This is a genomic window from Sphingobium sp., from assembly GCA_023266575.1.
Lineage (GTDB): Bacteria > Pseudomonadota > Alphaproteobacteria > Sphingomonadales > Sphingomonadaceae > Sphingobium.
The window spans coordinates 1-225276 of record JAHFPV010000001.1 but is presented as its reverse complement, the minus strand read 5'-3'; the positions used below and the strand labels follow the sequence as shown (position 1 = coordinate 225276).

Here is a 225276-nt window from a genome sequence, read left to right as displayed (position 1 = left end):
GGGGTCGCCTGCGCGTTCGAGCGTGACACGCTGGCAGCACTGGCCGACGATCCGGCCCATGGCCCGTTCGACCCGTCATCGCTGACGGAGGATTATGAGGCGGGGCTGCGCATTCGCGACAATGGCGGGCGCGGCATATTCGTGCGGATGCGCGACGCGGACGGTGATCTGGTCGCAACCCGCGAATATTTCCCCGACACGATCGACAGCGCGGTCAAACAGAAGGCTCGGTGGATCGTCGGCATTTCGCTGGCCGGATGGGACCGGATGGGCTGGCGCGGCGGACCAACCGAATGGTGGATGCGGCTGCGCGACAGGCGCGCCGCCCTGTCCGCCTTCGTCCTGTTCGCTGCCTATATGACTGTGGCTTTATGGGGGATGCTCTGGCTTATCGGCCTTATCGTACCGATCCCGCCCCGTCCGCTGTCCCCCACGATCGTGGCCCTGCTGTGGGTCAATGTCGGGCTGATGAGCTGGCGCGGCCTGATGCGCGCGCTGTTCGTGGGGCAGGCCTATGGCTGGCGCTACGGGATGGGTGCGGTGCCGCGCACCTTCATCGCCAACCTCATCTCCATACTCGCAGCGCGGCGCGCCATCTTCCAATATGTCCGCTCATTGCTCGGTCGCCCGCTCGTCTGGGACAAGACCCAGCATCGCTTCCCCGACATGCGGTCCGACCCATGATCGCCAGCACCGCCCCCAAAACCAGCGGACGCCCGATCCGTTTCTTCGCCCTGCTGATGGTGGGCTGGGTCGCGGCACGCCTGTTCATCCAGCCAGCACCGCCGCAGCCCTTCATTCCGATCCCGGAGTTTGCAGCAGTAGTAGCACCGAGCCTGCCTGTCGCGTCGCCAACCCTAATTCAGCCAGCGATCGCCAAAACCCTTCCTGTGCCGCACCTGCAATGGGCAATCCATAGGGCATCATCTAGCCCCTTCGCCAACCCGGCATTAACGGCCGCTCCACCTACGCAAGTCCCCGACGCCATGCCGGTGGACCTGCTCGATTTCATTGCCTTTTCCATGGCGTTCGCCAACCGCCATTATGCGACCGACCCCGACTATAATCGCGCAACCCCGTCTCCCTCCCCCGCACCGCTGCTTCTTTCCACGTCGAACCGCCCGGATCGCTGGCATGGCAGCGCCTGGATGTTGTGGCGGGACAATGGCACGTCTCCCACCGATGCTGCCATCGGCCGACTGGGCGCGTCGCAGGCCGGGCTGCGCGTCGACTATGACCTGACACCCGCCGCCCCAAGCCGCACCGTCGCCTATGCCCGCGCAACCAGCGCGCTCCAGCGCCCCGCCGCGCCAGAAGCCGCCATCGGCCTTGCCATCCAGCCCGTCCGCACCATTCCCGTCAGCCTGGCCGTCGAGCGCCGCATCGCGCTCGGCCAAGGCGCACGCAACGCCAATGCCGTGATGGCCGTGGGCGGCTTTGGCCCTACGCCGGTCGGACGCGGGCTGGAGGCGGAAGCCTATGCGCAGGCAGGCATGGTCGGCTTCAACCGGCGCGACGCCTTCATAGACGGCAAAGTCTCGCTACTCGCGCCGGTCAGCAAGAAAAAGCTGCGCATCGGCGCGGCCCTGTCCGGCGGCGCGCAGCCCGGCGTCGAGCGGATCGACATCGGCCCGGAAATGCAGGTCCGCCTTCCCCTGCCCAACGTCCCCGCCCGCGTCGCGATCGAATGGCGGGAGCGTGTTGCGGGTCGCGCAGCCCCTGCCTCCGGCCTTGCCATCACCCTGGCCGCAGATTTTTGACGCGCGGGGCATCGCGCCGCTTTCACTCGACACATTTTACCACTACCCCCGGACAGGCCATGGATCTTTACCTGCCCATCGCCAATCTCTCGGTGAACGCGCTGGTCATTATCGGCCTGGGCGGCGTCGTTGGCCTGTTGTCGGGCATGTTCGGCGTGGGCGGCGGATTTCTGACGACCCCGCTGCTGATCTTCTACGGCATCCCCCCCACCGTCGCCGCCGCGTCCGCCGCTTCGCAGGTCACCGGGGCCAGCGTATCGGGCGTTGTCACCCACATATCGCGCGGCACCGTCGATTTTCGCATGGGCGGCGTGCTGATCGCCGGCGGTGTGGTCGGCGCGGGGCTGGGCGTCCTGATCTTCCGCCTGCTGCAATATCTGGGGCAGATCGATACGGTCATCGGCATCCTCTACGTCCTGATGCTGGGCGGCATCGGCCTGCTGATGGCCAAGGAATCGATCCAGGCGCTGGTCGCGCTCAAGACCGGCAAGCGCGTGCAGGCCCGAAAGCGGCGGCACCACCCGCTCGTCGCCGCGCTGCCGATGCGCTGGCGCTTCTATCGCTCCGGTCTCTATATCTCGCCACTTGCGCCGCTGTTGCTAGGCATGGCGACCGGCATTTTGACGATGCTGCTGGGCGTGGGTGGCGGCTTCATCCTTGTCCCGGCCATGCTCTATCTGCTGGGCATGGCCACACAGTCGGTCGTCGGCACGTCGTTGTTCCAGATATTGTTCGTCACCATGGCGACGACAATGATGCACGCGATGACGACCAAGGCGGTTGATCTGGTGCTGGCCATGCTGCTGCTGATCGGCAGCGTCACCGGCGCGCAGGTCGGCACCCGCCTGTCGATGACGATCCGGCCGGAATATCTGCGCGTGCTGCTGGCCTTCATCGTCCTGCTGGTCGCCGCGCGGATGGCGCTTGGGCTGGGCTGGCGGCCTGATGAAATCTTTACGATAGAGCTGAGCTGATGCGGCGGCGTGACCTGTGGCGGCTGGCCCCCGCGCTGCTGCTGCTGGCAGCCAACGCCCCGCAACTGGTGCCGGACGTGTCGCAGCGCGACATTGAAATCCAATACAGCTTCACCGGCGCGGACCTGCTGCTGTTCGGCGCGATCGTCTATCCCGATGGCGTCCGCCCGGAAAAACCCGCCGACATCGTTGTCGTGCTTAAAGGGCCGGAACAGTCGATCACGATGCGCGAAAAGCAGAAGGTGGCCGGCATCTGGGTCAATGCCGATCGCGCCAGCTTCCGCTCCGCGCCCAGCTTCTACGCCATGGCATCGTCCCGCCCGATCGACCGCATCGTCGATCAGCGCACTGCCGCCATCTACGAACTGGGCGTCGACAAGCTCCAATTGTCGCCCTCCTCGCTCAACGAAAGCGCAGAGCTGAGCCGGTTCCAGCAGGGATTGGTCGACCTGCGTGAACGATCCGGCCTGTTCATCGAGCGCCCCGGCACCGTCGAAATCAGCGACGGCGTGCTGTACCGCGCGCGCCTGCCCCTATCGGCGCGCGTGATCGTGGGCGATTATACCGCCGAGACGTTTCTGGTGCAGGACGGCCGGGTCGTCGCCGCCGCCGTCCGCGACATCACTGTGCGCAAATCGGGCTTTGAACAATTTATGGCGACGGCGGCGGAGCAATGGTCCTTCCTTTACGGCCTGACCGCCATTGCGCTGGCGGTCGGCATGGGCTGGGCCGCGGGCGCGATCGCCCGGCGCATCTGACCCGCTAGTCCGCCACCAAAGTCACCGGCCCGATCAGCCCGGACGGCCGCAGCGGTGCGTCCGGCATATAGGTGGGCGCGGCGGTGAAGGTCACCTTCTGCGCGCCGGGTTGCTGATCGCCGATCAGGCGATTGACCCACAGATTGGCGACCTTCACTTCCAATGCATTCGCGCCGCGCTTGACCAGCTTGCCGATATCCAGCCGATAGGGTGCCAGCCACACCGTGCCTGCCGCCTGGCCATTGACGCTGACCTGCGCCAGATCGCCAACCTTGCCGAGGTCAATCCACAGCGGTGCGCCCGGCTTGACGCCCTTGGGCAGGGTGAAGCGGGTGGTATAAGTCGCCGTGCCGGAGAAATATTTGACTCCGGCATCGGCGCTGGCCTCCAGCGGCGTCAGGGTCGGCATCTCGACAGCCTGCGGCGCACCGCGCCCCGGCTGGAAGCGGACGGTCCAAGGGGTAGCGATGCTCCCGACCGTCTTTGCGATCTTCGCCGGAACCGTCATCGACGGCGCAGCGGCAGGCGAGCGGAACAGGATGAAGAACGCATCCTCCGCCGCAACGTCGATCGGGATCACCGTCTCGCCCCCGTCGGTGCGATAGGAGACCAGCTCTGCCTTGCCATCGGTCGCGCGCCAGATTTCCGGCTGCTTGCCGGTCACCCGGAAGCGCGCCTCGATCGCCCCTGCCCGGTCTGTGCGATTGTTGACGAAATAGAGGTCGCCATCGGCCAGCTTGCGATGGACGAAGCGATAATCTTTGTCCGCCCCGCCCTGCGTCACCCGGAAATCGGGACCGACACCGGCGCTGGCCAGTGCGCCCTCGACATCGCGGCTGGCGATCACCCGGCCCTTGCCGGTCGCCCCGCCACTCCACAGCTTGTCGACCAGCGCCTTGAACGCCGTCGCATCATCCTTCAGCCCCGGCGCACGCTCAGGGGCCATGCCGATCAGCGTCGCTCCGGCATCGACCAGCGCCGCGATCCGCTGAAGCGTGGCCAGCGTCATCACCCGGCTCGTGCCGCCCAGATAGAGCGCCCGATACCGCGCACCACTGGGCGCGACCAGTTCCCCGGCATCGACCGTCAGTTTCTTCGCCACTATGTCGGCATTGACGAAATCATAGGCATGGCGGGTCGGCAGGTCGGTCGGCACGCCATGTTCGAACAGCGACGTGATCGGCGTATCCTCGCCATAGAAATAGGCGACATCGGCGCTGTCCCGGCCCTGCTGAAGCAGGAAGCCGGTGCGCGCCATATAGTCGACCCAGGGCTTGGCCATGTCTGCCCAGCTTTCATGCCGGTTGAAATATTGCCCGAATATCATCAGGCTAAGCCCCGGCAGCTTGTCATCGACCGGCTGATGGACCGACGTATGGACGATCGGCCGGTTGACGCCCGACGCAAACTCCAGATCGATCACCCGCTTCAGGTCCGACGGCGCAAAGGCCCAGGGCGAGAAGGCCGACGTCATCGATTCAGCCGACACGATATTCTGCCCATAGATATGCGCGACCGACGCAGCTCCCTTCATGTCGCCAATCAGCGTCGGGCGTGGGGCGCCGCCGCGATTGAAGGTCCACATCGCCGCCATCGGCACATCGGTATGGGATCGCATAGCGAGGTCATCGCCCAGCACCGGTCGCGCATTTTCCAGCGCCTCGCCATAGACTTTCAGCCCTTGCTCATGCGCCACTTTCGCCACCGTGCCATAATGGGCGTCAGCCAACAGGTCGGCCAGCGTCTGGCGATAGTCATGCAGGAAGGCGTCGCTTTGCGCCGGCGATCCGACGATCGTCCCGGTCAGCGTCGGCAGGAACGGCACCGGATCATAGCCGCGCCGCGCCGTGAATTCCTCAACCATGCGCGGCGTCCAGTTGGACGCGCCGACCTCGATACTGTCGGTCAGCAGCGCGCTTATGCCCTTGTCGCCGATCCATTCGGGACCGACTGTGTCGCGATACATGGACAGATAGGTTTCCAGATAGGGGCGCACGGCATCGGCATCATATTTGTCGACCTCCAGCCCCGTCGCTTCCGGGGTTGCGGGATGGTTGGTCTTGCCGGTCAGCGAATAGCCCATGCGGACGATACGCCAATGGCTCCCCTCTGGCGCAGTCCAGTCGAGCGTGCCGTCTGGCCGCAGACGACTGGTCAGGTCGATAACGCGGGCCGGATCGACAGCCGGGCCGCTCTGCGCCGCGCCATCGCTCAGCCTGTTATAGTCGGCAACGATCGCAAAGCCCGCCTTGGCCTCATACTGGTCGATCTTCGCTTCGGCAAACAGGCGCAGGTCGCCGATCGCCAGGGTCGGTTTGGGTGGCTGGGCAAAGACATTGAAGCTCATCGCGCCGGGCGCGCCATCGCCAAGGCTCGGTGCCTTCACCCCGTTGTTGGGGGCGAGAACCAGCCGAAAGCGACGCGCGGTCACTGGCGCGAACCCAATCGTCGTCGTCGCCTCGGTCAGCGGAAATGCGCCAATGCGTTGCCATGCGCCGTCCTTCTCCACCTCCAGCGCAGGCAGATATTCCGGGTCGCCAAAGGGTGGCCGCGCATGGGGAATGAACAGGCTGGCCGACCGCACTATGACAGGCTTGCCATAGTCCAGCACCAGCGTGCCGGGCTTGGCCGGATCGCCCTTTGTAACCTGCACGACACTGTCCAGCTCATTGTCGGACAAGGGCGCAGCTTCGACGCTCTTGCCATCGCCCTGGCTGATCGTCGGGGTCGGCAGGCTTTGCGCGACCACGGGATAAGCCAGCACCAGCGCGTCCCGATAGAAAGCAGGTTGCTGCGCCACCTCAGCGCCCATCGCCAGCGGATCGACGAATTTCGCGCTCTGGAAGCCCCCGGTCACTGACGGCGGCGATGCCAGCGCGCCCTGGATGCGCTGGCCACCGGCCAGCAGCGTTTCGGACCAGACCAGCTTCTTCATCGCGTCCTGCGGCTTCACCCAGGGACCGCCGGTCTCGCTCCAGCCGGGCGAGGCCGCGATGGCAAATTCCAGCCCCTTGGCATCCGCCGTCCTGACCGCATGGCGAAACGCATCCTTCCAGCCATCGGTCATATAGACCAGCCGTTCCGGCACGATCTGCGGCGTCTTGAGGCTGGCGTCGAAATTCTGGACCCCGCCAATCCCGATCCGCGCCATCCATTCGAGATCCTTGTCGATCCCGTCCTTGGTCACATTGCCGTTCATCCAGTGCCACCAGACACGCGGCCGCGCCGATTGCGGCGGATTGCGGAATCCGTCGGCCAGATTGTCGGCGCGCAGCGGGATTGCAAAGGCTGTGCAGGCCAGCAGCGCAGCGAGGCGGAGGGCTTTAGACATGGGCTGGATTCCTTGGATTACGGACGCTTAGACAGAAGGCCTCGCGCCTCCATCCAGGCGAAAAATTGCGGCATCAGACCCATGGTCGTGGTGCCGGGCTTACCCGCGCCAAAGCCATGGTCGCCCCGCTCATAAGCGTGCAGTTCAACCGGACGACCCGCCTTGCGCCAGCCTTCTACAATGGCGAAACCCTGCCCCTTGAACAGGCCATCGTCCATGGCGATAGCGTTGAACATTGGCGGCGCATCGGCGGGCACCGTGACTTCCGTCATCGGGCCGTAGATGTAACCGATGAAGGCCGGGCGCTGATCGCCCTTCCCTTCCAGTGTGGCGTTGAGCGTCGTCATCGCGCCTGCCGAAAAGCCGATCATGCCGGTCCGGGCGGGATCGATGCCCCAGGTCGCCGCGCGAGCGCGCACGATCTCCAGCGCCTTGAGCGCATCCAGCGTCGCGCGCGGTTCCTCAATGCTGCGCACAGCACCAGGCTTGGCCGCGGCGGCAAAACGCGCACCCATGGCACCTAGAAACGCCTTGTCGTCTCGCGGCGTCACGTTCAGCCGATATTTCAGCACGAAGGCCGCAACGCCATGGTCAGCCAGCCAGCGCGCGACATCGCTCCCCTCGCTCGTCATCGACAGTGACATGAAGGCACCGCCCGGCGCCACGATCACAGCCGCGCCGGTCGCCTTGGCCGGATCGGGCAGATAGGGGGTGATGGTGGGCCGCACGACATTGCGGACCATGATGTTGTCCATCGCATTGGTGCCGATCGTCACCTGCATGTGCGACCATTGTTCATCCTGTCCTGCTGCCACCACAGGCTGATCTGGATAGAGGGCAATCGCCTTGCTCTGGTCGGGCGCTGCGATGCTCTCCATACGCACATTGGGCTGGGCAAAAGCAGGCGTCGCGACGGCCAGTGTCAAGGCCAGGGGAAGCAATTTCATCGGGTCATCCTCTGCAATGTCAGGCTTGTTATAAATGCGCCGAGCGCCCCGCCATATGCCAACTTCATGGCGAGTGCGGCGTGCCAGTCGACAGGAGAAAGCGCTGCACGGCCGGTCACAAAAGCGGTCAGCCCACCCAGCGCCGCCCCCGCCAGCGCAAAGGCAATAGCGCGCAGCACAATCGAGCGCAGCCCGATGGCTATGGCAAAGCGCTTGCGGACGATCAATGCCGGAACCAGCGCACTCATCAGCGACACTGCGATACTCTGCGGCACAAAGTCGAACGCCAGCGCATCAGGCATAGCCCAGGACAGGGCACGTCTATCCAGTCCGAACACTGCCAGGAAAAAGGCCAGGCTCAGCGTCGCATTGATGGCAAAGCTGATCCCCGCCTCACGCGGGATCGACAGGACAGGCGCGCGCATTTAGACCGCGTTGCGGCGCGCGATCGCGCCATAGACCGCCGCGCTTGGTTTCGCCGTCCGGGCAAAGGTCAGCGGATCGACGCTGTGCAGGCCGAACTTGACCTTGTAGCCGAAAATCCACTCGAAATTGTCGAGCAGCGACCAGTGGCAATAGCCCTGCACCGGCACACCATCATCGATCACCTTTTTAAGGTCAGCCAGCGCGGCAGGGATGAAGCTTTGCCGGGCGCTGTCGTCGGTCGTCCCAACGCCATGTTCCGACACCAAAATCGACACGCCCGTGGCTTCATGGGCATAGCGCACTGCGCCAGCCAGCGACGGCGCCCACACTTCCGTGCCGCTCCAGTTGACGATCGATCCCTTAGGCGCAGGCAGACGGCCCTTGTCGGTCCATAGCGCGCGTTCGTAATTCTGGACGCCCATGAAATCGTCGGCCTTAGCGACGTCCAGCCACGCGCCATAAAGTTCATGCCGCATCGCGTCGCGCAGGCTGTTCCTGCCCACCGCCTGATCGTCCATCATCGCCAGCGAAAAGCCGACGGGCAGGTCCGGCCGCACCGCCTTGATCGCAGCCTTACCCGCCTTGTGCGCGGCAAGAAGCCCCTTTTGCAGCGCAGGCAGATCGTCGACCCCCGCGACATTGGCGGACAGGAATTTCGGCACGCCCAGGCGCTTGGCCGCGGTTTCCAGCGTCAGTTTCTGGATCTCCCAAACCTGTGGCGGCAACATGGGCTTGAGCAGCAACAGGATATTGGGTTCGTTGAAGGTGATGACACTGTGGATGCCAGCCCCCAGCGCCCGCATCGCCCGGTCGCAATAGCGTGCGAACAGGTCCGCGCTTTCCGGGTTGGTCCAGCCACCCTGCGCACTGAACCAGCGCGGCGCGGTGAAGTGGCTCATCGTCACCACCGGGGCGAGGCCACGCGCGCGGCAACCCTCGATCAGCGCCCTATAATGGTCCAGCATCGCCTGGCTGAACAAGCCCTTCTCCGGCTCGATCCGTGCCCATTCGATGCCGAAGCGATAGCAGTTGAGGCCCATGGTCTTGACGATGTCGAGATCAGTTTCCCACAGCGCAAAGCTGTTGCAGGCGTCACGCGAGGGTTCGGCAAATATGGTAGGCTGCTGGTTTTCCAGAAACCACAGATCGCTTGCGACATTATTGCCCTCAATCTGGTGCGGCGCGGTGGCGACGCCCCACAGAAAGCCTTTGGGAAAAGCCGGGCTGGCCGCCGCCGCCTTGCGGGCACCGATCGCGGGTGCCGCCATTGCGCCAGCCGCCGCCATTCCAGCTGCCAGCATCGTCCTGCGGTCCAGCATTATATCGTCTCCCAACTTCAATGGTTTATGTCGCGCACGAAGGCGCAAATTTCGTCGGCCAGCCGCCGGTCGGCGGTGCCCAGATGCATCGGCATCGTATAATGATTGTGACCGGTCATGATGACCGCGCGCGGCATCGCGCCGTGACGGGCCAGCCGGTCCTGCATCAGCCCCAGAAATTCAGCCTGAAAGCGCGGCGGATCATATTGCGCACAGGCGACCAGCAGCGGCAATCTGGTGGTCGCAACCGCCTCCATCGGCATCCGCTCTGCATAGAGGGCCGCGTTGCCATAATAGAGCAAATCCCGCTCATCCAAAGGGGTGTAGCCGTACAAGCCCGACAGCAGCATCGCGCCGCGAACGTCCGCGTCGCCGGCCAGCTTGAGATAGCCCGCAACATGCACCGCCCCCGCCGATGTGCCGGCCAGCACGATCCGGTCAGGATCGCCGCCATGCTGCGCAACATTCGCCTTGAGCCATGCGACGACCGCCGCAAGATCCTCCGACCCGGCAGGCCACATATGATCGGGGGCGAGCCGGTAGTTGATGACCACGCCGACAAAGCCCGCCTGCGCCGCCATCCGCCCGACATTGGCGTTGGGCCAGGCATCCGCCCCGCCCTTATCCCCTTTCAGAAACCCACCGCCATGGACAAATACCAGCACCGGCGCGGGGCCGGTCGCGTCCAGCGGCGCGTAGATATCCAGCCGGTGGCGTTCATGCGGGCCATAGGCAATGTCGCCCTGCGTGACTGGCACAGCCGCCTGCAAGACCGATTGTTCCGTATCGAACAGCGCACGACATTGAGTCAGGACGTCGGGGCCAAGACCGGTTCCCATAGCGGCTATTGCATGTCTGATGTTGCTCATCCGCTCTATCCTAGCCGCCCCGGTTCAAACAAACAGGGCATGGCGACGCGAAATGCGCCGCCATGCCCCTTCATCGTCAGAACTTCGCGTCGAGTTGCAGGCCAACCTGACGGAAGGACTGCGGCCCGTAGATCGCACCGATGCCCGAACCGAAATTGCTCTGCAGCAAAGAGGGTTCATGGACATTGAACAGGTTGCGTACGAACAGACCAGCCGAATAGCGCTCATCCTCGCTCCGCACGCCCAAGCGGCCACCGACCGTCCAGTGCGCACGGAACGTTTCTTCGGCGCGCGACGTGTTCTGATAACGGATACGCGATTTCCAGATCGTATCCGCAGCCAGGAAGCCGTTGATACCTGCTGTCAGCGGCTGCTCATATTCGCCCGACAGGGTGAATTTGTAGCGCGGCGAATAGGCCAGCTGCTTGCCGCCGATATTGGTGGCGTCATTGCCGATGAAGCCGCCCGGATAGGTCGCCTTGGTGTAGATGAAGCCTGTATTCATCGACAGGCGGTCCGAAATACGACCGAACAGATTGATCTCCGCGCCACGGGTCTTGACGCCGTCAATGTTGGTCTGGGCGCAGACGAGCTGGGCCGTAACCGGATTGACGACACATTCCTGCGCCTGGAAATTCTTGATCTTGCTGTAGAACAGGCTGAAGTCCAGCACAGCGCCACCAAATAGAGTCGCCTTCATCCCCGCTTCGTAGGACATCGGCACTTCGGGCTGCACGACATAAGGCAGCAATGGCGCGGTCGGCACCGCGATCTGACCGCCCTTGAACCCGCGCGACGCGGTGGCATAGGCCATCAACGAACGGTTGATGTCATATTGCAGGCCAGTCCGCCACGAAATGCGATCGACGTTCAGGATCTGAAAGCTTTTCGACCCGTTAGCTGCGTCGGTGCGGTCCAGCGACAGGCGGCCACCGGTGTAGCGACCACCCAGGATCACGCGCAGGCTGTCTGTCGCGTGCAACGTGCCCTGCCCGAATACCGCCAGCGATTCATCGGTGATTTCGTTGAGCGCACCCAGCGAGTCGACCGGACGGATCACGATCCCGTTGGGCAGTCGAACCGAAATGGTGAAGCGTTCAGGCTGCTGCACCGTCTTTTGGTTCGAGTAGAAAGCGCCGACCGTATATTCGAAGGTCGAATTGCTGGGCGACGAGGCGCGGAATTCCTGCGTGAACAGACGGATTTTCGTGCCCGTCGCGCCGCTCCTGAGCGTCGAAGCCAGCGAGTCTGCGCGGTAGATATTGCCGCCCGTATTGCTCGTCTCATTCTTGCGATAGGCCGTGATGGAGGTCAGCGTCAGCGGGCCTGCGTCATATTCCAACTGGGCCGAACCACCCCAGCCCTCAAACTTGCTGCTGAATTCGTTGGCCGTGCCGAGGCAATAATTCTGATTGCCCTCGCCCGGCGTGATGCCGCAGCTGTTGAGCAAGGCAGTGTTGGCTGCGGTGTTCGACAGGAAGGTGAAGAAGTCACCGCCATTTTCGGTCGATCCCTTCGACCAGTCACCCAGAAGGTTGAAGGTGAGGTCGTTGGTCACGTTCCACAGATAGCGGCCACGCACCGCATAGCGGTTGACGTCGTTCCAGTCGCCCGTAGTCGCGTTGCGATTCACGCCCTGACGCAGGTTGGCCATGCCCGATACGCGCAGCGCGCTGGTGGTGCTGACGGGGACGTTGATGACGCCCTGGATCACCTGCTGACCATATTTCGAGCCAGCCGTGCCCTGATCGGACAATTCGGTACGAACGCGGCCGCTGAACTGGGTGGGATCGGGCGCGTTGGTGGTGATGTTGATGACACCGGCCGACGTGGTCAGGCCGAACAGCGTACCCTGTGGCCCTTTAAGCACTTCGATCCGCGACACGTCGAACAGGTCGGAGATGTTGGCGTTGCCCTGGCTCACCTGATCGACGACGACGCCGACCGAAGCGACGGCACCGGGCGAGAAGCTCTGCGTGCCGATGCCCCGAATGGAACCGCCACCGCCGGTATTCTGGGCCGGGGCCGACTGGATTTCCAGCGCGGGTGCGACGCGGTTCAGGTCGTTCAGATTATTAACCTGCTGCCGTTCCAGCTGCGCCTGACTGGCGACGGTGATCGAAATGGGAACCTCCGTCACCTTCTCCTGCCGCCGCTGCGCGGTCACGATGATGTCGGAATTGGCCTCCTCTGCCGCCGCCTGCGGCACCACATCCTGCGCCATAGCCGGTGCGGCCAAAGCAAAGACACTCGCGCTGGCGAGCGCCGCGATCGAAATAGTCAGTTTACGCATGGTAACTCCTCCCCTTCTTTTAATTGGGTCGTCCGTAGATATTCAGGCTTCGTCGATGATGCGGTGGCTCAATGTGCCGATGGTGCCGATGTCGACCTCCACCTTGTCCCCGGCCTTCATGTAGAGCGGCGGGGTGCGCTTATCGCCGACACCGCCGGGCGTTCCCGTGGCGATGACATCGCCGGGGCTGAGCGGGGTGAAGGCGGAAATATATTCGATGACCGTGGGGATATCCCAGATCATGTCGCTGACCGGCTGGTCCTGCACGATGTCGCCGTTCAACCGGGTCTGGACACGGAGCGCGCCCAGATCAGCGATCTCGTCCGGCGTCACCAGCGCGGGACCAAAGCCGCCGGTGCCGGGGAAGGTCTTGCCCGGCGTGAACTGGATATTGTGACGCTGCCAGTCACGGGCGGACCCATCGTTGAACGCGCTATAGCCTGCCACATAGGCCATGGCGTCGGCGGCTACGACCTTGTGGCAGGGCTTGCCGATCACGACCGCAAGCTCGCCTTCATAGTCGAAACGCTCGGTCACGGCGGGTTTCACCATTGGCTGGCCATCGGCAACCAGGCTGTCGGCGTAGCGGACGAAGATGGCAGGATGCGCCTTCTGCTCACGACCGGTTTCCTTGACATGCTCGGCGTAATTGAGGCCCACGCACAGGATTTTGGCGGGATCAGGGATGACCGGCAGCAATACGACATCGGCAGCGGCAAAAGACGCGCCATCGGCCAGCATGGCCAGGCTGCCATCGGTCAGCGCAGCCTTCAGACTCGGCACGGCATCGCTCGCCAGTTCGACGATCGTTTCGCCGTCCAGACGGCCGAAGCTGGCAGTGCCGTCGGGGCGGCGGAAGCTGACGTAACGCATTAGATATTTCCCTCTGTCAGGACGTCGCGCGACCGGGCTTCCCAGTCGCGACGATGGCGGAATTTTTCTTCGGCGGCGCGCAGGCCGTCGAAATCCTTGTCGGACATGCCCCACTGGTCGATCCGCTTGGCAGGCCAGGTCCAGTCGTCCGGTTCACCCGCCTGATAATCGTCGGGCACCTTGTTCACGGCGGTGGAAAATTCGATGACCGGGCCGAAAGGGGCGATAAAATAAGCAAACACATTGGCTCCCGGACCATGGCGGCCCGGACCCCAGGCCGGGGCCATATTCTGGTCACGCAGGCGGCCGATGCCGCGCATCACCGCGTCCAGATCTTCCATCTCGAACGCGATATGGTTCAGGCTGGAAATGCCCGCGCGGGCAAAGGCAGTCGAATGGTGCGAGTCATTGCAGCGCACGAACACCATGCCCTTGGTCCGATCCGACACGCGGAAGCCCAGCGCATCCTCGACCAGATGGCCGGTCATTTCCGCGTCGATGCTGTTGAACACCACATGGGTCAGCTTGACCGGCAAGTCATGCCCCTCGATCGGCGCGACTTCGTCGGAATCGACCAGAAAGCGCAGCAATTCGCCCTCGGCCAGTTCGACGATGATGCCATGGCCGCCACCCAAATCTTCCGACACGACCGGTGCGGCGATCAGCCCGGCTGCGGTCACCGATCGTTTAAGCATGTCCAGCCGATCGGCGGTGCACACAAAGGTCGTGGACCGTACATAGCAGTCCGCCGACTCCTCCAGCGCGATCAGATAGGGAAAGCTGCCCGACCCGCGCAGATAATGGGTTTCGCCCTCGACCGCCGCCGGTGCCATGCCCCAGATGTCAGTCAGAAAGGCGGCGGCCTCCGCCGCGCCGGGCAGCGACAATTCGATGCTGCGCAACTTCATTTCACATCTCCATGGGTCAGACCGGCGGCCAATATGCCCGCAATGGCGCAGGCCTCATCGCAATCGCCGGTGTCGCCGCTGATCCCGACGGCACCGATCACCGCGCCTTCCAACTCACGGATCAGGACGCCGCCGGGTGACAGAGCAAGCTGACCGCCAGTGACGGCCACCACGCTCTGAAAGAAGGCCGGATTGTTGGCAGCACGCCCGGCAATGACGCGGGTGTCCGCGCCCATCCCCAGCGCGCCTGTCGCCTTGGCCCTGGCAATGTCGAAGCGGAAAAGGCTGGCGCCATCTTCCCGCGCAAAAGCGACGGGATGCGCGCCTGCGTCCAGCACGACGACGGCAAGCGCAGGGGCGTTGTTACCGCGCGGTTGCGCCAGGGCGGTGTCGATGATCGTGCGTGCCTGGGCGAGGGTAAGGGTCATGCCGCGATCTCCTGAGCAACTGTCCCGGCGATCAGCGCATCGCGCAGCGCGATCAGGTCCGCCGGTTCGCCGGTGCCGAACACATAATGGTCGGGACGCAGCAGCAGCGCGTTCGCGCCCCGCGCGTCGAGCCAGGCGGCGATCGCGCCGCCATCGCCCAGCGTGTCGAGCGCGACCACGGTCACATCGCCGGGCGCCGGGACGGCGTGGCGTGCGAACAAGCGCCAGCCATGGCCGGTCACATCGTCCAGCAGCTTGCCGCCAACGCGCGGCTGGATGAAGCGTTCGCCAGCGCCCGGCGTGCCGAGCGCCACGATGCCGGTCGAAATGGCAGGGATCAGGTCTGCGGCCGTGCCCTGCTGCGTTACTTTGGCCGCTTCGCGCATTTCGGCGTCACGGGCGGCGGCGGCCTGCGGGTCAAGCACGCAGATATAGCGGCCAGCGCCCACAGCGGCAGAAATCACGGCGCGAACATGCGGGTCGCGTTCGGGCTGATAGGTGTCGAGAAGCGCATCGGGGGCGTCACCCTTGACCACCGCCGCCAGCTTCCAGGCCAGATTGGCGACATCGCGCAGGCCATGGCACATGCCCTGCCCGAAAAAGGGCGGTGTCTGGTGCGCGGCGTCGCCGGCCAGAAAGACGCCGCCCTGCCGCCACTGCTTTGCGACCAGACCATGAAAGCGATAGGTCGCCGCGCGTACCACCTTGTGCGGCACCCCGGAGAGGTAGGGCGCAACCAAGGCAGCGACATTATGCGGTTCCATCATCGCCTGGTCGTCTTCACCCGGCAGCAACATGAATTCCCAGCGGCGGTGATTGCCGCGCCCCGGTACGATCGTTGCCGGGCGCTTGGGATCGCACATCATCACCGACAATTTTTGCAGGTCGGCGGCTTCCGGCACGCCCCACAGGTCAGGGAAGCGGACAGGGCCATCGACTTCGGCATCGACCACCAGCCAGGGTTCCTCAAAATCCAGATCGTCCAGCACGATGCCGAGCGCCTTGCGCACCGCGCTGCGCGACCCGTCACAGGCGATGACATAGCGCGCCCGCGCAGTGTCTCCACCGGTCAGGTGCAGCGTGACGCCGTCGGCATCCTGCGCCAGCCCTTCAAACCCGACACCAAGCTGGACAGTCACATTGCCATGCGCCGCCAGCGCGTCGCGCAGATGCTGTTCCAGTTCGGGCTGGTAGAAGAAATAGTCGTTGGACCAGCTGAACGGCCGCGCCCGGCCGACGGTCCCCATATATTTGATGACGCCATGGTCCGCGCCGACATGCAGATGGCCTTCGGTATCGCGCATGTCGCCAGCGACCCGGTCGATGACACCCACCGTCTGGAACAGGCGCATCATTTCATGGTCCAGATGCACCGCGCGGGGCAGCGGATAGGGGTTGGCTTCCTTCTCGATCACGAGGACCGACAGGCCGCCTTTGCCCAGCAAATTGGCCGCAAAGGCCCCTACCGGCCCGCAGCCGATAATCGCAACATCGAACATGATCGTCTTTCTTGTGGCGCTATCAGGCCGTTACCGGCTCGGTGACGGGGGCTTTGTGCAACTTGCCGCCCTGCATGATCATTGTGATCCGATTGGCGTCTTGCAGGATGGTGACGTCCTGCGTCGGATCGCCATCCACCAGCAGCAGGTCGGCGAGATAGCCGGCCTTCACCTGGCCCACATCCAGCCCCATCAGCTGACCGCCCAGCATCGTCGCGGCGCTCAGCGCCTCTGCAGGCGTAAAGCCGAAGCGGGTAACGAAATGCTCCAGATCGCGGGCGTTGCGGCCATTGGGGTTGAACGGAAAGCCATAGTCGCCGCCGATCAGCACGCGCACGCCGCGACGCTTGAGTTCCGGCACCAGCACCGCTTCCAGCTCCAACCGCTCGGCGGCGCTCGCCTTCATGGACGCCATGTTGATATGGGGCGGCGGGGTCGCTTCCAGCGCAGCGACCGATACGCCGGGACCGGGGGCGTAGAAAATCTGGTCCTTGTGCGCGACCATGGCGTCAATCGCCGCCTCATCAGCGAAGGAGCAATGGTAGAGAATGCGCGCACCGGCTTCGAGAGCCAGTTGGATGGCACGGGGTGAATAAGCGTGGGTGGCGATCCAGAGGCCCGCTTCCTTTGCCGCTTCGCCCGCTGCCTGCATTTCCTCGTCCGTGTAGAGGATATCACCTGACGAACCCGGCTTCAACGCATCCTCGCCCGAAATCACCAGCTTGAGCGACTGGACACCCTGATCCGCGCAATAGGCGACAAAGTCGCGCATCGACTGCGCGCCACGACCGTTGAATACGTCACCGGTTTCGACGCCCTCTTCGCCTTCCGGGCTGCGTTCCAGCGTCGAGGGGACGAGGCGCGGGCCGGGGGTTTCGCCCGCTGCAATGGCGCGGGCGAGTTCAGGTTCGATATGATCGCCCAGTGCGCCCGCCGAATAGGCGCTGGTGAAACCATGGTCGAGCAGCACGCGGGCATTGCGCCATGCTGCGACCTTGAGCTCGTCAGCGGGCAGGATGAACTGGTGGTAGATTTTTTCGACCGAGCTGCCCCAGGTCAGGTGGGTGTGGGAATCAACCATGCCGGGCATCAGCGTACAGCCCTGCCCGTCGATCACGCTGTCGACAGTGAGCTGGACAATGTCAGCGTCGTCGCCCAGCACAGCCGCGATGCGGTCGCCGTCGATCAGGACCGCGCCGGGCGCGGGGGCGCTGCCGGTGCCGTCGAATATGCTGATGTTGCGGATCAGTTGCCGCACGGCGCGCTCTCCCGAAAGCCTCTTTGTTGGCGTTTCTTATGACGCAATTTGATCCACAACAAAAATAATGATTTTTGGCAATGTCATAGCTTGGAGCTATGGATAAGCACATCGAGCAGCGCCGCGCCCAGCCGCGACAGCCGTCGCCCGGCCACCTGCCGGACACCGATCGCGCGGGGGAATTGCGCTTCCTCGATGGGAATCGCGCGCAGTACGCCGATCGACAGTTCTGCCGACGCCACCTGCATCGGCAATATCGTCACGCGGCGGCTGCCCCGCACCAGCGCCTTGGTCGTCAGCAGGGAATCGCAGCGGATGATGTCCTGCGGCGCGGGCACGTTGGCGGCCATGAACAGCGCATCGATCTGCCGCCGGAATGCGCCGCGCGCTTCGGGCAGCACCCAGCGCATCGCCTTCATCTCGCGCAGGGAGACGCGCGCGGGCAGATGATCATTCTGCCGTCCGACGATCAGCGCGAAAGGATCGCGAGAGAAGGTGCGTTCCTCTATCCCCTCCGGCGGCTCCTCTATTCCGGTGGTGACGAAGGCCAGTTCGATTTCTCCCCGGTGCAGCATCGCGGCAAGATCATGGTCGGGCCGTTCCACCACATGCAGCGCAAACTGGCCGAATTGCTCCTCCAGCCGCCGAACCGCATCGGGCAGCAGGCTGACCAGCGCGCCGGGCGTGCCACCCACGCGCAGCGGCCCGGCGACGCCCGCACTCGCCAGCTTCACCTCCGCCTCCGCATCGCGCAGCAGGCTGTCGATCGATTCCGCGCGCCGCAGCAGCGCTTCGCCCTCCGGTGTCAGGAGGATGCCGCTGCGCGAGCGTTCGAACAGGGACACGCCGAGCGTCTGTTCCAGCTGGGCGATGGCGTTGGATACGGACGGCTGCGATATGTTGAGCAGGCGCGCGCCGCCGCTGATCGAATTGCTGCGCACAACAGCCAGGAAAGTGCGGATGGCGCGCGGGTCGATCATTGGGCGATGATCTGCGCAAACATCGCCGGATCGACATTGCTGCCTGACATGACGACGACGCTCGCCCCGTCGCAAGGCGGCGCAAGCCCCGCCAGCATCGCCGCCAGCGCGACGGCACCACCCGGTTCGACCACCAGCTTGAGCGTGGAGAAGGCAAAGCGCATCGCATCGCGCACCTGATCGTCGCTGACGGTCAGGCCATCGGTCACCAGCGCCCGCATGATCGGCAGGGTCAGTTCGCCGGGGCTGGGCGAGAGCAAAGCGTCGCAGATGGAGCGTGCGCCGGGGGCGACCTGTTCGCGCACGCCGCTGCGCAGCGATCGGGCGGTGTCGTCAAAGTCGCGTGGTTCAACGCTGTAGATGGCGGTGTCGGGTGACTGGGCTTTCACCGCCGTTGCGATTCCGGCGGTCAGGCCACCGCCGCCGCAGCAGACGAGTATCTGCCCTACCGAAGCGCCCGCCGCTTGCGCCTGCGCCATGATTTCCAGCCCCGCGGTCCCCTGCCCCGCGATGATGAAAGGATCGTCGAAGGACGGCACGATGGTCGCGCCGCGCTCGCCCGCCAGTTCGGCTGCTATGGCTTCACGGCTGTCGCGATGGCGGTCATAGGTTATGACATCAGCGCCCAGTGCGCGGGTATTGGCCAGCTTGATCGCGGGCGCGTCAGCGGGCATCACGATGGTCGCCGGGATGCCGAGCAGGCGGGCGGCAGCGGCGATGCCCTGGGCATGATTGCCCGATGACCAGGCGACGACGCCCGCCGCGCGTTCCGCTGCGTTCAGCCGGGCGAGGCGGTTATAGGCGCCGCGGAATTTGAACGATCCGGTATGTTGCGCGCCCTCGAACTTCAGGAAAACCCGGCGGCCGACCAAAGCGTTCAGAGCCGCATTTTCCAGCAGGGGCGTGACGATGGCGGCGGGCGCGATGATGCGGGCGGCGTCGGCGACGTCTTGGGCGGTGATGGCGAAAGGCGCGTTGGACATGGACTGATCCCTCTATTGCTGCCGGTCTAGTGCGGCAGAGCCGACCGGAGAAGGGCCATTGCCGCCGGACTGGAGCCGGAGACCAACGGGAAAAGCCGGACTTCGCTGATGCGCGAAATCCGGCTTTTCTGGAATGGTGGTGGAGCCTAGCGGGATCGAACCGCTGACCTCGTCATTGCGAACGACGCGCTCTCCCAGCTGAGCTAAGGCCCCGACGTGCGCGGCTATAGGCGAGGGAAATCGGGCTGGCAACGGTCTTTTGCGCAAAATATTGGCCATGGACCGCCCGAACATCGCTCAGGCCGTCGCCTTCTTAAGCAGCGCCATGCGCAGGCATTGGCAGGTGATTTCGTCGCGCTGATTGATCAGGCGATGGGTGAAAGTGACGATTCCCGCGTCCGGGCGGGACCGGCTTTCCTTCAGGTCCGTGACTTCGGATTCGCATCGCATGGTGTCGCCGATGAAGACCGGCTTTGGCATGACGAGCTTGTCATAACCCAGATTTGCGACCAGCGTGCTGAGCGTCGTGTCGCCCACCGAAAGGCCGATCATCAGCGCGAAGGTGAAAGTGCCATTGACGAGAATCTGGCCGAATTCCGAGGCTTTGGCCGCTTCCGCGTCAAGGTGAAGCGGCTGGGGATTATGGGTCATCGTCGTGAAGAGGAGATTGTCCGTCTCCGTCACGGTGCGGCGGATTTCGTGGGCGATACTGTCACCGATGGTCCACTGGTCGAAATAACGTCCGGCCATTTTTGCCCCCTCTTGGCTCCAACTTTTCGATCTTCGCCCATATGATGCGTGGGAATATATCGAAAGTTTATTGATTACAGTTGGTTATAGCAGATGGAAGTTCGGTAGGACAGGCGGGTGATGGTATGGATGCGATCAATCATATCCGTTCGTGCTGAGTAGGGATTGAGCTTGTCGAAGGCTCGTATCGAAGTACCCCGCGCAATCCTTCGATACGCCACTTCGACAAGCTCAGCGGCTGCTCAGGACGAACGGGAGTGGTGTGATCTCGCCTACCCCTCTGCCTTCTCGATCTTCGCCAGCAGCACGCCTTCGCTCACCTGTCCGCCTTCGCTGGCGTTGAGTTCGGCCACGGTGCCGTCGAAGGGGGCGATGAGGCTGTGTTCCATTTTCATGGCTTCCAGCGTCAGCAGCTTCTGACCCTTGACCACTGCGTCGCCCGCGGCGACCGACACGGCGATGATGCGGCCGGGCATGGGGGAGAGGATTGCGCCGTCGGAGGCTGCGCCGCCTGCGCCGCCGTTGGCGCGCCATGGGGCCAGCCGCCAAACCTGACCCGCCTGTGCAATCAGCACATCCTCATGGTTGGGATCAGCTTCCCCACCGCGCGGATCGAAGGCGATGGTGACGGTCTCGCCGTCAAGCAGGAAGGGTGCCTCTGCGCGCACCGGCGCGTTGAGACGGAAGCCCGCCAGCACCCCGCCCGGCGTCAGCGCAGCCGCCGCGTCGGCCAGCGCTTCGGCATCGGGATGATGGGGCGGCATCAAAGCGTCGCCCTCGCGCCCGATCAGCCCGGTGTCGAGCTGGGCGGCGATGAAATCGGGATGCTCCAGCGCCTTGACGAGGAAACCGGCATTGGTCTTGAGCGGCCAGATGGCGGTATCGTCGAGCGCAGCGGCGAGGGTTTCGCGGGCTTCATCACGGGTCGCGCCATGAGCGATCATCTTGGCGATCATCGGGTCGTAGAAGGGCGAAATCTCCGCCCCCTGCCCTACGCCAGTGTCGATACGACACCCTTCGCCCAGGTCGAACGTGTCGAGGCGACCGATGGACGGCAGGAAGCCCTTGATCGGATCTTCCGCATAAAGCCGCGCTTCCATGGCGTGGCCGTTGATGCTGAGCTGATCCTGCGCCAGCGGGAGCGGTTTGCCCGATGCGACGCGCAGTTGCCATTCGACCAGATCGACGCCGGTGATTTCTTCGGTCACGGGATGTTCCACCTGAAGCCGGGTGTTCATTTCCATGAACCAGATGCGGTCCCCGCGCAGGCCTTCCGATCCATCAGCGATGAACTCGATCGTGCCTGCGCCAACATAGTCCACCGCCTTGGCGGCGCGGACGGCGGCGGAGCAGATGGCTTCGCGGGTGGCGGCGTCCATGCCGGGTGCCGGCGCTTCCTCGATCACCTTCTGATGGCGGCGCTGGAGCGAGCAGTCGCGCTCGAACAGGTGGACGACATTGCCGTGCGTGTCGCCAAAGACCTGCACCTCGATATGGCGCGGGTTGGTGACCCATTTTTCGAGCAGGACATGGTCGTTGCCGAAGCTGGATGCGGCTTCGCGCTGGCAGGAGGCAAGCGCGTCGGCGAAATCGGCGGGGGCATCGACCTTGCGCATCCCCTTGCCGCCGCCGCCCGCGACCGCCTTGATCAAGACGGGATAGCCGATGGCGTCGGCCTGGGCCGCCAAATGGGCGGGGGACTGGTCCGCGCCGAGATAGCCGGGCGTGGTGGGGACGCCTGCATCCTGCATCAGTTGCTTGGCCGCGTCTTTCAGGCCCATGGCGGTGATGGAGGACGGGTTGGGACCGACCCAGATCAGCCCTGCGTCGATCACCGCCTGCGCGAATTCGGCATTTTCGGACAGGAAGCCGTAGCCGGGGTGGATCGCCTGCGCGCCGGTTTGCTGGGCGGCGGCGATGATGCGGTCGCCCAGCAGGTAGGATTCGCGCACCGGGGACGGGCCGATATGGACGGCTTCGTCGGCGGAGCGGACATGGAGCGCCGTCGCGTCGGCATCAGAGTATACGGCGACGGTGCGGATGCCCATCGCGCGTGCGGTGCGGATGATGCGGCAGGCGATTTCGCCGCGATTGGCGATGAGGAGGGATTGGATCATGGCAGGCGTCCTTCTACCTCCCCGGAACGGGGAGGGGGACCAGCCGAAGGCTGGTGGAGGGGTTGGCGCTCACGGCACGCGGAGACAATGGCGATGACGACCATGTCGACCGAGTGCAGGACTTCTCTGGCGGGAATGCGGATTGTGTCGAACCCGCGCTCGCGCATATGGGCATCGCGGACGGCATCGTTCTTCGGTTGATCGCCGCGATTATGAACTTCGCCGTCGATTTCGATGGCAAGCCTCGCGGACAGGCAGGCGAAGTCCAAACTATATGGGCCTATCGGGTGTTGGCGGCGGAATTTGAAGCCGCCGGGGCGCTGACGCAACGCGCGCCACAGTATCACTTCGGGAAGATTGCCGGAGCGTCGTTCGCGCCTTGCCATCCTGATCGTCGCGGAGGTGGTGTTGAATACCCCTCCACCACCCTTCGGGCGGTCCCCCTCCCCGTTCCGGGGAGGTATGGCGTTGTCCTGCCCCACCCCCATCACATCCGAAATACGCCGAATTGCGCCCTCTCAGCCACCGGGGCGTTCAGCGCGGCGGCGAAGGCCAGGCCCAGCACGTCGCGGGTTTGCGCCGGGTCGATGACGCCGTCGTCCCAGAGGCGGGCGGTGGCGTAATAGGGGTTGCCTTCTTCTTCATACTTCTGGCGGACGGGGGCCTTGAAGGCTTCGGCTTCTTCCGGCGTCCATTTGGCCGCGTCGCGGTGGACGGTGGCCAGGACGGATGCGGCCTGTTCGCCGCCCATCACGCTGATGCGGGCATTGGGCCAGGTGAAGAGGAAGCGGGGTTGGTAGGCTCTACCGCACATGCCGTAATTGCCTGCGCCGAAACTGCCGCCGATCAAGACGGTGATTTTGGGCACCTGCGCGGTGGCGACGGCGGTGACGAGTTTGGCGCCATGTTTGGCGATCCCCTCGGCCTCATATTTGCCGCCGACCATGAAGCCGGAGATATTCTGGAGGAAGAGCAAGGGGATGCGTCGCTGGCAGGCGAGTTCGATGAAATGCGCGCCCTTCTGTGCGCTTTCGCTGAACAGGACGCCGTTATTGGCGAGGATGGCGACCGGCATTCCCCAGATATGGGCGAAGCCGCAGACGAGCGTGGTGCCGTAGAGCGGCTTGAATTCGTGAAATTCGCTGCCGTCCACGATCCGCGCGATGATTTCGCGCACGTCATAGGGGGCGCGGACATCATCAGGGATGATGCCGTAAAGATCGCCCGCATCATATTTGGGCGGGCGGGGTTCGCGCAGGTTGAGGTCCGGCTTGCGGTCGGGTTGCAGGGTCGAAACGATGTCGCGCACGATGGTGAGCGCATGATCGTCGCTGTCGGCGACATGATCGACCACGCCCGACTTGCGGCCATGCAGGTCGCCGCCGCCCAGATCTTCCGCCGTGATGACTTCACCGGTTGCGGCCTGCACCAGCGGTGGACCGGCCAGGAAGATCGTCCCCTGATTGCGGACGATGACGGTTTCGTCGGACATGGCAGGGACGTAAGCGCCGCCCGCGGTGCAGCTGCCCATGACGCAGGCGATCTGGGGGATGCCCTGCGCCGACAGGTTCGCCTGATTATAGAAGATGCGGCCGAAATGGTCGCGATCGGGGAATACCTCCGCCTGATTGGGCAGGTTCGCACCGCCACTGTCGACCAGATAGATGCAGGGCAGCCGGTTTTCGAGCGCGATTTCCTGCGCGCGCAGATGCTTCTTCACGGTGACGGGGTAGTAAGTGCCGCCCTTTACCGTGGCGTCGTTGCAGCCGATCATGACCTGACGACCCGCGACGCGGCCGATCCCGGCGATCAGGCCCGCGCCGGGAACTTCATCGCCATAAAGGCCATTGGCGGCAAGCTGGCCGATTTCCAGGAAGGGCGAGCCGGGATCGAGCAGGCGCTCGACGCGGTCGCGGGGGAGGAGTTTGCCGCGTGCGGTATGCTTGTCGCGGGCGCTGGCCGAGCCGCCTGCGGCTGCGGCGGCGACCTTGGCGCGCAATTCGTCGGCCAGCGCGCGGTTGTGCGCGGCATTGCTGCGGAAGGCTTCGCTGTCGGGGGACAATTTCGTGTCGAGGACCGGCGCAATCATGCCCTTGCGCTCCCGCGCCCGGTGATGCCACAGGGTAGCCCCCTGCCCTGTTCGAGGCTGTTCATGCCCACCATCGCTCTCCTCGTCATTTCAAACCTCTTCATGACCGTCGCCTGGTACTGGCATTTGAAAGGCGGGATGACCAAGCCGCTGATACTGGTCATCCTGATCAGCTGGGGCATCGCGCTGGTCGAATATTGTTTTGCCGTGCCCGCCAATCGCATCGGCTTTGCCCATGGCTGGTCGGCGGGGCAACTCAAAGTCGCACAGGAAGCCATCGCCCTGGTGATCTTCGGCGGGTTCATGGTCGTGGTGCTGGGCGAACCGCTGCACTGGCGCCATTTCGCCGCCTTCGCCTGCATCATGGCGGGAGTCGCATTCCTGTTCGTGGGCAAGCCGTGATTCATGCGTTCAGCAGTTCCCGGCCGATCAACATGCGGCGGATTTCGTTTGTGCCTGCGCCAATGTCGAGCAGCTTGGCGTCGCGCATGAAGCGTTCGACTGGCCAGTCCTTCGTATAGCCCGCGCCGCCCAGCGCCTGCACGGCTTCAAGCGCGACCTTCACCGCATTTTCGCTGGCCAGCAGGATCGCGCCGGCCGCGTCATAGCGGGTGGTGCGGCCCGCGTCGCACGCTCTGGCGACGGCATAGACATAGGCGCGCGCGCTGTTGAGGGCGACATACATATCGGCGATCTTGGCCTGCATCAGCTGGAATGCGCCGATCGGTTTGCCAAATTGCTGGCGTTCGCGGACATAGGGTAGCACGACGTCGAGGCAGGCCTGCATGATGCCAAGCTGGATGCCCGCCAGCACGGTGCGTTCATAGTCGAGGCCCGACATCAGCACGCCCGCGCCGCCGTTCAGCGGCCCCATGATATTCTCTTCCGGCACGGCGCAATCGTCGAACACCAGTTCGGCGGTGGGTGATCCGCGCATCCCGACCTTGTCGATCTTTTGCCCGATCGAGAAGCCCGGCATGGATTTTTCGATGAGGAAGGTGGTGATCCCCTTCGATCCCTCGCCAGTGCGGGCATAGACGACCAAAGTGTCGGCTTCCGATGCGTTGGTGATCCAAAATTTGGTGCCGTTCAGGATATAGCGATCGCCCTTTTTATCGGCACGCAGCTTCATTGCCATAACGTCCGACCCCGCGCCTGCTTCCGACATGGCGAGGCTGCCGACATGCTCACCGGATATGAGTTTGGGGAGGTAGCGCGCCTTTTGCTCGGCATTGCCCCAGCGGCGGATCTGGTTGACGCAAAGGTTGGAATGGGCGCCATAGCTCAAACCTATGGAGGCGGACGCGCGGGCGACTTCCTCCTGCGCGACGACATGCTCCAGATAGCCAAGGCCAAGGCCACCGTCCGCTTCGTCCACAGTAATGCCGTGCAGGCCGAGCGCGCCCATTTCGGGCCAGAGCGTGCGGGGGAACCAGTCCTCCGCGTCGATACGGCCGGCCAGCGGGGCGATGCGGTCATCGGCGAAGCGGCGGGTGGTGTCGCGGATCATGTCCGCAGTCTCGCCCAGGGCAAAATCGAAATCGGTCATTGGCATCTCTCCATTGTCCCTATCCTAGCGGCTGGCAGTCCAAGAGAAAAATTGAAAGGGCGCGGCATAGTGTATAGTTTATATCTATGATCGAACGCTATCTGCTGCGCTATTTCCTGGCCGTGGTCGACCAGGGCAATTTTTCCCGTGCGGCGGCGCATTGCCATGTGTCGCAGCCGACCCTGTCGGTGGGCATCGCCAAGCTGGAGCAGACGGTCGGCGCGCCGCTCTTCCTGCGCAGCAACCAGCGGGTCGAGCTGACCGGCGCGGGGGCGCGGCTGCTGGGCCATGCGCGGCGGATCGAGCGGGAGTTCAACCTGGCCGAGCAGGCAGGCGCGCGATCGGCGGAGGGCGCGCCGCTGCGCATCGGGTTGCTGACCAGCATCCCCGGCGCGCTGGTGGCGCAGGCGGTGGCGGGTTGCGTGCCCGGCGATGCGCAGGCGCTGGAACTGGTGCCGGGGACCGAGCGCGAGTTGCTGGCGCGGCTGGACGCGGAGCGGATCGACGTGGCGCTGACCCTGGTGCGCGACGGGGCGGATCGCTATGCGGCGCGCGCGATCGCGGAGGAAGGCTATGGCCTGGCCCTGCCCGCCAGCCATGCACTGGCCGGGCGAGCCATGATCGCGGCGGAGGCACTGGCGGGCGAAGTGATGATCGTGCGGCGCCATTGCGAGGCGCTGTCGGCGACCAGCCGCTATTTCGTCGATCGCGGGGTGCGCCCGCATTTCGCCTTTCGCGCGACCAATGACGAGCGGGTGATGCAGATGGTCGCAGCCGGGCTGGGCGTGACGGTGATGCCGATGGGCTATGGCTGGCCGGGCATGGCGCGCGCGGCGCTCAAGGACTTCGGCGCGCGGCGCATGATCGGCCTGCTGTTCAGCCCGCGCGCGCAAGGATTGAGCCAGGCACTGCCGCCGATCCTGACGGCGCTAGAGGCGATAGTGGCTAATAAGCCACATGATCCTAAAGACAGGTGATGGGGCCGATTGTGCGCACCAACACACCGTGCTAATTGTATTCCCAGGACACATTTTCACGATGTCCGGTTCCAGGGAGAGACGCTTTGAAAGCATCCATCAATGCGCGCGCCATGTGCGCCTTGTTCGCATCGGTTTCCAGCATCGGGCTGAGCTCCCTTGTTCAGGCGCAAACCGACGGCATGGACATCATCGTCACCGCGCAAAAACGCAGCCAGTCCTTGCAGGACGTCAGCGTCGCGGTGTCGGCGGTCAGCGGGGATCAGCTGGCCAATGCTGGGGTCAGCAATTTGCAGGACATCCAGCAGCTGGTGCCATCGGTCACCTTCGGCAATGACTTCAATCAGGCCAAGGTGTTCATTCGCGGCGTGGGTGCCAATACTTCCACGACCGGGTCCAGCACTGGCGTCGCGCTGCATGTCGATGGTGCCTATGTCGCCCGTGCCGAAGCGCAGCTGACGTCGCTGTTCGATCTGGAGCGGGTCGAAGTACTGCGCGGGCCGCAGGGCAGCCTCTATGGCCGCAACGCGGTTGGCGGTTCGATCAACCTGATCACCGCCAAACCGACCGCAGATTTCGCCGGCTATGCCCGCATCGGCTATGGCAATTATAATGCCATGACCGCCGAAGCCGCGGTCGGTGGCCCGATCGTCGATGCCATCCGCTTCCGTCTGGCGGGCAAGGTCGAGGCGCGCGATGGCTATGGCGGCAATCCGTTCAAGGGCGGCAGCGATGTCGATGACCTGTTCCGCTATATGGTCCGTGGGCAGGTCCATCTGATCGCATCGGACAAGGTGGATTTTCTGCTGTCGGGCGAATATTTCCGCCAGAATGACAATAGCGGCGCAGTCCATTATCGCGGCCCTGCCTTTCCCGGCGTCCCCCGGCTGGCCCCCACCGGCACGGGCGGCTTTGCCACCAACCCGCGCGATCTCGGCAGCGACGAGCCGCCCTCGGTCGACACCACAAGCTATTCGGTTACCGGCACGCTCAATATCGAGCTGAGCGACGCTTTCAGCATTGGCAACATCACCAATTATCGCGATTTCAAGACGCAGCTCATTCAGGATCTCGACGGATCGGCGCTGGTCGCCACCCTGCCCAATTCGACGTCGATCCAGACCCGCACTATCGATGCGCAGCAGTTCAGCAACGAGCTGCAATTCAAATATGACAGCGCCATCGTGAAAGGTGTCGTCGGCCTTTATTATTTCCATGAGCGGCAGCGTCCGCGCGATCAGGTTGGCCTGAGTTCGACCAACGACCTGGCATCAAATATCACCGTGCTGGCGACGCGGCCAACCTTCGTCGACAATGTCGCAGCGCCTGTGGGTTCCGTGACGCTGGCCGAAGCGCTGGCGATGTGCAACTTCCCGGCCGGGACGTCGCCCAACCGCGTCTGCCTGAAATCCAGCTTGGGCACCCGCGCCTATGCCGCGTTCGGGCAGCTGAATTTCGACATGGGCGAGGCGTTTGGCCTGAACGGCGTGTCGCTGAAACTGGGCGGCCGCTACAGCCATGAAAAGGTCGACAGCGCCAACCCGTCGATCATCCTGACCGCCAACGGCAATCCCGCCGTGGCGCAGGTGCGCAAGACGACGGTCGCAGGCACCTACCGCGAAAAGACGTTCAAGGATTTCACCCCGGAAATCGGCCTGCAATGGCAGCCCAACCGCGACCTGCTGCTCTATTATACCTATTCGGAAGGCTTCAAGGCCGGGTCGGGCGAGAATGCCGCGGGCAGCACCACGATCGTGCGGCCGGAAAAGATGAAGAACCACGAACTGGGTATCAAGGCTGAACTGCTCGACCGGCGCTTGCAGATCAATCTGGCGGCCTATCATTACAAGCTGGACGATTTGCAGATCAACAAGACGATCGGCGGCGGACCTGCGGGCTTTACCACCATCTTTGAAAATGCGGCCAAGACGTCGGCCACCGGTGTCGAGGCGGACCTGATGGCCCGCCCGGTCGATGGCGTGCGCCTGCGTGGCTCCGTGTCCTACACCGACAGCAAATATGACGACTTCATCACGGTCGATCCATTGAACCCCGTCAACGTCGCGCAGGCGGGGCAGCCTGCCTATAACCCCGTCACCAATCCCGATCCGACGGCCTTTGGCGCGCCATGCGGCCCCGGTGCGCTCAACGCCAACGCGCCGTGCAACATCCAGCTGGCGGGCAACCCGACGCGCAATTCGCCGACATGGGCCTATAGTGCCGGGATAGAGGTGGACCTGCCGGTCCTGACCGAGACCGGCACGCTGACGCTGAGCGGCGACATGTCGGGCAAGAGCAATGTCTATTTCACCGAGTTCAAGCGGCTGGTCGAAGGCACCCGCGCCTATACGATGTTCGACGCATCGCTGCGCTGGATCGACCGGACGGACACGGTGACGGCGTCGTTGTGGATCAAGAATATCAACAACACGCTGCGCGAAAGCAGCACCTTTGCGATCTCCACCGGCCGCATCATCGGCGTCACCTACCTGCCGCCGCGCACCTATGGCATGACGCTGGGTTACAAATTCTGATCACGCGGCCTGCGCCGGGGCAAGAGACTCCGGCGCAGGTGAGCGTATGAAGACAGTCAGGGCCGCGACAATGACCGCGCGGCTATTTTCTGCGTGTTTCTCTATCCCTCGCTCGGCACTTCGGCTGTACGGCGACAGGCATATCCAACTGCCGGGTTCAGGCCGGCTCAAGCCGACGGCCGAGAGACCTAGACACGCGATTTCAGCGGACGGCGCTTCCGAAGCCAACTCAGCCAGCGCAATGGATGGCTTGTCGAACGGTTCGGCCCGCTGCGCTTCGCCTTCGACCTGCCGAGCGACGACCAGGGATTGCGCATGGTGATGCGGCGGTGGTGGCTTGGACCATTGCCCCTGCCGAAATGGCTGGCCCCACGCTCCAACGCACGGGAATGGGCGGAAGGCGGTCGCTTCCACTTCGATGTACCGATCGCCCTGCCGTTGATTGGGCGACTGGTCCATTATCGCGGATGGCTTGAACCAGCGCCAACTCAATAGTGGAGTTGTCGGTCAGCTTTGGCCGCCAAGGCGATGAATGGTTGGTAATGATCATTCTGGTTGGGTCGAGCAAATGGGCGCACTCGGCTTGACCACTGGATGCATTTGCTCAATCCTGCGCGAGTGAACGAAGTTATCGTCGATCCAGCGCCTTTCCGTTCCGGCCCCTCTGTGGTGCTCCTGGCGCGGCCTGAAGCGATCCGTCTCGATGCCGCGACGACGGCAGTCATCGTCGTGGATATGCAGAACGCCTATGCCAGCGAGGGCGGCTATGTGGACGAGGCTGGCTTCGATACCGGCCCGGCGGCGGGTGTGATCCCAAAGATTGCCGAAGTCGTCGATATTGCGCGCGCAGCGGGTATGCCGGTGGTGTTCCTGCAGAATGGCTGGGATTCCCACTATGTCGAGGCAGGCACGGCGCTCTCGCCAAACTGGCACAAATCCAATGCGCTAAAGACCATGCGGGCGCGACCCGAGCTGGCCGGCAAGTTCCTAGCGCGCGGTGGATGGGACTATGACCTTGTGGATGGCTTGCATGTGCAGGAGGGCGACCTGCGCGTGCACAAACCGCGCTATTCCGCCTTCTTCAACTCGCAGCTCGATTCCGTGCTGCGGGCACGCGGCATCCGCACGCTGATCTTCACTGGCATCGCCACCAATGTCTGCGTCGAATCGACCCTGCGCGACGGCTTCCACCTCGAATATTTTGGCGTGCTGCTGGAGGACGCAGTGCATCATCTGGGGCCGGACTTCATCCGCGAAGCCAGCCTCTACAATGTCGAGACATTCTTCGGCTGGGTAAGCAGTGTCGCCGATTTCCGCACCGCTGTCGGCCAACTGCCTAAGAAGGAGGCCTGATGCCTTTCGAACCGATCAATCCGCCGCAATTTCCCAAGCCCATCGCGCCCTATTCAGCCGGGGCCAAAGCGGGCAACACGGTCTATGTGTCGGGCGTATTGGCACTTGGAGAGGGTGGAGCGGTGCTGCATATCGGCGATGCCGCCGCGCAGACGCGCCATGTGCTGGACGTCATCAAGATCACGGTCGAGGCGGCGGGTGGCACAATGGCGGACATTGCCATGAACCATATCTTCCTCAAGGACCTCAACGATTATGCCGCTTTCAACGCGGTCTATGCCGAGTATTTTCCGGGCGACAAGCCAGCGCGCTACTGCATCAAATGCGAACTGGTAAAGCCCGACTGCCTGGTCGAGATCGCCTCGGTCGCCCATCTTGGCTGAGGCGGCAGGGCTTTACTACGAAACCCATGGGAGCGCGGATGCGCCACCGCTGATATTGTCGAGCGGCCTTGGCGGTTCGGCGACCTACTGGGCGCCGAACCTGCCGGCGCTGGCTGCGCATTTTCGCGTCATCGCCTATGACCATCGCGGCACCGGCCGCAGCGACCGCGCGCTTGCCGACACTATATCGGTCGAGGACATGGCAAGCGACATGATCGCGCTGATGGATGCCCTCGGCATCGGGCGTGCGCATTGCATCGGCCATGCGCTGGGCGGAGCCATCGGCGTCGAAACCGCTATCCGTACGGGGCGGATCGACCGGTTGGTCGTCATCAACGGCTGGCGCTTGTTATCTCCCCATACGCGGCGCTGTTTCGCCGCCCGCCTCGCATTGCTGCATGGCGCTGGCGAACGGGCCTTTCTCGAAGCGCAGCCGCTTTTCCTCTATCCGCCCGACTGGATTGCGGCTCATGACGAAGAGCTGACGGCTGACCTTGAACACCATCTCGCGGCTTTTCCGGGCGTCGAGACGATGGCCAAGCGCATCGCCGCCGTTCAGGCCTATGCGCCCTGTCCTGCGGGGCTGTCGACGCTCGAAAAGCTGCTCGTCATTGCCACCCGCGACGACTTCCTCGTGCCGTTCGCCACCGCGCTCGATCTCGCCCAGCCGGTTGCGCACGCCCGGACTGCCACGTTCGATTGGGGCGGTCATGCCTGCAACGTGACTGATCCTGACAATTTCAACCGCGTCGTTCTCAAATTCCTCAGGAGTTGAAGTCCATGCAGGTCGGCGTTTTCATTCCCATCAACAATAATGGCTGGCTGATCAGCGAGAATGCCCCGCAATATCTGCCAAACTTCGATCTCAACAAGGAGATTGCCCAGCGCGCGGAGAAATATGGTCTCGATTTCCTGCTGTCGATGATCAAGCTGCGGGGCTTTGGCGGCAAGACGCAATTCTGGGAATATGGCCTTGAGAGCTTCACGCTGATGGCGGGCCTTGCAGCGGTGACGGAGAGGATCAAGATCTTCGCCACCTGCCCCACGCTGATCATTCCGCCCGCCTTCGCCACGCGCATGGCCAATACCATTGACAGCATCAGTCATGGCCGTTTCGGGATCAACCTGATCACCGGCTGGCAGCCGCCAGAATATACCCAGATGGGCCTCTGGCCAGGCGACGAGCATTTTCGCAATCGCTACGACGTGCTCGACGAATATGCCCGCATACTGCGCGAGTTGTGGGAAAGCGGGCGCTCCGACTTCAAGGGTCAATATTATCAGATGGACGATTGCCTCGTCCGGCCCCAACCGCAAGCGGATATGAAGATCATCTGCGCGGGATCGTCCGATGCGGGACTGGCGTTCTCGGCCAAGTGGGCAGACTATGCCTTTTGCCTTGGCAAGGGCGTCAACACGCCGACCGCTTTCGCTTCCAATAACGACCGGCTGGCGAAGTTCACCGCAGAGACAGGCCGCGACGTCTCGGTTTTTGTCCTGGTCATGATAATCGCCGCTGAGACAGACGAGGAAGCCATGGCCAAATGGCGGCGCTATAATGACGGCGTCGATGTCGAAGCCATCGCATGGCTGGCCGATCAGGGCGCCAGGGACACTGTCAACACCGACACCAACGTCCGCCAACTCGCCGCGCCGGAAGGCGCCGTGAACATCAACATGGGCACATTGGTCGGCAGCTACGAAAGCGTGGCGCGTATGCTCGACGAAATGGCCGAAGTGCCCAACACCGGTGGCGTGCTGCTGACCTTCGACGATTTCCTGGAAGGCGTGGAAGCGTTCGGAACACGCATACAACCGCTGATGAAGAGCCGGGCCAGCTTATCGCAACTTTGAACGGGTTTCTAAATGGAACTTTGCGTTCCACATGCTTCGATGTCGCCGCATATTTGGTCGTCCCTGCTGAACATAATCGTTGTTACGTAAACTGGCTCCTTCGCATTAAACGTTTGCTGCGGCCTATTCATGTAAGGTGGCTGGATTTGCGCGCGAACCGTTGGCGTTGCACATGCTGCCTGCTACCGATCAGTCTATGGCCATACCCGATTACCAAAAACTGATGCTCCCTGTTCTCACAATCGCAGCAGAGGGCGAGATTCGCGTTCCTGTCGCGGCCCAAAAGCTTGCCGCCACGCTAGGATTGACCGAAGCCGAGCGGGAAGAAATGCTACGCAGTGGGAAGCAGCGGATACTCCATAACCGCATCCACTGGGCCAAATTCTATATGTCCAAGGCTGGACTAATCGACACACCCAAGCGCGGCGTGTTCATCGCAAGCAACGCTGGCAGAGAGTTATTGACGACCAATCCGCACATCTTGGACGTCGAGAAATTAAAAGATTATCAGCCTTTCGTGGAATTCTACAGTGCAACGGCTGCAACAGTGTCACCGAACGACATGCCTGCGACCAAGGCATCAACGACATCCTCCGTCACACCGGAGGAACAGATTGATGCTGCTCATTCGGTGCTTACCTCAGCACTGAAAGCTGATTTGCTCTCCCGAATCATGGAGCAAACCCCGACGTTTTTTGAACGCGTCATCGTCGATCTCCTTGTCGCCATGGGTTATGGGGGATCGCACGAAAATGCCGCGATGCGACTGGGCAAGTCCGGGGATGGCGGCATTGACGGCATCGTCGATGAAGACCGCTTGGGGCTCGATCGAATTTACGTTCAAGCTAAGCGCTACTCCGCACATGTCAGCGTTGGTCGCCCAGAGATCCAGGGTTTCGTCGGCAGTTTAGTCGGGCTTGGGGCAACGAAAGGCGTTTTCGTCACAACCTCCAACTTCAGCGCACCTGCAATAGAATTTGCGCGCGGTTTGCAGCAGAGGATCATACTGATCAACGGAGCGCGCTTGACCGAATTGATGGTGGAATTCGGCGTCGGTGTGAGAGTCGCCCGCACGGTCGAGGTAAAAAGGCTCGATGAGGACTTCTTCACGGATGAGTGAAGACGATCCAGAACTTCCCCGGCCGTTCACCCACGCTCCACCCACTGGGACGCCCCAGAAACAAGCCCAAAAGCTCACAAACAAGGCAACCCGCCGCCTCTAAGCCGGAAGGCATTTTCGCTCTGATGTCAGGAATTTGCCTATGAAGGCGCTGGTGCCGCTTACAGGACTCGAACCTGTGACCCCCGCATTACGAATGCGATGCTCTACCAACTGAGCTAAAGCGGCGTTGCGGCGGGCAGATAACAGTGGTTGGTCCGAAGGACAAGCGGGCAATTGCATTGTCGAGCCGGTCTTTTTGTGGGGAACGCAACGGACGGGGCGTTGATCGCCACCATCTTTACGGCAAATTTACCATCCGGTGCCACTGTCGAGTCCCAAAGAGGTAGAATTTTGCCTGAAATAGGGACCGACCGGATGGACACTCTGCGGGGGCATGACGTCGCCAACGACCAGGACGACTTCGATTATGCCGAGGATGCGGCGATCGACGCACCGTTGACGGTGGTGTCGGACGAACGACGGATGCAGGTGCGCGCCTATAATTATTGGGCGTCGCTGCTGGGTGACCGCGCGCTGCCATCGATCGAGGATCTGTCGCCCGATCAGCTGGAGGATTTCGGCCCGCACAGCGTGTTGCTGGATTTTTCCACCGGCCTCGACAACCCGGCCATCGTCTATCTGGGCACCGCCTTGCGGCAGGAGTGCGAGATTGAAGGCAACATCAGCTATATCAACGATGTGCCCGCACGATCGCTGCTGTCGCGGCTGACCGACCATTATCTCCAGATCGTCGCCAATGCCGCACCGATCGGCTTTGAGGCGGAATTCGTCAACCAGCGCGACGCAGAGATATTATATCGCGGCATATTGATGCCCTTTTCGTCCGATGACGAGACGATCGATTTCGTGTTCGGCGTGATCAACTGGAAGGAACTGGCGAGCCGCGACGAGCGGCAGGCGCTGGAATTGGAAGTCAGCGCGGCGCTGGCCAACGCCATGCCGGGGCGCAACGACGCGCCGGTATGGGCCGATGGTCCGGCGGGCGGCGAGACGGTCGAACCAGCACCCCAGCCCCTGCCTACGCCCGTCGCTTCGTACGACGAGGAACCGCTGGACCTGTCCGGCATGGAAAGCCCGACCGAGGACGCGCCGCTGGCCGACTGGCTGGCGCTGGCGCGCGATGGCGCGGATCAGGTCCGCACCAGCGAGGCGCGCAGTCATGCCGCGCTCTATCGCGCGATTGGCCTGGCTTATGATTTCGCTCTGGTGGCGCAGGCCCGGCCAGACGACTATGCCGAACTGCTGGCCGATTGCGGCATCAAGGTGCAGGCGCGCAGCCCGATGACCGCGATCATCAAGCTGGTTTTCGGCGCGGCCTATGACAAGACCCGGATCACCGAATATGCGACCGCGCTCGACCATGGCTGGGCATTGGGCCTGGGCGTGGGCATGTTGGCCGACCATCTGTCCAACTATAGCGGCGGCCTCAAGGCGCTGGTGCGCGACGAGCGGGCTTTGCGCCGGGCCGAAGCCCCGCCGCGCCCGGACAGGCGCGAAAATGCCCGCAGCGCGATGAAGGCCGCCGCCGCAATCGACCCGCAGGCACTGGCCACCGATGCGGACGGGCTGGCGATCGTCGTCGCCCGGCGCGAGGCGGACGGCACGGTGGTGCTGGTCGCGGCGCTGCCCGAAGGATCGGACCTGGCGCAACGGGTGATCCTGGCCGCTGCACGCTAGGGCCAGCGCAGCGCTTGACGCGCTAAAATATCCCCCGCGGCGCACCAATGTGCTGCTGCTCCGTTCGATTTTGCAGCGCACCAAATATCCGCTTGCGTCGAAACGCGAATCGACGGATAGTCTGTGTCGGCGCGATGACGTGCCTTATGGGTGTTCCTTCCGACGGGGGAACGGGACGCCCCTCATGAAACAGCAAAGCCGCTGTCCAGCTTTTCGCACATGCGAAAGTCTGGCCTGCGGCTTTTTTCGTTTTGGCGTCGGGCGTTGCGATCAATCCGCCTGCCCCGCCGAAGCGCTTTCACCATCATCAGATTTTTTCGAAGGGGGCTTCGCCATGTATAACAAGACCGACAAGAGCAGCACACCGAACCGGCGGCAGGTGATTCGCAGCGCAGGCACCGCCGCGCTGTTCACCGCCGTGCATCAGGCCTTTCCAAGCGGCGCTTTTGCCGCCGGGGCCGGGCCGGAGGTGAAGGGCGCAAAGCTCGGCTTCATCGCGCTGACCGACTGCGCGCCGCTGATCGTCGCCAAGGAGCTGGGCCTGTTCGCCAAGCATGGGATGCCCGATGTGGTCGTCGCCAAACAGGCCAGCTGGGGCGCGACCCGCGACAATCTGGTGCTGGGGTCAGGGAGCGGCGGCATCGATGGCGCTCATATCCTTAGCCCCATGCCCTATTTCATGTCGCTGGGAATCAATTCCAAGCAGACCGCGATAAGCATCCTGGCGCGGCTGAACGTCAATGGTCAGGGCATTTCGGTGTCGAAGGAGTATCTGGCGGCCAAGGCGGGGCTGAACGCCGCGTCGATGAAGGGCGTGATCGAGCAGCGCAAGGGCGCAGGCAAGAAGATCACCATGGCCATGACCTTTCCGGGCGGCACCCATGATCTGTGGCTGCGCTACTGGCTGGCGGCGGGCGGGATCAACCCCGATGTGGACGTCGACCTGATCACCGTGCCGCCGCCGCAGATGGTAGCGAATATGAAGGCCGACACGATGGACGCATTCTGCGTCGGTGAACCATGGAACGACCAGCTGGTCGCGCAGCAGCTGGGCTATACTGCGGTATCGACCGGGCAGATGTGGATGAACCATCCCGAAAAATGCTTTGCCATGCGGTCCGACTGGATCGCGCAAAATCCGCGCGCAGCCGTGGCGATCACCGCCGCCGTGCTGGAAGCGCAGCGCTGGGCCGACAATCCGGCCAATATTTCGCGGCTGGCGATGATGGTGTCGGGCCGCGATTATCTCAAATGCCCGGTCAGCGACATTGCCGACCGTTTGCAGGGCAATTTTACCATGGGCGACGGGCGCAAATATCCCAATGCGCCGTTCAAGATGAAATTCTTTAACGGCTATGCGTCCTTCCCGTACAAGAGCCACGACCTGTGGTTCCTCACGGAAAACCAGCGCTGGGGCAAGCTGCCCGCCAACCTCAACACCAGCGCGATCATCGCCAAGGTCAACCGGGCCGACATCTGGCGCAAGGCAGCGGGCGTGCTGGGCGGCAAGGGTCCGGCCAGCGACAGCCGGGGCGTCGAAAAATTCTTCGACGGCAAGACGTTCGATCCCGCCAATCCCAAAGCCTATCTGGCCAGCCTGAAGATCAAGAAGATCTAGTGTGCAGGCCCAAAACCGGAGTGTCATCATGTCCTCTCTTTCCACTCTCAAGGTCGTGCCGTTGAGGCGGGACGACCCACAGGCCGCCGCCGTGGTGGCGACGCCTGCACCGGTCGAGGCGGTTGTCGCGCCGGTCATGCCGCAAGCCGCCCCGGTCGCGGGGCTGGCGCAGCTCTGGCTGGACCGCGGACGGAGTGTTGCTGCGTCCGTCCTGCCGACGATGCTGATGATCATCACGCTGCTGTTCGTGTGGCAGCTGAGTTGCAGCGCGCCTGACGCCAGCTTCCCCAGCCCGATGAAGGTGTGGGAAGAGAGCCATGAGGTGATCGTCCACCCCTTCAAGGGCGTATCGCTCGACCTGACCGGCCTGCATATCGACGATCAGGGCGATGTCGGCATTGCCGCCCATATACTGACCAGCCTGTCGCGGGTCATGATCGGCTATGGCATGGCGGCGGTTGCGGGCATCGCGCTGGGCGTGCTGATCGGGCAAAGCCCCTTCGCCTATCGCGCGCTCGATCCGTTGTTTCAGGTATTGCGCACCGTGCCGCCGCTGGCCTGGCTGCCGATCAGCCTGGCGATCTTCCAGAATGCCGGGCCATCGGCGCTGTTCCTGATCTTCATCACCGCCATCTGGCCCATCATTCTGAACACCGCGTCGGGCATTCAGCAAATCCCGCTGGCCTATCGCAACGTCGCCAGGGTGCTGGGTCTGAACCCGGTGGAATATTTCCTGCGCATCATGTTGCCCGCCACCGTGCCGCCGATGTTCACGGGGCTTCGCATCGGCATCGGCATGAGCTGGCTGGCGATCGTTGCCGCCGAAATGGTGCAGGGCGGCACCGGCGTCGGCTTCTTCATCTGGGACAGCTACAACAGCTCGCTCCTCACCGACACGATCGTCGCTTTGCTGTGGATCGGCATGGTCGGCTTCACCCTCGACCGCATCGTCGCCGCCATTGGCCGCATCGTCGCCCGATCGAACTGAAAGGACCGGTTCCATGAAACAGAGAAGCTATCTGGCGATCGAGGATGTCACGGTCGAGTTTCCGACCAAACAGGGTCCGTTCTGCGCGCTCCAGTCGATCGACCTGTCGGTCGAGCGCGGCGAATTCGTGGCGCTGATCGGCCATTCGGGTTGCGGCAAGTCCACCCTGCTCAATGTCGTGGCGGGGCTGGTGAAGCCCAGCCGGGGCGTCTTGTTCCTGGACGGTGACGTCATCAGCGGCCCCGGCCCTGACCGCGCCGTGGTGTTTCAGGACCATTCGCTGCTCCCCTGGCTGACAGTCGAGGAGAATGTCCGGCTCGCTGTCGATAAGACCGCCGGGGACAAGAGCAAGGCGGAACGGCGCGACTGGGTGCTGCACAATCTGGAGCTGGTACAGATGGCCCATGCCGCGCGCAAGCGGCCGGGCGAATTGTCGGGCGGCATGAAGCAGCGCGTCGGCATCGCCCGCGCCATCGCAATGAAGCCGCGCATCCTGTTGATGGACGAACCGTTCGGCGCGCTCGACGCGCTGACGCGGGCGGCGTTGCAGGATGTGGTGATGGAATTGCAGGCGAGCCTCAACAACACCGTGCTGATGATCACCCATGATGTCGATGAAGCGGTGTTGCTCGCCGATCGCGTCGTCATGATGACCAACGGCCCGGCGGCACGCATTGGCGAGGATCATGCCGTTGCCATGGCCCGTCCGCGCGATCGCTTGAAGGCGCTCGACATGGCCGAATATGCTGCGGCCCGTCATGCGGTGGTGCATTTCCTGCACGAACGTTATCGTAACCCGACGGTGGGCCGCGCGGCCTGATCCAGGTGACATAAGGGGGCGCGGCGGCGGCAAGCCGCGCCTTTTTTGGCCGGGATCGCCGCATATCCCCCCTTGCCACCACCGACAAAGCGCGCCAATCAGCGGCGCAACGGGGATAAAGAGGATAGCGGGCCAATGAGCTATTATGACGTGTTGATCGTGGGCGCGGGCCATGCGGGGGCGCAGGCGGCGATTTCCCTGCGCCAGTCGGGCTTTGAAGGTTCGGTCGCGATGATCGGCGACGAAAAAGACCCGCCCTATGAGCGTCCGCCGCTGTCGAAGGAATATTTCGCGGGCGACAAAAGTTTCGACCGCATCCTGATCCGCCCCGCCACCTTCTGGGGTGAGCGCAATGTCGATATGCTGCTTGGCCGTCGCGTGAAGAGCGTCGATGCGGTCGGCAAATTCGTGACCGCTGGGGACGAGGAAATCGGCTATGGCAAGCTGATCTGGTGCACTGGCGGCAATCCCCGCATGCTGACCTGCAACGGTGCTGACGCCGCCAATGTCCATGCCGTGCGCCGCCGCGACGATGTTGACGCGATGATGGCGAAGATCGACAGCATCAACCATGTGACGATCATCGGCGGCGGCTATATCGGGCTGGAGGCGGCGGCTGTTCTGTCCAAATTCGGCAAAAAGGTCGTGCTCTTGGAAGCGCTCGACCGGGTGCTGGCACGGGTTGCGGGTGAGGAATTGTCGCGCTTCTATGAAGCAGAGCATCGCGCCCATGGCGTGGACCTGCGCACCGGTGCGCGGATGGATTGCATCGAAGTCACCGATGGCAAGGCAACCGCCGTGTTGATGACGGACGGTGAGCGGATCGCCACCGACATGGTGATCGTGGGCATCGGCATCATCCCCGAAACCGGCCCGCTGATCGCCGCCGGAGCTGCGGGTGGCAATGGCGTGGACGTGGACGAATATTGCCGCACCAGCCTGCCCGACATTTATGCCGTGGGCGATTGCGCCGCGCATGCCAACCGTTTTGCCGGTGGCGCGCAGATGCGGGTGGAATCGGTGCAGAACGCCAATGACCAGGCCAAGACCGCCGTGGCGCACATCATGGGCAAGGAAGAGGCCTATGACGCAGTGCCATGGTTCTGGTCGAACCAATATGATCTGAAGCTCCAGACCGTGGGCCTTTCGACCGGCTATGATCAGGCGATCCTGCGCGGCGACCCGGCGGCGCGCAGCTTTTCGGTCGTCTATCTGAAGGGCGGCAAGGTCATCGCGCTCGATTGCGTCAACATGGTCAAGGATTATGTCCAGGGCCGCGCGCATGTGCTGGCGGGCGCCGCGCTGGATCAGGCGCAGCTGGCCGACGCGAGTGTGCCTTTGAAGGAAGTGGGAATGGCGTAAAATCTGCATCCGTTCGCTTCGAGCGAAGTCGAGAAGCCGGCAGCGCGCGCCAAGCGTTTCTCGACTTCGCTCGAAACGAACGGAGGTAAGGCTTTACCCCCGAAAACTGGCCTTCATCGCCAGTTCCCACGGGCCACCGCGATAATGCCAGGCGGCCAGCCCTGCGATGACGAACGGGCGGGGCTGGAAATCTGCGCGCAAAGCCTCTGCCAGCGCTTTGGCCTCCGCCGGCTTCACCTTGTTCTGCACCGTGACATGCAGGCGTGGCCGGGCCTGATCCTGCGGCGTCAACAGCCCGGTGAAAGCGTCGGCCAGTTCATCCCGCATCGCCGCCAACTCCGGGCTATCGATCCGGTAGGCGACCCCCTGCCCCAGCAGCATGACGTCGCTCAACCGCGCGACCGGCGCGCGGCCCCGGCACAGCGCCTTGATCCGGTCCCCCACCTCGCCCAGTGCGGAGGGCGGCAGGTGGTGAAACAGGGTGATGTGCGCGGACAGGACATTACGCTCCGGCGGGAAATGCGCGCGGCGCAGTCCATCCGCCCAGGCAAAGTCCGCCGCGCCCATCAAGGCGCTGACGATAATAGGGGCGCTCACCCGGCGGGATGCGCCTTCAGCCAGTCCAGCACAGGTTCGGGCATGGATTCGCCATAGGGATCTTCATCTTCGCCAATATCGTTGATCCCCGGTTCCTCGAACCAGGCGACGATCTTGCCGTCGTCCACCACCATCGCATAGCGCCAGCTGCGGTCGCCAAAGCCCAGGTGATTTTTCTTGATCAGCATCCCCATGCGACGGGTAAAATCGCCCGACCCGTCCGGCAGCAGCTTGACCTTCTGCAACCCCAGTTGCTTGCCCCACTGAAACATGACGAAGGCGTCGTTGACCGACACGCAATAGACATCGTCCACGCCCAACGCCTTGAAATCATCATAAGTGCGCTCGTACGCCGGGCATTGTTCGGTCGAGCAGGTCGGGGTGAAAGCGCCGGGCAGCGAAAACACCACCACCCGCTTCCCCGCAAACAGATCGCCCGTCTGCACATCCTGCCAGCGAAAGGGGTTCGGCCCCTCGACAGTTTCGTCGCGCACGCGCGTCTTGAGGATCACATTCGGTACGGATCGTCCTAGCATGGCTCATGTCCTTACATGTCTCACCGCTTCCGCGCGGCCTGCGAAAGGTATATGATCGGTCCACGGCGGCCCTGCAATGGGACACGTCATGGGGGGAGATGAATCATGAAAACGCCACGCTATTTTACCGTCATTGCCATCATCCTGCTGCTGTGGAACCTGATGGGACTGGCGGCCTTCGTCATGCAATATACAGCTGACCTGACGGAATTGGCCAAAACCGATCCGACGACGGCGCAGGCCTTTGCCGCCATGCCGACATGGGTGTGGATCGCCTATGCCATCGCCGTTGGCGCAGGGACGCTGGGGGCGATCGCGCTGCTGATGAAGAAGGCCGCCGCCGCCAGCCTGTTCCTGATGTCCGTCATCGCGGTCATCGTGCAGTTCGGCTATACCTTCCTTGGCACCGATCTGCTGGCGGTGAAGGGACCGTCGGTGTTCGCTTTCCCCGCCTTCATCGTGGTGATGGCAATCCTCCAGCTGCTCTACGCCCGTAATCTGGTGGGCAAGGGCGTGCTGAGTTAATCCACACGCCAGCGTGGAGGAGCCGGGAGGGAGAGGAACTGGATCATGCAGACACCGCGTTCTTTTTGGCCCGTTGGTCTCGCCGCGCTGGCGTGGAACCTGCTGGGCGACATGTCCTTTGCCGCCCAATATGCGATGGACATGGACGAGCTGGCCAGAACCTCGCCCGATATGGCGCGGGTTTATGGCCAGATGCCCGGCTGGGTTTGGACCGTGTTCGCGGTCGCCGTGGGTGCAGGGACGCTGGGGGCTGTGCTGCTGCTGTTGAAGAAAGCGCTGGCGGTGCCGGTCTATGCACTCTCGCTGGCGGCGATCATCCTGCTGTTCGCGCAGAATTTCCTGGCGACCGACATGCTGGCGGTGGAGGGATGGGACGCAGTGCTGGTGCCTGCGCTGATCTTTGTCGCTGGGGTTGCGCAACTGCTCTATGCGCGGGCGATGAAGGCCAGAGGGGTGTTGGCGTAAAACACCTCGTCATCCCGGACTTGATCCGGGATCCAGAGCGGCCCGCATTGCCCTATGACGCTCTGGATCCTGACGTTCGTCAGGATGACGGCGGCTTTATAGCTCACCCCTTGATCGCCTGATCTCGAACCATTTGCGCACATTTTCATTATGCTGCTGGTAGGTGTCGGCGAAGATATGCCCGCCCTTGCCGTCCGCGACGAAATAGAGCGCCTTGGTCTGCGCCGGGTGCAGCACGGCGGCGATCGACAGGCGGCCCGGATTGGCGATCGGCCCCTTGGGCAGGCCAACCATCGCATAGGTATTATAGTCGTTGACCGCCGCGATTTCCGATTTGCGGATGCGGCGGCCCAGCGGCTTGCCCCGCGTGATCGGATAGATGATCGTGGGATCAGCCTGAAGCATCATATTGGTGCGCAGCCGGTTGCTATAGACGCCCGCGACCATCTGCCGTTCGGACGGGAGCGCCGTTTCCTTTTCGACGATGCTGGCCAGGATGATCGCCTCGCGCGGGCTTTTGGCGACCGTGCCCGGCGCGCGTTCGGCCCACAGCTTTGCCAGCTCCTTGTCCATCGCCGCCTGCATCCGCGCCAGCACCGCCGCGCGGCGTTCGCCCTTGTCGAAGGCATAGCTGTCGGGCAGCACGCTGCCTTCTTCCGGCACCGGGATGTCGCCGGTCAGCTGGTCATTGGCCATCAGCCGCTCATGCACCAGGATCGACGGCATCCCTTCAGGGATGGTGATCAGGCGGGTGAGCGTCTTGCCGCCTTGCAGGATCGAGAGGATGTCGCTGTTGCTGGCACCGGCTGGGATGACGAACTCGCCCGCCTTGATCGACGTGCCGCCGCCAAATATCTTCGCCCGCGTCAGGAAAGCGTCGGCGGACAGCACCGCACCAGACCGCTTGAGCAGCACCGCAGCGTCCGACAGCGTGGCCCCGTCGGGCACGACGATGCTGATATCCTGTTTCGCCGGGCCTTTCTCGGTCCAGCCCACCACGAAGCGGAAGGCGATAAACGCCGCAACGGCCAGGCCGATCAGCAGAATGATACAGCCAAGCCGTCGCATGGAAATGGCCTCAGAGCGCCTTCATGATCAGCGAGGCGTTGGTGCCGCCGAAGCCGAACGAGTTGTTCAGCACCGCGCGCACCTTGCGCTGCTTGGCGACATGGGGGACCAGGTCGACGCCCTTGCAGCTTTCGCTTGGCTCATCCAGGTTCAGCGTCGGCGGCACGATACCGTCGCGCATGGCGAGGATGCAGAAAATGCTTTCCACCGCGCCCGCACCGCCCAGCAAATGGCCGATCGCCGACTTGGTCGAACTCATCGACATGGCGCTGATCTGGTCGCCGAACAGGCGGCGGACCGCGCCCAGCTCCAGCTCGTCGCCCAGCGGGGTCGATGTGCCATGGGCGTTCACATAGTCGATATCTTCTAGGCTAAGGCCCGATTTCTTGAGCGCCATCGCCATCGAGCGGAACGCGCCGGAGCCTTCGGGATGCGGGGCGGTGACGTGATAGGCGTCGCCCGACAGGCCGTAACCCAGAACTTCGGCATAGATTTTCGCGCCGCGCGCCTTGGCCCGCTCATATTCTTCCAGCACGACCACGCCTGCGCCCTCGCCCATGACGAAACCGTCGCGGTTGACGTCATAGGGGCGGCTGGCGCGGGTCGGATCGTCATTGAAGCCGGTGCTGAGCGCGCGCGCCTGCGAAAAGCCAGCGATGCCGATCGGGCAGATCGCGCTTTCCGCGCCGCCTGCCAGCATGACGTCGGCATCGTCCATCGCGATCATCCGCGCCGCGTCGCCGATCGAATGGGCGCCGGTCGAACAAGCAGTGACGACGGCATGGTTAGGACCCATCAGGCCATATTTGATGCTGACCTGACCGGAAATCAGGTTGATCAGGCGGCCATGGACAAAATGCGGGCTGACCCGGCTTGGTCCCTTGGTCGCCAGGACCAGCGATTCGCTTTCGATGCCCGGCAGGCCGCCAATACCCGAACCGATCGAGCAACCGGCGCGCAGCCGTTCCTCCTCGCTCATATTGAGCAGGCCGGCATCCTTGAGCGCCTCGCTCGCCGCCGCAATGCCGAACACGATGAACAGGTCGACCTGGCGCTGGACCTTGTGATCCACCTCCAGATTGGCGTCGAAGCCATACTCATGGTCCTTGGGCTTCACTTCGCACGCGATGCGGCACTTATAGTCGGTGGGGTCGAACCGGGTGATCGTCGCCGCGCCGGATTTGGACGCAATGATGTTCTTCCAGGTGGTTTCGACATCTCCGCCCAGCGGGGTCACCATGCCAAGACCGGTTACGACGACACGACGCATATGCTAGCTCCGAAATTCCTTGTTGGCGCCTGGCCGTTCCCTTAGCCGCTTGTGCGACAGTTGTGAACGGCGCGCCAGATACGAAAAGGCTCCCCACACCCCGGAATCACCGGACAGGAGGAGCCGTTTCTCTCAACGCATTACCGGCCCGCCGCCCATGGGGCAGGCCGCAAAGCGCCTTACTGCTTGCTGTCGATATAGTCGATCGCATCCTTGACGGTGCCGATCTTCTCAGCCGCATCGTCAGGGATTTCGACGCCGAATTCTTCCTCGAACGCCATCACCAGCTCAACGATGTCGAGGCTGTCAGCGCCCAGATCGTCGATGAAGCTGGCATCCTCGGTCACCTTTTCGGCTTCAACGCCCAGATGCTCGACGACGATTTTCTTTACGCGATCCGCGGTCTCACTCATGAGTGGTCCTTCTTGACTGGTATCGTTGGTGGGTCTGAATAACTGTTAAGGCAGCCCTAGTGCCAAGCGCCGATACAGGCAAGAGGCAAGGCCGCCAAGCCCCCACATTCGCGCCAGGCAATGATTCCGCAACAAAATAGCGCCAATCGGGGCATGGCAACGCTTCATTTACCAAAATTTCAGCGGCTTGTGCGAGGGATTGGGGCATGATCATGCCGCAAGCCACCGACCGCTTCATCACTCGCGCGCGCGTCCGGCTGACCGCGATGCTGGTCCTGGCGGCGACGATCATCGGCCTTTGCACGCTATTTGCCACCGCCCATGGCACGGTGGATTCGCTGGGGCGGCCGCTCGGCACTGATTTTTCCAACGTCTGGACCGCGGGACAGATGGTCGATCAGGGCCGCGCGCCCGAAGCATGGGACTGGCCAACCCAGCACGAAGTGCAGAAACAGGTCCACCATAATGACGCCATCCCGTTCTACGGCTGGCATTATCCCCCGCCCTTCCTGATCATCGCCACGCTGCTGGCGCAATTTCCCTATGTCTTAGCGCTGCTGATCTGGCAGGGGTTGAGCCTGACTTTGTGCCTGACGCTGGTGCGGCGCATCCTGCCCGATGATCGCGACGCTATACTGGTGGCGCTGGGCGCGCCGGTGGTGCTGGTGTGCCTGGGCCATGGCCAGAACGCCTTTCTGACCGCCAGCCTGCTGGGCGCAGGGATGCTGCTGCTCGACCGGCGGCCATGGGTCGCGGGGATGCTGCTGGGCGCTCTGGTCTATAAGCCGCAATTTGCCGTGCTGATTCCGGTGCTGATCCTGGCGCGGGGGAATATGCGCGCTTTCCTGTCGGCGGGGCTGACCGTGACGGCGCTGTGCCTGCTGACACTGGCGATCTGGGGCTGGCCGGTATGGCAGGCCTTCATCGAGTCCCTGACGCTGACCCGTCATATCATCATAGAGGCGGGTGCGACGGGGTGGGAAAAGATTCAAAGCCCGTTCGCCGCGATCCGCCAATGGGGTGGCTCGATTCCCGCCGCCTATGCAGTACAAGCGATCGTTTCTGCCCTCGCCATCGCAGCGGCAGCGCTGGTGGCGCGACGCGGGTCGATGGCGGTGCGCGGCGCGGCGGCCCTGAGTGCGGCTCTCCTCTGTACGCCTTATGTGCTGGACTATGATTTCGTGCTGCTGGGCGTCGCCATCGCCTTCATGGCAGCGGACATGGCCGGGCGCGGGACGCTGCGCTGGGAGCCGACATGGCTGGCCTATGCGTGGATCGCCCCGCTGTTTGGCCGGGCCGTATCGGAATGGACGCTGATCCCGGTCAATCTGATCGCCGCCATCGCCGTGCTGGCGCTGGCGACGCGGCGCGCCATCCTGCTGGACGGCGCGCTCGCTGGCGTCAGATCATGGCCATTCCGCCGTTTACGTGCAGCGTCTGGCCATTGACATAACCGGCTTCCTTGCTCGCCAGATAGACGACCGCGGCGCCGATATCATCGCCATCGCCCAGATCGCCTGCCGGGATTTTCTGGAGGATCGCACCCTTTTGCGCGTCATTGAGCGCGTCGGTCATGGCCGAACGGATGAAGCCGGGCGCGACGCAATTGACGGTGATGCCGCGGCTGGCGAGTTCCTGGCCCAGGCTCTTGGACATGCCGATAATGCCCGCCTTGGACGCGCAATAGTTGGACTGGCCCGGATTGCCGGTGACACCGACCACCGACGTGATCGAGATGATGCGGCCAAAGCGCGCCTTCATCATCGGCTTGGCCGCCGCGCGGCACAGGCGGAACGCGGCCTCCAGATTGATCGCGATCACGCTCGACCATTCCTCATCCTTCATCCGCAGGATGAGGTTGTCGCGGGTGACGCCGGCATTGTTGACCAGAATGTCGATCTTCCCCAGCGCCTCCACAGCCTGCGGCACCAGCGCATCGACAGATGCGGGGTCAGACAGGTTGCAGACGATCGTCTTGTGATCCCCGCCGAGTTCCGCCGCGAACGCCTTGAGCTTATCCTCATTGCTGCCCGAAAGCGCGAGCGTCGCCCCCTGCGCGGCCAACGCTTTGGCAATGGAAGAGCCAATCCCCCCCGAAGCGCCGGTCACCAGCGCGGTCATGCCTGTCAGATCGAACATGTCAGTCTCCCTTGAATGTCGGCGGGCGGCGGTCGAAGAAGGCGTTGATCGCTTCATCATGGTCCGCCGTCGCATGGGCCAGCGCCTGCATCGCGCCTGCCATTTCCAATATCTGTGAAAGCTCTGCCGTCTGCGCCGCGCGCAGCAGCCGCTTGGTCATGCGGGTCGCGTGGGGCGGGTTGGCGGCGATGGCGTGGGCCTGCTTGCGCGCAGTCGCCATCAAATCCTCGTCCGGCACGACTTCGCTCACCAGGCCGATACGCAGCGCTTCGGCGGCATCGATCGTCTCGCCGGTCAGCGACAATTGCGCGGCCTTGGAGAAACCCACGATACGCGGCAGCAGCCACGCCCCGCCATCGCCCGATACTAGGCCCAGCTTGACAAAACTTTCCGCAAAGCGCGCCGATTGTCCCGCAATCCGCACGTCGCACATGCAGGTCAGGTCCATCCCCGCGCCGATCGCCGGGCCATTGACCGCCGCGATCACCGGCAGTTCGATCGCCTGGAACAGCATCGGCAGACGCTGGATGCCCGCGCGATAGTTGCGCCGCGTCTGCGCGGGCAAACCGGCCCGCAGGCCACCCGCATCGGGCCGCATGGCATTCAAATCACCGCCCGACGAAAAGGCGCTGCCCGCACCGGTCAGGATGGCGACATGGATCGAGATATCACGATCGGCCTGTTCGAACACAGCGCACAGCGCATCGACCATCGCCGGGTCGGAAATCGGGTTGCGCCGGTCTGGCTGGTTCAGCGTGACCGTCAGCACCGGCCCGTCGCGCTGGGTGAGGACAGCGCTCATAGCGATCCCAGCGCCGCCTCGATATCGTCCATCGTGACGACGCTGCGCACGGTGGCGTCGGGCGCGATCCGCTTGACCATCGGCCCCAGCACCTTGCCGCCCAGCTCGACGAAATCGGTCACGCCTGCTTCCCACATGGCGGCAACGGATTCGCGCCAGCGCACCCGGCCCGTCACCTGCTCGACCAGCCGCGCGCGGATCTCGTCCGGGTCGGCGATCGGCGCGGCCAGCACATTGGCGTAAACCGGCAGCAGCGGGGCTTGGATGACGGATTCCGCGAGCGCTTGTTGCATGACGTCGGCGGCGGGCTGCATCAGCGGGCAATGGAAGGGCGCCGACACCGGCAGCAACATGCCGCGCTTGATGCCATGCTCTTTCACCATCGCCACGGCCCGTTCGATCGCGCCGCGATGGCCGGAAATGACGACCTGGCTTGGGTCATTGTCATTGGCGACGGTGCAGACCTCGCCTTGAGCCGCTGCGTCGGCCAGAGCCTGCGCCTTTTCAATATCCGCCCCAAGCAGTGCCGCCATCGCGCCTTCGCCCACCGGCACGGCTTCCTGCATCGCGTAGCCCCGCCGCTTGAGCAAATGCGCAGTTGTGCCGACGCCCATCGCCTCCGCCGCGCACAGTGCGCTATATTCGCCCAAACTGTGTCCCGCGACATAATCACCCTTGTCGCTCAGCGAAAAGCCGCCCTCGCGCTGCATCACCCGAAGCGTGGCGATGGCATTGGCCATGATCGCAGGCTGGGCATTTTCCGTCAGGGTCAACCGATCTTCTGGCCCTTCGGTCATCAGGCGGAACAAATGATGCGACAGCGCGTCATCGACTTCCTGAAACAGCTCGCGCGCGGCGGGACTGGCATCGGCCAGCGCCTTGCCCATGCCGACAGACTGGCTGCCCTGCCCCGGAAATAGAAAAGCCCGCATTCGTCATCCCCTGACCCAAGCGCTGCAAAAAAGCGCGTAATTTCAATGGTGTTACACTTTGAGACATAAATGGCATTGAGGCATACACATGTCTGCGGCAGGCAGGCATCCGACACCCTGCCCCCTTTGCCGGGGGACTGAATGACGGCCCCTTTAACGATGACGGAGTGCAAGGAAAAGGTGCGATATCGCATTGTCTGGATGACGGGATCGGCGCTTGCCCTCTCCGCCTGCGCAGCGGGGCCGGACTATCGCGCGCCGCAACCTGCCGCGCTCGGCGTCCCCGCCGCCTATGATCAGGGTGGCGGCGCACCTGTCAGCGACGCAGAGCTTGGCCAATGGTGGACGCGCCTCAAAGATCCCGCTCTGTCCGCGCTGATCGACACCGCCGTCACCGCCAATCTCGACGTCGTTCAGGCGCAGGCGCGGTTGCGGCAGGCGCGGGAATCGCTGGTTCAGGCCAATGCGCCCTTCCTGCCACAGATCAGCGGATCGGGCAGCGGCGGCAAAAATTACCGCAGTCAGGCGGGCGGCACCCGAACCGACAGCAGCGGCAATGTCATCAGCCTTGGCTCCAGCAACTGGTCGAGCAGCTATTCGGCAAACGCCAACGCCAGCTGGCAAATCGACCTGTTCGGCGAATTGTCGCGCGGCGCCGAAGCGGCACGGGCGGACCTTGCCGCGTCGGGCTATGATCTGGCGACGGTGCGGATGACGATCATATCCGAACTGGTCACCAATTATGTGCAGGCGCGGCTGGCGCAGGAGCAGTTGCGCGTCGCCCGCGACAGTCGGCAGGTGCAGCAGGATAATTATGACATTGCCCGTTGGCGGTTGCAGGCGGGCCTCGTCTCCTCGCTCGACGAGCAGCAGGCGCGCGCGCAACTGGCGCAGACCAGCGCATCGATCCCGCAGATCGAGGCCAGCCTGCGCGGCAGCCTCAACCGCATCGCCGTGCTGACGGGACAGGCACCGGGCGGAGCGACCCGTGCGCTCGAAACCCCTGCCCCCATTCCCACCGCCGCGACAAACATCGCTACCGGCATCCCCGCCGACACGCTGCGCCAGCGGCCCGACGTGCGCCGCGCCGAACGCAACCTCGCCGCTGCCACAGCGCGGATCGGCGTGGCGCAGGCGCAGCTTTATCCCTCGCTTGGCATCAGCGGCAATATCGGCACCACCTCCAACGCATTCAAAGACCTGTTCAGCCTGATCACCGGCGGTGTGTTCGCCAATGTCGCGCAGACGATCTTCGACGGTGGCCGCCTCGCCTCGCAAGTTCGCGCGCAGAAGGCGGCGACCGACGGCGCATTTGCGGCCTATAAACAGAGCGTGCTGGGTGCGCTGGAAGATGTTGAAAACGCCATGGCATCGCTGACCAGCGCCCGCCTGCGCAAGGCGGAGTTCGCAACGGCCTATGATGCGTCGAACAATGCGGCGATCCTGGCGCGCAGCCAGTACCAGGCGGGCCTGACTGACTTCCAGACGCTGTCCAGCAGCGAATCCACCCTTTTGAACGCGCGCAACAGTCTGGCTGGCGCGCGGTCGGACGAAATCCTGGCCCTCGCCCAGCTCTACAATGCGCTGGGCGGCGGCTGGCAGATCATGGAAAGCCGTCCCGAATGAGCAATGACACCACCACCGATCCGGCGCTGGACGCATTTCTGGGCGCGAAACCGGCCAAGCCATGGCGCAAATGGGCGGTGCGCGGCGCGATCGGCGTCGGCCTGCTGCTGCTCGTCCTGCTCGTCAGCCGCTGTTTCGCGGACGAGGATCAGCCCAATTATGCGACCCGCGAGGTCCGCAAGGGCGACCTGACAGTCAGCGTATCGGCCACCGGAAATTTGAAGCCCGTCAATCAGGTCGATGTCGGGTCCGAACAATCGGGCAAGATCACCGCCGTCTATGTCGATGTGAACGACCGCGTCGTGAAGGGCCAGCGACTGGCCGAACTCGACACGCGCCGTCTGGTCGACACGGTGAACCAGAACCGGGCGCAGGTGGCCGCGTCGCAGGCGCAGGTCGCACAGGCTCAGGCGCAGGTCGCGCTGGCCAAGGCGACGCTCGACCGGCAGCTTAACGTGTTCCAGCTGTCGGGCGGCAAGGTGCCAGCCAAGACCGAGATCGATTCGGCCCGCGCCAATTATGAAGGCGCGGTTGCCTCGCTGCGGTCGGCGCAGGCGCAGGTGGACGTATCCCGCGCGCAGCTGTCGTCCGCCCAGACCAACCTGACCATCGCCCAGATCGTGTCGCCCGTGAACGGCGTCGTCCTGTCGCGCGATATCGAGCCGGGCCAGACCGTCGCAGCATCGCTCAACGCCCCGGTCCTGTTCACCCTGGCCGAAGATTTGACCCAGATGGAGGTCGAGGTATCGGTCGACGAGGCCGATGTCGGCCAAGTGAAGGAAGGCCAGAGCGCCACCTTCGCCGTCGACGCCTCCCCCGGCCGCAGCTTCCCGGCCAGGGTCACGCGGGTCAATGTCGGGTCGAACAGCGCCAGCACATCCTCTTCTTCCACGACCAGCACCACCAGCAGCTCGTCTGGCACCGTCGTCGCCTATACAGCCGTGCTGACTGTCAATAATGGTGACGAAACGCTGCGCCCCGGCATGACCGCGACGGCGGACATCGTGACGCAGGAACTGCGCGACGTGCTGCTCGTCCCCAACGCCGCGCTGCGTTTCAAGCCGAGCGCGGGCGCGGCCCAGGGCGGCGGCATTACCAGCACGCTGATGCCCCGCCGCCGCGGCAATCGCGCCGCCCGCGAAGTCAGCTTCGGCGCAGGCAGCAGCCAGACCGTCTATGTCGTGGGGGAAGATGGCAAGCCCAAGGCGATCCAGGTCGTCGTCGGTGCCAGCGACGGGTCGCGCACCGTCATCACCGGCGGCGATCTGAAACCGGGAATGCGCGTCATCACCGGGCAATTGGCGGCAGGCCAGGAACCGCCAGCCGAAGATCAGGCGCGCAATGGCGGCGACCAGCGCGCGCCGCGCAAGGACAGCGCGCCGCGCAATCCGGCAACCGACGGCACGCCCGCGACTGTGGGGAAGCTCGGCAATTCAGGCGATGCCCCGCCCCAGACCGCGCCCGTGACGGCCAAGCCCTGATCGCCATGAGCGTCGATCCCATCATCACTTTGCGCGGCGTCACCAAAGTCTATGGCAGCGGCGCGACTGAGTTTCAGGCCTTGAAGGGCATTGACCTCGACATTGCGCAGGGCGATTTCGTTGCGGTGATGGGGCCGTCCGGCTCCGGCAAATCGACGACGATGAACATTCTTGGCTGTCTCGACGTGCCATCGGCGGGTGAATTCCTGTTCAAGGGGCATCATGTCGAAACGCTGGACCGCGACCAGCGCGCGCTGCTGCGCCGCCGCTATCTGGGCTTCGTATTCCAGGGCTTCAATCTGCTGTCGCGCACCAGCGCGCTCGAAAATGTCGAGCTGCCCCTGCTCTATCGCGGCGAGGACAAGCAGACCCGTTATGACATGGGCATGGCAGCGCTCGACAAGGTCGGCCTTAAACAATGGTGGGACCATACCCCCGCCGAACTGTCCGGCGGCCAGCAACAGCGCGTCGCCATCGCCCGCGCCATCGTCACCAGCCCCGACGTGCTGCTGGCCGACGAACCGACCGGCAACCTCGATTCGGAACGCTCGATCGAGATCATGGAATTGCTGACCGACCTTAACAGGAATAGCGGCATCACCGTGCTGATGGTGACCCATGAACCCGACATGGCGGCGTTCGCACGGACGATCGTGCATTTTCGCGATGGGCTGGTCGAGCGGATCGAGAAGGGGCTGGCGGGGTGAAGGATATGCAAGCGCAAACCTTCTCCCCTTGGGGGAGAAGGATACGGAGCCTTGGTGAGCGAAGCGAACTTAGGCGCAGTTGGAAGAGGGGGAAGCGCCCCATCGACGGCGCGCGTCCCCCTCTCCAAGCTATGCTAGCCAGCAAGCTGGCAAGCGCCGCTATCCTCTCCCCCAAGGGGCGAGGAGTATCGGGATGCTAGGCACGACCATCATCCTCGCCTTCCGCGCAATCAACCGGCACAAGCTGCGCAGTTTCCTGACCACGCTGGGCATCATCATCGGCGTGGCCGCGGTCGTCACCATGGTGACGCTGGGCAATGGCGCGACCGCGGCTGTGCGCGAACAGATTAGTTCGCTGGGGGCCAATGTGTTGCAATTGCGCCCCGGTCAGGGCTTTGGCCGTGGTGGTGGCGGGCCGCGCCCGCCCGATTTCAAACCGGCTGACCTTACCGCGATCGAAAACCAGCTGACCGGCGTGCGCGCGGTCGCCCCCATGGCGCAATCGAGCGGCACTGCCATTTACGAAGGTAACAACTGGTCCACGACCGTCTATGGCACAACTGCCGCCTATTTCGAGGTGCAGAGCTGGAAGGTGACCAGCGGTCGGCTGTTCATGCCCGAAGAGGAAGAGGCCGGTCGCCCGGTCTGCATCATCGGCAATACTGTGCGTACCAACCTGTTTCAAGGCGGCGACCCGATCGGCCAGCGGATGCGGATCAAGGGGGTGTCCTGCCAAGTGATCGGCGCGCTGGCGACACGCGGCCAGGGCGGCTTTGGCGATCAGGACGATGTCGTCGTCATGCCGATCAAATTCGTCCAGCGCCGCTTTACCGGCAATCGCGATATCAGCCAGATCATGATCGCGGTGGACGACGCCTATGACACGTCGACCGTGCAGCAAAGCCTGGAAGAGCTGATGCGCGAACGCCGCCAGATCAAGGCCGGGGGCGAAGATAATTTCAACGTGTTCGATACCAAGCAGATCAGCGACACGCTGACCGGCACCACCACCATCCTGACGCAAATCGTCGGCGCGGTCGCGGCGATCTCGCTGCTGGTTGGCGGCATCGGCATCATGAATATCATGCTCGTGTCAGTGACGGAACGCACGCGCGAGATCGGCATCCGCCTCGCCATCGGCGCGGTCGCGGGCGAAGTGTTGATGCAGTTTCTGGTCGAGGCGATCGTGCTGTCCTGCCTGGGCGGTGTCATCGGCCTGCTGATCGCCCTCGTCGCCTCCTGGGCCATCGCCCCGCTAATGCAGGTGCCCTTCATTTTCGACCTGAAGGTCAATCTGATCGCCTTCGTCTTTTCCGCCGTCATCGGCGTGGTGTTCGGCTATTTCCCCGCCCGCCGCGCCGCCGCGCTCAACCCGATCGACGCGCTGCGCCACGAATAGCGCGCAAGGCCCGTTGGAGTTTAACCAGCAACGACCGAAGCGCGGACGGATAATCGTTACACTTTCCGACAATTTCCCGCGCATCCGGCACAGTCCTGCGACAGGCTGGGTTCATCACTCTCTCACGGCGCTGCTTCATGGTGCCGCGAAAGGGAACCATCATGAAAGACATAGTCCTCAGCATCACCGCCAGCCTGCTGGTCCTGGGCATCACCCTCACCCCCTTTGCGATCGCGCAGCCCGTCCAGGCCGCCCCGCTGATCGAGGGCAAGGACCACCCCATCCTGCTTCAGCGCATGACCGTCACCGCGTCACCGCTGCCCGGCTGACCCTCATGCCATCGCGCACTGTCAGACGCCCCGCAGCCCCGCTGCGGGGCTTTATTTTGCCCGGCAAGCCACTTTTCTGAACAGCCATTCATGTTAAATCTCAATCTGTTACAATTTCCGACACTCTTTGCCCTTTCCCGACACATGGCTGCGACAAGCACCGCCTATCTCTGTTCTCGACGCCGCAGAGGGCGCCCGAAACACGGCAAAGGAGCAAGACATGTTCAAGAAAATCCTCATGGCGCTGGCCACCACGACCCTGGTCGCCAGCCCGATCATCAGCAGCCAGGCGCAGGCGCAGGGCTATGGCCAGCCGCACCGTCAGGAGCAGACCCGCACGGTCGTCAAGCAGAAGCCAAACGGCCGCACCGTGGTCAAGCAAAAGACCGTGGTTCGCAAGGATGTGCGCAACAATCGCTATGCCACGTCGAACCACCGCTGGGCCAAGGGCCAGCGTTTCGACCGGCGCCAGGCGAGCAACTATCGGGTCATCAACAATTATCGCGGCTATCGCCTGAACGCTCCGCCGCGCGGCTATCAGTGGGTCCAGTCGGGTAATGACGCGGTGCTGATCGCCATCACCAGCGGCATCATCGGCGCGGTCATCGGCGGCGCGATCCGTTAAAACATCCCATCTGCATGATGCCCCAGGGAACTCTCCTCCCCTGGGGCATTTTTGCGTGGGCGCACCTGACGCAGGTTAAATACCCGATATTAAGGGATTGTCCTGCAAAAGTCCCAAGCCGGGGGGCGCATCGGGAACGACCATGTCACTACATCAGATCATGTATATCAGCTCCGTCACCGGAACGGTCACGCCGCAGGAATGCGCCGCCATCGCGCGCGCATCGGCCATCAGCAACCGACGCGACGACGTCACTGGCCTGCTGCTGTTCAACTCCCGCCGCTTCCTCCAGGTGCTGGAAGGGCCAAAGGAGGCGGTCGAGCGCATCTTTGCCCGCATCCATGGCGACAGCCGCCATCGCGGCGTGGTCAAACTGCGCGAAGGCGCGATCGACAGCCGCGAATTCGGCCAATGGGCCATGGCCTATGACGATCCGCTCCGCCCGACCGATACCCTCAAGGATGTGGTCGCCGCCTTGCTGGCGAGCGCCGGTCCTTCGACCCGCGCCCATTTCATGGGATCAGCCGAGTTACACCGCCCGGCGGCCTGACCCGCGCTACACCAGCCCGGTCAGATAATAGACTGCGATCACGATGAACACGGTCACGGTCTTGATCAAAGTCAGCGCGAAAATATCCTTATAGGCCTGACGATGGGTCAGCCCGGTTACCGCCAGCAGGGTGATGACCGCGCCATTATGCGGCAGGCTGTCCATGCCGCCCGACGCCATCGACGCGACCCGGTGCAGCACCTCGCGCGATATGCCCGCTGCATCGCCCGCCGCGATGAACTGGTCCGCCATCGCCGCCAGCGCGATCGACAGGCCACCGGAAGCGGACCCGGTGATCCCGGCCAGCGATGTGACGGTAATCGCTTCATTGACCAACGGATCGGGGATGGCGCGCAGCGCTTCCTTGACGATCAGGAAGCCGGGCAGCGCGGCGATCACCGCGCCAAAACCATATTCGACCGCCGTGTTCATCCCCGCCAGCAATGCGCCGCCGACCGCTGCCTTTGATCCTTCGGCAAAGCGTTTCGCCACGGTTCGATAGGCAAACGCCAATATCGTCGCGATGCCGAGCAACAGCGCGCCCTCCACCGCCCAGAGCGCTGACACCTGCGCCACCTTGACGTCAACCGGTTCGGCCATGCCGACCAGCGACAAAGTGACGACATCGCCGCTCACCCAGCGCGGGATCGCCATCGTCAGCAGCAGATTGCCGACGCCCACCACCAGCAATGGGAGCAGCGCTATCAGCGGATGCACCTTCGCCGCGTCGTCGACCAGATCCGGTTCGTTCACCAGCGTTTCCGGCGCACCATAGCCCTCCCCCGCCGCCATCATCGCGCGCCGCCGCCAGCCCAGATAGGCCAGCCCCATCGCCGCAATACAGGCGGAGCCGATCAGCCCCAGTACCGGCGCGGCCCAGGCGGTGGTGCCGAAAAAGCTGGTCGGTATGATATTCTGGATCTGCGGCGTGCCAGGCAGCGCGTCCATGGTGAAAGTGATCGCCCCCAGCCCGATCGTCGCTGGCACCAGCCGTTTGGGAATGTCGGCACGGCGGAACATCTCGGCGGCGAAGGGATAGACGGCGAACACCGCAACGAACACCGACACCCCGCCATAGGTCAGCAGCGCGGTGACCGCCATGATCGCCGGGATCGCCCGCCTCGCCCCGACGATGCCGATCACAGCCGTCACGATCGCGCGGGAAAAACCGGAAATCTCGACCAGCTTGCCGAACAAAGCGCCCAGCAGGAACACGGGGAAATAGAGTTTGAGGAAACTCCCCACCTTCTCCATGAACAGGCCGGAGAAGGCGGCGGGGACAGCAGCGGGATCAGTCAGCAACACCGCCAGCATCGCCAGCAACGGCGCCATGATGATGACGCTCATGCCCCGATAGGCCGCGATCATCAGCAGGATCAGGGATAGTGCTGCAATGCCGACTGCCATAAGCTAAACCTCTCAACCGTTCTCACTGAGCCTGTCGAAGTGCTGACCTTCTTCTCCACGGGGATAGAAGAAAGGACAAGGCTTCGACAAGCTCAGCCCGAACGGGGTTTTGACAGGTTGCACCCTTGCCTTTCCCCTGCCTTTCCGCCATAGGCGCGCCTTCGCATCGGGCCAGAGGTGACTCGGCCCGTGTGCGGAGCATGTTAAGACGACAGCCGGAGGGGCGTTCCACATGGGGTGGGCGTCAGCAATCGGCCAACAGAGAAGGTATCATCATGGCTCTTTACGAGCATGTGTTCCTTGCGCGCCAGGATCTGGCACAGGCGCAGGTGGACGCCCTGGCGGAAAACGCCACCAAGATCGTGGAAGAAAATAACGGCAAGGTGACCAAGGTCGAGACCTGGGGCCTGCGTTCGCTCGCCTACAAGATCGCCAAGAACCGCAAGGCACACTATGTGATGCTGAACATCGACGCCCCCGGCGGCGTGATCGCGGAACTGGAACGCCAGACCCAGATCAACGAGGACATCATCCGCTACATGACCGTCAAGGTCGATGAGCTGGAAGCTGGCCAGTCGGTCATGATGCGCAAGCAGGACCGCCCCGACCGTGGCGATCGCGGCCCCCGTGGTGACCGCGGCGATCGTGGTCCGCGCGAAGATCGCGGCGACCGTGGTGATCGTGGCCCGCGCCGCGACGAAATCGCTGGCGAATAAGGAGACACAAGATCATGGCACGCCCATTTTTCCGCCGCCGCAAGAGCTGCCCCTTCGCCGCCAAGGATGCGCCGAAGATCGATTATAAGGATGTCCGTCTGCTTCAGGGCTTCGTGTCCGAACGCGGCAAGATCGTCCCCAGCCGCATCACCGCCGTTTCTGCCAAGAAGCAGCGCGAACTGTCGCAGGCGATCAAGCGCGCCCGTCATCTGGGCCTGCTGCCCTACATCGTGAAGTAAGGGAGTAAGCCCCATGGAAATCATTCTGCTCGAACGTATCGAGAAGCTCGGCGCCATTGGCGACATCGTAACCGTCAAGGACGGCTACGCCCGTAACTTCCTGCTGCCGAACAAGAAGGCGCTGCGCTCCAACAACGCCAATAAAAAGGTGTTCGAGGCCAACCGCGCCAAGATCGAGGCCGACAATGCCGCACGCCGTTCGGATGCCGAAGCGGCCGCCGACAGCGTCAACGGCACGCAGATCGTCCTGATCCGCCAGTCGTCCAACGCTGGTGCGCTCTATGGTTCGGTCGCGGTTCGCGACATCATCGAAGCGCTGCAGGCGCAGGGCGTCACCATCGTCACCAAGGCGATGGTCGTTCTGGAACGCCCGATCAAGACGCTCGGCGTGTTCGACGTCAAGGTCGCGCTGCACCCCGAAGTGTCCGTCACCATTAAGGTGAACGTGGCGCGTTCGCCTGAAGAGGCCGAACTGCAAAGCCAGGGCGTCGACGTCATGGCCGACCTGTTCGAAAAGGACGAAGCCGGCTTCACCGAAGACTATGATCCCAACGCAGAACCCGGCGATCTCGCCGCGTTCACCGAAGAAGCCCCGGCCGAAGAGGCCTGAGCTTTTCCGTCAGGACAAAATGAAAAAGCCGCCCCGCAACGGGCGGCTTTTTTGTTGGATGCCGGGAAGTGGCCTTATTCCGCCTCTTCAATTTCCGCGCCCGGTCCGTTCTTCAGCACGGATTCGATCGCGTTTTTCGCGCCAGCCTTGCTGCTATAGCCTTCGGTCCAGAAGATCGTTTCGCTATTATATTTGAACTTGGCGACAAACTCGCCAGCCTTGTTCTTCTCGATCACGAACTTGTGCGCCATGTCATGCCTCCAGAGTCGTTTCGTCAGCGAAACCGGGTCGGAGAATAAGCAGCAGCAGCGATCCCCGCAACGCTTTCCGGCAGCGCCTCGCCCCGCACCAGAGCAGCCGCCAGCAGCGCGGCGGCAGGGGCCGTCTGGATGCCGAAACCGCCCTGCCCGGCAAACCAGAAGAAGCCGGGCGCGTCAGGATCGAACCCATAAACGGGCGCGCGGTCGGGCGCGAAGCTGCGGAGGCCCGCCCATTTATGTTCGACCCTCGCGATCGGCCAGTCGACCGCTTGCTCGAACCGCGCAATCGCTTCCGCCACCGCCAATTCTTCCGGCGCAGCGTCGCAAGGGGGGGATGGCGCCTCGTCATGCGGGGTCAGCCAGATGCGGCCCTGCCCTTCCGGCTTGAAATAGAATTGCCCGGCCAGGTCCATGATCAGCGGCAGGTCTTGCGACGGCATGGACGGCACGCGCAATTGCACCACCGTACGCCGCAGCGGCGTCATGCCGATCGGTGCAACGCCACAGGCTCGCGCGACATCATCCGCCCACGCCCCCGCGGCATTGATCAGCACAGCGCAGGCGATTCTCCCCGCCGGCGTCTCGACGTGCCAGCCACCGCTTTCTGTCCGCGCGGCGCTCAACTGTGTCGCCAGCCGCACGTCCCCGCCGCGCCGCCGGAACTGGCGCAGATAGGCCTGATGCAGTGCCGCCACGTCGATATCCTGACAGCTCGCCTCCATAACGCCAATGATCCAATCCGGCCGCAACCCCGGCACCAGCGCAGCGGGATCGACCGGCTCCAGCACCACCTTGCCCGCGAATTCCGCCATCAGCGCATCGCGATGCCCCTCATCCCCCGCCCGGCCGATATGCAGCGTGCCGCGCGGCGACAGGAAACTGCCGTCGTGAAAATCGGGGTCCGGCGCGCTCAGCAACGGCCCTGATGCCGTGGTCAAAGGCTGCACCACCGCGCCGCCATAGCTTTCCTCCCAGAAAGCGACAGAACGCCCCGTAGCGTGATAGCCAGCGCGATCCTCCATCTCCAGCAACACGACCCGCGCATGGGCCGCCAGCTCCGCGCCCAGGCTGGCCCCGGCAATGCCGCCCCCGACGATGACAATATCAGCGTGGCTCACGCCGCCACCTCATCCAGAAAGGTGTCGATGCGGGCCAGCGCATCCAGCCGGACGGGATCCAGTTCGCGCAATATCTCATGCGCGGCCTCCCGCCCATACATATACAACCGCGCGCCCGGAATCCGCGCGGCAACGCGGCGGATTGCCGGGGTGGACACCAGCTGGTCCGCGCGGGTCGCCAGGATAAACAAGGGCGTCGCGATCCGCGCAATCGCATCCCCCTCCGCCAACGCCCGCGTCGACTCCAGCGCCTGACTGACCCAAGTCCAGCTTGGCGGTCCCAGCGCGATGTCGCGGCTATGGTCGCGCCACCAAAGTTCGTCGGCATAGCGGTCGGGGTCGTGAGTCAGCCGCTTCTGCCGCATCCGCCGCTGCCGTTCCGACCCTTCCTTCTGCGTCCAGGCCTGCCGTTCGCCCCGGCCCAGACACAGCATCGCGCGGGCCAGCGCCACCGCAAACCAGCGCGGCAAGGGCGCGCTATGCACGTCCAGCATCGGCGCGACCGTCACCGCGGCGTCCGGCGACGGCATCCCTTCGGCCAGCGCGCGCAGCAACAAATGCCCGCCCATGCTGTGCGCCACCATCACATAGGGTCCGCTCCCCTCCGCGCGCCACTCCGCCGCCAAAGCCTTCAGGTCCGCAATCCAGTCGGCAAAATCACCGATATGCCCGGTCATCGGATCATCGGTCAGCCGACCCGACCCGCCCTGCCCGCGCCAGTCGAACGTCGTGACTGCCCATCCGCGCTCGGCCCAATGATGGATCACCTCCAGATATTTTTCGATCATGTCGCCGCGACCGCCCAGCACCAGCATCCGGCCGCGCGTCCCGTCGCCCAGTTGATAGCGCCGAATTTTCCAGCCGTCGGGCGCCGTCCAATAGTCCAGCCGCCCACCCATCGGCCAGGCGCGGCGGTCGAACAGCGGTGCGTTGAAAAGGGGCGAATCCATGCGGGTCATGGTTACGGTTTGGTAAGCCATCGGGTCTAGGGTCAAATCCCATGACGGGCGAATATTTCAGGGTGGCGCTGCTATGCGCCCTTGGCGCGCTGCTGATCGCGGCGGCGATCACCGATTTGCGTGCTCGGATCATCTCCAACCGGCTCAATCTGGCGGTCGCGCTGCTTGCCCCGCTCTGGTGGCTGGCCAATGGCTATGCGCTCTGGCCCGACATGGCGGTGCAACTGCTGGTCGGCGCGGCGATCTTCACCCTGTTTGCCGCTTTGTTTGCGCTGGGCATGATGGGCGGCGGCGACGTCAAGCTGCTGACCGCGCTCGCGCTGTGGTTCCCATGGCAGGCCGTGTTGTCGCTGATCGTTCTGATGGCGCTGCTGGGCGGCGTGGTCACGCTGGTGACGGTCATCCACCACCGCATGACCCGGCGGCTGGGGCAGCCGGAAATCCCCTATGGCGTGGCGATTTCACTCGCGGCGCTGTGGCTGCTGCCGTGGCCAACGATATCTTAACCAATTTACGTGATGAGTGAAGCACTGGGGGCAGTGCACCCACTACAGGGAGGCGAATTTCGTCATGGATGCCAAGAAAATCGTGCTGCTGGTTGGAGCGCTTATCATAGCGGTCACTACAGCCTTGCTTGCGCGCAGCATGTTAAGCTCATCCAGCGCACCGCAGCTCAATGCCGCGTCGATGCCGGTGGAGGCTGACCAGCCCCATGTGCTGGTCGCGACCAAGGCTCTGCCGGTCGGCACCATCCTGGACGCGGAAAGCTTCCGCTTTCAGCCCTGGCCCAAGGATCTGATCGAACAGGCCTATTACCTCAAGGGTCAGGCTGATCCGGTAAAGCTGGCAGGCAGCGTCGTACGCACCGCCATCTCCGCCGGGCAGCCGCTGACCCAGGGTGGCCTGGTCAAACCCGGCGATCGCGGCTTCCTGGCCGCAGCGCTCGGCGCTGGTATGCGGGCGGTCACCGTTCCTGTCTCGGCGCAAAGCTCGGTCGCAGGCTTCGTCTTTCCCGGCGATCGCATCGACCTGGTCCTGACGCAGAGCGTGGCGGGCGGCGGCGATGGCGAAGCGCTCAAAGTCTCCGAAACCATCCTGCGCAACCTGCGCGTTCTTGCCACCGACCAGCGCATGGATGCGATGGGTGCGGACGGCAAGCCCGAAGTGCGCACCTATTCCAACGTCACGATCGAAGTGACGCCCAAGATCGCGGAAAAGATCGCCGTCGCCCAGACCATCGGCTCGCTGTCGATGTCCCTGCGCTCGATCGCCGATACCGCTTCGGACCTCGACGCCGCCATTGCCGGTGCTGACGTCGATCTGCCCGATGGCGCCAGCCCGAACGCGGAAAAGGCGATCATCGCCAAGATCGCGTCGCGCCCGGTCGATCGCGGCTCCACCTATTCGACCGGTGCGGACGTGTCGCGCTACCAGCGCAGCTCGGTCCCGGCCAAGGCCGAAAACCAGGGCGGCCAGATGGCTGGCACTGGTGCCCAGATAACTGCGCCGGTTGCCGTCAGAGGCCCGGTCATCCGCGTGGCCCGCGGCACCAGCGTGACCGAAGTTCCGGTCGGGGGGAAGTAAGATGAAGTCGATGCACAAGATCGCCGCACCTGCGATTGCAGTCGGCCTGGCCCTTGCCACGGCAGTGGTCCCCGGAACGGCACTCAACGCCGCCCCGTCCAGCGCGCAGGATAATGCGATATTGATGTCGGTCGGCGGCAGCCGCGTCGTCAACCTGTCGGACAGGATGTCCGACGTGGTGATCGGCAACCCCGAAGTGGTCGACGTCCATGTCCGCTCGCAGAACCAGCTCTACCTGATCGCCAAGAAGGCGGGCGAAACCACCGTGTTCGCCACTGCGCCCAATGGCAAGGTGCTGTTTTCCGGCACGGTCCGGGTTGGCAACAACCTGACCAGCATCGACGACATGCTGCGCCTGGCGATGCCCGGCGCGAACATCGCGGTCAACAAGATGAACGGCATGGTCCTGCTGACCGGCACGATCCAGGCCCCCGAAGATGCCGCCGAAGCCGAACGGCTGACGCAGGCCTTCGTCGGCAAGGAAACCACCGTGGTCAGCCGCCTGCGCATGGCTACGCCGTTGCAGGTGATGCTCCAGGTCAAGATTTCCGAAGTCGCCAAGGATGTCGGTCACAAGATTGGCACCAATTTTTCCAGCATGGATTTGTCGGGCGGCAAAGTTTTGGGCAATATCGGCGGGGGCACGCGCAACTTCGTTACGCAGTCCACGACAGGCGGCAGCCAGACTTGGACGTTCAATAACCCGTCCGATGGCAGCTATAGCCTTGGCGGCGTAGCCCGTCTGTTCGGCATGGACATTGCGGGTGCGCTGGATCTGGCCGAATCAAGCGGTCTTGCCACTACGCTGGCGCAGCCCAACCTGACCGCGCTGTCGGGTGAAACCGCCAGCTTCCTGGCAGGCGGCGAATATCCCTACACGGTCAGCAATGGCACGCAGGGCAACAGCATCGAATTCAAGCAATATGGCGTGCAACTGGCCTTCACGCCGACCGTGCTGGCCGATGGCCGCATTTCGCTGCGCGTCCGTCCGACCGTGTCCAGCCTGGATTTCACGCTGAACGCCAACGTCCCTGCGCTCAAAAGCCGTACCGCTGAAACCACGGTGGAGCTGGGTTCGGGTCAGGCCTTCATGATTGCGGGCCTGCTCAACAATGAAACCAGCAACGGCATCAACAAGGTGCCGGGCATCGGCAACCTGCCGATCCTGGGCAGCCTGTTCAAGTCGCGCCAGTTCCAGCGCAGCGAGACCGAACTGGTCATCGTCGTCACCCCCTATCTGGTGAAGCCAATGAACGCATCGGACGTGCGTCTGCCGACCGATGGTTTCCGCAACGCCAATGTCGGCCAGGGGCTGCTGCTCCAGCAGGGCAATGACGGGATCAGCGGCAAGCGCGGCGAAATGCCGCGCCGCGCCCCCGGATCACCCACGCCGGTCACCCCCGGCCCGCAGGCGTCCGCCGCTGTGCCGGTCGCCACGCCAGGCGCCAAGTCGGGCAAGCCCGGCAAAGCCGCCCCCGGCTTCAGCTTCTGACGGAAGGACGAAAGACATGACCTATCTGTCCGCCAAGACCCTCACGGCCCTCGCCATACTGGCGCTGCCACTGGCTGGCTGCGTCACCGACAGCCCCAACCGCAGCGTCGAATCGGTGCATCAGCCGGTCGTCAGCTACGCCGCCTATACGTTCGACGTGCAGGCCAGCGGCGACTCGCTGTCCGCCTATGAGGCGGGCCGCCTCAACGACTGGTTCGCTTCCATTGGCCTTGGCTATGGTGATCAGGTCGCGATCGTCACGGACGCTGGCTATTATAGTCCCGGCCTGCGTGAGGGTATTGCCGATGTCGTCGCCCGCCACGGCCTGCTGGTCGCAGAGGACAGTTCGGCTGCCGCTGGCGACGCGCCGCAGGGCAGCGTCCGCCTGATCGTGCGCCGCGCCACCGCCAGCGTGCCGGGCTGCCCCGATTGGAGCAGCAAGCAGGAAACCGACATGAGCCTGGGCGCCACATCCAATTTCGGCTGCGGCACCAACAGCAATCTGGCCGCGATGGTCGCCAATCCCGAAGATCTCGTCCGGGGTCAGGGCACCGACAGCAATTTGCGCACGGCCACGTCGAACCGCGCCATTTCCACCTATCGCGACAAGCCGCCGACGGGTGCCGGCGATCTCAAGCAAATGACAGCGGGAGGCCAGTGATATGAACGCCCCATGGAAACCCGGCTTCACTGGGCCGCGTGATCCCTTTCACGCCTTCGTCTGCGACGATCATAGCTATGATCTGGTCCGGTCGGTCTGTTCCGAACTGGGCTGGGCACCGGAAAAGGTGAACAAGGGCGGGATGCGCAATGCGGTCCAGAGCCTGTCGATCACCGCGTCGCCCCAAATCCTGTTCGTCGATATGTCCGAAAGCGGCGATCCGCTCAACGACATTAACAGCCTGGCCGAAGTGTGCGAGCCTGGCACTGTCGTCATCGCGGCGGGGCAGGTCAATGACGTGCGCCTCTATCGTGATCTGGTCGCCAGCGGCATTCAGGATTATCTGCTCAAGCCATTTGGCGCGGACCAGCTGCGCGACGCTCTTGCCAATGCGCAGGCCGTGTTCATGGCCCCGCGCGACGCCGCGCCCGAACGTCCGCACATGACCGTTGCGGTCATCGGCACGCGCGGCGGCGTGGGCGCGTCCAGCATCGCCACCTCGCTGGCATGGATGCTGTCGGAAAAGAAGAAGCGCCCGACCGCCTTGCTCGACCTGGACGTCCATTTCGGCACCAATGCGCTGGCGATGGATCTGGAACCGGGTCGTGGCCTGACCGACGCGATCGACAATCCCAGCCGCATCGACGGCCTTTTCATCGAACGCGCCATGGTGCGGGCGAGCGACACGCTGGCGATCCTGTCGGCCGAAGCGCCGATCAGCCAGCCGATGCTGACCGATGGTGGGGCTTTCTACCAGCTGCTGGAAGAATTCCGTCAGGTGTTTGAATGCAGCGTCGTCGATCTGCCGCGCAACATGCTGATCCAACATCCGCATCTGATGACCGACGCCCATGTCACGCTGGTCGTGACCGAACTGACGCTGGCGGCCGCGCGCGACACCATCCGCATCCTGTCCTGGCTCAAGAGCAATGCGCCGCAATCGCGCGTGCTGGTGGTCGCCAACCGCGTCCATCCCGGCTCGCCCGAAATCAGCCGCAAGGATTTCGAAACGTCGATCGAGCGTAAGGTCGATGTCCTCATCCCGTTCGACCTGCGCATCGGCTCACAGGCGGCAAAGCTCGGCAAGACGCTGGCGGAAACTGCCAAGGGTAGCAAGGTCGGCGCTGCCTGCACCGCCCTGCTCGACCGGGTGATGGGCGCGAGCGAAGCGGATGAGGCCCCGACCGGCACCGCAGCATCGCGCAAAAAGGGCGACTCCCTGCTCGGCAAGATCGGCGATTTCCGCAACATGATCCCGTCGCGCCGCAAGGCCAAGATAGCCGCACTGGAAGATTGACCGCGCACGCCGCCTGACCGGGCGGCGGCGTTGACTGGGGAACGGGCGAACAGATGGACGGCAATTTCATCCTGATAACGGTGCTGGTGGCGACCATCCTGGGGGTGGCGATCATAGCCTTTGCGGGTCCATCGCCGGAAACAGCGCGCAAGCGCCGGGTTGCGATGATCCGCGGCCGTCACAGCGAATCGGCCGAAGCCCTGCTCGAAGCGCGGATGCGCAAGGCCATTTCAAACCGCGCGACCGGCGTCGAAGCCAAGATGCTGGTGTCGCTCATCCCCAACCCGGAAAATCTGACCAAGCGGATCAGGATGACCGGCAAGAAATGGACGCTCAGCCAATATATGACCGCCAGCGCGGGCGTATTCCTGATGCTGTCGGCGTTGCTGATGGTGCGCGGCTTCCCCTTCCTGATGGCCATCATGGTCGGTCTGGCCGCCGGTCTGTTTCTGCCGCACTGGTGGGTCAGCCGCCTGATCAAGCAGCGGATCAACCGCTTCAACGCCAAATTCCCCGACGCGCTCGAACTGCTGACGCGCGGCCTGCGCTCCGGCCTGCCCATCGCTGAAACGCTGGGCATCGTGTCGAGCGAAATTCCAGGACCAGTGGGAGAGGAATTCAAGCTGATCACCGAACGGATCAAGATCGGCAAGACGATGGAGCAGGCGCTTCAGGAAACTGCCGATCGCCTCGGCACGCCCGAATTCCAGTTCTTCGTCATTACCCTGGCGATCCAACGGGAAACCGGCGGCAACCTGGCCGAAACCCTGTCGAACCTGGCCACCGTGCTGCGCCAGCGTGCGCAGATGAAGCTCAAGATTCGCGCCATGTCGTCGGAATCAAAGGCGTCCGCCTACATCATCGGCTGCCTGCCCTTCCTTGTGTTCTTCATGATCTGCTACATCAACTTCAACTATATGAGCCCCTTCTTCACGCCAGATCCGGCGGGCATTTTCGGGCTTTCGCTGATGCAGGTGATCGGCATCGGGGGTATGTGCTGGATGGGCATCGGCGCCTTCATCATGGCCCAGATGGTCAATTTTGAAATCTGATCGGGGATAAGAGACATGGACGCCCCTACCCCTGCCGGCACGCTTTTCGGCATGACCGCCACCGATTTCGGCACGCTACTCGCGGCCCTTGCGACGCTCTCCATGCTGTTCGCTCTCTATGCGATCATGACCGTGCGCGATCCGATGGCAAAGCGAGTCAAGGCGCTGAACGACCGGCGCGAACAGTTGAAGGCGGGCATCACCGCCTCGACCGCCAAGCGCCGCGCCAAGCTGGTCCAGCGCAACCAGACGACCGATCATATGCGGTCTTTCCTGTCGAGCCTGAAAGTCCTGCAGGACGATCAACTCAAGGACGCACAGATCCGCCTGGCGCAGGCCGGTATCCGGTCCAAGGACATGGCCGTCGCCGTCATTTTTGGCCGCATGATCATGCCGATCGTCATTGGTGGCGGCGCGGCGTTGCTGCTCTATGGCGTTGGCATTGAGCCCGAATGGGGTCCGGTCAAGCGCTTCTTCGCTTTCGCGGTCGCGCTGCTGCTGTCCTATAAAGCGCCTGACATCTTCATCGACAACAAGGTGCAGAAGCGCTCCGCCGCGATCCGCAAGGGGTTGCCCGACGCGCTCGACCTGCTGGTCATCTGCGCCGAAGCGGGCCTTACTGTCGACGCTGCCTTCAACCGGGTCGCGCGCGAACTGGGCAAGGCCTATCCCGAACTGGGCGACGAATTTCAGCTGACCGCGATCGAACTCAGCTTCCTGACCGAACGGCGCATGGCTTTTGAAAATCTCGCCACCCGCGTCAAGCTGGACGCGGTCAAGGGCGTGGTCACCACCATGATCCAGACCGAAAAATACGGCACCCCGCTTGCCTCGGCGCTGCGCGTGCTGTCGGCTGAATTCCGCCACGAACGCATGATGCGCGCCGAAGAAAAGGCTGCCCGCCTGCCCGCGATCATGACCGTGCCGCTGATTCTCTTCATCCTGCCGACGCTATTCGTCGTCATCCTGGGTCCAGCGGCCTGCTCGATCAGCACGGCCTTCTGAAAATTTGAGCGCGCCACGGCTCGCTGCCGTAGCGTTCTGACCCAATACGCCCGCTTCCGCCCAAAAAGGCGGTGGCGGGCGTCGTCATTTGCGGCTTATCCTTGCGCAAAAGACACGGAGAAACGGATCGCATGAAAGCTGCAAGCCTTACCCTCGCCGCCCTGACCACGGCCATCGCCCTGCCCGCTCATGCCGCACAACCGGTCACTGGTCGTTGGGCCACGGTCGATGCCAAGGCGATCGTTCAGATTGCCCCCTGCGGCAAAAGCCTGTGCGGTAAAATCGAAAAGATCCTCAAGCCCACGCCGGGCCGCCCGAATACCGACGTGGAAAATGCGGACCCCGCCCTGCGTTCCCGCCCGTTGCTGGGCCTGCCCCTGCTGACCGGATTTTCCGATGCGGGGAGTATCTGGAAGGGAACGATCTATGACCCTGAAAGCGGCAAGAGCTACACGTCGAAAATCAGCCGTAACCCCAATGGCACCCTGAAAGTCCAGGGCTGCATCGCCTTCTTCTGCAAGACCCAGACATGGACGGCGGTGCGTTAAGGTCTGTTGTGGCCGATCTGTCGCAACGCGAACAAATCGACAGATCGGGCGTATTTTCGCCCGGTTTGATACAGCTGTTCACACACTGATGTTACATGGAGGACATAAGCGAAAAGATGTGAAATGTGAGGGGACGATGTTTGATTTTTCCTATGATCCTGACAGGAATCTGATGCGTCTGGTGCAAGAGGATTATTGGTCTCTTGCGGATTTCCGTGCCTTCGAATCTGAATTTACAAAACTGCACACGACCATCCGCAGGACCAACCAGAACTATCGCGTCCTGGCAGACTGCCGCCACTTTCCGGTGCAATCTGCTGCAATCAGTGAAGCCTTCGGCGCATTTTTCGATATGATCATGGCCGAAAACAAAGGGCATTATGCGATTGTCGTCGGATCGATGCTGAACAAGCTGCAAGCCAAGCGCGCCCTGCCCCAACCCCATGTTCAGATCTTTACCGATCCTGACGAAGCCATGACCTGGCTGTTCGAGGATGGCAGAATGCCCGCCTGAATTGCATTCACCTACTCCAGGATGAAATCGACCCCGGCCTTCGCATGGATCGACGTGCAGTCGTAAATCGGCAGCACATTGGCCTTCACATCGACGATCAGTTCCAGTTCGGTGCAGGCCAGCACCACCGCCTGCACATCCTGCTTGGCGATGTCGGTCATTTCCGACTTCATATAGCGTTCGGATTCGCGGCTGATCTTGCCCACGGTCAACTCGTCATAGACGATGCGGTCGATCCGCTCGGCCAGTTCCATGTCGGCGGGCAGCAGCGACACGCCATGCGCCACCAATCGCTGGCGATAGAATTTCTCGGTCATGACGTTGCGCGTGCCGATCAATGCGGCTTTCTCCACGCCGTCGGCCTGCATCTTCTTGCCGACCCGCTCGGCGATATGGAGGATGGGGACGTTCACCGCGCCCTGCACCCGGTCATAGACGCGGTGCATCGAATTGGCGCAGATCAGCAGCGCCCCCGCGCCCGCCGTCTCCAGCCGCCGCGCGGCCTCGATCAGCACGCCTGCCGCGCTGTCCCACTCCTCGTCGGTAGTACAGGCTGCAACGGTCGCAAAGTCCAGGCTCTCGATCAGTAGCGGCGCGCTATGCTGCCCGCCGCGGGCCCGATGCACCGCCTGGTTGATGATCTCATAATAGCGGGCAGTGGACGTCCAGCTGAGACCGCCGATCAGACCAAGTTTGTGCATAATGTGAAATCACCCCATCCGTTCGTGCTGAGTAGAGACTGAGCTTGTCGAAGGCTCGTATCGAAGCATCATGCACAGCGCATAATCCTTCGATACGCCATTTCGACTTCGCTCAATGGCTACTCAGCACGAACGGCCTAGGGGATTTGGCCGTCAAGGGGCAAGCGCTTAGTGCGCCAGCCCCTTGACGATTTCCTCGACCATCTTCTTGGCGTCGGCGAGCAGCATCATGGTGTTGTCCATATAGAACACCTCATTGTCGACACCGGCATAGCCGGCCCCGCCCATGGAGCGCTTGACGAACAGCACCGACTTGGCGTTGGCCACGTCCAGAATCGGCATCCCGTAAATGGGCGACGATTTGTCGGTCTTGGCCGCCGGGTTGGTCACGTCGTTCGCGCCGATGACGAAAGCGACGTCGGCCTGGCTGAACTCGCTGTTGATATCCTCCAGCTCGAACACTTCGTCATAGGACACATTCGCTTCGGCCAGCAGCACGTTCATATGGCCCGGCATACGACCTGCGACGGGGTGGATCGCATATTTGACCTTCACCCCTTCCTTCTTGAGTAGGTCGCCCATTTCACGCAGCGCGTGCTGCGCCTGGCTCACCGCCATGCCATAACCCGGCACGATGATGACGCTGTCGGCCTGCTTCATCAGGAAGGCGGCGTCCTCGGCCGATCCGCGCTTGTAGGCGCGGTCGATCACCGGCCCGCCAGCCCCAGCCGGTCCCGCATCGGCACCAAAGCCGCCCGCGATCACGCTGATGAAGCTGCGGTTCATCGCCTTGCACATGATGTAGGACAGGATCGCACCCGACGACCCCACCAGCGCGCCGGTGATGATCATCGCGCTGTTGCCCAGCGTAAAGCCCATCGCCGCGGCAGCCCAGCCCGAATAGCTGTTGAGCATCGACACCACGACCGGCATGTCTGCCCCGCCGATCGGGATGATCAGCAGGAAACCGATGATGAAGCTGAGCGCTGTCACGGTCCAGAATACCCATGGGCTTTGATCGGTCACGAAATAACCGATCAGCCCCAGGATCGCGGCCAGCGTACCCAGGTTGATGAGGTGACGCCCCGGTAGCATGATCGGCTTGCCCGACATATTGCCGTTGAGTTTCAGGAAGGCGATGATCGAGCCGGAGAAGGTGATCGCGCCGATCGCCACGCCCAGCCCCATTTCGATGCGGCTTGCATTGTGAATCTCGCCGGTAGCGGCATCGAGAATCCCGAACGCGCCTGGATTGAGATAGGCTGCCGCGCCCACCAGCACTGCGGCCATGCCGACAAGGCTGTGGAACGCCGCCACCAGCTGCGGCATGTCCGTCATCGCGATCCGCCGCGCGATGATGAAGCCGATGCCGCCGCCGATGACGATCGCACCGATGATTTCGGGCAGGCTCACCACATCATGGGTATAGAGCGTGGTCCCCACGGCGATCGCCATGCCGATCATGCCCATGCGGTTGCCGCGACGGCTGGTCGCCGGGCTGGAAAGCCCGCGCAGCGCCAGGATGAACAGGACGCCAGCGGCCAGATAGGCCAGGCTCACGCCCCATGGGATCTGTGCGATCTCATGCATCACTTGCGCTCCTTCTTCTTGTACATCGCCAGCATCCGTTCCGTGACCGCAAAGCCGCCGAAAATGTTGACCGATGCAAAGACGACCGCCAGCAGGCCCAGATATTTGGCCGCAGCGCTCCCCGCTTCCGCCGACGCGACCAGCGCGCCCACGATGATGACCGACGAAATGGCGTTGGTAACCGCCATCAACGGCGTGTGGAGCGCCGGCGTAACCGACCACACCACATAATAGCCGACAAAACATGCCAGCACGAAAACCGACAGGATGGAAATAAAGTCCATCATCCTACTCCCCGTTCGTCCCGATTTGGCTGCGGGACGTTGGCCTGAACGCGCGCCGCGCGAACAGGCGATTCCCCTAACCGAGCAGCCGCTCGTTCACGACCTTGCCGCCCTGCGTCAGGCGGATGGCGTTGCCGATTTCCTCGTCCAGCACCGGTGCGCCCTTTTCCTTGTCCCAGAAGGCGGACAGGAAATTGAACAGGTTGCGCGAGAACAAGGCCGATGTGTCAGTGGCCAGCCGCGATGGCACGTTGCGATGGCCGACAATCTTGACGCCGTGGCGCACGACCACTTCGCCCGCCACTGCGCCCTCGACATTGCCGCCCTGCTCGACCGCCAGATCGACGATCACGCTGCCCGGCTTCATCGACGCGATCTGCGCGTCGGTGATCAGGCGCGGCGCGGGGCGGCCCGGAATGAGCGCGGTGGTGATGACGATGTCCTGCTTGGCGATGTGCGACGATATGAGTTCGGCCTGCGCCGCCTTATATTCGTCCGACATTTCCGTTGCATAGCCGCCAGAGCCTTCACCCTCGATGCCCGCGACCTTCTCGACGAAGATTGCCTTGGCACCCAGCGATTCGATCTGCTCCTTGGTGGCTGCCCGCACGTCGGTCGCGCTGACCTGCGCGCCCAGGCGACGCGCCGTGGCGATCGCTTGCAGGCCCGCGACGCCCACCCCCATGATGAACGCGCGGGCGGCAGAGACCGTACCCGCTGCCGTCATCATCATCGGGAAGGCCTTGCCATATTCGCTGGCGGCATCCAGCACCGCCTTATAGCCCGACAGGTTCGACTGGGACGAGAGGATATCCATCGACTGCGCGCGGGTGATGCGCGGCATGAATTCCATCGCCAGCGCTTCATAGCCCGCCGCCGCATAGGCATCCACCCGCGCCCGTTCCCCGAACGGATTGAGGCCCGCCACGATCCACGCGCCTGGATTGGCCCCCGCTATGCTGGCGACATCCGGCCCCTGCACGCCCAGAACGATGTCCGCGCCTGCAACCGTCGCGGCGCGATCGGCCACACTGGCCCCGGCTGCGGCATAATCGGCATCAGCGACCGACGCGGTCAGTCCGGCGCCGGCCTCGACCGCGACCTGCGCGCCCAGGCCGATAAATTTCTTCACCGTCTCCGGCGTAGCGGCAACACGGGCTTCACCCGCGGCTTGCTCCTTCAAAACTGCAATCTTCATTATTTTGGCATCCCCTCCTGTTTGCGCGTCCCGGATTTAGCCGGAGATCAGCAGCACCACGAGGGCGGCCACCGCGATCGACGCGATCGTGCCCCACTTCATCACGCCGATGAAACCGGCATAGGTTTCGGTCGCACTTTTGATATTTCCGTCTGACGCCATGTCCGGTCCCCTTCTGTGGCGGTTGCGGCGAACCTCTTATCCTGTCGCGCCCCCCCCCTCAACCCGTAGCGCCACAAGAAAATCTTTCGCGGTTAAGCCCGCCTTTACCCCCCGTCCTTACCATAGGTCGCCTGTAGCTATTGAGGGGTATAAATGGCGCGCGACGGCATACCGATGCTGATGCTGATCGACGACGAACCGGCGCAAAGGCGGCTGGTTTCGGCGCTGGCGGCGCGCGCCGGGTGGCGGACGATCTTTGCGGGCGACGGCGAAACCGCCATTGCGACGCTTGGCACGCAGGACGGGATGCAGCTTGATGCGATCATCCTGGACCAGTGGAGTCCCGATTACGAGCCCGCTGGCCTGATCCGCGAGATTCGCGAACGTCGCCCTGCCCTGCCCATCCTGATTCTCACCGCTCATAATAATGTCGCGGTTGCCGTAGAGGCGATGCGCGCAGGCGCGACCGATTATCTGTCCAAGCCAATTGCGCCCGAACGGCTGCTCGCCGCGCTCAATGCGACGATCAGCGAGGGTGCCGCCCATGGCGAACTGCGCCCGCTCACCGAGAAGATCACTGCGCCCTTGTCCTTCGAGGATGTCGTAGGCTCCGCCCCGCAATTCCGCGCCGCCCTCGCCATCGCGGCCAAGGCCGCCCGCGCCCGCGTGCCGGTGCTGATCGAGGGCGAAAGCGGCGTCGGCAAGGATGTCATCGCCCGCGCCATCCATGCCGCCTCCCCCCGCCACAAGCAGGCGATGGTCACGGTCAATTGCGGCGCGATCCCCGCCAATCTGGTCGAATCCGAACTGTTCGGCCATGAACGCGGCGCCTTCACCGGCGCGTTCGACCGCCATGTCGGCAAATTCGCCAGCGCCGACACCGGCACCCTCTTCCTCGACGAAGTCAGCGAAATGCCTCTCGATGCGCAGGTCAAGCTGCTGCGCGTATTGCAGGATGGCGAAATGCAGCCGATCGGCGCGCGCCGCCCGATCCATGTCGATGTCCGCGTCATCGCCGCCACCAACAAGCGCCTGATCGAGGAAATAGAGGCCGGTCGCTTCCGCGAGGATCTCTATTACCGCCTCAATGTCGTCCAGCTGACCATTCCGCCCCTGCGCGAACGGATGGGCGATATCCCCGCGCTCTGCCGCCATTTGCTCGCGCGCATCGCGACCCAGCCGGGCTTGCGCGGCCTGGGCCTTACCGATGATGCGCTGGCGCTGCTGATGCAGCATGGCTGGCCGGGCAATGTCCGCCAGCTGCAAAACGCCCTCTTCCGCGCCGCCGTGCTGTGCGATGGCGACGCGCTGACGCCGCAGGATTTCCCGCAGATCGCGGCGCAGATCCGCGCGGGCGACCCGATCGACCGCCTGACCATCCGCCCGCGCGCCGCCAGCCAGCCGCACCGTGATGGCGCAGGCATTACTTTATTTGAGGGCGACGGTCATGTCCGCCAGCTTGCCGAGATCGAAGCCGATGTCATCCGCCTCGCCATCGGCCATTATCGCGGCCGCATGACCGAAGTCGCCCGCCGCCTGGGCATCGGCCGATCCACCCTCTACCGCAAACTGGCCGAACTGGGCATCGACAGCGCGGCGTGAAACGGTCCTCCGTCGCTCGACCGTTGTATTCTCCCCCCGGCTATGCTTTGGATCGGCGTATGAAAAACGTCGCGCTCATCGCCTGCCTGCCCGTCCTGCTCCTTGCCGCCTGCGGTCGCACCGAACCGGTGGCCGACATGCCAAGCCAGGAGGAACTGGCCGCCGCTGCCAATGCTGCAGCTGCCAGCGCGCTGGCCACGCAACAGGCCGCCGAGGACGCGGAACCCCGCAATTACGTCAATCTGGAACGGGGTTTTTCCGTCAGCTTCCCCGAAGGCTGGATGAAAAATGCGCAAGGCAGCACAGCCGATGGCGCCATCTATGAAGATAAGGGCGCGGGCGCGGACGTGCGCGTATTCTGGCAAAAGAATGACAATGACGAAACGCTCCAGCAGATCGTCGAAGCGGTCAGCAGCGGGGCCGAAGGGGTCGATGGCGATTATATCGGCGACAATGAATATCGCGGCACCGCCAATGACGGCGAAGGCAATAATGTCGCGGTCCGCCTGCTCAAACAGCCCGACGGATCGATCGTGACCGCCACCTTCGTCTATCCCGAAATGCTGAGCGAACAATATCAGCCCATCGTCGAAAAAACCCTCGCCAGCCTGCGCATCTTCGCGCCCAAGGGCGAGGCGGCGGCTCCGGCGGAAGCGGGTAACAGCGCGGCAGCGAAGCCAGTCGCGCCTTAAAACCCCGCCTCCGTTGACTTAAACCGCGCTCAACCCCGCATCGGCCAGCCCGCGCCACAGGTGCAGCGCCTGCACGCTTTCGCGCACATCATGTACCCGCACCATCTGCGCGCCCTGCTCCGCCGCACGGAAAGCCAGCGCGATCGATCCGCCCAGCCGGTCCGACGCGGGCGCTTCGTTCGACAGCGCGCCGATCAGCCGCTTGCGACTGCCCGCAAACAGCAAAGGCACGCCCAGCCCCTGAAAGGTCGCAAGGCCGTTCACCAGCGCCAGATTGTCGGCCAGCCCCTTGCCGAAACCCAGCCCCGGATCGACCATGATCTTCTCACGCGCGATACCGGCGGCAAGGCAGGCCGCGACCCGCGCCTCCAGATGGTCGAAAACATCGGCGACCACATCGCCATAGCCGCCCGGATTGTCGTGTGGGTCATCGCCCGCCGACGGCGCGTGCATCAGGATGACGGGACAACCCGCCGCCGCGACGACCTCCATCGCGCGCGGGTCATGCTGCAAAGCGCTCACATCATTGACGATTTTCGCCCCCGCGCCCAGCGCCGCTTCCATCACCGCCGCCTTGCGCGTGTCGATCGACACCGGCACGCCAGCCGCCGCAAGCCGCTCGATCACCGGCACGACACGGGCGATCTCGTCGCCCTCCCATAATTTCTCCGCGCGCGGCCGGGTGGATTCGCCCCCCACATCGACCAGCGCCGCCCCCGCCGCCGCCATCGCAAAACCTGCATCCGCCGCCGCCTGCGGATCGCCGACATGCTTGCCGCCATCGGAAAAGCTGTCGGGCGTGATGTTCAATATCGCCATGACCTGCGGCCCGTCGAAGCGGATCGTCCGCTCCCCCAGCACCAACGGCGCGCGCTGCGCCGAGATGTTGGCAGCCAGCATCCGCGCCCGCGGCGCCAGCGGTTCGGGCAGGCCCGCCACCGCCGCCTCAAATTCCGCCACCGGGACTGTCACCCGCGCCACCCGGTCGCTCCCGCGCAGCGCGGTCAATTCATAACCCTGAAACCACAACAACCCATTCCCCATCCGCGCCGCCGCGCCATCGGGCAGGCCGAAGGGCGACGGCACGAACCAGACCGGGCGCAGATGCAGCCGGGCGTGGGCGGGGATGGTGGGGAGAGCGACCATAAAATCTCCGTTCGGGCTGAGCTTGTCGAAGCCCTGTTCTTCTTGGAAGAAAAGTACGACCCTTCGACAGGCTCAGGGCGAACGGATGGGGAGTTTTAAGGCTCGTTCGCCAGCAAATAGGTCTGCCGCAGCGTGTCGATCGGCTGCAACTTGCCCTCAATCTCCACATGCCAGAAGGTCCAACCGTTGCAGCTAGGCGCGCCCTGCAAGGTCGCGCCCATCTTGTGGATCGATCCAGTGTCACTTCCCACCGCCAGCGATCCGTCTGCCCGCACCTCCGCGCTCCAGCGGCGCTTGACGTCGCTCAGCTTCGTGCCCGGCGCGATATAGCCGGTCTCGACCAGCGTGCCGAACGCCACCTTGGGCTGTTGCCGCGCGGTCTGCATGATGGTGAGCGAGGATTCATCGAGCGGCAATGCCGCCTCGATCCGCTCCAGCGCCACCTCGATATAGGCGTCCTCACGCTCGATGCCGATCCATTTGCGCCCCAGCCGCTTGGCGACTGCGCCCGTGGTGCCGGTGCCGAAAAAGGGATCGAGCACCACGTCGCCCGGCTTGGTGCAGGACAGCATCACGCGGTAGAGCAGCGATTCCGGCTTCTGCGTCGGATGCGCCTTCGTCCCGTTGCGCTTCAGCCGCTCCTGCCCGCCGCAGATCGGCAGGACCCAGTCAGACCGCATCTGCAATTCATCGTTCAGCGTTTTCATCGCTTTGTAATTGAACGTATATTTGGCGTCCTCGCCCTGGCTGGCCCAGATCAGCGTCTCATGCGCATTGGTAAAGCGCGTGCCCTTGAAATTGGGCATCGGGTTGGCCTTACGCCAAATGATGTCGTTGAGGATCCAGAAGCCCTCATCCTGCAACGCGGTGCCGACGCGGAAGATATTATGATAGCTGCCGATCACCCAGATGGTGCCGTTGGGCTTCAAAATGCGACGTGCCTGCGCCAGCCACGCCTTGGTGAAGCGGTCATAGGCGCCCAGCGTGTCAAACTTGTCCCAGTCATTATCGACCGCATCGACGCGCCCGCCTTCGGGCCGGAACAGGTCGCCGCCCAGTTGCAGATTATAGGGTGGATCGGCAAAAATCATATCGATGCAGCCATCGGGCAGCTTGGCCATCTCGGCGATGCAGTCGCCGCGTAGCAGGCGATCCGCCTCGATCGTGACTGGCGCGAGTGCAACCGCCTTCTTCCGCCGCGGCGCGACCCGTTCCATGACACCCATAATGCAACCCCCGTTCGATCTAAGGCCCAGCGATGAGTCCTTGGCAGACTCCCGTCAAGATCAGCAGCTTAGCGTTAACCTTTCTTAAAATGGTTAACATGGGGCGGAACGAAGGGGGTAGCCACTATATGTTGAGTCGTGAGGCCCAAGCGGGACTCAATATCGGCCAGTGTGGCGCAAAAGACTCAGCCCATCGCCCGCCAGACTTTTTTTGGTTAACGCGGCGCTGGCGGCTGAAATTACCCCTCGGCTTGACCATATCATAACCATATGGTTATGCCGCTATGATGACCAACAGCCCTAACGCCCCCGCCACGATCGACGCCCAGTTCAAGGCGCTGTCGGACGGCACCCGCCGCGCCCTGCTCGAATATCTGGTGCGCGAGGGCGAACAGAGCGTCCACGCGCTGACCGCCATTTCTGGCGTATCGCAGCCCATGGTGTCGCGCCACATGGCCAAGCTCAAACGCGCCGCGCTCGTGACCGCCCGCCGCACCGGCCGCGAAACCTGGTACAGCGCGCGGGCCAAGGGGCTGGCCCCGGTGGTGCAGTGGATGGCGGTCTATGGCGCGCTCTGGTCGCAACGCTTCACGGCGCTGGAGGGGATCGGCGAATGATGCGACACCGTCATGATGGCGCGGAACGCAGGTTGGTAAGGCGCGTTTGCCCGTGATGGAACACCGCCCCCTCATCGAACGCCTCGCCCGACATCTCGCCGCCACCCCCGACGACTGGCCCGCCCGTGTCGAGGACGCTGCCAGCATCCTGGCGATCCTCAAGCAACCCGACAGCGCCATGCTGGCGGCAGGGGACGCAGCCGCGTGGGAAGCGATGATCGACGCCGCGCTGCGCGAACGCTGGACGGTGACGCCCCCTGCCGCCGACGATCAGCCGCCCGCCGGGGCGGATGAGGAAGGCGAAATCCGCCTGTCCCCCGACGCCGTCGGCACCAACCGCGCCGACTGGGTCCATCTGCAAACGCCACAGGAGACATCGCCATGAAGGGGTTGATCAAACTCGCCATCGTCACCGGCCTCGGCGCGTTCGCGGTCAAGGGATGGCGCGACTGGATGGGCACCGCCCAGCCCCTTGACGATCGCGGGCCGGTCGGCTCGTCCGGCATCGTCCGCGACGCCGGCCCGCAGGAGGGGGTGGCGGCAAAAGATTGGGACAGGGTCGACGAACAATCCGACGAATCCTTCCCCGCCAGCGACCCGCCGGGCAATTATTGACCGGGGGCCAAATCCTCCCCTTAAAGCTGGGGGGACTTTAGACTCGTTCAGTTTACCCTTATCCGTTCGTCCTGAGTAGCCATTGAGCGAAGTCGGAGTCGGAGACGACCGCAGGTCAAATGGCGTATCGAAGGATCAAGCGCTGTGCATGATGCTTCGATACGAGCCTTCGACAAGCTCAGTCTCTACTCAACACGAACGGATATGATACAAGCTGAAGTCATCGCGCTCTGGAATACACACCCTTCCTTGCCCCCGCCCTGCCCGCCCCCTATTGAGGCGGCAAGACGAGCGGCCGATGGCCTGCCTTAAACTGGGGAATCTCACTTTATGCCTTCGGGTCTGATCGCGCTGCTCGATGATGTGGCGGGCATTGTTAAACTGACCGCGACTTCGCTGGACGATGTTGCCGCCGCCGCCGGCAAGGCGGGAACGAAGGCGGCGGGCGTGGTGATCGACGATGCCGCCGTCACCCCGCGCTATGTCATGGGCCTGACCCCGGACCGCGAGTTGCCGATCATCTGGAAGATCGCCAAGGGATCGCTGCGCAACAAGCTGCTGTTCCTGCTGCCCGCCGCGCTGCTCATCAGCGCGATGGCCCCTTGGCTGCTGCCCCCGCTGCTGATGCTGGGCGGCGCGTTCCTCTGTTACGAAGCGGCGGAAAAACTGCTGGAGGCAATCCAGGGCGGCCATGATGTCGCGCAGGAGGCGCTGGAAACGCACAGCTCGGCCGATCTGGAAAACCAGAAAGTATCGAGCGCGATCCGCACCGACTTCATCCTTTCGGGCGAGATCATGGCGATTTCGCTCGGCACGGTCGCAGCCGAACCGATCTGGGAACAGGCGATCATTCTGGTGGTCGTCGCCTTCCTGATCACCGCGGGCGTCTATGGCGTCGTCGGTTTCATCGTGAAGATGGACGATATCGGCCTGCATCTGGCCAAAGGCACCTCAGCAATTACCCGCGTCATCGGGCGCGGCATGGTGAAGGCGATGCCCGTCATCATGAGCATTTTGGCGGTCGTCGGCACAGCCGCGATGCTGTGGGTCGGCGGCGGCCTGATCGTCCATGGCCTGCACGAATTTCACTGGGACGCGATCCCCGGCACGATCCACCACGCCGCGCAGGGTGCTGCCAGCGCCCTGCCCGCTATCGGCCCGCTCATTGACTGGACCGTCAACGCCATCGGCGGCGCGATCGTCGGTCTGGTCGTCGGCGGCATCATCGTCGCCGCCCTGCATCTCATTCCCCGAAAGCAATAAAGCCAAGCCCATGTCCTCGCCCTGGCGCATTGAAGCCACCGCCCTTGTCGCCCTTGCGCTGCCGATGATCGCGGGCAATATCGCCTGGTCGGCGATCGCCGCGACCGATCTGCTGCTGCTTGGCCGTCTCGGCGCGGAATCGGTCGCGGCGGGCGCGCTCGGCATCAACCTGTTCCATGCGCTGCTCTTGTTCGGCATGGGGCTGGTCACCGCCGCATCGCCGTTGATCGCCAGCGAACGGGGCCGTCGCCGCCATTCGGTGCGCGACGTCCGCCGCACCGTTCACCAGACGCTGCGCGCCGCCACGCTGTTCGTCATCCCCGCTTGGGCAATCCTGTGGCAGAGCGAGGCGATCCTGCTCGCCATGGGGCAGGACGCGGATCTCGCCCATGGCGCGGGCCGGCTGATGCGCGGCCTGCAATGGGCTTTGCTCCCTTTCCTTGGCTTCACGACGCTGCGCACCTTCATCGCCGCACTGGAACGCCCGGTCTGGGGCCTGCTCATCATGCTCGCCGCCATCCCGTTCAATGTCCTGGCGGGCTGGGCGCTCATCTTTGGCCATCTGGGCTTCCCTCCGCTCGGCCTGTTCGGCGCGGGGCTGGCCAGCACCGCCTCCTCCTGCTTCCTCTTCTTCGGGCTGCTCACCGTCATCCGGATCGACCGCCGCTTCCGCCGCTACGCGCTGGTGGGCCGCTTCTGGACACGCGATCGCGAACGCCATCGGCAGGTCTGGGCGCTGGGCCTGCCCATCGCCATCACTTTGGGCTTTGAAACCACCGTGTTCAATGCCTCGGCGCTGCTGATGGGCCTCATCGACCGCGATTCGCTCGCTGCCCATGCTGTGGCGATCCAGATCGCCGCTTTGGTGTTCATGGTCCCGATGGGCATCGGCCAGGCCGCGACGATCCGCGTGGGCCTTGCCTATGGCCGCCATGACCGCGCGGGCGTGGGTCGCGCGGGCTGGCTGGCGCTGATGATCGGCACAGGCTTTGCCTGCTGCGCCGCTCTCGCCCTCATCCTTCTGCCGCGCACGCTAGTTTCCGCCTTTTTGGACCTCAACAATCCCGCCAATGCGCGCACTGTCCAGCTCGCTGTCAGCTTCCTCGCCGTCGCGGCATTATTCCAGCTGGTCGATGCCGCGCAGGCCGTCGGTGCAGGCGTGCTGCGCGGGGTGCAGGACACAAGGGTGCCGATGATCTTCGCGATGATCGGCTATTGGGTCGTGGGCATTGGCGTCGGCACGATCCTGGCCTTTCCGCTGCGGATGGCGGGGCTGGGTATCTGGCTGGGCTTGGCCGCAGGCCTGGGATCGGTCGCCGTGCTGCTGGTCACCCGCTGGTCGATGCGCGAACGATTGGGACTGATACGCGGGTGATACGATTGCGCCGCCCGGAAATGGTGCAGCGCACAAAGCAATTGATCGAATCGCCCAAATCGGTCAGATGTTGATCACTATGCAAGCCCCGACCGAGATTTTTGAAGCGATCGCGCTCCAGAAGTGCCTGATGGTGACCTATAACAAGATGGTCGTCACCCTGGCCCCGCACATCCTCTACACGCGCCACGATGAGTTGTTCATCGACGCCGTGACCGTGGACCGCGACGGCAAGCCCCCGCGCGAGCTTAAACTCGGCACCTTCAAGCTGGTGGGCCTGTCCGACCTTAAGGTATTGGACCAGCCGTTCGAGGCGATGCATGGCCTCTACGACCAGAATGACGACAAATATCGGAACGTCACCCTGTTCGCCGTCGCGCCGGAGAGCGCCGCCGCCTGATTGGTCGGCGATTGCCCATCACATATTACCCGTTCGCCCTGAGCGAAGTCGAAGGGCTCTGCTGAGCCGCAGGCGAAGCTGCTTCGCTCCGCTCAGGACAAGGCTTCAACTTCGCTCAGCCCGAACGGACGGGGTCGTTGCAAAGCCTCACTTCTTCAACCGATACCCCGTCCTGAACATCCAGCCGATGATCCCCAGGCACACCGCCAGCATCCCCGCGACGAAGATCAGGCTGAACTCAATAGCCACATCGCCCTTGCCGAAGAAGGTCCAGCGGAAACCGGAAATCAGATAGACGATCGGGTTGAACAGGGTGATCGTGCGCCACGGTTCCCCCAGCATCTGCACCGAATAGAAGGCGCCGCCCAGAAACGTCATCGGCATGATCAGCAGCATCGGGATCACCTGCAACTGCTCGAAACTCTGCGCCCAAATCCCTAAAATGAAGCCGAACAGGCAGAAGCTGATCGCGATCAGGATCATGAACCCCGCCATCGCGAACGGGTGCGCCACCGGCACATCGACGAACAGATGCGCGGTCACGAATATGATCGTGCCGATGATCAGCGACTTGGTCGCCGCCGCGCCCACATAGGCGATGATCGTCTCGGTCGCGGAAACGGGCGCGGACAGCAATTCATAGATGGTGCCGGTGAATTTGGGCATATAAATGCCGAAACTGGCGTTGAAGATGCTTTCGGTGAACATCGCCATCATGATCAGGCCCGGCACGATGAAGGCGGCGTAAGGAATGCCATCCACCTCCGTCATCCGCGATCCGATCGCCCCGCCGAACACCACGAAATAGAGCGTCGTCGTGATCACCGGCACCAAAAGACCGGTCAGCAGGGTGCGGCGGAAGCGATGCAGCTCAAATTTGTAGATAGACGCGATCGCGCGCAGGTTGACCAGACTCATGCCGCCTTCTCCTGATGGACCAGGCTCACGAAAATATCCTCCAGGCTGCTCTGCGCCGTGTTCAGATCCTTGTAGCCGATGCCAAGGTCGCCCAGCCGCCGCAGCAGCGACGACACGCCGGTCCGCTCCGCCTGGGTATCGAAAATATATTCAATCTCCTGGCCATCGCCTTTCAGCGTCACATTCCATTCCGCCAGTTCCATCGGCACCGCCGCCAGCCGTTCGGCCAGCACCACGGTCAGCGTTTTCTTGCCCAGCTTCTTCATCAGCGCGGTCTTGTCCTCGACCAGCATCAACTCGCCCCGGTTGATCACCCCTACCCGGTCGGCCATTTCCTCGGCCTCCTCGATATAATGGGTGGTCAGGATGATGGTGACGCCGGTTTCGCGCAGCGCGCCGATCAGCTTCCACATGTCGCGGCGCAACTCCACGTCCACACCCGCGGTCGGCTCGTCCAGAAACAATATGCGCGGCTCATGGCTCAGCGCCTTGGCGATCATCACCCGGCGCTTCATCCCGCCCGAAAGCTCCAATATCTTGGCATGGCGCTTGTCCCATAGCGACAGGTCGCGCAGCACCTTCTCGATATGCGCGGGATTGCGCGGCTTCCCGAACAGCCCCCGGCTGAACGTCACCGTATCGATCACCCGCTCAAACTGGTCGGTGGACAATTCCTGCGGCACCAGCCCGATCGCGTCGCGCGCACCGCGATAGTCGCGGACGATATCATGCCCGGCCACCTTCACGCTGCCGCCCGTCGCCCGCGCTATGCCGCAGATGATGGAGATCATCGTCGTCTTGCCAGCGCCATTCGGCCCCAGCAGCGCGAAAATCTCGCCTTCCTCGATGCTCAGGTCAACGCCCTTGAGCGCCTCGAACCCCGACGCATAGCGTTTGGTGAGACCCTGAATGTCTATGATGGATGCCATGGATGGCTCTGCCCCTTTTGCGTTGCGGCAAAGATAGGAGGCAGATTGCCAAACGCAACCTATGCGCCGCGCCCTATTCGCCCCGCCGTGTGAAACGGAACACCGTTGCCGGCGGAAAATTACGCACCGTCTGTCCAACTCGAACGACATCCAGGTCGAGTGCGTCGATCACCTCACGACTCACCGGCGGGCGCATCGAATAAGTGAATTGCACGAAGCTGCCGCCCGGCTGCAACATGCGGAAGGATTCGGACAATATGTCGTGATGCACATGCCGGTCCATCGCCAGCAGCGGCAGGCCGCTCACCACCGTCTGATAACTGCCCGGTTCGCCAGCCGCCGCCGTCGACACGATCTGCGCGGGCGTTTCCAGCACCGACACATGGGGAAAATGCCGCCGCAACCCGCGCGCAAAGGCGGGATTAATCTCCACCACTTCCAGCTTTTCGGGCGGCAGACCGGTGCCCAATATCGCGCGGGTAAACACGCCGGTCCCCCCGCCCAGTTCCAGCACCCGGCCATCGGCCGGGTCGATCTGCGCCACCATCAGCCGCGCCAGATAGCGGCTGCTCGGCACGACCGACGCGGTCTGGCGGGGCTTCTGCACCCAGGCCGCCAGAAAATCGAGATATTCGGTGGCACGGGCGCGAAATTCCCCGCGTGGCAAAGCGATTGCCCGGCTCCGCTTGGGCTTATGCTGCATAGGCGAAATGCGACCGCTCTCTATCCATCCAGACTCCCTTAACGAGCCGGAGGCGTGCCGTCGATTGGCTTTAGCGTTTCAATGCGTTCTTGCAGCCATTGCGCCACCGCCGCGATCCGCGCCAGCTTGCGCAGGTCGCCATGCATGACCAGCCAGAAGCTGCGGATGATCTCCACCTGATCGGGCATCAGCGGCACCAGAGCCGCGTCGCGCCGCCCGATAAAGTCCGGCAAAACGCCAATTCCCGCGCCCTCCGCGATCATCCGCTGCTGCATGATGATACTGGTCGACCGCAAAGTCGCCTCCAGCCCCGCCTCCACTTCGTCCAGATAATCCAGTTCGGGCGAGAAGATGAATTCCGGCACATAGCCGATCAACGTATGATCCTTGAGCTGCGCCGCCCGCTCCGGGCGCCCCGCCCGCGCCAGATACTCCGGCGACGCATAAAGATGCAGCCGATAATCCCCCAGCCGCCGCACCATCAACCGCCCGCGCTGCGGCCGCGCCAGCATCACCGCCATGTCGGCTTCTCGCTTGGACGGGTTGAGGAAGCCCGACGCCGTGATCAGGTCCAGCCTTATGCCCGGATGCCGCCGGTTGAAATCGCCCATGCCCGGCGCCAGCACCCAGGTGCCAAACCCCTCCGCCACTGACAGCCGCACCTGCCCGGCCAGCCGATGTTCGTGCCCCTGCGCATCCTCGATCGCCGCCAGCGCAGCGCTTTCCGCCGCTTCGGCATGGCCCAGCAATTCCTGCCCCCGCGCCGTCAGCGTCCGCTCCCCCGCGCTCAACTCGAACAGCTCGGCGTCCAGCGCCTTTTCCAGCCGCGCCAGCCGCCGGGCAATGGTGGTCGCGTCGATCCCCAGCGCCCGCGCCGCCGGAGCCACCTTGCGCGCCCGCGCCACCGCCAGAAATACCCTCAGATCGTCCCAGTCGAACATCGCCGCCACTGCCTGCAAATTTGCAGCCTGCCTATGCAAGACTTCGCCATTGCTTGCAATAACGCAAGCAGCCTAGAAGGCGGCAATCAACCGAGAGGATGCCTCCCCATGCGTGAGATTTCGCACAAGCTCGCCTTCGTCCACGACGCGCACCCCACGCGCTACAGCGACGTGTTCGATCCCAATAATGGCGGTGTTCAGGCCCGCGTGGCACTGGGCGACGCCGCCCTGCTCGACCTGGCCGTCGCCGCCGCCAAGAAGGCGCAGCCCGGCTGGGCCGCCGTCAACCCGCAACGCCGCGCCCGCGTCATGTTCAACTTCAAATCGCTGGTCGAAGCGAACATGAACGAGTTGGCCCATCTGCTCAGCTCCGAACATGGCAAGGTGATCGCGGATTCCAAGGGCGACATTCAGCGCGGTCTGGAAGTCATCGAATTTTGCTGCGGCATCCCCCATGTGCTGAAGGGCGAGTTCACCCAGGGCGCGGGTCCGGGCATCGACGTCTATAGCTTCCGCCAGCCGATCGGCATCGGCGCGGGCATCACGCCGTTCAATTTTCCCGCCATGATCCCGCTCTGGATGTCGGGCGTCGCCATCGCGACCGGTAACGCCTTCATCCTCAAGCCCTCCGAACGCGATCCCTCGGTCCCCGTCCGTCTGGCTGAACTTTTCCTGGAAGCAGGCCTGCCCGAAGGCATTTTGCAGGTCGTTCAGGGCGACAAGGAAATGGTCGACGCCATTCTCGACCACCCGGATATCAAGGGCGTCAGCTTCGTCGGCTCCTCCGACATCGCGCACTATGTCTATAATCGCGGCGTTGTCGCCGGCAAGCGCGTCCAGGCAATGGGCGGCGCGAAGAATCACGGCATCGTCATGCCCGACGCCGATCTTGATCAGGTCGTCAACGACCTCTCCGGCGCGGCCTTCGGCTCGGCTGGCGAACGCTGCATGGCGCTCCCGGTCGTCGTCCCCGTCGGCGAAAAGACCGCGATCGCGCTGCGCGAAAAGCTGATCCCGGCGATCGAGGCGCTGCGCGTCGGCGTCTCCACCGATGCCGAAGCCCATTATGGCCCGGTCGTCACCGCCGCGCACAAGCAGAAGATCGAAAACTGGATCCAGACCGGCGTCGATGAAGGCGCGGAACTGGTGGTCGATGGTCGCGGCTTCACATTGCAGGGTCATGAGGAAGGCTTCTTCGTCGGCCCGACCCTGTTCGATCATGTCACCACGGACATGAGCGCCTACAAGGAAGAGATTTTCGGCCCCGTGCTGCAAATGGTCCGCGCCGACAGTTTCGAGGAAGCCGTCTCGCTGCCCAGCAAGCATCAATATGGCAACGGCGTCGCCCTCTTCACCCGCAACGGCCACGCCGCCCGCGAATTCGCCGCCCGCGTCGACGTCGGCATGGTCGGCATCAACGTGCCGATCCCGGTCCCGGTCGCCTATCACACTTTCGGCGGCTGGAAACGCTCAGCCTTTGGCGACACCAACCAGCACGGCATGGAAGGCGTGAAATTCTGGACCAAGGTCAAGACCGTCACCCAACGCTGGCCCGACGGCGGCGCCTCCGCCGACAGCGCCTTCGTCATCCCGACGATGGGGTGAGGGGATGGGGGGAGAGGATCGCACGATCGGCTCCCCTCTCCTCCGTTTGCCGTCATGCCGGACTTGATCCGGCATCCATTCACCCTAGCTTCGTTCCAGTGGCGAAAAACCGAGCATGATAGCCCGATCTTCCCAGAAGGGATTGTCTTTCTCAATGAGCGCAACTTTCCAGTCGCGTCGCCACTCTTGAGCTTTTTCTCGAGCGCAATGGCAGTAGGAAAGTCCGGCTGATGCTCGAACCAGACCAGGCGACGGACCCCATGGCGGCTGGTGAAACCTTCGACTACGCCGGTGCGATGTTGGTGGACCCGCTCGACCAAATGACCCGTTACACCGATATACAATGTGCCATGACGACCACTGGCAAGAATATAGACGCATGGCTGGTTCGACATGATTGCATAGGAAGCGCCAAATGGATGCCGGATAAAGTCCGGCATGACGCCAGTTGGGGATGAGGAAAATATGACCCAGTTCGACCTGACCGACGACCAGCGCGAAATCCAGGAACTCGCCCGCCGCTTCACCGCCGACGCGATCACGCCCCATGCGGCGGAGTGGGACGAAAAGCATATCTTTCCCCGCGACACGATCCGCGCAGCGGCAGAACTGGGCTTTGGCGGCATCTATGTCTCTGAAAGCTCCGGCGGCATCGGCCTTGGTCGCCTCGAGTCCGCGCTGATCATGGAAGCCATGGCCTATGGCTGCCCCTCGACCAGCGCCTTCATCTCGATCCACAATATGGCAGCCTGGATGATCGACACGTTCGGCGGGCAAGCGGTCAAGGACGCCTATCTCCCCGACCTCATCCCCATGACTCGCATCGCCAGCTATTGCCTGACCGAGGCGGGCGCAGGCTCCGACGCCGCCAGCCTCAAGACCAAGGCGGTGCGCGACGGCGACCATTATGTCGTCACCGGCTCCAAGCAATTCATCTCCGGTGGCGGCGAGAATGAAGTCTATGTCGCCATGGTCCGCACCGGGCAGGACGGGCCGAAGGGCATTAGCTGCCTCGTCATCGACAAGGATATGCCCGGCGTCAGCTTCGGCGCGCAGGAACGCAAGCTCGGCTGGCACAGCCAGCCCACGGCGCAGGTCAATTTCGATGGCGTCCGCGTCCCCGTCGCCAACCTTGTGGGCAGCGAAGGACAGGGCTTCGCCATCGCCATGGCCGGCCTCGACGGTGGCCGCCTCAATATCGGCGCCTGTTCGCTGGGCGGCGCACAACGCTGCATCGACGAAGCGGTCCAATATACCAAGGATCGCAAGCAGTTCGGCCAATCCATTGCCGACTTCCAGAACACCCAATTCACCCTGGCCGACATGCAGACCGAGCTGGAGGCCGCCCGCACCCTGCTCTACGCCGCCGCCGTCAAGGTAAGCGATAACGCCCCGGACAAGACCCGCTTTGCCGCCATGGCCAAGCGCTTCGCCACCGACACCGGATCGTCCGTCGTGGACCGCGCCCTGCAACTTCATGGCGGCTATGGCTATCTGATGGACTATCCCATCGAACGCTTCTGGCGCGACCTGCGCGTCCATTCCATCCTGGAAGGCACCAACCAGGTCATGCGCATGATCATCGCGCGGGATATGTTGCGGGATTAACCCCCCTCTCCTCGTTGGGGGAGAGGGTTGCGAAGGCTTGGCGGCGTGCTGCCTAGCCGTAGCTGGGAGAGGGGGACAGGGCCAGCGCGGCGCACCCCCTCTCAAACTTCGCCTAGGCGCGTGCCGCGCCAAGGCTTCGTATCCTCTCCCCGCCGGGGAGAGGCAGGAGAGAGACATGACCGACCAAGTCCTGACCTTCATTGAAAACAGCATCGGCCGCATCCGCCTGAACCGGCCCAAGGCGATCCACGCGCTGACGCCCGACATGTGCGACGCGATCAACAGCGCATTGCTGGCATGGCGGACGAACGATGGCGTAACCGCCGTCATGATCGACCACACCGAAGGCCGCGGCTTCTGCGCAGGCGGGGACATCGCCCTCATCGCCAACAGCGCCAAGACGGACTGCGTCGAGGCGGAGCGCTTCTTCCATCTCGAATATCGGATGAACCATCTGCTGTTCGTCTATGACAAGCCGATCGTCGCCTTCATCGACGGCATCGTCATGGGCGGGGGCGTGGGCATTTCCCTCCCCGCCCGCTACCGCGTCGCGACCGAGCGGACGACCTTTGCCATGCCCGAAACCGGCATCGGCCTTTTTCCCGATGTCGGCGGCGGCTGGTATCTCCCCCGCCTGCCCGGCCGGGTCGGCGCATGGCTCGCCGCCACCGGCGCGCGGATCGACGGGGCGGATTGCGCCGCCATCGGCATCGCCACCCACTATATGCCGTCCGATACGCTGGAGGACGTCAAGGCGCGCATCCTGGCCGACCCCGCCAGCCTTGGCGCGATCCTCGACGCAGCCACGCAAACCCCGCCGCCCTCAAAGCTGGAGGCCGCCCGCCCCGACATCGACCGCCTCTTCGCCTCGAACAAGGCGGAGGAGATTGTCGCCGCGCTCGACGCCGACGGTGGCGAATGGGCCGCGAAGCAACGCGGCACCCTCGCCACCAAATCGCCCCAGACGATCAAGGTCGCGCTGCGCCAGTTGATCGAGGGCGCGGCCCAGCCCGATTTCGCGTCCAACATGGCGATGGAATATGGCCTGGCCTGCGCCATCATCCGCCGCCCCGATTTTGTCGAGGGCGTGCGCGCCCTGATCTTCGACAAGGATAACAAGCCGCAATGGAACCCGGCGACGCTGGAGCAAGTGAGCGACGCGATGATCGACGCGATTTTCGTGCCGTTGCCCGCTGACCAGCAATGGACTCCGCTGCCCGCTGTCGCGACCTGATATGTCCTACATGGCAGGCGCCTGCTATGGTCCCGACGGACGCCGCCTGCCAGATGCCGCCCGCTTTCCGATAGGATCAGGGCCGCGCAAGAATATGTCCGATTTACCGGGAAATATGCGAAGTTAAGCAGGAGAAATGCCATCATGACCCAGACGATCGCCTTTATCGGCCTTGGCAATATGGGCGGCGGCATGGCCGCCAATCTGCTCAGGAACGGCTATGCCGTCCGCGCCTTCGACCTGTCGGAAGATGCGCTTGCCAAGGCGGAGGCCCATGGCGCGACCCGCGCCAGCAGCGCCGCTGACGCGGCCACCGGAGCCGACGCCGTCGTCACCATGCTGCCCGCGGGCAAGCATGTCGAAAGCGTCTATGCCGGCGAAGTCTATGGCGCGGCCAATCCCGGCGCCTTGTTCCTCGATTGCTCCACCATCGACGTCGCCACCGCCCGCCGCGTGATAGAAGCCGCCACGGATCGCGGCTTCGACATGGTCGATGCCCCCGTCTCCGGCGGCATCGCCGCGGCCAATGGCGGCACGCTGACCTTCATGGTCGGCGGCACCAATGCTGCGTTCGAGAAGGCAAAGCCCATCCTGTCGGCCATGGGCAAGGCGGTGATCCATGCGGGCGGCGCGGGCAATGGTCAGGCTGCCAAAATCTGCAACAATATGCTGCTGGGCGCCACCATGGTCGCCACCTGCGAGACTTTCGCCATGGCCAAGAAGCTGGGCCTCGATCCCCAGACCTTCTACGACATCTCCAGCGTCTCGTCCGGCCAGAGCTGGTCGATGACCAGCTACTGCCCCGTCCCCGGCGTCGGCCCACAAAGCCCCTCCGACAATGGCTATCAGGGCGGCTTTGCCGTCGGCCTGATGCTCAAGGATCTGAAACTCGCCACCGAAGCCGCCGCCCTTGTCGGCGCGTCGGTGCCAATGGGCAACGCGGCGGAATCCCTCTACCAGCTGCTCGCCAACCAGGGCGAAGCAGGCCGCGACTTCTCGCTGATGATCGAGATGCTGGAGGGGAAATAACCCCTCCCCGTCATCCCGGCGAACGCCGGGATGACGGGGGCAGTATCTACTTCCCCTTCCCAGCCTCCGCCGCCGCCAGAACCCGCAGCACATTGCCCGACCAGATTTTCGCGACATCCGCCTCGCTATAGCCAGCCTTCAGCAGTGCGTCCGTGATCTTGGGCAGGTCCAGCACATCCTCCATGCCGACCACGCCGCCGCCGCCATCCCAGTCCGCGCCGATCCCGACATGGTCCGGCCCCACGACCTTCAGCGCGTGCAGCATATGCGCCATGAAATCGTCAAAGGTCGCCCGGTCGGTATCGGGATAGAGCCGGTCAATCTCCTGTCGCTTCGCCAGCAATTGCGCCCGCGTCTCCGCCGAAACCTTCGCCCCCTCGCGCATCGACGCAAATAAAGCGCCCATCGCCTTCTGCCGCTCCGGGTTCGGCTTCGACGCCTTGAGATAGGTCCCAAAGGCATTCATCTGAATGACCCCGCCCTTCGCCGCCAGCGCCTTCAGATGGGCGTCGTCTATATTGCGCGGATGGTCATAGATCGCCTTGCACCCCGAATGGGTCAACAGCACTGGGGTGGTGGAGAGCGCCAGCAGATCGTCCAGCACCTGGTCACTACTATGCGACGCATCGGGCACCACGCCCAGCCGGTTCATCTCGCCCAGCAATTGCTTGCCCAGCGGACTAAGCCCACCAAAACGCGGCTTCTTGGACGGGTCGGTCGAACTGTCGGCAAACTGGTTATGCGCAAAATGGGCAAAGCCCACCACCCGCACGCCCATGTGGTAGAAGGTCTGGAGCAGCGACACATCCTCGCCCAGCGGATAGGCATTTTCGATCGACATATAGACGACCCGCTTGCCCGCCGCAGCGATCGGCGCGGCGTCCTTGGCTTCCAGCGCCAGCGCGAAATTCGCCGGGTCCGCCGCTACCATCTCGCGGATCGACACCCCGCGCAGCAACGCAAAATCGCGCGCCTTGCGGAACCCCTCGACCGTCAGCGGCCCCTGGCTCGTATAGATCGCCCAGAAACCGCCATCCAGCCCGCCCTTCTTCATTCGGGGCAGGTCAACCTGGGTATAATCCAGATGGACCCCATGCTCCTCGTCGATCGACCAGCCCGGCAGATCGAGCGAGGCAGGCGTGTCCAGATGGCTGTCGAGCGTGAGCAATTTCTGATGCAGTTGCACCACCTTCTTGGGCACCGCCTGCGCCCACGCCGACCCTGAGAGCAGCGCAATCAGCGCTGCCCCCATCACCACACCCATTCGCATCAGATTTCGCCCGAAATGGTGAACTGGAAGGTGCGCGGGCTAAGCGGGCGGAACGCGCCATCGCCGGTCACCGTCGATGAGATGAAGGACAGCGTATCCTTGTCGAACAGATTGTCGATGTTGAACCGCGCCTTGATCCCCTTGACCGGGCCAAAGCTGATGCCGTCACCAATATCGACATAGGCGCTGAACACGGTAAAGGCGGGCACGCTGGAACCTGGCGTGTTGGTGAAGGTCGACCAGCGCTTGGACGTATATTTGCCCGTGATATTGGCGACCAGCCAGCTGGCCGGTTCCACTGTCACGCCACCGCTGACGATCCATTTGGCGCTGTCGGGGATATATTTGTCGGCGATCAGGATGGGCGTCGTCGCCGGAATATTATCCTTGAACTTGGCATTATTGTAGGTGACGTTCAGGTTGCTATAGGCCAGCCCGTTCAGGAAAGAGGGCTTATAGGTGCCGGCAAATTCCACACCATAGGACCGCACCCGACCGACATTCTGGAAGAAGGTTTCGGTCGATGCGCCGCCGCCCGGCACGAAGCTGGTGATCGACTGGATGCGATTGTCGAACTTGGTGTAGAAAGCCGCCAGCGACGCATAAAGCTGCCCCTGATTGGTGCGGATACCCAACTCCATATTCTTCGACCGCTCGGGCGCGGGCTGCGGCACCAGTCCACCGCCGGGGCGGATGACCGAATAGATATCGTCCATCCCCTTGGGCAGCGCCATATTTTCAGCATAGGAGGCAAAGACCTGCGTGCGCTCGTCAAATTTGTAGAGCAACCCGCCCATCGGCAGGAAGAAGTCGCTATAATGGGCCGTATTCGTCTGCGGACCATAGCCCGGCACGCCACGCCCAGCGACAAGGCGGTAATAATCGTCAAATTCGCGATAGCCGCTATGGACATAATCCAGGTTCAGCCCCTTGAAGCCGACGTCGATGATGAAGCGATCATCGGCCAGCTTGAGTGTGTCCTTCAGGAAGATCTGGAGCGTATCGCGCTTGGACCGATAATCACGGCGCAGATAGACCAGCTCATCCAGATTGGGTGCGCCATCGGGCGCGCCGTTGACCGTGTTGTAGCGCGCCTGGGTGCGGTGATATTTGTCGACTTCGGCCCACACGCCCGCTTCGAGCGTATTGTTGCCCATTTCCCAATGCAGCTTGTTAGTGATGCCATAACGGTCGCCACCCACGCCCGACAGGCCATATTGCACGCCTTTGGGCGCGACCACCGGAAGCCCCGCTTGCGCTTGCGGCGTGTAGCGGCTCAGCGAATTGGCATAGCCATCGGGCGACACGCCATAACCGTCCTTATCTTCCCAATAGAGGGTCGATTCCGCCCAGACGCCCTCGGCAATCCCGGCGTGGAAGGTCGCGCCATAGAGCTTGTCCTTCCGCACGTTGATGGCGAGGTTATAGACTGCTGTATAAGCTGCGTTGGAATAAGGCACGCCCGGCGCAGTCGCCAGCGGCGCAAAGCCCGGCGTCGTGTTGGGCAGATTTTCAATATAGGCATAATCGCGCCCGCACTGGCCAAGCGCATTCTTCACCGTGCAGTTATATTGCGCGCGGGTAATGGTCGGCGAGTCATAGTCGAAAAAGTCGTTCGACACGAATTTGAACCGCGCCCAACTGTCGCCGCCAAGGTCCGCGTGGATCTGCCCTTCCCAATGCTCGCGATCCACCGAACCCGGACCACGCCAAAGGTCCGTGTCCAGCTTCGTGCGGCTGACATAGGCGGCGAACGGTCCGACCCGGCCGGTGCTGGCGCGAATGAAGGTGCGGCGCAGATTCTGGTCGCCAAAGCTTTGCGACACGAACAGGCCCATCTCCTCCTGCGGCGCGATGCTGTTATACTGGATCACCGGGCCAAGGGTAGAATAACTTGGCAGGCTGACATCGCCTGCGCCGATCGACGCTTCCACCACGCCCAGATTTTCATTGTCGACATAGCGGAACACAGGGCTGCCGCCAAAGGCGTCGCTACGCCCTGTCGGAATACCATCGACCACGAAGCCGATCTGATCGAGGTTAAAAGCGCGCGTCTGCACGCTGTTGCCAAATTCGTAGAGGCCCAGCGCGCCATCGGTCTGGACGTTGAAGCCGGGCAGTTGCTCGAGCATTTTCAGGCCCGAAACGCCTGCTGGCGCGGACAGCAACGCTTCCCGCGTCACCGCCACGACATTGCTCACCTTATCCTCGCCAATCGCTTCGGACGATTGCGAAATGCGGCGGCCCGTGACGGTGATGTTCGTTTCGTCATCAGCGACCGGCTCCTGCGCATAAGCAGCGCTTAGCGCGCCAGTTGCACAGGCGAACAGCAACGCTGCGCGCGAGGTAAGACGGATCGACGAAATGACGGACATGCAAAAGGCTCCCTGTTTCACAACGAGCCAATCAGGTGGCGCATCGCGCGCCGCACCTCCCCGGACGACTGCGGCGAACGCATCTGCGTCCGTCCATCGTTCTTTAGTTTTCTTGTGAAACGAAAGTGCCGGGAAACCCCGCCATCGACCAATGAGAATTTCTCAGCGTATCGCGGCAAAATAGATAGAAAACCGCGTGTTCCCGCCTCCGCGGGAACACGCTGCTTCATAGTGCGACGCTGTCGCTCAGCGCCCCTTCCAGACGCCCGGCCGCTTCTCGACAAAGGCGGTCATGCCTTCCTTCTTGTCCTCGGTGGCGGTCAGTATCTGGAACATGCGCCGTTCGGTCAGCAGTCCTTGGGCCAGGCCCGTTTCAAATGCGATATTGACCATTTCCTTGTTGATCATCGCGGCCATGGGCGGCATCGCAGCGATCGCCGCAGCCGTTTTGAGCGCATCGTCCAGCAGATCGGCGGCGGGCACGATCCGGCTGACCAGCCCGGAGCACTCGGCTTCCTCCGCGCCCATCATCCGCCCGGTCAGGCACATATCCATAGCCTTGGCCTTGCCCACCGCGCGGGTCAGTCGCTGCGATCCGCCCATGCCCGGCGCGACGCCCAGTTTGATCTCCGGCTGACCGAATTTCGCTGTATCCGCCGCAATGATGAAGTCCGCCATCATCGCCAGTTCGCACCCGCCGCCCAGCGCAAAACCGGCCACAGCCGCGATCCACGGCTTGCGGGTCGCGACCACATGGGTCTGCCAGCCGGAAAAGAAATCCTGCAGGAAAAAATCCGCCCCGTCCTTGTCGACCATCTCCTTGATGTCCGCACCAGCCGCAAACGCCTTTTCGCTGCCGGTCAGGATCGCGCAATGCTGGGTCGGGTCGGCGTCATAAGCGGAAAAGGCCGCGCTCAGGTCGCTCAGCACCTTGCCATTGAGCGCGTTCAGCGCCTGCGGCCGGTTGAGCGTGATCAGCGTCACCGCGTCGCGCTGTTCCACCAAAATCGTCTCATAGGTCATCGCCATCTCCCTTATGCCTTTGGGTCTGCTCTATGGCCGACGCGCGCCATCCGCCAGTCCCCGCTGCCCCGCATTTGCGCCGCACCTATCGGCACAGATGCATGAAGTCCCGGTCGTAGCTGCGCATATGGGCGCCGCCATCGACATAGAGCGTCTGCCCGGTCACCGCGCTGGCATTGACCAGATACAGCACCGCCTCCGCAATCTGCTCGGCCTGCGGCAGGCATCCAAGCGGCATCATCGCTTCGAGCCGCGCCATCTGCTCCGGGTCATAATCAGGCGTTGCGATCGTCAGCCCCGGCGCAACCGCATTGACCCGCACCTGCGGCGCCAGGCTGCTCGCGCTCGTCCGCGTCAGCCCCGCCAGCGCCAGCTTGGACAATGTATAGGCCAGCTGGTCGCCATGGGGATGGTCGATCCGCTGGTCCAATATGTTGATGATGCACCGGTCGCCCACCCCCGCCGGCACGGTGGCAAACGCCTTGGTCAGCATGGTGGGCGCGGCGCAATTGACCGCATAATGGCGCATCAGGTCATCGGCGGTCACGCTGTCCAGCCGGTCCTGCCCGAACATTGCGGCGCTGTTGACAAGAATGTCGGGCGGACGGCCAAAGCGCGCCGCGACCTGCGCGATCAGTTCCTCGGCATTTTCCGGGTCGGCGAAATCGACCACGAACCCTTCCCACTGCGTCCCCTGCTCCTCCAGCGTCAGCGCCAGATGCGAATCGAGCCGCGTATCATGACTGCCATGGATCGCTAGCGAATGGCCCGCCCTGGCCAGCGCCCCGGCAATGATCCCGCCCAGCCGCCGATGCCCGCCCGTCACCAGAGCCAGCCGCTTGCCCGCGATCGGCAAGGCACCCCCCTCCGCCGCCCCACGCGCACTGCCCAACGGGCGATAGGGGACGTCCTCTTCGCTCATGAAGCGATGAGTTTCAGCACTTCCTCGCGCGACTTTTCATCGTCGCGGAATACGCCCAGCATCCGGCTGGTTTTCATGATCACATTGGGGGTGCGCACCCCGCGCCCGGTCATGCAGCCATGCGTCGCCTCGATCACTACGGCCACGCCCTGGGGCTTCAGATGCTCCCAGATACAGTTGGCGACTTCCGACGTCAGCCGTTCCTGCACCTGCAACCGGTTGGCAAAGGCGTGGAGCACGCGCGCCAGCTTGGAAATGCCGACCACATAGTCGCCCGGCAGATAGGCGATATGCGCCTTCCCCACGATCGGCGCCATATGATGTTCGCAATGCGACTGGAACGGAATGTCCTTCAGCAGCACGACATCGTCATAGCCGCCGACTTCATGAAAGATGCGCGAAAGATGATAGGCCGGATCGTCGCCATAGCCCCGGCAATATTCACGCCAGGCCCGCGCCACCCGTTCGGGCGTCTCGACCAACCCTTCGCGTTCGGGCGCATCGCCCGACCAGCGGATCAGCGTGCGGATCGCTTCCGCGACATCCGCCGGAACCGGCTCCTTGCCGTCGCCAACCATATCCGCATCGGGGTCATATGCCATGAACAGGGCCACTCCTTATCGTATCGGCCCCGCATATGGCGATTAGCCCCGCCGATGACCAGACCCTTTCACGGCGGTGGACACAACATCGCACTGATGGCAAATCGGACAAATATCTGGGCCGCTATCGCAAAATATGTCATTCATTCCCTCTTCCCATGCGTACTGAGCGAATCGCTGCCGTTCTGCTAGCGGCAGGCACCTCGTCACGCTTTGGCGAGGAGGACAAGCTGATGGCGGAACTGCGCGGCAAGCCGCTGGCTGCCCATACGCTTGAAACCGTGGCGTCGATGGCCTTTGCCGAACTGATCGCCGTCGTCCGCCCGATCGCGCTCGCCCCGGTCCTCCATCGCAAACTCGACCGGCGCGGCTACACCATCATCGTCAACGACCACCCTGAAGAGGGGATTTCGGGCAGCATTGTGCGCGCGGTCGAACATGTCATGTCAGTGAACCGCATCCGCGGCATCCTCATCTGCCTCGCCGACATGCCCGACGTGCCGCAAACCCATTATAACCGCATCTGCCTGGCGGCGGAGGACATACGTTCGGTCGTCGCCAGCACCGACGGCTTCTCCTCATCCCCCCCCGCCTTCATTGGCCGCAAGCATTTCCCCGAACTGCTGGCTCTGAAGGGCGATCAGGGTGCGCGCGCGCTGCTTAGCCACGGACTTCAGATCGAGACCACCAGCAAAGTCCTGCATGACATCGACACGCCGGAGGATCTGCCCGGCTGGCGACCCGTGACGCCGGACTGATCAGCTCGACCGCGTCGGGTCGGTCATCGCATCGCCCATTTCGCGCGGATCGGGCGCGCGGCTGATCGGCAACGACCCCGTCTGTCGCTCCAGCATCCGATGGACGATCGGCGGGACTGGCCCGGTATGCAGCGCCCAGATCGCATCGCTATTCGCAATATCGGCCACGGTGCGCCTTTGGTTGTGGCGCACATAATCCAGCCAGGTCGATACATGATAGCGCTCGACCCATAGTTCAGGATCGCCAAGGTCCCGCATCAACGACCAGCCATGTGCGCCGTCACGCCGCCTGATCCGCCGCCGCTCACTCATCGCGGCAAGAAACGGCACGATCGACCCGGCCGGGATGCGATATTCGATGGTCACGACCACCGGCCCGCTGCGCGGCTCGACCATCACTGCCGTGTCCGGTTCACGCCAGCTATTTTGCAGGTCCAGATTATCATCGCCAATCTGCGGCAACGGACGGATAAGGCCAATCATCGCCGCGACAAACTGGGCCGCTGCGGACGCATAGAGCGCCTCGACCACGCCATGATGCTCGGCCAGCCAGCCGAACAGCCAGGCCCCGATCGCCATGCCGCCGAACGCCGTCATCTGATAGAGCGACACCGCGCGCGCCACCACCCAGCGCGGCGCGGACATCTGCACCGACACGTTGAATGTCGCCAGCGCCGTGACCCAGCCGAAGCCTGCCAGCAAATAGCCCAGCAAGGCCAGCGCCAGCCAACTACTCGCCCCGGTAATCGCCGTCCCCAGCGCCAGCACCAGTGCCGCATTGCGCACGATCGTCTCGATCGAAAAACGTGCCCGCAGGTAGCGGGTGGACAACGCCCCGATCACCGCCCCGATGCCGAAAGCGCCGCTGGTCACGCCAAATGTCAGCGCCCCGCCACCCAATATGTCGCGCGCGACCAGCGGCATCAGCGCCGACACCGCGCTCGCGCCAATGCCGAACACGCTTGCGCGCAGCAGCACCAGCTGGATCTTGGGCGACATCGCAACATAGCGCACGCCTGCCCGCATCGCGACGCCCAGCCGTTCGCGCGGCAACAGCTTGGGCGGCAGGTCCGGCTTCCAGCGGAACAGCACTGTCAGCAGCGCGACATAGCTCATTGCATTGGTCAGGAACGCCGCCGCCGCCCCTGCCGTCGCAACGATCACCCCGCCCAGCGCCGGTCCGACGCTGCGCGCCAGGTTGAAGCCCATGCTGTTCATCGCCACTGCGCTCGGTAAAATTGCGCGCGGCACCATGTCCCCGACCGACGCCTGCCAGGCCGGGCCGTTGATCGCCGTGGCGCAACCCAAGGCAAAGGTGAAGGCCAGCAGCAACCAGGGCGTGATCAGCCCCGCCCAGGCCGTGATCGCCAGTACCGCCGACACGACCAGCATCGCCAGCTGGCAGCCGATCATCACCTTGCGCCGGTCCAGATTGTCCGCAACCGCGCCCGCCCATAAAGACAGCAGCATGATCGGCAGCGTCGTCGCCGCCGGGACCAGCGCGATCAGCAGCGGAGAGGCTGACAGCGACGTCATCATCCACGCCGCGCCGACCGACTGAATCAGCCCGCCGAAATTGGACGCCAGACTGGCCGTCCAGATCGCGCGAAAGATGGGAATGGAGAGCGGCGACGGGGCTTTGGGGGAATCGACATCGGGCACGCCCCCATGAAGCGGAATATCGCCCAAGCGTCAAACCCGAGACTCGTCCGCCCTGCCCCTACGTCATGGCGGCAGTGCGCAAAAACCGCATTTCTCGCTTGCACTTTACGTAAACGTAAATACATTCACGTCCGTATCCGATGCGCCTGGCAAGGGTGACCCACGGAGAGGGAAAATCTTATGGAAGCCTATATTTACGACGCCGTCAGGACGCCCCGTGGTCGGGGCAAGGCCGACGGGTCGCTGCACGACATCACTCCGGTGCAGCTGGCAACGCAAGTGCTGGAGGCGATCCGCGATCGCTCGGCAATCGATACGGTCGATGTCGATGACGTGATCCTGGGCTGCGTCACCCCGGTCGGCGAACAGGGCGCGGACATTGCCCGCACCGCCGTCCTCAACGCCGATTATGCGCAGACCACGCCGGGCGTGCAGGTCAATCGCTTCTGCGCATCCGGCCTTGAAGCCGTTAACATCGCGGCGGCCAAGGTCATGTCGGGCGAGGCTTTGTTCGCCATTGGCGGCGGCGTCGAATCGATGAGCCGCGTGCCGATGGCCTCGGACGGTGGCGCGATCGCGATGGACCCCGCAGTCGCCTACAAGACCTATTTCGCGCCGCAGGGCATCGGCGCGGACGTCATCGCCACCAAATTCGGCATCAGCCGCGACGATGCCGACGCCTATGCCGTCGAAAGCCAGAAGCGCGCCAAGATGGCATGGGACGAAGGTCGCTTCGCCCGCTCGATCGTCCCTGTTCGCGACGTGATCGACCAGGTCGTCCTCGACCATGACGAACATATGCGCCCCGAAGCCACGATGCAGTCGCTTGGCGCCTTGAAGCCCAGCTTCACCGCGCTCGGCGAGGAGATGCCAGGCTTCGACACCGTGGCTCTGCTGCGCTATCCCGAACTGGAGCGGGTCAACCATATCCACCATGCCGGCAACAGTAGCGGCATCGTCGATGGTGCCGCCGCCGTGCTGGTCGGTGGCAAGGATATTGGCGACAAATATGGCCTGAAACCCCGCGCCCGCATCCGCGCCATGGCCTCGATCGGCTCTGAACCCCTCATCATGCTGACCGGCCCGGAATTCGTCGCTGGCAAGCTGCTCAAGCGCGCTGGCATGACCACCGCCGACATCGACCTGTGGGAACTCAACGAAGCCTTTGCCAGCGTCGTCCTGCGCTACATGCAGGCGATGAACCTCAGCCACGACCAGATCAACGTCAATGGCGGCGCGATCGCCATGGGCCATCCACTCGGCGCGACCGGCGCGATGGTGCTGGGCACCGCGCTCGACGAACTGGAACGGTCGGGCAAGGGCACTGCGCTCATCAACCTGTGCGTGGGCGCAGGCATGGGCACCGGGATCATCATCGAACGTATTTAGAGAATTTCCGTTCGGGCTGAGCGAAGTCGAAGCCCCCCATCGAACGCAGTGAGATGCCTTCGCTCCGCTCAGGCGAGCCCTTCGACAGGCTCAGGGCGAACGGGGGAGAGGAGATCAAAATGAACACCATCACAATCACCACTGACGCCGACGGCATCGCCACCCTGACGATCGACGTACCCGACCAGTCGATGAACGTCATCGGTCCCGATTTCATCGCCGATCTCGACGCCGCCATCACCCGCATCGCCTCGGACGAAGCCATCAAGGGTGCGGTCATCGCTTCGGGCAAGGACAGCGGCTTCATGGCCGGGATGGACCTTAAATATTTCGGCTCGATGCTCGCCACCAGCGATGGCAGCCGCCCGCAACCAGCCGCGATCTTCGACCAGGTTTTCGTCCTCAACCAGCTGTTCCGCCGCCTCGAAACCTGCGGCAAGCCCATTGCCTGCGCGATCGAAGGCACCTGCGTCGGCGGCGGCTTTGAACTCGCCCTCGCCTGCCACCGCCGCATCGTCGGCGACAGCCCCAAAACCCAGCTGGGCCTGCCCGAAATCCTCATCGGCCTCTTCCCCGGCGGCGGCGGGTCGCAGCGCCTGCCGCGGCTCATCGGCGTGCAGGCCGCGCTCATGTATATGCTCCAGGGCAAGCTGTTCCGCCCCGCCGAAGCCGCGATGCTCAAGGCCGTCGATCAGGTCGTGCCGCAGGGCACGGCGGTCGAGGCGGCGCGCGAATGGGTCAAGGCCAATCCCACCGCCGCCACCCAGCCTTGGGACGTCAAGGGCTTCAAATTCCCCGGTGGCGTCGGCCAGTTCAATCCCGGCTTCGTGCAAACCATGGTCGGTGCGTTGCCGATGACGCTCAAGCAGACCCAGCGCAACATGAACGCGCCTGTCGCGCTGCTCTCTGCCGTCTATGAAGGCGCGCAACTCCCCTTCGACCGGGCGATCCGCATCGAAAGCAAATATTTCGCTAAAGTGGCTGCCGATCCGCAGGCCGCCAACATGATCCGCAGCCTGTTCGTCAACAAGACTGCCGCCGAACGCGGCGCGCGCCGTCCCAAGGATCAGCCCAAAGCCCCCACCATGAAACTCGCCATGCTCGGCGCGGGCATGATGGGCGCAGGCATCGCCACCGTCGCCGCGCAGGCGGGGATGGAGGTCATCCTGTTCGACCGCGACATTGCTTATGCGGAAAAGGGCAAGGCCCATGTCGAATCCGTCCTGTCCAAGCGGCTGGGCAAGGGCATGACGCCTGAAAAGCTGGCCGCCACTCTCGCCCGCGTCACCCCCACCGCCAGCTATGCGGACCTCGCAGGCGCGGACTTCGTAATCGAAGCGGTGTTCGAGGATGTCGCGATCAAGGCCGAAGTCACCAGACAGGTGGAGGCTATCCTCGGCTCGGACGTCATCTTCGGTTCCAACACCTCCACCCTGCCGATCACCAAACTGGCAGGCGCTTGGGGCAAGCCCGAAAATTTCATCGGCGTCCATTTCTTCTCACCGGTCGAGAAAATGCCGCTAGTGGAGATCATCCTTGGCAAACAGACCGGCCCTGCCGCAATTGCCAAGGCGCTCGACTTCGTCGCGCAGATCAAGAAAACGCCGATCGTCGTCAATGACTCGCGCGGTTTCTACACCTCGCGCTGTTTCGGCACCTATGTGCAGGAGGGCGCGGAACTGGTCGCCGAAGGGATCAACCCCGCGCTCATCGAAAATGCCGGCAAGCAACTCGGAATGCCGGTCGGCCCGCTCGCGGTCAGTGACGAAGTGTCGATCGAACTGGGCTATAAGGTCATGACGGCGGCGAAGAAGGAACTGGGCGACGCCTATGTCGCGCAACGCTCCGACGAGGTCATGACGCAGATGGTTCAGATGGACCGCCTTGGCCGCAAGAACGCCAAGGGCTGGTATGACTATCCCGAAGACGGAAAGAAGCTGCTCTGGCCCGGCATTGCTGACCTGTTCCCCCGCGCGGACGACCAGCCCGATGTCGATGCGGTCAAGGAACGCCTCCTCTATCGTCAGCTGGTCGAATGCGCCCGCTGTTTCGAGGAAGGCGTGCTGGAAACGCCGGAAGATGGCGACATTGGCGCGATCTTCGGCTGGGGCTTTGCGCCCTATACCGGCGGGCCGTTTGCTCACATGGATACGGTCGGCATCGCCCATGTCGTCGCCGTGCTGGACCGCTTGCGGGCCACTCATGGCGACCGCTTCGCCGCCACCGAGCAACTGCGCGCCATGGCGGCGACCGGCGGCACCTTCTACCGCCCCGCCCTCTCCCGCGCCGCAGCATGAAAAGACTGTAATTCGTAACGTCCCTCGTTTAGGTCTCCCTCCCATATATCGTGTTCCCGCGCGGGCGGGGACACGACAGTTTATGAGGTGAGCATATGAGCGACAAACCGACGATATTGGTCACAGGCGGCGCAGGCTATATCGGTAGCCACGCGGTATTGGCGCTCAAGGATGCTGGCTATGGCGTTGTCGTCATCGACAATCTCGTCACCGGCTTCGACTGGGCCGTGCCAGAAGGCGTGCCACTGGTACGTGGCGACATTGCCGATCAGCCAATGGTCGAAGCGACACTGCGCGATCACAATATCACCGCGATCATGCACTTCGCAGGCTCGGTCGTGGTGCCGGAATCGGTCGAAAACCCGCTCAAATATTATCACAATAACAGCGCCAAGACCCGCGACCTGATCGAGAGCGCAGTCCGCATCGGCGTCAAGCATTTCATCTTCTCATCGACTGCCGCCACCTACGGCATCCCCGAAGAAAGCCCGGTCAAGGAAACAACGCCGCAGCGTCCAATCAATCCCTACGGCATGTCGAAGCTGATGACCGAATATATGCTGCGTGACGTCGCAGCGGCCCACCCGATGAACTTCTGTGCGCTCCGCTATTTCAACGTCGCGGGTGCCGACCCGCATGGCCGCAGCGGCCAGTCGACCGCTGGCGCGACCCACCTCATCAAGGTCGCGGTGGAAGCCGCGCTGGGCAAGCGCAACGGCGTTTCCGTATTCGGCACCGACTTTGACACCCCGGACGGCACCGGCGTGCGCGACTATATCCATGTGACCGACCTTGCCGCCGCCCATGTCCTCGCGCTCGAAGCCTTGATCGCCGATCCGGCGCGCAGCCACCTGCTCAACTGCGGCTATGGCAAGGGCTTTTCGGTCCTTGAAGTTCTGGACGCAGTCGATCGCGTCACCAACATGACGATCGACCGGACCATGGGACCGCGCCGCGCGGGCGACCCGGACGCGCTGATCTCCGACAATCGTGCCATCATCGCCACCTTTCCATGGGAGCCGCGCTACGCCGACCTGGACCTTATCGTCCGCCACGCGCTGGCGTGGGAGCGGACGTTAAGCGAACGCGCATGAGCGAAGCCTCTGTCCGCGCCTGGTTTACGATAAACGCGCCCGACATTGCCATCATCGACCAGGGCGTCAGCACCGCGACCGTGATCGAGGCTGCGCAAGCGCTGGGCGTCGAACCCGCCCGCATCGCCAAGACGCTCTCGCTGCGCGTCGGCGAGACTGTCGCCTTAGTCTGCACCCGCGGCGACGCGCGCCTGCATAATGCCAAGGCGAAGGCGGCGCTAGGCGCCAAGCCCCGGATGCTCGGCGCGGACGAGGTTGAGGCGATCACCGGCCACCCGGTCGGCGGCGTCTGCCCCTTCGGCCTCGCCACGCCCCTGCCCATCTATTGCGACGTGTCGCTGCAAGCCTTCGCCACCGTCTTTCCCGCCGCCGGGTCGCGCACCAGCTCGGTCGAACTCAGCCCTGCGCGTCTCGCTGATCTCACCGGCGCAACGTGGATCGACATCTGCACCCTGCCCGAACCTGTGGAATAATCTCATGCCTATAGAGCATCATTTTGCCGACGGCGATCAGGCCGCCGCCCACCTCGCCACCCGCATCGCCACGTTGTTGGCCGACGCGATTATGGCCCGCGGCACTGCCAGCCTGGCCCTGTCCGGCGGTCGTTCGCCCAAACCCGTGCTGGAGGCACTCGCCCGCACCCCGCTCGACTGGAGCAAGGTCGTCGTCACTCTGGTCGATGAACGCTGGGTCGCCCCGGATGCGCCCGACAGCAACGAACGGCTGCTGCGCGAAACCCTGCTGACCGGCCCCGCCGCCGCCGCGCATTTCGTCCCGATGAAAAATGACGCGCCCGACGCTTATGCAGCTCAACCCGCCGTCGAAGGCGCCTTCGCCGCCATCCGCTGGCCGCTCGATATCGTCCTGCTCGGCATGGGAGAGGATGGCCACACGGCCTCGCTCTTCCCGGCCGCCGCGGAACTCGCCAACGGCCTCACCAGCACCGCCCGCACCATCGCCGTCACACCCCCCGCCGCGCCACACCAGCGCCTGTCCTTGACCGCCAGCGCCATATTGGCCGCACGCCATATCTGTCTGCAAATCAGCGGAGACGCCAAAAAGGCGATCTATGCGCAAGCGCTGGAGAACGGCCCGGTAGAACAGCTGCCCATCCGCCTGGCCCTGCGTCAGGACGAAACCCCGGTAGAAGTCTGGATCAGCGCCCAATAATTCCTCCCCGGCACGGGGAGGGGGACCGGCGAAGCCGGTGGAGGGGACGGGAGACCTGACTCCCGCTTTGGGATCAAAAGCCTCCCCCTCCGTCTGGCCTACGGCCAGCCACCTCTCCTTACAGGGGACGATCAACGGCAAAACGCCACCTCCCCCCGGAAGTGCCGCCCTGCCCGGCCTTAGTTGGCCTTGCTCAAATCCACCTTCTCTACCCATTCAGGGTAGAAGGTCGGCTCGCGGTTGGACCAGCCCACCGCCGTCGCCGCCGCTTCGCTGATTGACTGGAGCAGCACGCGGCGCTTTTCAGGATGCAGATGCGGCAGGCTGGCCGCCGCGCAGAAAGCGCCCGGCAACCATGGCCGCGCGCCCGCACCCAGCAGCCGCTCATAGAGAAAACGATAGGCCGAAAAACTCGCCAGCCGGTCCTGCCCCAGGTCGAAAGCGGAGATGGTCACCAGGGGGGCCATGAACGGCTCGACCTGGTCCAACCCGCTGTCGTCGGGGACGCGCGCCTTGATTTCCTCGATCCGGCCATAGATCCGCGCCTGCGCGCGGATGGAGGCTTCCTCCACCAGATCGCGCGACCATAGCTTCATCGCATCGCGGCGATGCAGGCCGATGTCGAGCGACCGGCGAATATAGCGTTGTGTGGCAGACGGAAAACTGGCGAATTCACGCAACTCCGCCAGGGTAACGGCCCCGTCCGCAGGTCTTGCACTCGTACCCATTGTCATGCCCTCCGACTTGAAGTCGATCGTCAGAACATGCGCCTGTTATGGTTACTATAGGCTTAAGCACCTGTTCCACGGCCATTCACAAGGGACCAGATTTTTTTGTGCGGCGCAACATGAAAATGTCATAGCCGCCCGCGCAGCGTCAGGCACCCGGTCGCCGCTCCAGCACTGCGCCGATCATGCTGCGCCACACCGCCACGTCGCCAGCCTGCGCCATCTGCGCATCCGGCTCACGCAGCGTGTGCAATATCGCATAGGCGTCATCGACATGATTGGGCCACGCCGCATCCACTGCACCGGCGGCATGGGGGTCGCTGCCGCCGCCATTATGGCTCAGCTGGCGGCCGGCCAGGACGCGGGCAATGCGTTCGATCGCGGGGGTGGCAGATGTCGGCATAGATTGGTCGCTCCTCTCAAAAGCGCAGGCGCGTATTCGCCGTCCCGCTGCACAAAACTAGCATGATTCCCGGCAAATAACCATCAATCCTGATCTTGCTTGAAGCCGGATGACGGCACCGGATCACCCTTGTCATCGGGATGGCTGTTGGCGGGCGGATCGGACGCATCCATCGAATCCTTCAACCCTTCGTCCAGCTTCTCTTCCTCGCCCAGCACATGGTCCTGCGCGTCGGATTCGCGGTCGTCGCCTGCTTCCTCGCGGCTGTTGGGACGGACGCCATCTTGCTCGTTCATCGCTCTCTCCTTCTAGGCCAGATCAACGGGCGGCGGCGGGCTGCGGTTCCGGCCCAATTCGACCAACTGTCGGGCCAGTTCGACCAGCTACGCGCGGCTGGGGCGACATTTCCCCCGGCAGCGCGTAAAAGGACAGGATGACAAGCCTTCCCGACGACGACGAACGCGGCGTATCGCCCGCGATCGCGCTTTATTCCATTCTGGGTTTCTGGCTCTTCTACGCCATACTCGTGACCCTGCGCGCCGCCGTGATGGGCTTTGAATCGCAGGGCGAACTGGGCATCCGCCGCGCAGTCGTCACTGTGATCGGCATCGTCGTCACCTGGATACTCTATCTGGTGCTGCGCCGGTTCGACGCCAAGCCCTTGAGCGTCCGCATCGTCGCCGCCTTCTCGCTTGCCGCGCCCTTCGCGCTCGCCATGGCGTCGGCCAATTTCTACATGTTCAACGTCTATGACCCGGTGAACATCTTTGCCGATGCCGACCACAGCAAATATGGCAGCGAAGAAGCCTATGCCTTCGTCCAGATCGTCGAGGATGCGATCAGCCGCTATTTCTTCCTCGCCGCCTGGGCCGGTCTCTATCTCGCTCTGTCTTACGCCAGCGAAGCGCACCGCACCGAACGCCGCGCCGCCCGGCTGGAACGCGCCGCCCAGCAGGCCGAACTGCGCTCGCTACGCTATCAGGTGAACCCGCATTTCCTGTTCAACACGCTCAACTCCCTCTCCTCTCTGGTGATGAAGGATCGGCGGGACGAGGCCGAACAGATGATCATGTCGCTCTCCAACTTCTACCGCACCAGCCTGACCGGCGATCCGCTGGACGACGTGCCGCTGGAAGAAGAAGTGCATCTCCAGAAACTCTATCTCGATATCGAAGGGGTCCGCTTTCCCGACCGGCTCAACACGGTGATCGACATTCCGCCCGCCCTGATGAGCGCCTGCGTCCCCGGCCTCATCCTCCAGCCGCTCGTCGAAAACGCGATCAAATATGGCGTCTCGCGCACCTCCAGCCCGGTGGAGATCCGCATCACCGCGCGGGAGGATGGCGGCTTGATGCACATCGCCGTCACCGACGATGGCGACAACCCGCCCGGCCTGTCGGACAGCGGCAGCGGCATTGGCCTCGCCAATGTGCGGGATCGGCTGACGGCGCGCTTTGGTGATCAGGGCCAGATCACTTATGGTCCGCGCCAGGAGAAGGGCTTTTCCGTTCTCATCACCCTACCCATCATCCGCCGGGGTTGCTAACGCCCATGTCCATCCGCACCATGATCGTTGACGATGAACCGCTCGCGGTCGAGCGGCTCCAGATGTTGTGCGCGCGCGAACCGCGCATTGCGCTGGTCGGCACCGCCACCGATGGCGAAGCCGCGCTGCGCCTGATCGAGGGGTTGAAGCCCGACCTTGTCATGCTCGACATCGCCATGCCCCTGCTCGACGGCATCGGCGTCGCCCGTGCCGTCGGGCGCATGGGCATCCGCCCGGCGGTCATCTTCGTCACCGCGTTCGAGGGTTTCGCCGTCGAAGCCTTCGACCTTGCCGCTATCGACTATATGCTCAAGCCCGTCGCGCATGATCGCCTGACCCGCGCGATCGACCGGGTGGAGGCGGCGCTGCGCAACCGCGCGCCCGAAACCACCCCCGCCCCTGCCGAGCCGCAACCCGACTGGGCCGAGGAATTCTGGGTACCCCACCGATCCGAACTGATCCGCATCGCCACCGACCAGATCGACAGGATCGAGGCCGAGCGCGACTATATGCGCCTGCATGTCGGCAGCCACAGCTATCTGCTGCACCAGACGATCAGCAGCCTGGAGGAGCGGCTCGACCCGCAGCAATTCGTCCGCCTCCACCGCTCCCACATCGTCCGCCGCGACCATATCGCCCGCCTGCGTCACGACGGCAGCGGCGTCTGGTTCGCCGCGCTCACCGACGGCAATGAAATCCGCATCGGCCGCACCTTCCTCGCCAACGCCCGCGCCATGACCGGACGCTAAAAAATCCTCCCCAAGCTTGTCTTGGGGAGGTGGCAGCGCGAAGCGCTGACGGAGGGGCCATGCGCAAGCCCCACGCAAAAAAGCCCGGCATCCGCCGGGCTTTTTCACGTCTGGGCTGGCATTGCAGCAATCAGTTCTGCACGCCCTTCGCACCTGCATCGGCATAGCGTTCACTGGTTTCGGCGCGGGCAATGGCGGCGCTGATCGGCGCTTCGACCTGCGCGATCGCCATGGCCTTGCACGCCTGTGCGGTGGAGCGGTCGTCCGACTTGCACACCCTGCTTGCCGCGCGGGCGATGCGCTGGCGCAGTTGCTGCTGGTCAGATGCTTTGGACAGGTCCAGGTCACCATGGCGCACTTCGCTCGTGCGGCCGTTAGAAATAAATTCTCCAGCGCTGGCCGAACCGGCAGTGGCGATCAGCGCAAGCGAACCCAGCGCGGCGAAAAGGGTCGAACGGAACATCGGCTTGTCTCCTCAAAATCTGCTGTGGCCCGGCCGCTGCCTGTTAGGGGCTGGCGGCGGTTCGGGTGCGAACGGGGCGGGCCTTAGGGTCATTTGGGGGCGGCGCCGTCTCCCGTTCGCCCACCCTGTTTAGGCGCATGGCGGTCAGCGCGCCCGCCCACTTCGACCGGCAGCACCCCGCATCGGCCAACGACACTGCCATCGACAAAGCGCCGCGCGGCACAGACAAACAGCGCGACGAACGACATCACCGCCCCGCCAAACGACATCTGCCGTAACGGAAAGCCCACGCTCATAACTATTATGTTTGGGGAAGGCTCGTTCGGAGCGGAAAGCAAGCCAGAGCCGATCGACAGTGAGTTCAGGTGGAGGCGAAAAGTGTGATTTTGGAGCACCGGAGCGCAGCCTACTCAAAGTAGGTGAGCACCGGAGCGCAGAAAATCGCGCTTTGCAGGCCCACATGGGCTAATTGTCGATTGGCTTTGTAAAACGCCCCCGGCGCAAGGGATGGCCGGGGGCGTATCCAGGATGCTGTCGGGCACCGGGATCGCTATAAACTGTTGCGGGAAAGACGGTGCGACATTCGCGTAACCGTATCCTGCATGACGCCCATCATAGCTCCAACACGGCGGCGCGAACCCACCGTTCGACAATCTGCCCCCGCAACACGCCCGGCAGCATGATCGGGCGACAAACCGTCAACCTGCGTCCACCAACGACATCATGCGTCCAACGGCGGCCATCCAGCGATAGCCAGCGCACCCTCGACTTGGGCCGATAACGCTACGTCATGGCTAAGAAAATCCGACATAGCATCTGACCGCGCGCCCATGTCTTTGGTGCAGGACAAGCCTCTTTCCGCCCCACGCTGCGGATTTTCCCTTCTCAAATCCTTGCCCTCGCCCCATCTGTCGGGGCGACTGGCAGATGGTCTTGCCGGATCAGAACAAATCTGGAACAACACGCCCCATGAGTCTGACCCACATATCCGTCCGCGGCGCGCGCGAGCATAATCTCAAGGGCGTCGATGTCGATCTGCCGCGCGACAGCCTGATCGTCATCACCGGCCTGTCGGGATCGGGCAAAAGTTCGCTCGCCTTCGACACCATCTATGCCGAAGGGCAGCGGCGCTATGTGGAATCGCTCTCCGCCTATGCGCGCCAGTTTCTGGAGATGATGCAGAAGCCCGATGTCGAGCATATCGAGGGCTTAAGCCCCGCGATCAGTATCGAGCAGAAAACCACGTCGAAAAACCCGCGCTCCACCGTTGCGACCGTCACCGAAATCTACGACTATATGCGCCTGCTATGGGCGCGCGTCGGCATCCCCTACAGCCCCGCGACCGGCCTGCCGATCAGCGCCCAGACCGTCAGCCAGATGGTCGATCGCGTGATGCTGCTGCCGGAAGGCACGCGCTTCTACCTCCTCGCTCCCGTCGTGCGCGGGCGCAAGGGCGAGTATCGCAAGGAACTGGCCGAATGGCAGAAGGCGGGCTACACCCGCGTCCGCATCGACGGCGAAATGATGCTGATCGAGGACGCCCCCGCGCTCGACAAGAAGTATAAGCATGACATCGAAGTCGTGGTCGACCGCCTGGCCGTGGAACCCGACATGGGCACCCGCCTGGCCGACAGTTTCGAGCAGGCGCTGAAGCTGGCGGACGGGCTGGCATTTGTGGATCTGGCCGATGGCGTCGTGCCGGGCCGCGAGGATGAAGCCCCCGCCGCCGACAAGAGGATGAAGGGGTCCGGCATCCCCGCCAACCGCATCGTGTTCAGCGAAAAATTCGCCTGCCCCGTCAGCGGCTTCACCATCGCGGAGATCGAGCCGCGCCTCTTCTCCTTCAACGCCCCGATGGGTGCCTGCCCCGCCTGCGATGGCCTCGGCGAACGGCAGGAGTTCGACCCCGAACTCGTCGTCCCCAACGAAGCCCTGTCCCTCAAAAAGGGCGCGGTCGTCCCCTGGGCCAAATCCAACCCGCCCTCGCCTTATTATATGCAAGTCCTCGGCTCGCTCGCCCGCGAATTCGGGTTCAGCCTCGACACGCCCTGGGCCGACCTGCCCGGCGAGGTGAAGCTCATCATCCTCCACGGCACCGGCGGCAAGCCGGTAACATTGAAATTCATGGACGGCCGCAAAAGCTATGAGGTGAAGAAAGCGTTTGAGGGCGTCATCGGCAATTTGAACCGCCGCCTCCTGCAAACCGAATCCGCCTGGATGCGCGAGGAACTCAGCAAATATCAGCGCGCCCAGCCCTGCGAAACCTGCCACGGCGCGCGCCTGAAACCCGAAGCGCTCGCGGTCAAGATTGCTGGCGAGGACATCTCCCTCTCCACCCGCCGCAGTGTCGTGGACGCGCTCAATTTCTTCACCGCGATGCCGGAGAAGCTGAATGACCAGCAGAACCAGATCGCCAAGGCCATCCTCAAGGAAATTGTCGAGCGCCTCGGCTTCCTCAACAATGTCGGCCTCGATTATCTTAACCTAGACCGCACGTCAGGCACGCTGTCGGGCGGCGAATCCCAGCGCATTCGCCTCGCCAGCCAGATCGGCAGCGGCCTGTCCGGCGTCCTCTACGTCCTCGACGAACCCTCGATCGGGCTGCACCAGCGCGACAATGACCGGCTGCTCGTGACGCTGAAGCGCCTCCGCGACCTCGGCAACAGCGTCATCGTCGTCGAGCATGACGAGGACGCAATCCGCCACGCCGACTATATTGTCGATATGGGGCCGGGCGCAGGCATCCATGGCGGCCAGATCGTGGCCCAAGGCACGCTGCCTGAAATCCTCAAAGCCAAAAACAGCCTCACCGCCGATTATCTGAACGGCACCCGCCGCATCGACGTGCCGGCCAAGCGCCGCAAGGGCAATGGCAAGAAGATCACCGTCCATAACGCCCGCGCCAACAACCTGACCGGCGTCACGGCCAGCATCCCGCTCGGCACCTTCACCTGCATCACCGGCGTCTCCGGCTCCGGCAAGTCCAGCTTCACCATCGACACGCTCTACGCCGCCTCCGCCCGCGCGCTGAACGGCGCGCGCATCCTGGCTGGCGCGCATGACAAGGTGACGGGTCTGGAACATTGCGACAAGGTGATCGACATCGACCAGTCGCCCATCGGCCGCACCCCCCGCTCCAACCCGGCTACCTATACCGGCGCCTTCACCAACATTCGCGACTGGTTCGCGGGCCTCCCCGAAAGCCAGGCGCGCGGCTACAAGCCCGGCCGCTTCAGCTTCAACGTCAAGGGCGGCCGCTGCGAAGCCTGCACCGGCGACGGCCTGATCAAGATCGAGATGCACTTCCTCCCCGACGTCTATGTGACGTGCGACGTGTGCCACGGCGCGCGCTACAATCGCGAAACGCTGGAGGTGAAGTTCAAGGGCCACTCGATCGCCGACGTGCTGGACATGACGGTCGAGGATGCGGTCGAGTTCTTCAAGGCCGTCCCGCCCATCCGCGACAAGATGGCCATGCTCGCCGAAGTGGGCCTGGGCTATGTCAAGGTCGGCCAGCAGGCCACGACCCTGTCGGGCGGCGAAGCCCAGCGCGTCAAACTCGCCAAGGAACTCGCCCGCAGAGCCACCGGCCAGACCCTCTATATCCTGGACGAACCCACCACCGGCCTGCATTTCGAAGATGTCCGCAAACTGCTCGAAGTCCTCCACGCGCTGGTCGACCAGGGCAACAGCGTCGTCGTGATCGAACACAATTTGGACGTCATCAAGACGGCGGACTGGATCATCGACATGGGACCGGAAGGCGGCGTCAAGGGCGGCGAGGTTGTGGCGGAAGGCACGCCGGAAAAGGTCGCGAAGGAGCCACGCAGTTTCACCGGCTATTATCTTGCCCCCCTTTTGTCCAACTCGAAGGCAAGGGAAGCAGAGCGACCGGATTCTGGTCATTTGAGCGCATCGAGACCATCCGACAGCGTTGGCGCGCCCAACCAGAAATCCGTTTCAAGGACAGCGAAGTAAGACATGCCATAAAAGGTAATGATGCGCGTGCGGTCATTAATGCGATACTATATTTAATACGCATGAAATTAAATAATGCCATGCGTATTCATTTGATTAGCAGAATTTTTCGATAAAATATTCAGCGAATTATTCGATATTTTGCAGAAAAATTATGCAGATTATAGTTATAAATAGAGAATATTTATAAAAATTTCTGTGATATTAATTGAATTTCGTCATAATATTTTCGGGAATTATTTAAATGAATATATCTGATGACGAATATTCAGGATCATTTGGTCATTATTTTCAATACTATCTGCCTGATAATAGATTTGGAGATGTCGAACAAATAATGATCAAAAAGGGAATTATAGGTAAAATAATAAGCCATCAAGACATTTATCATTTTTCACCTATAAATGCCGTCCTATGCAATCTTGCAGACAATATTATTAATTTTTGCAAAATTACATGGGAATGTAAATCAAATATAAATATTTGTTTTATAGATTCCGATCAATTGTCCAATGCGTTTTGCGCAAAAATAAAAGATAGATATGTCATTTGTTATTTTAGTGGACTTATTGGCTTACTACTTAGGAATTGCAGCATATGGCCATGCACCGAAGCAGGAAAAAAATTCACTGGCATATCAAATGACTTGCACGATACAATAACAGAACAAAATTATAAAAATCTGCCCAGATATGATGGGATACCAGATATCATAACTAGTAAAGACCCTTCAATTTTCAAATTATTGTGCGGAACATTTGGGACGGTGATATTCCATGAAATTGGCCATATCTTAAATGGTCATTTAGATTTTATATTATCTAAAAATGATTTCCTTTACATGGATGGAATTCCTTTGTTTGCGGATGAAATCTCATCCTTGAGAACCCAAAACACTCTGGAATTTGACGCTGACGCTTTCGCGGCAATTGGCTGGTTGAATATGGTACAGAGTACTATGAATAATCGGTATTCAAAAGCACCGGAGTTTCTCAAATTTTCGGCTAACAATCCCGAAGCTTTAGCAGAATTTTCTTTAGTGTGTTCATTTCTTATGTTCCTCGGCGACGATGCAATTCCTCACCGCGATAGTGAATATTATACTTTTAATAACACCCATTCCAGTTCTGATATTAGATCTTGGTGCACCCAGCTAACTATAGCAGAATTTTTGCGCCATCATCAACTTTCTGATAATCCTTATAAGAAAATTGTTGAGTTTTATTTCGGAATGCTATCTGCAGCTGTACTGATTACAGGTAATAGTGTAACAGACATGCCGAAAATTATGGATTATTATTTGAGCTATCTTAACCAAATATGGCCACGATGGGCCACCTTAAGAGATACCTTACAACTAATAAAACCCTCAAAACGGGGCAATTTGGCACCCGCAAGTTGTGACAAGGGTTAGGCCCAACTCATACCAACTTATGAGCGAACAGATCATCCTATCCTAATCCTGGCTTCGAAATCGCATTATTCACATGTGCCGGAAATCGCACATCGTGAGCAAGGATGCCAATACGGCACGACGCGCTGCCCGGTCGGCGCGGATCGCGGGAAAATGCTCCAGAAGCGCCCTTATCCGCGCTCGACATGCGGCGCGGGCTGGCCGATAGTCGCGCCACCATCTGCCCCGCCACCACGCGCGGGGCATGTTGCGCTGCATCATATTATTTCAACGCTAAGACACTTTATTTCACAAACAGGGTTGAGCCTCCCCATGGGCGGAGGCATATAGACGGTCAAAAGCCGAGGAGTCGCATGGCGGCGATCCAGCGTCTCCTCCGTTCAATTCCAAGCGGGACAAGCCCGCGTGAGAGGTTAGGCGAATGACGGCGCTGGCGGACGCGAACATCAAGGAAGTCGATACGTTCATCCGGGAGGCGCTGGAGGCAGCGCTGGAGCGGGGTGCCTTGCCCGGCGAACGCGAAGGACTGGACGAGCAGGGCATAGCGGCCGCCGCCGCCTTCCTGGGCCGCACCGCCAACGGGCGCAAGCCGGGCGACGCCGCGATCATGGTCGAGACGCTGGGCGAAGGCGCCAATGGCCGCTACATGCGGATCGCGATCGTCAATGACGACATGCCCTTCCTGGTCGACAGCATCGCCAACACGCTGGCCGCCGCCGACATCACCATCCACCGCCTGTTGCACCCAGTCCTGTCGGTGACGCGCCATGCCGACGGAACGCTCGCCGCGATCCTGGACGATGACGTGCCGGGCGCGCGCCGCGAATCGATGATTTATATCGAGGCTGACCGGGCCGACGCCAAGGCGCGCCGGGGGCTGGAAAAGGCGCTGCGCGATACGCTGACCGATGTGCGGGCGGCGGTGGCCGACTGGGCGCCGATGCAGGCGGCGATGGCGGCGGACGCCGACGCGGTGCCGGACGAGGAAGGCGCGGCGCTGCTGCGCTGGTTCCTGGCGCGCCATTTCACCCAGACCGGGCATGAGCTGTGCAACCGCGACGGCACCACCCAGTCGCGGCTGGGCATCTGCACCCTGCGCGACAAGACGCTGATCGCGCCCGCATCGCTGGAGGCGGCGTTCGTCTGGTTCGAGGAAGGCAAGCGCACGCCGCTGATCATCAAGTCCAGCCGCATCTCGCGCATCCATCGCCATGTGCTGCTCGACCTGATCATCGTCCCCGTGCGCGAAGGGCGCGAGGTCAAGGCGCTGTCGATCCATGCGGGCATGTGGACCAGTTCGGGCCTGTCGGCGACGCCGGACAAGGTGCCGTTGCTGCGTTCGACCTTGTCGAATCTGATGGACAAGTTCGGCTTCGATCCCGCGGGCCATGCGGGCAAGACGCTGGCCCATGCGCTGACCGCCCTGCCCCATGACATTACCATCGGTTTCGATCGCGAGACGCTGGAGCGGCTGGCGCTGACCTTCATGTCGCTGACCGACCGGCCCCGGCCCAAGCTGGCGCTGGCGACCAGTGCGCTGGCGCGGCATCTCTACGCCTTCGTCTGGTTGCCGCGCGACGAATTGTCGACCGCGCGACGGGTAGCGGTGCAGGACATGCTGTCGGAAGCCGCCAATGGCCCGGTGCTCAGCTGGTCGATCGCGCTGGAGGAAGGTGGCCTCGCGCTGCTGCGCATCACGCTCGACCTGCGCGAAGGCGGCGTGGTGCCGGACGATGTGGCGCTGGACCATCAATTGAAGCAAATGGTGCGTGGCTGGCTGCCCGCTGTCGAGGAAGCGCTGACCCAGACCGAAGAGCCGGGCCGCGCCGCCGCGCTGGCGCAGCGTTACGCCGGGGGCTTCCCGGCGGTCTATCGCAATGGCGCGGGGCCAGCCGAAGCGGCGATCGACATTCGCCTGATCCACGGTCTGTCCGGTCCGGGCGACAAGGCGATCCGCATCTATCGCAACCCGGAGGACAGCGCCGAACGGCTGCGGCTCAAACTCTACAGCCATGTGACGATCGCTTTGTCCGAAGTGGTCCCGGCGTTCGAGAATTTCGGTTTCCGCGTGATCGAGGAAATGACGACGGCGATTGATGGCGGCGCGCTGGGTCATGTCCAGCGTTTCGTGCTGGAACTGCCCGCGGGCGGCGATGCGCAGGGCGTCGTGGCCCGCGCCGACATAGTCACCGAAGCGATCGCCCAGGTGCTGGAAGGCCGGGCGGAAAATGACCGGTTCAACGAACTGATCGTCACCGCCGGACTGACCCCGCGATCGGTGGTGCTGTTCCGCGCGCTGTTCCGCTATCTGCGCCAGACCGGCATGGCCTATGGCATGGCGACCTTTGCCGAAACGCTGCGCCGGGCGCAGGGGGTTGCGGTCAATCTGATCACCCTGTTCGAAGCGCTGCACGATCCCGCCGCGCGCGATGGCGCGGACGCGCGGGTGGCAGAGGCGCAGGCCGCGATCGACGCCGGACTCGAAGCGGTCACGGCAATTGACGAGGACCGGGTGTTGCGCCTGTTGCGCGCGGTCATCAGCGCAACGCTGCGCACCAATTTCTTCAGCAAGGCAGCGGTCGAGGCGCTGGCGTTCAAGCTGGACAGTGCGCAGGTGCCCGGCCTGCCCGCGCCGCTGCCATGGCGCGAAATCTGGGTCTATAGCCCGCGGGTCGAAGGCATCCATCTGCGCGCCGGCCCCGTGGCGCGCGGCGGGCTGCGCTGGTCCGACCGGCGCGACGATTTCCGCACCGAAATCCTTGGCCTGATGAAGGCCCAGCGGGTCAAGAACGCCGTGATCGTGCCGACCGGGGCCAAGGGCGGCTTCTATCCCAAGCAATTGCCAAGCCCCCAGGTCGATCGCGACGCCTGGCTGGCGGAAGGCACCGAAAGCTATCGCATCTTCATCCGCGCGCTGCTGTCGGTCACCGACAATATCGTCAACGACCATGTGAAGCATCCCGCGCAAGTCGTGGTGCGCGACGGCGACGACCCCTATTTCGTGGTCGCCGCCGACAAGGGGACCGCCACTTTCAGCGACGTAGCCAATGCCATCGCGCTCGACCGCAAATTCTGGCTGGGCGACGCCTTTGCCAGCGGCGGGTCCAATGGTTACGACCATAAGGCGATGGGCATCACCGCGCGTGGCGCATGGATTTCGGTGCAGCGCCACTTTGCCGAAATGGGCGTTGATGTGCAGAGTGAGCCGGTCAGCGTCGTGGGCTGTGGCGACATGTCGGGCGACGTGTTCGGCAACGGGATGCTGCTCAGCAAGGCGATCAAGCTGGTCGCCGCGTTCGACCATCGCCACATCTTCTTCGACCCCGCGCCCGATCCGGGCAAGAGCTGGGAGGAGCGTAACCGGCTGTTCCAGCTGCCCCGGTCGAGCTGGGAGGATTATGACAAGGCGCTGATCTCCAAGGGCGGCGGGGTGTTTTCCCGCGCGCTCAAGAGCATCCCGCTGACCCCGGAAATCCAGGCGATACTGGGCGTGACGGAAGCGGAGATGGAGCCGACCGCACTCATTTCCGCGATCCTCAAAGCCCCTGCCGACCTGCTCTGGTTCGGTGGCATAGGCACCTATGTGAAAGCGGCAGCGCAGAGCCATGGCGATGTCGGTGACCCGGCCAATGACCGGCTGCGCGTCAATGCCGAGCAGCTGCGGGTCAAGGTGATTGGCGAAGGCGCCAATCTGGGCACGACACAGGCGGGGCGCATCGCCTTTTCGCTGCGCGGTGGGCGGATCAACACCGATTTCATCGACAATAGCGCAGGCGTCGATTGTTCGGATAATGAGGTCAATATCAAGATTGCCCTCAACAAGGAGATGGCCGAGGGCCGCCTGCCGTTCGAGGAGCGCAATGCCCTGCTGGAAAGCATGACCGATGCGGTCGGCGCGATCGTGCTGGAGGATAACCGCTTGCAGGCGCTTGGCCTGTCGATTGCCGAAAGTGGCGGCGCGGCGGATCTGGCAAGCTATGTGCGGCTGATCGAGACGTTCGAGGAAAGCGGGCGACTGGACCGGCAGGTTGAAGGACTTGCCGCCAATGACCAGTTGCTGCGGCGCGGACAGGATGGACAGGGGCTGACCCGGCCGGAACTGGCCGTGCTGCTGTCCACCGCCAAGCTGACCTTGCAGGACGCGATCGAACAAGGCGACCTCGCCAGCGATGAAAGCATGACCGGCGAGCTGATGGCCGCCTTCCCCGCTGCGATGCAGGAGAAGGAAGCTGACGCGATCGCTGCCCATGCCCTGCGCAAAGAGATTATCGCCACAAAGGTCGCCAACCGCATCGTCAACCGGCTGGGCCTCATTCATCCGTTCGAACTTGTGGAGGAGGAAGGCTGTTCGCTGGGCGACATGGCCAGCGCCTTCCTGATCGCCGAGCGGCTCTATGACATTGGCACGCTATGGGCAGACATTGACGCGGCCGATATGGCGGAAAGCGCGCGTCTTGCCCTGTTCGGCGATATTGCCGGCGGGATGCGGGCGCAGATTGCCGATATCTTGCGCAGCCAGCCGGCGGGCACGCTGCCCAGCGCAGGTCTGACGGCACTGACCCAGGGCGTCGGATCACTGGCGGCGCAGGTCGATGATCTGCTGACCAGCGAGGCGCAGCGACGCACCAATGCGGTGACGGACAGGCTGCTGGCGCTTGGCGCGCCAGAGGCGTTGGCGCGGCGCACGGCGGGGCTGTTCAAGCTAGACGGTGCGGTCGGCATCGCAGCGCTGGCCGGAAAGATGGGCGTGGATGAAATCGCGCTGACCCGCGCCTTCACCCATCTGGGCGAAGCAGTGGGCATCGACTGGGTCCAGTCCGCCGCCGCGCGCATGGAACCGACCGACCCGTGGGAGCGACTGCTGATTTCCGGCGTCGCCCGCGACATGCAGCAGGTCCGGCTCGATTTCCTGGCGCAGGGGAAAGGCAAGGATATTTCGGCCCATGTCGAACATTGGCTGATCCAGCGCGGTCCGCGTATCCGCCAGTTCCGCACCCTTGTGCAACGCGCCAAAGCGGCGGCAACCCCCAATGTCGCGATGCTGGCGGAGATTGCGGGCCAGGCCCGCGGACTGCTGGGGCGGTAAGACATCCCCATGACGGGAGGCGCGGAAGGCAGAAGCCTTCTCCGCCTCCCCTGTCAGGGTGATTCGGTGATGTTCAGGAAAATTGGCTGGGGCGGCAGGAGGCTGAGCCAGACAGGGGTTAAGGCCTTGGATCGTATATATTCTGTTGATTTACCGGTGGTTATGCCACACATAGCTGTCACACAAACCTGTCACACACGGGCAAAGATGACACATGGCTACCCTGATCCTCCGCCACAATCGCTACTCCGCCAAGGTCCGCATTCCGAAGGAAATGCAACTCCTTTACGACGGCAAAGAGTTCCTCCAGAAAACCTTAGGAACCTCCGACAGGAAACTGGCGCGGGTCGAGGCAGGGGCTTGGGAGGCGACCCTGCGGCTGGAGTGGAGCGGGCTGGCAAATACGGCAGACCCGACCACCGGGTCATTGCGCGCGATTTACGCCCGCGTTCGCGAAGAAGCTGCCTTTGCATCCCGCCCTGTCATGGCTGGCGGAGCGCGCTGCGGGCAAATCATCGGGCCGCGTGTGGCCTCAATTCAACGAAGAAGGGCCGGGGAAGAAAGCAGGGGCCGACGCTGGCCGGGAGTTCTCACGGCTGAAGCAAGCGCGGGGCTTCAATGACCGGCGCAAGGTGTTCCACTCGTTTCGTAAGAACTTCGTGGGGCAGCTGGAAGAGGCAGGCATTCCGGCCAACGAGGTGGCGCAGCTGGTCGGACACGAGAAGGTGTTTACGTTCAAGACCTACGGCAAGACCGTGTCGCTGGCGCGCATGGCGTCAATCGTGGCGATGATCGCATATCCCGGCGTGAACCTGCCTTCCGCATAAAGGAGCCTTGCTCCTACTGCTACGACGCAGTCCAGTTCATTTCCCGACATTTGAGGGAATCGACCCGCCGTAACTTTCTGTTTTCTGGTCGAAGAAAAGTCGATTGGCACGGGTGACAAACCATCGTGCCGTCCGCCACAATGCACCGGGCGGAGAAGGGGCAGGAAGGGTGCGCGGGACTGTAAGTGAAATGGAGGCGATTCCTAGCTTGCGCACATGGGCGCTGGGACTTGCGTTTTTGGCGTCCGCCACCCCGACCCGCCTGTCATCAACCCAAATGGCCGTATTCATGTTCGCCGCGATGGCCTGCCGGTCGGGGACGCCGACAACCTTCACCGAACTCCGGGCGTTGTTCCAAGGCTCCCCCGGCGGCTCCGTCCACACAACCTACGGCGTATTCTTATCAAGGCGGCGGCGCGGCCCCAGCGTCGGCTGGCTCAAGCAGGTGCCTAGCCGCGCTTCCGGTCGTCCCTATGTCGGTTTTCCAGCTCGCGTTTAGGACATCGCCTTCTAGCTTCAGGTGAACACTGGCGGTCCTTGGGAATGTCAACTCGTGACCAGCGTTTTTATAATACGCAACGAGGGCATCACGATCGCTGAAATTATAATTGGTGGGGTCTAAAGGCGTAACGGTTAGTTCATCGAACTGATGTTCTCTTCCACGGTCAAGTGTCCTAAAGCTGACAAAGCTCCCCGGCAAGCCTTGCTCATCCTCAAAGAGAGCAGCGGTGCCTTGAAAAAATGGCCCGCAATCGTCCACATCGATAATGACCGTTCCCGAGTTCGTTCCTTCGCAACGTCCGATCCACTGTCCCTGCACCCGGCCCCCCCCCCTCGTAAAAACCTTGCGGTCCGATCAAATACCGCGCGCTGCAGCGGTCTGCACTAGATAAAGCGCCATAGCGCCTGAAAGATTGACGACTAGATGCGCGTGCCTAGCGGCAATCCGTACAGGCCGACGCCCCTTGCCGTGGGCATCACCAAGGCGGTTTCGGATTGCGCCCACACCCTCAACCACCGTCACGCATCCTCCGAGCAGCTGTTTGAAAACTTGTTCAGTATGCTGGGACGGGGCAAGATTAAGCTTCTCGGCAGTCAGCCGATATAGTTTCGGGAGATCATCACCAGGGCCGTAGAGGGGTGTATTGGCATCAATACCGTCAAGGACGTACATACAGACGCTTTCAAGCAGTGTGCGCGCTGAAGTGACCGCTCCTTCTGGGTCCTGCTCACATCGAGAGATGGCCTTCGACCAAACACGATGCACCTCCGCCGCATCGAATGTCTGTAACCCCTCCGTAATGAAGGTGGAGCTAGGGCTGGCCCCTTGCTCAATCCTTTCCATGAGCGGCGCAAACTGTTCCCTCAGATACGTTCTGCGCTCGGCATAAGTGCTGTACTCGGCCTTGATGAACTGCCAGAAATCGCCGCTGTCCTGACAGACGCGGATGAAACGGGGCACGAGCGAGGCTAAGCTCGGATCGGCTAACAGCTCAGCCCGCAGAACCTTGTAGACGGCGCTACTCATTGAGCCGCCAGTTGCTTCATTGATTAAGGCGGTGCGGAAGGTGAGGGCACGTTCAATCCTGTCTGTCGGCAATGATGCGACAGGGTCAAAGCCATCATCCGCTGATCCCGATGGTTTAAAGAAGTCATCCGAACCTGTCACACAGACCTGTCACACAATCAGAGAAAAATTACCCGTAAGTTTATGTATTATAAGGAAAATCTGTGTTTGGCTGGGGCGGCAGGATTCGAACCTGCGCATGGCGGCATCAAAAGCCGCTGCCTTACCGCTTGGCGACGCCCCAGCAGGGCCGACTTTCGTCGGCGCGGTCAGGCATATAGCGTGTGATTGGCGAAAGGAAAGCCTAGTCATCATCCTTTTGGGACGGCATTAGGATACTTTCCTCCCGCGCTGGATCAACGCAGCCATGACCGTCACCAGTTCATCGCCTTCCTCCGCCCAAATGTCGCCTGCCTCCCCGCTGTTCCTGCGCGAGGATGAGATACGGCGCGGGATCGAGATGCTCTATTTCGGCTATTCGGCCCTGACCCGGTCTATTGACGAAGGGCTGGCGGCGATCGGGCTGGGCCGGGCGCATCATCGCGCACTCTATTTCATCTCGCGCCAGCCCGACCTGACGGTCAAGGATCTGCTGCGGTTGCTGGCGATCACCAAGCAGTCATTGGGGCGGGTTCTCAATGACCTGATCGAGCGCGGCTATATCGAGACGCGGCCCGGTCCCAACGACCGTCGCCAGAAATTGCTGCGGCTGAGCGCGGCGGGCGCGACGCTGGAGGCGGAACTGTTCCGCGCGCTGCGCGAGAAGATGGCCGCGGCCTATGCGCAGGCGGGGCAAGGGTCGGTCACCGGTTTCTGGCGGGTATTGGAAGGGCTGATCCCCGATCAGGACCGGTCGATGGTGTTCGGGCTGCGCGGCGGATAGCACGCAACCTTATCGCGCCTGCTGCGCTTATGTCGCTCCACGCAAATGGGAAAAGGAGCCATCATGCGCACATCTGTTCTGGCCGCACTTGCGGTCCTGTCGGTCGCCAGCCTCTCGGCCTGCTCGGAAAAGACCGAGGATAGCGTCGAAAATGCCGGCGCTTCGATCGGCAATGACATCAGCCAGTCGGTCGATCGCGCTGGCGACAAGATCGACAATGGGCTGGACAAGGCCGGACGCGCAATCGACGAGGGCGCGGAAAAGATCGGCGCGACGACGAGCGAAGCAACCAGCGACGCTGAACGCAAGGCGGACGCCGCCAAGCGCGATGTCGGCGCATCGCTGGAAGAAGCAGGCAAGGACCTGAAGAACGAATGATCCGTCCGGGGCGCGGCCCTCATGCCGCGCACCCTCGGCTTGACCGCGCCCTGCGGGGTCCATAGCGGTCGGCGCATGACCCAAGCCGCCGCCGTCCTTGACCGTCCCCCTGCCCCCAGCCGCTGGCTGATCGGCCGTCCCGAACTCGCGCTGATCGGCGTGACGATGCTGTGGGGCGGGACGTTCCTGATTGTCCATGGCGCGATGACGCAGTCGGGACCGCTTTACTTTGTCGGACTGCGTTTCGGCACGGCGGCGTTGCTGACCCTGCCACTGGCGATCCCGGTACTGCGCGGGCTGACCTGGCGTGAAGCCTGGGCGGGGCTGGTGATCGGGCTGGGGATTTTCGTCGGCTACACGCTCCAAACCTGGGGACTTCAGACGATTTCGAGCAGCGCTTCGGCTTTCATTACCGCCGCCTATGTGCCGTTGGTGCCGGTGCTGCAATGGATCATCCTGCGGCGGCGACCTAGACTCGCCAGCTGGATCGGGGTGGCGCTGGCGTTCATCGGCCTTTTGCTGGTCGCCGCGCCAGAGGGTGGCATGGCGCTGGGCCGGGGCGAGATATTGACGCTGATCAGCACGGTGGCGATTGCGCTGGAGATCATCTTCATCAGCCTGTGGGCAGGCAGCGTGAACGTGCTGCGGGTGACGGTGGTGCAACTGGCGGTGACGTCCCTGCTCGCCTTTGCCTGCATGGTCCCGGCGGGTGAGGCGATCCCGCCCTTCTCCTGGGCAGTGGTGATCGCCGCCTGTGGCCTTGGCGCGATGACCGCGATCATCCAGCTGGTGATGAACTGGGCGCAGCGCACCGTGTCGCCGACGCGGGCGACTTTGATCTATGCGGGGGAACCGGTCTGGGCCGGGATCATCGGCAGAATAGCGGGCGACCGCCTGCCGCCCATGGCGCTGCTGGGCGGGGTGCTGATCGTTGCTGCGGTGATCGTGAGCGAGTTACGCTTTGGCAAACAGGTGGACGGACCTATCCCCTCTTAAAGACCGGGGGGCGTTTTTCGAAGAAGGCGGTGAAGGCTTCCTGGGCTTCGGGCGAGGCCAGAGATTGCTGGAAAAGCCGCGCCTCCTCTTCAATCCGGGCGGTTAGTGCTGCCGGATCGCCCTTCATCAGGCGACGGGTGGCGGCAAGCGCCTGGGGCGGTTTGGCCATCAGCGCGGCGGCTTTAGCGCGGGCATGGTCGAGCAATGTGTCGGCCGGGACGATGGCGGTGACAAAGCCCGCGCGGTCGGCCCCTTCCGCATCCATCGGTTCGCCCAGCATCAGCATCGCCGCTGCCTTGGCATGGCCCATCACGGCCGGCGCAAGCAGGCTGGACCCCGCTTCCGGCACGATCCCCAGATTGACGAACGGCATGATGAAGCGCGCATCGGGCGCGGCATAGACCAGATCGCAGTGGAACAGCATCGTTGTGCCGACGCCCACGGCCAGCCCCTGTACGGCAGCGACCAGCGGCTTGTCGAAGGCGGCGATGGCGCGGATGAAGGCGAAGGCCGCAGCGCCTCCTTCCGGCCCGGCCATGAAGTCCTTGAGGTCATTGCCTGCGCAAAAGGCGTCGCCGCGCCCCGCAAAGAGCACCACGCCAATGTCGGCACGGGCAGAGGCGTCGGCCAGCGCGGCAGTCATGGTGCGATACATGGGACCGGTCAGCGCATTTTTCTTGTCGGGCCGGTCGATGTGGATTTCCAGCACGCCGCCCTGCTCGATCACCGCAATAGACTCGCTCACGATCCGCTCCCTCTGTGACTTGTGCGAATCTGTTGGCTCAACGATGGGGCGGCGTCTATCCCCCTTTTTTCGCCCTTCCCTGCCCAGGTTGCCTGATGACCCGCCTTCGTGAACTGATCGATCCCTTCCTGCTGCTGTTGCTTGGCACGGTTGCGCTAGCGTCAATCCTGCCTGCGCGGGGCGACGGAGCGCGGATCGCAGATGCCGTGGCGGATGCGGGCATTGTGCTGCTGTTTTTTCTGCATGGCGCAAAATTGTCGCGGGCGGCGATATGGGAGGGGGCAAAGGCGTGGCGGCTGCATCTTGCAGTGCTGGCGACGACCTTCGCCGTCTTTCCGCTGCTGGGACTGGCGAGCCAGCATATCGGCGCGGTGCCGGACGGGATGCGGGCGGGGCTGCTGTTTCTCACGCTGCTGCCATCGACGGTGCAATCCTCCATCGCCTTTACCGCGATTGCGCGGGGGAATGTCGCCGCCGCCGTGGTCAGCGCCTCCTTCTCCAACCTGCTGGGCATCGTTCTGACGCCGCTGCTGGTCGCACTGCTGATGCAGCGGACGGGCAACGGCAGCCTGATCTCGCTGGCCTCGATCGAGGGGATCGTGCTGCAATTGCTGCTGCCCTTCCTGATCGGCCATCTGGCTCGGCCGTGGATCGGCGGGTTCGTGGCGCGGCACAAGGCGATGATCGGGCGGGTCGATCGCGGATCGATATTGCTGGTGGTCTATGCCGCCTTTAGCGCGGCGGTGGTCGAGGGTCTGTGGCAGACCGTGTCGGCGGGGGAGATGGCGTTGCTTGCCGGGCTTTGCGTCGCTCTGCTCACGGTGGTGCTGGGCTTCACCTGGGGGTTGGGGCGGATGATGGGCCTGTCGCGGGCAGAGAGGATCGTGCTGGTCTTTTGCGGGTCGAAGAAGAGCCTGGCGACCGGGGTGCCGATGGCGGGGCTGCTATTCCCGGCCAGTGCAGTGGGCGCGATATTGTTGCCGGTGATGTTGTTCCACCAGATTCAGCTGATGGCCTGCGCGGTGCTGGCGCGACGCTACGGTGCGCAGGCGGAAAAAGCCGACACTGAGCTGGACATATAGCTGGCATTTTTCGCGCATTTATTATACGTTCGTAAAATTGATCGGCAGCGTCGGGGGATGCACGGAGATGGTGGAGCAGGCGGAAGGTGGGGCAGACCCGGATGCGGGCTGGAGCCTGCCAGCCTGGACCTATAGCGACCCGGAATTTTTTGCCGCCGAAGTCGAACGCATCTTTCGCCCAAGCTGGCAGATCGTCTGCCATGTGAGCGACATCCCCAACCCCGGCGATTTCCACACGCTCGATTATATCGGCGAGAGCGTCATCGTCATCCGGGGCGAGGATGGCGCGGTGCGCGCCTTCACCAATGTGTGCCGCCATCGCGGTGCGCGGATCATGGATGGTGCTTCGGGCTGCGCGAAGAAGCTGGTCTGCCCCTATCATGGCTGGACTTACGAAAATGACGGGCGGCTGACGGGCGTGCCGATGAAAGCGGGCTATGCCATGAACATGGCCGACCATGGCCTGACGCGCGTGGAGGTCGAGGATTTTCACGGCTTCCTGTTCGTCCGGCTGACCGATGATGGCGGGCCGTCTGTGGCGCAGATGATGGCGCCCTATGTCGCGGAAATCACGCCCTATCGCTTTGCCGATCTGCGCGCGCTGGGGCGGGTAACGTTGCGGCCCCGAAACGTGAACTGGAAAAATATCGGCGACAATTATTCTGACGGGCTGCACATCAGCGTCGCGCATCCGGGCCTAAAACGGCTGATGGGCGATGGCTATGGTGTCGAGGCAAGCACCCATGTCGACAAGATGTGGGGACCGATCGTCGAGCGGCCATCGGCCAACTGGTCCGAGCGGGCCTATCAGCGATTTCTGCCGGACGTGCCGCATCTGCCACCCGAACGGCAGCGGCTCTGGACCTATTTCAAGCCGTGGCCCAATGTCGCCTTCGACATCTATCCCGATCAGGTCGATTTCATGGCCTGGCTGCCGGTATCGCCGACCCAGACGCTGATCCGCGAGATCAGCTATGCGGTGCCGGACGCGCGGCGGGAGATGAAAGCGGCGCGCTACCTCAACTGGCGGATCAACCGGCAGGTCAATGCCGAGGATACGGCCTTGATCGCGCGGGTGCAGGCGGGGATGGCGTCGGACAGTTTTACCGTGGGACCGCTGCACCAGGATGAAGTGGCGCTGCGCCATTTTTGCGGGCGGATGCGGGGGATTATCCCGCAGGCGCGGCAGCATCGCGCGCCGGCGGCGGGGTGGAGCCTTCCTCATCCCCTCCCCTTCAGGGGAGGGGACCGAGGGGTGGGGGCGTGCCCCATTGATACCACATTTCAGGCGGCACGCCCCCACCCCAACCCCTCCCCTGAAGGAGAGGGGCTTTCCAAAGGAAGCCCGCCATGACTCAACGCTACGATGCCGTCATCATCGGCGGGGGGCATAATGGGCTGGTCTGCGCCTTTTATCTGGCGCGGGCGGGGTATAAGGTCCGCATCCTCGAGCGCCGCAACGTCGTGGGCGGGGCGGCGGTGACGGAGGAGTTTCACCCCGGCTTCCGCAATTCGACCGCCAGCTACACGGTCAGCCTGCTCAATCCCAAGGTCATCGCCGACATGAAGCTGGCCGATCATGGCTATCGCGTCATCGAGCGGCCGATCAGCAATTTCCTGCCCCAGCCCGATGGCGGTTATCTGAAACTGGGCGGCGGGCTGGAGCGGACGCAGGCGGAATTCGCGCGGTTCAGCGCGAAGGATGCAGCTGCCCTGCTCGCTTATTATGACGCGCTGGAGGTGGTCGCGGACGTGCTGCGCGGCATGGTGCTGAAAAGCCCGCCTAATGTCGGTGACGGGCTGTCGATGATCGTCGATGCGCTGAAACAGGGGCGGCGGATTGCGGGGCTGTCGATCGAGCAGCAACGCGACGCGCTCGACCTGTTCACCAAATCGGCGCGCAGCTTCCTCGACAGCTGGTTCGAGAGCGATGCGGTGAAGGCGGCTTTCGGTTTTGACGCTGTGGTCGGCAATTATGCATCGCCCGACACGCCGGGCAGCGCCTATGTGCTGCTGCACCATGTCTTTGGCGAGGTGAATGGCAAGAAGGGCGCATGGGGCCATTCTATCGGCGGCATGGGGGCGATCACCCAGATCATGGCGCGGGTCGTGAGCGCCATGGGGGTGGAGATCAGCCTGGAAGCGCCCGTCGATCGCGTGCTGGTGGATGGCGCGCGGGCCGTGGGCGTGCGGCTGGAGAGCGGCGAAGAGGTGATGGGCAAGGCGGTGATCGCCAATGTCGGGCCGAAATTGCTTTATGAGCAGATGATGGCGCCCGCTGATCTGCCTGTCGATTTCGTCAAGCGGATCAAGACATTCAAGGCGGGGTCCGGCACCTTCCGCATGAATGTGGCTCTGAGCGCCCTGCCCGACTTCACCTGTTTGCCGGGCGTTGGCGAGCATCACCAGTCAGGCATCATCCTTGCCCCGACGCTGGATTATATGGACCGGGCGTTCATGGACGCCAAACGCGATGGCTGGTCGAAAGCACCGATCGTCGAGATGCTGATCCCGTCCACCATCGACGCTTCACTGGCACCGGAGGGGTGTCATGTGGCGAGCCTCTTCTGCCAGCAATTCGCGCCGGAACTGCCCGATGGCAGGAGTTGGGACGATGAGCGGGAGGCGGCGGCGGACTGCATCATCGCAACGGTGGAAGCCGCCGCGCCGGGCTTTGCGGGCAGCGTGATCGCGCGGCAGATCCATTCGCCACTCGACCTGGAGCGCAAATTCGGGCTGGTCGGCGGCGACATCATGCACGGCCATCTGTCGCTGGACCAGATGTGGGCCGCGCGTCCGGTGCTGGGCCATGGCGCCTATCGCGGGCCGGTGAAGGGGCTGTATATGTGCGGCGCTGGCACGCATCCGGGCGGCGGGGTGACCGGCGCGCCAGGGCATAATGCCGCGCGGGAGGTTTTGCGGGACGGGGCGATGTTTGGACGGTTGTGGCGGCGGGGGTAGGTCGACCTGTCAGCCGTTCAATTCTGCGCATAGCTTGTTCAGAATTTCATCACCGTCGGATGAACTGGAAATCAGGCAGGGATCATCCCATTCGTTCTGAAAAGTGAATGAACAGCCGCCAAAGGCAAACACCGCTAGAACTGGGTATTGTTGTATCAATGGGACGCCATAGTGTTTGCGTACAGCAGCAATGACATTGGGTAGGTCGATGACGTCGAACTCTAGCGACAGATGACCGTTGGGAAGTGTTAGAATCGTGATGGCCATACGCTTTTCGTTTTTAGGTTCGGGACGACCCTTCGACAAGCTCAGTGCCAATGGGTGTGAGTATGCACTCTCGCATCTCCGCCTTGCCCTCGCCCCTCCCCTCGCCTAAAGCGCATCCCATGCCCGAAACGACCGCCGCGCCCGCTTCGTCCGACCTGACTGGTCGGGCGCTGTTTCCGCACAGGCATTTGCTGTCCATTGCGGACCTGATGCCCTGGGAAATCCGTTTTCTGCTGGATGAGGCGGAGCATTGGGCGCGGGCGAACCGCAGCGGGGCGCGCAAGCATGATGACAGGCTGGCGGGCATGACCCAGATCAACGCCTTTTTCGAGAATAGCACGCGGACTTTGCTGTCGTTCGAGATTGCGGGCAAGCGGCTGGGCGCGGACGTGGTCAATATGCATGCTGGCCAGTCGAGCGTGAAGAAGGGCGAGACGCTGATCGACACGGCGATGACATTGAACGCCATGGCCGCCGACGTCATCGTCATCCGTCATGCCAGTTCCGGCGCGGTCGCGCTGATCGCGGACAAGGTGGACTGCCCGGTGCTGAATGCGGGCGATGGCTGGCATCAGCATCCCACGCAAGCGCTGCTGGACGCGCTGACCATCAGGCGGCGCAAGGGCGGTTTCGAGGGGCTGATTGTCGCGATCTGCGGCGACGTACTGCACAGCCGGGTCGCGCGATCCAACATGCTGTGCCTGGCCGCGCTGGGCGCGCAGGTGCGCGCGGTGGCGCCGCCCACCTTGATGCCGCCGGAGGTGGAGATGCTGGGCGCGACGCCCTTTACCAGCATGGCGCAGGGGCTGGACGGCGCGGACGTGGTGATGATGCTGCGGCTCCAGAATGAGCGGATGGACGGGGCGTTCATCCCGTCGGCGCGCGAATATCATATGCTCTATGGGCTGACGCCGGAGCGGCTGGCGCTGGCCAAGCCCGATGCGCTGGTGATGCATCCGGGGCCTATGAACCGGGGCGTGGAGATTTCGAGCGTGGTGGCGGACCATCCGACGCGCTCCGCGATCACCGAGCAGGTGGAGATGGGCGTCGCGATCCGCATGGCGTGCCTGGACGTACTGACGCGCGGGGCGCGCGGTGTGGAGGGGTGGGCGTGATGCTCGTATCCACATCCGTCATCCCCGCGCAGGCGGGGACCCATTTTGCCGTCGCTGGCCAAGGCATGGGAGGCGAGATCGGTTCCCGCCTGCGCGGGAATGACGGGTTTTGGTTTGAGGGAATAGCGCGTGACTAAACTCGCCATCATCAATGGCCGCCTGGCCGATCCGGCGGGGGATGCGCTGGTCTCTGGCTCCATCCTGATCGAGGGCGACCGGATCGTTGCGGCCGGGGACATTGTCGTGCCTGCCGACGCGGAGAGGATCGACGCGCAGGGGCTGGTGGTGGCGCCTGGCCTTATCGACCTGGGTGTATTCGCGACCGACAAGCCGGCCTTTCATTTTGGCGGGATCACCCGCGCGGCGTTGATGCCCGATCAGTCGTCGTTGCTCGACGATGCGGGGTTGATCCGGCAGGCGACGCGGGCGGGGAAACCCGATTTCTGGGTCCACCCGATCGCGGCGGCGACGCGCGGCCTGGCTGGCACGGAACTGGCCGAGATCGGCATGATGCAGGCGGCGGGCGCAAAGGCGGTTGGCACCGGGCGGCAGTGGATTGCGGATTCCGGCGTGATGCTGAGGGTCTTGTCCTATGCGTCGGGGCTGGGGCTGACGGTGATCGCCCATGCCGAGGATGGCGGGCTGGCGGGCAAGGCGGTGGCGACATCGGGCGAGACGGCGACGCGGCTGGGCCTGCCCCATGCGCCAGCCTGCGCCGAGGCGATGGCGATCGCGCGCGACATCATGCTGGCGCGGCAGGCGGGCGCGGCGATCCATTTCCGGCTGGTGACGACCAAGGCGGGCTTCGACCTCGTTCGCGCGGCGAAGGCCGAAGGGTTGCGGGTCAGTTGCGGGATCAGTCCCGCCTATCTTTTCCTGGCCGATAATGCGGTGTCCAACTTCCGCACCTTTGCGCGGCTGTCGCCCCCGCTCCGGTCGGAGGATGACCGCAAGGCCAGCATCGCGGCGGTGGCGGACGGAACAGTCGATGTCATCACCTCCAGCCATGATCCGCGCGGGGCGGAGGACAAGCGCCTGCCCTTCGCAGACGCCTCGCCCGGCATGGCGGGGGCGGAGACGCTACTGGCGCTCTCGCTCAATCTGGTGCGGGAGGGGCATGTGTCGCTCAACCGGCTGATGACCCTGCTGAGCGCCAATCCGGCGCTGATTTTGGGCGTCAATGCGGGCAGCTTTGCGCCTGGCAGCGCGGCGGACCTGATCTTTGTCGATCCCGACGCGCCGTGGATCGTGGACAGCGCAAAGATGGCGGCGGCGGCAGGCAATACGCCGTTCGACCGCGTGCCGGTGCAGGGCCGCGCCCGGCGGATCATGAAGGGCGGGGTGTTTTTGTAACATATTACCTTCTCCCTTGGGGGAGAAGGATATGGAGCCTTACCGAAAGCTATGAGGTTAGGCGCAATTGGATGAGGGGGTGCTGGTGGCGATGGCGCAGAACACCCTTTCCCAGCTACGACTAAGGCAGCACGCTACCAAGTCTGCGCAACCTCGGCCAGAGGCACGTGACTCTGGCCGACCCTCAAGGGAGAGGGATAAAGGGTGGGAACCGCCCTCCCCCTTCATGCGCTTGCCCGGTTGAGCAACAGGGAACGCCGATGAACCAGCCAGTCGCGCAGCAGGTGCATGTCGATGCGCCGTGGAAGATACCGCCGCGGGCTTGGTGGGAGATTTTGAAGCGGGTCTATGGCGCGCTGTCGTCCAATCATGTGGGATTGCTGGCGGCGGGCGTTGCCTATTATGCCTTTCTGTCGATCGCGCCGATGATGGCGGCGGTCGTGCTGACCTATGGGCTGTTTGGCGATCCGGCGATGGTCGGGCGGCATATGCAGGCGATCATCGCGGTGGTGCCGACCGATGCGGCCAAGCTGATCAATGACCAGTTGCTAGGCGTCGTCAGCACCGCCAAGCCTGCTATCGGCTTTGGCCTGGCGGCGGCGCTGGGCATTGCGGTTTATGGCGCGACGCGGGCGGCTTCGGCGATCATGGAAGCCCTGAACATCGTCTATGGGCAGAAGGAAGGGCGCGGGATCATCGCCTTTACCCGTGTGTCGATGGGCATCACTTTCTCCGCCGTACTTGTGATGGTGGCAGGCGTATTTACCGCCACGGTCATCGGCCTCATCCAGACATGGCTGATCAGTTGGGGGCCGGGCGTATTGTTCGCGATCAAGGCGGTGACCTGGATGTGCGCAGGGTTGCTGGCCAGTGTGATCTTTGGCCTCATTTATCGCTTCGGACCGAACCGGCGGCAGGCGCAGTGGCAATGGCTGACGGTCGGGTCGGTCACGGCAACCCTGTTCTGGCTGGTCGTGACTCTGGGCGTGTCCGTCTATGTCGCGACATTTGGCAATTATAACGAGACCTATGGGTCACTGGGCGCGGTCGTCGTGCTGCAATTATGGCTGTTCGTGTCGGCCTATGTCGTGCTGCTGGGCGCACAGATCAATGCGGAGGCGGAGCGGCAGACCAGTGCCAAAACGACCATCGCCGACCCCCAAGAAAAAGCTGCATAATCGCGCTTGCCCTGCCCGGCAGGCCACGCTAAAGCGCCCTCCTTCGCTGGCACAGGAGTGTAGCTCAGTTGGTAGAGCGTCGGTCTCCAAAACCGAATGCCGTGGGTTCGAGTCCCTCCACTCCTGCCAAGCGTTCCAGCAGCATCCTTGTTTTCCATGAGGTTTGCCGCTAGACGCGCCGTCGAAATTGTGTCGCGAAGCCATGCGGCCGCATCCCCCGGACGCCGATATGGGCGGGATCGGGAGGGCGGACTATTGCTTCGCGTTTTGGTGTTTGTGCAAAGGGTTTGAGGCAGGCGATGGCGAAGGTTTCCCCCGGCGAATTCGTCAATCAGGTGAAAACCGAAGCGTCGAAGATCGTGTGGCCCACGGGTCGCGAAACGGTCATGACCGGCGTGATGGTCGTCATCATGACGACGCTGCTGGGCCTCTTCTTCTTTGGCATCGACACTTTTTTCGGTGCGATCGTCCAGTGGCTGCTGGGCCTCGCGGCGGGTCAGGCGTGAACGTGACTGCGTTGGTTTTTGGGAGTTTGAAACGGTAACATGGCGCGCTGGTACATCATCCACGCCTATTCGGGCTTCGAGAACAAGGTCAAGGAATCGATCCTGTCCGAAGCGGAGCGCATGGGCCTGACGCAGTTGGTCGAGCAGGTCGAAGTGCCTGTCGAAACCGTGACCGAGGTGAAGCGCGGCAAGAAGGTGCAGGTCGAGCGCAAGTTCATGCCCGGCTATGTCCTGGCCAAGCTCGCCATGAACGACGACATTTATCACCTGATCAAGAACACGCCCAAGGTGACGGGGTTCCTGGGGTCGATGGGCAAGCCGCAGCCGATCAGCGAATCGGAAGCCGCACGTTATTTCGGCGCCCGCAAGGAAGCCGAAGCCGCCCCCAAGCACAAGGTCAGCGTCGATTACGAAATCGGCGATGCGGTCAAGGTTTTGGACGGTCCCTTCGCCAGCTTCAACGGCACGGTCGAGGAACTGGATTTCGAGAAGAACCGGGTCAAGGTGTCGGTGTCGATCTTCGGTCGCGCCACCCCTGTGGAACTGGATTTCGAGCAGGTAGAGCTGTCGAAGTAATTTCGTCATCCCAGCGAAGGCTGGGATCCCACTGCCTTCTTCGCCAGGGCTTGAGGAAGATAAAGTGAGATGCCAGCTTTCGCTGGCATGACGATAACAAGATTTCCGGGCAACCGGGAATAAGCGCGGGAGGAGGCTTTGCCTTCGTTTGCACCGCTAAACTTGAACCGGGCGTGCCTTTCGGGGCCGCCCAGCAACAGAGTGAGTCATCATGGCCAAGAAAATTACGGGCTATATCAAGCTCCAGGTGCCCGCTGGAGATGCCAAGCCTGCCCCGCCGATCGGCCCAGCACTGGGTCAGCGCGGCGTGAACATCATGGAATTCTGCAAGGCGTTCAACGCGCAGACGGCCAATGTCGAAAAGGGTACGCCCCTGCCGACGATCATCACCGTCTATGCGGATCGCAGCTTCACCTTCACGATGAAGCAGCCGCCTGCCACCTTCCTGATCAAGAAGGCGATCAACCTGAAGTCGGGTTCCAAGGAACCGGGCAAGATCGTCGCTGGCAAGATCACCCGCACCCAGCTGACCGAAATCGCGCAGGCCAAGATGGTAGACCTGAACGCGAACGACATCGACGCAGCAACGAAGATCATCGAAGGCTCCGCTCGCGCGATGGGCCTCGACGTGGTGGAGGGCTAAGACCATGGCAAAGCAGACCAAGAAGGCGAAGGCTCTGGCCGCAGCGATCAACAAGGAAAAGCTGCACGGCGTCAATGAAGCGCTGGGCCTGATCAAGACCCACGCGACCGCCAAGTTCGACGAAGGCGTCGAAATCGCGATCAACCTGGGCGTCGATCCCCGTCACGCCGACCAGATGGTCCGTGGCGTCGTCACCCTGCCCGCCGGCACCGGCAAGGACGTGCGCGTCGCTGTGTTCGCCCGTAACGACAAGGCACAGCAGGCGCTCGACGCCGGCGCCGACATTGTGGGTGCCGAGGACCTGCTCGAATCGATCCAGGCCGGTAACATCGATTTCCAGCGCGTCATCGCGACGCCGGACATGATGGGTCTGGTCGGTCGTCTGGGTAAGGTTCTGGGTCCCAAGGGCCTGATGCCGAACCCCAAGCTTGGCACCGTGACGCCGAACGTGGCCGAAGCCGTGAAAGCCGCCAAGGGTGGCCAGATCGAATTCCGCGTCGAAAAGGCCGGTATCATCCATGCGGGCATCGGCAAGGCGAGCTTCACCGCCGAAGATCTGCGTCGCAACTTCGACGCCTTCGTTGATGCGATCGTCAAGGCCAAGCCGACCGGTTCGAAGGGCAAATATGTGCGCAAGATCGCCCTGTCCTCTTCGATGGGTCCCGGCGTGAAGGTCGATGTGGCGGAAGTCGCCGCAATCTGATTTTTGCGCTATAGACAATCAGGCAAGCCTCCTTCCTCGCGAAATGGGGAAGGAGGCTTTCCTGTTTTGGAATTTGGTTGCCGCCATCTTCCTCCCGTTCGCCCTGAGCGAAGTCGAAGGGTTCGCCTGAGCATAGCGAAGGCACTTCGCTGCGCTCAGTGGAAGGCTTCGACTTCGCTCAGCCCGAACGGAGATTAGTGATTGGGGCGCTTGACCTGACGCCCCAGGCTTCCGCGATGTTGGAAGCATGGAAGGTTCTCATGATGCCGTCGGTAGAGGCGGAATCGCACTCCCGATGGACAATATAGACATGGCATTTGAAACTCTCCCCCCTATCCTCGCGCAAGCGCTCACGACCAAGGGCTATGAGACCCTGACCGAAGTGCAGGCGTCCGTCATCGAACCCGAAGCGATTGGCCGCGACATGATCGTGTCGGCCAAGACCGGGTCGGGCAAGACCGTCGCCTTCGGCCTGGCCATGGCCAGCGAATTGCTGAGCGAAGAAGGTCGCTTGCCGCCGCCAGCCTGGCCGCTGGCGCTGGTGATCGCGCCGACGCGCGAACTCGCGTTGCAGGTCAGCCGCGAACTGGAATGGCTCTATGCCGGCGCGCGCGCGCGCATCGCCACCTGCGTGGGCGGCATGGACGCTGCGCGGGAACGCAAGGCACTGGCGCAGGGCGCGCATATCGTTGTCGGCACGCCGGGGCGTCTGCGCGACCATCTGGAACGCGGCGCGCTCGACCTGTCGGCGCTCAGGACCGCCGTGCTGGACGAAGCCGACGAGATGCTCGACATGGGCTTCCGCGAAGATCTGGAGGGCATACTCGACGCCACCCCCGATGGCCGCCGCACATTGCTGTTTTCGGCGACCATGCCCAAGCCCATCGTGGCGCTGGCCCGTCGCTACCAGAAGGACGCGATCCAGATCGCGACCACATCGACCGAGCGCGGTCATGGTGACATCAGCTATCAGGCAATGACCGTCGCCCCCGCCGACATTGAAAATGCCGTGGTCAACCTGCTGCGTTTCCATGAGGCGGAGACGGCGATGCTGTTCTGCGCCACGCGCGACAATGTCCGCCATCTGCACGCAAGCCTGACCGAGCGGGGCTTTGCCGCTGTCGCGCTGTCGGGCGAACATAGCCAGAATGAGCGTAACCATGCGTTGCAGGCGCTGCGCGACAAGCGGGCGCGGGTGTGCGTCGCGACCGACGTCGCCGCACGCGGCATCGATCTGCCCACGCTGACGCTGGTTGTGCATGTGGAAATTCCGCGCGACGCGGAAACCATGCAGCATCGGTCGGGCCGTACCGGTCGTGCGGGCAAGAAAGGCACCGCCGTGCTGATCGTCCCCTATCCGCGCCGTCGCCGGGTGGAAGGGATGCTGAAAGGTGCCAAGATTCCCGTCGAATGGACGTCCGCCCCCACCAAGGAAGCGATCGCCGCGCAGGATGCCGAGCGTCTGCGCGCGCGCCTGCTGGAGCCCATGGAGCTGGAAGAGTCCGACTGGGCGCTGGGCGGCGAACTGCTGGAGGCCAAGAGCGCCAAGGAAATCGCGGCGATGCTGGTGCGCAGCGCCCGCGCCGCGCTGCCTGCGCCGGAAGAGCTGCTGGACGGCAGCGATGCCCCGGCCCGCCGCGAAGGGCCGCGTCCCGGTTTTGAGGATACCCAGTGGTTCCGCATGAATATCGGCCGCAACCAGAATGCCGATCCGCGCTGGATTTTGCCGCTGATCTGCCGTCGCGGGCATGTGTCGCGCGGGGACATCGGCGCGATCCGCATCACCACCAACGATACGATGTTCGAAATCCCCAAGGCGATCGCGTCCAAATTCCTGGCCGCCGTCCGCCGCACCGGCGAAGCGGGTGACGAGGGCGCGGACGTGCTGTTCGATCCGGTCGATGGCGCCCCGCGCGAGGAAGCCCGCGAAAAGCGCAAGCAGTTGCGCCCCGCCAATGGCGATCGTCCCAACCGCAGCGGTCCGCCCCGTGGCGGTCCGGGCAATTTTTCGCGTGGCGGCGCAGCCCCGCACAGCCCGCGTCCGTTCAAGGGCGCTGGCGCCGGTGGCCCCCGCAAGGGTCCGCCGCGCAGCCGGGGGTAACATTAGACTCACCCCTCCCCTTTAGGGGAGGGGCTTTTAACGGGTTTGGGGTAACACCCTTTAGAACAGCTAGGAGCCAAAGGGGCCGTCGGTCATTGCTATAAGCATGACCGACGGCCCCTTTCTCATTGTGTTACTGGGCGACCAGTTGACGCCCGACATCGCCGCGCTGCGTCACGCGGACAAGGCGCGTATCGTCGTGCTGATGATGGAGGTGGCGGATGAAACCACCTATGTCCGCCACCACAAGGCGAAGATTGCCTTCATCCTGTCGGCCATGCGCCATCATGCCGAACGGCTGCGCACGTTGGGCTGGACCGTCGATTATGTGACGCTGGACGATCCGGCCAATAGCGGCAGCTTCACTGGCGAGGTTGCCCGTGCGATCGAGCGGCACAAGCCCGCATCCATCCATGTGACCGAGGCGGGCGAATGGCGGGTGCGCGCGATGCTCGACAGCTGGGCATTGCGGTTCGGCCTGCCGGTCACGATCCATGAGGATGACCGTTTCTTCTGTTCCCACGCGGAGTTCGACACTTGGGCGGCAGCGCGCAGGCAGTTGCGGATGGAGTTTTTCTATCGCGACATGCGGCGCAAGACCGGGCTTTTGATGACCGAGACGGGCAAGCCGGAAGGCGGCGACTGGAATTATGACGCGGACAATCGCAAGCCCCCGCCCCGGCGCGACCTGCTGATGCCCCAGCCTATCCGCTTCCGGCCCGACGCCATCACGCAGGATGTGCTGGCGCTGGTCGCAGCTCGCTTTGCCGACCATATCGGCAGCCTCGACCATTTCCATTTCGCTGTGACGCATGAGGAAGCGCTACGCCAGCAACGCCGATTTCTGGACGAGGCACTGCCGCGCTTTGGCGATTATCAGGACGCGATGCTGACGGACGAGCCGTTCCTGTGGCACTCGGTCCTGTCGCCCTATGTCAACGCCGGGCTGCTCGATCCGCTGGCGCTCTGCCGCGCGGTCGAGGCGCGCTATCGGGCCGGCAAGGTGCCGCTGAACGCAGCGGAGGGCTTTATCCGCCAGATCATCGGCTGGCGCGAATATGTGCGCGGCATCTATTGGCATGAAGGGCCGGACTATGCGCAGCGCAATGCGCTGGGAGCGACGCGGCCCCTGCCCGGCTTTTACTGGACGGGTGACACGGACATGCACTGCATGGCCCAAGCGATCGGCCAGACCATCGACCATGCCTACGCCCATCATATCCAGCGGCTGATGATCACCGGCAATTTCGCGCTGCTGGCGGGCATCGACCCGCATGCCGTGCATGTCTGGTATCTGGAAGTCTATGCCGACGCCTATGAATGGGTCGAGCTGCCCAACACATTGGGGATGAGCCAGTTTGCCGACGGGGGCCTGCTGGGGTCAAAGCCCTATGCGGCGAGCGGGGCCTATATCAACCGGATGTCGGATTATTGTGCGTCCTGCCGCTATGATGTGAAGCAGCGGGTGGGCGAGGATGCCTGCCCATTCAATGCGCTTTACTGGGATTTTCTGGCCCGCAACGAAAAGCTGTTGGGCGGCAATGTGCGGCTGGCCATGCCCTATCGCAACTGGGCGAAGATGGCACAGGAGGACCGCGCGGCGATTAGGGATCAGGCCGCGCGGTTTCTGGCGTCACTCGATTAATTCGCGCCGCACAGGCTGAGCATACGGCCCGCCAGTTCCCGTTCGCCCATCACCACATGGGGGACGCCGAGCTTTTCGAGATAGTCGACCTCCGCATCGCTATGGGCGCGGGCGATGACAGCCAACTTGGGGTTCAGGCGGATCGCATGTTCGTGGATCGCGCCGCCTTCAAAACCCTCCGGCACGGCGATCAGCAGGTGATGCGCTTCCTTCACGCCCGCTTTTATAAGGTGGCGGTCCTCCAGCGCATTGCCGCGCACCACGGACAGCCCGGCGGCTTGCGCCTCCTCGGCCTTCTCCGCGTCTCCCTCGATCACCACGAAGGGGACGGCGCGCTGGGTCAGGCGGGTGGCGATCAGCTTGCCGACACGGCCATAGCCGACAAGCACGACATGGCCCATCGCCGGGCGCGCAGCGGCGACACGGGCGGCTTCGGCATCGACCTCCTCCTGCTTGCGACCGCGCACCGCCAGCGAGAAGAGGATGGGGTTAAGGAAGATCGAAACGATCGCGCCCGCCAGGATCAGGTCGCGGGCGTCCGCAGGCAGCACGCCAAGGCCTGTCCCCAGCGTCGCAAGGATGAAGGAAAATTCGCCGATCTGCGCCAGGCTGACCGCGATGGTCATGGCAGTGTCGCCTGGTTTGCCGAACAGGCGGACGATGGCATAGGCGGCGATCGATTTGCCGACGATGATGATCGCGACGGTGGCGAGCAGCGGCAGCGGCTGCTGCACCAGCACGGCGGGATTGAACAACATGCCCACCGACACGAAGAACAGCACCGCAAAGGCATCGCGCAGCGGGAGCGTTTCTTCGGTCGCGCGGCGGCTGAGCGGCGTTTCGCCCAGGATCATGCCGGCAAAGAATGCCCCCAGCGCGAAGGACACATCGAACGCATAGGCCGCGCCGAACGCGACGCCCAGCGCGATGGCGAGGACGGCGAGGCGGAACAGCTCGCGCGATCCGGTATGGACGACCCAGTGCAGCGCCCAGGGGATGACCCGCCGCCCGACCACCAGCATCAGCGCGACGAAGCCCGCGACCTTGAGCAGGGTGCCGACCAGAGGCGCGATCAGTGCGCCCGCCCCTGCGCCGGAATCCGCATCATTGATGACGGCGGCGAGGGCGGGCAGCAGGACGAGCGCAAGGACCATCACCAGATCCTCGACAATCAACCAGCCGACAGCGATTCGGCCCCGCCGGGTTTCAACCAGATCAGCGCCCTGCAACGCCCGCAGCAACACGACGGTACTGGCGACCGACAAGGCTAGGCCAAAGACGATGCCGCCCATCAGCGGCCAGTCCATGACATGCGCCAGCGCCATGCCAAGGCCGGTCGCGACAGCGATCTGCACCAGCGCGCCGGGGATGGCGATATGCTTGACCGAGAGCAGGTCTTTTAAGGAGAAATGCAGCCCCACCCCGAACATCAGCAGGATGACGCCGATTTCGGCCAGTTCATTGGCCAGCCCGGCATCGGCCACAAAACCGGGGGTGAAGGGACCGACCATGATCCCGGCGACGAGATAGCCGACCAGCGGCGAAAGTTTGAGGCGATGCGCGATCGCCCCCATGATGAAGGCGACGACAAGACCGGCAACGATGGTGCCGATCAAGGGCGTGTGATGGGGCATAGGCAAATCCTTGTTCCGAACGAAGGCCCGCGCACAGGGGCCGGAGTCGATTCGTCAGGAACAGGCAGGGGGTGCGCGCGCGAGCCTGGTGCGGGAGTGGACGCCGGATCGCACCATCGCTGCTGAGAGAGACAATGCCGGAACGGTACATAGCCGCCAGACGATGAGTAAAGTGGCTGCCGCTACTGCCAGCAGCAGGTGAAAGGCAGAGGGACCATCACCGTCCAGCCGGGCGGTCTGCACTGCCTGCGGAGGGAGCGGCGCGCGCGCCTTGATCACCACATCGCTCGTCGCGGGATTGAAGGCGGACCCTGCGACCCGACTGAGCGGCGGCCCCAGCGGCGCGAGGGCGGAGAGCAAGACGATAGCAACCAACGTCCACAGGGCAGCGATGACTGGCAGGCGTTGACCCGCGAATCCTTTGCTGTCTGCTCCGATGCGCTTCATGCGTGCCACTATCCCTTTATCCGGCCCTTTATCCTGCTATAGATAAGGCAAGGCAGGTGGAAAACCACCCCCTGAACCGGCCCATCGTGGTTGACAGGTCCGAGTCATTCCACTACCGGGCCACATTCCCGCGCGGGTCGGCTAAGGCTTCATGTCTTTGGTGATTTGCGTAAAGCAGATTTGAACGAGAAGAGACAAGCCATGTTCGCTATCGTGCGCACAGGCGGCAAGCAATATCGCGTCGCCGCCGGAGACAAGATCGTCGTCGAGAAAATGGCCGGTGAGGCCGGTGACAAGATCACGCTGGACGACGTCCTGCTGGCCGGTGAAGGCGGCGACCTGAAGGATGTGGCCGGTCTGACCGTCGCAGCCGAGATCATCGCGCAGGCGAAGGGCGAAAAGGTCATCGTTTTCAAGAAGCGCCGCCGCCATAATTATCGCCGCAAGAACGGCCACCGTCAGCGTCACACGATCCTGCGGATCGTGTCGATCGGCAGCGAAGAAAAGAAGGCCAAGAAGGCCGCTGCCAAGAGTGATGACGCGGCCCCTGCCGCTGCTGAAGCCTGATCGCTTCGCGACTAGAATTAGGAGTTTAGACAATGGCACATAAGAAAGCTGGCGGTTCGTCGCGCAACGGTCGTGATTCGGAATCGAAGCGCCTTGGCGTCAAGAAGTTCGGCGGTCAGGAAGTGATCGGCGGCAACATCATCATTCGCCAGCGCGGCACCCGCGTCTATCCCGGCCGTAACGTCGGCATGGGCAAGGACCACACGCTGTTCGCGCTGGGCGAAGGTCGCGTGGTATTCCATGCGGGCAAGCAGGGCCGCAAATATGTGTCGGTAGACGCTATGGCGCAGGCCGCCGAATAACGGACGATCAATGACGGATCGTCCCTCCGCAAAGGGGCGATCCTCCCGACAGGGCCATCAGGCGCAGTCGGTTTTCGAGGGAAAAAGGGGCGCTCCTTCCACAAGGAGCGCCCCTTTTTCATTGTTACGGGGCTCCCCTCCACTTTCCCTCAAGTCCCTGGAACTAAAGCCCTTCCCGCGCGTCATGCGGGCGGGGCCAGTCCGGAAAGCCACAGCGTCGTCAAGCCGTCATCATTGGCGGCTATCGGCGCAGACAAAGAGGAGAGACGAGAATGTTCGCCCGTACCCCCCGCCTGCTCCTGCGTCCGGGCTGGATGGAGGATGCCCCTGCCCTGGCCCAGGCCATCGGCGACCCGGCGGTCCTACGCAACCTGACCCGCGCGCCCAGCCCCTATGGCTTGGCGGACGCACAGGAATTTCTGGCCCGACCGCAGGATGTGCGCCAGCCCAGCCTGCTCGCCTTCACCCGCACCCATGGCGCGCCGCGTCTGGTCGGCGGCTGCGGCGTCATGCGCGCCGAAGTTGGCGGCCATGAACTGGGCTACTGGATCGCCCGTCCCTATTGGGGGCTGGGTTTCGCAACCGAAGCCGCGCACGCGGTGCTGCGCATGGCGCGCGCCAACGGCGTGGGCGACATCCGCGCCGCGCATTTCGCCGACAATGGCGCGTCGGGCAATGTCCTGCGCAAGCTGGGCTTTCGCCATAATGGCCGCGTCGAGCCGCGCTTCAGCCCCGCGCGCGGCGGCACTGCGCCGTGTTTGGTCTTCGAGGAAGGCGCGGTGGCTCGGCAAGGCGATGATCCGGCGATGGATCTGTACGCCGACGCCCTGCCCGCTATGGCGGCTTGATCCTCCCCGCTCGCGGGGAGGTGGCGCGCCGAAGGCGTGACGGAGGCGGAGGGCGTCTGGACGCGAGACTTGTGTCAGACGGCTAGCCCCCTCCACCGGCTGCGCCGGTCCCCCTCCCCGTGCCGGGGAGGAGTAGCCGCCGGTCAAACACTCTAATCACCTTGCCCCCCAGCACCGCGTCGCCCAATGCTGTAAAGCCCAGCTTCTCCGCCACCCTGATCGACGCGCCATTGTCCGGCTCGATGATGCAGCGGATTGCATCCGCCTCCAGATGCGCGTCGGCCCAGCCCAACACCGCCTCCATAGCTTCGGTCGCCAGCCCCCGGCCCCAGGCCTGCGGTCCCAATACCCAGCCCGCCTCCGGCACACCGTCCAACTCCGGCAGGCCACGCGCGGCGCTCAGCAAGCCCGCCTCGCCGATCATCGCGCCGGTCGCGCGATCCTCCATCACCCACATGCCATAGCCCAACAGCGACCACATGCCCGCATAGCGCAGCAGACGAAACCACACCGCCTGCGCGTCCTGCGGCGATCCGCCGATGTGGCGGACGACCTCCACATCGCTCCATAGCGCGCAGCAGGCGGAATAGTCCGCAAGCACGTGCGGACGCAGGATCAGGCGGTCGGTATGGAGCAGCGATGCGGTCATCATGCTGCGATCAAAGGCTGTCGTCCGCCCTCCGTCAAGCCGCGCGCGTTTATCGTCGCGCGCAAAGGTTTAATTTCGCGCCATTAGGCGCTATGGGCGCCCCATGCATTTTCTCGATCAAGCAAAAATCTTCATCAAGTCCGGCTGGGGCGGCCCCGGTGCGGTCAGTTTCCGGCGCGAAAAATATGAGGAATATGGCGGCCCGGACGGCGGCAATGGCGGCAAGGGCGGCGACATCATTTTTGAAGCGGTGCAGGGTCTCAACACCCTGATCGACTTCCGCTACACCCAGCATTTCAAGGCGCAGCGCGGCACGCCGGGCATGGGCAAGAATCGCTATGGCGCGGGTGGCAAGGACTTGGTCATCAAGGTGCCGGTCGGCACCCAGATATTGTCCGATCCCAAGCCGATCGAGGGCAGCGAGGATGAGGACGGCATTCCCGATTATGAGGAACAAGAGGTGCTGGCCGACTTCACCGAGGTGGGGCAGCGCATCACTTTCCTGCGCGGCGGCGATGGCGGGCGGGGCAACATGTCCTACAAGACCAGCACCAACCGCGCCCCGCGCCAGCATGGCACGGGCTGGCCGGGCCAGGAAATGTGGGTGTGGCTGCGCCTCAAACTGCTGGCGGATGTCGGCCTGGTCGGGATGCCCAATGCGGGCAAGTCGACGCTGATCAATCAGGTGACCAATACCAAGGCGAAGGTTGGTGCCTATGCCTTCACCACCACCAAGCCGCAACTGGGCGTTGTGCTGCACAAGCAGCGCGAATTCGTGCTGGCCGACATTCCGGGCCTGATCGCGGGCGCGGCCGAAGGCGTGGGGATTGGCGACCGGTTCCTGGGCCATATCGAACGCTGCCGCGTGCTGCTCCATTTGATCGACGCGACCGGGGACGATCCGATCGAGGCCTTCCACATCGTGCAGGACGAACTGTCCGCTTATGGCGAGGGGCTGGACGAAAAGCCGCAGATCGTGGCGCTCAACAAGGGCGACCTGCTCGGCCCGGAGCTGATGGAAGATATTGCCGACCAGCTGCGCGAGGAAGGCGTGGAGGATGTGTTCATCATCTCCGCCGGCACCGGCGAGGGCGTGGAAGCGCTGCTCGACGCGATCCTGCCGATCGTGGGCCAAGCGCTGGACGATGCAAAGCCTGAAAGCGATGCGCACGAAGAAGGCGAAAGCCCATGGTCGCCGCTCTAGGCGTCAACCCGCCCACCCCCGTTCGGTTCGAGCTTGTCGAGAACGGCGCACATAGTTCTCGACAGGCTCGAACCGAACGGATGTTGTTTTAATCCCATGCCCCCCCTCTCCGGCTTTCCCCCCGCCCTCATCCGCCGTCTGGTGATTAAGATCGGCTCTGCCCTGCTGGTCGATCCGGCGGGGCAGGTGCGGGTGGACTGGTTGCGCACGCTGGTGGCCGATGTCGCGGCCCGCAAGGCGGCGGAGCAGCAGGTCATCATCGTGTCGTCGGGCGCGATCGCGCTGGGCGCGCGGCGGCTGAAACTGCCCAAGGGTGGGCGCGGGAGCCTGGAGGATGCGCAGGCGGCGGCGGCGACCGGGCAGATCGCTTTGTCGCAATGCTGGGCGAGCCTGCTCGACGAACAGGGCATAGTTGCCGCGCAGATGCTGGTTACGCTCGATGATCTGGAAAATCGCCGCCGTTATCTCAATGCGTCCGCGACGCTGGAGCGGCTGATGGCGCTGGGCGTCGTGCCGGTGGTGAACGAGAATGACAGCGTGGCGACCGCCGAAATCCGCTTTGGCGACAATGATCGTCTCGCGGCGCGTATCGGACAGGCGGCACGGGCTGACGCAGTTGTACTGCTGTCGGACGTGGACGGGCTTTACACCGCCAATCCGCACGTCGATGCGGACGCCATGCTGATCGAAACAATAGAGCGCATCGATGCGCGAATCGCCGCCATGGCGGATGGCGGTTCCGCATCCGGCATGGGATCGGGCGGCATGACGTCGAAAATCGAAGCGGCGAAGATCGCGACGGGCGCGGGCGCGCATCTGGCGATCATTTCGGGCAAGGTCGATGCGCCGCTGTCGCACTGGGCGGGTGGCGGCAAGGGGTCGATCTTCCTGGCCGCACCTGCCAAACGCGCGCGCAAGGGCTGGCTGGCCGGACGGCTGACCGTGCGCGGGCGGATTATCGTGGATGCGGGCGCGGAACGGGCGCTGGGCAAGGGCAACAGCCTGCTGCCCGCCGGGGTCGCCAGTGTCGAGGGCGTGTTTGCCCGCGGCGATGTGGTGGATATCATGACCGCCGATGGCCGGGTGATCGCGCGCGGCCTGTCAGAATATGACAGCGACGAAGCGGCGCGGATCGCGGGCAAGCGCAGCGAGGATATCGCCACGCTGCTCGGCCACCTGCCCCGATCCGTCCTGGTCCATCGTGACCATATGGCGATGGTCTGACGCCATGGCATTGCGGATGGTTATGACCGGCGCGACGGGTTTCGTCGGCGCGGAGACGTTGGATCAGGCGCTGGCTGCGGGGCATCATGTCACCGCGCTGACCCGAAAGGCGCAGCCGCCGCGCGCGCGGCTGAAATGGGTGCCGGGGTCGCTGGACGATGCGGCGAGCCTGGATACGCTGGTGCGCGACGCCGATGTCGTGGTGCATATAGCGGGCGTGGTGAATGCGCCTGATCGCGATGCGTTCGAGGCGGGCAATGCGCGCGGGACGATTGCGGTGATCGACGCCATGCGCAAACGCGGGGTTCGGCGGCTGGTGCATGTGTCGTCGCTAGCCGCGCGCGAGCCGGACCTGTCCGATTATGGCTGGTCCAAGGCATTGGCCGAACGCCATGTGAAGGCCAGCGGGCTTGACTGGACCATCGTGCGGCCACCGGCGATTTACGGGCCGAATGACCGGGAAATGCTCGAACTGTTCCGCATGGCCAAGCGCGGCATCATGATGCTGCCGCCGGGCGGGCGGCTTTCAGTGATCGAGGTGGGCGATCTGGCGCGGTTGCTGCTGGTGCTGGCCGGTGAACGCGAGATTAGCCTGACCCACATCTATGAGGCGGATGACGGCACGGTGGGCGGCTGGGACCACAAGGATTTTGGCGCGGCCATCGGTCGCGCCATGGGTCGGGCGGTCCGGACTCTGGCGACCCCCGCCTGGCTGCTGGGCGTGGCGGCACGGACCGACCGGATGATCCGGGGCAAAGGCGCAAAGCTGACACCCGACCGGGTCGACTATTTCTGCCACCCCGACTGGGTCGCCGCGACCGGCGCGCATGTACCGAAACAATTATGGATGCCGCAGGTGCCGACCGAGGCGGGATTGAAGGCGACGGCAGAGGCGTATCGGGCCAAGGGTTGGGTGTAAGTCCGGTCCGCTAACCTACCTCCGTTCGGTTCGAGCTTGTCGAGAACAACGCGCAACCTTCTCGACAAGCTCGAACCGAACGGAGGTAGTTATGGTTCGACCACCTTCTTGGCCCGCTGTTCCGCCAGAAATTCACTGATCGCCTGCCCGCTGGCATTGAGCAGGGGGAAAGTGCGCGCGTCGGACAGCCAGTCGGGACGGCGCGCGCCGCTGCCATACATGGTGTCGTAAACCAGGCTGAAGGCGAGGAAGATGAGCGTCGCGCCGATCAGCCCCTTGACCGCGCCAAAGCCGCCGCCCAGCACACGATCGACCGGACCCAGCACCGACTGGCGCGTGCGGCGACCGATGGCGTGGGCGACCAGCTTGCCCACGGCGAAAGTGACGCCAAACACCAGCACCAGCGCCAGCACCGCAGCGCCACTCTTCGTGCCAACAAAAGCGCTCAGCAAGTCAGTCGCCGACGCATGGAACAGGCGGATCGCAAAGATCGCCAGCACCCAGGCCATCAGCGAGAGGGTTTCCAGCACGAAACCGCGCAGCAACCCCAGCACGGCGCAACCGCCAATGGCGAGCAGGACGAGAATATCGACGGCGTTCATCGCCAGCGTGGCTATCCCCTGCCCAGCATCTGGTCAACCAGTTGGGCCAACGTGCGGAAACCATTGACCGCAATCCCCTTCACCCCGTCGGCGGCGGCAGCCGGAATGAAGGCGCGGTTGAAGCCCAGCTTGGCCGATTCGCGCAGACGCAGCGGCGCATGGGCGACGGGCCGTATTTCGCTCGACAGCGCGATTTCGCCGAACAGCACGACATCGGCTGGCACCGGCTTTTCCGACAGGGCCGACACCAAAGCCGCCGCGACGGCCAGGTCTGCCGCCGGGTCCGACAGGCGATAGCCGCCCGCGACGTTCAGATAGACTTCGCAGGTCGAGAAACTGAGACCACAGCGCGATTCCAGCACCGCCAGCACCATCGCCAGCCGTCCGCTGTCCCAGCCCACCACCGCCCGGCGCGGCGTCGCCCCGCTCGACAGGCGCACGACCAGCGCCTGAATCTCGACCAGCACCGGCCGCGTCCCTTCCAGCGCGGGGAACACCGTCGCGCCGGTCACGCTTTCGTCGCGATGGGTCAAGAACAAGGCGGACGGGTTGGAGACTTCCTCAAGTCCCTCTGCCACCATCGCGAACACGCCAATCTCGTCGGTGCCGCCAAAGCGGTTCTTGATCGCGCGCAGGATGCGATATTGATGGCTGCGCTCGCCCTCGAACGCCAGCACCGTGTCGACCATATGCTCCAGCACGCGCGGCCCGGCGATGCTGCCATCCTTGGTGACATGGCCCACCAGCACCAGCGCGGTGTTGCGCTGCTTGGCGAAGCGGATCAGCTCCTGTGACGAGGCGCGCACCTGGCTGACCGTGCCGGGTGCCCCCTCGATCAGGTCGCTATGCATCGTCTGGATCGAATCGATGATCAGCAGAGCGGGCGGCTCCCCCTCCCCCAGCGTGGTCAAAATATCCCGCACCGACGTGGCGCTCGCCAGCATGACTGGCGCGCTGCCCAGCCCCAGCCGCTGCGCGCGCAACCGCACCTGATCGGTCGCTTCCTCGCCACTGATATAGACCACCGACAGTCCGCGCGACGCGACCCGTGCCGCGGCCTGCAACAGCAATGTCGATTTGCCGATACCCGGATCGCCGCCGATCAGAGTCGCCGATCCCGCCACGATCCCGCCGCCCAGCGCCCGGTCAAACTCGGCAATGCCGGTGCTGGTGCGCGGCGGCAGCTCGATCTTGCTGTCCAGCCCGATGAGCGTGATCGCCCGCCCGCCAGCGTGCAGATCGTGCCGCGCGGAAAAGGCGGTTTCCGGCGCCTCCTCGACAATGCTGTTCCACTCGCCGCAATCCTCGCACTGCCCCTGCCACCGTGCCGCGACGGTGCCGCATTGCTGACAGACGAATTTACGCTTTGCCTTGGCCATGGCGAAGATATGCCGATCACGCGCGAACATTGCAAGAACATCTAGCGACACACTGGAAACATCGCCACGGCTCAGGCATTGAAGCGGCGATGAGAAGAATCCGCGTTGCCAGCTACAATATCCGCAAGGCCATCGGCACCGACCGGCGACGGATGCCCGAACGGGTGCTGGAGGTATTAAGCGAGGTGGATGCGGACATTGTCGCCCTGCAGGAGGCCGACCGCCGTTTTGGCGTGCGCTCTGCCGCGATCCCGCCCGCGCTGATGGAGCGACTGAGCGATTATAAACCCGTGCCGCTCAATGTGCAGATCGATTCGATGGGCTGGCACGGCAATGCGCTGCTGGTGCGCAAGGCCGCGCAGATCGACATGAGCGATGTGCTGCACCTGCCCTATCTGGAACCGCGCGGCGCGACCATGGCGCAAGTGACGCTCAATGGCGTGTCGCTGCGCGTGTTCGGGATGCATCTGGACCTGTCGGGCCTGTGGCGGCGGCGACAGGCCGCAGCGGTGATCCACGCGGCGGCGCAGGGCGATGCGATGCCCACCATCCTGATGGGCGACCTAAACGAATGGAGCGCCAATCGCGGCTGTCTGGCCGACTTTGCCCATCATTACAGCTTCGCACCCTGCGGCCGCAGTTTCCATGCCCGCCGTCCCGTCGCCAGCCTCGACCGGATCATGCATTGCGCCCGCCTGACGCTGACCGACTGCGGCGTGCATGACAGCGCTTCGTCGCGCAAGGCGTCGGACCATCTGCCGATCTGGGCCGATTTGACGGTTGGCTGAATGAACTCCCTCTCCCCGTTCGGGCTGAGCCTGTCGAAGCCCTGCCCTTCTTCGCGAAGAAGGGCGCCCCTTCGACAGGCTCAGGGCGAACGGAATTTGGTTGGTTGCTCTCGACAATAGCCCTGCCCTCTGCGAATCTCCTTGCATGAAGGAGAGGGAACTCAGGCTCGGTCTGGTCTGCTATGGCGGCATCAGCCTGGCGATCTACATGCATGGCATCACCAAGGAGGTGTGGCGGTTAGCGCGTGCCAGTCGCGCCTTCCATGATGGCGTGCCGCCGACCACGGGCAGCGAGGCGATTTATCACAAATTGCTGGCAGACATGGAAGCCGCCAGCGGCGTGCGACTGCGGGTGCTGCCGGACATTATCGCCGGGGCCAGCGCTGGCGGGATCAACGGCATTTTTCTGGCGCAGGCGATCGAGACCGGCCAGTCGCTCGAACCACTGACCGATCTGTGGCTCGACAATGCCGATGTCGACAGCCTGCTCGACCCCGACGCCCGCCCCGCCCGCGCGCTCACGAAGTTCTGGGCGACGCCGCTCGTCTGGATGGCGGCGCGACGACCGGGCGACGCGGTGGAGCGCACCGTTGCCCCGGAAACGCGTGAGGAAGTGCGGATGAAACTGTCCCGCTTCATCCGCTCGCGCTGGTTCGAGCCGCCCTTTGGCGGGGAGATTTTCACCACCCTGATTCTCGACGCCTTCGATGCGATGGCGGCCAGCGAACGCGGCCCGGTGCTGCTGCCCGACGGTCATCCGCTCGACCTGTTCGTCACCGTCACCGATTTTGAAGGCCATCCGCAAAGCCTGACCCTCAACAGCCCGCCGCAGGTGATCGAGACCGAGCATCGCCTGTCGATCGGCTTCCGAGCGCGGGGGCGGGGGACGCGCAGCTTCGCCGACACCGCCGAACTGGTATTCGCCGCGCGTGCGACCGCCAGCTTCCCCGGCGCTTTCCCGCCCTTCACCGTGCGCGAACTGGACCGGGTGTTGAAGCGCCGTCATCGCGTCTGGCCGACACGCGACGCCTTTCTCGCCCGCGCTTTGCCCCGCCACTGGGCGCGCGGCACGGCGGAGGATGCGGTGCTGATCGACGGTTCGGTGCTGGCCAACGCTCCTTTCGCGCAGGCGATCGGCGCGCTGCGTAACCGACCGTCACGGCGGGAGGTTGACCGGCGCTTCGTCTATATCGATCCCAAGCCCGGCCACCGCACCATCCAGTTGAACCGCCATGGTGATCAGGTCGCGGTGCCGACCGGCGAGGACGCGCCGCTGCCCGGCTTCTTCCGCACCATTTTCGGCGCTTTGAGCGACATTCCGCGCGAACAGCCGATCCGTGACAATCTGGAGGCGATCGACCGCCATTCCGCGCGGATCCGCCGGATGCGCCGCATCCTGAACGCGCTGCGCCCCGGTATCGAGGCGGAGGTGGAAGGGGCGATTGGCGGGATGCTGTTCCTTGACCGGCCCACCCCTGCCCGCCTGTCGGCCTGGCGCGCCAAGGCGCAGCAGCGGGCGGCCAGTTCTGCGGGTTTTGCCTTCCCCGCTTATGGTCATCTGAAACTGTCGGGGATCGTGGAATCGCTCGCCACCCTCTTGTTCCGCCTGTCGGGGGAGGACAGCCGGATGCTGCGCGAAACCTACCGCACGGCGATCTGGGCGCAGGTGCGCAAGGATGGCGCGGACCAGTTGAACGACAGCGGCGGGTCAGGTTCCGCCCCCGTCACCTTCTTCCGCACCCATGATCTGGCCTTCCGCATCCGCCGGCTGCGCTTTCTGGCGCGGCATCTGGCCGACACGTTGGAAAGCGACGGCGCGGCGGAGGATGAGGCCGTGCTGGCCATGCATGACGCGATCTACCGCGCGCTGGCCCTCTATGCCGCGTGCGAGGAGAGCGATTTCCACGGCGCCACGGTGCTGGCCGCCGCGCGCACCGTGGCGGGCGACGCCGCCGCCGCGCTGGAGGCGGTGGCGCAGGACCGTGACCTGCGGGCGCGGGACGATGGCGCGGACCTGATCCTGGCCGAAGCCTTCGCTGCGCTTCCCAAGGCAGGCCGCCGGTCCATGCTGCTCGCCTATCTGGGCTTTCCCTTCTACGACATCGCCACCCTACCGTTGCTTCAGGGTGACACTATGGACGAATATGATCCGGTGAAGGTCGACCGGATTTCGCCCGAAGATTGCTCCGCGATCCGGCCCGGCGGAGCGGCCGCCACGCTCAAAGGCATAGAATTCAATAATTTCGGGGCTTTCTTTAGCAGGGTCTATCGGGAGAATGACTATTTGTGGGGCCGCCTGCACGGGGTCGAGCGGCTGCTGGACATCGTGATTTCCGCCATGCCCGCCGCAAGCCGCCTTTCCCCCGACGCGCTGCGCGACTATAGGCGGGCGGCTTTTCTGGCGATCCTGGACGAAGAAGAGTCGCGGCTACCCCATGTCGCGGACCTGATCGCCAGCTTGCGGGAGGAAATCGGGTGAGCAGGCGGTTAAGGCTGGTTCCGATAGGCATGATGCTGGCGCTCGTCGCGGGCTGTGGGGACCCGTCGCCGCAGGTCGCGCAGGCCGATGCCAGCCCTGCCAAGCCCGCAGCCATGGTGGCTACCCCCGCGCCCGTCGCGCCGCAGCCCGAACCGGTGGTCAGTCCGACCCCCAAAGCCGGTCCCGTGGTCACCGTCCGCGCCCAACCCGCGCCCTGGCATTCGCTTGACCTGCCCCCGTCCGACGTCGCCGCCAGCGCAGACCCTTTCCCGCGCGAAGTGACCCAGTTCATGGTCGCGCGCGACAGTTGTGACCATTTCCGGGGCGAGGAACCCTATGACGCGGAACGCCGCGCCTATATCGAGGAAAATGTCGCGGAACTGTGCCACGGGTCCGACGCGACCCTGGCCATGCTCCGCCGCCGCTACGCCACCGACCCCGCCGTCACCGCCGCGCTGCACAGCTATGAGGACCGCATCGAGGGGCGGGAGGAAGAGTAGCTCTAAATCCTCCCCTGCAAGGGGATCATGGCGAAACTCGATAAACCTATAAGGCTTCGTCATTCCCGCGCAGGCGGGAATCCATCTCCCGCCTTATCGCCGTGATTTCAGGTTCGGAGATGGATCCCCGCCTGCGCGGGGATGACGTAAAAATCTATGAACAGGGAATTTCGCAACGATCCCCTTCAAGGGGAGGATGCATATTACAACAACCCCTCCACCTGATGGGCCAGATCAATGTCCCGTTGCGACAGCCCGCCCGCATCATGGGTGGTCAGAACCATGTCCACCCGGTTATACACATTGCTCCACTCAGGATGATGGTCCGCTTTCTCCGCGACTATCGCCACCCGCGTCATGAAGCCGAACGCCGCGACGAAATCGGGGAAGGTAAAGCGGCGCGATATGCCGTCCGGGTCGGCTACAACCGTCCATTCGGGCAGCTTAGCCAGCGCCAGCGCGCGCGCCTCATCGCTCAGCTTCTCGATCATGTCCCTATCCTCTGAAAATAGTTTCGCCTATGTGGCAGCCATGTCGCACAACGGTCAACCGCCCCGCTTCGCTCCCACCGCGCAGGATATTGAGGCGCTGGCGCTCGAAGCACTCGCGCGCCTTCCCGCCCCTTTCACCGACCATCTCCACAATGTCGTCCTGTTCGTGGAGGAATTTGCCGACGCGCAGACCTTAAAAGACATGGAGATTGACGACCCGTTCGGCCTAACCGGCCTCTACACTGGTCGCCCCGTCGGGCAGGAGGCGCAGACAGGGGACGCGCCGCCCACCGTCCATTTGTTCCGCCGCCCTTTGCTCGACGAATGGGTGGAGACGGGCGTGCCGCTGGATGCGCTGATCACCCATGTCGTCGTCCATGAAATCGGCCATCATTTCGGCCTGTCCGACCTCGACATGCATGTGCTGGAGGATATGGTCGCGCCATGAACGGGGCGGGGCTGCATCTGTCCGATGTCGCCTGCCTGCGCGGCGGCCGGATGCTGTTCCGGGGCGTCAACCTGACAATGAATGCGGGCGCCAGCGCATTGCTGACCGGCCCCAATGGCGTCGGCAAGTCCAGCCTGTTGCGCCTATGCGCCGGGTTGCTCCCCGCCTTTTCCGGTACGATCGAGCGCACTGGCGCGGTCGCGCTGGCCGATGAGCGGCTGGCGCTCGACAGCGAATTGCCGCTCGCCCGCGCGCTCGATTTCTGGGCGCGACTGGACGACAGTGCGGACGGCGCGGTCGCAGCAGCGCTCGATGCGATGGCACTTACCCCGCTCACCGATGTGCCGGTGCGGATGCTCTCGACCGGGCAGCGCAAGCGGGCGATGCTGGCGCGGGTGATCGCCAGCGGCGCGCCGATCTGGCTGCTGGACGAGCCGGGCAATGGGCTTGATACCGCCTCGCTGGTATTGCTGGGCGCGGCCGTTTCCGCGCATCTGGCGGGCGGCGGCATCGTTGTGACCGCGTCGCACCAGCCGCTGCCGCTCGGCACGCCGGTCATCCTGTCGCTTTCCGACCATCTGCCCGATCCAGCGGAGTGGGACGCATGAGGATGCTCTGGCTGCTCGCCTCGCGCGATCTGGGTGCGGCCTGGCGATCATCAGGCCTGTGGCTGCCGGTCGCCTTCCTGCTGCTGGTCGCCAGCCTCTATCCCTTCGCGGTCGGGCCGGACCTCAGCCTGCTGCGCCGTACCGGTGGCGGCATGCTGTGGATCGCCGCGCTGCTCGCCAGCCTGTTGCCGGTCGACCGGCTGATCGCGCCGGATCGGGACGCGGGCGTGCTGGACCAGATGGCGCTGCGCGGCATAAGCGATGAAATGGTCGTGCTGGCCCGGCTGATCGCCCATTGGCTGGGCTTTGGCCCGCCGCTGATGATCGCCACCCTGCCCGCCGCCGCGCTGCTGAAGCTGGATGGCGACACGATATGGATGCTGGAGGCGGGCCTGCTGGTCGGCACCCCGGCGCTGGCGGCGCTCGGCCTGCTGGTTGCAACGCTGACCGCAGGCCTGCGGTCGAGCGGCGCGCTGGCGGGGTTACTGGCTTTGCCGCTGGCGGTGCCGCTGCTGATCTTTGGCGCAGGCACGCTGGGCGATGGCAGCGGCGCAGCGCTCAAATTTCTCGCCGCCGCCTCGCTGTTGCTGGTCGCAATCACGCCTTTTGCCGGTGGCGCGGCGATACGGGCAGGGCGGGAGTAACACGAAGGTCGCGCTGGCCCACCCCCAGCCCCTCCCGCCTGCGGGAGGGGAGCCAAGAGCCGCACCTCCCTATCCCTTCCGCCACTCGACATCGCGTTGCGCCTGCGCCAAAGCCGCGGCCATGCTTGCTTTTGCCGCCTCCGCCCTGTTCGTCCTGATCTGGTCCACCGGCTTCATCGTCGCCCGCGCAGTAGTGCCGCATGGTGCGCCCGAACTGGTGCTGGCGATACGCCTCTCGCTAGTCGCGCTGCTGCTGTGCTGCGCGGCGCTGTTTGCGCGACAAGGCTTCCCGCGCGGGCGCAGGCTGGCCCTGCATCTGGTCGCCGGCGCGATGCTGCATGGCGTCTATCTGACGGTCAGCTGGTGGGCGGTCAGCCGAGGGATGCCCGCAGGCGTGATGGCGCTGCTAGGGTCGCTCCAGCCGCTGATGGTCGCTGTCGCCAGCGTCGTCCTGCTAGGCGACCGGCTGCCGCGCCGCACCTGGGCGGGGCTGGCCATCGCGATCATGGGCGTCACCTGCGTCCTGCTGCCTGCCATCGCCCGCACCGGCACCGGCTCGATCACGGTCGTGCTCGCCATAGCGGGCATCGTCGCGATCATCGCCATGACCGGCGGCACGCTGATCCAGCGCGGGGGACTCGCGGGCGATCCGATCCTGGTGTCGGGCGGCGTCCAGAATATCGGCGGCGCACTGGTCGCGATCGCCGCGACGCTGATCGTGGGCGAATGGCGCTGGGACAATGATCCTCTGCTGTGGGCGGCGCTCGGCTGGTCGGTGCTTGTCCTGTCAGCTGCTGGTCTCAGCCTGCTCGTCTGGCTGGTGCGGCATCAGGGGCCGACCGCCATGTCGATGCTGCTGCTGCTCGTGCCGCCGCTGGCCGCGATCGAGGCCTGGCTGCTCTTTGGCGAACGGCTTGGCCCGATACAGCTGATCGGCTTTGCGCTGGCGCTGGGCGGCGTATTGCTCGGTCGATCGGCCCCGGCGAAAAAAGCCGACCTGACCGAACCGGCCTAACCCTCCCGCAACCTTTCATGGTGGCGGATCACCTCATCAATGATGAAGCGCAGGAATTTTTCGGTGAAATCCGGGTCCAGATTGGCGTCGAGCGCCAGCTGGCGTAGCCGCGCGACCTGCCGCTCCTCGCGCCCCGGATCGGCGGGGGGCAGCGCGTGGGTCGCCTTATATTCGCCCACTGCCTGGGTTATCTTGAACCGCTCGGCCAGCATGAACACCAGCGCCGCGTCGATATTGTCGATGCTCTCGCGATAGCGCTGCAATGTGTCGGTCACGTCCGTCCTCCGCTCAGTCGGCGCGCTTTTTGCGCCATATGGCCTTTCAGGCAAGCTATTCCCGCTTGCCATCTGCATTTTGCCCCGCCAAGGGACGCAGGTCATGACAGCACCCGCCCCCGGTAACGTCCACCCCATCGGCCGCGCCAAGAGCGCGCCGTCGCTGGCCCCCATCATGAACCTGGTCGCCGACGGCATGAACCAGGTCAATGCCGTGATTCTGGACCGGATGCAGTCGCGCATCCCGCTGATCCCCGAACTGGCCGGCCATCTGATCGCGGGCGGGGGCAAGAGGCTGCGGCCGATGCTGACATTGGCCTGCGCCGATCTGGTCGGTTATGCCGGGTCGCGCCATTACAAGCTGGCCGCCGCGGTCGAATTCATCCACACCGCCACGCTGCTGCACGACGATGTCGTCGATGGATCCGGCCTGCGCCGGGGCCGCAAGACCGCCAACATCATCTGGGGCAACAGCGCCAGCGTGCTGGTGGGTGACTTCCTCTTCTCCCGCTCGTTTGAGCTGATGGTCGAGGCCGAGTCGCTCAAAGTCCTCAAAATCCTGGCGAATGCGTCGGCTGTCATCGCGGAGGGCGAAGTCAACCAGCTGACCGCTCAGCGCAAGATCGACACCAGCGAGGACCAGTATCTCGACATTATCGGTGCCAAGACCGCTGCGCTGTTCGCCGCCGCCTGCCGAATCTCCGCCGTGGTCGCCGACCGGGACGAGCGGGAAGAACAGGCGCTCGACGTCTATGGCCGCAACCTCGGCATCGCCTTCCAGCTGATCGACGACGCGATCGACTATGAATCGGACGGCGCGACCATGGGCAAGGATGCGGGCGACGATTTCCGTGATGGCAAGGTGACGCTGCCCGTCATCCTCGCCTATGCCCGTGGCAGTGATGAGGATCGCGCCTTCTGGAAGGCCGCGATTGCCGGCCACAAGATTGGCGACGACGATCTGGCCCACGCCACTGCCCTGCTGCGCCGCACCGGCGCGATCGCCGACACGCTCGCCCGCGCCCGCCACTACGGCCAGCGCGCAATCGACGCGCTCGGCATGTTCGATAATGGCAAGGCCAAGGCCGCGCTCACTGAAGCGGTCGAATTCGCGACGATCCGCGCTTATTGAGGATTTGGGTCTGCGTTTCGTCTGACCAATAAACGCCGTTCACCCTAAGCTCGTCGAAGGGTCGTTCTTAGAAAGTACAAGGCTTCGACAGGCTCAGCCCGAACGGGATGAGATGGCGGGCCAAAGCACCCATGATCCTGACCCCCGAAACCCTCGCCTTCCTGATGGCCGCCGCATTGATGGCGGGCTGTATCGACGCGATGGCGGGCGGGGGTGGCCTGATCACCCTGCCAGCGCTGATGGCCGCGGGCATCCCGCCGGTGCAGGCGGTCGCGACCAACAAGTTGCAAAGCTGTTTCGGCACCTTCGGCGCCTGCCTCGCCTATGCCCGGCGCGGGCATATGGACCTGAAAACCTACAAGGGGCCGGTGATCGCCGCCTTTATCGGATCGGTCGGTGGCGCCTGGCTGCTTCAACGGGTCGATCCGTCGATCCTGGCCGGGCTGATGCCTGCCCTGCTCATCACCATCGCCGCCTATTTCACTTTCTCGCCCAAGCTGGGCGAGGCCGACCGGCACGCGCGCGTCGGCATTGCTGCGCTAAGCGGCCTGATCGGCGTCATCGGCTTTTACGACGGCTTTTTCGGTCCCGGTGCCGGCGCTTTCTACACGACCATCTTCCTGGCGCTCGGCGGCCTCTCCATCCTGCGCGCCACTGCCCAGACCAAGGCCGCCAATTTCGCCAGCAATGTCGCGGGCCTGCTCACCATGGTCGCGGGCGGCCATGTGCTGTGGGTCGCGGGTCTCACCATGGCAATCGGCAGCGTCATTGGCGGGCAGGTCGGATCGCACCTTGCCATGCGGTTCGGCTCCCGGCTGATCAAGCCGCTGCTGATCATCATGTCGCTGGCGCTGACCGCCAAGATGCTGATCGACCCGAAAAATCCGATCCACATCTATCTGTTCGGCTGATCGTCCGGCTGGAGCAGCCCAGCCACCCGGCGGCGCAATTCTTCGACCGCGAAGGGCTTGGTCAGCACTTCCATGCCATGTTCGATATGGCCGTGGTTCAGCACCGCATTTTCGGCATAGCCGGTCACGAACAATATCCGCAGGTCGGGCCGCAGCGCCCGCGCGGCATCCGCCACCTGCCGCCCGTTCAGCCCGCCCGGCAGGCCAACATCGGTGACCAGCAGGTCCACCCGCGTCCGCGATTCCAGGATTTTAAGGCCCGACGGACCGTCGCCCGCCTCGACGCAGGCATAGCCCAGATCGGTCAGGGCATCGACCATCAACATGCGGACCGATGGTTCGTCGTCGATAACCAGTACGGTTTCGCCCGCTTCCGCCTCGACTGTGGCGTCCGGGGCGACGGGTGCCTCTTCATCCTCCTCACCGCGATGGCGGGGCAGATAGACGCATACCATCGTTCCCTGCCCTATCTCGGAATAGATGCGGACATGGCCGTGGCTCTGCCGGGCAAAACCATAGACCATCGACAGGCCAAGCCCGGTCCCCTGCCCCATCGGCTTGGTGGTGAAGAAGGGATCGAACACCCGGTCCAGGATCGCCTTGTCGATGCCGGTCCCGGTATCGCTGACGCACACCGTCACATATTGGCCGGGCGTCAGCCCATGGTCGCGCGCAGTGCGATCGTCCAGCCAGCGATTGGCGGTCTCGATCGTGATCTTGCCCCCGTCCGGCATGGCGTCGCGCGCATTGATGCACAGGTTGAGCAGCGCATTTTCCAGCTGGTTGGCATCGACCAGCGCAGGCCACAGCCCGCCCGCCGCGATCGTCTGCACCTCGATCTGCGGTCCGACGGTGCGGCGTACCAGTTCGGTAAAATCGGTGAACAGCCGGTTGATGACGGTCGGCTTCGGGGTCAGCGTCTGGCGGCGGGAGAAGGCGAGCAGGCGATGGGTTAACGCAGCGGCGCGGCGGGTCGCGCCCTGCCCGGCGGCCAGATAGCGTTCGACATCCGCCGTGCGCCCTTCGGCCAGCCGCAGCCCGATCATCTCGAACGCGCCGGAAATGCCGGCCAGCAAATTGTTGAAATCATGCGCAAGGCCGCCGGTCAGCTGGCCCACTGCCTCCATCTTCTGCGCCTGTCGCAGGGCGGCTTCAGCCTCCTCCTGCTCGGCCAGCGCCTGCGCAATCCGCGCCTCCAGCGTTTCGTTGAGTTGGCGGAGTTCGTTTTCGATGCGGATGCGGTCGGTCACATCCTTGAACAGGACCGCGACCTGCTTGTCCTCGAACGCGCCAACGCGGAAGGAGGAGATGTCGAGATAGCGGCCGGTCGCGACCAGTTCGCGCTGGAAGCGGATCGGTTCGCCCGTGTGCAATACGCGGCCATAAAGCTCGACCCAGCCATCGGCCTCGTCCGGCACCATTTCACGCAATTTCTGGCCAACAACATTGGGGATGCCGGCATTGCGTTCATAGGCGGCATTCGCCTCGATATGGATGTAGTCGCTTAACGGTCCGTGCGGTCCATCGAAAAATTCGATGATGCAAAAGCCTTCGTCCATCGTTTCAAACAGCGTGCGATAGCGTTCCGCATCTTCTGTAAATGCCGACATACCCCGATTGTCCCCCTGATCTTCCATTTGGTGGCGCAGGGGTTGGAATGCCTGCCTGCCGCGCGAACGCCTGGAATGGCGATTCTTTCCCATGGCCGTGCATTTTTCGTTCCGCTTGCGGTTTGGCGGGATTGGCGCGAGAGGGAAGGCGATGACCGCCCTGCCCATCCACGCCGTCCTGCCGGACCTGCTTGCCGCGCTGCGCACCGGCAGCAACGCCGTGCTGGTCGCGCCGCCTGGGGCTGGCAAGACGACAGCGGTCGCGCCCGCCCTGCTGGACGAGCCATGGTGCAGCGGTCAGATATTGCTGCTCTCCCCCCGTCGCCTTGCCGCGCGCGCCGCTGCCGAGCGGATTGCCGAAATGCTGGGTGAGCAGCCGGGCGGCACGGTCGGCTATGCCACCCGGATGGACAGCAAGATGTCCGCGCGCACCCGGCTGCTGGTCCTGACCGAGGGCATATTCGTGCGGCGGATTCAGGACGACCCGGAACTTGCCGGGGTGTCGGCAGTGCTGTTCGACGAAGTCCATGAGCGCAGCCTGGACAGCGACTTCGGCCTCGCCCTAGCACTCGACGCGCAGGAGGGATTGCGCCCCGACCTGCGCATCGTGCCGATGTCGGCAACGCTGGATGGAGCGCGCTTCGCCGCCTTGCTGGGCGACGCGCCGGTGATTGAGAGCGAAGGCCGCATCCAGCCGCTCGAACTGCGCCATATCGGTCGCAATGCCGAACGCAGAATCGAGGATGAGATGGCCGCCGCCATCCGCCGCGCCATCAGCGAGGAAGCAGAGGGCGACCTGCTCGCCTTCCTGCCTGGCGTGCGCGAGATTGAGCGGACGGCGGAACGGATCGAAGGCGGTCCCTATGAGGTCCATCTGCTCCACGGATCGCTCGACCCGGCGGCCCAGCGCGCCGCGATCAGGCCATCGCGGTCGGGCGCGCGCAAGATCATATTGGCGACCAGCATTGCCGAAACCAGTCTGACGATCGACGGGGTGCGGATCGTGGTCGATAGCGGGCTGGCGCGGCGCCCCCGCTATGATCGGGCGGCGGGCGTCACCCGGCTGGTCACCGAACGCGCCAGTCAGGCTTCGGCGACCCAGCGCGCGGGCCGGGCCGCCCGCCAGCGGCCCGGCGTCGCCTATCGCCTGTGGGAGGCAGCCGCCAGCGCGGGAATGCCACCCTTCGATCCACCGGAGATTTTGGAAAGCGACCTCTCCAGCCTGCTGCTCGACTGCGCTTTGTGGGGGGTGAGCGATCCGGCGACGCTGCGCTGGCTGGACCCGCCGCCCGCTGCGGCGGTGGCGGAGGCGCGCACCCGGCTGACGGCGCTGGAGGCGCTGGATAGCGACGGGCGCATCACCCCGCATGGCAAGGCGCTGGCCAAACTGCCGCTCAGCCCCCGCATCGCCCATATGCTGGTGCGGGCGGGCGAAATGGGTCTGGCCCAGACCGCCGCCGAAATCGCCGTGCTGCTGGGTGAGCGCGGCATTGGCGGGCAGGACACCGACCTCACCCTGCGCCTGCAACGCTGGCGGCGCGAAAGCGGCAAACGCGCGGACGCAGGCCGCACGCTGGCGAAACGGTGGGCGAGACTGGTGGCGACGCCCGACCGTCTTGCTCCCCTCCCGCTTGCGGGAGGGGTCGGGGGAGGGTCTGTAACAGCTAATCTAGCGACACGCCCTCCCCTAGCCCCTCCCGCAAGCGGGAGGGGGACAGTCAGCGCTACGGAAGCGACCGGCCTCTGCCTCGCCCTCGCCTTCCCCGATCGCGTATCCAAGCGCCGCTCCGCCGATGGCGCGGACTGGGCGAGCGTGGGCGGGCGCGGCTTCCGGCTTGACCCCCTCTCACCCCTAGCGCGCGAAGAATGGCTGGCCGTGGGCGAGGTGCAGGGCAGCGCGGCGGGCGCACGCATATTGTCCGCCGCGCCGATCAGCGAAGCCGACGTGCTGGCGCTGTTCCCCGACCGGATCATGACCAGCCGCACCGTCCGCTTCCGACCCGCCAATGGCGGGATAGAGGCGCTGCGGGAACGGCGGCTGGGCGCGGTGCGCCTGTCGTCCGGCTCCGACGACCGGCCCGATCCGGCGGCAGTGGTCGCGGCGCTGCTGGACGGGGTACGGCAGGGCGGACTGGACCTGCTCCCCTGGTCGGAGGCCGCCCAATCGCTGCGGATGCGCGCCGATTTCGCCGGGGTCGAGGCGCTGTCCGACGCAGCATTGATGGCCAGCCTCGACGACTGGCTCCCGCCTTTGCTGGCGGGCAAGCGCCGCCTGTCCGACATAGACCGGTCGCAACTGTCGGGCGTGCTGGACGGGCTGATCGGCTGGGATGGCAAGCAGCAGGTGGACCGGCTCGCCCCGCCCGATTTCCGATCCCCCGCAGGCAGTAGCCACGCGATCGACTATATGGCCGATGGCGGCCCGCGCGTCGAATTGCGGGTGCAGGCGCTCTATGGCCTGGCCGAGCATCCGACCGTTGGCAGCGCGCGCATCCCGCTCATCCTCTCGCTCACCTCGCCCGCTGGCCGCCCGATCCAGACGACGCGCGACCTGCCCGGCTTCTGGGCGGGCAACTGGCGCGATGTCGCCAAGGAAATGCGCGGCCGCTATCCCCGTCATCCCTGGCCCGACGATCCGACCGCCGCGCCGCCCACGCTGCGCACCAAGCGCGCCGATGCCCGCACCCGCTCTTGACTTCACGCCGGACGCTGGTGCAACGCAGCATGACGATTTACCGGAGTCTTTCGCGATGAGCGCGCGCATTTACCAGATCCAGAAGAACGCCCTGCAATCGGGCAAGGCGCTGACCCATAAATGGGTGCTGGAATATGTGCCTGCCGAAGCCAAGCAGGCCGATCCCCTGACCGGCTGGGCTGGCTCTGGCGACACGCAGCAGCAGCTCAAGCTCAGCTTCCCCTCGCAGGAGGCCGCCATTGCCTATGCGCAAAAGCAGGGCGTGGCCTATACCGTCATCGCGACCCCGCCCAAGACGCTGAAATTGCAGGCCTACGCCGACAATTTCCGGTAAAGGCGCAAAAGCACCGCGCAAATTCGGGCGCGATGCTGCCCGATTGCCGCCTTATTCCCTTGCCATAGGGCAGGCCGAGGCGGCAAAAGCCGTGCTTTACGGAAAGACAGAAGCAAAAGATGACGGATCGCACCGAAATTTTCGACAGCGTCACTGCGCAGGTTGCCCCCTTCAACAAAAAGGGCGTCGCGCTGACCGAAACCACCACCTTTGCAGGCGATCTGGAATGGGACAGCCTGACCGTGATGGATTTCGTCGCTGCGATCGAGGATGAATTCGATATCCTGATCACCATGAACATGCAGGCCGAGATCGAGACGATCGGCCAGCTGGTGGATGCCGTCGCGAAGCTGAAGGCCGCCTGAGATTGTCGTCACCCCGGACTTGATCCGGGGTCCAGTGCGCCAGGCACTCCGCATGGAGCCCTGGATGCCGGATCAGGTCCGGCATGACGAATTGGGAAAGACAGAAGAGATATGACCGACACCGCCATCGCCGCCGAAACCCGCGACCTATTGTCCAAATTCGATCCCCTGATCGCCGAGCGTCAGGCGCTGCTGGACACGGGTGTGCGCGATCCCTTCTCGATCGTGATGGATCAGGTGCTCTCGCCAACCCGCGCGATCATCAAGGGCAAGGAAACGATCCTGCTCGGCACCTATAATTATATGGGCATGACCTTCGACCCCGATGTGGTGGCGGCGGGCAAGAAGGCGCTGGACGAATTTGGCGCTGGCACCACCGGCAGCCGCGTCCTCAACGGCACCTATCAGGGCCATCGCGAAGTCGAGGATGCGCTCAAGGAATTTTACGGCACATCGTCGGCCATGGTCTTTTCGACCGGCTATCAGGCCAATCTGGGCGTGATTTCAACGCTGGCCGGGCGCGGCGACTATGTCGTGCTGGACGCCGACAGCCATGCCTCCATCTATGATGGCTGCTTCCTGGGTGACGCGGAAATCGTCCGCTTCCGCCACAATAGCGTCGAGGATCTGGACAAGCGCCTTGGCCGCCTGCCCGCCGACGCGCTCAAGCTGGTCGTGCTGGAAGGCGTCTATTCGATGCTGGGCGACATCGCTCCCCTGCCCGATATGGTGGCGGCGGTGCGCAAGCATCAGAATTGCATGATCCTGGTCGATGAAGCCCATGGCATGGGCTTTTTCGGTCCCAATGGTCGCGGCGTCTATGAGGAGCAGGGCGTCGAGAAGGACGTCGACTTCGTCGTCGGCACCTTCTCCAAATCGGTCGGCACGGTCGGCGGCTTCTGCGTCTCCAACCATCCCAAGTTCGAAATCATGCGCCTGGTCTGCCGACCCTATGTGTTCACCGCCTCGCTGCCGCCCAGCGTGGTCGCGACCGCCGCGACCAGCATCCGCAAGCTGATGCACGCAGGCGAAAAGCGCGCCCATCTGTGGAAGAACAGCCGTCGCCTGCATCAGGGACTGACCGATCTTGGCTTCACCTTGGGGACCAAGACGCCGCAATCGGCGATCATCGCGGTGATCCTGACCGATCAGGCCCAGGCGGTTGCGATCTGGCAGACGCTGCTGGAACTGGGCCTCTACGTCAACATGGCCCGCCCGCCCGCGACCCCGGCCGGCACCTTCCTGCTGCGTTGCTCGCTCTGCGCGGACCATAGCGACGAACAGGTCGAACAGATTATCGGCATGTTCGAGGTCGCAGGCAAAGCGACCGGCGCAATCGCCTGACCCGGTGCGCCATTGATCGCGATCGTTTCGCTGCTATCCTTATTCGGCTAGTGTGACGAGTGATGGCGGACAGCGACACCATGGACGATCATGAAAGGGGCTGGCGCGTGGCGATACGACGCCTGTTGCCGTTCCTGCTCGGCATTCTGCTGGTCGGGTCGCTCGGCGCCTTGCTCTATAGTGCCAGCAACGCGTCGCGCGAACATCAGCAGGCGCTGGCCGAACAACAGCGCAGTTTCGAGATTATTGCCCTCGCCCGCGCGTTCGAGGCCCAGACCGCGCGCGCCGAAGTGACGCTGGCCCGCTATGTCATCGGGCTGAACCCGGATACGGGCCGCCTGTTTCAGGACCAGTGGCGCACCGCTGGCGCGCAGTTGAAGGCGTTGGGCTATGCGACGCGCGGCACCGGCTGGCAGCGCGGTAATGTCGAGGCATTGCAACATGCCTATATGGCGCGCGGCAAGACGCTCAACGAAATCGGGCTGCGCACCACCTATGACCAGAAAATGGCCGCGCTGGGCCGCTTTCATGAGGCCGGGACATCGCGCGACCTCAAACGCATCACCGCTTTGCTCGACCGGGTGATCCAGGCGGAAAATCTGCGCCTGCGCGAACGCAGCCTGGCGGTGACGCTGGCGGGAGATCGCACCGAATGGATGGGGCAGACATCGCGCCTGCTGGGGCTGGCGATGCTGGTGTGCGTGTTGTTCGCCGCCTGGTTCGCCCATGTCGCCTATAGCGACCGCCGCAACGCCCGGCGGCTGGCGGAGGCGGAGGCCGAGCGCGCCGACCGGCTGGACCTTGCGGTGCGCACGCGGACGGCTGAACTGACCGACGCCTATGAACGGCTGAAACAGGAATCGATCGAACGCGAGGCGGCGGAGGAAAATCTGCGCCAGATGCACAAGATGGACGCAGTGGGTCAGCTGACCGGTGGCATCGCCCATGATTTCAACAATATGCTGGCCGTTGTTGTCGGCGGACTGGAACTGGCCAAGCGCAATATCCGCTTGAAGCCGACAGAAGCATCCCGCCATCTCGACAATGCGATGGAGGGGGCCAACCGCGCCTCCGCCCTCACCCGTCGCCTGCTCGCCTTTGCCCGGTCCGAACCTCTGCTGCCCAGCGCGGTCGATCCCGACGCGCTGGTGTCGGGCATGGCGGACCTGATCGACCGCACCATCGGCGACCAGATTATCGTGGCCCTCGCACCCAAGGCACAGGGCTGGCGCATCTTCGTCGATCAGCATCAGATGGAAAATGCGATCCTGAACCTGTGCGTCAATGCGCGCGACGCGATGGACGGGCGCGGGCGGCTGACCATCGGCACCGGCCAGGCGGTGCTGGCCGCGGGCGAAGTGGGCGATTGCGTGGCGGGCGATTATGTCGTGCTGACCGTCGCCGACGATGGCTGCGGCATGAGCGCGGAAGTGCTGGCCCGCGTGTTCGAACCTTTCTTCACCACCAAGCCGGTCGGCAAGGGCACCGGCCTTGGCCTCAGCCAGATTTTCGGCTTCGTGCGCCAGTGCGAGGGCGAAATCCGCATCGAATCCGAACCCGACAAAGGCACCAGCGTCCATATCTATCTGCCCCGCCGCATGGGCAGCGCGGCGGACGATGCGGTCGATACGGCATCACCCGCGCGCGTCGCAACGCTCCATCCGCCCACGCGCATATTGGTGGTGGAGGATGATCCGCGTGTGCTGAACCAGACGATCGCGGCGCTGGCGGAGCTGGGCCACCTGCCCATCGCCTGCGATCATCCGTCCAAGGCCGCCAAGCTGCTGGCCAACAACAGCGACATTGGCCTGATCATGAGCGACGTGCTGATGCCCGACCTCACCGGCCCGGAAATGATCCGCGCGCTGCCCGCCCAATATCGCCATCTGCCGGTGCTGTTCGTGACCGGCTATGCCGGGGACGCGACCGCCAGCGCCGATTTTGTCGGCCATGAAGTGCTGCGCAAACCCTATACGCTGATGGCGCTGGCCAATGCGCTGTCGACCGCGCTTAGCGGATCGACCCAGAGCGGAACAGTCGCGGCAGCAGAGTGAGCGCGCCCAGCAGCGGCCAGCGCCTTTGCCAGGGCTTGATGACGATCGCGGTTCCGGCGTGGCGATTGATCTTCCATGCCAGATAGTCGATCCCGCCCGCATAGGTGAAGCTCGCCTTGGCCAGCCGCACCACCGACAGCCACTTGCCGCGCCGCTGGAGTTGATGCCAGCGCCGGGCGGCCTGATCGGGCGACGGCGGCAGGCCGTCGGCCAGCGCCGCCTCACCGAAACGGCGATAGCGATCCGGGTCAGCATCCACGATCGAGAGCGACCGCCCCTTGCGCTCGGCGCGTAATTCGGCCCCATAGGTGAGGGTGAAGCCCTGCTTCCACAAGGACAGGGCGTCCTGACCCTGCGCCATTGGCCGGGCCAGCGACAGCAAAGTCGGCGCAGCCTGCGCCACGGCAGCAATGGCGAGTTTCCGCGCGCTATCATCCGCGACCCAAAGCAGCCGCGACGGCTGCGCAAAGCGCGCCCAGACCGACACATTATCTGCCGCCGGACTGCACAGCCGGGCAAAGTCAGCCTCCGACAGCACCGCATATTTGGCGATCAGCCCCTGATGCTCGAACGGAAAGACATTGGGCGGGATCAGCGCATTGGCCCGCGCCAGCCAGCTTTTGCCATAAGCGGCGCGATAGTCCGACACGATCAGGTAGAAATCGAGCATCAGCCCGTCGAGATTGGCCTCCCGCAGGCACGAGCCGTAAAATAGCACCGCCCGCGCCGCCTCTGGATATTTCGCCGCCAGCGCACCCGCCATCGCCGCCGCGCGCGCATCGGCGGGGGTAGCAAGTTCGGCGGTGACGAGGGGGAGGAGTTGGCTGGACATTGCGCTCCCCTTATCTGTTCGGCCCGAACTTGTCGAAGGCCGGTTCTTGCTCGCTGGACAATAAAGCGCTTCGACAGGCTCAGCGCGAACGGATTTCAGAAGTCCGCTCGCCTGAAAATCACTGACAGATTGTTCGCCGCCATCTCGACCAGCCGGTCAAAGCGCAACCCTTGGCGCTCCGCCGCCGCCACGACATCCTCCAGCCGCCGCACGCCCCAGCGCGGGTCGCGCGCCTTGAGCGAGGCATCAAACGCCAGATTGCTGGGCGCGGTCTCCACATCGTCGCGGATGTAGGGACCATAGAGATAGAGCAGACCGCCGGTCGGCAATGCCCGCCCTGCCCCGCGCAGCAATCCCAAAGTCGCGTCCCACGGACTGATATGCACCATGTTGATGCACAATATCGCATCGGCCCGGTCGATCGGCCAGTCACCCGCCGCGTCGAGCAGGATCGGAGCGCGCACATTCGGCAACCCCGCCTCCGCCCGCCACGCCGCGATCGAAGCCAAAGCGGCGGGATCGGGATCGCTGGGTTGCCACTCAAGCGCGGGCAGCGCGGCGGCAAAGTGGATCGCATGTTCGCCACTGCCGCTCGCTACTTCCAGCACCAGCTCGGCGGGCGGCAATGCGTCGCGCAGGACGGTCAGGATGGCGTCCCGGTTCCGCAGCGTCGCGGGGGCGTGGCGTTTCTGCGCCTCGCCGCCCGCTTCGCCCGGAACCCAGAGCGTCATTCCGCCGCCTGTGCGAGCGTCGGCGCTTCCCAGGTCAGCACCGGCTTGCGCGCCGCCAGTGTTTCATCCAGGCGACGGCGCGGCGCATGATAGGGCGCGCCCTTCAAGGCCTCATCCCCCGCCTTGGCCCGATGCGCCAGGCTGCGCAGCGCCATGATGAACTGGTCGAGCGCGGCCTTGCTTTCGGTCTCGGTCGGTTCAACCAGCATCGCACCATGCACGACCAGCGGGAAATACATGGTCATCGGGTGAAAACCCTCGTCGATCAGCCCCTTGGCAATGTCGAGCGTGGTGAAGCCGTCGGCCAGCCCCCTATCGCTGAACAAGGCTTCATGCATACAGGGACCGCTGTCGCCGAACGGCGCGTCCAGCACATCGTCCAAGCTGCGCAGGATATAATTGGCGTTCAGCACCGCATCCTCTGCCACCTGCCGCAGCCCGTCCGCGCCATGGCTCATGATATAGGCCAAAGCGCGGGTGAACATGCCCATCTGGCCATGGAAAGCCACCATGCGGCCGAACGTCCCGGCATGATGATCCTGCGCCGATTCCTCCTCGATCAGGACGAATGTGTCGCCCTGCTTCTCCACGAAGGGCAGCGGCGCATAAGGCGCGAGCGCTGCCGACAGCACGACCGGGCCGGAACCGGGACCGCCGCCGCCATGGGGGGTGGAGAAGGTCTTGTGCAGATTGATGTGCATTGCATCGACGCCCAGATCGCCGGGGCGTACCCGGCCTACAATGGCGTTGAAATTCGCGCCGTCGCAATAGACGAAGGCCCCCGCCGCATGGACCGCGTCGGAAATGGTCTTGAGGTCGCGCTCGAACAGGCCGCACGTATTGGGGTTGGTGATCATCACCGCCGCCACATCCGGTCCCAGCCGCGCAGTTAACGCCGCCAGATCGACCCGGCCTTCGGGGGTCGCGGGAATATCCTCGACCTTATAGCCGCAAAAAGCCGCTGTGGCGGGATTGGTGCCATGCGCACTTTCAGGCACCAGCACGACGCTGCGTGCGTCACCGCGCGCTTCGAGCGCCGCACGGATCGCCAGCAGGCCGCACAATTCCCCATGCGCCCCAGCCTTGGGCGACATCGCGACGCTATGCATCCCGGTCAGCGTCACCAGCCACTCCGCCAGTTCATGGATCACCGCCAACGCGCCCTGCACCGTCGATTGCGGGGCAAGGGGGTGCAGATCGGCAAAACCGGGCATCCGCGCGACCTTTTCATTGAGGCGCGGATTATGCTTCATCGTGCAGCTGCCGAGCGGAAAGAGGCCGAGGTCGATGGCGTAATTCTGGCGGCTAAGGCGCGTATAGTGCCGCACCGTTTCCTGTTCCGACAGGCCCGGCAGGCCGATCGCCCGGCGCTCTAGCCCGGCAAGGCGGCTGGCCACCTTGGGCGCGGGCGCGAAATCGACGCCGGTAGTGTCGGTCGATCCAATCTCGAAGATCAGCGCCTCTTCCAGCATCAGCGCACGGTTGCCGGTGACGGTGGCCGGGGCCATATGCGCGTCTGCAACGGCGACAGGCGCGGTGGGGCGGCCTTCCTTAAGCATGGTCATGCCAGTTCCTCCTCCAGCGCTTGGGCCAGTGTTTCGATATCCTCCGCCGTGACCGTCTCGGTCACCGCGACGACCAGACCGTTGCCCACGGACGTGTGTTGCGGGAACAGGCGACCCAGCGACACGCCCGCCAGCACGCCCTTGTCGGCCAAGCTACGCACGACCTCACGCGCGTCCTTGGTCAGGACCAGCGTGAATTCGTTGAAGAAGCTGTCGTTGAGCAAAGTCACGCCCGGCACCCGCGCCAATCGATCGGCGGCCTGCACCGCCAACCCATGATTGAGCGCCGCCAATTCGCGCAGCCCCTTTTCCCCCAACAGGGTCATGTGAATACTGAACGCCAGCGCGCAAAGCCCTGAATTGGTGCAGATATTCGACGTCGCCTTCTCGCGGCGGATATGCTGTTCGCGGGTGGAGAGCGTCAGCACGAAACCGCGCTTGCCCGCCGCGTCCACCGTCTCGCCGCACAGGCGACCGGGCATCTGGCGGACATATTTCTGCTTGCACGCGAAGAGGCCGAGATAAGGCCCGCCAAATTGCAGGCCGACGCCGATCGACTGGCCCTCACCCACCACAATGTCCGCGCCCATCTCGCCCGGCGGGATCAGCGCCCCCAGCGCCACCGGCTCGGTCACCACCGCGACCAGCAACGCACCGGCGGCATGGGCCGCCTCGGCTAGCGGGGTCAGGTCGGCGATACGGCCCAATATGTCGGGATATTGGACGACGACGCAGCTTGTGTCCTTGTCGATCCCCGCGATCAGCGCCTCGATATCAGCGTCGGCGCTCAACGTCGGCGCGTCATGGACCAACTGGTCGCCGGTGAACTTCGCCATCGTGTTGGCGACCGACACATAATGGGGGTGCAGGCCCGACGACAATATCGCCTTGCTCCGCTTGGTGATCCGCCGTGCCATGCCGATCGCTTCCCAACAGGCGGTCGACCCGTCATACATGGATGCGTTCGCCACATCACAGCCCAGCAGGCGCGCGACCTGCGTCTGGAACTCGAACAACACCTGCAACGTCCCCTGCGCGATTTCCGGCTGATAGGGGGTGTAGGCGGTCAGAAACTCGCCGCGCTGGATCAGATGATCGACGCTGGCCGGGACATGATGCTTATAGGCACCCGCACCCAGGAAGAAGGGCGCTTCCCCCGCCGACAGATTTTGCCGCGCGAGCTTGCTCATATGGCGTTCGACCGCCAGTTCGCTGGCATGATCGGGCAGGCCCGCGATCTTGGCCGAAAGCCGGGCCTCGGCGGGAACATCGACAAACAGATCATCGATCGACGCCGCGCCGATGACGGACAGCATCTGCTGCCGGTCGGTGTCGGTCAGGGGTAGGTAGCGCATGTCCAATACTCCCCCCTCGCCCCTTCATCCCCCCTCCCGCTTGCGGGGGGGGTGGGGGAGGGCATGTGACGGAGAGGCGCGACACGCCCTCCCCTGACCCCTCCCGCAAGCGAGAGGGGAACTAAAGATTAAAGCGCGGCCACAAACTTCTTGTAGGCCGCCTCGGTCATCAGCCCTTCCAGCTCGGACGGGTCGGTCATGCGCAGCTTGAAGAACCAGCCATCTTCCTCGGCATCGCTGTTGACCAGCGCGGGTTCATCCTCCAGCGCGCCATTGGCCTCGATCACTTCGCCCGAAATCGGCGCATAGACGTCCGACGCGGCCTTGACCGATTCGACCACGGCGGCGTCGTCGCCCTTGTCGAACGTCGTGCCTTCGGCGGGCAGTTCGACGAACACGATGTCGCCCAGCTGCTCCTGCGCATAATCGGTGATGCCGACCGTGGCGATCTCGCCCTCGACGTCGATCCATTCATGTTCGTCGGTGAAATAACGGCTCATGGATAGTCTCCCCGGAATGATTTGCGTGAGAATCAGGCCTTGCGGCGGTAACGGTGCGGCACGAACGGCATGGGCGCAACCACAGCGGCGATGCGCTTGCCGCGCACCTCAATCTCCAGCGCGGTGCCGATGGCGCTATGGGGCAGGCTGACCCAGCCCATCGCGATCGGCGCGCCGACGCTGGGCGCGAACCCGCCGGAGGTGACATCGCCGACCTGCACATCGCCGAGATAAATCTGTGCGCCCTCGCGCGCAGGCAACCGACCCTCGATCGTCAGGCCCACCCGCTTTGCGCCCGGACCGTCTGCCAGTTCCTTCATCACCCGGCCATGGCCGATAAAGCCGCCCTCCTCGCGACGGCGCTTCTGGATCGCAAAGCCCAGATCCGCGCCGATCGTGCTGACCGCGGGCGTCAGGTCATGGCCATAGAGCGGCAAGCCCGCCTCCAGCCGCAGCGAATCGCGCGCGCCAAGGCCGATCGGCTTGACCTGGGGCAGCGCGCACAAGGCATCCGCAAAGGCGACGGCGGCGTCCGCAGGCAAGCTGATTTCAAACCCGTCCTCGCCGGTATAGCCCGACCGGCTGATCCACAGCGGCACCCCATTCCAGTCGAACGCGCCGCACTGCATGAAGACGAGGTCAGTAGTCCCCGGCACCAGCACCGCCATCGCCTCGCCCGCTTCCGGTCCCTGCAACGCCAGCAGCGCTTGATCGGCCATATGGTTCATGATGACGTCGTCGGGGAGATGCTCGATCATCCAGCCAATATCGTCATATTTGGTCGCGCCGTTGACGACCACATAGATCGCCGCATCATCGAACGCGCCGTCTGCGGGACGGGACACCATCAGGTCGTCGAGGATGCCGCCATCCTGATCCAGCAGCATCGAATAGCGCTGACGACCGGGCTTCAACCCCTTTATATCGCTGGGCAGCAGCAGTTCCAGCGCATCGTCCACGCCCTCACCTGTGAAGGTCAACTGCCCCATATGACTGACGTCGAACAGGCCCGCATGTTCGCGGGTCCAGCCATGTTCGGCCATGATGCCATCATATTGGATCGGCATATGATAACCGGCAAAACCGACCATCCGCGCGCCGCGCGCGCGATGCCAGGCGTCGAGCGGCAAGGCCTCCAGCGGCAGAGCGTCTTCCAGCGTAGCGATGGTATCATTGGCGGTCATAGGACGGCCTTTCCGTGAGAGGGCGCAGCGACGATCAACCCGGCCCGCAAGGGACCGCCCTGTTCGTCACCCCCTCTGTCACGGGAACCTGAGAGCTTTGACCGTCCTGGTGCAGGAAACGGCTTACCCCTTCGGTGGGACAGGTTTCCCCGTCCGCTTTCCAGAGTGTCTGCGCGCGATGCGGTCCTTTGGCCTGAGAGATTCCGGGGCGGTTGCTCCTTCGGCGACGGGCCTGGCCTGAAAGACCGCCCATGCTCTCCCGCATCGTGCCCGGTGCCGAATCCTCAGCGCCGGAGACATGTGTTGCATTGCGTCAAACGCACCGGCGCGTCAATCCGCCAGCGCCCCGAATATCTCCACATGGCGCTTTTCGGCGTAGCGGTCGGTCATGCCCGCAATGAAATCGGCTATGTGGCGGCTGCGATCGGGTTCTTGCAGGACGCACTCGTCGCGCCATTCGTCCGGCATCAGCGCGGGATCTGCCTGATAGGCGGCGAACAGGTCGGTGACGATCACCCGCGCCCGGTCGGCAGCGGCCAGCTGTTCGGGATGATGATAAAGGCTGGCATACATGAAACGCTTGAGGTCGCGCTCCTGCGCCGCCAGTTCCGGCGAGAAGGCGACCAGCGTGTGGCCTAGCGCACGGACATCCTCCACCGTCTGCACCCCCGACTCCGCGATATTGGCGCGGGTCGCGGCGATCAGGTCATTGGCCATCACGCCAATCTGCTCGCGCACCAGTTCGCGCAGCAGCCGGTCCTGCGCGACATCGGGATAGCGGCTGCGCACCCGGTCCCAGCAGCGCGCCACGAACGGCACCTCCAGCAACTGCTCCAGCGACAGCAGCCCGGCACGCAGGCCATCGTCAATATCGTGATTGTCATAGGCGATATCGTCCGAAATCGCCGCCAGCTGCGCCTCCAGCGAGGCATGGCTGGTCAGGTCGAGCGACAACAGCCCATCCAGTTCACGCATTGCCCAGCCGGGATTGGCGATCGGCCCATTATGCTTGGCCAGCCCCTCCAGCATTTCCCAGCTCAGGTTCAGCCCGCGAAAGCGTGGATAGGGACTGTCGAGCAGCATCAGCGTGCGCAGTGTATGGGCGTTATGATCAAAGCCGCCATGCGCCTCCATCGCCGCCTCCAGCGCATCCTCGCCCGCATGGCCGAACGGTGGATGGCCGATATCATGGGCCAGGCACAAAGCCTCGGTCAGATCCTCGTTCAGCCCCAGCGTGCGCGCGGTGGTGCGGCCAATCTGCGCGACTTCCAGACTATGGGTCAGGCGGACGCGGAAATGATCGCCGTCGGGCGAGATGAACACCTGCGTCTTGTGGCGCAGGCGGCGGAACGCGATCGAATGGATGATGCGATCGCGGTCGCGCTGGAACATGTCACGCGGGCCGCGCACCTCCCCGCCCTCTTCGGGGTGGAGGCGGCCACGGCTGGCGGCGGGGTGGCAGGCATAGGAAGCAAGGATCGTCATGAGACGCTCCTCTACTCGCCGCCCAGCCTTTCGACTACCTCTCCCGCATCGCTTTGCCAGGCAAAAACGTCCGCGCCCTCGCCCTTAAGCTTGGTTTCAAGCGTTTTGGCGCGGGTGAAGCTGGCGAAGGGACCAACGACCAGACGATTGGTCCGGCCCCAGCTGGCGACCCAGGCGCTTTGCGGGGCCAGCGCGTCATATTTCTTGCGCATCTTCTTGAGCGTGAAGCCCAACGCGCTCTTGCTCGCGCCGGTCGCGATCTGGAGCCAGTTGCGCGCCGGGTTGTCGGCCAGGCGCTTCTTTTCCTCGGCTTCCTTCTTCGCCTTGGCGTCAGCCTCCGCCTTGGCCTTGGCAGCGGCGGCCTTCTTCACCTTGTCGGCCGCGGCCAGACGCTCGGCCCGGCGCGCGGCCTGGATCTTCTCGATCTCGGCGAGATCGACGGCTGCGACCGCCGACTGACGTTCGGTTTCCGGCACGTCGATCGCGCGGATGATGTCGGCCAGGGTGCGGGTCGCCTGCGGATCGGGCTGAGGTGGCGGCGCGGCAGGCGTTGGCGTTGGTTGCACGACCGGCGACGAAGGCGGCGCGCTGGGGGGCGTGGACGGCGGGACGGTCGCCTGCGCCAGACTGATGGCATTCAGCGGTGTTGTAGGCGCAGCCTGGCTCGCGGCAGGGGCAGCCGGCCGGGACGTATCGACCGATTCAAAGCCCGGCGCAGGCGGCCCCTGCACTTGCGGGGAAGCAGCGACAACCTGTTGCGGCGGCGCGGTCTGGACCGGAGCGGGCGCGGCGGGCGTCGGCTGGACCATCTGCACCTGCGCCGGTGGCGGCTGCACCGGTTGCGGCGCGGGCGGCTGCGACGCGGGGGTCGGTGTGGGCGTAGGCGTGGGTGCCGCTGCTGGTTGAACCATCGCCGGGCGCACCGTGCCGGCCTGTGCCAGCCGGGTCGCTTCGCGGCGCTGGCGCTGCTGTTCGGCACGGCGCGCGCGGCGATCCTGCGCCGGGCTGGTCGGTGCCGCCGCCACTGCAACCGGCGGCGTCTTGGCGACAACCGGCTGGCTGTAGCCGGGTGCCGGCGGAGTTGGCACGATCGCGGCGATGGTCGTGCCGATCTGCGTTGGGAAATGGCCAAAATGGATCGCAGCGGCTTTTTGCGCCGGGGTCAGATAGGGCATTTTGCGCATATAGGGCATGATGGCGGCAGCGAGTTGCGCGGGCATGGTCTGCTCGGCAATCTTCTGCGCTTCAGCCTGCCGGTTGTTCATCGCCAATATGAACGCGCGGGACCGCCAGGCCGCACGGTCGCTCTTGTAGAAAAGCGGCTGCATCACCTTGTCCGAGGCCTCGACCTGGCCCGCTATCCCCAATGACGCGGCATAGCGGCGAAGCAGTTCCAGATCATTGGGCGTGCGTTGCAGCGCCGCCTGATAATCGCGCTGCGCCCCGGCCTGATCCCCCGTCATGTCGCGCGCCAGCCCGCGATCGGCCAGCATGGTCGCGTCGGGATAGCCCAGCCGTGCGGCCTGATCGAACAGCCGCAGCGCTTCGCCCGGATTTTGCAGCTTCAGCATCACCCGGCCAAGCCCGGCCTTGATCCGCCCATTGCCGCTGGCAATCGCATCGGCGCGGGCGAAGAAACCGGCCGCGGCGCGCGGATCGTCCAACGCCAGCGCCGCCTCCCCCGCCCCGATCAGCGCCGCCACGTCGCGCGGATTGGTGGACAGGCGGGCAAGATATGTGTTGAGGTCCGCCGCATCCGGCGGACGCACCAGTTGCGACTGGTCAACCTGCGCTTGCGCCCCGCCCGAAAGCATGAGCGCGGCAATGATCCAGGGAAGAGAGCGTTTCACATCCGTGCCTTATACGAAGCCTCATTGATCGCGACCTATAAGGCCCCTCCCCCTTGAGGGGGAGGTTGGGTGGGGGTGTGCGGCCGCCAGCGTGGACGCTCGGCTTCGCCTCGCTCCCCCTCCCCCAACCCCTCCCCGCCAGGGAGGGGAGATGAGTCACCATCATCGGATTTAGTACTAGCCGATGCCGTGCTGAATGGGAAATGACCCCCCACGAAAAAGCGCGCCCGGTTGCCTTGTGGGACCGACGGCGCGCTTTTGGCGGGACAGATGCCCCTGCAAGCGGATCGCTTACTGGTTGTTCTGGCGATTGAGGAAGCGCGGAATGTCCAGACCCGGTGCAGGCTCGTCCGCCCCTGGTGCCTTTTCCGTGCCACGGGTCAGGCCCGCCATCCGCTCGAACAAGGTGCCGCCCGATGCGACGCGCGGCGCAGGTTCCACCGGCGCAGCCGGGGCAGCGCTTTCAGCGCCCAATACCAGCTCGTCCTCGGCCGGATCGTCGTCCGAAAAGACGGCGGCCGGACGCGGCGGGGCAAAGGGTGCGGGTGCTGCGGCCTCCAAAGGAGCGGGCGCAGGCGCTTCCGGCACGTCCAGTTCCAGCGTTTCAGGTTCTGGCGCAGGGGCAGGCGCAGGAGCCGCCAGTGGCGCAGGCGCAGCGACCTTGGGCGTCGCCGACTGCGGCACCGACACGGCGGGGCGGCTGGCGAAGCTGAACGGCTGGGTCAGCGGCGCGGCATGATTGCCGACATCATTGTCGATCCCGGTGGCGACCACCGACACGCGGATCTTGCCATTGAGGTTATCGTTGAACGCGCTGCCCCAGATGATGTTCGCGTCCGGGTCCACCAGTTCGCGAATATGGTTGGCGGCTTCGTCCACTTCCATCAGGCGCATATCCTCGCCACCGACGATCGAGACGATGACACCCTTCGCGCCGCGCATCGACACGCCGTCGAGCAGCGGGTTGGCGATCGCCTTTTCCGCCGCCTGAAGCGCACGACCATCGCCTTCCGCCTCGCCGGTGCCCATCATCGCCTTGCCCATTTCGCCCATCACGGAGCGGACGTCAGCAAAGTCGAGGTTGATAAGGCCGGGCATGACCATCAGGTCGGTGATGCCGCGCACGCCCTGTTGAAGCACTTCGTCCGCCATCTGGAACGCTTCCTTGAAGGTCGTGTTCGGGTTGGCGATCAGGAACAGATTCTGGTTCGGAATGACGATCAGCGTGTCGACATGCTTTTGCAGCTCGTCAATGCCCGCTTCCGCCGACTTCATGCGGCGATTGCCTTCGAAGGTGAAGGGCTTGGTCACCACGCCAACGGTCAGGATGCCGCGTTCCCGCGCCGCCTTGGCAATGACGGGAGCAGCACCGGTGCCGGTGCCGCCGCCCATGCCAGCGGCGATAAAGCACATATGCGCGCCTTCCAGCGCGGCTTCGACCATGGCGATGGTTTCTTCCGCCGCCGCCTTGCCGATTTCGGGGCGCGACCCGGCGCCCAGACCCTCGGTAATTTGCGGGCCAAGCTGGATGCGGCGCTCGGCGGGCGAGGCGTTCAAGGCCTGCGCATCCGTGTTCGCCACGATGAAATCCACGCCCTCGACATGGGCCGCGATCATGTTTGCGATGGCATTGCCGCCCGCGCCGCCGACACCGATCACCGCGATGCGCGGCTTCAGTTCATCCACATGCGGAGGGCTGATCTCAATGCTCATATATTCTGCTCCCTCAGCTTCCTCGTCAGGAAGCGACAACCAACACCAAATGTTAACACCAGAAACTGGAGTATTTCACCAGCTATTTTCGTCTTACTGTAATTTCGTTCAATAGTTGGTCTTTATCGCCCGCATCATCCGTTGCCACCACAAGGGTGCGCCCAGACGATGCACGGTTTGCGGCGCGGGCGCCATCGTGCGGAGATCAACCGGGTTGGAAGCGCCGTAAAGCGCCAGCCCCGCCAAAGTCGCAAAGGCCGGGCCGCTATGCGCTTCGGGCATGGCGGACAAGCCCCGTGGCCGCCCGATCCGCACCGCCCGGCCCAAGGCACCCTGCGCATAATCGGCAATGCCCTTCATTTCCGCGCCGCCCCCGGTCAGCACCACCTGCCGCCCGGTGGGCGAATTGAAGCCCATGCCCGCCAGCGCCGCATTCACTTCCGACATCAGCTGATTGAGCCGCTCGCAAATGACCCCGACCAGCGCGGCGCGGGTGATCTTGCCCCCTTCGGCATTGGGACCGGCGCTCTGCCCCGGCACCGCGACATCGCCATGGGGGGCTGCGATCTCGATTATCTCGCGGAAATCGCGACGATTCTGCATTGCGGAGCCATAGAAGCATTTGATCCGCTCGGCCTGACTGCGGCGAATGCCAAAGGCCGACGCGATATCGTCGGTAATGTCGGACGCGCCGATAGGAATGGAATGCAGTCCCACCAGCATCCCGCCCGCGTAAAGCGACACATTGGTGACCCCCGCCCCCAATTCCACCAGCGCCACGCCCAGATCGCGCTCTTCTTCGGACAAGCAGGCGAGCCCCGTCGCGATCGGCGAGGCGACGATGGAGTTGACGTTCAGATAAGCGCCCCGCACGCACAGGTCCAGATTGGCGAGCGGCGCGCCGTCGGCCAGCACGACATGAATATCCACGCCCAGCAGGTCGGCGTGCATCCCGGCGGGTTTCTTGACCGGCACCTTGCCATTGATGGTGAAGCAGGTGGGCTGCGCGTGCAGCACGACCCGGCCATCGGGGTCGATCCCCTGCTGGCCAGTGGTCAGCAGATCGTCAATATCGGCCTGTTCGATGCGGTATCCGCCCATATCGCGCTCGACCGTCACAACATCGCTGACCAGGCTGCCGCCCGAAAAGCTGACCCAGACATCCTCGATATTGGTGCCAGCCACCCGCTCGGCTTGCTCGATCGTTTCGCGCACCGCCAGTTCGGTGCGCTCCATGTCGGCGATGAAACCGCGCCGCACGCCCCGGCTTTCGCGCTGGCCGGTGCCCAAAATCGCCAGCTCACCCGTGTCGGTCCGCCCCGCGATCAACGCGGATACCTTCCACGATCCGATGTCGATCGCGGTGATGAGCTTTTCGACCTTGGGCTGCGCCATGGGGCTTAGCCTTCCTCGCCCAGCGCAACGGTGCTGGCCGCCGTGTCGGCCGCATCCACCGGCTTCTCCTCGACCCTGCCCTGCGGCAGGCGCAGGACAAAGCGGTCGGGATCGCGCATGTCGAACTTCACGATCCCCCGGCCCAGCAGCCGGTTGACGCCGTCCATCCGTGCGAAATTGACCAGAGCGGCGGCAGAAATCTTGTCCCCTTCGGGCAGCGACAGCGTCTCGCCCGACTGGAAGCGCAGATCCCAGCGGCGGTTGCCGACCCAGGTCGCGCCCGCCAGCATGGGCTTTAACGCAGGCGCATTTTCCATCAGCCGGTTCAGCCCCGCAGTCTGGCGATTAGCATTGGGACCGACGACCAGCGGCAGGTCCGGCATCGCGCTGGCCGACACCGGTTGCAGCACCACCCCCGCCACGTCGATCAGATGCAATTGCCCGCCATGCTGCCACACCGCGACCGGATCACGCTCGACGATATCGACCACCAGCGTATCGGGCAGACGGCGGGAAATGCGCGCATCCTTGACCCAGCCCAGTTTCAGCATATCCGCGCGGACCTTGGGCAGATCGAGCGAGAGCATCGAACGATCCACCTGCCCCAGCGCAATGTTATAGACCGGCAGCTCGTCCATCCGCTCGACGCCGCGCACCTCGACCTTGTCGACCTCGAAACCCGCGCGCGCGGCGATCAGGGCAGCTTGTTGCTGCGCCATGGCGGGCAGGCCAAAGAAGATCGCAAAGCCGATCAGGATCGCCCCGAAAATCCCCACGATCGTCCAGCTGGCCAGACGTTGCAGCGTCGCTTCGCTAACCGGCAGTGCTTCGATCAGCCGGTCGAGCGTCGACTGGCGCTTGAGCGTGCGCCCGCGACCGCCCTTCGTCGCCCTACCCTTCGCGCTGCTCAGCCGCGCAGTGCCGCCGCGCCGGATCCGTGCCTCAGCCATGTTTCTCACCCCCGGCGCGGTGCAGCGCCTCCTCGACAATAGTCTCCACCAGCGTGGCATAGTCAATGCCCAGCTTCGCGGCCTGTTCGGGAACCAGGCTCAAGGGGGTCATCCCCGGCTGGGTATTGACCTCCAGCAGGAACAGCCCTTCGACGCCCTGTTCATCATCCCAGCGGAAATCGGATCGAGACGCCCCCTTGCACCCCAGCAACTGATGCGACCGCAGCGCCAGCGCCTTGCACGCCTCCGTGATGTCGTCAGGGACCTCGGCAGGGCAAACATGTTCGGTCATGCCATCGGTATATTTGGCGTCGAAATCATAAAAGCCGCTCTTGGGCCGCAATTCGGTGACCAGCAAAGCCTCATCGCCCAGCACGGCGGTGGTCAGTTCGCGCCCACGAATATAGGGTTCGGCCAGCAATTCGGGGAAATCCTGCCACGGCCCCACACTGTCGCGGCCGATCGGATTGCCATAATTGCCCTCGGCGGTGACGATCGCCACGCCGACCGAGCTGCCCTCATTGACGGGCTTCAACACATAGGGGCGCGGCAGCGGATCGCCCGCAAACAGGCTCTCACTTTGCACGATATGCCCGCCGGGCATCGGGATGCCATGCGGCACCAGCGCCTGCTTGGTCAGCTGCTTGTCGATCGCGATGACCGAGGTGGCGAGGCCGCTATGGGTGTAGGTCAGCCCCATCAGGTCCATCATCCCCTGCACCGTGCCATCCTCGCCCGGCACGCCATGCAGCGCGTTGAACACCACGTCGGCCTTGGCCTCAGCCAGCCGCGCCGCGACATCACGGTCCATATCGATCCGCGTGACCCGATGCCCGCGCGATTCCAGCGCCTTGGCCACGCCTTCGCCGCTCATGAGGGAAACGGGCCGCTCCGCCGACCAACCGCCCATCAGGACAGCGACATGCCAGGGGCCACGGGTCATGCCGTTCCTCCCCGGCACGGGGAGGGGGACCGCGCCCGAAGGGCGTGGTGGAGGGGGAGTGAGGCATGGCACGCCCCCTCCGTCTGCGCTGCGCGCAGCCACCTCCCCGTGCCGGGGAGGAACTTCATTCCGCCACTCACTTCACCAACCCCACCCGCTGAATTTCCCATTCCAGTTCCACGCCGCTCTTGTCTTTCACCCGCCGCCGCACTTCCTCGCCCAGCGCTTCGATGTCGCTGCTGGTCGCCTCGCCGGTGTTCAGCAGGAAATTGGTGTGCTTCTCACTCACCTGCGCGCCGCCCAGTTGCAGCCCGCGACAGCCCGCCTCATCCACCAGCTGCCACGCCTTGTGCCCATCCGGGTTCTTGAAGGTCGATCCGCCGGTCTTGCTGCGCAGCGGCTGGCTTTCCTCGCGCGCGGCGGCGATGCGGTCCATCTCCGCCTGGATCGCCGCCGGTTCACCCGGTTCGCCGCGAAAGGTCGCGCTGACGACGATCGCCCCGTCCGTCAGGTTCGAATGGCGATAGGTGTAGCGCAGGTCACGGTTCAAGAGAGTCACCTGCTCGCCCGACCGCAGAACCACCTCGCACTCGATCAGGATATCGCGCGTCTCACGGCCATAAGCGCCGCCATTCATCCGCACGAAACCGCCGACCGTGCCGGGGATCGAGCGCAGAAACTCAAGTCCCGCTATGCCCGCGTCCCGCGCGGTCGATGACACCAAAATGCCCGACGCCCCGCCGCCACAGGTCAGCGTCACCTCGTCCAACCGCTCAACCTTGGCGAACGGCTTGCCCAGCCGCACCACCACGCCCGGCACCCCACCATCGCGCACGATCAGGTTGGACCCCAGCCCCAGCGCCATGACCGGCACCGCCGGGTCGAGCATGGCCAGAAAATCCGACAGATCGTCGGCATCCTTCGGCTCGAACAGCCATTGCGCCGCGCCGCCCGCCTTGAACCAGACGAGCGGAGCCAGCGGCGCATCCGCCTTCAAACTGCCGCGCACCGGCGGAAGGGCAATGCTGTCGCTCAACCGCGCACGCCCCACAAATTCATCCAGCTTTTCATCGCCTTCAGCCCCGCCTCGCCCGCCTGATTGGCGGCCATCCCGGCCTTGGCATTTTGCTGCGCCGCCTGCACCATGTCGCGCGCAGCCTCCACGCCCTGCATCTGGACGTCGATCATGCGCTTCTGCATTTCCAGTCCTACGGCGAACAGCTCGAACATCAGACTGCTTCCTTCGCTTTGGCAGAGACAGCAGCCGCCAGCCCCGCCGCCCATTTGGTGATGTCGCCCGCCCCCAGGCAGATGAGCATATCGTCCGCCTGAATGTCCGCCGCCAGCGCGCTCGCCAGCGCATCGGCGTCGGCAATGGTCGATGCATGGCGATGCCCGCGCCGCTTCAATCCCGCGACCAGAGCCGCGCTGTCCACGCCCTCGATCGGCTGTTCACCCGCGGTATAGACGGGCGCGGCATAGACGATGTCGGCGTCATTAAACGCCTGCTGAAAATCATCCATCAGGTCGCGCAGCCGGGTGAAGCGGTGCGGCTGGACCACGGCGATCACCCGTCCCTGCGCGCCCTCACGAGCAGCCGCCAGCACGGCTTTGATTTCGACCGGGTGATGGCCATAATCATCGATAACCGTGGCCGAACCGTCACCGACCGCAATCTCGCCAACCTTGGTGAAGCGCCGCTTGACCCCGCCAAATTTGGCAAAGCCGGTCTGGATCGTCGCGTCGTCAATCCCCATGTGCAGCGCCACGCCGATAGCCGCCATGGCGTTCAGCACATTGTGACGGCCGGGCATCGGCATTTCGATCCCCTCGATCCTGCGCGTGGACCCGTCCCGCTCACGGATCTGCACATCAAAGCGGTTGCCGCCGGGGAAGCTCACCACATTGTCGCCGCGAATATCCGCCTGCGCGGAAAAGCCATAGGTCACGATCCGCCGGTCCTGCACGCGCGGCAAAATCGCCTGCACTTCGGGATGGTCGAGGCACAGCAAGGCCGCGCCATAGAAAGGCACATTGCCGACAAATTCGACAAAGGCGTCCTTCACCCGGTCGAAACTGCCATAATGATCGAGATGTTCAGGATCGATATTGGTGACGACCGCGATCGTGCCGTCGAGCCGCAAAAAGCTGCCGTCGCTCTCGTCGGCCTCCACCACCATCCAGTCGCTATTGCCCAGCCGCGCGTTGGAACCATAGCTGTTGATGATGCCGCCGTTGATGACCGTCGGGTCCACCCCGCCCGCGTCCAGTAACGCCGCGACCATGGAGGTCGTCGTGGTCTTGCCATGCGTCCCCGCCACCGCGACGGTGGATTTGAGACGCATCAACTCGGCCAACATTTCCGCCCGACGGATCACCGGCACGCGCGTTTCCAGCGCCAGCTCAACCTCCGGGTTGCCACGCTTGATCGCAGTCGATGTCACCACCACCGCCGCATCCCCCAGATTTTCCGCCTTATGGCCGATCATCACGCGGATGCCCTTGGCCCGCAGCCCCTCGACCACATAGCCTTCGGCCACGTCCGACCCCTGCACATCATAGCCCAGATTGTGCATCACCTCGGCAATGCCCGACATGCCGATGCCGCCAATGCCGATGAAATGGATCGTGCCGATGTCCGTGCCGACACCCTTCATGAGTATATTTCCTTATAAGAATTTCCGTTCGCCCTGAGCGAAGTCGAAGGGCCATGCAGAGCCGCAGGCGAAGCAGCTTCGCTTCGCTCAGCAGAAGGCTTCGACAGGCTCAGCCCGAACGGGGAAAGGGCAGTCCGCCTCAAGCCGGAACCCCCGCCAGATTCAGCGTCGTAGGCGTCGGCCCGACCCGTACCGGATCGTTGACGATCGGCGCATGGCCGATGCTTTCCAGCAAATCCGCCATATCCCGCGCCGCATTGGGGCGGCCGCAGCCGCGCGCGCGCTTCGCTGCATTCTGCAACGCGCCCGGCTCCATCGCCATCTTCTGCATCTGCTTGGCCAGTTCCACTGCGGTAAAGCGCGCCTGCGGTATCGTGCGCGCGCCGCCCGCCTCGGTCATTTCGCGGGCATTAGCGGTCTGATGATCGTCCATCGCGCTCGGCAATGGCACAAGAATCGCAGGCCGTCCGGCGCAGGTCAGTTCCGCCAGCGTAGATGCCCCAGCCCGCGCAATCACCAGATGCGACCAGCCCAGTTTCTCCGGCACATCGTTGAAATAGGTGGCCAGGTCCGCGGGAATTTCCATCTCCGCATAGACTTTGCGCACCCGCTCAATATCCTCGGCCCGGCATTGCTGCGTCACCTGCAAGCGGCGGCGCAGTGCGACCGGCAGCATCGACAGGCCTTCAGGGACCACGCTCGACAAGATCGACGCGCCCTGGCTGCCGCCGATCACCAGCACCCGGAACACGCTCTCGTCGGTCAGCACGGGGAAATCCTCCTCGCGCAGCTGCTTGACTTCCTCACGCACCGGATTGCCGATCAGGTGGACCTTGGCAGTATATTTGTCCTTCAACCGCTCGACCCCCGGATAGGCCGTCGCAATCGCATCGACCCGCCCGGCCAGCAGCCGGTTGACCCGGCCCAGCACCGCATTCTGCTCATGCACCGCAGTCGGCACGCCATCGGCCAGCGCCGCCAGCAGCGCAGGCATCGCCGGATAGCCGCCAAAGCCGACCACGGCGGTCGGGCGGAACGTTTCATTGAGCCGCCGCGCCATCGCCCGGCCCGCCAATATGGCTTTCAGCGCTCCCGGCCAGCTTTTCGGATTGGGCGTCATGCGCCCGGCGGGCAGCACATGCACCTGCGCCTTGTCGAAGATGCCGGGGATCTTCGCTCCCCGCTCATCGGTGACAAGGGCTACATGATGGCCGCGCGCCATCAGCTCCTCGGCCACGGCATGAGCCGGAATCATATGACCACCCGTCCCGCCGGCGGCTAGGACGAAGTGACGGGAAATGCTCATCGACCACTCCATTTGACGACCGTATGCCGACCCATGAAGGGGTTGCGTCGCGTGAAGGCGAGCAACAGGCCGACGCCGATGCAAAGCGCCAGCATAGAGGAGCCGCCATAGCTGATAAAGGGCAGCGTCATCCCCTTGGACGGAAATATCTGCGCATTGACGCCCATATTGATGATCGCCTGCAATCCGAACTGCGTCGTCAGCCCCGCCGCCGCCAAAATGGTGAAACTATCCTCCTCATCCAGCAGGCGCAGCAGCACCCGCACGACGATGGCCAGATAGACAAGCGCGATGGCGATGCAGGCCAGCAGGCCGAACTCTTCCCCGATGACCGAGAAGATATAGTCGGTATGCGCTTCGGGCAGGCGGAACTTGTGCTGCCCGCCACCCGGCCCCACCCCGGTAAAACCGCCATGGGTGATGGTGCGGAAGGCAAGGTCCGTCTGGTCCGGCCCGGCACTCTGGTCGACGCCGATACCCAGAAAATCGTTAATCCGCTGACGGCCATTTTCATAGAACATATAGACCGCGACCAGGCCCGCTAGCCCCATGCCACCCAGCGCCGCGATCCAGCGCATCGGCATCCCCGACAAGAGCAACAGGCATCCCCAGCAGGCTAGGAAAATGACGGTCTGGCCGAAATCGGGCTGGCGCATCAGGATCGCGGCGATCAGCAGCGTCAATGCGCCGGTCAGCGGAATGACCGGCAGGGTCGCATCCTTGCCGCGCAGCGACAGCAGCCAGGCCAAAGTCACGACATAGACGGGTTTCAGAAACTCCGACGGCTGGAAGCGGAAACCGGGCAGGTCGATCCAGCGCTTGGCCCCGTTCACCGTGCTGCCCAGCAGCGGCACGAACAGCAGCATGACGAAGAAAAAGACACACAGAAACGTCGCCAGCCGCCGCGCCTGCGGCCGGGGCAGCATCGATATGACCAGCATGATCGGCAGGCCGATGCCGACCCAGACGAGCTGGCGGTAGAAATAATTGAGCGGATTGACGGCGATCTGCGCGGTCGACCGATCGATCGCCGCCACAGGCGACGCTGCCGCGACCGCGACCAGCCCGATCGCCATCAGCGCGACGATCAGTGACAGAAGGACGCGGTCAATCTCCCAGAACCAGATGGCGAGCGCGGTGCGTTCGCGCGGCACGGTGCGGGTGCGAAACCCCTTCACCAGTTCGCCTGCCCTAGACATGTGCCCCGTCCCTTCCCTGCTGGTCCCGCGCCATCACCCTATTCCAGCGCCGCGACGGCCGCGACAAAAGCATCGCCGCGCGCTTCGAAATCGCGAAACTGGTCGAAACTGGCGCAGGCGGGCGACAGCAGCACGATGTCACCGGGCTGCGCGATGCGCGCCGCACGGCGCACGGCGGCGCTTAGCATCTCGCTATCGTCCACCGCCATAGACCCGCGCAGCAGGTCAGCGAACATATGCCCCGCCTCACCGATCGTATAGGCATGGGCGACATTGCCGAAATGCGGCACGCACTCGTCCAGATTGTCCGACTTGGCGACCCCGCCCAATATCCAGTGGATGCGGGGCTTGCCGTCGATCGCTGGCCATGCGGCCAGCGCAGGCGCAGTCGAGGCGGCATTGGTCGCCTTGCTGTCATTGACGTAGAGGACGCCATTGCGGGTCGCGACCGCCTGCATCCTGTGGGGGAGGCTTGCGTAGCTAATCAGCGCATTGGCGATCGTCGCCTCATCAATGCCCAACGCTTGTGCGACAGCGATCGCGACGGCAGCATTTTGCGCATTATGCGGGCCTTGCAGGGCAGGCCAGCCGAGTTGCGCGACGGGATCAATGTCACTCGACCCAACCTCTTTCACGTCATCCCCGCTCAGGCGGGGACTCATCTCCCCAGCCTCGCCTTGGCCCGTGATATCGGGAGATGGGTTCCCGCTTTCGCGGGAATGACGGATGGAATGAAGGATAGCCCGGCTCGATTCATCCTCCGCCGCGATCACCGCGACATGGTCCGCCGACTGCATCGCAAACAGCCGCGCCTTGCTCGCAACATACCCCTCAAACCCATCATAGCGATCCAGATGATCCGGCGTAATATTCAGCAGCACCGCCACATCGCAGTCCAAACTATGCGTCAGGTCGATCTGATAGCTCGACAGTTCCAGCACATAGACGCCCACGCCATGCAGGTTCGGCTCCAGCGGCGGCTGGCCCAGCACCGGCAGGCCGATATTGCCGCCCATCACAGTGGGATAGCCAGCCTGCTCGATGATGTGGTGGATCAGCGCCGTGGTGGTCGACTTACCATTGGTGCCGGTGATGCCGACCACCTTGTGCGGCGGCAGCGTGGGACGGGCCAGCGCGAACAGTTCGATGTCGCCGATGATCGGCACGCCCGCCAGCTTGGCGCGCATGGTGATCGGGTGACGATTGAGCGGCACGCCCGGCGACACGACGATACCGTCAAAGCCTGTCAGGTCGATCTCCATCGGATCGCCCAGTTCCGCCTTGCCCGCAACCGCCGCCCGGGCTTCCTCACGCCCGTCCCATGCCACGACCCGCGCGCCGCTGGCCGACAGGCAATCGACGGTGGCCAGGCCAGACCGTGCCAGCCCCAGCACCGCGTAGGTCTTGCCCGCAAAAACGTCCGAAACGATCATCGCAGCTTCAACGTCGCAAGACCGGCCAGCGCCAGGATGAAGGCGATGATCCAGAAACGGATCACCACGGTCGGTTCGGCCCAGCCCAATTGTTCGAAATGATGGTGGATCGGCGCCATTTTGAACACGCGCTTGCCGGTGCGTTTGTAGAAGAACACCTGGATGATGACGCTCATCGCCTCCACCACGAACAGCCCACCGATGATGCCCAGCACGATTTCATGATGCGCGGTCACCGCGATCACGCCGATCGTCCCGCCCAGCGCCAGGCTGCCGGTATCGCCCATGAACACAGCCGCTGGCGGCGCGTTGAACCACAGGAAAGCCAGCCCCGCGCCAATGATCGCCCCGCACAATATCGTCAGGTTCCCCGCCCCCGGCACATGCGGAATCCCCAGATATTCGGCAAAATCCGCGCGCCCGACCAGATAGACGATCAGCATGAAGGCAAGGCAGGCGATGATGACCGGCATCGTCGCCAGCCCGTCAAGCCCGTCAGTCAGGTTCACCGCATTGCCAAACGCCACGATCACAAAGGCCGCAAACAGGAAATAGAACGGCCCCAGCTCGATCGCCGGACCATTATAGAAAGGCACGTACAGCGCGGTATTGCCATGCTGCGACACGATCAGCCAGGCGGCAAAGCCCGCGATCAGAAATTCGAACAACAACCGCGCCTTGCCCGACAGCCCCTTGTGGCTGGCCTTGGTCACCTTGTCATAATCGTCCAGAAAACCGATCGCGCCGAACCCCAAAGTCACAAACAGGCAGGCCCAGACATAAATGGAGTTGAGGTCCATCCACAGCAGCACCGAAATCACCATGGAGGTCAGGATCATCAGCCCCCCCATGGTCGGCGTGCCGCGCTTGGCCAGATGGGTCTGTGGCCCGTCGGTGCGGATCGGTTGCCCCTTGCCCTGCCGCACGCGCAGCCAGCCAATGAATTTGGGACCGATCAGCAGGCCGATGAACAAAGCGGTAAAGATCGCCGCGCCCGCGCGGAAACTCAGATAACGGATCAGGTTGAACCCGCCCGCAAAATCCATGGTCTGGGCCAGCCAGTAGAGCATCAGTGTGTGTCTCCGTCGCAGGCGCGTTCGCCAAGCGCCGCGACAAGCCGGGACAGCCCGATGCCGTTGGAGCCTTTGACGAGGATAGCATCGCCCGCGCGCATGTCAGTGGTCAAAAGGGTGATGGCGCTCGCCGTGTCGGGGACATGGGCATAGGCCATGCTACCGTCCAGCGCATCGGCCAGCGGCGCCATTTCCGCGCCGACCAGGATGGCATAATCGACCTGCCCCGCCTCCAGCGGCCCGGCCAGATCGGCGTGCAGTTCAGCGCTGCGCGCACCCAGTTCGCGCATCCCGCCCAGCACCGCAATCCGCCGGTCGGCCGTTTCACGCCCCAATTGCTTGAGCGTCGCGGCCATGGACAGCGGGTTGGCGTTGTAACTTTCATCGATCAGCAGCGCCTCGCCGCCCGCGACCGGCAATATCCGCCGCTCGCCCCGCCCCGGCAGCCCCGGCATTTCCGCCAGCGCCAGCCCCGCCGCCGCCAGATCGCCACCCACTGCCGACACCGCGGCCAGCACCGCCAGCGCATTGGACACCCAATGATCGCCCGGCGCTGCCACGGTAAAGCAGAGTTCGGCGTCCGGCAGCTTCGCCGTCACCAGCGTGCCGCCACCGGGCGCCGGCACCGTCTCGCGCGCATGAACGTCAGCCTCGTCACTCAGGCCAAAGGTCAATATATTAGCGGCGTGCCGTTCCGCCTTGTTGTAGAGCAGTGCCACATGCGGGCTGTCATAGGGGATGATCGCGGTGCCGCCCGGCTCCAACCCCTCGAAAATCTCCGCCTTGGCCTCGGCAATCTTCGCTTCGGTGCCGAAATATTCGATATGGGCGGGCGCGATAGCGGTGACGATCGCGACATGGGGCCGCACCTGCCGGGTCAGCGCGGCCAGTTCGCCCGCATGGTTCATCCCCATCTCGAATACGCCGAATGCCGTCTCGCGCGGCATCCGCGCCAGGCTCAGCGGCACGCCGACATGGTTGTTATAGCTTTTGACCGACCGGTGAATCTGCCCCGGATGGGCGCGGTCCAACGCCTGAAACAGCGCTTCCTTCGTCCCGGTCTTGCCAACCGATCCGGTGACGCCGATCACCTTGCCATCCATCCGCGCCCGCGACGCCCGGCCCAAAGCTTCGAGGGCGGCGGCGCTGTCAGGCACCAATATATGCGGATGATCGACCGGCTCGCTGACGATCGCACCCGCCGCCCCCTGCGCAAAGGCCTTGCCGATGAATTTATGCCCGTCGGTCGCCTCGCCCTTCATCGCGACGAACAGGTCGCCGCCGGTCACCTCGCGGCTGTCAAACGCCACGCCCGAAACGGCAAACGGCGCCGACGCGCCGCCGCCTGTTGCCTCGGCGATCTCGGCAGAGGTCCACAGGTCCGCCATTACTCGCCCCATCCGTTCGGGCTGAGCGAAGTCGAAGCCCTCCGCTGAGCGGAGCGAAGTGGCCTCCCTATCGGTCGGCCGAGCCCTTCGACTTCGCTCAGGGCGAACGGAATTGAGAACTGCATCAACCCGCGCACTCCCGCGCCACCGTCACGTCATCGAACGGCAGCACCCGATCGCCGATAATCTGGCCCTGTTCATGCCCCTTGCCCGCCAGCAGCACGATGTCGTCAGCCCCGGCCAGCGCAATGGCAGCAGCGATAGCCGCGCGACGCCCGCCAATTTCCTGCGCGCCAGCCGCCCCCGCCATCACCGCAGCGCGGATCGCAGACGGTTCCTCCGACCGCGGATTATCGTCGGTGACGATGACATGATCGGCCAGTTCGGCGGCAACCTGCCCCATCAGCGGCCGCTTGCCCGCATCGCGATCCCCGCCCGCGCCGAACAGCGCGATCAGTCTGCCCTTGGTGTGCGGCCGCAACGCCTCGATCGCGGCGCGCAGGCCATCGGGCGTATGGGCATAATCAACATAGACCGGCGCGCCCGCCTTGCTGATGACCGCACGTTCCAGCCGGCCGCGCACCGGCTGCACCCGGCCCAGCAGTTCCAGCACCTTGGCAGTATCGCCGCCGGTCGCGATCACCAGCCCCGCCGCCGTCAGCGCATTGGCCGCCTGATAGGCACCGATCAGCGGCAGATTGACCTTATATGTCTTGCCGCCACCGTCTCCTGGCGCCTCGATGCCAAGCGTCTGCCCCAATTGCGTCGGCGTGCGCGTGACCAGCCGCAACGCCTCACCCTTCTCGCCGACGCTCAGCAACCGCAGGCCACGCGTGGCAACCCGCGCGATCACCTTGTCCGACCATGCGTCATCGGCCCAGACCACCGCCGCGCCATCCGACGCCACGACTTCATCGAACAGCCGCATCTTGGCGTCGAAATAGCTGTCCATGTCGCCATGATAGTCGAGATGGTCGCGCGACAGGTTGGTGAACCCACCCGCCAGCACCGGCAGCCCTTCGGTGCGATATTGCGCCAGGCCATGGCTCGACGCTTCGAACGCGGCATGGGTGATGCCCTCGCGGCGCAGGCCCGACATGTTCGACAGGAAAGTGACGATGTCCGGCGTGGTCAGCCCGGTCGATACCTGATCGACCGATGTGGTGACGCCCAGCGTGCCTATCGACGCGGCATGATGCCCCATCATCCGCCACAATTGCCGGGTCAGTTCGACCGTGCTCGTCTTGCCATTGGTGCCGGTGACGGCAACGGTCACGTCGGGAAAGGGCGTGAAATAGCGCGCGGCCAGTTGCGCGAACAGGCGGCGCGGATTGGCGTGGGCGATATGGATCGCGCCGTCGACCTTGGCCTCAGGCCGGGCAACGACCGCGATCGCGCCCGCCTTCACCGCGTCGGCAATATAATCCTCGCCATTGACGCGCAGCCCCTGGAATGCGCCAAACACTGTGCCGGGCGCGACCTTGCGATTGTCGATGGCAAAGCCGGTGACGTTGGCGTCCAGCGCCGCCCCGTCGCTCACCGCCGCATCCAGCCCGTCGATCAGACCGCCAAGGCGCGTCATTCGCTCTCTCCCTTGGGCTTCCACAGCAATGGCGTCAGGTCCGAAATATCAACGTCGCGGCGCTCGTCCGGCATCACGCCCAGCATCGGCCCGGTGCGCTCTATCACCCGCTTGACCACCGGCGCGGCGGTCCAGGCGGCGGTGCGCAGGCCGATCGCGCTGGTCGCGCCATCCATCATGGTCAGCACGACATAGCGCGGATTATCCATCGGGAAAGCGGCAGCAAATGTCGTCACCAGCGAACTCTTATTATAGCGACCATCCTCAGGTTTCTCGGCGGAACCCGTTTTGCCGCCCACCCGGAAACCCGTGGCGTCGGCGCTACGCCCTGTACCCGCCGCAACGATCAATCGCAACAGCTGGCGCATCCGCGCGCTGGTCGCGGCGGAAAAGACGCGCTGTCCTTCCGGCGCTTCGCCCGGCTTCAATTTGCGCAGCGTCGCGGGGCGATACATGCCGCCATTGACCAGCGCGGCATAGGCGCTGGCCAGATGCAGCGGCGTCACCGCAATGCCATGACCATAGGATACGGTCATGGTGGTGATCCGTCCCCAATTGCTGGGCCAGATCGTCCCGGCCTGTTCCTTCAGCTCGATGGGCGCGCGCTGGTCGAATTTCAGAGCGCGGAAAATCTGCTGCATCGGCGCGGCGCCCATCTCGTCGGCGATGCGCGCAGTCGCGATGTTGGAGCTGTGGACCAATGTTTCAGGCACGTTGATCCAGCGGCCAAGCGAATGGTCGTCCTTGATGCGAAAGCCGCCGATGGCGATCGGCGCGGTCGCATCATAGCGCTTGCTCATCGACGTCACGACGCCATGGTCCATGGCCGCCCCGATCGAGATCGGCTTGAAGGTCGACCCCAGCTCATAACGGGCCTGCACCATCTGGTTGCACAAAGGCGACTGGCTGCACGATTTGCCCGCATAATTTTGCAGCTTGTTGGGATCGAACACCGGGATGGAGGCCATGGCGATCACTTCGCCCGTGTTGGCGTCCAATATGATGCCGCCCGCGCCCTTGGCATGTTGCGCGACCATCTGGGCGTAAAGTTCGCTTTCCAGCGCGCCCTGCACCCGGCTGTCGATCGAAATGGCAAAGGGTTGGCCGCGCAGCGCCGCGTCGGTCAGCCGGTCGTTAAAGGCGGATTCGACGCCCATACCGCCGACGCCATTGGCATCGGGTGCAAAGCCCAGCACATGGGCCGCCAGCGTGCGCTGCGGATAGAGCCGTTCCTTCTCACGCGGAAATTCGATGCCGATTTCGCCCAGCGCATTCACCGCCGCCACCTGCTCCGGCATGGCGCGGCGGCGTAGATAGGCCCAGCCCCGACCGGTCAGCTTCTTGTAAAAGACAGCCTCGGCCTCATCGGGGAAAATCTCGTGCAGCTTGCGCGCCAGTTCGGCCGGTTCGCCGATCAGCTTGGAAGGGCGCACCGCCACCGAATAGGCGTCCATCGTCCGCGCCAGCGGCACGCCGTTGCGATCCACAATGTCAGCGCGCGCGGGCAGGAAGGCCGACAGGGCATCGTCCCCTGTCGCGCCATGCGCAAAAACGCCGACCCACAGGAGCCGGCCGATCAACACCGTCGTCACCGCCATGAACAGGATCAGCAGCAACATCAGCCGGTTATGGGCGATGGCGGTCAGACTGACCCGTTGCCGTCCCGCCCGCGCCCCGCCGGGCTGGACGATGATCGTGGCCATATCAGCGCGCTCCCTTCTTGCGCTCGCGCGCCGCCGTGGCGCTCAACTCGCCCAGCGTGCTGTCGTCCAGCAGCTTGGCGTCCAGCATCGCCATCCGCTCCGCCTTGCGCGCGACCGGATTGGGCTTCGACACGTCGGCATCGGCCTTGGCCTGCACCGCCGGGGTGCGCGGCGCGGGCTTGGCCAGCTTCTCGACATTGTCAGCGGCGTGCGCCTCGCGGATTACGGCAATGTCGCTGCGAATCTGGGTCGCGGCGGGACTGGCGGGCGCGGCCTGCGGCGCGGACGGCAGGTCGGCGGGGGTCTCGACCATCGCCACCATCACCGGCGGCGCGACATAGTCCGGCCCGTTGGGCTGCACCCCATCGAGCTGCGCCAGCGCCCGCTCGCCAGCCAGATATTGGCCGGCGGTCGGCGTGCCATACATGAAGTCATGCTGGTTCCAGCTTTCCAGCTGCCGCATCGACGCGCGCGCGCTGAATTCGGTCTCCAGATAGCGAATATCGCCCTTCGCCCGCGCGATCTGCATCCGCACCTGCATCAGTTCGTTGCGCTCGGTCGCGACCTTCAGGGATACCAGATAGGCGCCCAGCGCGCCCAGCGCGACCAGCAGCACCCAGATCAGGCTCTGCAACCTTTTGACGGCGATCATGAGCGGGGACTCCCGGAGGACGAAACAGGGGCAGATGTGCGGACGGCGCTGCGCAGCGTGGCGGACCGGGCGCGGGGGTTGCGCGCCAGCTCCGCCTCACCTGCGCGTACCGCCTTGGCAGGCTTGGCAAAGGTCGGAGCATCGGCGGCGCGCTTTTCGGGCATGTGCCGCGACCAGCCGCCCTCGCCGCCGCTGCGGTTGCGCAGGAATTGCTTGACGATGCGATCTTCCAGACTGTGGAAGCTGACGATGGCCAGACGCCCGCCTTCCTCCAGCAGCGCCTCTGCCGCCTCCAGCGCGCGTTCCAGCTCCTCCAGCTCGCGATTCACATGGATGCGGATCGCCTGAAAGGCGCGGGTCGCCGGGTCTTTCTTGTCATGCGGCTTGTGGCCCAGCGCGCGGCGGATGACATGCGCCAGCTGCCCCGTGCGCTCCAGCGGGCGCGCATCGACAATGGCATGGGCAACCCGGCGCGACCGCGGCTCCTCGCCATAACGGTAGAGGACATTAGCGATCTCCTCTTCCGGCGCATTGTTCAGGAAATCGGCTGCACTCATACCGTCCTGGCTCATGGTCATGAGCAGGGGACCATCGGACTGGAAGGAAAAGCCCCGATCGGCCCGGTCGAGCTGCATCGACGACACGCCGATATCGAGCGTGATGCCCGACACTTTCTCGATGCCGCGCTCCGCCAGCAATTCCGCCATGCGCGAAAATTCGCCCGCGATCAGCGTGATGCCATGCGTCTCGGCCAAGGCCTGCCCTTCACGGATGGCGTCGGGATCGCGATCGAGCGCAAAGACGCTTGCCCCCGCCAGCGCCATGGCCCGCGAATAGCCGCCCGCGCCGAACGTGCCATCCACATGAATCTCGCCAGGGGTAATGGCCAGGGCATGGAGGACTTCGTCGAGCAGAACCGGGATATGCGGCGCAGTATCAGCGTCGGGCAGGCTCACTTGCCGCCCTCCGCTACGCGCGCGTCGAGCCAGCGCTTCACCTTGTTGCGGATCAGCGCCGGGCGATCGGGGCTTTCGACCAGCGCTTGCGGGTTCCAGATCTGGAAATAGCGGCCCACGCCATAGAAGAACGCCACGTCGGTGATGCCGGCTTCATCCTTGATATCGGGGTGGAGGAAGAAGCGGCCGCCATCATCGAAATTGACGTCCTCGATCGTGCCGAGGCGATTTTCGCGTTCCAGATCGCCGTTGAAGGGCCGGTTCGCCTCGCGCGCCAGCCGTTCCAGTTCAGCAACCTCATCGAACAGGAAGCGCTTGTGCGACAGGCCAAAGCCGGTGGCGCAGCCATTATCCATGTGGACGGACAGGCACAGGCGATTTTCATCGCCGCTGGCCTGGCGGACCAGCTTGCGCATCTCCAGGGGCAGCACGAAACGGCCCTTGCCGTCCGCGACGCTGAATGCGTTGCCCGAATAGAGAATGACGTCCGACACGCTGGAAATTCGCCCCTTTCATGCGGGGCACAGGCCACCTGTCGCCGGAATCACTGAATGGATATCCGGCCCGCAGGAATCGCCAACACCTGATTAACCCCAATTGCTGATTACCTATCAAGCAAGGGGGTAACTGGAAAGGGAAAAGTCGGGAGAAACTGGGATCAGTCGTTAGAAAATGGGTCTAACTGATTTTCATCGGCATTTCCAGCATATTTTCATGGTTTGTTCCCATCGTCGCTATGTCCAGCTCGCTGTCCCGTTCGGCCGAACAGCGCCATTCCCACCATCGCCCAGACTATCCCAAGGATTAACACCCAGCGCAGCCCTAGAACCACATCGCGCCCATCCCGCAACCAGCGCCGTTCGCCCGTTATCGATCCGCCCAGCCATTGCGCCACCAACGCAGGCGTATCCGCTGCCCATGCCCGCGGGTCGAGCGGACGGACCGGATCGGCAAGCCAGAGCCGGTCATCGATCAGGTCGGCATCCCCCACCAGCACGGCACGCCCCTGCCCGACCCGGCAACGGACGATCGCGCCACCCCGCCCCGCCGCACATGCTCCGCCTGCCTTGAACGATTGCGCCCCGGACAGAGTGACCAGCCAACCATCGTCCAGAAACTGCCGCGTCTCCACTTCCACCAGCGCATCCGGCACAGCGCCCCAATGCCGCAACAGCGGGTCGATCAGGCTGGCCGATGGCGCGCGCCGCCGGTCGCCCGCTGGCAGGTCGGACGGCCAGCGCAGCAACGGATCGGCCAGCACCAGCGCCGTGCCGCCCGCCCGCACCCATGTATCGATCGCCACCAGCTGGTCGGGCGTCATCGCGCGCGGCTGCGCCAGGAGCAAGGCGCGCGCACCCGACTTGGGCAATGCGCGCGGATCATCCAGCGGCTGAACGGTGAAGCGTGTCCGCAACAGGGTGACAATCGGCGCGTCAGCCAGTCCCGCCTTATCCCAAAACAAGGGCAAGGCGGTAATGACAGCCAACGCTGGCCGCTGAGCCATCGGCGCGATCGGTTGCGCCGGGCCGCGCCATAATAGCAAGCCGGCGAGCGCCAGCAGCCCGACCCCGATCAGCCGCGTGCCGGGCGTGCGCAACGCCCGACTGCCAAAGCCCCCCAACAGCGCCACGATCAACAGCCCAACAGCTGCGAGAGGATCAGGCAGCCGCCCCGCCGCGATCATGCAGAAAATCAACGCCGCCCCCGCCGCGCCAACCGCGATCCACACCAGCCACCGCCATAAATCCCTGGCCAGCAATTGTGCCATCAGCGCTACCATCAGCGCAGCGGGCAAGGCCCAACTCCAAGGATCGGCCTGCCCGCCCGATCGCCACGCACGCGCCATCCCCGCCATCAGCACGGCGAGGACGGGCAGCAACAGGACCAGAAAAATCGTCAGGCGGCGCGGCACCCTCATCCGCCCATCATTCAGCGCTGCTGCGGATCGCGGTCCATCGGCTTGCGCAGATTGGGATCGGGCTGGAGGTCTGGCACGACCGGTGCCTGTTCCGGCGCGGGCTGCACACCCAGTTCGGCGAGCGGATCCTTGGGCGACACGGCATTGGTCGACGACAGCGTCGGCACCACCGGCGGCGGCAGCGCGGCATCATCCTGCCGCGCCTTGTCGATGACGATGTTCGCCAACCCCACCAGCAACACGACACCCGCCAGACCGGTCAGCCCGATCTGGACGCGCTGCAACCCTTCCAGTCGGCGGGGTGTTTCAGCCATGCCTGCGCTCTTATGCTCTTCGCCGCGACCCGTGTCGGCGATCATGCAGTCTGCGCCAGCCAGGGAAAGACCGTCAAGCCCTTAGATTCCAGCCATTGCCGGTTATACAGCGTCGACAGATAGCGGAACCCCGTGTCGCACAGGATCGTCACGATCCGCTTGCCCGGCCCCAATTGCCGCGCGAGCGCGACCGCGCCCGCAACATTGATGCCCGATGAGAGGCCCAGGCACAGCCCTTCCTCGGCCAGCAGGCGGCGAACCCATTCCAGCCCTTCCTCGTCGGAAATGCGGAATTGCGCGTCGATCGGCGCACCTTCCAGATTGGCTGTGATCCGCCCCTGCCCAATCCCTTCGGCAACCGAACTACCTTCGGCTTTCAACTCGCCACAGGCATAATATGCATACAAAGCCGCGCCATGCGGATCGCTGAGCGCAATGGTGATCGCCTCATCCTTGGCTTTGAGGCCAAGCCCTACGCCCGCAATCGTCCCCCCGGTCCCCGCCGCGCAGGTGAAGCCGTCGATCCGGCCTTCCATCTGGGTCCAGATTTCCTCGGCGGTGCCGACGATATGCGCCTTGCGATTGGCGATATTGTCGAACTGGTTGGCCCAGATCGCCCCCTCCGTTTCCTCCGCCAGGCGGCGCGAGGTATGGACGAAATGGCCAGGGTTGGAATAGGCCGCAGCCGGCACCGTCACCAATTCCGCCCCCAGCGCGCGCAGCGTATCCATCTTCTCGCGGCTCTGGGTTTCGGGCATGACGATGATCGTCTTGTACCCCTTCGCATTGGCGACCAGCGCCAGACCGATGCCGGTATTGCCTGCCGTCCCCTCGACAATGGTGCCGCCGGGCTGGAGCAGCCCCTTTTCTTCGGCATCATTGACGATGAACAAAGCCGCACGGTCCTTCACCGAAGCACCGGGATTGGCAAATTCGCACTTGGCGAAAATATCGCAACCGGTCGCATCGGAGGGACCGGCAAGGCGCACCATCGGCGTATTGCCGATCAGCGCGAGACTATGGGGTTGTAGCAGCATCCCCCACGCATAGCGGACCCCGCGCACCTTTGCCAAGCAAGGGAATGATGGCCGCTCAAAAGAGCGCGTTTCATACTCCAAATCCTCGCCCTTAAGGCAGGGCTATCGCAATGAAACTGCTCCCTCCTTCACCGTCATCCTGAATTTATTTCAGGATCCATTTCTCGTCTCGAACTGCGGCTTTTGAGGCATGATGGATGCTGAAACGAGTTCAGCATGACGTTGGAGGGATAACGAAACGTCATATGCGATAGCCCTGCCTTGCAGGGGAGGATCTTGCTGTTTCACCGCCGCGTTAACCCCGGCCCCTCTCCCTGTCCCATCGCGGCACAGCGCAGAATCGGGGGAGGAAGTGGAAAGGAAATGCGTCTATGGGCGGCATGGGCGACAGCGGGTCGCGGCACATGAGGGCTTCATATGCAGGCGATCGGATGGAAAGGACGTAGCGGCATCATCGCGCTTGTCCTCGCCGCGCTCGTCGCGCCGCGCTTCATCACCGCCGCCCCGCTCGACATGCTCGACGGCAATCACGCCCAGGACGACCCGGCGGAGGAAGCCGCCGCCAACTTCCCCGGCTCCGCCTTCTTCTTCGCAGAGGGCGCTTTCGATCCAGTTCCCGGCGCGCTGACCGTCCAGAGCGAGCATGTCATGGGGCTGGAGGAAGTGAAAGCCGCGCCCGCTGCCGTGTTTCGCGGCATCACCGGCCTCGACAGCTATCGCGCGCTCAACTGCCTGACATCGGCCATCTATTATGAAGCCGGGAACGAGCCGGACGATGGCCAGCGCGCCGTGGCGCAAGTGGTCCTCAACCGCGTGCGCAGCCAGCTCTGGCCCAACACAGTGTGCGGCGTGGTCTATGAAGGGTCGGAACGCACCGACTATAAATGCCAGTTCACCTTCAGCTGCGACGGCGCGATGGCGCGCCTGCCCGCCGCTACCCAATGGGTGCGCGCGCGCCGGGTGGCGGAGGATGCGCTGGCGGGCCGCGTCTATGCCCCCGTAGGCCTCGCTACCCATTATCATACGCTGGCGGTGCGCCCCAACTGGTCGTCCAGCCTCCAGCCCGTCGCCGTCATCGGCGCGCATATCTTCTACCGCAACCCTGGCTTCAACGGCACCCCCGCCGCCTTCCGCGCCGCCTATCTGGGGCGCGAAACGATATCCGGCCCGGCGCGCCGCGTCTGGCCCGCCAAACCGGTTGCCCCGGTCGGGGCGTTCGTCGCCCCGTTCGGCAGCGCTGCGCCCACCCTGCCATCGACCGGCTGGACCGCGCCCGTCACGCGCCCGGCCCCCGCCAATCGCGACGACAATCTGCCGGAATCCACCATCCGCCCGGAATATCGCAACAGCGGCCGCCCGATCGTCTGATCCTCAACTTTTTTGCGGTTAACCCCCGCGATACCAGCCAAATATCTGGAATCGCGGGGGATTAAAAATGCATTTTTTTGGGCGTTTACGGGAACCGGATGGCGATATTGTGGGTTCTCTATTTCGGATAGCAAATCTTTTGCCCCCCGCTCTTGCTATCCACACAATATGAGCCCGGAACGCCTCCCCCCCCCGACGCGTTCCGGGCTCAGATTTTTTGGGGCGTTTTTCTTCTTGACATCATTAAATTTTTCGCGGTCGGAACGCTTGGGCTAGCGGCGGGTTCTGTATCCCGTCACTGGTATGGCTCACCCCATGCGGTCGCACGTTTCTCAAGGAGAGTTTCGATGACGAAAAAGATTCTCGCAGCCCTGCTGCTCACCGGCTCGCTGATGGTCGCCGCCTGCAACACTGTCGAAGGCGCAGGCCGCGACGTGCAGAGCGCTGGCCAGGCCGTGGAGAAGGCGGCGGACTGATCGCCGTCTGCTTTACGATTACCCGACTCCCAAGCATCGGCCCGTCCCTCAAAAAGGCGGGCCGCTTTTTGTTTCAGGCGGACGCTTCTTCGGCTTCCTGCATCTTCGCCTGCCGCCGGTCGGTGAACCAGATCGCGACGATCGTGATCTCATAGAGCAGCAGCAGCGGAATCGCGAGCATCAGCTGCGACACGACATCGGGCGGGGTCAGCACCGCCGCGACGATGAACGCCGCCACGATCATGTAACGGCGCAGACCAATCAGCTGCGCCCGGCTGACGAACCCGGCCCGGTTGAGCAGCATCAGCAGCACCGGCATCAGGAAACTGATCCCAAACGCCAGGATGAACTGCATTACCAGCCCCAGATAGGCGTCCGCGCTCGGCAAGGCCTCGACCTGCAGGCCGCTGCTATTGCCCTGAAACTCCAGAAAGAAGTGGAAGGCGGTCGGCATCACCACGAAATAGGCCAGGCTCGCGCCCAGACCGAACAGGAAGGGCGTCGCCAATATGAAGGGCAGCAGCGCCTTTTTTTCCTTGGCATAAAGGCCCGGCGCGACGAACGCCCATAGCTGGTTGGCAATGATCGGGAAGGACAAGCAGAAAGCCCCGAAAAAGGCGATCTTCACCTGCACGAAAAAGGCCTCGTACAGCTTGGTATAGACCAGCTTGCCGCCGCCATCGCCAAAGGCTTCCTTGAGCGGATGGACCAGGATCGCGAACAATTCGGCGGAAAAATAGAAACAGATCGCGCCAGTCAGCACCAGCGCATAGACGCATTTCAACAACCGTCCGCGCAATTCGATCAGGTGGTCGAGCAAAGGCGCCTTGCTCTCGTCAATATCACCGATCATGCCGCCGACCCGCTCTTGCCGTCAGCCGCCGCTTCCCCGGCCAGATAGGGCGGCGCATCATTGGCCGACGCCACGGGTGCCGACTGCGCCACAAAAGGCGGCGGCCCGTCGGGCGCGGCCTCAGCTTCCGGCGAGGGCAGCGCCTCCATCGCAGGCGCGGCAATCTCCGGCGGATGCTCGTCCATGATCCGCTTATTCTGCGCGGCCCACTTCTTTTCCAGCTCCTCCAGCTCGACCTCGCGCACCATGGCGTCCAGCCCGGTGCGGAAATGGCGCGCCATGCCCTGCGCCTTGCCGACGATCTGCCCCACCTTATAGAGTGCGCGCGGCAAATCCTTCGGGCCAATCACGATCACCGCAACGATGACGATCAGCAGGAATTCGGTCGAATCGATACCAAACATGCGTGGCTACCCTACCACCCGGCGCCTGAGCGTCAGGCCTTGGTCTTTTCTTCGGTAGCCGTGGTCGCATCCTGTTCGGGCACGCGATGGCCCTCCAGCCGGGTCGCGGGCTTGGCCGGGGTGGCGACGTCGTCATCGTCGGCCATGCCCTTCTTGAAGCTCTTGATACCCTTGGCCACGTCACCCATCAGGCCGGAAATCCGGCCGCCACCGAACAGCAGCATGACGACCAGGAGCACGATCACCCAGTGCATCAGCGAGAAGGAACCCATTTCAAATACTCCTGTAAGGCAACCTATCTAGGCCACATCATCGTCATTTTCCAGAACGGATTGCCCGCCCAGACCCTCCAGCGCCAAATCCACCGGATCAAGCAGCCCGGCCGCGCGCAGATCGTCAATACCGGGCAGGTCACGGCGGCTGCTAAGCCCGAAATGTGACAGAAAATCTACGGTTGTCGCATAGATGAGCGGCCGCCCCGGCACTTCGCGCCGCCCCGCTGGCCGCACCCATCCTGCTTCCATCAATACGTCCAGCGTCCCCTTGGCCACCTGCACGCCGCGGATCGCCTCTATCTCGGCCCGGCTGACCGGCTCATGATAGGCGATGATCGCCAGCGTCTCCATCGCCGCCCGCGACAATTTGCGCGCCTCATCCTTCTCGCGCCGCAAGATATGGGCCAGGTCCGCGGCGGTCTGGAAATGCCAGCGCCCGCCCCGCTCGACCAGATTGATACCGCGCCCGGCATAGTCGTCCGTCAGTTGCTGGAGCGCCGCCGCCAGATCGCCCGCGTCGCCGACATGCAGCCGCAACTCAGCGGGCGTCAGCGGCGTTTCGGCAACGAACAAGGCGGCTTCCACCGCCCGCAGATAATCGTCCGGTTCCCCGTTCATACCCCTGTCTCCAAATCCGGCACCCCGGCGCGCAAGAAGATGGGTTGGAAAATCCCGTCCTGCTGGATTTCCAGCCGCCCCTGCCGCGCCAGTTCCAGCGCCGCGACGAAACTGCTCGCCAACGCCGACTTCGCCTTGGCGCTGTCCAGCCCGGTCGGCAAAAACGCCTCCAGCCGCGTCCAATCGATCGCTGCGCCGACCAGCGCGCCAACCCGCTGGATCGCCTCATCCAGCGTCATCACCGGCCGCACGGCGATCACATGGACGGCAGGCTGGGTCCGGGCGCGAATCTGGCCGTAGGACTGGATCAGGTCATAAAGGCTCGCCTGCCACTTGGCCTTGCGCACCAGCCGCAATCCTTCGGGATTGCGCCGCACGAACACGTCACGCCCCACCCGGTCGCGCGCCATCAGCCGCGCCGCCGCGTCACGCATCGCGTGCAGCCGCTGGAGCCGCAATTGCAGCCGCAGCGCCAGTTCTTCGGGGCTGGGATCGGCCTGTTCCTGACGCGGCAACAGCAAGGCGGATTTGAGATAGGCCAGCCACGCCGCCATCACCAGATAATCCGCCGCCAGCTCCAGCTTCATCTGCTGCGCACCGTCGATGAATTGCAGATATTGCTCGGTCAGCGCCAGGATCGAAATCTCGCGCAAATCCACCTTCTGCGACCGCGCCAGCGTCAAGAGCAGATCAAGCGGTCCCTCCCATGCGTCGAAACTGACGGTCAGCGTGTCGGGGCTTGGGATGGCGGGGGCAATGAACAGGTCGTCCACGTCTAGTCCCTCCCCCATGGGCCAGGGCTATGGCATATGAAACGGCCCTCTATTTCACCGTCATCCTGAACTTGTTTCAGGATCCATCTTTCCAGCTCACACAGTTGCTTGTAACGAGAAATGGATGCTGAAATAAATTCAGCATGACGTTGGAGGGATAACCGAACGTCATGCGCAATAGTCCTCCCCCATCCCCTTGCAGGGGAGGAATTTTCAAGACCGCCCCTCAAGCCGCCACCAACCCCAGCAGACTGTCCCGCGTCGCCAACAACTCGCCCAGTTCCGGCTGATCCCCGCCGCGCACCACCGACGTCATCGCCCGGTCGAACCGCACCCGGCCCGAGTCCGTCATCTCCGGCAGCCGGTCGGCAATCCCGACCATATCCTCCATCCGCCCCCAGCAATTGAGCGCCAGGTCACACCCCGCCGCCACCACGCCCGCCGCCAGATCGGGGATGCTGCCCTGCAACGCCTTCATGTCCAGATCGTCCGACATCAACAGCCCGTCAAAGCCGATTCGCCCGCGGATAATCTCCTCGATCACCGTCGGGGACAGGCTGGCCGGGCGCTCCGCGTCCCATGCGGTATAAACGACATGCGCGGTCATCCCCATCGGCGCGTCGCGCAACCGCTCGAAGGGTTGCAGGTCGCTCGCCAGCGCTTGCGGCTCCGCCCGCACCACCGGCAGTTCCAGATGGCTGTCGACCAGCGCGCGGCCATGGCCCGGCATATGCTTGACGATGCCGACCACGCCGCCATCGGCCAGCCCTTCCAGCGTCGCCCGCCCCAGCGCCGCGACCCGCATCGGCTCAGCGCCCAATGTGCGGTCGCCCATGATGTCGCTCGCGCCCTCCTGCCGCACATCTAGCAAGGGCAGCGCATCGACCGTGATGCCGACCTCCGCCAGCGTCAGCGCAATCGCACGGGCATTGGCGCGGGCCGCCGCGATCGCGCTCGACGGCGCGACGTCATAGAGCCGGTCGAACAGCGCCCCAGCCGGAAAGGTCGGCCAGACCGGTGCCTGCATCCGCGCCACCCGGCCACCCTCCTGATCGATCATGATCAGCAGGTCGTCGCGGCCATGCAACGCCCGCAAATCATCGGTCAGCGCGCGCAGCTGCGCCCGATCGACGATATTGCGCCGGAACAAAATGTATCCGGCAGGTTGTGAGTCGGCGAAAAACGCGCGCTCGTCAGGGGTCAGGGTTGCGCCGGACAGGCCGAAGATGACGGGTTTCATAGGCCAATGGTAACGGGCAGGATGCCCGATGTCGAAGGCTCAGTTGACCACCATGCAGCTTTCGCCAGCGACTTTCAGCTTGCCGCAGATCAGGCTGGCCTGCCCGCCCGCGCTAGCCCGCAGGCGATAGACGGTGCTGCCGCCCACTTCCGCCGGCTCTACGACCATGGTGAGCGGGGCGAGATAGGCAAAGCGCTTGGACAGCCGGGTCCAGGCATCCTTGGCCCCCGCCGCGCTGCCATAGGCGCCCAGCTGGATTAGCGCGCCGCCACTGGCCGCCTTGGGCGCGACCGCTGCGCGTTCGCTGGTTTCGTCAGCGACGCGCGCGCTCACGCTCTGTGCAGGCTTGGCCGGGACGACCGGCTTGGTCCCGGTCGGCGCGGGCGCGGTCTTGGTGATCGGCGCTTCCGGCACCCGGCTGGCATCGATCCGCCCGTCGCGCAGCACGCCCTCGCTTGCCGCGAAACTCGCGTCGCCCTCGCCATCGAACTTCTTGGCGTCGGCTTCATTGGCGGCGATCTTGTAATTGTCCGCAGGCGCGGCGATCAGCTGGCCCTCGCCCGCTGCGCTCGGACCATTGCGATTCTGCACCCACCATATGCCCGCCACGACCACGCCGATCAGCGCAAGGCCCAGCAGGATCAGGCACAGCAGACGCAGCGGCGAGATGCCATTTTCATCCTCGTCATCGACCGCAGGCTCCAGCCAGGGCAGCCGGTCCTCATCGTCAAAATCCAGCCGGCCCCGTGCATAATCGCCCATCGTCCGAAACTCCGCCCGCTCTAGTTCAGCTCAGTCAATGCCGCCACGCCCATGAGCGCAAGGCCATTGCGTATAATCTGCCCTATTCCACGGCTCAGGAAAAGCCGCGACGACGTGAGCGCCGGATCGTCGGCCAGAATCACGCGCGCGCGCGGATCGTCATTGCCCATATTCCACCAACCATGAAAAGCCGAAGCCAAGTCGTTAAGATAAAATGCAATTCTGTGCGGTTCGCGGGTCAGCGCCGCTCCTTCGACCACACGCGGGAACTGCGCCGCCAGCTTGATCAGCCCCAGTTCCGCTGTCCCAAGCAGGGACAGGTCAGGCGCTGGCAGCACGATCCCCGCCTCTTCCGCCCGCCGCCCCAGCGAGGAAATGCGCGCATGGGCATATTGGACGTAGAATACAGGATTGTCCTTCGACGCCTCCACCACCTTGGCAAAGTCGAAATCCATCTGCGCGTCGGCCTTGCGCGTCAGCATGGTGAAGCGGACGACATCCTTGCCCACTTCCTGCACGACATCGGCCAGCGTCACGAAATTGCCCGCGCGCTTGGACATTTTCACCGGCTCGCCATCGCGCAGCAGCCGCACCATCTGGATGAGCTTGACGTCGAAGCGCGCCTTGCCCTCCGTCAGCGCGGCAACCGCCGCCTGGATGCGCTTGACCGTGCCGGCATGGTCCGCGCCCCATATGTCGATCAACTGGTCGGCGCTCTGGGCCTTCTGATAATGGTATGCCATGTCGGCACCGAAATAGGTCCAGCTGCCGTTCGACTTCTTGATCGGCCGGTCCTGATCGTCGCCGAACTTGGTCGACCTGAACAGCGGCAGCACGACCGGCTCCCAGTCGTCAGGCAATTCGCCCTTGGGCGCTTCCAGCACCCCGTCATAGACCAGGTCATGCGCGCGCAGCCAGGCTTCGGCCTCGTCGGGCTTGCCAGCCGCCTGCAATTCGGCTTCGGACGCGAAGATGTCGTGATGGATGCCCAGCAGCGCCAGATCGGCGCGGATCATGTCCATCATCTTGGCGACGGCAAAGCTGCGGAACGTCACCAGCCAGTCGGCTTCAGGCGCGCCAACGAACCTATCGCCATATTCCTGGACAAGCGCCTGCCCCACCGGCACCAGATAGTCGCCCGGATACAGGCCTTCGGGCACCGCGCCGACATCTTCGCCCAGCGCCTCGCGATACCGCAGATGCGCCGACCGGGCGAGGACATCCACCTGCCCGCCCGCGTCATTGATATAATATTCGCGGATCACCTTATGCCCAGCATATTCCAGCAGCGTCGCCAGCGCATCGCCCACCACCGCGCCCCGGCAATGGCCCATATGCATCGGACCGGTCGGGTTGGCGGAAACATATTCGACATTGACGGTCACGCCCTGCCCGATGTCGGAGCGGCCATAATCGTCACCCTCCGCTGCCAGCACGGCGAGTTCCGACCGCCATGTCACATCGGTCAGCGTCAGATTGATGAAGCCCGGCCCGGCGATCGACGCACTCGCCACCTCGGTCAGCCCCTCCAGCTTGTCCACGATCGCCTCGGCCAGCGCACGCGGGTTCGTTCCCGCAGGCTTGGCCAGCACCATCGCGGCATTGGTCGCCAGATCGCCATGGGACGCATCGCGCGGCGGCTCGACCGTCACCGGCTTGCGATTGAGACCAGCCGGCAGGATGCCATCGGCCTCCAATATGTCCAGCACAGTGTCGAGATGGGCGGTGAAACGGGTATAGAGGGACACGAGACGAAACTTTCTAAAAGTCCCGTTCGCCCTGAGCCTGTCGAAGGGCTGCTCTTTTCTTCAAGAAGTGCAAGGCTTCGACAAGCTCAGCCCGAACGGATGATGGGGCTAGCCGTTAACGCGTGGCGTTATATTTGAGCTGGTCCTGGGTCAGGTTGAACCCCACGAGCAGCTCGAAGCTGGTTCGCTGCAACGCCGCCTTGACGTCGGGCTGGGCGAAGGGATCGATCGCGGCATCCGCGTCGCCTGCCTTGCGCTTCTGGGTGATCTTGGCCTGAATGTCGGCGGGCAGCGACGCCGATGCCTTGTCGACATAGGAACCGGCCTTCGCCTGCGCACTGGCGCGATAGTCGCCTGCGGCAAAGTTCAGCGTCACCTGGCCAACCCGCTTGGCGACCACGGCATTGCCGCCGCGCACCACGGCGGAGAAATAGGGCAAGGTCACCTGCCGCGCCACGCTGGCGTCGCTGCGCCGGGCGTTCACGGTGAAGCTGGCCTCGGTGTAGAATTGCGCGCCATCGGTGCAGGTCGACCGCAAATTGGTGATGTCCGCCACCACGTCGATCGCCGCTGCGTCGCGGCTCTGCGCCGGATTGAACAAGGTGATGTCGCCGGTATAGGCCGGCACAGCCGCAGTCGGGCAGGCGGAGCGCACCGCGACAATGCCGCCGGTCGCATCAATTTCACCCCGGCGCGAACAACCTGCCAGGGCCAGCGCCACCATGCCGGTCGTGACGATCCGGGCCAGCACGGCGCGAGACGGGGCAGTATGAGACAGGCTGATATTCCTTGGCACAGGCAGAAATTCCTTGGCATGGCCCGTCGGCCAGAAGCTTTGCGCTTCCTTATCCATCCCCCGCCCCTCGCGCAACCGCAAGGAAGCGGCTTTCCTCCCGGCCTACATTCGCCTAAGCGCAAAGCCATGACCGACAGCGCCGCCGCCCGCCCGCCCATGACCCTTTTGATCGCCGCCCCGCGCGGTTTCTGCGCCGGGGTCGACCGCGCCATCATCATCGTCGAACGGGCGATCGAAACCTATGGCGCGCCGGTCTATGTCCGCCATGAAATCGTCCATAACAAATATGTCGTGGACAGTCTGAAGGCCAAGGGCGCGATCTTTGTCGAGGAACTGGATCAGGTGCCGGACGGCGTGCCGGTCGTCTTTTCCGCCCATGGCGTTCCCAAGGCGGTGCCTGCCAAGGCGGAAGAACGCGGCCTCTCCTATCTCGACGCCACCTGCCCGCTGGTCAGCAAGGTTCATCGTCAGGCCGAACGGCAGGTAAAGGATTGCCGCCACATATTGTTCATCGGGCATAAGGGGCATCCCGAAGTCATCGGCACCTTCGGCCAGGTGCCGGACGGCACCATGACCCTGATCGAGACTGTCGAGGATGCGCAGGCCTTCACCCCGGCCGATCCCGCCAATCTTGCCTTCCTGACGCAGACCACCCTGTCGGTCGATGACACCGCCGCGATCGTCGCCACCCTGCTGGAGCGCTTCCCTTCGATCGTCGCGCCCAAGGGGGAGGATATTTGCTACGCCACGTCCAACCGGCAGACGTCAGTGAAGGCGATCGCGCCGCGCTGCGACGCGCTCTATGTCATCGGCGCGCCCAACAGCTCCAATTCGCTGCGGCTGGTCGAGGTGGCCGAACGCGAAGGCACGCCTGCCCGCCTGATCCAGCGCGCGGACGAGATCGACTTTGCCTGGCTCGAAGGCGTCACGACGCTGGGCCTTACCGCTGGGGCTTCCGCGCCCGAAATACTGGTGCGCGAAGTGGTTGAAGCCATCGCCACTCGCTTCACCGTGACCGAGGAGCAGGTCGAAACCGCGCGCGAAACCATTGCCTTCAAGCTGCCGCGCGGGCTGGAGACGGCATAAGTCATGGCCGTCTATACCCATGTTCCCGCCGAAGAGATTGACGCTTTCCTCACCCGCTATGACGCAGGCCGCCTCGTGTCGGCCAAGGGCATTGCCGAAGGGGTGGAGAATAGCAATTATCTGCTCGAAACCACCGGCCATGATGGCTCCGGCCACCGCTATATCCTGACCCTCTATGAAAAGCGGGTGGATGAGGCGGACCTGCCCTTCTTCATGGACCTGCTCGATCATCTGGGCGCGCGCGGCTGCCTCGTCCCGCGCTTCATCGCCGACCGGGACGGCCAGCGGCTCCAGACCTTGTCGGGGCGCCCCGCCTGCCTCATCGAATTTCTGACCGGCATTTCGCTCACTGAACCGACCCCGGAGCAGGCGCGCGCGACCGGCGCGGCGCTGGGCGAATTGCATCGCGCAGCGGAAGGCTTTCCGCTTGAACGGCGCAATACGCTGGACCTTGCAGGCTGGCATGATCTAGCGGACAAATGCGGCGAGAATTTCGACCAGATCGCGCCGGGCCTTGCCGCCCGCGTCCGCGACGAACTTGCCTTTCTCGACGCCCATTGGCCCGCCGACCTGCCCCGCAGCGTCATCCATGCCGATCTGTTTCCCGACAATGTGCTGATGCTGGGTGATCAGGTCACGGGCCTCATTGACTTTTATTTCAGCTGCACCGACATTCGCGCCTATGACCTCGCCATCACCCACAGCGCCTGGGTGTTCAGCCATGACGGCGGGACCTTCTTTGGCGATCGTGCGGTAGCGCTAGCCGCAGGCTATGACGCCGCCCATGGTCTAACCGACACCGAACGCGCCGCCTTCCCGATATTGTGCCGGGGCGCAGCGCTGCGCTTCCTGCTGACCCGCGCCTATGACTGGATCAACACGCCGCCTGACGCGCTGGTGACCCGCAAGGACCCGCTCGCCTATCTGCGCCGCCTCGATTTCTACTCCAGCGCCAATCCGGCGGACCTGCTGGGCACCTAACTCCAACATCCGTTCGTTTCGAGCGAAGTCGAGAAACCGACTGGCAGCGCAAGGCTAATAATGACCGATACCCCCACAGTCGACATTTTCACCGACGGCGCGTGCAAGGGCAATCCCGGCCCCGGCGGCTGGGGCGCTGTGCTGCGCTTTGGTGATACGGAAAAGGAAATGTCGGGTGGCGAAGCACTCACCACCAACAACCGCATGGAGATGATGGCCGCGGTCGAGGCGCTCAACGCGCTCAAGAAACCCTGCCGCGTCACGCTCCACACCGACAGCAAATATGTCATGGACGGCATCACCAAATGGGTGTTCGGCTGGCAGAAGAAGGGCTGGCGCACCGCGGACAACAAGCCGGTCAAGAATGTCGAAATCTGGCAGGCGCTGCTGAAAGCCGCCGCCCCGCATCAGGTAACGTGGAAATGGGTCAAGGGTCATGCCGGCCACCCCGAAAATGAACGCGCCGACCGGCTGGCCAGTGCAGCCGCCGACGATTTTCGTCGCTAGAGACATATCCCAAGCAACGGCCTATCTTGCCAGCCACGCCGCCAGACCCCAAAGGGAGTCTTCGGGGGGAATAATGACAGAAAATCTAGCAAAACGTAGCGTAATTGCAAAACCAAGAGCGCGCTTCATCCGCGAGACGGCAGACGTGCGACGGCAGGCCCTGATCGAGGCGACCGCGCGCTGCCTTGCCGAGAAGGGCGTCGCTGGCACGTCCGTCCGCGCCATCTGCGCCCGCGCAGGCGTGTCGTCGGGCCTGCTCACCCATTATTTCGACGGCGTCGATGCGCTTATCGTCGCCACCTATGAGGATGTCGGCGCGCGAGTCTCCGCTGCGCTCGAACAGGCGGTCGAGGAAGCGGGCGACGATCCGCGCGACCAGTTGCGCGCCTGCCTCCAGGCCAATTTTCGCGCGCCAATCCTCGATCCCGATCTGCTCGCGACCTGGACCGCCTTCTGGAGTCTGGTCAAGACCGACCCCCGCATCGCCGCGATACACGCCGATGTCTATGGCGGCACCCGCGCCCAGCTCGAATCGCTTTTGTGCGCCATCGTTCCCGAAATGCCGCAGGACCGCGCCCGCCTGGCCGCGATCAGTCTGACTGCGCTGGTCGATGGCCTGTGGCTGGAAATCTGCCTCGACTCGACAACATTCTCGGCAGAGGAAGCACAGGCCATGGTCGAACGCGCCATGATGCTGGCACTAGGTCAATGGAGGGGTGACGGGGGGCGCGGCGACTGGGTCGATCAATCCGATATGCCGTGATCGCTTTTCTCACTCTCCAAGTCCGAGAAAACCAATTTCCCTTGGGCCGTCGGCTTCCCTACATGGTGTTCGCAACAGCAACCCCTCAGAAGGACCTGACAAGCCCATGGCTCTTATCAACACCACCATCAAGCCGTTCGCCGCGACCGCCTATAAGGAAGGCAAGTTCGTGGACGTCACCGACGCGGACGTGAAGGGCAAGTGGGCGATCTTTTTCTTCTACCCCGCCGACTTCACCTTCGTCTGCCCGACCGAGCTGGAAGATCTGGCCAGCATCTACCCGACGCTGCAGGGTCTGAACGTAGAAGTCTTTTCGGTCTCGACCGACACCCATTTCAGCCACAAGGCCTGGCACGACACGTCGCCTGCCATCGGCAAGATCAACTATTATATGCTGGGTGACCAGTCGGGCACGATCACCAACAATTTCGACGTGATGCGCCCCGGCGTTGGCCTGGCCGACCGTGCGACCTTCCTGGTCGATCCCGAAGGCGTGATCCAGTTCATGGAAATCACCTCCGAAGGCGTCGGCCGCAACGCGACCGAATTGCTCCGCAAGGTCAAGGCTGCCCAGTATGTCGCCGCGCACCCCGGTGAAGTCTGCCCCGCCAAGTGGGAAGAAGGCGAAGAAACCCTCGCCCCCTCGCTCGACCTGGTCGGCAAGATCTAAAACATAGTTCCCCAAGCGGGTCGCAAAGTGGCTCGGAGTGGAACCTCTCCTCCGCTCCGGGCCATATTTGTATCTAACGAAGGATTATTCCATGCTCGACGCCACCCTGACGCAGCAGCTCAAGGCCTATCTGGTAAACATCCGTGAGCCTATCGAACTCGTCGCCTCTCTGGGTGACGACGCCAAATCGCGCGAACTCAATGACCTGCTGGGCGAAATCGCCGCCCTGTCCGACAAGGTCAGCGTGACCACCGGCACCGACAAGCGCGTCCCCAGCTTCATGATCCGCCGCGTGGGCACCGATATCGGCGTCCGTTTCGCTGGCATTCCCATGGGCCATGAATTCACGTCGCTGGTCCTCGCCCTGCTCCAGGTCGGCGGTCACCCGTCAAAGGCCGCGCAGGACCTGATCGAACAGGTCAAGGGGCTGGACGGCGACTTCGCCTTTGAAACCTATTTCTCCCTCTCCTGCCAGAATTGCCCGGACGTGGTGCAGGCGCTCAACCTGATGAGCGTCCTCAACCCCCGCATCAGCCACGTCGCCATCGACGGCGCACTGTTCAAGGCGGAGGTGGACGAGCGCAAGGTGATGGCCGTCCCCACCATCTTCCTGAACGGCGAACCCTTTGGCTCCGGCCGGATGGAGCTGGAACAGATCGTCGCGAAGATCGACAGCGGCGCCGCCACCCGCGCCGCCGAGAAGATCAAAAAACAGGAGCCGTTCGAGGTGCTGATCGTCGGCGGCGGGCCAGCGGGCGCGGCGGCAGCCATCTATGCCGCGCGCAAGGGCATCCGCACCGGCGTCGCCGCCGAACGCTTCGGGGGCCAGGTGCTCGACACGATGGACATCGAAAATTTCATCTCTGTGTCCCGCACCGAAGGGCCAAAGCTAGCGTCCGCGCTGGAAGCCCATGTGAAGGATTATGATGTCGAGATCATGAACCTGCAGAAGGCGACCAAGCTGATCCCCGCCCGCACCGAAGGCGGCTATCATGAGGTCGTGCTGGAAAATGGCGCGTCGCTCAAGGGCCGCACCCTCATCCTCTCCACCGGCGCGCGCTGGCGGCAGATGGGCGTGCCGGGCGAGGAAGAGTATCGCAACAAAGGCGTGGCCTATTGCCCCCATTGCGACGGCCCCCTGTTCAAGGGCAAGCGCGTCGCGGTGATCGGCGGCGGCAATAGCGGTGTCGAAGCCGCGATCGACCTGGCGGGCATTGTCGCCCATGTGACGCTGATCGAGTTTGACAGCCAGCTCCGCGCCGACGCGGTGCTGCAACGCAAGCTCGCCAGCCTGCCCAACGTCAAGATCATCACCTCGGCGCTCACCACCAAGGTCGACGGCAATGGCGATCGCGTTACCGGCCTGTCCTACAAGGACCGCAACAGCGGCACCGAACATGACATCGAACTGGAAGGCATCTTCGTCCAGATCGGCCTGGTTCCCAACACCGAATGGCTGAAAGACACCGTCGCCCTCTCCCCCCGCGGCGAAATCGAAATCGACGTCCGTGGCGAAACCAGCGTGCCGGGCATCTTCGCGGCAGGCGACTGTACGACGGTCCCCTACAAGCAGATCGTCATCGCCATGGGCGCGGGATCAACGGCGGGCCTGTCAGCCTTCGACTATCTGATCCGCCTGCCCGCGAGCGAAGAAGCCGCACAGGCAGCGTGACGAGATAAGTCCGACAGCGAGTTGGACATATGTGAAGCGGCCGATCCGGGGACGGGTTGGCCGTTTTTTTTGGGGGTGGCGTGGTCGGATACCCCACTTGTGACCGTTGCACGGAGACCGTGAGCTCCCTAGAAACGGAGGCTCCCTAGATCACCGAATGCTGAATCGGTAAGCATTTTGCTGTGCGTCAAAAAACTCTAAATGTGGATAGTTGCCCATCGGGGCAAAGCGACAGGTTCGTCGCTCCGTACCGAATATGCCGATGGCTTCAGGATAGCATCCGGGCCATTTCGACGCTTCCATCATTGGCTTATCGTCCAAGCGCAATTCGCGCTTCATTGTACAAATTTCTGTATTTCCGGAGATTATAAATTTCTCTACTGTTAGATATCGCCGCTTTTTCTACCATTTGCTGAAGGTTATCATAGGAATGGTTAAGCCATATTCTACGATTCTCATCATCCATTATTGAGGAATATTGGAGTGCTTGGTCACTAAATCTGAGAAGATGATATGAGCGCCTTGCATCATTTTTAATGCAGCCCTCTAAAACACTCATGCTTTCTTCGATTCCGTCGAGCGCCGTGCTGTCGGATGTGTTGAGCTTAAGAATGTCGATGTTTGCTTCGAACAAAATTCGAGCATGAGTATTTCTGATTGAAAATACTCTTCCACGGCTTTTAGAAATCGCTTTATCAATCCATGAAAAAGCTTCTGTAAAGCTTTTCATTTTTGAGAGGTATATAGCACCGTGCTGATAGTCGTAAGCATTGTCGCTAACTCTAACCAACTGCTCGTAGAACTTTCGGCCATCCTCTAGTTTTGGAAAGGCTCGACGTGCATGGTCATTATCGTATGCATACCTGCGGAAGACCTCGTAATCTACCGTAAGTCGAGGCGGTACAGAATTGTGAAAGCGACTGTAAATTCGACCAAAGGATTGGGCTTTACACTCTCTCAGCGCAATTCGAGCCAGCGCGCCGGATCTAACGGAAAAGTGATCTTGATCAGGATCATCTGCAAGATCGACTTCCACAAGAAAGCTACCAATACGTTTTACTATATCATAAACATCAATATACGTCTTGTCTCTTTTAGGCAAAAACGTATATATCATATCAAATGAAACTATAGTTCTGCATGATGCTACATAGCAAGCCATTATGTATACATCGAATGCTTCCTGATCTTTTGCTTCAAATTCATTTAATTTTGAACGAAATCTACTCGTAAGATTCTCATCGTAAACATGCCTTCGAAACGACTCAAATAGTCCAAATTCCCCGCTATCATTAAAAACGGAATCTAAACTGTCTGGATGCCATCGCCTTATATCAACTGGTATTGAATCTATAATAATTTGCAGGTCTTGATTTGCTATTTCGGAGCTGGAATGGACGTCAAGCTTTCCCTGCATCGACCTGAGTGTAACCGAGTCAAAGTAGATACTCTGTTCCGCAGATACGATTTGCGCTCCGATTGAACCCACCAAACGGTCGATTGCTTCACGAGAATCAATTAGATTATCAACGAAAATCAGCGCGCGGCTGGACTGTCCGGTATGCTCAGCGACGATCTTGTCAGTTTGAGGCTCAGTGATCCTCTCGAAAAAGAGTGTAGGGCGATCAGCCCCAATTTCCGCAGCGACCTGCCGTAAAATTGTTGATTTACCTGACAGTGGAAGACCGACGATCGCCACGTGCCTCCCGTTGTAAATTGAATTCTTAACTGCAGAATTAATCCGCCGCCGAACCACTTGGCTAGAATAAGCATCCGACCATTCCGGCTCAGCGCCGAGAAAAAAATTGCGAATGGGACGCTGTGCGACCTCCGCCACACTTGGAACATGACCAGTAAATATACGGCGGCTGTTGGTCGATTTTGTTCCAACTTTATCAGGAAGGTCTATGGAAATAAACTTCAACAAATCTTCGGTATCACCCACTGCAATGTGAAAGCCGAGGCTGGTATAGAGGGCTCGCGCTGCTTCATCGTCTTTCCGAAGTAATATCCAACGATTGACCTGCGTTTGCACCCCACCGTCCTGTAAGTGCCTGATCCGAAACTAAGTTGAGTGGTATCAGTGGGTTAGCTTGACGCCAGCCCAAGTCGTTGATTCAGGTGGTTTTGCGAAGACTACCGGAGATCAACGATGTGGACCGACACCACTCGGGCGCAGTATGCCCGCGCGGACTTGGCTTTGCCAAGTGATTTGACCGACGCTGAATGGGAGCTGCTTGAGCCGTTTTTGCCGCCGCCGTCGCATGTGGGCCGTCCGCGCAAGTGGCCGCTGCGGCGGATTGTCGAGGCGATCCTGTATCTGTTGCGCGGCGGTCTGCCGTGGCGGATGCTGCCACCGTGCTTTCCGCCGGTCTCGACAGTGCGGCGCTGGTTTTACCTTTGGCGGGACAACCGGCTCTGGTTGTCGCTCAATCATGCCCTATTGCTGATCGGGCGCGAGGCGACCGGGCGCGATGCCTCGCCCAGTGCCGGGGTCATCGACAGCCAGAGCGTCAAAACCACCGAATCCGGCGGTCCTCACGGCTATGATGCGGGCAAGAAGATCAAGGGCCGCAAGCGCCACATCCTCACCGACACCGAGGGCAATCTGGTCCACGCCGTTATCCACACCGCCGACATTCAGGACCGAGACGGTGCACCGCTGGTGCTGACCGAGATCATCAAGCGCTTCCCGTGGCTGCGCCATGTGTTTGCCGATGGCGGCTATGCTGGAGACAAACTCCGGCAGGCGCTGAGCCGGATCGGCAAATGGACCCTCGAGATCGTCAAACGGTCCGATACCGCCAGGGGTTTCGTGGTCCTTCCACGCCGTTGGGTCGTGGAGCGGACGCTGGCATGGCTGAATCGAAACCGCCGACTGGCCAAGGATTTCGAGCAAACCATCGCGTCAGCAACTGCATGGCTGTTCATAGCCTCGATCCAGCTCTTCGCCCGCCGCATCGCAAGGTTATGAATTTACGAAGGATAATTTTGAATCAGGCTCTAAGGCCTGCAGAACGCCAGCGTCTCTCATTCCATAGCCGACGAAAAAAGTAGGGCGCGCCTGTAACTCACGCTGAAAGACGTACCAAGTCTGCCTATCTGAAGCGAATGCAGATGAAATTTGCCCCGGCGTAAAAAGATAGTCGGCATCTTCATGACGCACGTTACCATGTAAAGCAATGAACTGAGCAACTTGTGAAGGTTGCCTAGGTGCGCCGTACATCGAGAGGTCATGCAAAACCCGGCCTTCGTCGTCACCTCGGGCATCAAAAATATGATACGGCAGATCATCGATGTTTGTCGTGTACAGAAAATCAATATCAAGTGATCTCAGAGCATCATATCGATTGTCATACTTAGAAACAGTGAATACATCTTAAAGATATGTACGGAGAGAATCGCGGCGATCAGCAAGCAAAATTGCGTATATACTTGCCAAATCGAGTTCTGCATATGAATACAATTTGAATTCTTCAATCAATCCATTCTTCAATTCATCACCAACTGGAAGAAGATGATTAAATTTGTTGCGAGCGAGAGTAGAAAAACCTGCGCCGACGAAGAGATTTAAACCTTTGCGGATGTCGGCCTTGAAAAGGCCGGATTCTGGAATTTGCAACACGTTTGCCCCCTACAACCTAGCGTCCGCCGCGCCGAACCGACCAATTTAAGACTTTCAGTGCCTCGCGTCGGCTAAACTGAAGATCAACTATAGATTGCTGAAGCCGTTGGAAGCTAGCCGGAATGTGTCAGGACTGGAGCCATTCCCAAACAATCGGTTGTTTCTCAAGAGTATCAAACATCGTCGGCCGTTTGGCGAGGAGCAGATCGCCACGCACCTCTGTGGTGACGGATCGCGGTATTTGAGTTCAGCGCCGTATGCGGGCCTTGCATTGTGACCGTCTGACGCGCCCAGACATCATGCCTAACGGCCGACGGTCCATATTTGCAGCCCGCCCCCCTTGCAGACGGGAGCCGACCAATACCCCCCTGTCCTACCCCCCACCCCATGCCATAATCCCCCCGGCTCTTTCTCTCCGTCCGGTTGATCGTCTCCGCGCGCCTACGGGCGTCGCGGCACAATTTGCAAAAAATATCCTATTGCGAAGTCCATAAGCGGAGTCTGCTCCCACGCTTTTGCGTGGCCTGCGATGGCGTGAACTTTGCTGATTTGGCAAGACTGCATAAGTCCCGCCCGTCCCTTCAACGCCGGCCCCAGACCCCGAAAATATCCGGGTCGATCTCCAGCAGCGGCACCCGCGTCCCCGCGCCCACCCGCCTGTCGCCACTGCCCATGCCGCCCCCCATGCCAAAGGTTACCACGCTGCTCCCTGCATCACCCACGACCAGCAGGTCGAGCAGGATCGCGGCGTTCAGCCGGTCGCTCGTAACCTCCGTCAGCGTGCCGATCCGCGTCAGCGCGAAGAGTTGCCGGGCAAAAGCATAGGGCAGGCGGATGCAGCCATGGCTGGCGGGGTAGCCGGGATTATGCCCGGCATGGAGCGCGATGCCGTCCCAGGTTAGCCGCTGCATGAACGGCATGGGCGCATTGCTGTAGAGGTTGGAGCGGTGCCACTGGCGCTTTTGCAGGATGGGGAAGCTGCCGGTGGGGGTGCGGTGGCCCTTCGTCCCCGTCGACACGCTGGCCGCGCCGATCAGCCGATCGCCGCGATAGACATGTACACGCTGCCGCGCGATGCTGACGATCAGATAGAGCGGTCCGCTGGCGGTGGCGTCATCCGCCCAGCGAAACGCGCCGGGTGCCAGCGGCAAATCCGCCAGCTCCGCCCGCGCGGACGGAACGCCCAAAGCCAGGCAGCACAGCAGGACGAACAGCCGGGGGAAAAGCATAAGCCTTTCTTAACCATAACCCCGCCGCGCGCCAGAGGGGAGCCAAGCGCTTTACCGCATCGGTCCCGACTTGGGACAGGGGGCCACCGCCTCCCGTTCGTTTCGAGCGAAGTCGAGAAACGGGGCGCACAAGTTTCTCGACTTCGCTCGAAACGAACGGAGGTGGGGTGGAACTCTCCCCTAAATCAGCAGCATCTGCGCGACAGGCGCAAAGCTGCGCCGGTGCAACGGCGTCGGTCCATGGGTCCGCAGCGCGGCCAGATGCTGCGCGCTGCCATAGCCCTTGTTGCTCTCCCATCCATAATGAGGGTGGCTGGCCGCCGCCTCCAGCATCATCCGGTCCCGCGCTTCCTTGGCCAGGATGGAGGCAGCGGCGATCGACAGGCACTTTGCGTCACCGCCGATGACCGCGGTAGCAGCCCAGCGCCAGTCCGGCACCCGGTTGCCATCGACCAGCACATGCTGGCACTCCTGCCCCAGAGCCTCGACCGCCCGCGTCATCGCCAGCATTGTCGCCCAGAGGATGTTGATCCGATCGATCTCCTCGACACTGGCCACCCCCAGCCCCCAGCAGATCGCGCGCGCCTTGATCTCCACCTCCAGCGCCGCGCGGCGACTGGCCGAGAGTTTCTTGCTGTCGTTCAGTCCCTCCGGGCAATCCTCCGCCCGCAGGATCACGGCAGCGGCAACCACCGGTCCGGCAAGCGGTCCCCTCCCCGCCTCATCCACCCCGGCGACAAGCCCCGGATGGTGGCGCAGTTCATAGACAAAATCAGGCATGAAAATGCGCAAGAAATTCTGGCGGCGCACCCATCGGCCCATGCCCGCCGCCCAGCCCCGGCGCGATCGTCAGCGCCGCGCGCACATAAGCGCGCGCGCGCGCAATCGCGGCACCCATCGCCATCCCCTGCCCCAGCCCGGTCGCAATGCCGCTGGCCAGCGTGCAGCCGGTGCCGTGGGTGTGCGGCGTGTCGATGCGCGGGTCAGTCCAGTCGGTGACCAGCCCCTCTGGCCCGACCAGCCGGTCCACCAGCAGCGCACCCACACCATGCCCGCCCTTGGCCAGCACATACGTGCCGAACCGCGCGGCAATACCTTCGCCGCCCAGTGCCGCCAGTTCGGGGATATTGGGCGTCACCAGCGTCGCGATCGCCATCAGCTTCTCGAACGCCGCAATCGTCGCCGCATCAGCCAGCACCGATCCGCTGGTCGCCACCATCACCGGATCAAAGACGATCGGCACGTCGCTCAGGCCGGTGAGCAGTTCCGCCACTGCCATCGCCGTGTCCGCCGATCCGATCATGCCGATCTTCACCGCATCCACGCCAATATCGCTGATGCAGCTGTGCATCTGAGCCAGCACCATGTCCGTCGGCACCGGATGCACGCCCTGCACCCCCAGCGTATTCTGCGCGGTGATCGCGGTGATCGCGGTCATGGCATGGCCGCCCAGCATCGTCACTGCCTTCAAGTCCGCCTGGATACCTGCGCCGCCGCCGCTGTCGGACCCGGCAATGATCAGGATGCGCGCGATGCTCATCCCTTATAATGGCGCATGGTGGACGCGGGATTGCCCGCCAGCGCCTTGCCCGTCCGACTGGGCCGGTCCATCAGCTCGCCGCCGCAATTGGGGCAGCGATCGTCCAGCGCCTCGGCACAGGGCGCGCAGTATGTGCATTCGAACGAGCAGATGAACGCGCCGGGTTCATCGGCGGGCAGGTCCGTGCCGCAGCGTTCGCAATCGGGGCGCATTTCAAGCATGTTTGAACCTCCTCACGCCGCCGCCTTCTCGACCGCCGCGCAGATGCGATCGACCACGTCGCGCACCTGTTCCTCGCGGTCGCCCTCAGCCATCACCCGGATCACCGGTTCGGTGCCGGACGGGCGGATGACCAGACGGCCAACCCCGGTCAGCTCTGCCTCCGCCTGCGCAATGACGCGCTTGACGTCGTCATGCTCCAGCGGCTTGCCCCCGGAAAAGCGCACATTTTTGAGCAATTGCGGCACCGGGTCGAACTGGTGCAGCGTCTCGCTGGCGGGCTTGCCGGATCGGACGAGCGCGGCCAGCACCTGCAACGCAGCGACCGTCCCATCGCCGGTGGTCGCATAGTCGGACAGGATCATATGACCCGACTGTTCGCCGCCGACATTGAAGCCGCCGCTGCGCATCCGCTCCAGCACATAACGGTCGCCCACGCTGGTGCGCTCCAGCCCGATGCCCTGCCCGGTCAGGAAGCGCTCCAGCCCCAGATTGGACATCACCGTCGCCACCAGCCCGCCGCCGCGCAACGTGCCAGCGCGGGCGAAATTGGCGGCGATCAGCGCCATGATCTGATCACCATCGACGATCTGGCCTTTCTCATCGACCACGATCAGCCGGTCCGCGTCGCCATCCAGCGCGATGCCGATATCCGCGCCCGACGAGACGACCGTTTCCCGACACAGCAAGGGCGCGGTCGATCCGCAGCCGTCATTGATATTGGTGCCGTTGGGATTGACGCCGACCGCCACGACGGTCGCGCCCAGTTCCCACAAGGCCGACGGCGCGACCTGATAGGCAGCGCCATTGGCGCAATCGATGACGATTTTCAGGCCATCGAGCCGCAGGTCGGCGGGGAAGCTGGATTTGACCGCGTGGATATAGCGCCCGCGCGCATCCTCGACCCGTCGGGCGCGACCAATATCCTTAGACGCGGCGAGCGGCACCTGCTGATCGATCAGCGCCTCGATCTTCAGCTCATCCTCGTCCGACAGCTTATAGCCGTCCGGCCCGAACAGTTTGATACCATTGTCGAAATAGGGATTGTGACTGGCGGAGATCATGACGCCAAGGTCCGCACGCATCGAATGGGCCAGCATGGCCACGGCGGGCGTCGGGATCGGCCCGAACTGTACCACGTCCATGCCCACGGCGGTAAAGCCCGCGACCAGCGCATTTTCGACCATATAGCCCGACAGGCGCGTATCCTTGCCAATCACCACGCGATGGCGGTGGTCGCCGCGCTGGAAATGGGTCCCCGCCGCCATGCCGACCTGCATCGCCAGTTGCGCCGTCATCGGCCATGCGTTGGTGCGCCCGCGTATGCCGTCGGTGCCGAAATATCGTCTGGTCATGCGTTTCTCATGCACCGGGGAGGCGCCCCGTATCAACCCCAGAACCGTTCGGGCTGAGCGGGAGGAGAGAAAGCCCAAGTTTTTCTTGATCGACTTTCCAGCGGCCTCGCGGCATCCCGGCGCGATGGACAGTTTCAATGCGTTTATCGACGCGCTTTCGGGCGCGGTGTTCTTCAAGGTGCCGGTCGCGGGCGCGCAGATCGAATTGATCGTGCTGTATCTGGCGCTGCCGATGCTGTTTTTCACCCTGTGGCTGGGCTTCCCCAATATCACCCAGGTCGGACGGGCGATCCGCATCCTGCGCACCCAGCCGGACAAGGGCGAGGCACAGGGCGATGTCAGCCAGTGGGCGGCGCTCAGCACCGCGCTGTCCGGCACGATCGGCCTGGGCAATATCGCGGGGGTCGCGGTGGCGCTGACGATGGGCGGGCCGGGCGCTATCTTGTGGATGTTCATCATCGGCTGGTTCGCGATGACGGTGAAGATGGCGGAGGTCACGCTGGGCCTTAAATATCGCATCTTCGATGAGGCTGGCCATGTCCATGGCGGGCCTATGTATGTCTTGAAAGCCGTCGGTGCCGCGCGCGGCTGGCCAAGGATCGGCATGATGCTGGGCGGCGCCTATGCCTTCTTCGCCCTGTTCGGCGCGATTCCGATGGTGCAGGTGAACCAGAGTTTCGCGCAGGTGAAGGTTGTCACCGGCCTGACCAATGGCTGGGCCTATGGCGTGTTTCTGGCCGGTGCCGTGGCGCTAGTGACGCTGGGCGGAGCGGCATGGCTGGGGGAGGTCGCCAAGCGGCTGACCCCCTTGAAGGTCGCGGTCTATCTGGCGGGCGTGCTGGCGATTCTGATCCTGCATGCAGGCGCTATTCCCGGCGCGCTGGCCCTGATCTGGGACGGGGCATGGAGCGGTCAGGCGGCGACCGGCGGCGCGGTGGGTGCGTTCGTCGCGGGGATGCGCCGCGCTGTGTTCGCCAGTGAAGCGGGCGTCGGATCGGCGGTGATGGCACATAGCCTCGCGCGGGCGCGGCACCCTGTATCCGAAGGACTGGTCGCGCTGCTCGAACCGCTGCTCGGCACCATGATCGTCTGCGCCTTGGGCGGGCTGGCGCTGGTCGTCGCAGGAACTTGGAATACCGGGCTGGAGGGCATCGCAATCACGTCCGCCGCCTTTGCGCAGGTGTCGCCCTGGTTCCCCTGGCTGCTCGCAGTCGTCGTGTTCCTGTTTGCCTATTCCACGCTGGTGGCGTGGGGCTTTTATGGCTTGCAGGCGTGGGGCTATCTGTTCGGCCATGGTCCGCGCGCGCAGTGGACTTACAAGATCCTCTACATCGTCGCCCTGCCACCCGCCGCCGCGATCGACCTTGGCCGGGTCGTCGGCATCGTGGACAGCAGCTTCTTCCTGATGGCGATTCCCAATGTCATCGCGCTATATTTGTGCGCAGGCGAGTTGCGGCGGGAGGTGCGTACCTATCTCGCGGACAAAGAAAACCCCGCCGGATAAGGGCGGGGCTTTCTCCTGCTTGGGAGCAACTCAAATTCAGATTTTGTCGCCAAGTGCGCCCTTGACCGAACCGGCGACGTCCTGTGCCGTGCCCTTGGCCTTCTGCGCCTTGCCTTCGGACTCCAGACGCTCATTGTCGGTCGCCTTGCCGATGCCTTCCTTGACGGCACCAGCGGCCTTGTTGCCAGCGGCCTTCAGCTTGTCGGTTGCTTCACCCATCTGATTTACTCCTTGCGTGATTTCCACATGTTAAACGAGCGCATGGAGAAAGGGTTTCCGCCGGAACGCAGGCGTAACGTTACTTTTCAATCACATCGCGGCGCATCGGCGCGAGTTTGGACAGAAAACGGTTCTGCGCCTGAAAGCTCACACCCTCCTCCCCCATCGCCCGCTGGAGCGTTTCGACCAGGCGGTTCATGTCCGCCTTCTGCACGCCCAGATCCTTATGCGCGCTGGCCATGTCCCGCCCGGTATAGTTGCACCCGGCGTTCAGGATGAAACAGAATTGCTCAAACAAGGTGCGCTTCAAGCGGACCTGATCATGATTGGCGAAAATCTCGCCAATGACCGGATCGGCAAAGTTGATCGTAACGAAGCGGTCGACGATGCGGCGGATGCCGTCCTGCCCGCCAAAGGCCAGCGCCATGCCATCCCCCTCAAACGGCGCGGCCCCGGCATGGCGGTTATCGGCTACATAGGGGTCGACGGCAGTTTCGCCCGGCAGCGCATGGGGGGCCTGCAACAGCAGCAGCGACAATATGATGGACATGGGATTGCGTCCTTTAGAAGGCGGTCTGGAGCTGGAGAAACACGCCACGCTGCCTCTTCACCGTGGCGATCGAACCCAGATCGGCATAGGCAATGGTCGCGGTGACATTGCGGCTGATCGCGACGGCGGCGAAGGCGTCGAACCAGTCATCCTCCCGCGCGATATTCAGATTGTCGGGCTTGCGCCGATATTCGCCGCCAATCGCGATGCGGCGGGACAATTGCCAGGCGGCCGATCCTTCAAACTGAAGCGTATGGCCGCCCTGCTTGCCGCCACCAAAGCCGAGCAACCCCATCTGGTTCGCCTTTGTCAGCCGCGCAGTGCCGGACAGCAGGATGGAGCGAGAGAGGAATAATTTGCTGACGGAGGCATAATAATCGACGCCCTCGTCACTCTTCGCGCCAACCGCGCGGACGATCGCGCCCTGATTGTTGTTCTTATACTGGATGCCGACTGCGATGGCCGGCAGCCGGTCATAGACAAGATCGCCTGCAAGCCTGACCTTCGCGCCGAAAATATCCTGCGAAAAGGCAAAATCCTTGCCTAGCCCCAGCGCTGCGCCAATCTCGTTCGTGTTGAAATCCTGATGCGTGTAGCTCAGCTCGATCCGGTCGCGGATGCCGATCGCCACGCCCGCGCTCTGATAGTCATAATCCTTGACCCAACTTGAACAGTGCTTTTGGAAAAGGCATTTTTGTTCAATGACATGCACGCACCGGCGCGAGTGTTACCACTACATTTTTGGGTTTGGTTGAGCTTGCAGAGGCTCAGGTTC

At 63.6% G+C, this 225276-nt stretch carries 219 protein-coding genes, 4 tRNA genes, 4 pseudogenes and 1 riboswitch (1 of these 228 only partly in view); of the genes and pseudogenes, 112 read left to right on the top strand and 115 right to left on the bottom strand.

The features are described 5' to 3' along the window. The 4 genes in view from Q0D44_RS01130 to Q0D44_RS01115 are tightly spaced (at most 59 nt apart) and all read left to right on the top strand, a layout consistent with a single transcriptional unit that may run on beyond the window. Nucleotides 1–684: the final stretch of a glycosyl transferase family protein gene (locus Q0D44_RS01130; RefSeq protein WP_294131148.1), read on the top strand. It extends 705 nt beyond the left edge of the window; 684 of the gene's 1389 nt are visible here — the last part of the coding sequence; its start codon lies beyond the left edge, outside the window; it ends in the stop codon at nucleotides 682–684. After that, a complete protein-coding gene (locus Q0D44_RS01125; RefSeq protein WP_294131145.1) occupies nucleotides 681–1760 on the top strand; it encodes a hypothetical protein in 1080 nt (359 codons plus the stop codon). The genes Q0D44_RS01130 and Q0D44_RS01125 overlap by 4 nt, the downstream gene beginning before the upstream one ends. A 59-nt stretch (nucleotides 1761–1819) precedes the next feature. After that, a complete protein-coding gene (locus Q0D44_RS01120; RefSeq protein ID WP_294131140.1) occupies nucleotides 1820–2734 on the top strand; it encodes a sulfite exporter TauE/SafE family protein in 915 nt (304 codons plus the stop codon). Continuing rightward, nucleotides 2734–3492, top strand: coding sequence for a TIGR02186 family protein (locus tag Q0D44_RS01115; RefSeq protein ID WP_294131138.1), 759 nt, complete (start codon nucleotides 2734–2736; stop codon nucleotides 3490–3492). The genes Q0D44_RS01120 and Q0D44_RS01115 overlap by 1 nt, the downstream gene beginning before the upstream one ends. Before the next feature lie 4 nt (nucleotides 3493–3496). Here the strand turns inward: Q0D44_RS01115 and Q0D44_RS01110 are convergent, their stop codons facing one another. From Q0D44_RS01110 to Q0D44_RS01025, 18 genes are all read right to left on the bottom strand, one after another. Next, complete coding sequence (locus Q0D44_RS01110; protein WP_294131135.1) at nucleotides 3497–6823, bottom strand: glycosyl hydrolase; 3327 nt, start codon at nucleotides 6821–6823, stop codon at nucleotides 3497–3499. Nucleotides 6824–6840: 17 nt separating this feature from the next. Beyond that, entirely contained in the window at nucleotides 6841–7770 is a 930-nt protein-coding gene (locus Q0D44_RS01105; protein WP_294131130.1) for an alpha/beta hydrolase, read from the bottom strand. After that, the gene (locus Q0D44_RS01100; protein WP_294131127.1) at nucleotides 7767–8195 is read right to left on the bottom strand and encodes a hypothetical protein; all 429 of its coding nucleotides are present in this window, start codon (nucleotides 8193–8195) and stop codon (nucleotides 7767–7769) included. Before Q0D44_RS01100 ends, Q0D44_RS01105 begins: the two co-directional genes overlap by 4 nt. Next, nucleotides 8196–9515, bottom strand: coding sequence for a family 1 glycosylhydrolase (locus Q0D44_RS01095; protein ID WP_294131124.1), 1320 nt, complete (start codon nucleotides 9513–9515; stop codon nucleotides 8196–8198). It lies immediately after the preceding gene. A gap of 17 nt (nucleotides 9516–9532) precedes the next feature. Then, nucleotides 9533–10384: an alpha/beta hydrolase gene (locus tag Q0D44_RS01090; protein WP_294131121.1), complete on the bottom strand. Its 852-nt coding sequence runs from the start codon at nucleotides 10382–10384 to the stop codon at nucleotides 9533–9535. 76 nt (nucleotides 10385–10460) lie between these two features. Continuing rightward, a complete protein-coding gene (locus Q0D44_RS01085; protein WP_294131118.1) occupies nucleotides 10461–12677 on the bottom strand; it encodes a TonB-dependent receptor in 2217 nt (738 codons plus the stop codon). A 42-nt stretch (nucleotides 12678–12719) separates the two neighbouring features. Beyond that, the gene (locus Q0D44_RS01080) at nucleotides 12720–13550 is read right to left on the bottom strand and encodes a fumarylacetoacetate hydrolase family protein (protein WP_294131115.1); all 831 of its coding nucleotides are present in this window, start codon (nucleotides 13548–13550) and stop codon (nucleotides 12720–12722) included. After that, nucleotides 13550–14458: a VOC family protein gene (locus Q0D44_RS01075; protein WP_294131112.1), complete on the bottom strand. Its 909-nt coding sequence runs from the start codon at nucleotides 14456–14458 to the stop codon at nucleotides 13550–13552. The genes Q0D44_RS01080 and Q0D44_RS01075 overlap by 1 nt, the downstream gene beginning before the upstream one ends. Then, nucleotides 14455–14886, bottom strand: coding sequence for a heme-binding protein (locus Q0D44_RS01070; protein WP_294131110.1), 432 nt, complete (start codon nucleotides 14884–14886; stop codon nucleotides 14455–14457). Before Q0D44_RS01070 ends, Q0D44_RS01075 begins: the two co-directional genes overlap by 4 nt. Next, nucleotides 14883–16385, bottom strand: coding sequence for a bifunctional 3-(3-hydroxy-phenyl)propionate/3-hydroxycinnamic acid hydroxylase (locus tag Q0D44_RS01065; protein WP_294131108.1), 1503 nt, complete (start codon nucleotides 16383–16385; stop codon nucleotides 14883–14885). The genes Q0D44_RS01070 and Q0D44_RS01065 overlap by 4 nt, the downstream gene beginning before the upstream one ends. Nucleotides 16386–16407: 22 nt before the next feature. Then, nucleotides 16408–17643, bottom strand: coding sequence for an amidohydrolase family protein (locus Q0D44_RS01060; protein ID WP_294131106.1), 1236 nt, complete (start codon nucleotides 17641–17643; stop codon nucleotides 16408–16410). A gap of 83 nt (nucleotides 17644–17726) precedes the next feature. After that, nucleotides 17727–18623, bottom strand: coding sequence for a LysR family transcriptional regulator (locus tag Q0D44_RS01055; protein ID WP_294131104.1), 897 nt, complete (start codon nucleotides 18621–18623; stop codon nucleotides 17727–17729). After that, nucleotides 18620–19606 carry a threonine/serine dehydratase gene (locus Q0D44_RS01050; RefSeq protein ID WP_294131102.1) on the bottom strand — a complete coding sequence of 329 codons (987 nt, stop codon included), beginning with the start codon at nucleotides 19604–19606 and terminating at the stop codon, nucleotides 18620–18622. Before Q0D44_RS01050 ends, Q0D44_RS01055 begins: the two co-directional genes overlap by 4 nt. Nucleotides 19607–19743: 137 nt before the next feature. Further along, nucleotides 19744–19819: transfer RNA gene (locus Q0D44_RS01045), tRNA-Ala, on the bottom strand. An 84-nt stretch (nucleotides 19820–19903) separates the two neighbouring features. Continuing rightward, complete coding sequence (locus tag Q0D44_RS01040) at nucleotides 19904–20356, bottom strand: MaoC family dehydratase (RefSeq protein ID WP_294131100.1); 453 nt, start codon at nucleotides 20354–20356, stop codon at nucleotides 19904–19906. Nucleotides 20357–20628: 272 nt separating this feature from the next. After that, nucleotides 20629–22473, bottom strand: coding sequence for an acetyl/propionyl/methylcrotonyl-CoA carboxylase subunit alpha (locus Q0D44_RS01035; RefSeq protein ID WP_294131098.1), 1845 nt, complete (start codon nucleotides 22471–22473; stop codon nucleotides 20629–20631). Beyond that, entirely contained in the window at nucleotides 22470–22859 is a 390-nt protein-coding gene (locus tag Q0D44_RS01030; protein ID WP_294131095.1) for a DUF559 domain-containing protein, read from the bottom strand. Before Q0D44_RS01030 ends, Q0D44_RS01035 begins: the two co-directional genes overlap by 4 nt. A 101-nt stretch (nucleotides 22860–22960) precedes the next feature. Further along, a complete protein-coding gene (locus Q0D44_RS01025; RefSeq protein ID WP_294131092.1) occupies nucleotides 22961–24562 on the bottom strand; it encodes a carboxyl transferase domain-containing protein in 1602 nt (533 codons plus the stop codon). Nucleotides 24563–24625: 63 nt separating this feature from the next. Between Q0D44_RS01025 and Q0D44_RS01020 the strand changes: the two genes are divergently transcribed. Beyond that, nucleotides 24626–24964, top strand: a complete 339-nt coding sequence (locus Q0D44_RS01020; RefSeq protein ID WP_294131089.1) for a DMT family protein — start codon at nucleotides 24626–24628, stop codon at nucleotides 24962–24964. A 1-nt stretch (nucleotide 24965) separates the two neighbouring features. Here the strand turns inward: Q0D44_RS01020 and Q0D44_RS01015 are convergent, their stop codons facing one another. After that, complete coding sequence (locus Q0D44_RS01015) at nucleotides 24966–26111, bottom strand: isovaleryl-CoA dehydrogenase (protein WP_294131087.1); 1146 nt, start codon at nucleotides 26109–26111, stop codon at nucleotides 24966–24968. A gap of 86 nt (nucleotides 26112–26197) precedes the next feature. On the opposite strand from Q0D44_RS01015, the gene Q0D44_RS01010 reads away from it, so the two are divergent. The 8 genes and pseudogenes from Q0D44_RS01010 (at nucleotide 26198) to Q0D44_RS00975 (ending at nucleotide 34332) form a co-directional block, all read left to right on the top strand. Then, nucleotides 26198–27088, top strand: a complete 891-nt coding sequence (locus Q0D44_RS01010; RefSeq protein WP_294131085.1) for a LysR family transcriptional regulator — start codon at nucleotides 26198–26200, stop codon at nucleotides 27086–27088. A gap of 86 nt (nucleotides 27089–27174) precedes the next feature. Further along, entirely contained in the window at nucleotides 27175–29622 is a 2448-nt protein-coding gene (locus Q0D44_RS01005; RefSeq protein WP_294131083.1) for a TonB-dependent receptor, read from the top strand. A 252-nt stretch (nucleotides 29623–29874) separates the two neighbouring features. Continuing rightward, nucleotides 29875–30117, top strand: a pseudogene (locus Q0D44_RS17470) (DUF4166 domain-containing protein); the annotation flags it as partial. A 99-nt stretch (nucleotides 30118–30216) separates the two neighbouring features. After that, on the top strand, nucleotides 30217–30975 hold the full coding sequence (gene rutB, locus Q0D44_RS00995) for a pyrimidine utilization protein B (RefSeq protein WP_294131077.1): 759 nt from the start codon (nucleotides 30217–30219) through the stop codon (nucleotides 30973–30975). Continuing rightward, entirely contained in the window at nucleotides 30975–31358 is a 384-nt protein-coding gene (gene rutC / locus Q0D44_RS00990; protein ID WP_294131076.1) for a pyrimidine utilization protein C, read from the top strand. Before rutB ends, rutC begins: the two co-directional genes overlap by 1 nt. After that, nucleotides 31351–32133 carry a pyrimidine utilization protein D gene (gene rutD, locus Q0D44_RS00985; RefSeq protein WP_294131074.1) on the top strand — a complete coding sequence of 261 codons (783 nt, stop codon included), beginning with the start codon at nucleotides 31351–31353 and terminating at the stop codon, nucleotides 32131–32133. Before rutC ends, rutD begins: the two co-directional genes overlap by 8 nt. A 5-nt stretch (nucleotides 32134–32138) precedes the next feature. Continuing rightward, the gene (rutA, locus tag Q0D44_RS00980; RefSeq protein ID WP_294131071.1) at nucleotides 32139–33212 is read left to right on the top strand and encodes a pyrimidine utilization protein A; all 1074 of its coding nucleotides are present in this window, start codon (nucleotides 32139–32141) and stop codon (nucleotides 33210–33212) included. 172 nt (nucleotides 33213–33384) lie between these two features. Beyond that, on the top strand, nucleotides 33385–34332 hold the full coding sequence (locus Q0D44_RS00975; protein ID WP_294131068.1) for a restriction endonuclease: 948 nt from the start codon (nucleotides 33385–33387) through the stop codon (nucleotides 34330–34332). A gap of 152 nt (nucleotides 34333–34484) precedes the next feature. On the opposite strand, the gene Q0D44_RS00970 is transcribed toward Q0D44_RS00975, so the two are convergent. Further along, nucleotides 34485–34560, bottom strand: a tRNA-Thr gene (locus Q0D44_RS00970). A 189-nt stretch (nucleotides 34561–34749) separates the two neighbouring features. Here Q0D44_RS00970 and Q0D44_RS00965 point away from each other — a divergent pair. The 5 genes from Q0D44_RS00965 to Q0D44_RS00945 all read left to right on the top strand — a co-directional run bounded on the left by Q0D44_RS00965 (nucleotide 34750) and on the right by Q0D44_RS00945 (nucleotide 40860). Continuing rightward, complete coding sequence (locus Q0D44_RS00965; RefSeq protein ID WP_294131066.1) at nucleotides 34750–36072, top strand: hypothetical protein; 1323 nt, start codon at nucleotides 34750–34752, stop codon at nucleotides 36070–36072. A gap of 334 nt (nucleotides 36073–36406) precedes the next feature. After that, the gene (locus Q0D44_RS00960) at nucleotides 36407–37690 is read left to right on the top strand and encodes a CmpA/NrtA family ABC transporter substrate-binding protein (RefSeq protein ID WP_294131064.1); all 1284 of its coding nucleotides are present in this window, start codon (nucleotides 36407–36409) and stop codon (nucleotides 37688–37690) included. 28 nt (nucleotides 37691–37718) lie between these two features. Beyond that, on the top strand, nucleotides 37719–38678 hold the full coding sequence (ntrB, locus tag Q0D44_RS00955; protein WP_294131061.1) for a nitrate ABC transporter permease: 960 nt from the start codon (nucleotides 37719–37721) through the stop codon (nucleotides 38676–38678). Between the two features lie 13 nt (nucleotides 38679–38691). Beyond that, complete coding sequence (locus Q0D44_RS00950) at nucleotides 38692–39498, top strand: ABC transporter ATP-binding protein (RefSeq protein ID WP_294131059.1); 807 nt, start codon at nucleotides 38692–38694, stop codon at nucleotides 39496–39498. 135 nt (nucleotides 39499–39633) lie between these two features. Continuing rightward, nucleotides 39634–40860, top strand: coding sequence for an FAD/NAD(P)-binding oxidoreductase (locus Q0D44_RS00945; RefSeq protein WP_294131057.1), 1227 nt, complete (start codon nucleotides 39634–39636; stop codon nucleotides 40858–40860). Between the two features lie 93 nt (nucleotides 40861–40953). On the opposite strand, the gene Q0D44_RS00940 is transcribed toward Q0D44_RS00945, so the two are convergent. After that, a complete protein-coding gene (locus Q0D44_RS00940) occupies nucleotides 40954–41457 on the bottom strand; it encodes a 2'-5' RNA ligase family protein (protein ID WP_294131055.1) in 504 nt (167 codons plus the stop codon). Beyond that, complete coding sequence (locus tag Q0D44_RS00935) at nucleotides 41454–41993, bottom strand: peroxiredoxin (RefSeq protein ID WP_294131053.1); 540 nt, start codon at nucleotides 41991–41993, stop codon at nucleotides 41454–41456. The genes Q0D44_RS00940 and Q0D44_RS00935 overlap by 4 nt, the downstream gene beginning before the upstream one ends. Nucleotides 41994–42098: 105 nt before the next feature. Between Q0D44_RS00935 and Q0D44_RS00930 the strand changes: the two genes are divergently transcribed. Together Q0D44_RS00930 and Q0D44_RS00925 are read left to right on the top strand one after the other, a co-directional pair. Continuing rightward, entirely contained in the window at nucleotides 42099–42518 is a 420-nt protein-coding gene (locus tag Q0D44_RS00930) for a sugar transporter (protein ID WP_294131051.1), read from the top strand. Nucleotides 42519–42563: 45 nt separating this feature from the next. Further along, the gene (locus Q0D44_RS00925) at nucleotides 42564–42983 is read left to right on the top strand and encodes a sugar transporter (protein ID WP_294131048.1); all 420 of its coding nucleotides are present in this window, start codon (nucleotides 42564–42566) and stop codon (nucleotides 42981–42983) included. A gap of 96 nt (nucleotides 42984–43079) precedes the next feature. On the opposite strand, the gene mltG is transcribed toward Q0D44_RS00925, so the two are convergent. The 3 genes from mltG to Q0D44_RS00910 all read right to left on the bottom strand — a co-directional run bounded on the left by mltG (nucleotide 43080) and on the right by Q0D44_RS00910 (nucleotide 45734). Next, nucleotides 43080–44051 carry an endolytic transglycosylase MltG gene (mltG, locus tag Q0D44_RS00920; RefSeq protein ID WP_294131046.1) on the bottom strand — a complete coding sequence of 324 codons (972 nt, stop codon included), beginning with the start codon at nucleotides 44049–44051 and terminating at the stop codon, nucleotides 43080–43082. A 10-nt stretch (nucleotides 44052–44061) separates the two neighbouring features. Continuing rightward, nucleotides 44062–45321 carry a beta-ketoacyl-ACP synthase II gene (gene fabF / locus Q0D44_RS00915; protein WP_294131042.1) on the bottom strand — a complete coding sequence of 420 codons (1260 nt, stop codon included), beginning with the start codon at nucleotides 45319–45321 and terminating at the stop codon, nucleotides 44062–44064. Nucleotides 45322–45500: 179 nt separating this feature from the next. After that, nucleotides 45501–45734: an acyl carrier protein gene (locus tag Q0D44_RS00910; RefSeq protein ID WP_006950224.1), complete on the bottom strand. Its 234-nt coding sequence runs from the start codon at nucleotides 45732–45734 to the stop codon at nucleotides 45501–45503. 206 nt (nucleotides 45735–45940) lie between these two features. On the opposite strand from Q0D44_RS00910, the gene Q0D44_RS00905 reads away from it, so the two are divergent. After that, a complete protein-coding gene (locus Q0D44_RS00905; RefSeq protein WP_294131030.1) occupies nucleotides 45941–47182 on the top strand; it encodes a glycosyltransferase family 87 protein in 1242 nt (413 codons plus the stop codon). On the opposite strand, the gene fabG is transcribed toward Q0D44_RS00905, so the two are convergent. The 3 genes from fabG to fabD are packed head-to-tail and all read right to left on the bottom strand — an operon-like array spanning nucleotide 47136 to nucleotide 49607. Further along, nucleotides 47136–47873, bottom strand: coding sequence for a 3-oxoacyl-[acyl-carrier-protein] reductase (fabG, locus tag Q0D44_RS00900; RefSeq protein WP_294131028.1), 738 nt, complete (start codon nucleotides 47871–47873; stop codon nucleotides 47136–47138). The two genes, Q0D44_RS00905 and fabG, sit on opposite strands and share 47 nt — an antisense overlap. A gap of 1 nt (nucleotide 47874) precedes the next feature. Further along, nucleotides 47875–48675, bottom strand: a complete 801-nt coding sequence (locus Q0D44_RS00895; protein WP_294131025.1) for a crotonase/enoyl-CoA hydratase family protein — start codon at nucleotides 48673–48675, stop codon at nucleotides 47875–47877. Then, a complete protein-coding gene (gene fabD / locus Q0D44_RS00890) occupies nucleotides 48672–49607 on the bottom strand; it encodes an ACP S-malonyltransferase (RefSeq protein WP_294131022.1) in 936 nt (311 codons plus the stop codon). The genes Q0D44_RS00895 and fabD overlap by 4 nt, the downstream gene beginning before the upstream one ends. A gap of 159 nt (nucleotides 49608–49766) precedes the next feature. On the opposite strand from fabD, the gene Q0D44_RS00885 reads away from it, so the two are divergent. The 7 genes from Q0D44_RS00885 to Q0D44_RS00855 all read left to right on the top strand — a co-directional run bounded on the left by Q0D44_RS00885 (nucleotide 49767) and on the right by Q0D44_RS00855 (nucleotide 56324). Further along, entirely contained in the window at nucleotides 49767–51233 is a 1467-nt protein-coding gene (locus Q0D44_RS00885; RefSeq protein WP_294131808.1) for an efflux transporter outer membrane subunit, read from the top strand. Further along, a complete protein-coding gene (locus Q0D44_RS00880; protein WP_294131015.1) occupies nucleotides 51230–52714 on the top strand; it encodes an efflux RND transporter periplasmic adaptor subunit in 1485 nt (494 codons plus the stop codon). Before Q0D44_RS00885 ends, Q0D44_RS00880 begins: the two co-directional genes overlap by 4 nt. Nucleotides 52715–52719: 5 nt before the next feature. After that, a complete protein-coding gene (locus tag Q0D44_RS00875) occupies nucleotides 52720–53421 on the top strand; it encodes an ABC transporter ATP-binding protein (protein ID WP_294131012.1) in 702 nt (233 codons plus the stop codon). A 193-nt stretch (nucleotides 53422–53614) separates the two neighbouring features. Further along, nucleotides 53615–54820, top strand: a complete 1206-nt coding sequence (locus Q0D44_RS00870) for an ABC transporter permease (protein WP_294131008.1) — start codon at nucleotides 53615–53617, stop codon at nucleotides 54818–54820. 161 nt (nucleotides 54821–54981) lie between these two features. Then, nucleotides 54982–55149 carry a hypothetical protein gene (locus Q0D44_RS00865; protein WP_294131005.1) on the top strand — a complete coding sequence of 56 codons (168 nt, stop codon included), beginning with the start codon at nucleotides 54982–54984 and terminating at the stop codon, nucleotides 55147–55149. A gap of 220 nt (nucleotides 55150–55369) precedes the next feature. Beyond that, the gene (locus Q0D44_RS00860; RefSeq protein ID WP_294131000.1) at nucleotides 55370–55774 is read left to right on the top strand and encodes an RcnB family protein; all 405 of its coding nucleotides are present in this window, start codon (nucleotides 55370–55372) and stop codon (nucleotides 55772–55774) included. 142 nt (nucleotides 55775–55916) lie between these two features. Next, nucleotides 55917–56324, top strand: a complete 408-nt coding sequence (locus Q0D44_RS00855; protein WP_294130998.1) for a BLUF domain-containing protein — start codon at nucleotides 55917–55919, stop codon at nucleotides 56322–56324. A 6-nt stretch (nucleotides 56325–56330) separates the two neighbouring features. Here Q0D44_RS00855 and Q0D44_RS00850 read toward each other — a convergent pair whose 3' ends face one another. Continuing rightward, on the bottom strand, nucleotides 56331–57731 hold the full coding sequence (locus Q0D44_RS00850; RefSeq protein WP_294130995.1) for a GntP family permease: 1401 nt from the start codon (nucleotides 57729–57731) through the stop codon (nucleotides 56331–56333). A 275-nt stretch (nucleotides 57732–58006) separates the two neighbouring features. On the opposite strand from Q0D44_RS00850, the gene rpsF reads away from it, so the two are divergent. The 3 genes from rpsF to rplI are packed head-to-tail and all read left to right on the top strand — an operon-like array spanning nucleotide 58007 to nucleotide 59296. Further along, the gene (gene rpsF / locus Q0D44_RS00845; RefSeq protein ID WP_217672765.1) at nucleotides 58007–58447 is read left to right on the top strand and encodes a 30S ribosomal protein S6; all 441 of its coding nucleotides are present in this window, start codon (nucleotides 58007–58009) and stop codon (nucleotides 58445–58447) included. Nucleotides 58448–58461: 14 nt separating this feature from the next. Continuing rightward, entirely contained in the window at nucleotides 58462–58686 is a 225-nt protein-coding gene (gene rpsR / locus Q0D44_RS00840; RefSeq protein WP_006950194.1) for a 30S ribosomal protein S18, read from the top strand. Nucleotides 58687–58699: 13 nt separating this feature from the next. After that, entirely contained in the window at nucleotides 58700–59296 is a 597-nt protein-coding gene (gene rplI / locus Q0D44_RS00835; RefSeq protein ID WP_294130947.1) for a 50S ribosomal protein L9, read from the top strand. A 74-nt stretch (nucleotides 59297–59370) separates the two neighbouring features. Here rplI and Q0D44_RS00830 read toward each other — a convergent pair whose 3' ends face one another. The 3 genes from Q0D44_RS00830 to Q0D44_RS00820 are packed head-to-tail and all read right to left on the bottom strand — an operon-like array spanning nucleotide 59371 to nucleotide 61624. Further along, nucleotides 59371–59547, bottom strand: a complete 177-nt coding sequence (locus tag Q0D44_RS00830; RefSeq protein ID WP_119744143.1) for a DUF1508 domain-containing protein — start codon at nucleotides 59545–59547, stop codon at nucleotides 59371–59373. A 23-nt stretch (nucleotides 59548–59570) separates the two neighbouring features. Beyond that, nucleotides 59571–60674, bottom strand: coding sequence for an FAD-binding oxidoreductase (locus tag Q0D44_RS00825; protein ID WP_294130945.1), 1104 nt, complete (start codon nucleotides 60672–60674; stop codon nucleotides 59571–59573). Continuing rightward, the gene (locus Q0D44_RS00820) at nucleotides 60671–61624 is read right to left on the bottom strand and encodes an alpha/beta hydrolase (protein ID WP_294130944.1); all 954 of its coding nucleotides are present in this window, start codon (nucleotides 61622–61624) and stop codon (nucleotides 60671–60673) included. The genes Q0D44_RS00825 and Q0D44_RS00820 overlap by 4 nt, the downstream gene beginning before the upstream one ends. Before the next feature lie 50 nt (nucleotides 61625–61674). Between Q0D44_RS00820 and Q0D44_RS00815 the strand changes: the two are divergent. From Q0D44_RS00815 to Q0D44_RS00775, 9 genes and pseudogenes are all read left to right on the top strand, one after another. Next, nucleotides 61675–62152 (top strand): annotated as a pseudogene (locus Q0D44_RS00815) (prepilin peptidase). 51 nt (nucleotides 62153–62203) lie between these two features. Beyond that, nucleotides 62204–63217, top strand: a complete 1014-nt coding sequence (gene cpaB / locus Q0D44_RS00810) for a Flp pilus assembly protein CpaB (RefSeq protein WP_294130940.1) — start codon at nucleotides 62204–62206, stop codon at nucleotides 63215–63217. A 1-nt stretch (nucleotide 63218) separates the two neighbouring features. Continuing rightward, on the top strand, nucleotides 63219–64709 hold the full coding sequence (locus Q0D44_RS00805) for a type II and III secretion system protein family protein (protein WP_294130938.1): 1491 nt from the start codon (nucleotides 63219–63221) through the stop codon (nucleotides 64707–64709). A gap of 16 nt (nucleotides 64710–64725) precedes the next feature. Then, the gene (locus Q0D44_RS00800) at nucleotides 64726–65370 is read left to right on the top strand and encodes a CpaD family pilus assembly protein (RefSeq protein ID WP_294130937.1); all 645 of its coding nucleotides are present in this window, start codon (nucleotides 64726–64728) and stop codon (nucleotides 65368–65370) included. A 1-nt stretch (nucleotide 65371) separates the two neighbouring features. Beyond that, nucleotides 65372–66667, top strand: a complete 1296-nt coding sequence (locus Q0D44_RS00795; RefSeq protein WP_294130936.1) for a pilus assembly protein CpaE — start codon at nucleotides 65372–65374, stop codon at nucleotides 66665–66667. A 53-nt stretch (nucleotides 66668–66720) separates the two neighbouring features. Further along, nucleotides 66721–67719 carry a type II secretion system F family protein gene (locus tag Q0D44_RS00790; protein WP_217672758.1) on the top strand — a complete coding sequence of 333 codons (999 nt, stop codon included), beginning with the start codon at nucleotides 66721–66723 and terminating at the stop codon, nucleotides 67717–67719. 15 nt (nucleotides 67720–67734) lie between these two features. Further along, nucleotides 67735–68724 (top strand): type II secretion system F family protein, encoded by a 990-nt coding sequence (locus Q0D44_RS00785; RefSeq protein WP_294130935.1) that lies wholly within the window; start codon nucleotides 67735–67737, stop codon nucleotides 68722–68724. A 131-nt stretch (nucleotides 68725–68855) separates the two neighbouring features. Then, entirely contained in the window at nucleotides 68856–69272 is a 417-nt protein-coding gene (locus Q0D44_RS00780) for a DUF2147 domain-containing protein (protein ID WP_217672756.1), read from the top strand. A gap of 136 nt (nucleotides 69273–69408) precedes the next feature. Beyond that, nucleotides 69409–69786 carry a hypothetical protein gene (locus Q0D44_RS00775; RefSeq protein ID WP_294130934.1) on the top strand — a complete coding sequence of 126 codons (378 nt, stop codon included), beginning with the start codon at nucleotides 69409–69411 and terminating at the stop codon, nucleotides 69784–69786. Between the two features lie 11 nt (nucleotides 69787–69797). Here the strand turns inward: Q0D44_RS00775 and Q0D44_RS00770 are convergent, their stop codons facing one another. From Q0D44_RS00770 to Q0D44_RS00750, 5 genes are all read right to left on the bottom strand, one after another. Then, nucleotides 69798–70487 (bottom strand): amino acid racemase, encoded by a 690-nt coding sequence (locus tag Q0D44_RS00770; RefSeq protein WP_294130933.1) that lies wholly within the window; start codon nucleotides 70485–70487, stop codon nucleotides 69798–69800. Nucleotides 70488–70655: 168 nt separating this feature from the next. Continuing rightward, on the bottom strand, nucleotides 70656–72077 hold the full coding sequence (locus tag Q0D44_RS00765; RefSeq protein ID WP_294130932.1) for an NAD(P)(+) transhydrogenase (Re/Si-specific) subunit beta: 1422 nt from the start codon (nucleotides 72075–72077) through the stop codon (nucleotides 70656–70658). Then, nucleotides 72077–72361, bottom strand: coding sequence for a proton-translocating transhydrogenase family protein (locus tag Q0D44_RS00760; protein WP_006950157.1), 285 nt, complete (start codon nucleotides 72359–72361; stop codon nucleotides 72077–72079). Before Q0D44_RS00760 ends, Q0D44_RS00765 begins: the two co-directional genes overlap by 1 nt. 76 nt (nucleotides 72362–72437) lie before the next feature. Beyond that, nucleotides 72438–73559, bottom strand: a complete 1122-nt coding sequence (locus Q0D44_RS00755) for an NAD(P) transhydrogenase subunit alpha (RefSeq protein WP_294130931.1) — start codon at nucleotides 73557–73559, stop codon at nucleotides 72438–72440. A gap of 36 nt (nucleotides 73560–73595) precedes the next feature. Continuing rightward, the gene (locus tag Q0D44_RS00750) at nucleotides 73596–73721 is read right to left on the bottom strand and encodes an aa3-type cytochrome c oxidase subunit IV (RefSeq protein WP_119744163.1); all 126 of its coding nucleotides are present in this window, start codon (nucleotides 73719–73721) and stop codon (nucleotides 73596–73598) included. 153 nt (nucleotides 73722–73874) lie between these two features. On the opposite strand from Q0D44_RS00750, the gene Q0D44_RS00745 reads away from it, so the two are divergent. Together Q0D44_RS00745 and Q0D44_RS00740 are read left to right on the top strand one after the other, a co-directional pair. After that, nucleotides 73875–75323, top strand: a complete 1449-nt coding sequence (locus Q0D44_RS00745) for a sigma-54 dependent transcriptional regulator (protein ID WP_294130915.1) — start codon at nucleotides 73875–73877, stop codon at nucleotides 75321–75323. A 59-nt stretch (nucleotides 75324–75382) separates the two neighbouring features. Next, a complete protein-coding gene (locus tag Q0D44_RS00740) occupies nucleotides 75383–76015 on the top strand; it encodes a hypothetical protein (protein WP_294130913.1) in 633 nt (210 codons plus the stop codon). 18 nt (nucleotides 76016–76033) lie between these two features. Here the strand turns inward: Q0D44_RS00740 and folP are convergent, their stop codons facing one another. Continuing rightward, nucleotides 76034–77161 carry a dihydropteroate synthase gene (gene folP / locus Q0D44_RS00735; RefSeq protein ID WP_294130911.1) on the bottom strand — a complete coding sequence of 376 codons (1128 nt, stop codon included), beginning with the start codon at nucleotides 77159–77161 and terminating at the stop codon, nucleotides 76034–76036. A 95-nt stretch (nucleotides 77162–77256) separates the two neighbouring features. Beyond that, complete coding sequence (locus tag Q0D44_RS00730; RefSeq protein ID WP_294130909.1) at nucleotides 77257–78387, bottom strand: site-specific DNA-methyltransferase; 1131 nt, start codon at nucleotides 78385–78387, stop codon at nucleotides 77257–77259. Between the two features lie 284 nt (nucleotides 78388–78671). Between Q0D44_RS00730 and Q0D44_RS00725 the strand changes: the two genes are divergently transcribed. From Q0D44_RS00725 to Q0D44_RS00700, 6 genes are all read left to right on the top strand, one after another. Then, nucleotides 78672–79004, top strand: coding sequence for a metalloregulator ArsR/SmtB family transcription factor (locus Q0D44_RS00725; RefSeq protein WP_294130904.1), 333 nt, complete (start codon nucleotides 78672–78674; stop codon nucleotides 79002–79004). Between the two features lie 55 nt (nucleotides 79005–79059). Beyond that, nucleotides 79060–79389: a hypothetical protein gene (locus tag Q0D44_RS00720; RefSeq protein WP_294130901.1), complete on the top strand. Its 330-nt coding sequence runs from the start codon at nucleotides 79060–79062 to the stop codon at nucleotides 79387–79389. Next, nucleotides 79386–79619, top strand: a complete 234-nt coding sequence (locus Q0D44_RS00715; RefSeq protein WP_294130898.1) for a hypothetical protein — start codon at nucleotides 79386–79388, stop codon at nucleotides 79617–79619. The genes Q0D44_RS00720 and Q0D44_RS00715 overlap by 4 nt, the downstream gene beginning before the upstream one ends. Before the next feature lie 330 nt (nucleotides 79620–79949). Beyond that, nucleotides 79950–80882 (top strand): DUF808 domain-containing protein, encoded by a 933-nt coding sequence (locus tag Q0D44_RS00710; RefSeq protein ID WP_294130895.1) that lies wholly within the window; start codon nucleotides 79950–79952, stop codon nucleotides 80880–80882. A gap of 10 nt (nucleotides 80883–80892) precedes the next feature. Next, nucleotides 80893–82257, top strand: a complete 1365-nt coding sequence (locus tag Q0D44_RS00705) for an MATE family efflux transporter (RefSeq protein WP_294130892.1) — start codon at nucleotides 80893–80895, stop codon at nucleotides 82255–82257. A gap of 79 nt (nucleotides 82258–82336) precedes the next feature. Beyond that, nucleotides 82337–82657 carry a hypothetical protein gene (locus tag Q0D44_RS00700; RefSeq protein ID WP_294130888.1) on the top strand — a complete coding sequence of 107 codons (321 nt, stop codon included), beginning with the start codon at nucleotides 82337–82339 and terminating at the stop codon, nucleotides 82655–82657. Between the two features lie 147 nt (nucleotides 82658–82804). On the opposite strand, the gene Q0D44_RS00695 is transcribed toward Q0D44_RS00700, so the two are convergent. From Q0D44_RS00695 to Q0D44_RS00680, 4 genes are all read right to left on the bottom strand, one after another. Then, on the bottom strand, nucleotides 82805–83575 hold the full coding sequence (locus Q0D44_RS00695) for an ABC transporter permease (RefSeq protein ID WP_294130886.1): 771 nt from the start codon (nucleotides 83573–83575) through the stop codon (nucleotides 82805–82807). Next, the gene (locus tag Q0D44_RS00690; protein WP_294130884.1) at nucleotides 83572–84504 is read right to left on the bottom strand and encodes an ABC transporter ATP-binding protein; all 933 of its coding nucleotides are present in this window, start codon (nucleotides 84502–84504) and stop codon (nucleotides 83572–83574) included. The genes Q0D44_RS00695 and Q0D44_RS00690 overlap by 4 nt, the downstream gene beginning before the upstream one ends. 73 nt (nucleotides 84505–84577) lie before the next feature. Further along, nucleotides 84578–85207 (bottom strand): methyltransferase domain-containing protein, encoded by a 630-nt coding sequence (locus Q0D44_RS00685; RefSeq protein ID WP_294130882.1) that lies wholly within the window; start codon nucleotides 85205–85207, stop codon nucleotides 84578–84580. A gap of 38 nt (nucleotides 85208–85245) precedes the next feature. Further along, complete coding sequence (locus Q0D44_RS00680) at nucleotides 85246–86148, bottom strand: LysR family transcriptional regulator (RefSeq protein ID WP_294131790.1); 903 nt, start codon at nucleotides 86146–86148, stop codon at nucleotides 85246–85248. 108 nt (nucleotides 86149–86256) lie between these two features. On the opposite strand from Q0D44_RS00680, the gene Q0D44_RS00675 reads away from it, so the two are divergent. Further along, nucleotides 86257–87753, top strand: coding sequence for a CoA-acylating methylmalonate-semialdehyde dehydrogenase (locus Q0D44_RS00675; protein WP_294130879.1), 1497 nt, complete (start codon nucleotides 86257–86259; stop codon nucleotides 87751–87753). An 84-nt stretch (nucleotides 87754–87837) separates the two neighbouring features. Here the strand turns inward: Q0D44_RS00675 and Q0D44_RS00670 are convergent. Beyond that, nucleotides 87838–88091: pseudogene (locus Q0D44_RS00670) on the bottom strand (GIY-YIG nuclease family protein). On the opposite strand from Q0D44_RS00670, the gene Q0D44_RS00665 reads away from it, so the two are divergent. From Q0D44_RS00665 to mmsB, 4 genes are all read left to right on the top strand, one after another. Next, entirely contained in the window at nucleotides 87984–88211 is a 228-nt protein-coding gene (locus Q0D44_RS00665) for a hypothetical protein (RefSeq protein WP_294131827.1), read from the top strand. The pseudogene Q0D44_RS00670 and the gene Q0D44_RS00665 overlap by 108 nt on opposite strands. A 7-nt stretch (nucleotides 88212–88218) precedes the next feature. Beyond that, a complete protein-coding gene (locus tag Q0D44_RS00660) occupies nucleotides 88219–89361 on the top strand; it encodes an acyl-CoA dehydrogenase family protein (protein ID WP_294130876.1) in 1143 nt (380 codons plus the stop codon). A 175-nt stretch (nucleotides 89362–89536) separates the two neighbouring features. Then, nucleotides 89537–90595 (top strand): enoyl-CoA hydratase/isomerase family protein, encoded by a 1059-nt coding sequence (locus Q0D44_RS00655; protein WP_294130873.1) that lies wholly within the window; start codon nucleotides 89537–89539, stop codon nucleotides 90593–90595. 21 nt (nucleotides 90596–90616) lie between these two features. Beyond that, nucleotides 90617–91624 carry a 3-hydroxyisobutyrate dehydrogenase gene (mmsB, locus tag Q0D44_RS00650; protein ID WP_366008846.1) on the top strand — a complete coding sequence of 336 codons (1008 nt, stop codon included), beginning with the start codon at nucleotides 90617–90619 and terminating at the stop codon, nucleotides 91622–91624. Nucleotides 91625–91670: 46 nt separating this feature from the next. On the opposite strand, the gene Q0D44_RS00645 is transcribed toward mmsB, so the two are convergent. The 5 genes from Q0D44_RS00645 to folE form a co-directional block, all read right to left on the bottom strand. Then, on the bottom strand, nucleotides 91671–92894 hold the full coding sequence (locus Q0D44_RS00645) for a dipeptidase (protein ID WP_294130869.1): 1224 nt from the start codon (nucleotides 92892–92894) through the stop codon (nucleotides 91671–91673). Beyond that, the gene (locus tag Q0D44_RS00640) at nucleotides 92894–95269 is read right to left on the bottom strand and encodes a TonB-dependent receptor (RefSeq protein ID WP_294130866.1); all 2376 of its coding nucleotides are present in this window, start codon (nucleotides 95267–95269) and stop codon (nucleotides 92894–92896) included. The genes Q0D44_RS00645 and Q0D44_RS00640 overlap by 1 nt, the downstream gene beginning before the upstream one ends. A 246-nt stretch (nucleotides 95270–95515) precedes the next feature. Further along, entirely contained in the window at nucleotides 95516–96292 is a 777-nt protein-coding gene (locus Q0D44_RS00635; RefSeq protein WP_294130864.1) for an enoyl-CoA hydratase-related protein, read from the bottom strand. 85 nt (nucleotides 96293–96377) lie between these two features. Then, nucleotides 96378–97214 (bottom strand): SDR family oxidoreductase, encoded by an 837-nt coding sequence (locus tag Q0D44_RS00630; RefSeq protein ID WP_294130862.1) that lies wholly within the window; start codon nucleotides 97212–97214, stop codon nucleotides 96378–96380. Then, on the bottom strand, nucleotides 97211–97816 hold the full coding sequence (gene folE / locus Q0D44_RS00625; RefSeq protein WP_294130860.1) for a GTP cyclohydrolase I FolE: 606 nt from the start codon (nucleotides 97814–97816) through the stop codon (nucleotides 97211–97213). The genes Q0D44_RS00630 and folE overlap by 4 nt, the downstream gene beginning before the upstream one ends. A gap of 158 nt (nucleotides 97817–97974) precedes the next feature. Between folE and Q0D44_RS00620 the strand changes: the two genes are divergently transcribed. After that, complete coding sequence (locus tag Q0D44_RS00620; RefSeq protein WP_294130858.1) at nucleotides 97975–98574, top strand: nucleotidyltransferase family protein; 600 nt, start codon at nucleotides 97975–97977, stop codon at nucleotides 98572–98574. Here the strand turns inward: Q0D44_RS00620 and Q0D44_RS00615 are convergent, their stop codons facing one another. Further along, on the bottom strand, nucleotides 98575–100236 hold the full coding sequence (locus Q0D44_RS00615; RefSeq protein WP_294130857.1) for an MFS transporter: 1662 nt from the start codon (nucleotides 100234–100236) through the stop codon (nucleotides 98575–98577). A gap of 180 nt (nucleotides 100237–100416) precedes the next feature. Here Q0D44_RS00615 and Q0D44_RS00610 point away from each other — a divergent pair, with 180 nt between their 5' ends. From Q0D44_RS00610 to pgl, 5 genes are all read left to right on the top strand, one after another. Then, entirely contained in the window at nucleotides 100417–101625 is a 1209-nt protein-coding gene (locus tag Q0D44_RS00610) for an acetyl-CoA C-acetyltransferase (protein ID WP_294130856.1), read from the top strand. A 119-nt stretch (nucleotides 101626–101744) separates the two neighbouring features. Further along, nucleotides 101745–103922 carry a 3-hydroxyacyl-CoA dehydrogenase NAD-binding domain-containing protein gene (locus Q0D44_RS00605; protein WP_294130855.1) on the top strand — a complete coding sequence of 726 codons (2178 nt, stop codon included), beginning with the start codon at nucleotides 101745–101747 and terminating at the stop codon, nucleotides 103920–103922. Nucleotides 103923–104017: 95 nt separating this feature from the next. Next, nucleotides 104018–105016 carry a UDP-glucose 4-epimerase GalE gene (gene galE / locus Q0D44_RS00600; RefSeq protein WP_294130854.1) on the top strand — a complete coding sequence of 333 codons (999 nt, stop codon included), beginning with the start codon at nucleotides 104018–104020 and terminating at the stop codon, nucleotides 105014–105016. Next, a complete protein-coding gene (locus Q0D44_RS00595) occupies nucleotides 105013–105489 on the top strand; it encodes a YbaK/EbsC family protein (RefSeq protein WP_294130853.1) in 477 nt (158 codons plus the stop codon). Before galE ends, Q0D44_RS00595 begins: the two co-directional genes overlap by 4 nt. A gap of 4 nt (nucleotides 105490–105493) precedes the next feature. Beyond that, on the top strand, nucleotides 105494–106186 hold the full coding sequence (gene pgl / locus Q0D44_RS00590; RefSeq protein ID WP_294130852.1) for a 6-phosphogluconolactonase: 693 nt from the start codon (nucleotides 105494–105496) through the stop codon (nucleotides 106184–106186). Between the two features lie 179 nt (nucleotides 106187–106365). Here the strand turns inward: pgl and Q0D44_RS00585 are convergent, their stop codons facing one another. The 3 genes from Q0D44_RS00585 to Q0D44_RS00575 all read right to left on the bottom strand — a co-directional run bounded on the left by Q0D44_RS00585 (nucleotide 106366) and on the right by Q0D44_RS00575 (nucleotide 107613). Further along, on the bottom strand, nucleotides 106366–106914 hold the full coding sequence (locus Q0D44_RS00585; RefSeq protein WP_217672843.1) for a hypothetical protein: 549 nt from the start codon (nucleotides 106912–106914) through the stop codon (nucleotides 106366–106368). A 148-nt stretch (nucleotides 106915–107062) separates the two neighbouring features. After that, the gene (locus Q0D44_RS00580) at nucleotides 107063–107317 is read right to left on the bottom strand and encodes a hypothetical protein (protein ID WP_006963603.1); all 255 of its coding nucleotides are present in this window, start codon (nucleotides 107315–107317) and stop codon (nucleotides 107063–107065) included. An 83-nt stretch (nucleotides 107318–107400) separates the two neighbouring features. Further along, the gene (locus tag Q0D44_RS00575) at nucleotides 107401–107613 is read right to left on the bottom strand and encodes a hypothetical protein (protein ID WP_294130851.1); all 213 of its coding nucleotides are present in this window, start codon (nucleotides 107611–107613) and stop codon (nucleotides 107401–107403) included. 137 nt (nucleotides 107614–107750) lie between these two features. On the opposite strand from Q0D44_RS00575, the gene Q0D44_RS00570 reads away from it, so the two are divergent. Together Q0D44_RS00570 and Q0D44_RS00565 are read left to right on the top strand one after the other, a co-directional pair. Beyond that, entirely contained in the window at nucleotides 107751–108863 is a 1113-nt protein-coding gene (locus Q0D44_RS00570; RefSeq protein ID WP_294130850.1) for a histidine kinase, read from the top strand. Between the two features lie 5 nt (nucleotides 108864–108868). Then, entirely contained in the window at nucleotides 108869–109612 is a 744-nt protein-coding gene (locus tag Q0D44_RS00565; RefSeq protein WP_294130849.1) for a LytTR family DNA-binding domain-containing protein, read from the top strand. Nucleotides 109613–109742: 130 nt separating this feature from the next. Here Q0D44_RS00565 and Q0D44_RS00560 read toward each other — a convergent pair whose 3' ends face one another. Then, nucleotides 109743–110075 (bottom strand): UrcA family protein, encoded by a 333-nt coding sequence (locus tag Q0D44_RS00560; protein WP_294130847.1) that lies wholly within the window; start codon nucleotides 110073–110075, stop codon nucleotides 109743–109745. A gap of 89 nt (nucleotides 110076–110164) precedes the next feature. Then, the gene (locus Q0D44_RS00555) at nucleotides 110165–110371 is read right to left on the bottom strand and encodes a hypothetical protein (protein ID WP_294130845.1); all 207 of its coding nucleotides are present in this window, start codon (nucleotides 110369–110371) and stop codon (nucleotides 110165–110167) included. Between the two features lie 673 nt (nucleotides 110372–111044). Here Q0D44_RS00555 and uvrA point away from each other — a divergent pair. From uvrA to Q0D44_RS00535, 5 genes and pseudogenes are all read left to right on the top strand, one after another. Continuing rightward, nucleotides 111045–114053, top strand: coding sequence for an excinuclease ABC subunit UvrA (uvrA, locus tag Q0D44_RS00550; protein WP_294130843.1), 3009 nt, complete (start codon nucleotides 111045–111047; stop codon nucleotides 114051–114053). Between the two features lie 244 nt (nucleotides 114054–114297). Further along, entirely contained in the window at nucleotides 114298–115467 is a 1170-nt protein-coding gene (locus Q0D44_RS00545; RefSeq protein ID WP_294130841.1) for a hypothetical protein, read from the top strand. Nucleotides 115468–115888: 421 nt separating this feature from the next. Further along, complete coding sequence (locus Q0D44_RS00540; RefSeq protein ID WP_294130839.1) at nucleotides 115889–120553, top strand: NAD-glutamate dehydrogenase domain-containing protein; 4665 nt, start codon at nucleotides 115889–115891, stop codon at nucleotides 120551–120553. A 214-nt stretch (nucleotides 120554–120767) separates the two neighbouring features. Further along, a pseudogene (locus Q0D44_RS17465) lies at nucleotides 120768–120938 on the top strand (DUF6538 domain-containing protein); the annotation flags it as partial. Between the two features lie 82 nt (nucleotides 120939–121020). Then, complete coding sequence (locus Q0D44_RS00535) at nucleotides 121021–121380, top strand: tyrosine-type recombinase/integrase (protein ID WP_294130837.1); 360 nt, start codon at nucleotides 121021–121023, stop codon at nucleotides 121378–121380. An 856-nt stretch (nucleotides 121381–122236) separates the two neighbouring features. Here Q0D44_RS00535 and Q0D44_RS00530 read toward each other — a convergent pair. Then, nucleotides 122237–123049, bottom strand: coding sequence for an abortive infection family protein (locus tag Q0D44_RS00530; protein WP_294130835.1), 813 nt, complete (start codon nucleotides 123047–123049; stop codon nucleotides 122237–122239). A gap of 67 nt (nucleotides 123050–123116) precedes the next feature. Continuing rightward, a tRNA-Gln gene (locus Q0D44_RS00525) sits at nucleotides 123117–123191 on the bottom strand. 123 nt (nucleotides 123192–123314) lie between these two features. Between Q0D44_RS00525 and Q0D44_RS00520 the strand changes: the two genes are divergently transcribed. The 3 genes from Q0D44_RS00520 to Q0D44_RS00510 all read left to right on the top strand — a co-directional run bounded on the left by Q0D44_RS00520 (nucleotide 123315) and on the right by Q0D44_RS00510 (nucleotide 125204). Then, nucleotides 123315–123830 (top strand): MarR family transcriptional regulator, encoded by a 516-nt coding sequence (locus Q0D44_RS00520; protein ID WP_294130833.1) that lies wholly within the window; start codon nucleotides 123315–123317, stop codon nucleotides 123828–123830. 63 nt (nucleotides 123831–123893) lie between these two features. Continuing rightward, nucleotides 123894–124208: a hypothetical protein gene (locus Q0D44_RS00515; RefSeq protein ID WP_294130821.1), complete on the top strand. Its 315-nt coding sequence runs from the start codon at nucleotides 123894–123896 to the stop codon at nucleotides 124206–124208. A gap of 75 nt (nucleotides 124209–124283) precedes the next feature. After that, nucleotides 124284–125204 carry a DMT family transporter gene (locus Q0D44_RS00510; protein WP_294130815.1) on the top strand — a complete coding sequence of 307 codons (921 nt, stop codon included), beginning with the start codon at nucleotides 124284–124286 and terminating at the stop codon, nucleotides 125202–125204. Here the strand turns inward: Q0D44_RS00510 and Q0D44_RS00505 are convergent. Continuing rightward, complete coding sequence (locus tag Q0D44_RS00505) at nucleotides 125191–125949, bottom strand: enoyl-CoA hydratase-related protein (protein ID WP_294130814.1); 759 nt, start codon at nucleotides 125947–125949, stop codon at nucleotides 125191–125193. The two genes, Q0D44_RS00510 and Q0D44_RS00505, sit on opposite strands and share 14 nt — an antisense overlap. Nucleotides 125950–126044: 95 nt before the next feature. Here Q0D44_RS00505 and Q0D44_RS00500 point away from each other — a divergent pair, with 95 nt between their 5' ends. The 3 genes from Q0D44_RS00500 (at nucleotide 126045) to Q0D44_RS00490 (ending at nucleotide 129992) form a co-directional block, all read left to right on the top strand. Beyond that, on the top strand, nucleotides 126045–127031 hold the full coding sequence (locus tag Q0D44_RS00500) for a bile acid:sodium symporter family protein (RefSeq protein WP_294130813.1): 987 nt from the start codon (nucleotides 126045–126047) through the stop codon (nucleotides 127029–127031). Between the two features lie 67 nt (nucleotides 127032–127098). Beyond that, nucleotides 127099–128385: an aromatic ring-hydroxylating dioxygenase subunit alpha gene (locus tag Q0D44_RS00495; RefSeq protein WP_294130812.1), complete on the top strand. Its 1287-nt coding sequence runs from the start codon at nucleotides 127099–127101 to the stop codon at nucleotides 128383–128385. Beyond that, nucleotides 128382–129992, top strand: a complete 1611-nt coding sequence (locus tag Q0D44_RS00490) for an NAD(P)/FAD-dependent oxidoreductase (protein ID WP_294130798.1) — start codon at nucleotides 128382–128384, stop codon at nucleotides 129990–129992. The genes Q0D44_RS00495 and Q0D44_RS00490 overlap by 4 nt, the downstream gene beginning before the upstream one ends. 9 nt (nucleotides 129993–130001) lie before the next feature. Here the strand turns inward: Q0D44_RS00490 and Q0D44_RS00485 are convergent, their stop codons facing one another. Next, a complete protein-coding gene (locus Q0D44_RS00485; RefSeq protein WP_294130796.1) occupies nucleotides 130002–130259 on the bottom strand; it encodes a hypothetical protein in 258 nt (85 codons plus the stop codon). 119 nt (nucleotides 130260–130378) lie between these two features. Here Q0D44_RS00485 and Q0D44_RS00480 point away from each other — a divergent pair, with 119 nt between their 5' ends. The 10 genes from Q0D44_RS00480 (at nucleotide 130379) to Q0D44_RS00435 (ending at nucleotide 140079) form a co-directional block, all read left to right on the top strand. Next, nucleotides 130379–131374 (top strand): aspartate carbamoyltransferase catalytic subunit, encoded by a 996-nt coding sequence (locus Q0D44_RS00480; RefSeq protein ID WP_119749311.1) that lies wholly within the window; start codon nucleotides 130379–130381, stop codon nucleotides 131372–131374. A 129-nt stretch (nucleotides 131375–131503) separates the two neighbouring features. Then, the gene (locus tag Q0D44_RS00475; protein WP_294130788.1) at nucleotides 131504–132727 is read left to right on the top strand and encodes a dihydroorotase; all 1224 of its coding nucleotides are present in this window, start codon (nucleotides 131504–131506) and stop codon (nucleotides 132725–132727) included. 260 nt (nucleotides 132728–132987) lie between these two features. Then, on the top strand, nucleotides 132988–133905 hold the full coding sequence (locus tag Q0D44_RS00470) for a YihY/virulence factor BrkB family protein (RefSeq protein WP_294130785.1): 918 nt from the start codon (nucleotides 132988–132990) through the stop codon (nucleotides 133903–133905). A 53-nt stretch (nucleotides 133906–133958) separates the two neighbouring features. Next, a tRNA-Trp gene (locus Q0D44_RS00465) sits at nucleotides 133959–134034 on the top strand. Between the two features lie 170 nt (nucleotides 134035–134204). Beyond that, the gene (gene secE / locus Q0D44_RS00460) at nucleotides 134205–134411 is read left to right on the top strand and encodes a preprotein translocase subunit SecE (RefSeq protein WP_066857860.1); all 207 of its coding nucleotides are present in this window, start codon (nucleotides 134205–134207) and stop codon (nucleotides 134409–134411) included. Nucleotides 134412–134450: 39 nt separating this feature from the next. After that, nucleotides 134451–134987 carry a transcription termination/antitermination protein NusG gene (gene nusG / locus Q0D44_RS00455; protein ID WP_006968004.1) on the top strand — a complete coding sequence of 179 codons (537 nt, stop codon included), beginning with the start codon at nucleotides 134451–134453 and terminating at the stop codon, nucleotides 134985–134987. A 211-nt stretch (nucleotides 134988–135198) separates the two neighbouring features. Beyond that, a complete protein-coding gene (gene rplK / locus Q0D44_RS00450) occupies nucleotides 135199–135630 on the top strand; it encodes a 50S ribosomal protein L11 (protein ID WP_119749317.1) in 432 nt (143 codons plus the stop codon). A 4-nt stretch (nucleotides 135631–135634) separates the two neighbouring features. Beyond that, the gene (rplA, locus tag Q0D44_RS00445; protein WP_119749319.1) at nucleotides 135635–136333 is read left to right on the top strand and encodes a 50S ribosomal protein L1; all 699 of its coding nucleotides are present in this window, start codon (nucleotides 135635–135637) and stop codon (nucleotides 136331–136333) included. 310 nt (nucleotides 136334–136643) lie between these two features. Further along, nucleotides 136644–138434 (top strand): DEAD/DEAH box helicase, encoded by a 1791-nt coding sequence (locus Q0D44_RS00440; RefSeq protein WP_294130760.1) that lies wholly within the window; start codon nucleotides 136644–136646, stop codon nucleotides 138432–138434. 106 nt (nucleotides 138435–138540) lie between these two features. Then, nucleotides 138541–140079: a cryptochrome/photolyase family protein gene (locus Q0D44_RS00435; protein ID WP_294130758.1), complete on the top strand. Its 1539-nt coding sequence runs from the start codon at nucleotides 138541–138543 to the stop codon at nucleotides 140077–140079. Here Q0D44_RS00435 and ybaL read toward each other — a convergent pair. Together ybaL and Q0D44_RS00425 are read right to left on the bottom strand one after the other, a co-directional pair. Then, the gene (gene ybaL, locus Q0D44_RS00430) at nucleotides 140076–141713 is read right to left on the bottom strand and encodes a YbaL family putative K(+) efflux transporter (protein ID WP_294130756.1); all 1638 of its coding nucleotides are present in this window, start codon (nucleotides 141711–141713) and stop codon (nucleotides 140076–140078) included. The two genes, Q0D44_RS00435 and ybaL, sit on opposite strands and share 4 nt — an antisense overlap. Nucleotides 141714–141767: 54 nt before the next feature. Beyond that, the gene (locus Q0D44_RS00425) at nucleotides 141768–142160 is read right to left on the bottom strand and encodes a hypothetical protein (protein WP_294130755.1); all 393 of its coding nucleotides are present in this window, start codon (nucleotides 142158–142160) and stop codon (nucleotides 141768–141770) included. Nucleotides 142161–142361: 201 nt separating this feature from the next. On the opposite strand from Q0D44_RS00425, the gene rplU reads away from it, so the two are divergent. The 3 genes from rplU to Q0D44_RS00410 all read left to right on the top strand — a co-directional run bounded on the left by rplU (nucleotide 142362) and on the right by Q0D44_RS00410 (nucleotide 143877). Next, nucleotides 142362–142727, top strand: a complete 366-nt coding sequence (gene rplU, locus Q0D44_RS00420; RefSeq protein ID WP_217673230.1) for a 50S ribosomal protein L21 — start codon at nucleotides 142362–142364, stop codon at nucleotides 142725–142727. Between the two features lie 32 nt (nucleotides 142728–142759). Beyond that, nucleotides 142760–143029, top strand: a complete 270-nt coding sequence (gene rpmA, locus Q0D44_RS00415) for a 50S ribosomal protein L27 (protein WP_294130749.1) — start codon at nucleotides 142760–142762, stop codon at nucleotides 143027–143029. Between the two features lie 272 nt (nucleotides 143030–143301). Further along, nucleotides 143302–143877 carry a GNAT family N-acetyltransferase gene (locus tag Q0D44_RS00410; RefSeq protein WP_294130745.1) on the top strand — a complete coding sequence of 192 codons (576 nt, stop codon included), beginning with the start codon at nucleotides 143302–143304 and terminating at the stop codon, nucleotides 143875–143877. 82 nt (nucleotides 143878–143959) lie between these two features. Here the strand turns inward: Q0D44_RS00410 and Q0D44_RS00405 are convergent, their stop codons facing one another. Next, entirely contained in the window at nucleotides 143960–144529 is a 570-nt protein-coding gene (locus tag Q0D44_RS00405) for a GNAT family N-acetyltransferase (protein ID WP_294130743.1), read from the bottom strand. Between the two features lie 100 nt (nucleotides 144530–144629). On the opposite strand from Q0D44_RS00405, the gene obgE reads away from it, so the two are divergent. The 3 genes from obgE (at nucleotide 144630) to Q0D44_RS00390 (ending at nucleotide 147873) form a co-directional block, all read left to right on the top strand. Next, nucleotides 144630–145730 (top strand): GTPase ObgE, encoded by a 1101-nt coding sequence (obgE, locus tag Q0D44_RS00400; protein ID WP_294130740.1) that lies wholly within the window; start codon nucleotides 144630–144632, stop codon nucleotides 145728–145730. A 96-nt stretch (nucleotides 145731–145826) separates the two neighbouring features. After that, nucleotides 145827–146954, top strand: coding sequence for a glutamate 5-kinase (proB, locus tag Q0D44_RS00395; protein WP_294130737.1), 1128 nt, complete (start codon nucleotides 145827–145829; stop codon nucleotides 146952–146954). A gap of 22 nt (nucleotides 146955–146976) precedes the next feature. Continuing rightward, nucleotides 146977–147873 (top strand): NAD(P)H-binding protein, encoded by an 897-nt coding sequence (locus tag Q0D44_RS00390; protein ID WP_294131786.1) that lies wholly within the window; start codon nucleotides 146977–146979, stop codon nucleotides 147871–147873. 89 nt (nucleotides 147874–147962) lie between these two features. Here the strand turns inward: Q0D44_RS00390 and Q0D44_RS00385 are convergent, their stop codons facing one another. After that, the gene (locus tag Q0D44_RS00385; RefSeq protein WP_294130734.1) at nucleotides 147963–148475 is read right to left on the bottom strand and encodes a CvpA family protein; all 513 of its coding nucleotides are present in this window, start codon (nucleotides 148473–148475) and stop codon (nucleotides 147963–147965) included. An 11-nt stretch (nucleotides 148476–148486) separates the two neighbouring features. Beyond that, nucleotides 148487–149854: a DNA repair protein RadA gene (radA, locus tag Q0D44_RS00380; RefSeq protein WP_294131784.1), complete on the bottom strand. Its 1368-nt coding sequence runs from the start codon at nucleotides 149852–149854 to the stop codon at nucleotides 148487–148489. 89 nt (nucleotides 149855–149943) lie between these two features. On the opposite strand from radA, the gene Q0D44_RS00375 reads away from it, so the two are divergent. The 3 genes from Q0D44_RS00375 to Q0D44_RS00365 all read left to right on the top strand — a co-directional run bounded on the left by Q0D44_RS00375 (nucleotide 149944) and on the right by Q0D44_RS00365 (nucleotide 153621). Then, entirely contained in the window at nucleotides 149944–150642 is a 699-nt protein-coding gene (locus Q0D44_RS00375; RefSeq protein ID WP_294130732.1) for an endonuclease/exonuclease/phosphatase family protein, read from the top strand. Nucleotides 150643–150787: 145 nt separating this feature from the next. Next, the gene (locus Q0D44_RS00370) at nucleotides 150788–153121 is read left to right on the top strand and encodes a patatin-like protein (protein WP_294130729.1); all 2334 of its coding nucleotides are present in this window, start codon (nucleotides 150788–150790) and stop codon (nucleotides 153119–153121) included. Nucleotides 153122–153150: 29 nt separating this feature from the next. After that, nucleotides 153151–153621, top strand: a complete 471-nt coding sequence (locus Q0D44_RS00365) for a hypothetical protein (RefSeq protein WP_294130723.1) — start codon at nucleotides 153151–153153, stop codon at nucleotides 153619–153621. A 203-nt stretch (nucleotides 153622–153824) separates the two neighbouring features. On the opposite strand, the gene Q0D44_RS00360 is transcribed toward Q0D44_RS00365, so the two are convergent. After that, the gene (locus Q0D44_RS00360) at nucleotides 153825–154112 is read right to left on the bottom strand and encodes a 4a-hydroxytetrahydrobiopterin dehydratase (protein ID WP_294130721.1); all 288 of its coding nucleotides are present in this window, start codon (nucleotides 154110–154112) and stop codon (nucleotides 153825–153827) included. A gap of 40 nt (nucleotides 154113–154152) precedes the next feature. Between Q0D44_RS00360 and Q0D44_RS00355 the strand changes: the two genes are divergently transcribed. The 4 genes from Q0D44_RS00355 (at nucleotide 154153) to Q0D44_RS00340 (ending at nucleotide 156827) form a co-directional block, all read left to right on the top strand. Next, nucleotides 154153–154560, top strand: coding sequence for a metallopeptidase family protein (locus tag Q0D44_RS00355; RefSeq protein WP_294130719.1), 408 nt, complete (start codon nucleotides 154153–154155; stop codon nucleotides 154558–154560). After that, nucleotides 154557–155168, top strand: coding sequence for a heme ABC exporter ATP-binding protein CcmA (gene ccmA, locus Q0D44_RS00350; protein WP_294130717.1), 612 nt, complete (start codon nucleotides 154557–154559; stop codon nucleotides 155166–155168). Before Q0D44_RS00355 ends, ccmA begins: the two co-directional genes overlap by 4 nt. Further along, on the top strand, nucleotides 155165–155812 hold the full coding sequence (locus Q0D44_RS00345; RefSeq protein ID WP_294130714.1) for a heme exporter protein CcmB: 648 nt from the start codon (nucleotides 155165–155167) through the stop codon (nucleotides 155810–155812). The genes ccmA and Q0D44_RS00345 overlap by 4 nt, the downstream gene beginning before the upstream one ends. Nucleotides 155813–155933: 121 nt before the next feature. Then, on the top strand, nucleotides 155934–156827 hold the full coding sequence (locus tag Q0D44_RS00340; protein ID WP_294130712.1) for a DMT family transporter: 894 nt from the start codon (nucleotides 155934–155936) through the stop codon (nucleotides 156825–156827). Here Q0D44_RS00340 and Q0D44_RS00335 read toward each other — a convergent pair. Next, nucleotides 156824–157102, bottom strand: a complete 279-nt coding sequence (locus tag Q0D44_RS00335) for a chorismate mutase (RefSeq protein WP_294130710.1) — start codon at nucleotides 157100–157102, stop codon at nucleotides 156824–156826. The genes Q0D44_RS00340 and Q0D44_RS00335 overlap by 4 nt on opposite strands. 103 nt (nucleotides 157103–157205) lie before the next feature. Here Q0D44_RS00335 and Q0D44_RS00330 point away from each other — a divergent pair, with 103 nt between their 5' ends. Beyond that, entirely contained in the window at nucleotides 157206–158234 is a 1029-nt protein-coding gene (locus Q0D44_RS00330; RefSeq protein WP_119744386.1) for a polyprenyl synthetase family protein, read from the top strand. 131 nt (nucleotides 158235–158365) lie between these two features. After that, nucleotides 158366–159145 (top strand): TSUP family transporter, encoded by a 780-nt coding sequence (locus Q0D44_RS00325; protein ID WP_294130704.1) that lies wholly within the window; start codon nucleotides 158366–158368, stop codon nucleotides 159143–159145. Here Q0D44_RS00325 and Q0D44_RS00320 read toward each other — a convergent pair. Then, nucleotides 159130–160755, bottom strand: a complete 1626-nt coding sequence (locus Q0D44_RS00320; RefSeq protein WP_294130701.1) for an ATP-binding protein — start codon at nucleotides 160753–160755, stop codon at nucleotides 159130–159132. The genes Q0D44_RS00325 and Q0D44_RS00320 overlap by 16 nt on opposite strands. Nucleotides 160756–160906: 151 nt before the next feature. On the opposite strand from Q0D44_RS00320, the gene hrpB reads away from it, so the two are divergent. The 5 genes from hrpB (at nucleotide 160907) to Q0D44_RS00295 (ending at nucleotide 167547) form a co-directional block, all read left to right on the top strand. Further along, nucleotides 160907–163450 carry an ATP-dependent helicase HrpB gene (gene hrpB / locus Q0D44_RS00315; protein ID WP_294130698.1) on the top strand — a complete coding sequence of 848 codons (2544 nt, stop codon included), beginning with the start codon at nucleotides 160907–160909 and terminating at the stop codon, nucleotides 163448–163450. 55 nt (nucleotides 163451–163505) lie between these two features. Continuing rightward, nucleotides 163506–163784: an ETC complex I subunit gene (locus tag Q0D44_RS00310; RefSeq protein ID WP_294130695.1), complete on the top strand. Its 279-nt coding sequence runs from the start codon at nucleotides 163506–163508 to the stop codon at nucleotides 163782–163784. 119 nt (nucleotides 163785–163903) lie between these two features. Then, nucleotides 163904–164149 (top strand): acyl carrier protein, encoded by a 246-nt coding sequence (locus Q0D44_RS00305; protein ID WP_119744390.1) that lies wholly within the window; start codon nucleotides 163904–163906, stop codon nucleotides 164147–164149. A gap of 111 nt (nucleotides 164150–164260) precedes the next feature. Then, entirely contained in the window at nucleotides 164261–165493 is a 1233-nt protein-coding gene (locus Q0D44_RS00300) for an aminotransferase class I/II-fold pyridoxal phosphate-dependent enzyme (RefSeq protein WP_294130690.1), read from the top strand. A 62-nt stretch (nucleotides 165494–165555) separates the two neighbouring features. Continuing rightward, nucleotides 165556–167547, top strand: coding sequence for an ATP-binding protein (locus Q0D44_RS00295; RefSeq protein WP_294130687.1), 1992 nt, complete (start codon nucleotides 165556–165558; stop codon nucleotides 167545–167547). On the opposite strand, the gene Q0D44_RS00290 is transcribed toward Q0D44_RS00295, so the two are convergent. The 28 genes from Q0D44_RS00290 to Q0D44_RS00155 all read right to left on the bottom strand — a co-directional run bounded on the left by Q0D44_RS00290 (nucleotide 167504) and on the right by Q0D44_RS00155 (nucleotide 199268). Next, a complete protein-coding gene (locus Q0D44_RS00290; RefSeq protein WP_294130684.1) occupies nucleotides 167504–168379 on the bottom strand; it encodes a hypothetical protein in 876 nt (291 codons plus the stop codon). The two genes, Q0D44_RS00295 and Q0D44_RS00290, sit on opposite strands and share 44 nt — an antisense overlap. 95 nt (nucleotides 168380–168474) lie before the next feature. Further along, nucleotides 168475–169110: a DUF938 domain-containing protein gene (locus Q0D44_RS00285; protein ID WP_294130681.1), complete on the bottom strand. Its 636-nt coding sequence runs from the start codon at nucleotides 169108–169110 to the stop codon at nucleotides 168475–168477. Then, entirely contained in the window at nucleotides 169107–170675 is a 1569-nt protein-coding gene (gene gcvPB, locus Q0D44_RS00280) for an aminomethyl-transferring glycine dehydrogenase subunit GcvPB (RefSeq protein ID WP_294130679.1), read from the bottom strand. The genes Q0D44_RS00285 and gcvPB overlap by 4 nt, the downstream gene beginning before the upstream one ends. After that, nucleotides 170672–172030 carry an aminomethyl-transferring glycine dehydrogenase subunit GcvPA gene (gene gcvPA / locus Q0D44_RS00275; protein WP_294130676.1) on the bottom strand — a complete coding sequence of 453 codons (1359 nt, stop codon included), beginning with the start codon at nucleotides 172028–172030 and terminating at the stop codon, nucleotides 170672–170674. The genes gcvPB and gcvPA overlap by 4 nt, the downstream gene beginning before the upstream one ends. 128 nt (nucleotides 172031–172158) lie before the next feature. Continuing rightward, the gene (gene gcvH, locus Q0D44_RS00270; RefSeq protein ID WP_119744396.1) at nucleotides 172159–172530 is read right to left on the bottom strand and encodes a glycine cleavage system protein GcvH; all 372 of its coding nucleotides are present in this window, start codon (nucleotides 172528–172530) and stop codon (nucleotides 172159–172161) included. A gap of 32 nt (nucleotides 172531–172562) precedes the next feature. Next, on the bottom strand, nucleotides 172563–173714 hold the full coding sequence (gene gcvT, locus Q0D44_RS00265) for a glycine cleavage system aminomethyltransferase GcvT (protein WP_294130667.1): 1152 nt from the start codon (nucleotides 173712–173714) through the stop codon (nucleotides 172563–172565). Nucleotides 173715–173885: 171 nt separating this feature from the next. Beyond that, a riboswitch (glycine riboswitch) is annotated at nucleotides 173886–173986 on the bottom strand. A gap of 58 nt (nucleotides 173987–174044) precedes the next feature. Then, entirely contained in the window at nucleotides 174045–175199 is a 1155-nt protein-coding gene (locus Q0D44_RS00260) for a deoxyguanosinetriphosphate triphosphohydrolase (RefSeq protein ID WP_294130664.1), read from the bottom strand. Between the two features lie 11 nt (nucleotides 175200–175210). Then, a complete protein-coding gene (locus Q0D44_RS00255; RefSeq protein WP_294131783.1) occupies nucleotides 175211–177013 on the bottom strand; it encodes an SPOR domain-containing protein in 1803 nt (600 codons plus the stop codon). Between the two features lie 327 nt (nucleotides 177014–177340). Further along, complete coding sequence (gene ftsZ / locus Q0D44_RS00250; RefSeq protein WP_294130662.1) at nucleotides 177341–178762, bottom strand: cell division protein FtsZ; 1422 nt, start codon at nucleotides 178760–178762, stop codon at nucleotides 177341–177343. 108 nt (nucleotides 178763–178870) lie between these two features. Beyond that, a complete protein-coding gene (gene ftsA, locus Q0D44_RS00245; RefSeq protein ID WP_294130660.1) occupies nucleotides 178871–180157 on the bottom strand; it encodes a cell division protein FtsA in 1287 nt (428 codons plus the stop codon). A 5-nt stretch (nucleotides 180158–180162) separates the two neighbouring features. Further along, entirely contained in the window at nucleotides 180163–181107 is a 945-nt protein-coding gene (locus Q0D44_RS00240) for a cell division protein FtsQ/DivIB (protein WP_294130658.1), read from the bottom strand. Continuing rightward, nucleotides 181100–182050, bottom strand: a complete 951-nt coding sequence (locus Q0D44_RS00235) for a D-alanine--D-alanine ligase (RefSeq protein ID WP_294130655.1) — start codon at nucleotides 182048–182050, stop codon at nucleotides 181100–181102. Before Q0D44_RS00235 ends, Q0D44_RS00240 begins: the two co-directional genes overlap by 8 nt. Nucleotides 182051–182186: 136 nt before the next feature. Next, the gene (gene murB / locus Q0D44_RS00230) at nucleotides 182187–183086 is read right to left on the bottom strand and encodes a UDP-N-acetylmuramate dehydrogenase (protein WP_294130650.1); all 900 of its coding nucleotides are present in this window, start codon (nucleotides 183084–183086) and stop codon (nucleotides 182187–182189) included. After that, a complete protein-coding gene (locus Q0D44_RS00225; protein WP_294130647.1) occupies nucleotides 183083–183280 on the bottom strand; it encodes a hypothetical protein in 198 nt (65 codons plus the stop codon). The genes murB and Q0D44_RS00225 overlap by 4 nt, the downstream gene beginning before the upstream one ends. Further along, nucleotides 183280–184707 (bottom strand): UDP-N-acetylmuramate--L-alanine ligase, encoded by a 1428-nt coding sequence (murC, locus tag Q0D44_RS00220; RefSeq protein ID WP_294130644.1) that lies wholly within the window; start codon nucleotides 184705–184707, stop codon nucleotides 183280–183282. Before murC ends, Q0D44_RS00225 begins: the two co-directional genes overlap by 1 nt. Nucleotides 184708–184846: 139 nt before the next feature. Continuing rightward, on the bottom strand, nucleotides 184847–186013 hold the full coding sequence (murG, locus tag Q0D44_RS00215; RefSeq protein WP_294130641.1) for an undecaprenyldiphospho-muramoylpentapeptide beta-N-acetylglucosaminyltransferase: 1167 nt from the start codon (nucleotides 186011–186013) through the stop codon (nucleotides 184847–184849). Beyond that, the gene (gene ftsW, locus Q0D44_RS00210) at nucleotides 186010–187212 is read right to left on the bottom strand and encodes a putative lipid II flippase FtsW (protein ID WP_294130477.1); all 1203 of its coding nucleotides are present in this window, start codon (nucleotides 187210–187212) and stop codon (nucleotides 186010–186012) included. The genes murG and ftsW overlap by 4 nt, the downstream gene beginning before the upstream one ends. Before the next feature lie 38 nt (nucleotides 187213–187250). After that, nucleotides 187251–188645 (bottom strand): UDP-N-acetylmuramoyl-L-alanine--D-glutamate ligase, encoded by a 1395-nt coding sequence (murD, locus tag Q0D44_RS00205; RefSeq protein WP_294130475.1) that lies wholly within the window; start codon nucleotides 188643–188645, stop codon nucleotides 187251–187253. After that, nucleotides 188642–189715 (bottom strand): phospho-N-acetylmuramoyl-pentapeptide-transferase, encoded by a 1074-nt coding sequence (gene mraY, locus Q0D44_RS00200; RefSeq protein WP_294130472.1) that lies wholly within the window; start codon nucleotides 189713–189715, stop codon nucleotides 188642–188644. Before mraY ends, murD begins: the two co-directional genes overlap by 4 nt. Beyond that, a complete protein-coding gene (gene murF / locus Q0D44_RS00195; protein ID WP_294130469.1) occupies nucleotides 189715–191106 on the bottom strand; it encodes a UDP-N-acetylmuramoyl-tripeptide--D-alanyl-D-alanine ligase in 1392 nt (463 codons plus the stop codon). The genes mraY and murF overlap by 1 nt, the downstream gene beginning before the upstream one ends. Nucleotides 191107–191230: 124 nt before the next feature. Continuing rightward, the gene (locus tag Q0D44_RS00190) at nucleotides 191231–192688 is read right to left on the bottom strand and encodes a UDP-N-acetylmuramoyl-L-alanyl-D-glutamate--2,6-diaminopimelate ligase (RefSeq protein WP_294130467.1); all 1458 of its coding nucleotides are present in this window, start codon (nucleotides 192686–192688) and stop codon (nucleotides 191231–191233) included. Continuing rightward, a complete protein-coding gene (locus Q0D44_RS00185) occupies nucleotides 192685–194391 on the bottom strand; it encodes a penicillin-binding protein 2 (RefSeq protein WP_294130464.1) in 1707 nt (568 codons plus the stop codon). The genes Q0D44_RS00190 and Q0D44_RS00185 overlap by 4 nt, the downstream gene beginning before the upstream one ends. A 1-nt stretch (nucleotide 194392) precedes the next feature. After that, nucleotides 194393–195043, bottom strand: a complete 651-nt coding sequence (locus Q0D44_RS00180) for a colicin transporter (protein WP_294130462.1) — start codon at nucleotides 195041–195043, stop codon at nucleotides 194393–194395. Further along, the gene (rsmH, locus tag Q0D44_RS00175; protein WP_294130459.1) at nucleotides 195040–195999 is read right to left on the bottom strand and encodes a 16S rRNA (cytosine(1402)-N(4))-methyltransferase RsmH; all 960 of its coding nucleotides are present in this window, start codon (nucleotides 195997–195999) and stop codon (nucleotides 195040–195042) included. The genes Q0D44_RS00180 and rsmH overlap by 4 nt, the downstream gene beginning before the upstream one ends. Beyond that, the gene (locus Q0D44_RS00170; protein ID WP_294130457.1) at nucleotides 195996–196493 is read right to left on the bottom strand and encodes a division/cell wall cluster transcriptional repressor MraZ; all 498 of its coding nucleotides are present in this window, start codon (nucleotides 196491–196493) and stop codon (nucleotides 195996–195998) included. Before Q0D44_RS00170 ends, rsmH begins: the two co-directional genes overlap by 4 nt. A 218-nt stretch (nucleotides 196494–196711) precedes the next feature. Continuing rightward, complete coding sequence (locus Q0D44_RS00165) at nucleotides 196712–197917, bottom strand: ABC transporter (protein WP_294130454.1); 1206 nt, start codon at nucleotides 197915–197917, stop codon at nucleotides 196712–196714. 11 nt (nucleotides 197918–197928) lie between these two features. Further along, the gene (locus tag Q0D44_RS00160; RefSeq protein WP_217673676.1) at nucleotides 197929–198231 is read right to left on the bottom strand and encodes a hypothetical protein; all 303 of its coding nucleotides are present in this window, start codon (nucleotides 198229–198231) and stop codon (nucleotides 197929–197931) included. A 41-nt stretch (nucleotides 198232–198272) separates the two neighbouring features. Further along, entirely contained in the window at nucleotides 198273–199268 is a 996-nt protein-coding gene (locus tag Q0D44_RS00155) for a cysteine synthase A (protein ID WP_294130439.1), read from the bottom strand. Between the two features lie 417 nt (nucleotides 199269–199685). Between Q0D44_RS00155 and Q0D44_RS00150 the strand changes: the two genes are divergently transcribed. Then, a complete protein-coding gene (locus tag Q0D44_RS00150; protein ID WP_294130436.1) occupies nucleotides 199686–200636 on the top strand; it encodes a cell wall hydrolase in 951 nt (316 codons plus the stop codon). Between the two features lie 347 nt (nucleotides 200637–200983). Further along, complete coding sequence (locus tag Q0D44_RS00145; RefSeq protein WP_294130434.1) at nucleotides 200984–201112, top strand: entericidin A/B family lipoprotein; 129 nt, start codon at nucleotides 200984–200986, stop codon at nucleotides 201110–201112. A gap of 73 nt (nucleotides 201113–201185) precedes the next feature. Here the strand turns inward: Q0D44_RS00145 and tatC are convergent, their stop codons facing one another. The 9 genes from tatC to Q0D44_RS00100 form a co-directional block, all read right to left on the bottom strand. After that, on the bottom strand, nucleotides 201186–201965 hold the full coding sequence (gene tatC, locus Q0D44_RS00140) for a twin-arginine translocase subunit TatC (protein ID WP_294130432.1): 780 nt from the start codon (nucleotides 201963–201965) through the stop codon (nucleotides 201186–201188). Beyond that, nucleotides 201962–202369, bottom strand: coding sequence for a Sec-independent protein translocase protein TatB (gene tatB, locus Q0D44_RS00135; RefSeq protein ID WP_294130429.1), 408 nt, complete (start codon nucleotides 202367–202369; stop codon nucleotides 201962–201964). The genes tatC and tatB overlap by 4 nt, the downstream gene beginning before the upstream one ends. Nucleotides 202370–202401: 32 nt before the next feature. After that, nucleotides 202402–202641 (bottom strand): twin-arginine translocase TatA/TatE family subunit, encoded by a 240-nt coding sequence (locus tag Q0D44_RS00130; protein ID WP_217673283.1) that lies wholly within the window; start codon nucleotides 202639–202641, stop codon nucleotides 202402–202404. A 27-nt stretch (nucleotides 202642–202668) separates the two neighbouring features. Further along, entirely contained in the window at nucleotides 202669–203262 is a 594-nt protein-coding gene (gene scpB, locus Q0D44_RS00125) for an SMC-Scp complex subunit ScpB (RefSeq protein ID WP_294130422.1), read from the bottom strand. Beyond that, nucleotides 203259–204035, bottom strand: a complete 777-nt coding sequence (locus Q0D44_RS00120; protein ID WP_294130420.1) for a ScpA family protein — start codon at nucleotides 204033–204035, stop codon at nucleotides 203259–203261. The genes scpB and Q0D44_RS00120 overlap by 4 nt, the downstream gene beginning before the upstream one ends. Nucleotides 204036–204261: 226 nt before the next feature. Beyond that, nucleotides 204262–205275 carry a beta-N-acetylhexosaminidase gene (gene nagZ, locus Q0D44_RS00115; protein WP_294130418.1) on the bottom strand — a complete coding sequence of 338 codons (1014 nt, stop codon included), beginning with the start codon at nucleotides 205273–205275 and terminating at the stop codon, nucleotides 204262–204264. 39 nt (nucleotides 205276–205314) lie between these two features. Next, nucleotides 205315–206037 (bottom strand): SPOR domain-containing protein, encoded by a 723-nt coding sequence (locus Q0D44_RS00110; RefSeq protein ID WP_294130415.1) that lies wholly within the window; start codon nucleotides 206035–206037, stop codon nucleotides 205315–205317. 20 nt (nucleotides 206038–206057) lie between these two features. Next, nucleotides 206058–207785, bottom strand: a complete 1728-nt coding sequence (argS, locus tag Q0D44_RS00105) for an arginine--tRNA ligase (RefSeq protein ID WP_294130414.1) — start codon at nucleotides 207783–207785, stop codon at nucleotides 206058–206060. A 115-nt stretch (nucleotides 207786–207900) separates the two neighbouring features. Beyond that, nucleotides 207901–208509: a hypothetical protein gene (locus Q0D44_RS00100; RefSeq protein WP_294131781.1), complete on the bottom strand. Its 609-nt coding sequence runs from the start codon at nucleotides 208507–208509 to the stop codon at nucleotides 207901–207903. Between the two features lie 198 nt (nucleotides 208510–208707). On the opposite strand from Q0D44_RS00100, the gene ispH reads away from it, so the two are divergent. From ispH to ahpF, 6 genes are all read left to right on the top strand, one after another. Then, nucleotides 208708–209667 (top strand): 4-hydroxy-3-methylbut-2-enyl diphosphate reductase, encoded by a 960-nt coding sequence (ispH, locus tag Q0D44_RS00095; RefSeq protein WP_294130412.1) that lies wholly within the window; start codon nucleotides 208708–208710, stop codon nucleotides 209665–209667. 3 nt (nucleotides 209668–209670) lie between these two features. Further along, nucleotides 209671–210648 (top strand): homoserine kinase, encoded by a 978-nt coding sequence (gene thrB, locus Q0D44_RS00090; RefSeq protein ID WP_294130408.1) that lies wholly within the window; start codon nucleotides 209671–209673, stop codon nucleotides 210646–210648. Between the two features lie 60 nt (nucleotides 210649–210708). Then, nucleotides 210709–211155, top strand: coding sequence for a ribonuclease HI (rnhA, locus tag Q0D44_RS00085; RefSeq protein ID WP_294130406.1), 447 nt, complete (start codon nucleotides 210709–210711; stop codon nucleotides 211153–211155). 73 nt (nucleotides 211156–211228) lie between these two features. After that, nucleotides 211229–211918: a transcriptional regulator BetI gene (gene betI, locus Q0D44_RS00080; RefSeq protein ID WP_294130404.1), complete on the top strand. Its 690-nt coding sequence runs from the start codon at nucleotides 211229–211231 to the stop codon at nucleotides 211916–211918. A gap of 106 nt (nucleotides 211919–212024) precedes the next feature. After that, nucleotides 212025–212588, top strand: a complete 564-nt coding sequence (gene ahpC / locus Q0D44_RS00075; RefSeq protein ID WP_294130403.1) for an alkyl hydroperoxide reductase subunit C — start codon at nucleotides 212025–212027, stop codon at nucleotides 212586–212588. Nucleotides 212589–212679: 91 nt separating this feature from the next. After that, entirely contained in the window at nucleotides 212680–214260 is a 1581-nt protein-coding gene (gene ahpF, locus Q0D44_RS00070) for an alkyl hydroperoxide reductase subunit F (RefSeq protein ID WP_294130402.1), read from the top strand. A gap of 310 nt (nucleotides 214261–214570) precedes the next feature. Here the strand turns inward: ahpF and Q0D44_RS00065 are convergent, their stop codons facing one another. After that, complete coding sequence (locus tag Q0D44_RS00065; RefSeq protein WP_294130399.1) at nucleotides 214571–216295, bottom strand: hypothetical protein; 1725 nt, start codon at nucleotides 216293–216295, stop codon at nucleotides 214571–214573. Nucleotides 216296–216412: 117 nt separating this feature from the next. On the opposite strand from Q0D44_RS00065, the gene Q0D44_RS00060 reads away from it, so the two are divergent. Continuing rightward, on the top strand, nucleotides 216413–217234 hold the full coding sequence (locus Q0D44_RS00060; RefSeq protein WP_294130397.1) for an IS5 family transposase: 822 nt from the start codon (nucleotides 216413–216415) through the stop codon (nucleotides 217232–217234). Here the strand turns inward: Q0D44_RS00060 and Q0D44_RS00055 are convergent. The 7 genes from Q0D44_RS00055 to glmM form a co-directional block, all read right to left on the bottom strand. Continuing rightward, nucleotides 217229–217573 carry an SIR2 family protein gene (locus tag Q0D44_RS00055; RefSeq protein ID WP_366008843.1) on the bottom strand — a complete coding sequence of 115 codons (345 nt, stop codon included), beginning with the start codon at nucleotides 217571–217573 and terminating at the stop codon, nucleotides 217229–217231. The genes Q0D44_RS00060 and Q0D44_RS00055 overlap by 6 nt on opposite strands. A gap of 66 nt (nucleotides 217574–217639) precedes the next feature. Continuing rightward, nucleotides 217640–217885: a hypothetical protein gene (locus Q0D44_RS00050; RefSeq protein ID WP_294130391.1), complete on the bottom strand. Its 246-nt coding sequence runs from the start codon at nucleotides 217883–217885 to the stop codon at nucleotides 217640–217642. A gap of 581 nt (nucleotides 217886–218466) precedes the next feature. Then, nucleotides 218467–219114 (bottom strand): L,D-transpeptidase family protein, encoded by a 648-nt coding sequence (locus Q0D44_RS00045; RefSeq protein ID WP_294130388.1) that lies wholly within the window; start codon nucleotides 219112–219114, stop codon nucleotides 218467–218469. Between the two features lie 180 nt (nucleotides 219115–219294). Next, nucleotides 219295–219894 (bottom strand): ribonuclease HII, encoded by a 600-nt coding sequence (locus Q0D44_RS00040; protein ID WP_294130385.1) that lies wholly within the window; start codon nucleotides 219892–219894, stop codon nucleotides 219295–219297. Beyond that, entirely contained in the window at nucleotides 219887–220654 is a 768-nt protein-coding gene (gene thiD, locus Q0D44_RS00035; protein ID WP_294130383.1) for a bifunctional hydroxymethylpyrimidine kinase/phosphomethylpyrimidine kinase, read from the bottom strand. Before thiD ends, Q0D44_RS00040 begins: the two co-directional genes overlap by 8 nt. Continuing rightward, nucleotides 220651–220875: a DUF1272 domain-containing protein gene (locus tag Q0D44_RS00030; RefSeq protein WP_217673301.1), complete on the bottom strand. Its 225-nt coding sequence runs from the start codon at nucleotides 220873–220875 to the stop codon at nucleotides 220651–220653. The genes thiD and Q0D44_RS00030 overlap by 4 nt, the downstream gene beginning before the upstream one ends. A gap of 12 nt (nucleotides 220876–220887) precedes the next feature. Then, nucleotides 220888–222228 (bottom strand): phosphoglucosamine mutase, encoded by a 1341-nt coding sequence (gene glmM / locus Q0D44_RS00025; protein WP_294130365.1) that lies wholly within the window; start codon nucleotides 222226–222228, stop codon nucleotides 220888–220890. A 124-nt stretch (nucleotides 222229–222352) separates the two neighbouring features. Here glmM and Q0D44_RS00020 point away from each other — a divergent pair, with 124 nt between their 5' ends. Next, nucleotides 222353–223732, top strand: coding sequence for an amino acid carrier protein (locus Q0D44_RS00020; RefSeq protein ID WP_294131779.1), 1380 nt, complete (start codon nucleotides 222353–222355; stop codon nucleotides 223730–223732). 36 nt (nucleotides 223733–223768) lie between these two features. On the opposite strand, the gene Q0D44_RS00015 is transcribed toward Q0D44_RS00020, so the two are convergent. The 3 genes from Q0D44_RS00015 to Q0D44_RS00005 form a co-directional block, all read right to left on the bottom strand. Beyond that, nucleotides 223769–223951, bottom strand: a complete 183-nt coding sequence (locus Q0D44_RS00015) for a CsbD family protein (protein ID WP_294130363.1) — start codon at nucleotides 223949–223951, stop codon at nucleotides 223769–223771. Nucleotides 223952–224030: 79 nt separating this feature from the next. Then, the gene (locus Q0D44_RS00010; protein WP_294130361.1) at nucleotides 224031–224501 is read right to left on the bottom strand and encodes a group 1 truncated hemoglobin; all 471 of its coding nucleotides are present in this window, start codon (nucleotides 224499–224501) and stop codon (nucleotides 224031–224033) included. Nucleotides 224502–224514: 13 nt separating this feature from the next. After that, entirely contained in the window at nucleotides 224515–225213 is a 699-nt protein-coding gene (locus tag Q0D44_RS00005; RefSeq protein WP_294130358.1) for a DUF3034 family protein, read from the bottom strand. Nucleotides 225214–225276 lie beyond the last annotated feature (63 nt).

Bases quoted from the DNA above. Each gene is read 5' to 3' on its own strand.
- rplA (WP_119749319.1), top strand. From the start codon at position 135,635: ATGGCAAAGCAGACCAAGAAGGCGAAGGCTCTGGCCGCAGCGATCAAC.
- tatB (WP_294130429.1), bottom strand. From the start codon at position 202,369: ATGTTTGGTATCGATTCGACCGAATTCCTGCTGATCGTCATCGTTGCG.
- Q0D44_RS00425 (WP_294130755.1), bottom strand. From the start codon at position 142,160: ATGAAGCGCATCGGAGCAGACAGCAAAGGATTCGCGGGTCAACGCCTG.
- Q0D44_RS00740 (WP_294130913.1), top strand. From the start codon at position 75,383: ATGAAAAACGTCGCGCTCATCGCCTGCCTGCCCGTCCTGCTCCTTGCC.
- Q0D44_RS00015 (WP_294130363.1), bottom strand. From the start codon at position 223,951: ATGGGTGAAGCAACCGACAAGCTGAAGGCCGCTGGCAACAAGGCCGCT.
- Q0D44_RS00060 (WP_294130397.1), top strand. From the start codon at position 216,413: ATGTGGACCGACACCACTCGGGCGCAGTATGCCCGCGCGGACTTGGCT.
- thrB (WP_294130408.1), top strand. From the start codon at position 209,671: ATGGCCGTCTATACCCATGTTCCCGCCGAAGAGATTGACGCTTTCCTC.
- Q0D44_RS00755 (WP_294130931.1), bottom strand. From the start codon at position 73,559: ATGAAGATTGCAGTTTTGAAGGAGCAAGCCGCGGGTGAAGCCCGTGTT.
- Q0D44_RS00290 (WP_294130684.1), bottom strand. From the start codon at position 168,379: ATGTCCAGCCAACTCCTCCCCCTCGTCACCGCCGAACTTGCTACCCCC.
- ybaL (WP_294130756.1), bottom strand. From the start codon at position 141,713: ATGCCCCATCACACGCCCTTGATCGGCACCATCGTTGCCGGTCTTGTC.
- Q0D44_RS00750 (WP_119744163.1), bottom strand. From the start codon at position 73,721: ATGGCGTCAGACGGAAATATCAAAAGTGCGACCGAAACCTATGCCGGT.
- Q0D44_RS00190 (WP_294130467.1), bottom strand. From the start codon at position 192,688: ATGACGCGCCTTGGCGGTCTGATCGACGGGCTGGATGCGGCGGTGAGC.
- betI (WP_294130404.1), top strand. From the start codon at position 211,229: ATGACAGAAAATCTAGCAAAACGTAGCGTAATTGCAAAACCAAGAGCG.
- Q0D44_RS00180 (WP_294130462.1), bottom strand. From the start codon at position 195,043: ATGATCGCCGTCAAAAGGTTGCAGAGCCTGATCTGGGTGCTGCTGGTC.
- Q0D44_RS01025 (WP_294131092.1), bottom strand. From the start codon at position 24,562: ATGATTGCGCCGGTCCTCGACACGAAATTGTCCCCCGACAGCGAAGCC.
- Q0D44_RS00695 (WP_294130886.1), bottom strand. From the start codon at position 83,575: ATGAGTCTGGTCAACCTGCGCGCGATCGCGTCTATCTACAAATTTGAG.
- Q0D44_RS00470 (WP_294130785.1), top strand. From the start codon at position 132,988: ATGAACCAGCCAGTCGCGCAGCAGGTGCATGTCGATGCGCCGTGGAAG.
- Q0D44_RS00700 (WP_294130888.1), top strand. From the start codon at position 82,337: ATGCAAGCCCCGACCGAGATTTTTGAAGCGATCGCGCTCCAGAAGTGC.
- Q0D44_RS01085 (WP_294131118.1), bottom strand. From the start codon at position 12,677: ATGCGTAAACTGACTATTTCGATCGCGGCGCTCGCCAGCGCGAGTGTC.
- Q0D44_RS00355 (WP_294130719.1), top strand. From the start codon at position 154,153: ATGTCGCACAACGGTCAACCGCCCCGCTTCGCTCCCACCGCGCAGGAT.
- Q0D44_RS01020 (WP_294131089.1), top strand. From the start codon at position 24,626: ATGCCCACCATCGCTCTCCTCGTCATTTCAAACCTCTTCATGACCGTC.
- Q0D44_RS00570 (WP_294130850.1), top strand. From the start codon at position 107,751: ATGACAAGCCTTCCCGACGACGACGAACGCGGCGTATCGCCCGCGATC.
- Q0D44_RS00875 (WP_294131012.1), top strand. From the start codon at position 52,720: ATGAGCGTCGATCCCATCATCACTTTGCGCGGCGTCACCAAAGTCTAT.
- Q0D44_RS01065 (WP_294131108.1), bottom strand. From the start codon at position 16,385: ATGTTCGATGTTGCGATTATCGGCTGCGGGCCGGTAGGGGCCTTTGCG.
- Q0D44_RS00935 (WP_294131053.1), bottom strand. From the start codon at position 41,993: ATGCTAGGACGATCCGTACCGAATGTGATCCTCAAGACGCGCGTGCGC.
- Q0D44_RS00410 (WP_294130745.1), top strand. From the start codon at position 143,302: ATGTTCGCCCGTACCCCCCGCCTGCTCCTGCGTCCGGGCTGGATGGAG.
- ispH (WP_294130412.1), top strand. From the start codon at position 208,708: ATGACCGACAGCGCCGCCGCCCGCCCGCCCATGACCCTTTTGATCGCC.
- Q0D44_RS00185 (WP_294130464.1), bottom strand. From the start codon at position 194,391: ATGGCCACGATCATCGTCCAGCCCGGCGGGGCGCGGGCGGGACGGCAA.
- Q0D44_RS00360 (WP_294130721.1), bottom strand. From the start codon at position 154,112: ATGATCGAGAAGCTGAGCGATGAGGCGCGCGCGCTGGCGCTGGCTAAG.
- thiD (WP_294130383.1), bottom strand. From the start codon at position 220,654: ATGAGCATCGCGCGCATCCTGATCATTGCCGGGTCCGACAGCGGCGGC.
- Q0D44_RS00785 (WP_294130935.1), top strand. From the start codon at position 67,735: ATGGACGCCCCTACCCCTGCCGGCACGCTTTTCGGCATGACCGCCACC.
- murC (WP_294130644.1), bottom strand. From the start codon at position 184,707: ATGAAGGGTGTCGGCACGGACATCGGCACGATCCATTTCATCGGCATT.
- Q0D44_RS00310 (WP_294130695.1), top strand. From the start codon at position 163,506: ATGAGCGCGCGCATTTACCAGATCCAGAAGAACGCCCTGCAATCGGGC.
- Q0D44_RS00905 (WP_294131030.1), top strand. From the start codon at position 45,941: ATGATCATGCCGCAAGCCACCGACCGCTTCATCACTCGCGCGCGCGTC.
- Q0D44_RS00865 (WP_294131005.1), top strand. From the start codon at position 54,982: ATGAAAGACATAGTCCTCAGCATCACCGCCAGCCTGCTGGTCCTGGGC.
- Q0D44_RS00690 (WP_294130884.1), bottom strand. From the start codon at position 84,504: ATGGCATCCATCATAGACATTCAGGGTCTCACCAAACGCTATGCGTCG.
- ahpC (WP_294130403.1), top strand. From the start codon at position 212,025: ATGGCTCTTATCAACACCACCATCAAGCCGTTCGCCGCGACCGCCTAT.
- rpsF (WP_217672765.1), top strand. From the start codon at position 58,007: ATGGCTCTTTACGAGCATGTGTTCCTTGCGCGCCAGGATCTGGCACAG.
- Q0D44_RS00145 (WP_294130434.1), top strand. From the start codon at position 200,984: ATGACGAAAAAGATTCTCGCAGCCCTGCTGCTCACCGGCTCGCTGATG.
- ccmA (WP_294130717.1), top strand. From the start codon at position 154,557: ATGAACGGGGCGGGGCTGCATCTGTCCGATGTCGCCTGCCTGCGCGGC.
- ftsZ (WP_294130662.1), bottom strand. From the start codon at position 178,762: ATGAGCATTGAGATCAGCCCTCCGCATGTGGATGAACTGAAGCCGCGC.
- Q0D44_RS00765 (WP_294130932.1), bottom strand. From the start codon at position 72,077: ATGCATGAGATCGCACAGATCCCATGGGGCGTGAGCCTGGCCTATCTG.
- ftsW (WP_294130477.1), bottom strand. From the start codon at position 187,212: ATGTCTAGGGCAGGCGAACTGGTGAAGGGGTTTCGCACCCGCACCGTG.
- Q0D44_RS00295 (WP_294130687.1), top strand. From the start codon at position 165,556: ATGGCGGACAGCGACACCATGGACGATCATGAAAGGGGCTGGCGCGTG.
- Q0D44_RS00715 (WP_294130898.1), top strand. From the start codon at position 79,386: ATGAAGGGGTTGATCAAACTCGCCATCGTCACCGGCCTCGGCGCGTTC.
- Q0D44_RS00720 (WP_294130901.1), top strand. From the start codon at position 79,060: ATGGAACACCGCCCCCTCATCGAACGCCTCGCCCGACATCTCGCCGCC.
- hrpB (WP_294130698.1), top strand. From the start codon at position 160,907: ATGACCGCCCTGCCCATCCACGCCGTCCTGCCGGACCTGCTTGCCGCG.
- Q0D44_RS01100 (WP_294131127.1), bottom strand. From the start codon at position 8,195: ATGCGCGCGCCTGTCCTGTCGATCCCGCGTGAGGCGGGGATCAGCTTT.
- Q0D44_RS00285 (WP_294130681.1), bottom strand. From the start codon at position 169,110: ATGACGCTCTGGGTTCCGGGCGAAGCGGGCGGCGAGGCGCAGAAACGC.
- rplU (WP_217673230.1), top strand. From the start codon at position 142,362: ATGTTCGCTATCGTGCGCACAGGCGGCAAGCAATATCGCGTCGCCGCC.
- murF (WP_294130469.1), bottom strand. From the start codon at position 191,106: ATGGCGGACCTGTGGACCTCTGCCGAGATCGCCGAGGCAACAGGCGGC.
- Q0D44_RS00515 (WP_294130821.1), top strand. From the start codon at position 123,894: ATGCGCACATCTGTTCTGGCCGCACTTGCGGTCCTGTCGGTCGCCAGC.
- Q0D44_RS00030 (WP_217673301.1), bottom strand. From the start codon at position 220,875: ATGCTTGAAATGCGCCCCGATTGCGAACGCTGCGGCACGGACCTGCCC.
- Q0D44_RS00730 (WP_294130909.1), bottom strand. From the start codon at position 78,387: ATGGGTGTCATGGAACGGGTCGCGCCGCGGCGGAAGAAGGCGGTTGCA.
- Q0D44_RS00300 (WP_294130690.1), top strand. From the start codon at position 164,261: ATGACCGACACCGCCATCGCCGCCGAAACCCGCGACCTATTGTCCAAA.
- rnhA (WP_294130406.1), top strand. From the start codon at position 210,709: ATGACCGATACCCCCACAGTCGACATTTTCACCGACGGCGCGTGCAAG.
- Q0D44_RS00830 (WP_119744143.1), bottom strand. From the start codon at position 59,547: ATGGCGCACAAGTTCGTGATCGAGAAGAACAAGGCTGGCGAGTTTGTC.
- Q0D44_RS00500 (WP_294130813.1), top strand. From the start codon at position 126,045: ATGACCCGCCTTCGTGAACTGATCGATCCCTTCCTGCTGCTGTTGCTT.
- Q0D44_RS00405 (WP_294130743.1), bottom strand. From the start codon at position 144,529: ATGATGACCGCATCGCTGCTCCATACCGACCGCCTGATCCTGCGTCCG.
- Q0D44_RS00595 (WP_294130853.1), top strand. From the start codon at position 105,013: ATGAGCGAAGCCTCTGTCCGCGCCTGGTTTACGATAAACGCGCCCGAC.
- Q0D44_RS00235 (WP_294130655.1), bottom strand. From the start codon at position 182,050: ATGACCCGTGGCCCCTGGCATGTCGCTGTCCTGATGGGCGGTTGGTCG.
- Q0D44_RS00705 (WP_294130892.1), top strand. From the start codon at position 80,893: ATGTCCTCGCCCTGGCGCATTGAAGCCACCGCCCTTGTCGCCCTTGCG.
- Q0D44_RS00780 (WP_217672756.1), top strand. From the start codon at position 68,856: ATGAAAGCTGCAAGCCTTACCCTCGCCGCCCTGACCACGGCCATCGCC.
- Q0D44_RS00960 (WP_294131064.1), top strand. From the start codon at position 36,407: ATGTATAACAAGACCGACAAGAGCAGCACACCGAACCGGCGGCAGGTG.
- Q0D44_RS01030 (WP_294131095.1), bottom strand. From the start codon at position 22,859: ATGGCAAGGCGCGAACGACGCTCCGGCAATCTTCCCGAAGTGATACTG.
- Q0D44_RS00945 (WP_294131057.1), top strand. From the start codon at position 39,634: ATGAGCTATTATGACGTGTTGATCGTGGGCGCGGGCCATGCGGGGGCG.
- Q0D44_RS00585 (WP_217672843.1), bottom strand. From the start codon at position 106,914: ATGGGTACGAGTGCAAGACCTGCGGACGGGGCCGTTACCCTGGCGGAG.
- rutB (WP_294131077.1), top strand. From the start codon at position 30,217: ATGCATTTGCTCAATCCTGCGCGAGTGAACGAAGTTATCGTCGATCCA.
- Q0D44_RS00745 (WP_294130915.1), top strand. From the start codon at position 73,875: ATGGCGCGCGACGGCATACCGATGCTGATGCTGATCGACGACGAACCG.
- secE (WP_066857860.1), top strand. From the start codon at position 134,205: ATGGCGAAGGTTTCCCCCGGCGAATTCGTCAATCAGGTGAAAACCGAA.
- Q0D44_RS00870 (WP_294131008.1), top strand. From the start codon at position 53,615: ATGCTAGGCACGACCATCATCCTCGCCTTCCGCGCAATCAACCGGCAC.
- Q0D44_RS00795 (WP_294130936.1), top strand. From the start codon at position 65,372: ATGAACGCCCCATGGAAACCCGGCTTCACTGGGCCGCGTGATCCCTTT.
- Q0D44_RS00485 (WP_294130796.1), bottom strand. From the start codon at position 130,259: ATGGCCATCACGATTCTAACACTTCCCAACGGTCATCTGTCGCTAGAG.
- Q0D44_RS00480 (WP_119749311.1), top strand. From the start codon at position 130,379: ATGCCCGAAACGACCGCCGCGCCCGCTTCGTCCGACCTGACTGGTCGG.
- Q0D44_RS00685 (WP_294130882.1), bottom strand. From the start codon at position 85,207: ATGCAGCATAAGCCCAAGCGGAGCCGGGCAATCGCTTTGCCACGCGGG.
- pgl (WP_294130852.1), top strand. From the start codon at position 105,494: ATGCCTATAGAGCATCATTTTGCCGACGGCGATCAGGCCGCCGCCCAC.
- rplI (WP_294130947.1), top strand. From the start codon at position 58,700: ATGGAAATCATTCTGCTCGAACGTATCGAGAAGCTCGGCGCCATTGGC.
- Q0D44_RS01120 (WP_294131140.1), top strand. From the start codon at position 1,820: ATGGATCTTTACCTGCCCATCGCCAATCTCTCGGTGAACGCGCTGGTC.
- Q0D44_RS01070 (WP_294131110.1), bottom strand. From the start codon at position 14,886: ATGACCCTTACCCTCGCCCAGGCACGCACGATCATCGACACCGCCCTG.
- Q0D44_RS00605 (WP_294130855.1), top strand. From the start codon at position 101,745: ATGAACACCATCACAATCACCACTGACGCCGACGGCATCGCCACCCTG.
- Q0D44_RS00675 (WP_294130879.1), top strand. From the start codon at position 86,257: ATGCGTGAGATTTCGCACAAGCTCGCCTTCGTCCACGACGCGCACCCC.
- Q0D44_RS01105 (WP_294131130.1), bottom strand. From the start codon at position 7,770: ATGAAATTGCTTCCCCTGGCCTTGACACTGGCCGTCGCGACGCCTGCT.
- Q0D44_RS00495 (WP_294130812.1), top strand. From the start codon at position 127,099: ATGGTGGAGCAGGCGGAAGGTGGGGCAGACCCGGATGCGGGCTGGAGC.
- Q0D44_RS00575 (WP_294130851.1), bottom strand. From the start codon at position 107,613: ATGAACGAGCAAGATGGCGTCCGTCCCAACAGCCGCGAGGAAGCAGGC.
- Q0D44_RS00365 (WP_294130723.1), top strand. From the start codon at position 153,151: ATGATGCTGGCGCTCGTCGCGGGCTGTGGGGACCCGTCGCCGCAGGTC.
- Q0D44_RS00375 (WP_294130732.1), top strand. From the start codon at position 149,944: ATGAGAAGAATCCGCGTTGCCAGCTACAATATCCGCAAGGCCATCGGC.
- rpmA (WP_294130749.1), top strand. From the start codon at position 142,760: ATGGCACATAAGAAAGCTGGCGGTTCGTCGCGCAACGGTCGTGATTCG.
- Q0D44_RS00725 (WP_294130904.1), top strand. From the start codon at position 78,672: ATGATGACCAACAGCCCTAACGCCCCCGCCACGATCGACGCCCAGTTC.
- Q0D44_RS00665 (WP_294131827.1), top strand. From the start codon at position 87,984: ATGCTCGAACCAGACCAGGCGACGGACCCCATGGCGGCTGGTGAAACC.
- Q0D44_RS00930 (WP_294131051.1), top strand. From the start codon at position 42,099: ATGAAAACGCCACGCTATTTTACCGTCATTGCCATCATCCTGCTGCTG.
- gcvT (WP_294130667.1), bottom strand. From the start codon at position 173,714: ATGACCGCCAATGATACCATCGCTACGCTGGAAGACGCTCTGCCGCTG.
- Q0D44_RS00885 (WP_294131808.1), top strand. From the start codon at position 49,767: ATGACGGAGTGCAAGGAAAAGGTGCGATATCGCATTGTCTGGATGACG.
- Q0D44_RS00860 (WP_294131000.1), top strand. From the start codon at position 55,370: ATGTTCAAGAAAATCCTCATGGCGCTGGCCACCACGACCCTGGTCGCC.
- Q0D44_RS01015 (WP_294131087.1), bottom strand. From the start codon at position 26,111: ATGACCGATTTCGATTTTGCCCTGGGCGAGACTGCGGACATGATCCGC.
- Q0D44_RS00010 (WP_294130361.1), bottom strand. From the start codon at position 224,501: ATGTCCATCATATTGTCGCTGCTGCTGTTGCAGGCCCCCCATGCGCTG.
- rutC (WP_294131076.1), top strand. From the start codon at position 30,975: ATGCCTTTCGAACCGATCAATCCGCCGCAATTTCCCAAGCCCATCGCG.
- Q0D44_RS00850 (WP_294130995.1), bottom strand. From the start codon at position 57,731: ATGGCAGTCGGCATTGCAGCACTATCCCTGATCCTGCTGATGATCGCG.
- Q0D44_RS00645 (WP_294130869.1), bottom strand. From the start codon at position 92,894: ATGCGAATGGGTGTGGTGATGGGGGCAGCGCTGATTGCGCTGCTCTCA.
- galE (WP_294130854.1), top strand. From the start codon at position 104,018: ATGAGCGACAAACCGACGATATTGGTCACAGGCGGCGCAGGCTATATC.
- Q0D44_RS00800 (WP_294130937.1), top strand. From the start codon at position 64,726: ATGACCTATCTGTCCGCCAAGACCCTCACGGCCCTCGCCATACTGGCG.
- radA (WP_294131784.1), bottom strand. From the start codon at position 149,854: ATGGCCAAGGCAAAGCGTAAATTCGTCTGTCAGCAATGCGGCACCGTC.
- Q0D44_RS00240 (WP_294130658.1), bottom strand. From the start codon at position 181,107: ATGGCTGAGGCACGGATCCGGCGCGGCGGCACTGCGCGGCTGAGCAGC.
- Q0D44_RS00370 (WP_294130729.1), top strand. From the start codon at position 150,788: ATGAAGGAGAGGGAACTCAGGCTCGGTCTGGTCTGCTATGGCGGCATC.
- proB (WP_294130737.1), top strand. From the start codon at position 145,827: ATGCCCCCCCTCTCCGGCTTTCCCCCCGCCCTCATCCGCCGTCTGGTG.
- murD (WP_294130475.1), bottom strand. From the start codon at position 188,645: ATGATCGTTTCGGACGTTTTTGCGGGCAAGACCTACGCGGTGCTGGGG.
- ahpF (WP_294130402.1), top strand. From the start codon at position 212,680: ATGCTCGACGCCACCCTGACGCAGCAGCTCAAGGCCTATCTGGTAAAC.
- Q0D44_RS00255 (WP_294131783.1), bottom strand. From the start codon at position 177,013: ATGCTTTCGGGCGGGGCGCAAGCGCAGGTTGACCAGTCGCAACTGGTG.
- Q0D44_RS00580 (WP_006963603.1), bottom strand. From the start codon at position 107,317: ATGCCGACATCTGCCACCCCCGCGATCGAACGCATTGCCCGCGTCCTG.
- mraY (WP_294130472.1), bottom strand. From the start codon at position 189,715: ATGCTCTACTGGCTGGCCCAGACCATGGATTTTGCGGGCGGGTTCAAC.
- Q0D44_RS00635 (WP_294130864.1), bottom strand. From the start codon at position 96,292: ATGACCTATGAGACGATTTTGGTGGAACAGCGCGACGCGGTGACGCTG.
- Q0D44_RS00385 (WP_294130734.1), bottom strand. From the start codon at position 148,475: ATGAACGCCGTCGATATTCTCGTCCTGCTCGCCATTGGCGGTTGCGCC.
- Q0D44_RS00390 (WP_294131786.1), top strand. From the start codon at position 146,977: ATGACCGGCGCGACGGGTTTCGTCGGCGCGGAGACGTTGGATCAGGCG.
- rutA (WP_294131071.1), top strand. From the start codon at position 32,139: ATGCAGGTCGGCGTTTTCATTCCCATCAACAATAATGGCTGGCTGATC.
- Q0D44_RS01075 (WP_294131112.1), bottom strand. From the start codon at position 14,458: ATGAAGTTGCGCAGCATCGAATTGTCGCTGCCCGGCGCGGCGGAGGCC.
- fabD (WP_294131022.1), bottom strand. From the start codon at position 49,607: ATGCGGGCTTTTCTATTTCCGGGGCAGGGCAGCCAGTCTGTCGGCATG.
- Q0D44_RS00855 (WP_294130998.1), top strand. From the start codon at position 55,917: ATGTCACTACATCAGATCATGTATATCAGCTCCGTCACCGGAACGGTC.
- Q0D44_RS00975 (WP_294131068.1), top strand. From the start codon at position 33,385: ATGCTGCCTGCTACCGATCAGTCTATGGCCATACCCGATTACCAAAAA.
- Q0D44_RS00610 (WP_294130856.1), top strand. From the start codon at position 100,417: ATGGAAGCCTATATTTACGACGCCGTCAGGACGCCCCGTGGTCGGGGC.
- nusG (WP_006968004.1), top strand. From the start codon at position 134,451: ATGGCGCGCTGGTACATCATCCACGCCTATTCGGGCTTCGAGAACAAG.
- fabF (WP_294131042.1), bottom strand. From the start codon at position 45,321: ATGCGTCGTGTCGTCGTAACCGGTCTTGGCATGGTGACCCCGCTGGGC.
- Q0D44_RS00820 (WP_294130944.1), bottom strand. From the start codon at position 61,624: ATGGATTCGCCCCTTTTCAACGCACCGCTGTTCGACCGCCGCGCCTGG.
- Q0D44_RS00545 (WP_294130841.1), top strand. From the start codon at position 114,298: ATGAATATATCTGATGACGAATATTCAGGATCATTTGGTCATTATTTT.
- Q0D44_RS01080 (WP_294131115.1), bottom strand. From the start codon at position 13,550: ATGCGTTACGTCAGCTTCCGCCGCCCCGACGGCACTGCCAGCTTCGGC.
- Q0D44_RS00910 (WP_006950224.1), bottom strand. From the start codon at position 45,734: ATGAGTGAGACCGCGGATCGCGTAAAGAAAATCGTCGTCGAGCATCTG.
- Q0D44_RS00620 (WP_294130858.1), top strand. From the start codon at position 97,975: ATGCGTACTGAGCGAATCGCTGCCGTTCTGCTAGCGGCAGGCACCTCG.
- Q0D44_RS00330 (WP_119744386.1), top strand. From the start codon at position 157,206: ATGACAGCACCCGCCCCCGGTAACGTCCACCCCATCGGCCGCGCCAAG.
- rplK (WP_119749317.1), top strand. From the start codon at position 135,199: ATGGCCAAGAAAATTACGGGCTATATCAAGCTCCAGGTGCCCGCTGGA.
- Q0D44_RS00880 (WP_294131015.1), top strand. From the start codon at position 51,230: ATGAGCAATGACACCACCACCGATCCGGCGCTGGACGCATTTCTGGGC.
- Q0D44_RS00320 (WP_294130701.1), bottom strand. From the start codon at position 160,755: ATGTCGGCATTTACAGAAGATGCGGAACGCTATCGCACGCTGTTTGAA.
- Q0D44_RS00340 (WP_294130712.1), top strand. From the start codon at position 155,934: ATGCTTGCTTTTGCCGCCTCCGCCCTGTTCGTCCTGATCTGGTCCACC.
- Q0D44_RS00565 (WP_294130849.1), top strand. From the start codon at position 108,869: ATGTCCATCCGCACCATGATCGTTGACGATGAACCGCTCGCGGTCGAG.
- Q0D44_RS00775 (WP_294130934.1), top strand. From the start codon at position 69,409: ATGTTTGATTTTTCCTATGATCCTGACAGGAATCTGATGCGTCTGGTG.
- Q0D44_RS00680 (WP_294131790.1), bottom strand. From the start codon at position 86,148: ATGTTCGACTGGGACGATCTGAGGGTATTTCTGGCGGTGGCGCGGGCG.
- murG (WP_294130641.1), bottom strand. From the start codon at position 186,013: ATGAGCATTTCCCGTCACTTCGTCCTAGCCGCCGGCGGGACGGGTGGT.
- ftsA (WP_294130660.1), bottom strand. From the start codon at position 180,157: ATGGCGCAGCCCAAGGTCGAAAAGCTCATCACCGCGATCGACATCGGA.
- Q0D44_RS00435 (WP_294130758.1), top strand. From the start codon at position 138,541: ATGACCGACGGCCCCTTTCTCATTGTGTTACTGGGCGACCAGTTGACG.
- Q0D44_RS01115 (WP_294131138.1), top strand. From the start codon at position 2,734: ATGCGGCGGCGTGACCTGTGGCGGCTGGCCCCCGCGCTGCTGCTGCTG.
- Q0D44_RS00770 (WP_294130933.1), bottom strand. From the start codon at position 70,487: ATGCACAAACTTGGTCTGATCGGCGGTCTCAGCTGGACGTCCACTGCC.
- Q0D44_RS00630 (WP_294130862.1), bottom strand. From the start codon at position 97,214: ATGAGCGAAGAGGACGTCCCCTATCGCCCGTTGGGCAGTGCGCGTGGG.
- Q0D44_RS00110 (WP_294130415.1), bottom strand. From the start codon at position 206,037: ATGGGCGATTATGCACGGGGCCGGCTGGATTTTGACGATGAGGACCGG.
- Q0D44_RS01040 (WP_294131100.1), bottom strand. From the start codon at position 20,356: ATGGCCGGACGTTATTTCGACCAGTGGACCATCGGTGACAGTATCGCC.
- Q0D44_RS00510 (WP_294130815.1), top strand. From the start codon at position 124,284: ATGACCCAAGCCGCCGCCGTCCTTGACCGTCCCCCTGCCCCCAGCCGC.
- scpB (WP_294130422.1), bottom strand. From the start codon at position 203,262: ATGAACGGGGAACCGGACGATTATCTGCGGGCGGTGGAAGCCGCCTTG.
- Q0D44_RS00165 (WP_294130454.1), bottom strand. From the start codon at position 197,917: ATGAGGGTGCCGCGCCGCCTGACGATTTTTCTGGTCCTGTTGCTGCCC.
- Q0D44_RS00655 (WP_294130873.1), top strand. From the start codon at position 89,537: ATGACCGACCAAGTCCTGACCTTCATTGAAAACAGCATCGGCCGCATC.
- Q0D44_RS00040 (WP_294130385.1), bottom strand. From the start codon at position 219,894: ATGCCTGATTTTGTCTATGAACTGCGCCACCATCCGGGGCTTGTCGCC.
- Q0D44_RS00520 (WP_294130833.1), top strand. From the start codon at position 123,315: ATGACCGTCACCAGTTCATCGCCTTCCTCCGCCCAAATGTCGCCTGCC.
- Q0D44_RS00225 (WP_294130647.1), bottom strand. From the start codon at position 183,280: ATGTTCGAGCTGTTCGCCGTAGGACTGGAAATGCAGAAGCGCATGATC.
- gcvPA (WP_294130676.1), bottom strand. From the start codon at position 172,030: ATGCGCTACCTACCCCTGACCGACACCGACCGGCAGCAGATGCTGTCC.
- Q0D44_RS01050 (WP_294131102.1), bottom strand. From the start codon at position 19,606: ATGTCCAACGCGCCTTTCGCCATCACCGCCCAAGACGTCGCCGACGCC.
- Q0D44_RS01110 (WP_294131135.1), bottom strand. From the start codon at position 6,823: ATGTCTAAAGCCCTCCGCCTCGCTGCGCTGCTGGCCTGCACAGCCTTT.
- fabG (WP_294131028.1), bottom strand. From the start codon at position 47,873: ATGTTCGATCTGACAGGCATGACCGCGCTGGTGACCGGCGCTTCGGGG.
- mltG (WP_294131046.1), bottom strand. From the start codon at position 44,051: ATGCGACGGCTTGGCTGTATCATTCTGCTGATCGGCCTGGCCGTTGCG.
- Q0D44_RS00490 (WP_294130798.1), top strand. From the start codon at position 128,382: ATGACTCAACGCTACGATGCCGTCATCATCGGCGGGGGGCATAATGGG.
- Q0D44_RS00560 (WP_294130847.1), bottom strand. From the start codon at position 110,075: ATGTTCCGTTCGACCCTTTTCGCCGCGCTGGGTTCGCTTGCGCTGATC.
- folE (WP_294130860.1), bottom strand. From the start codon at position 97,816: ATGGCATATGACCCCGATGCGGATATGGTTGGCGACGGCAAGGAGCCG.
- gcvPB (WP_294130679.1), bottom strand. From the start codon at position 170,675: ATGACCATGCTTAAGGAAGGCCGCCCCACCGCGCCTGTCGCCGTTGCA.
- tatC (WP_294130432.1), bottom strand. From the start codon at position 201,965: ATGATCGGTGATATTGACGAGAGCAAGGCGCCTTTGCTCGACCACCTG.
- Q0D44_RS00045 (WP_294130388.1), bottom strand. From the start codon at position 219,114: ATGCTTTTCCCCCGGCTGTTCGTCCTGCTGTGCTGCCTGGCTTTGGGC.
- Q0D44_RS00760 (WP_006950157.1), bottom strand. From the start codon at position 72,361: ATGGACTTTATTTCCATCCTGTCGGTTTTCGTGCTGGCATGTTTTGTC.
- glmM (WP_294130365.1), bottom strand. From the start codon at position 222,228: ATGACCAGACGATATTTCGGCACCGACGGCATACGCGGGCGCACCAAC.
- folP (WP_294130911.1), bottom strand. From the start codon at position 77,161: ATGGTCGCTCTCCCCACCATCCCCGCCCACGCCCGGCTGCATCTGCGC.
- nagZ (WP_294130418.1), bottom strand. From the start codon at position 205,275: ATGAAACCCGTCATCTTCGGCCTGTCCGGCGCAACCCTGACCCCTGAC.
- cpaB (WP_294130940.1), top strand. From the start codon at position 62,204: ATGGATGCCAAGAAAATCGTGCTGCTGGTTGGAGCGCTTATCATAGCG.
- gcvH (WP_119744396.1), bottom strand. From the start codon at position 172,530: ATGAGCCGTTATTTCACCGACGAACATGAATGGATCGACGTCGAGGGC.
- Q0D44_RS00965 (WP_294131066.1), top strand. From the start codon at position 34,750: ATGGACACTCTGCGGGGGCATGACGTCGCCAACGACCAGGACGACTTC.
- Q0D44_RS00325 (WP_294130704.1), top strand. From the start codon at position 158,366: ATGATCCTGACCCCCGAAACCCTCGCCTTCCTGATGGCCGCCGCATTG.
- Q0D44_RS00160 (WP_217673676.1), bottom strand. From the start codon at position 198,231: ATGGCTGAAACACCCCGCCGACTGGAAGGGTTGCAGCGCGTCCAGATC.
- rpsR (WP_006950194.1), top strand. From the start codon at position 58,462: ATGGCACGCCCATTTTTCCGCCGCCGCAAGAGCTGCCCCTTCGCCGCC.
- Q0D44_RS01010 (WP_294131085.1), top strand. From the start codon at position 26,198: ATGATCGAACGCTATCTGCTGCGCTATTTCCTGGCCGTGGTCGACCAG.
- Q0D44_RS01125 (WP_294131145.1), top strand. From the start codon at position 681: ATGATCGCCAGCACCGCCCCCAAAACCAGCGGACGCCCGATCCGTTTC.
- Q0D44_RS00660 (WP_294130876.1), top strand. From the start codon at position 88,219: ATGACCCAGTTCGACCTGACCGACGACCAGCGCGAAATCCAGGAACTC.
- Q0D44_RS01035 (WP_294131098.1), bottom strand. From the start codon at position 22,473: ATGATCCAATCCCTCCTCATCGCCAATCGCGGCGAAATCGCCTGCCGC.
- obgE (WP_294130740.1), top strand. From the start codon at position 144,630: ATGCATTTTCTCGATCAAGCAAAAATCTTCATCAAGTCCGGCTGGGGC.
- Q0D44_RS00020 (WP_294131779.1), top strand. From the start codon at position 222,353: ATGGACAGTTTCAATGCGTTTATCGACGCGCTTTCGGGCGCGGTGTTC.
- Q0D44_RS01090 (WP_294131121.1), bottom strand. From the start codon at position 10,384: ATGAGCAACATCAGACATGCAATAGCCGCTATGGGAACCGGTCTTGGC.
- Q0D44_RS00100 (WP_294131781.1), bottom strand. From the start codon at position 208,509: ATGGTGGCGCTGGCCCTGGCAGGTTGTTCGCGCCGGGGTGAAATTGAT.
- Q0D44_RS00925 (WP_294131048.1), top strand. From the start codon at position 42,564: ATGCAGACACCGCGTTCTTTTTGGCCCGTTGGTCTCGCCGCGCTGGCG.
- Q0D44_RS00790 (WP_217672758.1), top strand. From the start codon at position 66,721: ATGGACGGCAATTTCATCCTGATAACGGTGCTGGTGGCGACCATCCTG.
- Q0D44_RS00260 (WP_294130664.1), bottom strand. From the start codon at position 175,199: ATGACGATCCTTGCTTCCTATGCCTGCCACCCCGCCGCCAGCCGTGGC.
- Q0D44_RS00555 (WP_294130845.1), bottom strand. From the start codon at position 110,371: ATGAGCGTGGGCTTTCCGTTACGGCAGATGTCGTTTGGCGGGGCGGTG.
- Q0D44_RS00710 (WP_294130895.1), top strand. From the start codon at position 79,950: ATGCCTTCGGGTCTGATCGCGCTGCTCGATGATGTGGCGGGCATTGTT.
- Q0D44_RS00950 (WP_294131059.1), top strand. From the start codon at position 38,692: ATGAAACAGAGAAGCTATCTGGCGATCGAGGATGTCACGGTCGAGTTT.
- Q0D44_RS00895 (WP_294131025.1), bottom strand. From the start codon at position 48,675: ATGAGCGCTGTCCTCACCCAGCGCGACGGGCCGGTGCTGACGGTCACG.
- Q0D44_RS00640 (WP_294130866.1), bottom strand. From the start codon at position 95,269: ATGTCCGTCATTTCGTCGATCCGTCTTACCTCGCGCGCAGCGTTGCTG.
- ntrB (WP_294131061.1), top strand. From the start codon at position 37,719: ATGTCCTCTCTTTCCACTCTCAAGGTCGTGCCGTTGAGGCGGGACGAC.
- Q0D44_RS00540 (WP_294130839.1), top strand. From the start codon at position 115,889: ATGACGGCGCTGGCGGACGCGAACATCAAGGAAGTCGATACGTTCATC.
- uvrA (WP_294130843.1), top strand. From the start codon at position 111,045: ATGAGTCTGACCCACATATCCGTCCGCGGCGCGCGCGAGCATAATCTC.
- Q0D44_RS01095 (WP_294131124.1), bottom strand. From the start codon at position 9,515: ATGCTGGACCGCAGGACGATGCTGGCAGCTGGAATGGCGGCGGCTGGC.
- Q0D44_RS01055 (WP_294131104.1), bottom strand. From the start codon at position 18,623: ATGATCGACCCGCGCGCCATCCGCACTTTCCTGGCTGTTGTGCGCAGC.
- Q0D44_RS00150 (WP_294130436.1), top strand. From the start codon at position 199,686: ATGCAGGCGATCGGATGGAAAGGACGTAGCGGCATCATCGCGCTTGTC.
- Q0D44_RS00305 (WP_119744390.1), top strand. From the start codon at position 163,904: ATGACGGATCGCACCGAAATTTTCGACAGCGTCACTGCGCAGGTTGCC.
- Q0D44_RS00440 (WP_294130760.1), top strand. From the start codon at position 136,644: ATGGCATTTGAAACTCTCCCCCCTATCCTCGCGCAAGCGCTCACGACC.
- Q0D44_RS00345 (WP_294130714.1), top strand. From the start codon at position 155,165: ATGAGGATGCTCTGGCTGCTCGCCTCGCGCGATCTGGGTGCGGCCTGG.
- Q0D44_RS00805 (WP_294130938.1), top strand. From the start codon at position 63,219: ATGAAGTCGATGCACAAGATCGCCGCACCTGCGATTGCAGTCGGCCTG.
- Q0D44_RS00130 (WP_217673283.1), bottom strand. From the start codon at position 202,641: ATGGGTTCCTTCTCGCTGATGCACTGGGTGATCGTGCTCCTGGTCGTC.
- Q0D44_RS00155 (WP_294130439.1), bottom strand. From the start codon at position 199,268: ATGCTGCTACAACCCCATAGTCTCGCGCTGATCGGCAATACGCCGATG.